Annotated in this window: 214 protein-coding genes, 4 tRNA genes and 1 pseudogene (1 of these 219 running past the window's edge); 102 read left to right on the forward strand and 117 right to left on the reverse strand. The window is 70.8% G+C overall.

Annotated elements, in window-relative coordinates; genetic code table 11:
* Positions 1–64: 64 nt before the first annotated feature.
* A complete protein-coding gene (locus AB0I67_RS07335) occupies positions 65–265 on the forward strand; it encodes a hypothetical protein (protein ID WP_357919085.1) in 201 nt (66 codons plus the stop codon).
* Here the strand turns inward: AB0I67_RS07335 and AB0I67_RS07340 are convergent.
* A complete protein-coding gene (locus AB0I67_RS07340) occupies positions 254–1,708 on the reverse strand; it encodes a S41 family peptidase (protein ID WP_357919088.1) in 1,455 nt (484 codons plus the stop codon). The genes AB0I67_RS07335 and AB0I67_RS07340 overlap by 12 nt on opposite strands.
* Before the next feature lie 88 nt (positions 1,709–1,796).
* On the opposite strand from AB0I67_RS07340, the gene AB0I67_RS07345 reads away from it, so the two are divergent.
* Both AB0I67_RS07345 and AB0I67_RS07350 read left to right on the forward strand, forming a co-directional pair.
* Complete coding sequence (locus AB0I67_RS07345; RefSeq protein ID WP_357919091.1) at positions 1,797–2,450, forward strand: response regulator transcription factor; 654 nt, start codon at positions 1,797–1,799, stop codon at positions 2,448–2,450.
* A gap of 28 nt (positions 2,451–2,478) precedes the next feature.
* Entirely contained in the window at positions 2,479–3,600 is a 1,122-nt protein-coding gene (locus AB0I67_RS07350) for an ATP-binding protein (RefSeq protein ID WP_357919094.1), read from the forward strand.
* On the opposite strand, the gene AB0I67_RS07355 is transcribed toward AB0I67_RS07350, so the two are convergent.
* Both AB0I67_RS07355 and AB0I67_RS07360 read right to left on the reverse strand, forming a co-directional pair.
* Positions 3,585–4,316 carry an SDR family NAD(P)-dependent oxidoreductase gene (locus tag AB0I67_RS07355; protein WP_357919097.1) on the reverse strand — a complete coding sequence of 244 codons (732 nt, stop codon included), beginning with the start codon at positions 4,314–4,316 and terminating at the stop codon, positions 3,585–3,587. The genes AB0I67_RS07350 and AB0I67_RS07355 overlap by 16 nt on opposite strands.
* 2 nt (positions 4,317–4,318) lie before the next feature.
* On the reverse strand, positions 4,319–4,558 hold the full coding sequence (locus AB0I67_RS07360) for a hypothetical protein (RefSeq protein WP_357919100.1): 240 nt from the start codon (positions 4,556–4,558) through the stop codon (positions 4,319–4,321).
* Between the two features lie 31 nt (positions 4,559–4,589).
* Here AB0I67_RS07360 and AB0I67_RS07365 point away from each other — a divergent pair, with 31 nt between their 5' ends.
* From AB0I67_RS07365 to AB0I67_RS07375, 3 genes are all read left to right on the forward strand, one after another.
* Complete coding sequence (locus AB0I67_RS07365; protein ID WP_357919103.1) at positions 4,590–5,117, forward strand: GNAT family protein; 528 nt, start codon at positions 4,590–4,592, stop codon at positions 5,115–5,117.
* A 32-nt stretch (positions 5,118–5,149) separates the two neighbouring features.
* The gene (locus tag AB0I67_RS07370) at positions 5,150–6,094 is read left to right on the forward strand and encodes an RNA polymerase sigma-70 factor (protein ID WP_357919106.1); all 945 of its coding nucleotides are present in this window, start codon (positions 5,150–5,152) and stop codon (positions 6,092–6,094) included.
* A gap of 95 nt (positions 6,095–6,189) precedes the next feature.
* Positions 6,190–7,410: an FAD-dependent oxidoreductase gene (locus tag AB0I67_RS07375; protein ID WP_357919109.1), complete on the forward strand. Its 1,221-nt coding sequence runs from the start codon at positions 6,190–6,192 to the stop codon at positions 7,408–7,410.
* 624 nt (positions 7,411–8,034) lie between these two features.
* On the opposite strand, the gene AB0I67_RS07380 is transcribed toward AB0I67_RS07375, so the two are convergent.
* From AB0I67_RS07380 to AB0I67_RS07395, 4 genes are all read right to left on the reverse strand, one after another.
* On the reverse strand, positions 8,035–8,529 hold the full coding sequence (locus AB0I67_RS07380) for a hypothetical protein (RefSeq protein ID WP_357919112.1): 495 nt from the start codon (positions 8,527–8,529) through the stop codon (positions 8,035–8,037).
* Between the two features lie 138 nt (positions 8,530–8,667).
* A complete protein-coding gene (locus AB0I67_RS07385; protein WP_357919115.1) occupies positions 8,668–9,000 on the reverse strand; it encodes a hypothetical protein in 333 nt (110 codons plus the stop codon).
* Between the two features lie 180 nt (positions 9,001–9,180).
* Positions 9,181–9,253 (reverse strand) — tRNA-Arg (locus tag AB0I67_RS07390).
* A gap of 57 nt (positions 9,254–9,310) precedes the next feature.
* Complete coding sequence (locus tag AB0I67_RS07395) at positions 9,311–9,841, reverse strand: hypothetical protein (RefSeq protein ID WP_357919118.1); 531 nt, start codon at positions 9,839–9,841, stop codon at positions 9,311–9,313.
* A gap of 133 nt (positions 9,842–9,974) precedes the next feature.
* Between AB0I67_RS07395 and AB0I67_RS07400 the strand changes: the two genes are divergently transcribed.
* From AB0I67_RS07400 to AB0I67_RS07415, 4 genes are read left to right on the forward strand one after another with little or no spacing between them, the layout of a single operon-like run.
* A complete protein-coding gene (locus AB0I67_RS07400; RefSeq protein WP_357919120.1) occupies positions 9,975–11,141 on the forward strand; it encodes a histidine kinase in 1,167 nt (388 codons plus the stop codon).
* Positions 11,138–11,764: a response regulator transcription factor gene (locus AB0I67_RS07405; protein ID WP_357919123.1), complete on the forward strand. Its 627-nt coding sequence runs from the start codon at positions 11,138–11,140 to the stop codon at positions 11,762–11,764. The genes AB0I67_RS07400 and AB0I67_RS07405 overlap by 4 nt, the downstream gene beginning before the upstream one ends.
* 41 nt (positions 11,765–11,805) lie before the next feature.
* Positions 11,806–11,937 carry a hypothetical protein gene (locus AB0I67_RS07410; protein ID WP_357919126.1) on the forward strand — a complete coding sequence of 44 codons (132 nt, stop codon included), beginning with the start codon at positions 11,806–11,808 and terminating at the stop codon, positions 11,935–11,937.
* Positions 11,938–12,078: a hypothetical protein gene (locus tag AB0I67_RS07415; RefSeq protein WP_357919129.1), complete on the forward strand. Its 141-nt coding sequence runs from the start codon at positions 11,938–11,940 to the stop codon at positions 12,076–12,078.
* 146 nt (positions 12,079–12,224) lie between these two features.
* On the opposite strand, the gene AB0I67_RS07420 is transcribed toward AB0I67_RS07415, so the two are convergent.
* Positions 12,225–12,692: a MaoC family dehydratase gene (locus tag AB0I67_RS07420; protein WP_357919131.1), complete on the reverse strand. Its 468-nt coding sequence runs from the start codon at positions 12,690–12,692 to the stop codon at positions 12,225–12,227.
* Between the two features lie 239 nt (positions 12,693–12,931).
* Here AB0I67_RS07420 and AB0I67_RS07425 point away from each other — a divergent pair, with 239 nt between their 5' ends.
* The gene (locus AB0I67_RS07425; protein ID WP_357919134.1) at positions 12,932–14,113 is read left to right on the forward strand and encodes an ATP-binding protein; all 1,182 of its coding nucleotides are present in this window, start codon (positions 12,932–12,934) and stop codon (positions 14,111–14,113) included.
* Between the two features lie 86 nt (positions 14,114–14,199).
* Here AB0I67_RS07425 and AB0I67_RS07430 read toward each other — a convergent pair whose 3' ends face one another.
* Together AB0I67_RS07430 and AB0I67_RS07435 are read right to left on the reverse strand one after the other, a co-directional pair.
* On the reverse strand, positions 14,200–14,973 hold the full coding sequence (locus AB0I67_RS07430) for a MauE/DoxX family redox-associated membrane protein (protein ID WP_357919137.1): 774 nt from the start codon (positions 14,971–14,973) through the stop codon (positions 14,200–14,202).
* Between the two features lie 5 nt (positions 14,974–14,978).
* Complete coding sequence (locus tag AB0I67_RS07435; RefSeq protein WP_357919140.1) at positions 14,979–15,905, reverse strand: hypothetical protein; 927 nt, start codon at positions 15,903–15,905, stop codon at positions 14,979–14,981.
* A 179-nt stretch (positions 15,906–16,084) separates the two neighbouring features.
* On the opposite strand from AB0I67_RS07435, the gene AB0I67_RS07440 reads away from it, so the two are divergent.
* Complete coding sequence (locus AB0I67_RS07440) at positions 16,085–16,645, forward strand: SigE family RNA polymerase sigma factor (RefSeq protein WP_357919142.1); 561 nt, start codon at positions 16,085–16,087, stop codon at positions 16,643–16,645.
* 67 nt (positions 16,646–16,712) lie between these two features.
* Here AB0I67_RS07440 and AB0I67_RS07445 read toward each other — a convergent pair.
* A pseudogene (locus AB0I67_RS07445) lies at positions 16,713–17,015 on the reverse strand (MarR family transcriptional regulator); the annotation flags it as partial.
* A 101-nt stretch (positions 17,016–17,116) separates the two neighbouring features.
* Between AB0I67_RS07445 and AB0I67_RS07450 the strand changes: the two are divergent.
* From AB0I67_RS07450 to AB0I67_RS07460, 3 genes are all read left to right on the forward strand, one after another.
* Positions 17,117–17,677, forward strand: coding sequence for a YceI family protein (locus AB0I67_RS07450; RefSeq protein WP_357919145.1), 561 nt, complete (start codon positions 17,117–17,119; stop codon positions 17,675–17,677).
* 129 nt (positions 17,678–17,806) lie between these two features.
* Positions 17,807–17,896: transfer RNA gene (locus AB0I67_RS07455), tRNA-Ser, on the forward strand.
* A 101-nt stretch (positions 17,897–17,997) separates the two neighbouring features.
* Positions 17,998–18,387 (forward strand): hypothetical protein, encoded by a 390-nt coding sequence (locus AB0I67_RS07460; protein ID WP_357919148.1) that lies wholly within the window; start codon positions 17,998–18,000, stop codon positions 18,385–18,387.
* A 207-nt stretch (positions 18,388–18,594) separates the two neighbouring features.
* On the opposite strand, the gene AB0I67_RS07465 is transcribed toward AB0I67_RS07460, so the two are convergent.
* From AB0I67_RS07465 to AB0I67_RS07480, 4 genes are all read right to left on the reverse strand, one after another.
* Complete coding sequence (locus tag AB0I67_RS07465; protein ID WP_357919151.1) at positions 18,595–19,035, reverse strand: pentapeptide repeat-containing protein; 441 nt, start codon at positions 19,033–19,035, stop codon at positions 18,595–18,597.
* A 63-nt stretch (positions 19,036–19,098) separates the two neighbouring features.
* Positions 19,099–19,326: a hypothetical protein gene (locus tag AB0I67_RS07470; protein WP_357919154.1), complete on the reverse strand. Its 228-nt coding sequence runs from the start codon at positions 19,324–19,326 to the stop codon at positions 19,099–19,101.
* A gap of 402 nt (positions 19,327–19,728) precedes the next feature.
* A complete protein-coding gene (locus AB0I67_RS07475; protein ID WP_357919157.1) occupies positions 19,729–19,998 on the reverse strand; it encodes a hypothetical protein in 270 nt (89 codons plus the stop codon).
* A 324-nt stretch (positions 19,999–20,322) separates the two neighbouring features.
* Positions 20,323–20,925, reverse strand: a complete 603-nt coding sequence (locus tag AB0I67_RS07480; RefSeq protein ID WP_357919160.1) for a UTRA domain-containing protein — start codon at positions 20,923–20,925, stop codon at positions 20,323–20,325.
* Here AB0I67_RS07480 and AB0I67_RS07485 point away from each other — a divergent pair.
* The 3 genes from AB0I67_RS07485 to AB0I67_RS07495 all read left to right on the forward strand — a co-directional run bounded on the left by AB0I67_RS07485 (position 20,881) and on the right by AB0I67_RS07495 (position 22,407).
* Positions 20,881–21,651, forward strand: a complete 771-nt coding sequence (locus AB0I67_RS07485; RefSeq protein WP_357919163.1) for a hypothetical protein — start codon at positions 20,881–20,883, stop codon at positions 21,649–21,651. The two genes, AB0I67_RS07480 and AB0I67_RS07485, sit on opposite strands and share 45 nt — an antisense overlap.
* A 61-nt stretch (positions 21,652–21,712) precedes the next feature.
* Positions 21,713–22,129 (forward strand): GntR family transcriptional regulator, encoded by a 417-nt coding sequence (locus AB0I67_RS07490; RefSeq protein WP_357919166.1) that lies wholly within the window; start codon positions 21,713–21,715, stop codon positions 22,127–22,129.
* A 17-nt stretch (positions 22,130–22,146) separates the two neighbouring features.
* Positions 22,147–22,407, forward strand: coding sequence for a hypothetical protein (locus AB0I67_RS07495; protein WP_357919169.1), 261 nt, complete (start codon positions 22,147–22,149; stop codon positions 22,405–22,407).
* A gap of 519 nt (positions 22,408–22,926) precedes the next feature.
* On the opposite strand, the gene AB0I67_RS07500 is transcribed toward AB0I67_RS07495, so the two are convergent.
* Both AB0I67_RS07500 and AB0I67_RS07505 read right to left on the reverse strand, forming a co-directional pair.
* A complete protein-coding gene (locus tag AB0I67_RS07500) occupies positions 22,927–23,379 on the reverse strand; it encodes a hypothetical protein (RefSeq protein ID WP_357919172.1) in 453 nt (150 codons plus the stop codon).
* Positions 23,380–24,124: 745 nt separating this feature from the next.
* Positions 24,125–25,747 carry an RICIN domain-containing protein gene (locus AB0I67_RS07505; RefSeq protein ID WP_357919174.1) on the reverse strand — a complete coding sequence of 541 codons (1,623 nt, stop codon included), beginning with the start codon at positions 25,745–25,747 and terminating at the stop codon, positions 24,125–24,127.
* Between the two features lie 393 nt (positions 25,748–26,140).
* On the opposite strand from AB0I67_RS07505, the gene AB0I67_RS07510 reads away from it, so the two are divergent.
* On the forward strand, positions 26,141–28,021 hold the full coding sequence (locus tag AB0I67_RS07510) for a M4 family metallopeptidase (protein WP_357919177.1): 1,881 nt from the start codon (positions 26,141–26,143) through the stop codon (positions 28,019–28,021).
* Between the two features lie 11 nt (positions 28,022–28,032).
* Here the strand turns inward: AB0I67_RS07510 and AB0I67_RS07515 are convergent, their stop codons facing one another.
* The 3 genes from AB0I67_RS07515 to AB0I67_RS07525 form a co-directional block, all read right to left on the reverse strand.
* Positions 28,033–28,581 carry a YbhB/YbcL family Raf kinase inhibitor-like protein gene (locus AB0I67_RS07515; RefSeq protein ID WP_357919180.1) on the reverse strand — a complete coding sequence of 183 codons (549 nt, stop codon included), beginning with the start codon at positions 28,579–28,581 and terminating at the stop codon, positions 28,033–28,035.
* 275 nt (positions 28,582–28,856) lie between these two features.
* Positions 28,857–29,021, reverse strand: coding sequence for a hypothetical protein (locus tag AB0I67_RS07520; protein ID WP_357919183.1), 165 nt, complete (start codon positions 29,019–29,021; stop codon positions 28,857–28,859).
* Positions 29,022–29,095: 74 nt separating this feature from the next.
* The gene (locus tag AB0I67_RS07525) at positions 29,096–29,461 is read right to left on the reverse strand and encodes an STAS domain-containing protein (RefSeq protein ID WP_357919186.1); all 366 of its coding nucleotides are present in this window, start codon (positions 29,459–29,461) and stop codon (positions 29,096–29,098) included.
* 214 nt (positions 29,462–29,675) lie between these two features.
* Here AB0I67_RS07525 and AB0I67_RS07530 point away from each other — a divergent pair, with 214 nt between their 5' ends.
* Positions 29,676–29,933: a helix-turn-helix domain-containing protein gene (locus tag AB0I67_RS07530; RefSeq protein ID WP_357919189.1), complete on the forward strand. Its 258-nt coding sequence runs from the start codon at positions 29,676–29,678 to the stop codon at positions 29,931–29,933.
* Positions 29,934–29,936: 3 nt separating this feature from the next.
* Here AB0I67_RS07530 and AB0I67_RS07535 read toward each other — a convergent pair whose 3' ends face one another.
* Positions 29,937–30,749: a hypothetical protein gene (locus tag AB0I67_RS07535; protein WP_357919191.1), complete on the reverse strand. Its 813-nt coding sequence runs from the start codon at positions 30,747–30,749 to the stop codon at positions 29,937–29,939.
* Positions 30,750–30,852: 103 nt separating this feature from the next.
* Between AB0I67_RS07535 and AB0I67_RS07540 the strand changes: the two genes are divergently transcribed.
* On the forward strand, positions 30,853–31,698 hold the full coding sequence (locus AB0I67_RS07540) for a hypothetical protein (protein WP_357919194.1): 846 nt from the start codon (positions 30,853–30,855) through the stop codon (positions 31,696–31,698).
* Between the two features lie 67 nt (positions 31,699–31,765).
* On the opposite strand, the gene AB0I67_RS07545 is transcribed toward AB0I67_RS07540, so the two are convergent.
* The gene (locus tag AB0I67_RS07545) at positions 31,766–32,305 is read right to left on the reverse strand and encodes a TetR family transcriptional regulator (protein ID WP_357919196.1); all 540 of its coding nucleotides are present in this window, start codon (positions 32,303–32,305) and stop codon (positions 31,766–31,768) included.
* Between the two features lie 62 nt (positions 32,306–32,367).
* Here AB0I67_RS07545 and AB0I67_RS07550 point away from each other — a divergent pair, with 62 nt between their 5' ends.
* From AB0I67_RS07550 to AB0I67_RS07570, 5 genes are all read left to right on the forward strand, one after another.
* Positions 32,368–33,915, forward strand: coding sequence for an MDR family MFS transporter (locus AB0I67_RS07550; RefSeq protein WP_357919199.1), 1,548 nt, complete (start codon positions 32,368–32,370; stop codon positions 33,913–33,915).
* A gap of 73 nt (positions 33,916–33,988) precedes the next feature.
* Positions 33,989–34,426, forward strand: coding sequence for a hypothetical protein (locus AB0I67_RS07555; protein WP_357919201.1), 438 nt, complete (start codon positions 33,989–33,991; stop codon positions 34,424–34,426).
* Positions 34,427–34,505: 79 nt separating this feature from the next.
* Positions 34,506–35,072: a DUF998 domain-containing protein gene (locus tag AB0I67_RS07560; RefSeq protein WP_357919203.1), complete on the forward strand. Its 567-nt coding sequence runs from the start codon at positions 34,506–34,508 to the stop codon at positions 35,070–35,072.
* A gap of 76 nt (positions 35,073–35,148) precedes the next feature.
* On the forward strand, positions 35,149–37,248 hold the full coding sequence (locus tag AB0I67_RS07565) for a nitrate- and nitrite sensing domain-containing protein (RefSeq protein ID WP_357919206.1): 2,100 nt from the start codon (positions 35,149–35,151) through the stop codon (positions 37,246–37,248).
* A complete protein-coding gene (locus AB0I67_RS07570; protein WP_357919208.1) occupies positions 37,245–37,598 on the forward strand; it encodes a DUF742 domain-containing protein in 354 nt (117 codons plus the stop codon). The genes AB0I67_RS07565 and AB0I67_RS07570 overlap by 4 nt, the downstream gene beginning before the upstream one ends.
* Here AB0I67_RS07570 and AB0I67_RS07575 read toward each other — a convergent pair.
* The 6 genes from AB0I67_RS07575 to AB0I67_RS07600 form a co-directional block, all read right to left on the reverse strand.
* Complete coding sequence (locus tag AB0I67_RS07575) at positions 37,595–38,167, reverse strand: ATP/GTP-binding protein (RefSeq protein WP_357919211.1); 573 nt, start codon at positions 38,165–38,167, stop codon at positions 37,595–37,597. The genes AB0I67_RS07570 and AB0I67_RS07575 overlap by 4 nt on opposite strands.
* The gene (locus tag AB0I67_RS07580; RefSeq protein ID WP_357919214.1) at positions 38,148–38,495 is read right to left on the reverse strand and encodes a DUF742 domain-containing protein; all 348 of its coding nucleotides are present in this window, start codon (positions 38,493–38,495) and stop codon (positions 38,148–38,150) included. Before AB0I67_RS07580 ends, AB0I67_RS07575 begins: the two co-directional genes overlap by 20 nt.
* Positions 38,492–38,896: a roadblock/LC7 domain-containing protein gene (locus AB0I67_RS07585; RefSeq protein WP_357919217.1), complete on the reverse strand. Its 405-nt coding sequence runs from the start codon at positions 38,894–38,896 to the stop codon at positions 38,492–38,494. The genes AB0I67_RS07580 and AB0I67_RS07585 overlap by 4 nt, the downstream gene beginning before the upstream one ends.
* Positions 38,893–40,977 (reverse strand): ATP-binding protein, encoded by a 2,085-nt coding sequence (locus tag AB0I67_RS07590; RefSeq protein WP_357919219.1) that lies wholly within the window; start codon positions 40,975–40,977, stop codon positions 38,893–38,895. The genes AB0I67_RS07585 and AB0I67_RS07590 overlap by 4 nt, the downstream gene beginning before the upstream one ends.
* A 138-nt stretch (positions 40,978–41,115) precedes the next feature.
* Positions 41,116–41,952: a PrsW family glutamic-type intramembrane protease gene (locus tag AB0I67_RS07595; protein WP_357919221.1), complete on the reverse strand. Its 837-nt coding sequence runs from the start codon at positions 41,950–41,952 to the stop codon at positions 41,116–41,118.
* Entirely contained in the window at positions 41,949–43,913 is a 1,965-nt protein-coding gene (locus AB0I67_RS07600; RefSeq protein ID WP_357919223.1) for an NAD(P)-binding protein, read from the reverse strand. The genes AB0I67_RS07595 and AB0I67_RS07600 overlap by 4 nt, the downstream gene beginning before the upstream one ends.
* A gap of 201 nt (positions 43,914–44,114) precedes the next feature.
* Here AB0I67_RS07600 and AB0I67_RS07605 point away from each other — a divergent pair, with 201 nt between their 5' ends.
* A complete protein-coding gene (locus AB0I67_RS07605) occupies positions 44,115–44,813 on the forward strand; it encodes a hypothetical protein (RefSeq protein WP_357919225.1) in 699 nt (232 codons plus the stop codon).
* A gap of 13 nt (positions 44,814–44,826) precedes the next feature.
* On the opposite strand, the gene AB0I67_RS07610 is transcribed toward AB0I67_RS07605, so the two are convergent.
* The 3 genes from AB0I67_RS07610 to wecB form a co-directional block, all read right to left on the reverse strand.
* Positions 44,827–46,863 carry a glycosyltransferase gene (locus AB0I67_RS07610; protein ID WP_357919228.1) on the reverse strand — a complete coding sequence of 679 codons (2,037 nt, stop codon included), beginning with the start codon at positions 46,861–46,863 and terminating at the stop codon, positions 44,827–44,829.
* 80 nt (positions 46,864–46,943) lie between these two features.
* The gene (locus AB0I67_RS07615; RefSeq protein ID WP_357919230.1) at positions 46,944–49,088 is read right to left on the reverse strand and encodes an AbfB domain-containing protein; all 2,145 of its coding nucleotides are present in this window, start codon (positions 49,086–49,088) and stop codon (positions 46,944–46,946) included.
* 91 nt (positions 49,089–49,179) lie between these two features.
* A complete protein-coding gene (gene wecB / locus AB0I67_RS07620; protein ID WP_357919233.1) occupies positions 49,180–50,310 on the reverse strand; it encodes a UDP-N-acetylglucosamine 2-epimerase (non-hydrolyzing) in 1,131 nt (376 codons plus the stop codon).
* A 117-nt stretch (positions 50,311–50,427) separates the two neighbouring features.
* Here wecB and AB0I67_RS07625 point away from each other — a divergent pair, with 117 nt between their 5' ends.
* The 5 genes from AB0I67_RS07625 to AB0I67_RS07645 all read left to right on the forward strand — a co-directional run bounded on the left by AB0I67_RS07625 (position 50,428) and on the right by AB0I67_RS07645 (position 56,967).
* Positions 50,428–52,032, forward strand: coding sequence for a glycosyltransferase family 4 protein (locus AB0I67_RS07625; RefSeq protein ID WP_357919236.1), 1,605 nt, complete (start codon positions 50,428–50,430; stop codon positions 52,030–52,032).
* A 108-nt stretch (positions 52,033–52,140) separates the two neighbouring features.
* Positions 52,141–53,403, forward strand: coding sequence for a nucleotide sugar dehydrogenase (locus AB0I67_RS07630; protein WP_357919239.1), 1,263 nt, complete (start codon positions 52,141–52,143; stop codon positions 53,401–53,403).
* A 20-nt stretch (positions 53,404–53,423) separates the two neighbouring features.
* Positions 53,424–54,509 (forward strand): glycosyltransferase, encoded by a 1,086-nt coding sequence (locus tag AB0I67_RS07635; RefSeq protein WP_357919242.1) that lies wholly within the window; start codon positions 53,424–53,426, stop codon positions 54,507–54,509.
* A gap of 3 nt (positions 54,510–54,512) precedes the next feature.
* Positions 54,513–56,288: a DUF4434 domain-containing protein gene (locus AB0I67_RS07640; RefSeq protein WP_357919244.1), complete on the forward strand. Its 1,776-nt coding sequence runs from the start codon at positions 54,513–54,515 to the stop codon at positions 56,286–56,288.
* Between the two features lie 10 nt (positions 56,289–56,298).
* Positions 56,299–56,967, forward strand: coding sequence for an NUDIX domain-containing protein (locus AB0I67_RS07645; RefSeq protein WP_357919247.1), 669 nt, complete (start codon positions 56,299–56,301; stop codon positions 56,965–56,967).
* Here AB0I67_RS07645 and AB0I67_RS07650 read toward each other — a convergent pair.
* Positions 56,954–57,898, reverse strand: a complete 945-nt coding sequence (locus tag AB0I67_RS07650) for a YafY family protein (protein WP_357919250.1) — start codon at positions 57,896–57,898, stop codon at positions 56,954–56,956. The genes AB0I67_RS07645 and AB0I67_RS07650 overlap by 14 nt on opposite strands.
* A gap of 56 nt (positions 57,899–57,954) precedes the next feature.
* Here AB0I67_RS07650 and AB0I67_RS07655 point away from each other — a divergent pair, with 56 nt between their 5' ends.
* Positions 57,955–60,171, forward strand: coding sequence for an excinuclease ABC subunit UvrA (locus AB0I67_RS07655; protein ID WP_357919253.1), 2,217 nt, complete (start codon positions 57,955–57,957; stop codon positions 60,169–60,171).
* On the opposite strand, the gene AB0I67_RS07660 is transcribed toward AB0I67_RS07655, so the two are convergent.
* Together AB0I67_RS07660 and AB0I67_RS07665 are read right to left on the reverse strand one after the other, a co-directional pair.
* On the reverse strand, positions 60,161–60,802 hold the full coding sequence (locus AB0I67_RS07660; RefSeq protein ID WP_357919256.1) for an SAM-dependent methyltransferase: 642 nt from the start codon (positions 60,800–60,802) through the stop codon (positions 60,161–60,163). The two genes, AB0I67_RS07655 and AB0I67_RS07660, sit on opposite strands and share 11 nt — an antisense overlap.
* A 10-nt stretch (positions 60,803–60,812) precedes the next feature.
* A complete protein-coding gene (locus AB0I67_RS07665; protein ID WP_357919259.1) occupies positions 60,813–61,397 on the reverse strand; it encodes a helix-turn-helix domain-containing protein in 585 nt (194 codons plus the stop codon).
* A 56-nt stretch (positions 61,398–61,453) separates the two neighbouring features.
* Between AB0I67_RS07665 and AB0I67_RS07670 the strand changes: the two genes are divergently transcribed.
* On the forward strand, positions 61,454–62,248 hold the full coding sequence (locus tag AB0I67_RS07670; protein WP_357919262.1) for a prolyl oligopeptidase family serine peptidase: 795 nt from the start codon (positions 61,454–61,456) through the stop codon (positions 62,246–62,248).
* 118 nt (positions 62,249–62,366) lie between these two features.
* Positions 62,367–63,428 carry a histidinol-phosphate transaminase gene (gene hisC, locus AB0I67_RS07675; RefSeq protein ID WP_357919265.1) on the forward strand — a complete coding sequence of 354 codons (1,062 nt, stop codon included), beginning with the start codon at positions 62,367–62,369 and terminating at the stop codon, positions 63,426–63,428.
* Positions 63,429–63,445: 17 nt separating this feature from the next.
* Here the strand turns inward: hisC and AB0I67_RS07680 are convergent, their stop codons facing one another.
* From AB0I67_RS07680 to purD, 5 genes are all read right to left on the reverse strand, one after another.
* The gene (locus AB0I67_RS07680; protein ID WP_357919268.1) at positions 63,446–64,378 is read right to left on the reverse strand and encodes an EamA family transporter; all 933 of its coding nucleotides are present in this window, start codon (positions 64,376–64,378) and stop codon (positions 63,446–63,448) included.
* A 101-nt stretch (positions 64,379–64,479) separates the two neighbouring features.
* Positions 64,480–65,769 carry a GTP cyclohydrolase IIa gene (locus tag AB0I67_RS07685; protein WP_357919271.1) on the reverse strand — a complete coding sequence of 430 codons (1,290 nt, stop codon included), beginning with the start codon at positions 65,767–65,769 and terminating at the stop codon, positions 64,480–64,482.
* Positions 65,770–66,003: 234 nt separating this feature from the next.
* Positions 66,004–67,269, reverse strand: a complete 1,266-nt coding sequence (gene murA, locus AB0I67_RS07690; RefSeq protein ID WP_357919274.1) for a UDP-N-acetylglucosamine 1-carboxyvinyltransferase — start codon at positions 67,267–67,269, stop codon at positions 66,004–66,006.
* 73 nt (positions 67,270–67,342) lie between these two features.
* A complete protein-coding gene (locus AB0I67_RS07695) occupies positions 67,343–68,179 on the reverse strand; it encodes a phosphoribosylaminoimidazolesuccinocarboxamide synthase (RefSeq protein WP_357919277.1) in 837 nt (278 codons plus the stop codon).
* On the reverse strand, positions 68,176–69,390 hold the full coding sequence (gene purD / locus AB0I67_RS07700; protein WP_357919280.1) for a phosphoribosylamine--glycine ligase: 1,215 nt from the start codon (positions 69,388–69,390) through the stop codon (positions 68,176–68,178). The genes AB0I67_RS07695 and purD overlap by 4 nt, the downstream gene beginning before the upstream one ends.
* A gap of 400 nt (positions 69,391–69,790) precedes the next feature.
* Here purD and corA point away from each other — a divergent pair, with 400 nt between their 5' ends.
* Entirely contained in the window at positions 69,791–70,828 is a 1,038-nt protein-coding gene (corA, locus tag AB0I67_RS07705; RefSeq protein ID WP_357919283.1) for a magnesium/cobalt transporter CorA, read from the forward strand.
* On the opposite strand, the gene AB0I67_RS07710 is transcribed toward corA, so the two are convergent.
* From AB0I67_RS07710 to fbaA, 4 genes are all read right to left on the reverse strand, one after another.
* The gene (locus tag AB0I67_RS07710) at positions 70,825–71,724 is read right to left on the reverse strand and encodes a glycerophosphodiester phosphodiesterase family protein (RefSeq protein WP_357919286.1); all 900 of its coding nucleotides are present in this window, start codon (positions 71,722–71,724) and stop codon (positions 70,825–70,827) included. The two genes, corA and AB0I67_RS07710, sit on opposite strands and share 4 nt — an antisense overlap.
* 50 nt (positions 71,725–71,774) lie before the next feature.
* Entirely contained in the window at positions 71,775–73,061 is a 1,287-nt protein-coding gene (locus AB0I67_RS07715) for an adenylosuccinate synthase (protein WP_357919289.1), read from the reverse strand.
* Between the two features lie 77 nt (positions 73,062–73,138).
* A complete protein-coding gene (locus tag AB0I67_RS07720; RefSeq protein ID WP_357919291.1) occupies positions 73,139–73,549 on the reverse strand; it encodes a DUF3151 domain-containing protein in 411 nt (136 codons plus the stop codon).
* A 34-nt stretch (positions 73,550–73,583) separates the two neighbouring features.
* The gene (fbaA, locus tag AB0I67_RS07725; RefSeq protein WP_357919294.1) at positions 73,584–74,603 is read right to left on the reverse strand and encodes a class II fructose-bisphosphate aldolase; all 1,020 of its coding nucleotides are present in this window, start codon (positions 74,601–74,603) and stop codon (positions 73,584–73,586) included.
* An 84-nt stretch (positions 74,604–74,687) separates the two neighbouring features.
* Between fbaA and AB0I67_RS07730 the strand changes: the two genes are divergently transcribed.
* Positions 74,688–75,398: a DedA family protein gene (locus AB0I67_RS07730; RefSeq protein ID WP_357919297.1), complete on the forward strand. Its 711-nt coding sequence runs from the start codon at positions 74,688–74,690 to the stop codon at positions 75,396–75,398.
* 463 nt (positions 75,399–75,861) lie between these two features.
* Here AB0I67_RS07730 and AB0I67_RS07735 read toward each other — a convergent pair whose 3' ends face one another.
* Complete coding sequence (locus AB0I67_RS07735) at positions 75,862–76,827, reverse strand: iron-siderophore ABC transporter substrate-binding protein (RefSeq protein ID WP_357919300.1); 966 nt, start codon at positions 76,825–76,827, stop codon at positions 75,862–75,864.
* Positions 76,828–76,878: 51 nt separating this feature from the next.
* Between AB0I67_RS07735 and AB0I67_RS07740 the strand changes: the two genes are divergently transcribed.
* Genes AB0I67_RS07740 through AB0I67_RS07750 form a run of 3 tightly spaced genes read left to right on the forward strand, consistent with a single transcriptional unit; the run spans position 76,879 to position 81,296 of the window.
* Complete coding sequence (locus tag AB0I67_RS07740) at positions 76,879–79,011, forward strand: iron chelate uptake ABC transporter family permease subunit (protein WP_357919303.1); 2,133 nt, start codon at positions 76,879–76,881, stop codon at positions 79,009–79,011.
* Positions 79,012–80,163, forward strand: a complete 1,152-nt coding sequence (locus tag AB0I67_RS07745; RefSeq protein WP_357919306.1) for an alpha/beta hydrolase-fold protein — start codon at positions 79,012–79,014, stop codon at positions 80,161–80,163.
* Complete coding sequence (locus AB0I67_RS07750; RefSeq protein WP_357919309.1) at positions 80,154–81,296, forward strand: amidohydrolase; 1,143 nt, start codon at positions 80,154–80,156, stop codon at positions 81,294–81,296. The genes AB0I67_RS07745 and AB0I67_RS07750 overlap by 10 nt, the downstream gene beginning before the upstream one ends.
* An 18-nt stretch (positions 81,297–81,314) precedes the next feature.
* On the opposite strand, the gene AB0I67_RS07755 is transcribed toward AB0I67_RS07750, so the two are convergent.
* The 8 genes from AB0I67_RS07755 to AB0I67_RS07790 are packed head-to-tail and all read right to left on the reverse strand — an operon-like array spanning position 81,315 to position 93,560.
* On the reverse strand, positions 81,315–82,481 hold the full coding sequence (locus AB0I67_RS07755) for an MFS transporter (RefSeq protein ID WP_357919312.1): 1,167 nt from the start codon (positions 82,479–82,481) through the stop codon (positions 81,315–81,317).
* Entirely contained in the window at positions 82,478–82,672 is a 195-nt protein-coding gene (locus tag AB0I67_RS07760; RefSeq protein WP_357919315.1) for an MbtH family protein, read from the reverse strand. Before AB0I67_RS07760 ends, AB0I67_RS07755 begins: the two co-directional genes overlap by 4 nt.
* Positions 82,669–89,391, reverse strand: a complete 6,723-nt coding sequence (locus AB0I67_RS07765) for an amino acid adenylation domain-containing protein (protein WP_357919318.1) — start codon at positions 89,389–89,391, stop codon at positions 82,669–82,671. Before AB0I67_RS07765 ends, AB0I67_RS07760 begins: the two co-directional genes overlap by 4 nt.
* Positions 89,388–89,606 (reverse strand): phosphopantetheine-binding protein, encoded by a 219-nt coding sequence (locus AB0I67_RS07770; protein ID WP_357919321.1) that lies wholly within the window; start codon positions 89,604–89,606, stop codon positions 89,388–89,390. Before AB0I67_RS07770 ends, AB0I67_RS07765 begins: the two co-directional genes overlap by 4 nt.
* Positions 89,599–90,246: an isochorismatase family protein gene (locus AB0I67_RS07775; RefSeq protein ID WP_357919324.1), complete on the reverse strand. Its 648-nt coding sequence runs from the start codon at positions 90,244–90,246 to the stop codon at positions 89,599–89,601. The genes AB0I67_RS07770 and AB0I67_RS07775 overlap by 8 nt, the downstream gene beginning before the upstream one ends.
* 5 nt (positions 90,247–90,251) lie before the next feature.
* Positions 90,252–91,733: an AMP-binding protein gene (locus tag AB0I67_RS07780; protein WP_357919327.1), complete on the reverse strand. Its 1,482-nt coding sequence runs from the start codon at positions 91,731–91,733 to the stop codon at positions 90,252–90,254.
* Positions 91,720–92,832, reverse strand: coding sequence for an isochorismate synthase (locus AB0I67_RS07785; protein WP_357919330.1), 1,113 nt, complete (start codon positions 92,830–92,832; stop codon positions 91,720–91,722). Before AB0I67_RS07785 ends, AB0I67_RS07780 begins: the two co-directional genes overlap by 14 nt.
* 14 nt (positions 92,833–92,846) lie before the next feature.
* Entirely contained in the window at positions 92,847–93,560 is a 714-nt protein-coding gene (locus AB0I67_RS07790; protein WP_357919333.1) for an SDR family oxidoreductase, read from the reverse strand.
* A gap of 209 nt (positions 93,561–93,769) precedes the next feature.
* Here AB0I67_RS07790 and AB0I67_RS07795 point away from each other — a divergent pair, with 209 nt between their 5' ends.
* Positions 93,770–94,309, forward strand: coding sequence for a DUF4240 domain-containing protein (locus tag AB0I67_RS07795; protein WP_357919336.1), 540 nt, complete (start codon positions 93,770–93,772; stop codon positions 94,307–94,309).
* A gap of 59 nt (positions 94,310–94,368) precedes the next feature.
* On the opposite strand, the gene pyrE is transcribed toward AB0I67_RS07795, so the two are convergent.
* Positions 94,369–94,911, reverse strand: coding sequence for an orotate phosphoribosyltransferase (gene pyrE / locus AB0I67_RS07800; protein ID WP_357919339.1), 543 nt, complete (start codon positions 94,909–94,911; stop codon positions 94,369–94,371).
* Between the two features lie 5 nt (positions 94,912–94,916).
* The gene (locus tag AB0I67_RS07805) at positions 94,917–95,501 is read right to left on the reverse strand and encodes a hypothetical protein (protein ID WP_357919342.1); all 585 of its coding nucleotides are present in this window, start codon (positions 95,499–95,501) and stop codon (positions 94,917–94,919) included.
* A 265-nt stretch (positions 95,502–95,766) separates the two neighbouring features.
* Between AB0I67_RS07805 and AB0I67_RS07810 the strand changes: the two genes are divergently transcribed.
* A complete protein-coding gene (locus AB0I67_RS07810; RefSeq protein ID WP_357919344.1) occupies positions 95,767–98,121 on the forward strand; it encodes a sigma-70 family RNA polymerase sigma factor in 2,355 nt (784 codons plus the stop codon).
* A 180-nt stretch (positions 98,122–98,301) separates the two neighbouring features.
* The gene (locus tag AB0I67_RS07815) at positions 98,302–99,735 is read left to right on the forward strand and encodes an NYN domain-containing protein (protein WP_357919345.1); all 1,434 of its coding nucleotides are present in this window, start codon (positions 98,302–98,304) and stop codon (positions 99,733–99,735) included.
* Positions 99,736–99,744: 9 nt separating this feature from the next.
* Here the strand turns inward: AB0I67_RS07815 and AB0I67_RS07820 are convergent, their stop codons facing one another.
* The 6 genes from AB0I67_RS07820 to fxsA all read right to left on the reverse strand — a co-directional run bounded on the left by AB0I67_RS07820 (position 99,745) and on the right by fxsA (position 106,160).
* Positions 99,745–100,896, reverse strand: coding sequence for a VLRF1 family aeRF1-type release factor (locus tag AB0I67_RS07820; RefSeq protein ID WP_357919349.1), 1,152 nt, complete (start codon positions 100,894–100,896; stop codon positions 99,745–99,747).
* 86 nt (positions 100,897–100,982) lie between these two features.
* Positions 100,983–102,260, reverse strand: a complete 1,278-nt coding sequence (locus AB0I67_RS07825; protein WP_357919352.1) for an HEXXH motif domain-containing protein — start codon at positions 102,258–102,260, stop codon at positions 100,983–100,985.
* Entirely contained in the window at positions 102,257–103,384 is a 1,128-nt protein-coding gene (locus tag AB0I67_RS07830; protein ID WP_357919355.1) for an FxsB family cyclophane-forming radical SAM/SPASM peptide maturase, read from the reverse strand. Before AB0I67_RS07830 ends, AB0I67_RS07825 begins: the two co-directional genes overlap by 4 nt.
* A 93-nt stretch (positions 103,385–103,477) precedes the next feature.
* Positions 103,478–105,097: a hypothetical protein gene (locus AB0I67_RS07835; RefSeq protein WP_357919357.1), complete on the reverse strand. Its 1,620-nt coding sequence runs from the start codon at positions 105,095–105,097 to the stop codon at positions 103,478–103,480.
* A 5-nt stretch (positions 105,098–105,102) separates the two neighbouring features.
* On the reverse strand, positions 105,103–105,975 hold the full coding sequence (locus AB0I67_RS07840; protein ID WP_357919360.1) for an SIR2 family protein: 873 nt from the start codon (positions 105,973–105,975) through the stop codon (positions 105,103–105,105).
* 20 nt (positions 105,976–105,995) lie between these two features.
* Positions 105,996–106,160 carry an FxSxx-COOH cyclophane-containing RiPP peptide gene (fxsA, locus tag AB0I67_RS07845; RefSeq protein ID WP_357919363.1) on the reverse strand — a complete coding sequence of 55 codons (165 nt, stop codon included), beginning with the start codon at positions 106,158–106,160 and terminating at the stop codon, positions 105,996–105,998.
* 152 nt (positions 106,161–106,312) lie between these two features.
* On the opposite strand from fxsA, the gene fxsT reads away from it, so the two are divergent.
* Positions 106,313–108,874 (forward strand): FxSxx-COOH system tetratricopeptide repeat protein, encoded by a 2,562-nt coding sequence (gene fxsT, locus AB0I67_RS07850; protein ID WP_357919367.1) that lies wholly within the window; start codon positions 106,313–106,315, stop codon positions 108,872–108,874.
* 3 nt (positions 108,875–108,877) lie between these two features.
* On the opposite strand, the gene AB0I67_RS07855 is transcribed toward fxsT, so the two are convergent.
* Together AB0I67_RS07855 and AB0I67_RS07860 are read right to left on the reverse strand one after the other, a co-directional pair.
* Positions 108,878–109,510 (reverse strand): response regulator, encoded by a 633-nt coding sequence (locus AB0I67_RS07855; RefSeq protein ID WP_357919369.1) that lies wholly within the window; start codon positions 109,508–109,510, stop codon positions 108,878–108,880.
* A 4-nt stretch (positions 109,511–109,514) separates the two neighbouring features.
* A complete protein-coding gene (locus AB0I67_RS07860) occupies positions 109,515–113,636 on the reverse strand; it encodes a HAMP domain-containing protein (RefSeq protein ID WP_357919372.1) in 4,122 nt (1,373 codons plus the stop codon).
* Between the two features lie 111 nt (positions 113,637–113,747).
* Between AB0I67_RS07860 and AB0I67_RS07865 the strand changes: the two genes are divergently transcribed.
* From AB0I67_RS07865 to AB0I67_RS07885, 5 genes are all read left to right on the forward strand, one after another.
* Positions 113,748–115,286, forward strand: a complete 1,539-nt coding sequence (locus AB0I67_RS07865; RefSeq protein WP_357919374.1) for a SpoIIE family protein phosphatase — start codon at positions 113,748–113,750, stop codon at positions 115,284–115,286.
* A gap of 162 nt (positions 115,287–115,448) precedes the next feature.
* The gene (locus AB0I67_RS07870; RefSeq protein ID WP_357919376.1) at positions 115,449–117,974 is read left to right on the forward strand and encodes a sensor histidine kinase KdpD; all 2,526 of its coding nucleotides are present in this window, start codon (positions 115,449–115,451) and stop codon (positions 117,972–117,974) included.
* On the forward strand, positions 117,971–118,639 hold the full coding sequence (locus tag AB0I67_RS07875) for a response regulator (RefSeq protein ID WP_357919379.1): 669 nt from the start codon (positions 117,971–117,973) through the stop codon (positions 118,637–118,639). Before AB0I67_RS07870 ends, AB0I67_RS07875 begins: the two co-directional genes overlap by 4 nt.
* A 91-nt stretch (positions 118,640–118,730) precedes the next feature.
* Positions 118,731–119,906: a cytochrome P450 gene (locus AB0I67_RS07880; protein WP_357919382.1), complete on the forward strand. Its 1,176-nt coding sequence runs from the start codon at positions 118,731–118,733 to the stop codon at positions 119,904–119,906.
* 3 nt (positions 119,907–119,909) lie between these two features.
* Positions 119,910–120,101 carry a ferredoxin gene (locus AB0I67_RS07885; RefSeq protein WP_357919385.1) on the forward strand — a complete coding sequence of 64 codons (192 nt, stop codon included), beginning with the start codon at positions 119,910–119,912 and terminating at the stop codon, positions 120,099–120,101.
* Positions 120,102–120,104: 3 nt separating this feature from the next.
* On the opposite strand, the gene AB0I67_RS07890 is transcribed toward AB0I67_RS07885, so the two are convergent.
* The 4 genes from AB0I67_RS07890 to rho form a co-directional block, all read right to left on the reverse strand.
* On the reverse strand, positions 120,105–121,610 hold the full coding sequence (locus AB0I67_RS07890; protein ID WP_357919388.1) for an APC family permease: 1,506 nt from the start codon (positions 121,608–121,610) through the stop codon (positions 120,105–120,107).
* Positions 121,611–121,704: 94 nt separating this feature from the next.
* The gene (locus AB0I67_RS07895) at positions 121,705–123,462 is read right to left on the reverse strand and encodes a prolyl oligopeptidase family serine peptidase (RefSeq protein ID WP_357919391.1); all 1,758 of its coding nucleotides are present in this window, start codon (positions 123,460–123,462) and stop codon (positions 121,705–121,707) included.
* 151 nt (positions 123,463–123,613) lie between these two features.
* Complete coding sequence (locus AB0I67_RS07900; RefSeq protein ID WP_357919394.1) at positions 123,614–124,444, reverse strand: putative RNA methyltransferase; 831 nt, start codon at positions 124,442–124,444, stop codon at positions 123,614–123,616.
* A gap of 47 nt (positions 124,445–124,491) precedes the next feature.
* The gene (gene rho, locus AB0I67_RS07905) at positions 124,492–125,643 is read right to left on the reverse strand and encodes a transcription termination factor Rho (protein ID WP_357919397.1); all 1,152 of its coding nucleotides are present in this window, start codon (positions 125,641–125,643) and stop codon (positions 124,492–124,494) included.
* A 257-nt stretch (positions 125,644–125,900) separates the two neighbouring features.
* Here rho and AB0I67_RS07910 point away from each other — a divergent pair, with 257 nt between their 5' ends.
* Positions 125,901–126,044, forward strand: a complete 144-nt coding sequence (locus AB0I67_RS07910; protein ID WP_357919400.1) for a hypothetical protein — start codon at positions 125,901–125,903, stop codon at positions 126,042–126,044.
* 1 nt (position 126,045) lies between these two features.
* On the opposite strand, the gene AB0I67_RS07915 is transcribed toward AB0I67_RS07910, so the two are convergent.
* The gene (locus tag AB0I67_RS07915) at positions 126,046–127,257 is read right to left on the reverse strand and encodes an MFS transporter (RefSeq protein WP_357919403.1); all 1,212 of its coding nucleotides are present in this window, start codon (positions 127,255–127,257) and stop codon (positions 126,046–126,048) included.
* A gap of 61 nt (positions 127,258–127,318) precedes the next feature.
* Here AB0I67_RS07915 and AB0I67_RS07920 point away from each other — a divergent pair, with 61 nt between their 5' ends.
* Positions 127,319–127,786: an NUDIX hydrolase gene (locus tag AB0I67_RS07920; protein ID WP_357919406.1), complete on the forward strand. Its 468-nt coding sequence runs from the start codon at positions 127,319–127,321 to the stop codon at positions 127,784–127,786.
* Here AB0I67_RS07920 and AB0I67_RS07925 read toward each other — a convergent pair.
* On the reverse strand, positions 127,759–129,657 hold the full coding sequence (locus AB0I67_RS07925) for a nitrate- and nitrite sensing domain-containing protein (RefSeq protein ID WP_357919410.1): 1,899 nt from the start codon (positions 129,655–129,657) through the stop codon (positions 127,759–127,761). The two genes, AB0I67_RS07920 and AB0I67_RS07925, sit on opposite strands and share 28 nt — an antisense overlap.
* Before the next feature lie 62 nt (positions 129,658–129,719).
* Here AB0I67_RS07925 and AB0I67_RS07930 point away from each other — a divergent pair, with 62 nt between their 5' ends.
* On the forward strand, positions 129,720–130,145 hold the full coding sequence (locus AB0I67_RS07930) for a hypothetical protein (protein WP_357919413.1): 426 nt from the start codon (positions 129,720–129,722) through the stop codon (positions 130,143–130,145).
* 10 nt (positions 130,146–130,155) lie between these two features.
* On the opposite strand, the gene AB0I67_RS07935 is transcribed toward AB0I67_RS07930, so the two are convergent.
* From AB0I67_RS07935 to AB0I67_RS07955, 5 genes are all read right to left on the reverse strand, one after another.
* Positions 130,156–130,656, reverse strand: coding sequence for a hypothetical protein (locus tag AB0I67_RS07935; RefSeq protein WP_357919416.1), 501 nt, complete (start codon positions 130,654–130,656; stop codon positions 130,156–130,158).
* A gap of 36 nt (positions 130,657–130,692) precedes the next feature.
* Positions 130,693–131,664, reverse strand: a complete 972-nt coding sequence (locus tag AB0I67_RS07940) for a 2-dehydropantoate 2-reductase N-terminal domain-containing protein (RefSeq protein ID WP_357919419.1) — start codon at positions 131,662–131,664, stop codon at positions 130,693–130,695.
* 9 nt (positions 131,665–131,673) lie between these two features.
* Complete coding sequence (locus AB0I67_RS07945; RefSeq protein WP_357919422.1) at positions 131,674–132,396, reverse strand: glycosyltransferase family 2 protein; 723 nt, start codon at positions 132,394–132,396, stop codon at positions 131,674–131,676.
* 119 nt (positions 132,397–132,515) lie between these two features.
* Positions 132,516–134,093 carry a lysine--tRNA ligase gene (lysS, locus tag AB0I67_RS07950; protein WP_357919424.1) on the reverse strand — a complete coding sequence of 526 codons (1,578 nt, stop codon included), beginning with the start codon at positions 134,091–134,093 and terminating at the stop codon, positions 132,516–132,518.
* Positions 134,094–134,097: 4 nt separating this feature from the next.
* Positions 134,098–134,994 (reverse strand): diacylglycerol kinase family protein, encoded by an 897-nt coding sequence (locus AB0I67_RS07955; RefSeq protein ID WP_357919427.1) that lies wholly within the window; start codon positions 134,992–134,994, stop codon positions 134,098–134,100.
* A gap of 68 nt (positions 134,995–135,062) precedes the next feature.
* On the opposite strand from AB0I67_RS07955, the gene AB0I67_RS07960 reads away from it, so the two are divergent.
* The 3 genes from AB0I67_RS07960 to AB0I67_RS07970 are packed head-to-tail and all read left to right on the forward strand — an operon-like array spanning position 135,063 to position 137,537.
* Positions 135,063–136,001, forward strand: a complete 939-nt coding sequence (locus tag AB0I67_RS07960; RefSeq protein ID WP_357919430.1) for an ATP-binding cassette domain-containing protein — start codon at positions 135,063–135,065, stop codon at positions 135,999–136,001.
* On the forward strand, positions 135,998–136,747 hold the full coding sequence (locus AB0I67_RS07965; protein WP_357919433.1) for an ABC-2 family transporter protein: 750 nt from the start codon (positions 135,998–136,000) through the stop codon (positions 136,745–136,747). The genes AB0I67_RS07960 and AB0I67_RS07965 overlap by 4 nt, the downstream gene beginning before the upstream one ends.
* Positions 136,740–137,537, forward strand: coding sequence for an ABC-2 family transporter protein (locus tag AB0I67_RS07970; RefSeq protein WP_357919436.1), 798 nt, complete (start codon positions 136,740–136,742; stop codon positions 137,535–137,537). The genes AB0I67_RS07965 and AB0I67_RS07970 overlap by 8 nt, the downstream gene beginning before the upstream one ends.
* Here the strand turns inward: AB0I67_RS07970 and AB0I67_RS07975 are convergent.
* Positions 137,509–138,660, reverse strand: coding sequence for a glycosyltransferase family 4 protein (locus AB0I67_RS07975; protein ID WP_357919439.1), 1,152 nt, complete (start codon positions 138,658–138,660; stop codon positions 137,509–137,511). The two genes, AB0I67_RS07970 and AB0I67_RS07975, sit on opposite strands and share 29 nt — an antisense overlap.
* A complete protein-coding gene (locus AB0I67_RS07980) occupies positions 138,657–139,511 on the reverse strand; it encodes a sulfotransferase (RefSeq protein ID WP_357919442.1) in 855 nt (284 codons plus the stop codon). Before AB0I67_RS07980 ends, AB0I67_RS07975 begins: the two co-directional genes overlap by 4 nt.
* 185 nt (positions 139,512–139,696) lie before the next feature.
* On the opposite strand from AB0I67_RS07980, the gene AB0I67_RS07985 reads away from it, so the two are divergent.
* The 3 genes from AB0I67_RS07985 to AB0I67_RS07995 are packed head-to-tail and all read left to right on the forward strand — an operon-like array spanning position 139,697 to position 142,373.
* Positions 139,697–140,755 carry a 3-oxoacyl-[acyl-carrier-protein] synthase III C-terminal domain-containing protein gene (locus AB0I67_RS07985; protein ID WP_357919445.1) on the forward strand — a complete coding sequence of 353 codons (1,059 nt, stop codon included), beginning with the start codon at positions 139,697–139,699 and terminating at the stop codon, positions 140,753–140,755.
* Complete coding sequence (locus tag AB0I67_RS07990; RefSeq protein ID WP_357919447.1) at positions 140,749–141,255, forward strand: isoprenylcysteine carboxyl methyltransferase family protein; 507 nt, start codon at positions 140,749–140,751, stop codon at positions 141,253–141,255. Before AB0I67_RS07985 ends, AB0I67_RS07990 begins: the two co-directional genes overlap by 7 nt.
* Before the next feature lie 59 nt (positions 141,256–141,314).
* Positions 141,315–142,373 carry a hypothetical protein gene (locus AB0I67_RS07995; RefSeq protein WP_357919449.1) on the forward strand — a complete coding sequence of 353 codons (1,059 nt, stop codon included), beginning with the start codon at positions 141,315–141,317 and terminating at the stop codon, positions 142,371–142,373.
* Positions 142,374–142,471: 98 nt separating this feature from the next.
* Here the strand turns inward: AB0I67_RS07995 and AB0I67_RS08000 are convergent, their stop codons facing one another.
* The 5 genes from AB0I67_RS08000 to AB0I67_RS08020 all read right to left on the reverse strand — a co-directional run bounded on the left by AB0I67_RS08000 (position 142,472) and on the right by AB0I67_RS08020 (position 146,647).
* A complete protein-coding gene (locus AB0I67_RS08000) occupies positions 142,472–143,146 on the reverse strand; it encodes a DUF2071 domain-containing protein (protein WP_357919452.1) in 675 nt (224 codons plus the stop codon).
* A gap of 80 nt (positions 143,147–143,226) precedes the next feature.
* Complete coding sequence (locus tag AB0I67_RS08005) at positions 143,227–143,700, reverse strand: hypothetical protein (protein ID WP_357919454.1); 474 nt, start codon at positions 143,698–143,700, stop codon at positions 143,227–143,229.
* Between the two features lie 236 nt (positions 143,701–143,936).
* Positions 143,937–145,064, reverse strand: coding sequence for an LLM class flavin-dependent oxidoreductase (locus AB0I67_RS08010; protein WP_357919457.1), 1,128 nt, complete (start codon positions 145,062–145,064; stop codon positions 143,937–143,939).
* 86 nt (positions 145,065–145,150) lie between these two features.
* Positions 145,151–146,179 (reverse strand): alpha/beta fold hydrolase, encoded by a 1,029-nt coding sequence (locus tag AB0I67_RS08015; RefSeq protein ID WP_357919460.1) that lies wholly within the window; start codon positions 146,177–146,179, stop codon positions 145,151–145,153.
* Between the two features lie 39 nt (positions 146,180–146,218).
* Positions 146,219–146,647 (reverse strand): hypothetical protein, encoded by a 429-nt coding sequence (locus AB0I67_RS08020; RefSeq protein WP_357919463.1) that lies wholly within the window; start codon positions 146,645–146,647, stop codon positions 146,219–146,221.
* A gap of 73 nt (positions 146,648–146,720) precedes the next feature.
* On the opposite strand from AB0I67_RS08020, the gene AB0I67_RS08025 reads away from it, so the two are divergent.
* Positions 146,721–147,020 (forward strand): nucleoside triphosphate pyrophosphohydrolase, encoded by a 300-nt coding sequence (locus AB0I67_RS08025; protein WP_357919466.1) that lies wholly within the window; start codon positions 146,721–146,723, stop codon positions 147,018–147,020.
* 131 nt (positions 147,021–147,151) lie between these two features.
* Here AB0I67_RS08025 and AB0I67_RS08030 read toward each other — a convergent pair whose 3' ends face one another.
* Complete coding sequence (locus tag AB0I67_RS08030; RefSeq protein WP_357919468.1) at positions 147,152–147,775, reverse strand: DUF6193 family natural product biosynthesis protein; 624 nt, start codon at positions 147,773–147,775, stop codon at positions 147,152–147,154.
* Between the two features lie 18 nt (positions 147,776–147,793).
* Positions 147,794–148,357 carry an N-acetyltransferase gene (locus AB0I67_RS08035; RefSeq protein ID WP_357919470.1) on the reverse strand — a complete coding sequence of 188 codons (564 nt, stop codon included), beginning with the start codon at positions 148,355–148,357 and terminating at the stop codon, positions 147,794–147,796.
* 144 nt (positions 148,358–148,501) lie between these two features.
* Between AB0I67_RS08035 and AB0I67_RS08040 the strand changes: the two genes are divergently transcribed.
* A complete protein-coding gene (locus AB0I67_RS08040) occupies positions 148,502–148,876 on the forward strand; it encodes a PH domain-containing protein (protein ID WP_357919473.1) in 375 nt (124 codons plus the stop codon).
* A gap of 54 nt (positions 148,877–148,930) precedes the next feature.
* Positions 148,931–149,395 carry a lamin tail domain-containing protein gene (locus AB0I67_RS08045; protein ID WP_357919476.1) on the forward strand — a complete coding sequence of 155 codons (465 nt, stop codon included), beginning with the start codon at positions 148,931–148,933 and terminating at the stop codon, positions 149,393–149,395.
* A 5-nt stretch (positions 149,396–149,400) separates the two neighbouring features.
* Here the strand turns inward: AB0I67_RS08045 and AB0I67_RS08050 are convergent, their stop codons facing one another.
* A complete protein-coding gene (locus AB0I67_RS08050; RefSeq protein WP_357919479.1) occupies positions 149,401–149,763 on the reverse strand; it encodes a MerR family transcriptional regulator in 363 nt (120 codons plus the stop codon).
* Between the two features lie 82 nt (positions 149,764–149,845).
* Between AB0I67_RS08050 and AB0I67_RS08055 the strand changes: the two genes are divergently transcribed.
* Positions 149,846–150,511: an SDR family NAD(P)-dependent oxidoreductase gene (locus AB0I67_RS08055; RefSeq protein ID WP_357919481.1), complete on the forward strand. Its 666-nt coding sequence runs from the start codon at positions 149,846–149,848 to the stop codon at positions 150,509–150,511.
* 8 nt (positions 150,512–150,519) lie between these two features.
* Here the strand turns inward: AB0I67_RS08055 and AB0I67_RS08060 are convergent, their stop codons facing one another.
* Complete coding sequence (locus tag AB0I67_RS08060; RefSeq protein WP_357919484.1) at positions 150,520–151,602, reverse strand: hypothetical protein; 1,083 nt, start codon at positions 151,600–151,602, stop codon at positions 150,520–150,522.
* 28 nt (positions 151,603–151,630) lie between these two features.
* Positions 151,631–151,703, reverse strand: a tRNA-Met gene (locus AB0I67_RS08065).
* A gap of 105 nt (positions 151,704–151,808) precedes the next feature.
* On the opposite strand from AB0I67_RS08065, the gene AB0I67_RS08070 reads away from it, so the two are divergent.
* The gene (locus AB0I67_RS08070) at positions 151,809–152,630 is read left to right on the forward strand and encodes a hypothetical protein (protein WP_357919486.1); all 822 of its coding nucleotides are present in this window, start codon (positions 151,809–151,811) and stop codon (positions 152,628–152,630) included.
* Between the two features lie 405 nt (positions 152,631–153,035).
* Here the strand turns inward: AB0I67_RS08070 and AB0I67_RS08075 are convergent, their stop codons facing one another.
* The 3 genes from AB0I67_RS08075 to AB0I67_RS08085 all read right to left on the reverse strand — a co-directional run bounded on the left by AB0I67_RS08075 (position 153,036) and on the right by AB0I67_RS08085 (position 156,314).
* Positions 153,036–155,027, reverse strand: coding sequence for a WD40 repeat domain-containing protein (locus AB0I67_RS08075; protein ID WP_357919488.1), 1,992 nt, complete (start codon positions 155,025–155,027; stop codon positions 153,036–153,038).
* Positions 155,028–155,303: 276 nt separating this feature from the next.
* Positions 155,304–155,377: transfer RNA gene (locus AB0I67_RS08080), tRNA-Pro, on the reverse strand.
* 61 nt (positions 155,378–155,438) lie between these two features.
* Positions 155,439–156,314 carry a metallophosphoesterase gene (locus tag AB0I67_RS08085; RefSeq protein WP_357920377.1) on the reverse strand — a complete coding sequence of 292 codons (876 nt, stop codon included), beginning with the start codon at positions 156,312–156,314 and terminating at the stop codon, positions 155,439–155,441.
* A gap of 59 nt (positions 156,315–156,373) precedes the next feature.
* Between AB0I67_RS08085 and AB0I67_RS08090 the strand changes: the two genes are divergently transcribed.
* Positions 156,374–156,829 (forward strand): GatB/YqeY domain-containing protein, encoded by a 456-nt coding sequence (locus AB0I67_RS08090; protein ID WP_357919490.1) that lies wholly within the window; start codon positions 156,374–156,376, stop codon positions 156,827–156,829.
* 234 nt (positions 156,830–157,063) lie between these two features.
* Here the strand turns inward: AB0I67_RS08090 and AB0I67_RS08095 are convergent, their stop codons facing one another.
* Positions 157,064–159,337, reverse strand: coding sequence for a transglycosylase domain-containing protein (locus AB0I67_RS08095; RefSeq protein ID WP_357919493.1), 2,274 nt, complete (start codon positions 159,335–159,337; stop codon positions 157,064–157,066).
* Between the two features lie 242 nt (positions 159,338–159,579).
* Between AB0I67_RS08095 and AB0I67_RS08100 the strand changes: the two genes are divergently transcribed.
* Positions 159,580–159,876, forward strand: a complete 297-nt coding sequence (locus AB0I67_RS08100; RefSeq protein ID WP_181610211.1) for a WhiB family transcriptional regulator — start codon at positions 159,580–159,582, stop codon at positions 159,874–159,876.
* 75 nt (positions 159,877–159,951) lie between these two features.
* On the opposite strand, the gene AB0I67_RS08105 is transcribed toward AB0I67_RS08100, so the two are convergent.
* Both AB0I67_RS08105 and AB0I67_RS08110 read right to left on the reverse strand, forming a co-directional pair.
* A complete protein-coding gene (locus AB0I67_RS08105) occupies positions 159,952–161,079 on the reverse strand; it encodes an ArsA family ATPase (RefSeq protein WP_357919496.1) in 1,128 nt (375 codons plus the stop codon).
* 37 nt (positions 161,080–161,116) lie between these two features.
* Positions 161,117–162,118 carry an ArsA-related P-loop ATPase gene (locus AB0I67_RS08110; RefSeq protein ID WP_357919499.1) on the reverse strand — a complete coding sequence of 334 codons (1,002 nt, stop codon included), beginning with the start codon at positions 162,116–162,118 and terminating at the stop codon, positions 161,117–161,119.
* Between the two features lie 77 nt (positions 162,119–162,195).
* Here AB0I67_RS08110 and AB0I67_RS08115 point away from each other — a divergent pair, with 77 nt between their 5' ends.
* Positions 162,196–162,351, forward strand: coding sequence for a hypothetical protein (locus tag AB0I67_RS08115; protein WP_357919502.1), 156 nt, complete (start codon positions 162,196–162,198; stop codon positions 162,349–162,351).
* A complete protein-coding gene (locus AB0I67_RS08120) occupies positions 162,348–162,809 on the forward strand; it encodes a RidA family protein (protein WP_357919505.1) in 462 nt (153 codons plus the stop codon). Before AB0I67_RS08115 ends, AB0I67_RS08120 begins: the two co-directional genes overlap by 4 nt.
* Here the strand turns inward: AB0I67_RS08120 and AB0I67_RS08125 are convergent.
* Complete coding sequence (locus tag AB0I67_RS08125; RefSeq protein WP_357919508.1) at positions 162,790–164,463, reverse strand: hypothetical protein; 1,674 nt, start codon at positions 164,461–164,463, stop codon at positions 162,790–162,792. The genes AB0I67_RS08120 and AB0I67_RS08125 overlap by 20 nt on opposite strands.
* 68 nt (positions 164,464–164,531) lie before the next feature.
* On the opposite strand from AB0I67_RS08125, the gene AB0I67_RS08130 reads away from it, so the two are divergent.
* Positions 164,532–165,332, forward strand: a complete 801-nt coding sequence (locus tag AB0I67_RS08130; protein WP_357919511.1) for an NUDIX hydrolase — start codon at positions 164,532–164,534, stop codon at positions 165,330–165,332.
* On the forward strand, positions 165,329–166,120 hold the full coding sequence (locus tag AB0I67_RS08135; RefSeq protein WP_357919514.1) for an MBL fold metallo-hydrolase: 792 nt from the start codon (positions 165,329–165,331) through the stop codon (positions 166,118–166,120). The genes AB0I67_RS08130 and AB0I67_RS08135 overlap by 4 nt, the downstream gene beginning before the upstream one ends.
* Here the strand turns inward: AB0I67_RS08135 and AB0I67_RS08140 are convergent.
* Complete coding sequence (locus tag AB0I67_RS08140) at positions 166,102–166,782, reverse strand: Crp/Fnr family transcriptional regulator (protein WP_357919516.1); 681 nt, start codon at positions 166,780–166,782, stop codon at positions 166,102–166,104. The two genes, AB0I67_RS08135 and AB0I67_RS08140, sit on opposite strands and share 19 nt — an antisense overlap.
* A 51-nt stretch (positions 166,783–166,833) precedes the next feature.
* Between AB0I67_RS08140 and nth the strand changes: the two genes are divergently transcribed.
* Positions 166,834–167,550 carry an endonuclease III gene (gene nth, locus AB0I67_RS08145; protein WP_357919518.1) on the forward strand — a complete coding sequence of 239 codons (717 nt, stop codon included), beginning with the start codon at positions 166,834–166,836 and terminating at the stop codon, positions 167,548–167,550.
* Between the two features lie 32 nt (positions 167,551–167,582).
* The gene (locus tag AB0I67_RS08150; RefSeq protein ID WP_357919521.1) at positions 167,583–168,218 is read left to right on the forward strand and encodes a CoA pyrophosphatase; all 636 of its coding nucleotides are present in this window, start codon (positions 167,583–167,585) and stop codon (positions 168,216–168,218) included.
* Here the strand turns inward: AB0I67_RS08150 and AB0I67_RS08155 are convergent.
* On the reverse strand, positions 168,180–168,392 hold the full coding sequence (locus tag AB0I67_RS08155; protein WP_357919524.1) for a hypothetical protein: 213 nt from the start codon (positions 168,390–168,392) through the stop codon (positions 168,180–168,182). The genes AB0I67_RS08150 and AB0I67_RS08155 overlap by 39 nt on opposite strands.
* 81 nt (positions 168,393–168,473) lie before the next feature.
* Here AB0I67_RS08155 and AB0I67_RS08160 point away from each other — a divergent pair, with 81 nt between their 5' ends.
* Positions 168,474–169,667 (forward strand): MarP family serine protease, encoded by a 1,194-nt coding sequence (locus tag AB0I67_RS08160; protein WP_357919527.1) that lies wholly within the window; start codon positions 168,474–168,476, stop codon positions 169,665–169,667.
* Between the two features lie 7 nt (positions 169,668–169,674).
* Here the strand turns inward: AB0I67_RS08160 and AB0I67_RS08165 are convergent, their stop codons facing one another.
* The 5 genes from AB0I67_RS08165 to acs all read right to left on the reverse strand — a co-directional run bounded on the left by AB0I67_RS08165 (position 169,675) and on the right by acs (position 174,712).
* A complete protein-coding gene (locus tag AB0I67_RS08165) occupies positions 169,675–170,121 on the reverse strand; it encodes a DUF309 domain-containing protein (protein WP_357919530.1) in 447 nt (148 codons plus the stop codon).
* Positions 170,118–171,032, reverse strand: a complete 915-nt coding sequence (locus tag AB0I67_RS08170; protein ID WP_357919533.1) for an alpha/beta hydrolase — start codon at positions 171,030–171,032, stop codon at positions 170,118–170,120. The genes AB0I67_RS08165 and AB0I67_RS08170 overlap by 4 nt, the downstream gene beginning before the upstream one ends.
* Positions 171,019–171,435 carry a phage holin family protein gene (locus AB0I67_RS08175; RefSeq protein WP_357919536.1) on the reverse strand — a complete coding sequence of 139 codons (417 nt, stop codon included), beginning with the start codon at positions 171,433–171,435 and terminating at the stop codon, positions 171,019–171,021. The genes AB0I67_RS08170 and AB0I67_RS08175 overlap by 14 nt, the downstream gene beginning before the upstream one ends.
* A gap of 8 nt (positions 171,436–171,443) precedes the next feature.
* Positions 171,444–172,613 carry a Na+/H+ antiporter NhaA gene (nhaA, locus tag AB0I67_RS08180; RefSeq protein WP_357919538.1) on the reverse strand — a complete coding sequence of 390 codons (1,170 nt, stop codon included), beginning with the start codon at positions 172,611–172,613 and terminating at the stop codon, positions 171,444–171,446.
* A gap of 128 nt (positions 172,614–172,741) precedes the next feature.
* Positions 172,742–174,712 (reverse strand): acetate--CoA ligase, encoded by a 1,971-nt coding sequence (gene acs, locus AB0I67_RS08185; protein ID WP_357919541.1) that lies wholly within the window; start codon positions 174,710–174,712, stop codon positions 172,742–172,744.
* Between the two features lie 490 nt (positions 174,713–175,202).
* Here acs and AB0I67_RS08190 point away from each other — a divergent pair, with 490 nt between their 5' ends.
* From AB0I67_RS08190 to AB0I67_RS08210, 5 genes are all read left to right on the forward strand, one after another.
* Positions 175,203–175,937 (forward strand): oxidoreductase, encoded by a 735-nt coding sequence (locus AB0I67_RS08190; protein WP_357919544.1) that lies wholly within the window; start codon positions 175,203–175,205, stop codon positions 175,935–175,937.
* A gap of 1,921 nt (positions 175,938–177,858) precedes the next feature.
* A complete protein-coding gene (gene ssd / locus AB0I67_RS08195; RefSeq protein ID WP_357919547.1) occupies positions 177,859–178,896 on the forward strand; it encodes a septum site-determining protein Ssd in 1,038 nt (345 codons plus the stop codon).
* A complete protein-coding gene (locus AB0I67_RS08200) occupies positions 178,893–180,095 on the forward strand; it encodes a TadA family conjugal transfer-associated ATPase (protein WP_357919550.1) in 1,203 nt (400 codons plus the stop codon). The genes ssd and AB0I67_RS08200 overlap by 4 nt, the downstream gene beginning before the upstream one ends.
* A 47-nt stretch (positions 180,096–180,142) precedes the next feature.
* Positions 180,143–180,853: a type II secretion system F family protein gene (locus AB0I67_RS08205; protein ID WP_357919553.1), complete on the forward strand. Its 711-nt coding sequence runs from the start codon at positions 180,143–180,145 to the stop codon at positions 180,851–180,853.
* 287 nt (positions 180,854–181,140) lie between these two features.
* Positions 181,141–181,905 carry a type II secretion system F family protein gene (locus tag AB0I67_RS08210; RefSeq protein WP_357919556.1) on the forward strand — a complete coding sequence of 255 codons (765 nt, stop codon included), beginning with the start codon at positions 181,141–181,143 and terminating at the stop codon, positions 181,903–181,905.
* Here the strand turns inward: AB0I67_RS08210 and AB0I67_RS08215 are convergent.
* Positions 181,902–182,318 carry a VOC family protein gene (locus AB0I67_RS08215; protein ID WP_357919559.1) on the reverse strand — a complete coding sequence of 139 codons (417 nt, stop codon included), beginning with the start codon at positions 182,316–182,318 and terminating at the stop codon, positions 181,902–181,904. The two genes, AB0I67_RS08210 and AB0I67_RS08215, sit on opposite strands and share 4 nt — an antisense overlap.
* A gap of 72 nt (positions 182,319–182,390) precedes the next feature.
* Between AB0I67_RS08215 and AB0I67_RS08220 the strand changes: the two genes are divergently transcribed.
* From AB0I67_RS08220 to AB0I67_RS08235, 4 genes are all read left to right on the forward strand, one after another.
* Positions 182,391–182,981 carry a TetR/AcrR family transcriptional regulator gene (locus AB0I67_RS08220; protein ID WP_357919562.1) on the forward strand — a complete coding sequence of 197 codons (591 nt, stop codon included), beginning with the start codon at positions 182,391–182,393 and terminating at the stop codon, positions 182,979–182,981.
* Positions 182,982–183,432: 451 nt separating this feature from the next.
* Positions 183,433–183,720, forward strand: a complete 288-nt coding sequence (locus AB0I67_RS08225; RefSeq protein WP_357919565.1) for a DUF4244 domain-containing protein — start codon at positions 183,433–183,435, stop codon at positions 183,718–183,720.
* Between the two features lie 301 nt (positions 183,721–184,021).
* Positions 184,022–184,342 carry a TadE family type IV pilus minor pilin gene (locus AB0I67_RS08230; protein ID WP_357919568.1) on the forward strand — a complete coding sequence of 107 codons (321 nt, stop codon included), beginning with the start codon at positions 184,022–184,024 and terminating at the stop codon, positions 184,340–184,342.
* A gap of 11 nt (positions 184,343–184,353) precedes the next feature.
* Positions 184,354–184,836 carry an Rv3654c family TadE-like protein gene (locus AB0I67_RS08235; RefSeq protein WP_357919571.1) on the forward strand — a complete coding sequence of 161 codons (483 nt, stop codon included), beginning with the start codon at positions 184,354–184,356 and terminating at the stop codon, positions 184,834–184,836.
* A 227-nt stretch (positions 184,837–185,063) separates the two neighbouring features.
* Here the strand turns inward: AB0I67_RS08235 and AB0I67_RS08240 are convergent, their stop codons facing one another.
* Positions 185,064–187,985 carry a DEAD/DEAH box helicase gene (locus AB0I67_RS08240; RefSeq protein WP_357919574.1) on the reverse strand — a complete coding sequence of 974 codons (2,922 nt, stop codon included), beginning with the start codon at positions 187,983–187,985 and terminating at the stop codon, positions 185,064–185,066.
* Positions 187,986–188,125: 140 nt separating this feature from the next.
* Here AB0I67_RS08240 and AB0I67_RS08245 point away from each other — a divergent pair, with 140 nt between their 5' ends.
* The 5 genes from AB0I67_RS08245 to AB0I67_RS08265 all read left to right on the forward strand — a co-directional run bounded on the left by AB0I67_RS08245 (position 188,126) and on the right by AB0I67_RS08265 (position 194,553).
* Complete coding sequence (locus tag AB0I67_RS08245) at positions 188,126–188,476, forward strand: STAS domain-containing protein (protein WP_181610166.1); 351 nt, start codon at positions 188,126–188,128, stop codon at positions 188,474–188,476.
* A gap of 2 nt (positions 188,477–188,478) precedes the next feature.
* Complete coding sequence (locus AB0I67_RS08250) at positions 188,479–188,910, forward strand: ATP-binding protein (protein WP_357919577.1); 432 nt, start codon at positions 188,479–188,481, stop codon at positions 188,908–188,910.
* A 715-nt stretch (positions 188,911–189,625) separates the two neighbouring features.
* Positions 189,626–191,911 (forward strand): sodium-translocating pyrophosphatase, encoded by a 2,286-nt coding sequence (locus AB0I67_RS08255; protein ID WP_357919580.1) that lies wholly within the window; start codon positions 189,626–189,628, stop codon positions 191,909–191,911.
* A 284-nt stretch (positions 191,912–192,195) separates the two neighbouring features.
* Positions 192,196–192,663, forward strand: a complete 468-nt coding sequence (locus AB0I67_RS08260) for a histidine phosphatase family protein (RefSeq protein ID WP_357919583.1) — start codon at positions 192,196–192,198, stop codon at positions 192,661–192,663.
* Between the two features lie 15 nt (positions 192,664–192,678).
* Complete coding sequence (locus AB0I67_RS08265) at positions 192,679–194,553, forward strand: FUSC family protein (protein ID WP_357919586.1); 1,875 nt, start codon at positions 192,679–192,681, stop codon at positions 194,551–194,553.
* Between the two features lie 201 nt (positions 194,554–194,754).
* Here AB0I67_RS08265 and serB read toward each other — a convergent pair whose 3' ends face one another.
* Entirely contained in the window at positions 194,755–195,969 is a 1,215-nt protein-coding gene (gene serB / locus AB0I67_RS08270; RefSeq protein WP_357919588.1) for a phosphoserine phosphatase SerB, read from the reverse strand.
* Positions 195,970–196,072: 103 nt separating this feature from the next.
* Here serB and AB0I67_RS08275 point away from each other — a divergent pair, with 103 nt between their 5' ends.
* The gene (locus AB0I67_RS08275; RefSeq protein ID WP_357919591.1) at positions 196,073–196,744 is read left to right on the forward strand and encodes a GNAT family N-acyltransferase; all 672 of its coding nucleotides are present in this window, start codon (positions 196,073–196,075) and stop codon (positions 196,742–196,744) included.
* A complete protein-coding gene (locus AB0I67_RS08280; protein ID WP_357919594.1) occupies positions 196,741–197,670 on the forward strand; it encodes a lysophospholipid acyltransferase family protein in 930 nt (309 codons plus the stop codon). Before AB0I67_RS08275 ends, AB0I67_RS08280 begins: the two co-directional genes overlap by 4 nt.
* Here AB0I67_RS08280 and AB0I67_RS08285 read toward each other — a convergent pair.
* From AB0I67_RS08285 to AB0I67_RS08300, 4 genes are all read right to left on the reverse strand, one after another.
* Positions 197,667–198,251: a hypothetical protein gene (locus AB0I67_RS08285; RefSeq protein ID WP_357919596.1), complete on the reverse strand. Its 585-nt coding sequence runs from the start codon at positions 198,249–198,251 to the stop codon at positions 197,667–197,669. The genes AB0I67_RS08280 and AB0I67_RS08285 overlap by 4 nt on opposite strands.
* A 22-nt stretch (positions 198,252–198,273) precedes the next feature.
* Positions 198,274–198,843: a hypothetical protein gene (locus tag AB0I67_RS08290; protein ID WP_357919599.1), complete on the reverse strand. Its 570-nt coding sequence runs from the start codon at positions 198,841–198,843 to the stop codon at positions 198,274–198,276.
* A 100-nt stretch (positions 198,844–198,943) separates the two neighbouring features.
* Positions 198,944–199,936: an S-adenosylmethionine:tRNA ribosyltransferase-isomerase gene (locus AB0I67_RS08295; RefSeq protein WP_357919602.1), complete on the reverse strand. Its 993-nt coding sequence runs from the start codon at positions 199,934–199,936 to the stop codon at positions 198,944–198,946.
* Complete coding sequence (locus AB0I67_RS08300) at positions 199,933–200,583, reverse strand: SDR family oxidoreductase (protein WP_357919605.1); 651 nt, start codon at positions 200,581–200,583, stop codon at positions 199,933–199,935. The genes AB0I67_RS08295 and AB0I67_RS08300 overlap by 4 nt, the downstream gene beginning before the upstream one ends.
* Before the next feature lie 69 nt (positions 200,584–200,652).
* Here AB0I67_RS08300 and AB0I67_RS08305 point away from each other — a divergent pair, with 69 nt between their 5' ends.
* Complete coding sequence (locus AB0I67_RS08305; RefSeq protein ID WP_357919608.1) at positions 200,653–201,768, forward strand: GAF domain-containing sensor histidine kinase; 1,116 nt, start codon at positions 200,653–200,655, stop codon at positions 201,766–201,768.
* Positions 201,765–202,403 carry a response regulator transcription factor gene (locus AB0I67_RS08310; RefSeq protein ID WP_357919611.1) on the forward strand — a complete coding sequence of 213 codons (639 nt, stop codon included), beginning with the start codon at positions 201,765–201,767 and terminating at the stop codon, positions 202,401–202,403. The genes AB0I67_RS08305 and AB0I67_RS08310 overlap by 4 nt, the downstream gene beginning before the upstream one ends.
* Before the next feature lie 24 nt (positions 202,404–202,427).
* Here AB0I67_RS08310 and AB0I67_RS08315 read toward each other — a convergent pair whose 3' ends face one another.
* The gene (locus AB0I67_RS08315; RefSeq protein WP_357919613.1) at positions 202,428–203,063 is read right to left on the reverse strand and encodes a hypothetical protein; all 636 of its coding nucleotides are present in this window, start codon (positions 203,061–203,063) and stop codon (positions 202,428–202,430) included.
* A gap of 171 nt (positions 203,064–203,234) precedes the next feature.
* On the opposite strand from AB0I67_RS08315, the gene AB0I67_RS08320 reads away from it, so the two are divergent.
* Entirely contained in the window at positions 203,235–205,757 is a 2,523-nt protein-coding gene (locus AB0I67_RS08320; RefSeq protein WP_357919615.1) for a protein kinase, read from the forward strand.
* 3 nt (positions 205,758–205,760) lie between these two features.
* Here AB0I67_RS08320 and AB0I67_RS08325 read toward each other — a convergent pair whose 3' ends face one another.
* On the reverse strand, positions 205,761–206,471 hold the full coding sequence (locus AB0I67_RS08325; protein ID WP_357919618.1) for a hypothetical protein: 711 nt from the start codon (positions 206,469–206,471) through the stop codon (positions 205,761–205,763).
* Positions 206,472–206,533: 62 nt separating this feature from the next.
* Here AB0I67_RS08325 and AB0I67_RS08330 point away from each other — a divergent pair, with 62 nt between their 5' ends.
* From AB0I67_RS08330 to AB0I67_RS08345, 4 genes are all read left to right on the forward strand, one after another.
* Positions 206,534–207,322 (forward strand): ABC transporter ATP-binding protein, encoded by a 789-nt coding sequence (locus AB0I67_RS08330; RefSeq protein ID WP_357919621.1) that lies wholly within the window; start codon positions 206,534–206,536, stop codon positions 207,320–207,322.
* Between the two features lie 86 nt (positions 207,323–207,408).
* Entirely contained in the window at positions 207,409–208,311 is a 903-nt protein-coding gene (locus AB0I67_RS08335) for an SPFH domain-containing protein (protein WP_357919624.1), read from the forward strand.
* A gap of 32 nt (positions 208,312–208,343) precedes the next feature.
* The gene (locus AB0I67_RS08340; RefSeq protein ID WP_357919627.1) at positions 208,344–209,099 is read left to right on the forward strand and encodes a sulfite exporter TauE/SafE family protein; all 756 of its coding nucleotides are present in this window, start codon (positions 208,344–208,346) and stop codon (positions 209,097–209,099) included.
* 10 nt (positions 209,100–209,109) lie between these two features.
* The gene (locus AB0I67_RS08345; RefSeq protein WP_357919630.1) at positions 209,110–209,337 is read left to right on the forward strand and encodes a hypothetical protein; all 228 of its coding nucleotides are present in this window, start codon (positions 209,110–209,112) and stop codon (positions 209,335–209,337) included.
* Positions 209,338–209,468: 131 nt separating this feature from the next.
* On the opposite strand, the gene AB0I67_RS08350 is transcribed toward AB0I67_RS08345, so the two are convergent.
* The 6 genes from AB0I67_RS08350 to AB0I67_RS08375 all read right to left on the reverse strand — a co-directional run bounded on the left by AB0I67_RS08350 (position 209,469) and on the right by AB0I67_RS08375 (position 214,871).
* Entirely contained in the window at positions 209,469–210,284 is an 816-nt protein-coding gene (locus AB0I67_RS08350) for an NAD(P)H-binding protein (RefSeq protein ID WP_357919632.1), read from the reverse strand.
* Between the two features lie 18 nt (positions 210,285–210,302).
* A complete protein-coding gene (locus AB0I67_RS08355; protein ID WP_357919635.1) occupies positions 210,303–211,226 on the reverse strand; it encodes a Rieske 2Fe-2S domain-containing protein in 924 nt (307 codons plus the stop codon).
* A 19-nt stretch (positions 211,227–211,245) separates the two neighbouring features.
* Positions 211,246–211,848 carry an HD domain-containing protein gene (locus AB0I67_RS08360; RefSeq protein ID WP_357919637.1) on the reverse strand — a complete coding sequence of 201 codons (603 nt, stop codon included), beginning with the start codon at positions 211,846–211,848 and terminating at the stop codon, positions 211,246–211,248.
* Between the two features lie 10 nt (positions 211,849–211,858).
* Positions 211,859–213,901, reverse strand: coding sequence for a molybdopterin-dependent oxidoreductase (locus AB0I67_RS08365; RefSeq protein WP_357919640.1), 2,043 nt, complete (start codon positions 213,899–213,901; stop codon positions 211,859–211,861).
* Positions 213,902–214,044: 143 nt separating this feature from the next.
* On the reverse strand, positions 214,045–214,662 hold the full coding sequence (locus AB0I67_RS08370; RefSeq protein WP_357919643.1) for a hypothetical protein: 618 nt from the start codon (positions 214,660–214,662) through the stop codon (positions 214,045–214,047).
* Positions 214,662–214,871 (reverse strand): hypothetical protein, encoded by a 210-nt coding sequence (locus AB0I67_RS08375; protein ID WP_357919646.1) that lies wholly within the window; start codon positions 214,869–214,871, stop codon positions 214,662–214,664. The genes AB0I67_RS08370 and AB0I67_RS08375 overlap by 1 nt, the downstream gene beginning before the upstream one ends.
* A gap of 538 nt (positions 214,872–215,409) precedes the next feature.
* On the opposite strand from AB0I67_RS08375, the gene AB0I67_RS08380 reads away from it, so the two are divergent.
* Both AB0I67_RS08380 and AB0I67_RS08385 read left to right on the forward strand, forming a co-directional pair.
* Positions 215,410–216,273: a helix-turn-helix transcriptional regulator gene (locus tag AB0I67_RS08380; RefSeq protein ID WP_357919649.1), complete on the forward strand. Its 864-nt coding sequence runs from the start codon at positions 215,410–215,412 to the stop codon at positions 216,271–216,273.
* Between the two features lie 56 nt (positions 216,274–216,329).
* Positions 216,330–216,542, forward strand: a complete 213-nt coding sequence (locus tag AB0I67_RS08385; RefSeq protein WP_357919652.1) for a DUF397 domain-containing protein — start codon at positions 216,330–216,332, stop codon at positions 216,540–216,542.
* Between the two features lie 15 nt (positions 216,543–216,557).
* Here AB0I67_RS08385 and AB0I67_RS08390 read toward each other — a convergent pair whose 3' ends face one another.
* Positions 216,558–217,313 (reverse strand): DUF6082 family protein, encoded by a 756-nt coding sequence (locus AB0I67_RS08390; RefSeq protein WP_357919655.1) that lies wholly within the window; start codon positions 217,311–217,313, stop codon positions 216,558–216,560.
* 27 nt (positions 217,314–217,340) lie between these two features.
* Between AB0I67_RS08390 and AB0I67_RS08395 the strand changes: the two genes are divergently transcribed.
* From AB0I67_RS08395 to AB0I67_RS08410, 4 genes are all read left to right on the forward strand, one after another.
* Positions 217,341–217,523, forward strand: a complete 183-nt coding sequence (locus AB0I67_RS08395; protein WP_357919658.1) for a DUF397 domain-containing protein — start codon at positions 217,341–217,343, stop codon at positions 217,521–217,523.
* Positions 217,524–217,613: 90 nt separating this feature from the next.
* Complete coding sequence (locus AB0I67_RS08400) at positions 217,614–218,684, forward strand: CapA family protein (RefSeq protein WP_357919661.1); 1,071 nt, start codon at positions 217,614–217,616, stop codon at positions 218,682–218,684.
* Positions 218,685–218,699: 15 nt separating this feature from the next.
* Positions 218,700–220,385 carry an SDR family oxidoreductase gene (locus AB0I67_RS08405; RefSeq protein WP_357919663.1) on the forward strand — a complete coding sequence of 562 codons (1,686 nt, stop codon included), beginning with the start codon at positions 218,700–218,702 and terminating at the stop codon, positions 220,383–220,385.
* 22 nt (positions 220,386–220,407) lie between these two features.
* Positions 220,408–221,073 (forward strand): TetR family transcriptional regulator, encoded by a 666-nt coding sequence (locus tag AB0I67_RS08410; RefSeq protein ID WP_357919665.1) that lies wholly within the window; start codon positions 220,408–220,410, stop codon positions 221,071–221,073.
* Here AB0I67_RS08410 and AB0I67_RS08415 read toward each other — a convergent pair.
* Positions 221,054–221,350, reverse strand: a complete 297-nt coding sequence (locus AB0I67_RS08415) for a hypothetical protein (RefSeq protein ID WP_357919668.1) — start codon at positions 221,348–221,350, stop codon at positions 221,054–221,056. The genes AB0I67_RS08410 and AB0I67_RS08415 overlap by 20 nt on opposite strands.
* Before the next feature lie 159 nt (positions 221,351–221,509).
* Here AB0I67_RS08415 and AB0I67_RS08420 point away from each other — a divergent pair, with 159 nt between their 5' ends.
* Positions 221,510–222,040, forward strand: coding sequence for a tetratricopeptide repeat protein (locus tag AB0I67_RS08420; protein WP_357919671.1), 531 nt, complete (start codon positions 221,510–221,512; stop codon positions 222,038–222,040).
* A 53-nt stretch (positions 222,041–222,093) separates the two neighbouring features.
* Here the strand turns inward: AB0I67_RS08420 and AB0I67_RS08425 are convergent, their stop codons facing one another.
* Positions 222,094–222,201: the 3' end of a hypothetical protein gene (locus AB0I67_RS08425; protein ID WP_357919674.1), read on the reverse strand. Its footprint extends 507 nt past the window's final position; 108 of the gene's 615 nt are visible here — the last part of the coding sequence; the start codon falls outside the window, past its right edge — the gene reads right to left on this strand; the stop codon is at positions 222,094–222,096.

A 222,201-nucleotide genomic window follows, 5' to 3' on the forward strand; every position in this document is an offset into this window, starting at 1 on the left:
AAAATGTCGGTCGCACGCCGTACCGTACCTGCGACAACAGGATCGACCGACGGGGTGGGGCGACATGGACGAGCACAACCAAGCGCTGTTCAGGGCAGTGCACGCGATCGCGGTGCGGTATGCCGGTCAGCCGGTGCACATCGTGATGCGCGCACTGGCCGACCAGCTTCCCGCGGCGCCCGGGATCACCCTGGAGGAGATCCGGCGCATCGCCGAGGAGATCAGCGTGGGACGCGACCCCTCGGGGCTGAGGTCAGCCTTCTAGCAGGTCGAGGGCCTTGGCGAGCGCGGGGTCGCGGCCCGCGGCCAGGTCCTCGGCGGTCATCGGCAGGTAGTGGTCGGCGGCCACGCCGATGGTGTCGACGATCTCCTTGCCAGGCCCCCGGTGGTGCTTCGACGGCAGCCCCAGCACGCTGCCGTCGTCCAGGAAGTACGGCTCGCCGGGCCCGGAGACCACGCCCGCGGTGCGCGAGCCCACCAGCGGAGCCAGTCCGAGGCTCTTGACCGCGGCGCTGAAGTCGTCGCAGGCCGAGGCGCACCCACGATCGGTGAGGACGACGAAGGGCAGGTTGAGCAGGGGGACGGTGTCGTCGGTGCGGTTGGCCGCACACGAGTCGTGCACGTCGCAGAAGTAGCTGGTCACCTTGCCGTGCGCGAAGGCGCCCAGCAGCCGGGTGACCTCACGCGGCGAGCCGCCGCCGTTGCCGCGCAGGTCGAGCACGACGCCGGTGATCGTGCCGGCCTTGCGCAGGTCCTCGACGGCCGCGCGCACCTTGTCGGCGACGCCGCCGAAGAAGCCGGGCACCTTGACGTAGGCGACGCCGTCGGCCAGGCGCTTGGCCGAGATCTCCGGGCGGAAGACCACGAACTCGGCCGGCTTGACGGTGAGCGTCCAGGTCCGGCCGTTGGTCGGGCGGCGCAGCCGGAAGGTCACCGGGGCGTCCCGGTTCAGGAAAAGCGGGTCGAGGGCGCTCGGCACGAAGACGCCGTTGACGAAGGGGGCATGGCCGTTGATCGAGACGAGGATGTCGCCCGGCCTGATGCCGCGCTTGGCGGCCGGGCTGCCCGCCTCGACCGAGGTGACGTAGAGCGGGGCCTTGGCGGCCTTGTCCTCGGGGTGGACCGAGATGCCGCTGATGCCGACCGCCTTGACCGTCATGCGGTCGCCGCCGGGGTCCGGCTCCGGGTTGTTGGCGTCCGGTTCCGGCCGGTCCCAGCGGGCGTGGTTGTCGCCGAGCGAGGCGACCATGGCGCGCATCGTCGCGGCGGCGAGGGCCTGGAGGGTGGCCGCGTCGGTGTTCAGGGCCGCGGTGACCTTGGTGTAGACGTCGGCGAACGCCGCCCAGTCGGCCTCCCGGTCGCCGGTCAGCGCGGGCATCGTCGCGACCGGATGGTCCTTCGACCGGCGTTGCAGCTCCTGGGTGAATCCGGCGAAGGCGGCGCGGAGCACGAGGCGGTTGTCGAGTTTCGGGCCGCCGTAATAGCGGTCGAACAGGCAGGTGTACGCCTGGTGGAGGGTGTCCACCGTGGTCGGCTTCAAGGGCGGCGGGTTCGTCGGACCGCCGCCGCCGGGCTTGGGCGGCGGGGCACAGGTGGGGGCAGCGACGCGGGTCGCCAGGCTGCTCGCCGGGAGGGCGGCGGCGACCAGGGCGGTGGCGGCGAAGGCGAGCGCCAGGCTTCTGAGCGGATTCCCGATGGGGTTTCTCATGGCGCCCAGGGTGGCCGGGCGGGCATTCCGGGGCGGTGAACGCGAACGTTAACCGTGCCGTTATGGCCCAGGGGCTATCAATCGGGTCATGCGGGTTCTGGTGGCCGAGGACGAGCGGGTCCTGGCCGATCTCGTGGCCGACGGCTTACGCCGGCACGCCATGACGGTGGATGTCGTCTACGACGGGGACGCGGCGACGCGGTTGCTCGCGGACGGGCGCTACGACGTGCTCGTTCTCGACCGCGACCTGCCCGAGGTGCACGGGGACGAGGTCTGCCGGCGGCTGGCCCAGGCCGGGTCGCCGACGCGCATCCTCATGCTCACCGCGGCGGCCTCGGTACCCGAGCGCGTGGCCGGCCTGGGGCTGGGGGCCGACGACTACCTGCCCAAGCCGTTCGCCTACGCCGAGCTCGTGGCCCGGGTGCGGGCGCTCGGGCGGCGGAGCGAGGCGGCGCTGCCGCCGGTGCTCACCGAGCACGGGATCGTGCTGGACGTGCCGCGCCGGCAGGCCTTCCGCGACGGGCGCTACCTTCCGCTGTCGCGCAAGGAGTACGCCGTGCTGGAGGTGCTCATGCGGGCCCGGGGAGCGGTGGTCAGCGCGGAAGACCTGCTGGAGCAGGCCTGGGATGAGCAGACCGACCCGTTCACCACGGTGGTGCGGGTGATCGTGCGCAAGCTCCGGGCCAAGCTGGGGGAACCGGCGGTCATCCAGACCGTGCCAGGGGCGGGGTATCGCCTGTGACGGGCTGTCTTGTCGGAGGGGCTGGTAGGTGGTGAGGCGGCAGCCGGTCCGGGTGCGGCTGACGGTCGTCTACGCCGGGCTCTTCGTGGTCACCGCCACGATCCTGCTCGTCGTGGTGAACCTCCTGCTCGGCGCCGCCCTGAAGAGCGAGGTGGCGATGTTCGAGCCGCCGGAGCCGCCCAAGGCCCCCGCCGACGCGATGAGCGACACCGAGTGGATCCAGGACCCCGAGGCCCGCCGCCGGCTCGGCGACCTGCCCGGCCAGGTGCTGGCCTACCAGTGGGACGTCACCGTGATCGTGATCGCCGTCCTGGGCGTCGTCTCCCTGGGCATCGGCTGGGTCGTCGCCGGCCGCCTGCTCCGCCCGCTGCACCGCATCACCGCCACCGCGCAACGCCTGTCCCTGTCCAACCTGCACGAACGCATCGCCCTGGACGGCCCGCGCGACGAGCTGAAAGACCTCGCCGACACCTTCGACGACATGCTCGCCCGGCTGGAGCGCGCGGTGGACAGCCAGAGCCGGTTCGTCGCGAACGCATCGCACGAGCTGCGCACGCCGCTCGCCATCCAGCGGGCGGCGATCGAGATCGGGCTGACCGACCCGAGCCCCGAACAGCTTGTGCAGGTGCGCGGGCAATTGCTCGACGCCTCCGTGCGCAGCGAGCGGCTGATCGACGGCCTGCTCCTGCTCGCGCAGAGCGAACGCGGGCTGGACGTGCGCGAGCCGGTGGATCTCGACGAGCTGGTACGGCAAGCGGCAGGGGAACTGGACGCCGGCGACCGCACGATGGTGGTCGACGTGGAGCCGGTCCGGGTGCGGGGCGATTCGGTGTTGCTGACCCGGCTCGTCGCCAACGTGCTCCAGAACGCGATCCGGCACAACCACCCCGGCGGCACCGTGCAGGTCTGCCTGTTCGCCGACGGCCTGCTCGTCGTACGGAACACCGGGCCCGAGGTGCCCGAGGAGCGGGTGGGCGAGCTGTTCGAGCCCTTCCGGCGGCTGCACTCGCGGACCCGCTCGGCCGAAGGGGTGGGCCTGGGGTTGTCCATCGTGGCCTCCATCGCGCGAGCGCACGACGCCGAGGTTTCGGCCGTCCCCAACCCCGGCGGTGGCCTGGTGGTGTCCGTGCGGTTTCAGCGGGACAGGTAGCCGCCGTCCACCGCGTGGTAGCTGCCGTTGACGAACGAGGCCCGGTCCGACAGCAGGAACGCCACCAGCTCGGCCACCTCCTCCGACCGGCCGAGCCGCCCCTGTGGGTGCAGCGGCACCAGCAGCTCGGCGTCGACCTGCGAGATCAGCGGCGTCTCGATGAATCCCGGGCCGACGGCGTTGACCCGGATGCCCTGGGCCGCGTATTCCAGCGCGGCATTCTGCGTCAACCCGACCACGCCGTGTTTGGCCGCCACATAGGCCGAGGCCCCGGCGAAACCTACCTGGCCGAGAATCGAGGCCATGTTCACCACCGCCGCGCCCGCGGACATCACCCTGAGTTCGGCGCGCAGGCAATAGAAGACGCCGTCCAGATTGGTGGCGAGCACGCGCCGCCATTCGTCCACCGGATACTCGCCGATCGGCGCGCTTGTCCCGGAGATGCCGGCGTTGTTCACCGCCAGATCGAGCTGGCCATAGGTGTCCAGCGTCTTTCGCACCGCGTTCTCGGCCGCTTCAGGATCGGTCACGTCCAGCATGACCGCGTCGGCGGAGCCACCCGATTCCAGAATGGCCGTGGCCGCCTCCTGGGCGCCTTCCAGGTTGTAGTCGGCCAGCACCACGCGGGCGCCCCGTTTCGCCAGCGTTTCCGCGACGGCCCGCCCGATTCCCGAGGCGGCGCCGGTCACCAGCGCGGCCTTGTTCGTGAACTCCATCCTCACGGCATTCCCGCCGCGTCTTCTCCCGAGGGCGTGGAATCGGTCAAGATGGCGGCCCGGATCGCCGCCCCGACCGCGGCCGGCGGCTCCTCCAGGACTCCGTTCTCGTTCATCAGCGCGTGATACTGCTGCTCCTCGTACGGCAGGGCCGCGATGTGCGCGCCGACGAGACACGCTCTGCTCTGCGCATGCCGTACATGGGAGGCCACATCAAAGGGGACGCGTCGAAGGGAGGTCATGAACGTCCACTGAATCCGGGATCATGGCGGAATGGAAGTCCCTGAGATCGGCGTCGCGCCGGGTTTCGTGCTCCGTCCCTGGCGGCTGGACGATGTCGAGGTCGTTCGCGAAGCGTCGCGAGACCCGTACATCCCGTTGATCTCCAGCGTGCCCGCGGAGTTCACCGAGGCGGAAGCCGAGGCATTCCTGCGGCGGCAATGGCAACGGGCCGAAGAAGGCGTCGGCTATTCCTTCGCCATCGCGGTGGCCGGTCACGCGGTCGGCCAGATGGGCCTCTGGCCCGGCCCCCACGAACGCGCGTCGGTCGGATATTGGATCGCGCCCTCCGCCCGGGGAAAAGGCATCGTGGTCGCCGCGCTGGACGCCCTTTCCCGCTGGGGCCTCACGGAACTCCCGGTGGCCCGGCTGGAATTGCAGGTCGAGCCCTGGAACATCGGCTCGTGGAAAGCCGCGGAACGAGCCGGATACGAGCGCGAAGGCCTGCTACGGAGCTGGATGGAGATCGGCGGCGAGCGCAAGGACATGTACATGTACTCCCGGCTGGCCCAGCACCCATAGAGGTCCACCCCACGGCGACCTAGGATCTGACCATGGCCCTGAGCATGCTGGACGTCGACCGGTTCGAAGCCTCCCGGCCGCGCCTGGAGGCCATCGCCTACCGCCTGCTCGGCTCGGCCACCGAGGCCGAGGACGCGGTGCAGGAGACGTTCCTGCGCTGGCAGGCCGTGGACGTCGAGCGCATCGAGGTGCCCGAGGCGTGGCTGACGAAGGTGCTCACCAACCTGTGCCTCAACCAGCTCACCTCCGCCCGCGCCCGCCGCGAGACCTACGTCGGCGAGTGGCTCCCCGAACCGCTCCTCGCCGGCGACCCCATGCTCGGCCCGGCCGACACCGCCGAACAACGTGAGTCCGTCTCGTACGCGGTGCTCACCCTCCTCGAACGGCTGTCGCCCAACGAACGGGCGGTCTACGTGCTGCGCGAGGCCTTCGACTACTCCCACCGGGAGATCGCCGAGATCCTCGACCTCAGCGAGGCGGCCAGCCAGCAGATCTTCCATCGTGCCAAGAAGCACGTCGCGGAGGGCAGGGCGCGCACCGAGGTGGACGAGGCGACCGCGCGCCGGATCGTCGAGGAGTTCCTGGCCGCCGCCTCCAGCGGCCAGACCGAGCCGCTGGTCCGGCTGCTCACCGGGGACGCCATCGCGATCGGCGACGGCGGCGGCAAGATCCCGGCCCGGGCCAAGGCCTTCCAGGGCGCGGTCGCGGTGGCCAAGTTCCTGTGGGGGCTGTTCAAGCCGGCCGAGGCCAAGCGGGCGCTGGTCGGCGGCAGCCCAGACGTGTACGCCTGGACGGCCAACGGCGGCCCGGCCGCGATAGCCGTCCTGGACGGGCGGGTCGTGGGCGTGATGTGCCTGGAGGTCACCGAGGACGGCATCGCCGCCTTCCGCAACCAGGTCAATCCGGACAAGCTTGAGCGCGCCACCGCGCAGTGGGCGGCCAGCGAGCATGGAGAACCCCTGTTCAAGGCCTTCTGAGCGTGGTGTGACGTGGTTCACATCCGGCTCCTGTCAGGAAACGGCGAGCTGCCCGGTTCAAGGGGCACAGACGCCTTCTCGACAGGAGCCAGGACATGCACCGCATCGTCGTTCTCGGAGCCGGATACGCCGGAGCCAGCGCCGCCGGCCGCCTCGCCAGGCGGCTGTACCGCGAGGACGTCTCCATCACCCTCGTCAACGCCGAGCCCGACTTCGTGGAGCGGGTCCGCATGCACCAGGTGGCCGCCGGCCAGAAGCTCAAGACCCGGCCGTTCCGCGAGATGTTCGCCGGCACCGGGGTCGAGGTGCGGATCGCCCGGGTGGCCGGGCTGGACGTCGACCGCAAGACCGTCACGCTGAGCGACGGCGCCGACGAGCTGGCCTACGACACGTTGGTCTACGCCCTTGGCAGTGGCTGGAACGCCCAGGGCGTGCCGGGGACGCATGAGCACGCCTACGAGCTCGCGAGCCGTCCCGGCGCTCTGCGCCTGCGTGACCGCCTGGCCGGCCTCGCGCCAGGTCAGAGCGTGGTCGTCGTCGGTGGCGGCCTCACCGGGCTGGAGGCCGCGACCGAGATCGCCGAGGCCCGGCCCGACCTCGACGTCGCGATCGTCGCCCGTGACGCCCTGGGCGGCTGGCTCTCCCCGAAGGGCCGCGCCCACCTGGCGCGCGTGGTCGCCAAGCTCGGCATCACCGTCCACGACCACACGGCCGTCACCGCCGTCGAGCCCGACCACCTCGTCACGGCCGCCGAGCCCGTCACGGGAGGTTCCGCCCACGCCGTCACCGGTGCCGGTCGGCGCATCCCCGCCGCCGTCACTGTCTGGGCCACCGGCTTCGCCGTCCACCCCATCGCGCTGGCCACCACCCTGGACACCTCCGGCACCGGCCAGATCGCCGTCGACGCGACCATGCGCTCGACCTCCCACCCCGACGTCTACGCCGTCGGCGACGCCGCCCTGGTGATGGGCCCCGGCGACAAGCCCCTGCGCATGTCCTGCGCCTCGGGCACCCCCACCGCCTGGCAGGCCGCCGACGCCATCGCCGCCCGCCTGACCGGCGCTCCGATCCCCAAGACCACCATCCGCTACTTCAACCAGTGCATCTCCCTGGGCCGTAGGGAGGGCCTGATCCAGTACGTCACCGCCGACGACCGCGCGGTGCAGGCCGTACTGACCGGACGGCTCGCGGCCCTCTACAAGGAGGTCGTCTGCAAGTCCGCCGCCTGGGCCGTCGCCAACCCCACCCTCGGCCTCCCCACCCGCCGCCGCCACGTCCAGCCGCGGGCGACGACACCCGCCCAGGCCCTCGCCTGAGCGCCTCGCGGCCGACCCCGGGAAACGAGGAAGGCCCGCCCCAGATGTGCTCTGGTGACGGGCCTTCTCGCACGTGTGCAGCCGGAGGTACTCGAAACCCCGACCTTCCACGCTGCCAGGGGTCAGCATGCCGAGACCGCGGGTGAAGACTCCTCGCAGCGCGGCTCAAGCAAGTGCCCAGCAACTCGTGTCGCGCGATTGCCGGTGTCAACCGGGATCGTTCAAAAGTGGCGGCCTCCTACGACCTTCCCGGCAAGGTTGCTGGGCTGAGGCCTGCGAACCATCAGCTCGGTTATCGAGTTGCTGCCCGATTCACCCTGCATAGCCACGAGCCGCGCGGGTGTACGGCTACGCCGACAACGTGCAGCCATACCTGCCTGGGCCGACCGGCTGGCCGCCCCAGGAGATCCATCCGACGACGCCCGCGCCCCAGGCAGGGGCGGTCGAGACGCTCGCGGAGTCCCTCGTCAGGCTCCGTGGCCAGACGGCGCGGCGGCCGGTCGGCCTGGACGCAGAGAAGCTCCCGCCCTCCCGGAGGAGAACAGAGGCTCTCACGTCCATCGGGTCAGTCGAGTACGCACAAGCCGACCTCGGTCAGCACCAGCCGCGGTCCCATGCGGTGCATCACTCCTGAATGGTGATCGCTGCCAACTCCTCTATCGGCAGACCTGCGGTGCTCGCGGCCTCTTGCAGATCCCGATCTGTGTACTCGGACGATCCAGGGCCATCCACCGTGACGATGGCCCTGGGCCACTTGGACGATCGCAGGTCGATCTCCTGGCCGGACCACTCCCAGACGCTCCAGCCGCTTCGCCCTAGACGCGAGACAGCTTCCTTCGCGACGTCTTCGCCCGCCTTATCGATGTGGACCACGAGGGTCACGATTTCAACGTAGTCGTTCTCCCACTCGTGGGCTTCCACGCTGTACTCATGGACGACCCGACCGACCGCCCGTAATTCGGGAAGGATGTCCGTGTCTACGTACTCCACGTCATGCCGAAGAAGGAACCACCACCCCGCATACAGCGGCACTGCATAGACGAACAACGTGAGCACAAAGCCGAAGATGAGCAGTTTGCGATTTGGCGTCATCTGCCCCTCCTTCGCCCGAACGATCATGCTGCCGCAGTGCAAGCTCTGGGGCAAGACGGAAGCCCCGCCCGCCTCTCGAGGAGAGAGGCGGGGCCGAAAGGCGGATGACCACAGACCAATACCAGCCCTCCAGGACGCGCATCCTGGAGAGCTTGTCTTCTTAGATCACCACTCGGTTAGATCCTGGGCGCTTGGATGGAGCCGGAGGATCGTCTCCCACACATCAGGGTCGTTCGACTGCACATCCCAGCTGGTGCTGTCGAACGCCCGAATCTTGATGTCCGCCGTAGGTGAGCCCTGGGGATAGCCCACCAACCCGCCCCAGATGAGCTGAGAGCCGTCAGGGAACAAGTTGATCAGGTGCGCTGTCGACACGAGCTGATCCTCGTCCAGGCTGGCGATCGCCTCACCGGTGGAGGAGGCGGACCATTCCTCGGCGATGACCCGCCACAGGTGGCCTTCCACCGCACTGCCCAGCGACGCGAGCAGTTCGGCCAACCCGACGTAGTGTCGATCTTTCCAAGCCCAAAAGCTCAGGAAGCGACTCACCCCGCCTCGCCCCCTCTGCTGGACCCGCTTGTTCGCGCCGAAGCGCTCCGTTCCGCTGCTGTATTCCGCTGCTGTACGGACACCAAAAAAGGCCCACCCCGTCGTACGGGGTGGGCCTTTGACCTGCAGTGCAGCCGGAGGTACTCGAAACCCCAACCTTCTGATCCGTAGTCAGATGCTCTATCCATTGAGCTACGGCTGCTCGCTCTGTAAGTAATCATAGCGGGTCCGAGGCGATGCCTCGAACCAGAATCCCGGACTACTGCTCAACCGGTGCCTTCTTGGGCCAGATCATGTGGCTGACCGGCCAGATGAGCGCGATGATCGGCACCCGGGACAGCCCGAGCGCGAACTCCATGATTCCCGCCGAGGACCCGGCCAACCAGCCCAGAAGCACCAGAACGCCACACGCGATGGCATAGGCCAGCACGATGCGGGCCCAGCCGATCCACTCGGCGCGGATGCGGGCGGCGCCGGTGAGGGGCGGGGGAGGGGGCGGGCCGCCGGCGTAGCGGTGGTTGACCCGGGCGTCCACCCAGCGGATGGTCTGGTGCCCGAAGACGACCGAGTAGGCGATGTACGCCGCGGCCAGGCCGTGCCGGAGGTCGAAAGGGGCGCCGGAGCGCATGTCGACGACGGCGGCGGCGAGCAGGACCAGGTCGAGCACGGGCGTACTGATCAGCAGGACGTTGCTGAGCGTGCGGCGCTTCCACAGGTAGCGGCAGGCGAGGCCCAGGGCGAGAAGCAGCCAGAAGCCGATCTCGCAGGCGACGATGACGGCGATGACCATGCCCCAAGTCTTCCGGACGCCGGGGGCGCGATCCTCCTCGCCGATGACGAAACCCTGTGTACAACCTTCGGTGTATCCACAGGTTGGCCTTGCGCGGGAGCAGACGGCCCGCGTGGGGTGATGTCATAGGGGAATGAGACGTGAAGCCCTGTACGCGCTGGGGTGCTTCGCGGTGGGCTGCGTGCTGATCGCGGGTGGCGCGTCCATCCCGCGCGACGGCGTGTCCGACTGGTGGATGCTCGGCCCGCTGGCGGTGACGTGCGTCGGCGTGCTGATCAGGCGCCTGAGTCCGGTGACCGCGATGACGCTGGGCATCGCGGCGCTGACGTTCGACTCGGTGTTCCTGGGGCCGTCGCTGGCGACCGCGCTGGTCTTCACGGACAACCTATATGCGGGGGTGCTGTACGGCCCGCCCAGGCTGGCCCGCTGGATGCTGGGCGTGACGAGCTCGCTGGCGGTGCTGGCGGGCGCGGTGGCGGTGTTCCTGAGCGGCGACTGGCGGATGCTGGCCCTGGTGGGCGTGCAGACCGCCCTGCTGCTGGTCACGCCGGTGACCACGGCGATGGTGCTGCGCCAGCAGCGCGACCTGGCGCGGGCCGAGCGGGCCCGGGCCGAGGAGATCGTGCACCTGGCCGAGCTCGACCGCCAGGTGGCGATCAGCGCCGAACGAAGACGCATGGCCCGCGAGCTGCACGACATGATCGCCAACCATTTCAGCGCGATCGCCATCCAGTCCTCGGCGGCTTTGTCGCGCAAGGACCTCGATGCCGCGACCGTCCGGAAGATCATGGAGTCGGTCCGCGAGAACAGCCTGCGCGGGATGACCGAGATGCGGGCCATGGTCGGCCTGCTGCGCCAGGACGGTGACGACTCCGAGGAGGTCACCAGGCCCAGGCTCCAGGAGGCGCCCCGGCTGCTGGAGCGGGTACGGCAGGCGGGCCTGGAGGGCTCGGTGCTCGTCGAGGGCGACGCCAGGGAGATCCCGGTCTCGGTGGACATGGCGGGATACCGCATCGTGCAGGAGGCTCTGACGAACGCGCTCAAACACGGCGATGGCCAGGTGAGCGTCCGGATCGGCTACGAGACGGAACGAGTCTCCCTGGTGATCGACAACCCGGTCCGCGACAGCCGTACCACCCTGCCCGGATCGGGCACGGGGTTGATCGGTATGCGCGAACGGGCGCTGCTGGTCGGCGGGGAGTTCGAGGCCGGGCCGTACGACGGTGGATGGCGGGTGCGGGCGGTCCTGCCGGCGGCCGGGAGCGGGCTGCAACGCCTGGTGGAAGAGGGAGCACGATGACGATCAGGGTGCTGGTCGCCGACGATCACGCGGCGGTGCGCACGGGTCTCGTGCTGATCCTGGAGGGGGCCGAGGACGTCGAGGTGGTCGGGGAGGCCGCCGACGGCGAGCAGGCGGTGGCGATGGCCCGCGCGCTACGGCCCGACCTGGTGCTGATGGACGTCCGCATGCCCAGGATGGACGGGATCTCGGCCACGCGGGAGCTGGCCGGGGTGACCGATGTGCTGATCCTCACGACCTTTGATGTGGACGAGTATGTGTTCGGGGCCTTGCGGGCGGGTGCGGCGGGGTTCCTGCTGAAGAACACCGACGCGGACGCGCTCGTGGAGGCGGTGCGGCTGGTCGCGCGGGGGGAGGGGCTGATCTCCCCGGCGGTGACGCGCAAGCTGATCACCGCGTTCGCGCAACAGCCGGTACGGCGGGAGCCCGACCAGCTCGACCAGTTGACGCCCAGGGAACGGGAGGTGCTCGCGTGCGTGGCGAGGGGGATGTCGAACGCGGAGATCGCCAAGGAGCTCGACATGGCGGAGGCGACGACGAAGACGCACGTCAGCCGGGTGCTGGGCAAGCTGGGGCTGCGGAGCCGGGTGCAGGCGGCGATCTACTACTCGGAGGGGGCTTAGCCGCTGAGGGGCGGTGGCGGCGCGCCGGGGTGATGCTCGGGATGGCGTTCGCCGGGTTCGGGCTGTTCGTGCTGCTCGATCTGGTGACCGTGGTGGTCGTGCTGGTGGTCGGGAGTGAGCTCGACAGCGCCGTGCCGGCCATGGTCGGCACGGGGGTGCTGGCTCTGGCCTGATTGGGGGGAGGGGGCGGGCTGCTGTTCAGCCGGCGGGTGCGGCGCAAGGGGCTGGGGATCGGGCTGATCGCCGGCTGGGTGGTCCTGTCCGTGGCCACCCTGGGCTTCGCGACCGGCCTCAACCCGGCCCTCTACTCCTGACCGCCGAGAAGCCCGGCCCCTCTTCTCCTGGCCGCCGAGAAGCCCGGCCCCTCTTCTCCTGGCCGCCGAGAAGCCCGGCCCCTCTACTCCTGACCGCTGAGAAGCCCGGTCCCTCTACTCCTGGCCGCCGACCCTGGAACCCCTGGTCAGGTGGTGGTCGGCTGCGAGACGAACAGCAGCAGCGACTCCACGACACAGACCGGCCGCCGCTCGCCCTCCACCTCGATGGACACCTTCAAGGTGGCCAGGTGCCCCGCAGGGCTGTTCTTGACGTCGACCAGCTCCCCGCTGGCCCGCACCCGCGACCCGACCGGCACCGGCTTGGGGAAGCGCACCTTGTTGAGCCCGAAGTTGACCATCATCGCGATCTCCCCGACGCTCAGCAGCTCGGGCAGGAACGACGGCAGCAGCGAAAGGGTGAGGAACCCGTGCGCGATGGTGCCGCCGAACGGCCCGTCCTTGGCGCGCTCGGGATCGACGTGGATCCACTGGTGGTCGTCGGTCGCGTCGGCGAAGGTGTTCACCCGCTCCTGGGTGATCTCGCGCCACGCCGTGGGGCCGAAGGTCTCGCCGACGGCCGCCTTGAGTTCCTGCACGTTCGCAAAGGTCCGCATGGCTCAAGACGGTAGCGGAGTCCGCGCGCGACGCGGTTTCTAAGATCTTTACTCGAATGTCTCGCGCACGTGTTCGATGGCGCGCTACAGTTCTGGGTAGTGACTCGAACAGAGGTTCGGCCTGGTTGGAGGGGGTGTGTTCGATGGCTCTGCTGGCACCGCCGCGTCCTCGGACACGCCGTAGCGCTTTCTTCCCAAATATAAGACGGCCGCTATATCCCGCAATAAAGTCCGAGAGCGTGGACCCTGTGCGCAATCCCTACGCCCCTGGAGCCGGCCAGCGTCCGCCGGAGCTCGCCGGCCGCGATCGCGAACTGCAGCAGTTCGAGGTTGTGCTGGAGCGGGTGGCCCGTGGCCGCCCCGAGCGCAGCATGGTCGTCACCGGCCTGCGCGGCGTCGGCAAGACCGTTCTGCTCAACACCTTCAAGTCCATGGCCATGCAGCGGCTGTGGGGCACCGGCAAGATCGAGGCTCGCCCCGAGCAGTCGATCCGCCGCCCGGTGGCCGCCGCGCTGCACATGGCCGTGCGTGAGCTCGCCCCCCGGCATCGGGCGCCGGAGCGCATCGAGGAGTTCCTCGGCGTGCTCAAGGCGTTCGCCATGCGCGACCCGTCCGCCGCCAAGGGCACGAGCCACTGGTCGCCCGGGATCGACGTGCCGGCCAGCCGTGGCCGCGCCGACTCCGGCGATCTCGAGATCGACCTGACCGAGCTCTTCGTCGACGCCGCGGGCGTGGCGACCGACCTGGGCGTCGGCATCGCCCTCTTCATCGACGAGATGCAGGACGTCCAGGCGGCCGACATCTCGGCGCTCTGCGCGGCCTGCCACGAGCTCTCCCAGACCGGCGGCCCGCTGATCGTGGTCGGCGCGGGCCTGCCGCATCTGCCGAGCGTCCTGTCGGCCAGCAAGAGCTACTCCGAGCGCCTGTTCCGTTATGCCCGGATCGACAAGCTCGACCGCGAGGCGGCCGATCTGGCGCTGATCCTGCCCGCCCGCGAGGAGGGCGTCGAGTTCACCCAGGAGGCGCTCGACGCGCTCTACGAGGCGGCCGACGGTTACCCCTACTTCGTCCAGGCGTACGGCAAGGTCGCGTGGGATCTCGCGCCGCGCAGCCCGATCACCGTCGACGACGTGAAGGTCTCCGCTCCCGAGGCCGAGGAGGAGCTCGCCGTGGGCTTCTTCGGCAGCCGCTACGAGCGGGCGACCCCGGCCGAGCGTGACTACATGCACGCCATGGCCACCCTCGGCGACGAGCCGGTGCCCACTTCCGACGTGGCCGACGCGCTGGGGCGCAAGCCGTCCAGTCTGTCGCCGGCCCGCGACAACCTGATCAAGAAGGGTCTCATCTACAGCGCAGAGCGGGGACTGATCGCCTTCACCGTGCCGCATTTCGGCAGGTTCCTGCGTGCGCAACCCATCTAGAGCACTCTCTACTGGGATCTAGAGGGGAAGCTAGATCCCAGTAGAGAGTTCAATCGAGCGTTCTCTATGGCTGTCTAGGCTCAGTGCTATACAGCTGTATATTCCGGCATGGACTCCCGGCTGACGACCGCCACGCGTACGGCAGGCCGCAGACCGCTCAGATACACCGCGAAGACCACGTGCCGTCCCGCGTGGTCGGTGAAGGCGAAGAACCGCCAGCACAGCTCCCGCCAGCTGTCCTCCGGCTCGGCCGACAGCAGCGTCGCCGCGTGCTCGCGCCACGGCACGCTCGCCTTCAGCCTGGTCAGCGCCACGCTGGCGGAGGCCGGCCGCTGCTCGCACGGCGCACGGTAGCGGAGCCGGTTGATCGCTTCCTCCAGCTCCGGCGAGAGTACGGCCAGCAGTACCACCCCAGCGAGCAGCGCCCACGTCGGCTCGCGGAAGGTCATCCAGCCGGGCCCCTGGCCCCAGACCGCCATGAGCGCCATGCCGGTCAGCAGGACCGTCCGCCCGATCGAGCGCAGCCCCACGGGGGCCGAGCTGACCTCGCCGAAGCAGCCGCAGCCGGCGTCCGGCCGCTTGCGCCGCAGTTCCAGCAGCACGTAGGCGGAGAGCGCGAAGAACGTCACCGTCATCCAGCGGAAGATCGGCGACGAGGTCAGCAGCAGCCCGGCGGCCAGCACCAGTTCCCCGGCCGCGCAGCCCAGCAGCGCCGCGGCGCGCAGCCGTACCGGCACGAGCATCGCCGGCCCCAGCCGGGCGAGCGCGCCCGGTTCCCCGCCGGCCCGGACGGTGGCGAGCTTGGCCACGGTCCCCAGCACCAGCAACACCACCAGAATCGGCACTTGCGACTCGAGCACCCTGTTCACCCCAATCCGACCCGCGCGTTGAAACAGCCGTTGACCAGTTCCCCGCCCAGCTCGACAAAGCTGGCGGGGGAGAGCTCCACGATGCGCCCGCGCGCCCCGGTGTCGCATTCCACGCACCGATCGCAAAAGCGCCCGGCCACACAGCCGCACGCGGTGATCGTCACGTTCGACACCCGGTCGGAGCAGACGTTGTGCACGTAGAGCAGCGACCCCAGCGCCAGGTACGGCAGGCCGACGCACGACACCTCGGCCTCGGCGCACCGCACGTCGGAACGCTCCACCATCGGGTAGGCCGCGGCCCGCTCGTCCTCGTCGAACCCGTCCGACCAGACCGCCGTGCCCGACACCCGCGACTGCACGCCGCCGTAGGCGGACGGAGGCTTGGGTACGGCACGCGCCGGGTAGCCGGGCTGCGAGGTCGCGGGGAGCAGGATCGTGCTGCCGCCCTCCTCGCGCACGCCGATGGCGTCGAAGAGGAAACCGGGTTCGAGCTGAGGATGGCGCACCCGCAGCCGCCCGGTGGCGCGGTAGGGAATCAGCACGGTGCGGCGGCCGCGGTGCGGGCCGCAGTCGAGCTCGACGGTCAGGTCGCGGCGGCCTTCGACGCTGAGGATCGTGCCGGTCGCCCGGGTGATGCCGGCCCAGATGCGATCGACCACGCGGCCGTCGTGCAGCGTGCGCATGAGCACGCACGTGCCCACCGGCAGGTCGGCCGGGGCGACGTCGGAGCCGTGCCACGCGGTGGCCCAGGGCGCGATCACCAACCGCTCCTCGGTGCCCTCGGGGGTTTCGATCAGGATCAGGTGGGGACTGACGTCAAGGATCTCGCCGGTGACCGCATGCAGAGGATCTCCACTGCCGGGATCGGGGCCCGGCACGCCCGCCTCACGGCCGAGGACGGCGGCCGCCAGCTCTCTACGCATGCGCCTAGCCTCACATGCCCGGCGTTTTCGCAACGGGCGCGAACCCCGAAGAGGAGCAAAATACGCATCCTCGGGTGGAAGTGCTGACAACCACCAGAGAACATTCCTGCCACCGAACTTGACGGACCTTTAGCGGCACCAGGGTCAACCGTGGACGCCGAGCTGGAAGTCTGGCCTCGATGGACGACGACTTCCGGGAGTACGTAAGGACCCGAGGTCCGGCGTTGCTACGTACCGCCCACCAGTTGACCGGGCATGCTTCCGATGCCGAGGATCTGCTGCAGAGCGCGCTCTTCAAGACCTACCAGGCCTGGGGGCGGGTGCAGGATCGCGACGGGTATGTCCGGCGGGCGATGGTGAACATCAACATCTCCCAGTGGCGGCGGCGCAAGCTGGAGGAGTTCCCCTCGGACGAGCTTCCGGAGCCGAGCCGGCCGCACGACTGGTCGACGGAGACCGACGAACGGCTCGATCAGGCCCTGGCGCTCCTGCCGGAACGGATGCGCGCGGCCGTCCTGCTGCGGTACTACGAGGATCTGACCGAACCCGAGGTCGCCAGCCGGCTGGGGATCAGCGTGGGCACGGTCAAGAGCACGGTCTCGCGGGCGATGGCCAAGCTCAGGGAGTCGTTGGGCAGCTCTCCTCGGCCCCCGCCGTCGCCTCGGGCCGGACCACGTCGCGGATCCTGCGCAGCAGCGTCAGGAAGCCGTCCAGCTCCTCCTCGCTCAGCAGGCCGGTGAAGCAGTTGTCGATGTCCACCAGGTGCTTGGGCACGACCAGTTCGAGCCGCTCGGAGCCCTTCTCGGTCAGGGTCGCGTACGACGCCCGCCGGTCGGTGGCGCAGGCGACGCGGCGCACCAGGCCGTCGCGTTCCAGGCGGTCGACGACCCGGGTGACCCCGCTCGTGGACAGTCCGGTCTGCGCGGCCAGATCGCTCATGCGCAACCCGTGGCCCGGCGAGCGGGCCAATCGGATCATCGCCTCGAAATCGATCTCGGACAGGCCGGCCGTACTCAAGACTGGTGCCAGCTTCGCGGACAGCCCCGCATGGACCTCGGTGAGCAGGCCCATGGCGGTCAGCCGCTGGTCGTCAAAGGGGATCACGCTCATACTGTATCCGACGTTAGTTGACACGGGGAATATTCCTCATGTAGACCTTTGTTGTCGCAACCGTCCGCAGAGCAAGCAACTACTTCAGGGAGAACCTCGAGATGAGCACCCGCACCTGGGAAGGCCTCCAGATCCCGGCCGCCGGCAAGTACAACCTCGACGTCGCGCACACCAGCCTCGGCTTCGTCGTCAAGCACATGATGGTCAGCAAGGTGCGCGGCAGCTTCGAGAAGTTCGCCGGCTCCGTCACCATCGCCGAGAACCCCCTCGACTCCAGCGCCGAGCTGACGATCTACACCGACAGCATCACCACCGGCGTCGCCGACCGTGACGGCCACCTGCGCAGCGACGACTTCCTCGCCGCGGACAAGTTCCCCGAGATCACCTTCCGCAGCACCCGCGTCGTGAGCCACTCCGGCGACGAGTTCACCCTCGCCGGCGACCTCACCATCCGCGACGTCACCCGCCCCGTCGAGCTCACCGTCGAGTACGGCGGCAGCGGCACCAACCCCTGGGGCCAGACCGTCTGGGGCTTCAGCATCAGCACCGAGCTCGACCGCGAGGAGTTCGGCCTGACCTGGAACCAGGCCCTGGAGACCGGCGGCGTGCTGGTCGGCAAGAAGGTCAAGATCGAGATCGAGGGCGAGGCCAACCCTGCCTGACGATAGTTGTCCACAGCTGTGGACGGGGTTGTCCACAGGCAGTGGACAACCCCTGGCGACGACGCGACCGACAACCGCTTTGCCGCCCAGCCTGAAGGCCGGTACTCTGTGCTGAGCCACTTGGCACCGGGAGGCTTCGCCTAGTCAGGTCTATGGCGCCGCACTGCTAATGCGGTTTGGGTTTACCGCCCATCCGGGGTTCAAATCCCCGAGCCTCCGCAGTTCAGAGGCCCCTTTCCGAAGATCGGAAGGGGGCCTTTGTGGTTTCCAGGGGAGATCGACTAGGCCCAGGTGAGTCCAGGCCGACGCCGTTCTCGCGGGTGAAGAGCCTTCCGCTGTTGACCCATTGCTCCCCGGCCGCCAGGCGCTCGCGCTTCTTCTGGACGATCCATAAGAAGGGCGCCTCGGCCAAGAAGATCGCCGTCGACGAGGCGCGCGTGGCCAAGGAACGCCGCGACCTGGCGACCGCGACCGAGAAACTGTCCGCCACCACGGTCGCCTACAAGAAGTCGAGCCTGACGCCCGCGGCCCGGCTCGGCGCCTCCCTCGCGCTCGGCGTCAAGAACACCGCGGCGTTCATCAAGAACACCGCGACGTTCATCAAGAACCTGGAGACCATCGCCGCCAAGGGCTTCCCGGAGCTGGCCCAGCAGCTGCTCGCGATGGGCGGCGCCGACGCCGAGAATACGCGGCCAGCGCCGCCAAGCTGACCACGACCAAGCTGAGGGGCCTCAACGCCCAGGTGCAGACCGCCGCCAAGCAGCAGCGCCTCGACCAGATGCCCGCGATCTTGGCCATCAGGGCGGCCAGGAAGAAGGGCGCGAACTCGCTGAAGGCCCTCGTGCAGGCGACCGGCCTGTCGGAGCAGGCGATCGGCGAGGCGTACGCCGTGATGGGCTACTCCCGCGGCGGCGTGGTCACCGGCCCCGGCACCTGCCGCCCGAGAACACCGCTCCGTCGAAGTCGACCGTGCCGTCCGAGAACTTCGCCCCTTTGAAGTTGACCAGGCCCCCAGAAAACGCCGCCCCTCGAAAGCGAATCCTGCCTCGTGAAAGGTCGGCTCCTGAGAAGTCGAGATCGTGGTTGATGACGATGCCTGTCAAGTCGAGATCCATGCCGCACCACGAGGCTGGGCCGCTATCTCTCAGGTGGTCGGCGATCAAGCGCAGGATTGTGGCCCGGACCTCGCTCATCGAGAGCCAGAGGGAATGCGCGGTGGCTTCCTCGTCTAGGTTCGGCTCGGGCGGCATGCGGAGGTAGGCGCAGAGGACGTCGATGCACATCTGCCGCTCGTCTTCCCAGTCGTCGGCGAGGGCCGAGAGAGCGTGGACGCCGGCGGGACTGTCGCTGCCGAGCATGCTGGCGGCCTTGTCGAAGCGGTCGACGAAGAGCTTGGACTGTTCGCGGTTCTCGCTCGCTTCTTAGACGCGTTGACTTCGGTAGGCGACGACGAGGGCGATGACGCCGCCCACTCCGGCGATCACGGCCAGCGCGATCTTGACGATCTCCAGGGCCTCGCTGATCGTGGCCTTGCCGGTCGAGGCCGGAAACCCGATCCACGCGAGGGCACCGTAGACGAGGGCGCCTGCCCCCGCGCCAGCGAGCAGGAGCGTGACGCTGATGGGCGCCAGGCGGATCGGCCGCGGCATGGGCGGCTTCTTGCGGCGCTGGGCGAGGAGACGCGGCGCGGCATGTCGCAAGGATCAAGCACGTGCTGGCGATCGGTGGGGTGAGTGGCCGAAACGTGACTGCGACGGCTGGGTCACGATCGGCACGGCACCCCCGTGGCCGTACCCGTTGCGGTAGACCCGCTGGACCCATCGCCTGGTGCGGCGTACGGTCGATGGGACGCCTGGGAAAAGCGTTGGCTGGAGCGCCCCTCACCTTCGGGTGAGGGGCGCTTCGGCATACACAGGGGTGCCGGCAAGGATCGTGTCTCACGGCCCAAGCGAGCGACCACGGCGTGAGGGCCCGCCACCGGCGTGGTGGCGGGCCCTCACGGCTCCGGGGCTACAGGGTGATCCGGTCGCGGGCGTCGTGGCCGGTCCGGCTTAGCTTTGTCCCCGCATGCACGCCTCAAAGGCCTCGCGCTGGTCCATGTGGTACACGAGAAGGTCCATGCAAGTTTCGACGTTGCCGCGCTCGGCCTGTTCGCACGCGTCCGGATGGATGACCTGGCCCTCGAAGCCCTTCTCTTGCAGGTAGGCGAGGCAGGCGCCGGCGTCGGCGTAGGCGGGGGTGGTGAGGCTGAGGGCGGCGGGGGGCAGGGCGAGCAGGGTCAGGGTCAGGGTGGCGAGACGTCGGCGGGTCGTGGATTTCATAGGGCATGCCTCCAGGGTGGTCGAGTGCGTGAGCGGCCAGTGGTGGTGATCATTCCCAGGCGAACACTGAGCGTAACTATCAATTACACAGCGCTACTGTCGTGGCCTGTCGGCAGACGTTTTTCCTCGCAAACACGCTCAATAGAGCAGCGCTCTGCGTGGCGAGGGCGCTGTGGCAGCTTTCGCCTTAGAGCTTGGCGATTCTGGGGATCACGACCTGTGGCGAGACCACTCGTTTGGGCCGGAGACACGATCTATGCCGGCACCCCTCCCTGCGCCGATGCCGCTCGCTTAGGGCGGGTGACACGATTCTTGCCAGCAGCCCTACGTGGCGCGGTGGATCGGGTAGCGCACCTCGAACCCGCCGGCGTCGCGCCCTTCGGCCGCGCCCGCCGTGGCAATGGTGGTGCGGATGACGCACAGCACCGGCACCCCGGGGGCCAACTGCAGCAGGCTCGTCTCCTCCGGTGTGGCCGCGCGGGCGGTGATGACGCCCTCCCAGTCGAGCCGGCCCCAGCCCAGGTCGGTCTCCATGCGGTCGTAGATGCCGCCGGGCCCGGTGTCGGCCTGGGCCAGCACGGTGCCGGCGGCGAGGTCGCCCGGGAGGTAGGACGTCGCGAGCTGGACGACTCGGCCGGTCTCGGGGTCGCCCATCACGCGGTCACGGATGACGACCGGGTCGCCGGCCGCGAGGCCTTCCTCGCCGGCGTCGCCCGCGTCGGCGACATCGTCGCCGTCCTGCCCAAACCGCGCAGCATCCACGAGGCCACCCTGCGCGAGGTCAGCCGCACGTGGCAGATCGACGCCCTCGGCCGGGCCGCCTTCGCCGATCCCGAGCACGTCCTGGCCTACGTCGAGTCGCGCGCCGCCGGCCGAGACCTCGTGCTCCTCGACGTCGGCGGCTACTTCGCGCCGGCGTTGGAGCACCTGGCCGCCCGCTTCTCCGGCCGCCTGCTCGGTGTGGTGGAGGACACCCAGAACGGCCACCAGCGCTGCCAGCGGCTCGACAAGCCGCCGGTGCCCGTCTACTCCGTCGCCCGCTCCCCGCTGAAGGACCCCGAGGACTACCTGGTCGGCCAGTCCGTGGTCTTCTCCACCGAGGCCCTCGTCCGGTCGCGCGACGACATCCTCAACGGCCGCCCGGCCTGCGTCATCGGCTACGGCAAGCTCGGCCGCTCGATCGCCGCCATGCTGCACTCCCGCCACGTCGGCGTCACCGTCTTCGACATCGACCTCGTCCGCCGCGTCCAGGCGCTGTCCCAGGGCTACCGCACCGCCCCCGCCCTGGCCGACGCGCTCGCCGGCGCCGGCCTCGTGGTGTGCGCGACCGGCAACATGGCCCTGCGCGAGGAGGACTTCGGCCGCGTCGCCAACGGTGCCTACATCGCCAGCGTCACCAGCAGCGATGACGAGCTGGAGCTGTCCGCCCTCCACGATCTCTCTACACCCGCGCCTCTGTCGAGCCGCACGTCACCCGCTACTCGCGCACCGGCCACTACTTCTACGTCCTGGCCGACGGCAAAGCGGTCAACTTCCTGCACGGCGCGAGCGTCGGCTCCTACATCCTGCTCGTCCAGGCCGAGATCCTCGCCGCGACCGCCGGAGCTTATGAGCACAAGCGGTCTACGCTTCGGTCTACCCCGGTCTAGGTAGACAGGTGCACCTGTCGTGATCTACTGCGGGGCCTGACCGGGTACCCCCATAGCGTCAGCGTGTGCGAGAGCGGGAGATAGAGCGCGAGAGCGAGACGCCGGTCTACCGGCAGATCGCCGATGCGATTCGCGCCGACATCGCAGAGGGGCGATATCAGCCGCGGCGACCCTTGCCGAGCGAGAAGGATCTGGTGCAGGAGTTCGGCGTCGCGCGGGACACCATTCGGCGCGCGATCGTTCATCTGACCGAGTTGGGGATAGTGCGTACGGTCGCTGGCCGGGGAACCTGTGTCCAGGCTCGGCGGCCAGTGGTGGTGTCGGTGGAGCCAGGTGTGCGCATCGTCTCCCGGCCGGCCTCCGCCGCCGAGCGCGCCACCATGATGTTGGCCGAGGGGGAGTGGGTCCTCGTGGTCGAGAGAGCCGGCGCCGATCCCGATGTGCTGCCGGCGTCCTCGTCGGAGATCCGGGTCGACGGATGAGCCGGGATCCTGTGGTGATGGCGGCCGACCGGTTGGCCGAGCGCATCGGTTCTGACGCCACCGTAGCGATCGTTCAAGGATTCACCGAGTCGTACGGCCGGGCATGCGAGCGGAAGACGGCCGGGGAGGAACTGGCGAACGCCGACGGCCGGGTGGCGCTGCCCATTCCCATGCCTGAGGGCGTGACCCTGGATAGGGAGTCGCTTGCTCTCCTCCAGGAGCTCGTGCAAGAGATGATCGCCGTCGCTGAGCGGGCCTACCTGTCGGGCAACAACTGAGGTGAGTCCACGGTGAGACCAACACGGGCTAATAGCGCCCGCGCTGGCTTTCACCATTCAACGTGCTGTGGCTGGTCAGCCTGCACCCGCTCATCTGGTCTCACATGGCCAAACACCGACACATGATCATGACAGTGGACTGCTAATGCGGTTTGGGTTTACCGCCCATCCGGGGTTCAAATCCCCGAGCCTCCGCAGGACAGAGGCCCTCTCCTTCATCGAAGGGGAGGGCCTTTTGATGTCTGAGAAGTGGCGTGGTTGCAGACCCAGTTGCCATGGCCCCGGCTGCAGAAGCGGTGGGCGAACCCGCTGCCGAAAACCAGCCAGGTCGTGAAAGTCAGTGCCCCTGGCGTAGTGGTAGAGGGAGTTGGCTTCCCTTCCGGGAGGGGGCTAACGGGCCTGCTATCCGGAGCTGCCGGTTGCCTCGGCAAGCGCTTCGGTCGCCCGCCGAAGGAGCCGCGGCCGCCCGGCCGGTAAGGCCACCCGGCGGCCAGGTTCGGGCACCCTACGCTGGAGGGTCTATTGCTCTTCGATCTCGATCACCTTGGCCTTGAGCGTGCTTCCGGATGATGGCGTGCTCGCGAACTCCTCTTCCTGGCGGGTGACGTCAGTGCCCTGAACTGTGAAGGTATTGATGATCGGGTCGTCAGCTCCGGTCACCTTGTAGGTCACCTGGTAGGCGACGTCCGGGTCCAACTCGGGACCGTCGTAGCCGACCTTGATCGAGTAGGTGACGTTGCAGCCGGCGCTCCCGAAGCACTGCTTCTTGAGGGTTTTCACCCGCAACTCGAACTGGGTGGGCTCCGGGGCCTGGGCCGGAGTGTCTGGCTGGCTCGTACCGGACGCTGCCGCGCGCGAGGGCGCGACCGGCCCCGTGGCGTCAGGTCGGGTGATGGTTGTCGTGGAGGGGGCAGTGCAGCCAGCCATGAAGGCGACGGCGAGCATGAGGGTGGGGATCTGCAGGGGGCGCATGCTGGCTCCTTGATGTGTTCTGAGTACGGAGCGTGAGCCACGACGCCTGCGGGCCGCTTACGTGCACCTTTCCGAGCGGACAAGCCGGGCAATTGGGGTGACCTGCGGGGAAAGGCCGGGCTGGGCGAGACTGACGAGAATCGTGGAAGGCGGATTGCACTGCTACCTGGTTCGGTGCCGCGAGGGACACTGTTCGCAGAGCTTTCTTGTTTCTGAACGCCGTGGCTGAGAGCGTCCGCGCCGGTCGTCTCGCGCTCGCTAATCCTCGGGCCGGAGGCCGCGTCGTACGGTTCGCAGCCTGCTCGGCCGGAATGTGGCACGGTCACGGTTCATGAGGCGTCCGATCTGATGATTTTGGTCAGCGGCAGCACTACGGGGTCCCGCTTCTGCGAACAGTGGGGCGGCCGGTGGAAGCTTTGGCCGCATCACGGGCCGACGGAACCCTCACGCCTCCACGCACCGACCGGTTCTGGGCACTGGGCCTCGCCGGTCCGATGTCGTGTCCAAGGCCCCGGCCTCCGAAGTAAGGCTCACCTCGGAGCCTGGAGCGTTGGACGTCGTGGAGCGGTTCGCTTCGCCGGCGGATGACTGCCGTGTTTACGCCGATCTCGCCCGAGTGTGATTCGCCTAGGCTAGTCGCAGCGGGTCGCTTGTCCGGTGTTGGAAGCCTCGAGCCTCCGCAGAGCAGAGGCCCTCTCCTTCGTCCGAAGGAGAGGGCCTTCTTGCCGTCCGGAACCGGGTGGAGTCAGCCGATCTGGTGGTTGGTCCAGCGCTGGGACGGGGTTGAGGTGTTGCAGGGGGCGAGGACGAGTGGGGTGCCGCCGCTGGTTCCGCCGCCGCTGGACTGGATGCACTGGTTGGTGCCCACGCCGGCCTTGATCTGGTAGGTGACGCCGGTGATCAAGGGGAAGGTCCACTTCTGGGAGGGGGCGCCGGTGCACGGGAGTTGGACGATGGCCGTGCCGGAGGTGCCGGAGCCGCCCAGCGTGGACAGGCACTTGCGGCTGTGGACGGAGGAGATGGTGAACGCGCCGCCGGCGTCGGCGATGCGCCAGCGCTGGTTGCGGACGCTGTTCTGCGGCCACTGCACGATGGGGGCGTTGTCGGCGCCGGAGAAGGAGTAGAGGTCGAGGGCCTGGTTGGGGCCGGTGGAGTCGACGACGTCGTTGGTGAAGACGGAGGCGGTGCCGGCCTCGATGGTGCCGGCGGTGGTGCCGCCGACGGGGTCGGTCAGCACGATGAGGTTCGGGGACCAGGCGGTGGTCCGGGTGACGCCGCCCTGGGTGACGTGCTCGCGGAAGGTGTAGTAGGCACTGCTGTTGGCCGGCAGGCCGGTGACGCGGATGGACTGCTCCCAGGTGGGGACGGTCGCGATGGTGACGCCGTCACGGGCGAGCTCGACCTGGTGGGTGATGCCGCTGCCGTACGTCTTGGTGCTGGGGGTGTAGGTGAAGACGATCTCGGTGCCTTCGACGTCCACGGCCTGGAGCACCTGCGGGGTGAGGGGCGGGATGGTCGTCATCGTGGGTACGGCGGAGCCGTGCTCGATGTACTTGCTGTCCTTGGCGGCGTTCCAGCGGGTGTTGAGGTAGGTGCCCACGGGGACGACGCCGAAGTAGTCGTCCTTGCCGCAGTCCATGAGGCGGACGGCGAGCGGGTCGGGGCAGACGACGGTGGAACCGCCCTGGCAGACGGCCTCGTTGGTGTCGCTGCAGTGGCCGACGGCGACGTAGTTGGGGGCGTTCGGCATGACGCCGCCGAGGGCGTGGGCGAGTTCGTGGGTCATCTCGTGACCGGTGGCGCAGTGCGGGGCGAGGCTGACCCACGAGGGGTACAGGTTGTGGCGGTTGGTGACGCCGGCGGAGTCGTCGTCGGCGATGTTGTCGTGGGTCACTGCTCCGCCGCAGTTGGTGGCGCTCTCGAAGTAACCGATGTAGATGCGGTCGGAGGCGGTGTAGCCGAGCGCCTTCAGGGCTCCGACGCCGTCGTTGGAGGTGCCGTTCGGGATCACGCGCACGTCGATGTCGAGGTCGCAGCCGGTGGAGCCGGTGGTGGCGTAGCGGATCCAGCGCTCGGCGCCGTCGCGGCGGGCGCTGTCGTTGACGTTCTGCTGGGTGACCCAGGCGGCGGCGCGGATCAGGGGTTCGGCCTCGTCGTAGCGGTAGTTGTCCGCCTCGTAGGCGTAGACGAACTTGACGCGGTGGCCGCTGGAGCCGTCGCCCACGCAGGTGACCTGCGGGACGATCGGCACCGTCGAGGTGGCGGTGGCGGGCACAGCAGACGTGAGGCCGAGCAGGACGAGTGCCGGTAAGACGAGGGTGAGCGTGCGGGCCCAGACCCCTCCGCGGCTACGGGTGATGAATGGCATCGGACAATGACCTCCCCGTTGCTTCCGGAATTCCGCGCATGCCGAATACGGCTCGGGAGAATGGGATTCGGCTGGCGGTCGGCCGGAACTGGCTTGTCGGTCCCCACCCTAAGCAGAAAAGTATGTTCCGTGGAATGTATCGAATGTCACAGTAAAGAAAACTTACTGAAGGGAATTGGAGAACATATTCCAGGGTGGATGTCAACTCATTTTCTGGCGCAGAGGGTTTGTTCGGGGTGGCCGATAAGTGGTTCTGCTGCCGGGTTTAATTGGCTGGTCGGACGTCTTCGCAGGTGACCGGGGGATAGCAGGGTGATATAGGGAAATGGGTGCTACTTGAACGGCCGTTTCCGGTGCAGGGTGGGGGCGCTGTATGGCTGAGAGGAACCACGAATGCACAGCGTGTTCAAATCCCTTGCTCTCGCGCTGTTACCCGTCCTGGCGATGGTCCCTCCGCCCATGCCGCCCGCCCTCTCGGGGCCCCAGGAGAGCTTCACCCTCGTCAAGACCGTCGAGGGCGCGCACGGCCTGCAGTACCTCAGCTACGAACGCGAGTACGCCGGGCTCCCGGTGTACGGCGGCGACGTGGTGGTCAACACCGACGGCGCCACCGTCCTCGACGTGGTCACCGGCCAGCGCGGCACCATCACCGTCGGCACCGACCCCACCCTGTCCGCCGCCGACGCGCTCACCAGGGCCAAGACGCAGGTGGCCAGCGTCGAGGAGGTCGCCGAGCCGGTCCTCGCGGTGCACGCCGCCACCCTCACCCCACGCCTGGCCTGGGACGTCACCGTCACCGGTCGCACCAAGGACGGCAAGCCGACCGCCTTACGGGTCTTCGTCGACGCCGAGGACGGGAGCATTCTCGACGTCATCCAGAACGTCAGAAACCTCCAGGTCGAGGCCGAAGGCGAACACAACGGCCGCGTCCTCATCGACGTGACCGGCACCCCCGAGGACTACACCCTCGTCGACCCCACCCGTCCCGGCGTCGCCTGCGGCGGCCAGGACGGCCGGCCGTACCGCTTCCTCCCCGAGCAGCCGCCCGCCCTCGTCCGCGCCTGCGTCGACGTCATGTACGGCCAGCAGCGCCAATGGGACATGTTGCGCACCTGGCTCGGCCGCCACGGCATCGACGGCCAAGGCCGCGGCTTCCCGGGACGGGTCGGCTTCGTCGCGCCCGGCGCCTGGTGGGCCACCGAGTACGCGCTGTTCGGCGCCAACACCGACGGCACCTTCCAGATGACCTCGATGGACGTCGTCGCCCACGAGTACGGCCACGCCATCTTCCAGACCACCCCCGGCGGCCCCGGCAGCGGCGAGGAGACCGCCGCGCTCAACGAGTCCACGGGCGACATCTTCGGCGCCCTCACCGAGCACTACGCCGGCAACCCGGTCGACCCGCCCGACTACGAGGTCGGGGAGAAGGTGGACTTCGAGGGCAAGGGGCCGCTGCGCTACATGTACGACCCGTCCAAGGCCGGCGACCCCAACTGCTACACCGGTGAGCACCCGGAGCCGCACGCCGGGGCCGGGGTGCAGAACCACTGGTTCTACCTGCTGGCCGAGGGCACCAACCCGCCCGGCAAGCCGGCCAGCCCGGTCTGCCAGGGGCGGCCGAGCTTGAACGGCATCGGCATCCAGAACGCCGGCAAGATCTACATGGCCGCGCTCAACATGAAGACGCTGCCGTGGACGCACCAAAAGGCCAGGGCGGCGACGATCCAGGCGGCCCGCGCCCTGTTCCCGGAGAACTGCTCCATGATCTCGGCGGTGCAGGACGCGTGGAACGCGGTGAGCGTCCCGGCGGCGGCGGGCGAGCCGGCCTGCTTCGACCTGTGGCTCGAACCCGCCTCGCGCAGCGTCGAGCAGGGCGCGGTCGCGGTCGCCCGGGTCGACACCTCCACCACCTCGACCCCGGCCCCGGCTGTGCTCCTGTCGGCGGGGGCGTTGCCGCCGGGCGTGAGCGCGGCGCTCTCGCCTTCGACCGTGCAGGGCGGGCAGTCGGCGACGCTGACGTTGGCCACGTCTGCCGCGACTCCGGCGGGGACGCACGTCATCGAGGTACGGGCCGTCTCGGGGGCGATCACCCGGACCAGGACCTTCAGCCTCACCGTGACCGTGCCGCAGGGGCCGTCCGCCTGGGTGCCGTGGAAGCGGTACTCGGTGGGCGACCAGGTCACCTATCGGAGCACCGTGTACACCTGCCGCATCGCGCACACCTCGCAGCCGGACTGGGTGCCGCCTGCCGTACCGGCTCTGTGGAGACGATGACCTTTCAGGGGTTACGACTCGCCGGATACGCGGGCCGTGCCCAGGGTCGCTGCGGTGATCACTCGTGCGGCGGTCGAGGTGGATGAGCTGGAGGTCAGCTCGGAGAGCGTCGCACGGTTGAGGGCGTGGACGGTGAACTCGTAGGTGTTGACCCTGCGGGGTGAGCAGGGGCCCTGGTAGCCGTACAGGCTGGCGCTGCCTCGGTAATACACCTGCCGTGCCCCCGCGGGGACGGATGGGCGGTAGGTGTGGTCGACGTTCTGCGGCAGGGACGTGACGCCGGCGGGAATGTCGTAGATGACCCAGTGGATGAGCTGGGAATTGTCGAGGTCGCGCATGATGACGGCGTAACTGCGGGCGCCGGTGGGGGCGCCTGACCAGGACAATGGAACGGATTCGTTCTTTTGGCGGGGGTCGTTGGTGCCGCTGCTAGTGCATTCGTGCACCTTCGGTATTAACCCGCCGGGGGCGAAGGCGCTGCTGGTCACGGTGAATGCTGCGGACGGGTTTGCGGCTGATCCGGCGAGAAGTGCGGTCAGCACGAAGTGCTTGACGGCCATCAGGCCTCCTGAACGGTTTTCGTCTGCTCGTTTCTGCTGGAGGTCCTCTAATGGCACCGTACGAAGCGGTCCTTTTGTCGGCTACCGTTCACTTCTCCATAACATCGGCTTATCCCTGTTGATGGTGGCGGGGGATTGCCAGAGGTGGGAGTGGAAGTCCATCACCATGCCGTGGAGGTCGGTGCCCGCGCTGGGGCGGGCCTCGGCCATCAGGCGGTGCTTGGTGGTGAGGAACGGGGGCTTCAGTCTGCCGCCGGGGTTCCCCGGCACAGGGGTCAGGAGGGCTTCTTGCCCATGGTCATGGCCAGGGCGACGCCGAAGCAGACGGCCAGCGAGATGCCCAGGGCCAGGTTGCCGAGGGCCAGGCCGACGGCGATGCCGATGGCGAGTCCGGCGGGGAGGCCGACGGTCCAGTTGGGGGTGGTGTCGTTGTTCGTCATGGTTAGATCATCGGCCCCAACACAGGGGCCGAGGTAGACGCCGCTGTCACGGGGTGCGGATGACAGAAGTCATGTCAGGGGGCGGTGCTGTTCACCAGGCCGGCGGCGTGGAGCGCTTCCTCGGGGGTGGCGTACACGGTGAGCCGCGGCAGGACGCCGGTGATCTCCAGGACCCGGGCGGCACGCGGGTGGAGGTCGGCGAGGAGCAGGGGGCAGCCGCTACGCCGCGCGAGCTCGTGCAGGCGGAGCAGGAGCTGCAGACCGGAGCTGTCCATGAAGGTCATGCCGCCGAGATCGAGGACGAGCGGCCGGGTCAAGTCGGGGTGGACCTCGGCGCGGTAGGCCTCGAGGAGCTGAGCGTTGGTGGAGTCGAGCTCACCGGTCACCGTGATCATGGTGCCGCCGGTGAACTGCGAGCAGCTCAGGAGCAACGGGGTCATCGGGCGTCCGCCACCTCGCCCCGAGCTCGTGGGAAAGACACTGGACACGCACCCCCGGACGATCCGCTGACTACCGAAGGACAATACCTGAAATATAGTTCAACCAATGGCTGCTGCATAAGGCTACGCCCCCGCAGACATGAGAGTGTGAGTCGCCGTGCGCCGAGATGACCCGGAAACACCGACGTGGACGTTCCTCACGCACCATGCCCGGGTGCTTCTGGAGATCGCGCGAGATCCGGAGGTCCGGCTGCGTGACATCGCCGCGAGCATCGGGGTGACCGAGCGGACCGTGCAGGGGATCGTCAACGACCTGCACGAGGCCGGTTATCTGACGCGGGAGCGGGTGGGGCGCCGCAATCGGTACGGGCTCAACCCGGACCTGAGTTTCCGCTATCCGACGGAGGCGGGGACGCCGGTGCGGCATCTGATCGAGATCTTCGCCGACCGGCACCTGGCCGGTGAACGCTGACCGTCAGCCGCGGAGCCGGGGGTGGCCGGGGCAGAGGAGCTGGGCGGCGGGCTCCTGCTTGATGTCCGGGGTGAGCTGGGTGCAGACGCTGTAGAGCCAGTCGATGTCTCCCCGAAAGGTGGTCGGGCTGGCTCGCATGGCCTTGACTTCGGTACGGCTCAGCGAGGCCACGCGGTGTACGTCGTCGCACTCTTTGGGCTTCGCCGCCCAGGCGGCGCGGAAGTCCGGGCGGCCGTCGGTGACCCGTACGGTGACCCGCCGGGGCGAGCACTCCACGACGACGGTGTACGAGGCCGGTGGTGAGAGGTCGTCGAGCGTGTAGGCGTCCTTGCGCACGACGGTGCTCCAGAAGCCGCGGAAGGGATGGTCCGGGCACAACCGCAGCGCGGCGGCGAGGGTGTCGGGCGCGGGCGGTCGCCGCTCGCCGGTGACGGTCTCGAACTCCTCCATCGGGTCGGTGTCCGCGCAGCGGGCGTAGAGCTCGCCCAGCGTCTTCAGGTGGTTTCCCTGCCAGGGCCGGCCGCCGGTGTAGGCGTGGAGCTCGAAGGGGGAGATCGGCACGCCGAGGTGGCTGAAGGTGTCGGGGTCGCAGCCCGACACTCCGTCCTTCCACGGTTCGGTGAAGTCGGGGCGGCCGGCGTCGTCGAGGGTGAACTTGAAGCGGCCGTCGCAGTACAGAGAGATCGTCTCAGCGGCGGTGAGGGTTGTGGTCATCGCGGTGGGGGTGGCGATGGCCCGGGGAGGCACGCCGGTGCAGCCGGACAGGATCGCGACCACGGCGATCGCCGCCAGGACCACCCGCAGAACACGTGGCACGAGATCTCGCCTCCGGTGGCTGATCTTATGGTGAGATGCGCGTATGTGGCGGGTCTCGATTGCCTTCTTGATGGTTTTCCTGTTCTGTGCGGGATTCACGGCGGTGGCGGTCGCGACCGAGACGGTCCATCTCTCCGTACGGGAGCAGATGCCGCTGCAGTACGGCGCGGCCGACGCGGTGGTCAGAGACCTCGGCAGGGTGGGCGCGGAGCCGAGGATGCGGCCCTTCCTCACCGCCGCTCAGGTCACCGCGCTGCTGCCTGAGGGCAGCCGGGTGATGTGGCTGGACAGCCGGACATGGGACGGCGAGATGGTGATCGACATGCGAGATCGGCTGACCCGCGGCATGTTCACCCTGGTGAGCGGCCGGTTTCCGGAGAAGGAGGGGGAGGCGGTCGTCCAGGAGGGCGTCGGGCCGGACGTGCTGGACCGGGTCAGGGAGCACTGGACGATCGTGGGCACAATGGCCGCGGTCGAGCGGTCCTGGTATCCGCGTGTGGTGATGCTCGGTTGGTTGCCCGAGCAGCCGGGCGAGGTGCACTGGCTGGTGGAGGCGGGACCCGCCGGGATCGGGCCGGACGTGGTGCGACGGCTCGAACAGGCCGGACTGGACGTGCGGACCCGGGCGGCGCTCCTGGCCGACGACGAGGGGGCCGGGGGGCATGCGCTGCCTGCGCCGGGTTTTCTGGGTGGCGCGATCGTGTTGCTCCTCGTCCTGCTGCTCCTTCGGCCCCGTGGAGCCGTCTGGTGGCCGGTGGTCGCCGTGTCGCTGGGGGTGGGAGCGGGGAGTGCGGTGGCCGCGTGGGGGCCGGTCGGATGGCTGGCGGGGTCGGACGAGACGCCGGGGGCGTTCGACGTGCCGGTGCCGCAGGTCGTGACGGTTGCCGTGGTGGCCTTACTGACCGCGCTCCCAGGCCTGTTGCTCACCCGTCGGCCACCCGCGGAGTGACACCCCGGCCGTACGCGTCCGCCCGGCGTGCAGAAGGTGGCGTCAGGTTCCTTGCCACGACAAGGCGTTACGGGGTGAGGGCCTGTTCGAACACCGCGGTCAGGCGGTCCACCTCGGCGGTGCTGGGGACGTGTGGGCCGACCATGCGGCGGACCGTCCCGATGCCGAGGAAGATCGCGGTGACCAGCCGGGCGCGCTCCATCGCGTGAGCCCCGCCGAGGTGCCGCGCCAGCGGCTCCATGATCGCGTTCCGTAGCCGCTCGCGGATGATCGCCTGCACCTCGGGGTGCCCGGCCGAGCGTTCGAGTGAGCGCAGGATCGGGCTCTCGGGCTCCAGGTGCATCCGGGTGGCCGCGTACTCCGCCACCCGGCGGGACAGCGTGGCGGGGTCGCCGCCGAAGACCCGGCGGATGCCCGGTTCGCCCATGACGACCTCGCCGAACAGTTCGGCCTTGGAGCCGAAGTAGCGGGCCACGAGGGCGACGTTGGCGTCCGCGGCGGTGGCGATCATCCGGACGGTGACCTGCTCGTAGCCGTGCTCGGCGAAGAGCGTGCGGGCGGCGTCGAGCAGGCGCTGCCGCGTCGCCTCGCGGTCACGTGTCTTCACCGGCCCATTCTATCTGGATGTAAACGGGCGTATACTTAGCTGCTCTAACCATTTATCCGAGGATGAGGGGCTTAGTGGAGACCCGGACCGAGCAGCAGTCAGACCAGCAGCCCGAACAGCAGCACTACACCCACCGGCAGATCCTGGAGATCCTCTCCGGGCTCATGATCGCCATGCTGACGTCGATGATCTCGATGTCCGTGGTGGGCACCGCGCTGCCGACCATCGTCGGTGAGCTCGGCGGCCAGGATCAGTACTCGTGGGTGGCGACCGCCAGCATGCTCACGATGACGGTCTCCACCCCGCTCTGGGGCAAGCTGTCCGACCTGTACGGCCGCAAGCTGCTCTTCCAGATCTCCATGGCGATCTTCGTGCTCTCCTCGATCGCCGCCGGGCTGTCGCAGGACATGGGCCAGCTCATCGCGGCGCGTGCCGTACAGGGGCTGGGTGTCGGCGGGCTCGGCGCGCTCGCGCAGGTCATCCTGGCCGACATCGTGCCCCCGCGCGAGCGGGGCCGCTACTCGGGGTACATGGGCGCGGTCTTCGGCATCTCGACCGTCGCCGGGCCGCTGATCGGCGGCTTCATCGTGGACACCGACTGGCTCGGCTGGCGCTGGTGCTTCTACGTCTGCGTGCCGTTCGCGCTGGTCTCCTTCGTGGTGATCCAGAAGGTGCTGCGCATCCCGCGGATCCGCCGGGACGCCAGCATCGACATCTGGGGCGCCTTCACCATCACGGCCAGCGCCAGCGCGCTGATGCTGCTGCTGTCCTTCGGCGGGCACGAGTTCGAGTGGAACTCGCCCTGGACCTACATCCTCGGCGCGGTGACCGTGGTCATGCTGCTGCTCGCCGTCCTGGCCGAGCGGCGGGCCAAGGAGCCGATCCTGCCGCCGCGGCTGTTCGGGAACCGGACCTTCGTGCTCACCAGCCTCGCCTCGCTCTTCGTCGGCGTCGCGCTCTTCGGGGCGATGATCTTCCTGCCGCAGTACCTGCAGATCGTCAAGGGCATGAGCCCCACGGCCTCCGGTCTGATGACGCTGCCCATGGTCATCGCGATGTTCCTGTCCGGCGTCATCTCCGGGAAGGTCGTCACCTCGACCGGGCGGTGGAAGCTCTTCCCGGTCGTCGGCCTGGTGCTGGTCGCCGTGGCGCTCTATCTGCTGTCGCGGCTGCAGGTCGACTCGTCGCCCTGGCTGATCGGGCTCGACGTCGGCATCCTCGGTGTCGGACTCGGCCTGACCATGCAGATGCTCATCCTCGCCGCCCAGAACGGCTCCGAGCTGCGCGACCTGGCGGCCACCACCTCGGGCGTCTCCTTCTTCCGTTCGCTCGGCGGCGCGGTCGGCGTGGCCGCCTTCGGTGCGATCCTCACCAACCGGCTGAAGGACGAGCTGCTGTCACGGCTGCCCGCCGGGGCCGGTGGCGGGGCGGCCAATCTGCAGCTCGGCAGCCCCGAGGCCATCCAGCGGCTGCCGGAGCCGATCCGCGGCGTGATCCTGGAGTCCTTCACCCGGGCGCTGGAGACCGTCTTCCTGGTCGGCGTCCCGATCGCCGTGCTCGGCTTCCTGGCCGTCCTCTTCCTGAAGGAGTTGCCCCTGAGAGGGCGCTGACCCTGACAGGCGGCGGTCGCGGGGTTACCGTGGAGATGTCGACTCGGAGTGCGCCAGTCGATTGGAGAAGGCCATGCCCAACGACCCGGACCACGTCCTCGACGCCATCGACGGCGCCGTAGAGGACTGGGAGACAGTGAGCGCGGACGCCATGCGGTGGGCTCCTCCCGAGGAGAAACCGGCGCCGCCGTCACCCGCCGGCGACCTGCTGAAGGACCTCGGTGAGATCTTCGCCCCGCTCACGGCCGTCTTCAGGACGCTGGGCGCCACGGTCCTGGAGGCGCCGCCGGTGCGGCGGTTCATCGAGCTGGTGGAGGAGCCGCTGTCCGCCGAGCCCGCCCTTGAGGTGGACGAGGAGCAGACCAGTTGCCACTGCCTGTGCTTCCGGCACGCCGACCGCCCGGGCATCTGCACCGGCCAGGTCGACGGCAGGCTGGCCGGCGTGCAGATGTGCGAACCCTGCCTGGACGCGGCCGCCGAGCCGGCCACCCGCCTCGCGCATAAGGAGTAGCGGCCCTCAGGGGGCTCTCAGGGTCGTCTAGGGGACGGCACCGGATGTCCGGGCGGGCCTGACGCGGGACCCTCGGGGTATGCCGGTCTTCGTGTCCTTCGCCAAGAGATGCTTCCCGCTGGCCGCCATCGGCGGCGCCGCGGTGGCGGCGCTCGCGCAGCTCGCCTCCGCCCCCGATCTCGGGTGGATGGACGAGTACTCGGCGGCGAGCTGGGTGCTGGCCGTGCTGGGCGTGGGTTCTTTCGCCCTGGTCGGCGGGCTGAAGCAGGCCGGGGCGCCGATCCAGGGCGCGCCGGAGCGGCTGCTGCTCGGCTGGAGCGGCGCGCTGGTGCTGGCCGCGGTGAGCCCGGTGACCGAGCTGGCGCTGGCGGCCGAGGCGGCGGCCTTCGTGAGCCTGCTGGTGGCCGCGGTGCTGATGGTCCCCAGGCTGGCCGCCGACGAGACCTGGCGCGCGGTGGCGAGGCCGGTGGAGTGGCTGGCGCTGGCGGCCGGATTCGGCCTGCTGGCCCTGACCTACGTGGCCCTTCCGGGTGAGCAGGTGCTGATCGGGCTGGTGGAGCGACTGCTGCTCGGAGCCGAGGTGGCCTTGGTCGCGGTGCTCGCCGGGTGGCTGGTGAGGCTGACGCGACCCCTGTCGGTTTCTTGACATCTGGCGTTCGACAGTCAATTGCTGTGATTTATGGTGCTATTCTCTGCCGCGATCTTCTATCCGGGAGCAGGGTATGGCATCGGGCAGATCCATCAGGTTCAAGATCACAGTTCTGCTCGTCCTCCCCCTCGTCTCCCTCGTCGTGCTCTGGATCTTCGCGGCGAGCGCGACCACGGGCGAGGCGCTCAACCTGCTGCGCGTCGAATCGGTCTGGCGCGGTCTCATCGACCCCTCCGACGGTCTCGTCTCGGCGCTCCAGAAGGAGCGGCTGGCTTCCGCCGAGCGCAAGAACCTGCCCGCGCGGCGCGCCGAGACCGAGAAGGCCCGCGCCACCCTCAGCCGGAGCGTCAAGGAGCTCGACGACCTCAGGCCGGAGACGCGGGAGCGGCTGGCCGACGTCTTCACCGCGCTCGACCGGCTGCCGGAGATCCGCCAGGGCGTCGACGAGCGCACCCTCGACCCGGCCGACATGGTCGCCCAGTACGCGACCGTCTCCGACGCCGTGCACACGCTCTACTCCACCGTCGCGCTCAGCACCGACCTGGAGCTCTACCGCCGAGCCAACGCCGTGATCGCCACCGACCAGGTGCGTGAGCTGCTCAGCCGCGAGCACGCCCTGGTCGTCGCCGCGGGCGCGCGGCTGAGCGACGCCGACCGGCGGGCGCTGGCCAAGCTCGACGGGTCGCGCACCTGGTTGCAGCGCCGGGCGTTCGGCGACCTCGACGAGGCGTTGCGCCTGCCGTACGACAAGGTGGACTTCGGGCCCTTCGACCGCGCGGTGACCACCCTCCTGGAGGAGCAGGCGCTGACCGCCGACACCTGGCGGCGCATCGCCGACCCGCTGGTCGAGGACTACACCAAGGCGGTCTGGGCGTCCAGCGACGTGCTGCTGAGCCGGATGGAGCCCGCCGGCCGGCTGATCATCGTGCGCGCGGGCCTGGCCGGCGTGCTGGGCCTGATCGCCGTGCTGGCCTCGCTCTTCCTGGCCCTGCGGATGGGCCGTCGGCTCACCCGCGAGCTGGCCGGGCTGCGCGCCGCCGCCATCGAACTGGCGTCGGTACGGCTGCCGCAGCTCGTCGCCCGGCTGAAGAAGGGCGAGCAGGCCGAGATCCTGCCCGTCTCCATCCCGACCGGCGGCACCACCGAGATCGCCGACGTCGCCGCCGCCTTCGAGAGCGTCCAGAACACCGCCGTCGACGCCGCGGTCGGCCAGGCCGAGCTGCGCGAGGGCATCGCCGAGGCGCTGCGCAACCTCGCCCGCCGCACCCAGGGGCTGGTGCAGCGCCAGCTCAAGCTCCTGGAGGACATGCAGGGACAGACCGAGGACCCGGACGCGCTGTCCAGGCTCTTCAAGCTCGACCACCTCACCACCCGGATGCGCCGGCACGCCGAGGGCCTGGTGCTGCTCTCCGGCGGCTCCGGCGGCCGGGTCTGGCGGCGTACGGTCGCCGTCGAGGAGGTCCTCACCGGCGCCGCGGCGCAGGTCGAGGAGTACACCCGGGTGCGCATCTACCCGATGCCCGAGATCGGGGTGGTCGGCGCGGCCGTGGCCGACCTGATGCACCTGTTCGCCGAGCTGGTGGAGAACGCCACCACCTTCTCCGCCAACGAGGTCTCGGTCCGGGGCGAGTGCGTGGGCCGCGGCTTCGTCATCGAGGTCGAGGACCGCGGCTTCGGGATGAGCCCGGAGGAGCGCGAGGAGGTCAACGCGCGCTTCGCCGGACCGGCCGACTTCGACCCCGCCAACTCCGAACGGCTGGGCTTCGCCGTCGTCGCCATGCTGGCGGCCCGGCACCGGGTGCAGGTGACGTTGAAGGCCTCGCCGTACGGGGGGACCACGGCGATCGTGTTGCTCCCCTCCGAGCTGGTCGAGCCGATGGCGCCGCCGCCGGAGCCCGACGGGGACCTGCTGCCGCGGCGCACCCGCAAGGCCGGTCTGGAATCCGTCCCGGCCGTCCGGGACACCGCCCCCGAGGCCCCAGCCGTGCCGGCCGTCTCGGCCGTGCCCGTCGGCCTGGCGTCCGTCCCCGACGTGCCGGCCCCGAACCTGACGCCGGCCCCCAACTTGGCCCCGAACCTGACGCCGGTGCCGGACGGGGCGCCGGCGCCCGACCTGCCACGCCGCGTCCGGCCCGGCCGGCTCCAGCAGGGCCGCATCGAGGAGAAGGCATGAGCGAGCCGCACGAGTGGGTGGACGAGCCGGTCGTGCGGCCCTACGCGCTCACGCGCGGCCGCACCCGGCCCACCGCCGAACTGGACCTGCTGGCCACGGTAGCCCGCACCGGCCGGCCGGTGCCCGAGCGCGCCGAACTCGGCGTCTCGCACCGCCGCCTGCTGGCCGCGCTGGCCCTGCCGCGCCCGGTCGCCGAGCTCGCCTCGGAGCTGGGCCTGCCGGTCGGCGTCGCCCGCGTGCTGCTGGCCGACCTCATGGACCAGGACCTCGTGCAGGTACGGCAGGCCGCCCCCGCCTCGGCCATGGAAGGCCTGCTGCGCGAGGTGATCGACGGCCTGCGAGCGCTCTAGGAGGCCGTGGTGAGCGTCCGGAGCGAGTGCTCGACCAGCGCGATCAGCACCTCCTTGGCCGACGCGCGCCGCCGGACGTCGCACATCAGCACCGGCACGTGGTCCTCCAGGTCGAGCGCGATCTTCACGTCCTGGATGCTGTGCGTCGGCTCGCCGTCGAAGCAGTTGACCGCGACCACGAACGGCGTCCCGCGCTGCTCGAAGTAGTCGATCGAGGGGAAGCAGTCGGTCAGCCGCCGGGTGTCGGCGATCACGACCGCGCCGAGCGCCCCGTAGGACAGCTCGTCCCACATGAACCAGAACCGCTCCTGGCCGGGCGTGCCGAACAGGTACACCACCAGGCCCTCGCGGATGGTGATGCGGCCGAAGTCCATGGCGACCGTGGTCGTCGTCTTGCCCTCGACCCCGTCGAGGTCGTCCACCCCGATCCCGCGGTCGGACAGCACCTCCTCGGTCTTCAACGGCTTGATCTCGCTGATCGAGCCCACGAGGGTGGTCTTGCCCACGCCAAAGCCCCCGGCAATGAGGATCTTGAGCGCGACGGGGTCTTCAGAGAGCCCGGAGTCCATTGATCACTTCCTTGAGAATGCGCTCGCTCGGGCGCGGCCCCACCTGGGACGTCACCGTGAGGAGTCCGTGGTCACGCAGGTCGCCGAGCAGCACCCGGACGACGCCCACGGGCAGGTCTAGCTCGACGGCCAGGTCGGCCACCGAGATGGGCGAGCGTGAGGCGCGCAGGATCGCCTCGTGCTCCGGCCCCACGCCGGAGGCGGGCTCGCCCGTGGCCCTGACCATGGCGACCAGGTCCAGGGTCTCGCCCGCGGCCCGCGTCCGGCCCTTGGTCAGTGCGTAAGGCCGGACTATGGGCCCGGCCTCCTCGTCCATCCATTCGGTCACAGGTTCACCGCCCTCCGTGGATTGGTGGTGATGTGCTGGCCGACCCGCTTGACGAGCATCGCCATCTCGTAGGCGATGTGGCCGACGTCGGCGTCGCCGTCGGCCAGCACGGCCAGGCAGGTGCCCTGGCCGGCGGCGGTGACGAACAGGAAGGCGGAGTCCAGTTCGACGATGGTCTGCCGGACGTCGCCGCCGCCGAAGTGGCGTCCGGCGCCTCTGGCCAGGCTCTGGAACCCGGCCGCGAGCGCGGACAGGTGCTCGGCGTCCTCGCGGATCAGGCCCTTGGAGTAGCCGACCGCCAAGCCGTCCGTGGACAGGATCACCGCCTGCCGTACCGAGCCGACCCGGCTGGTCAGATCATCGAGAAGCCAGTTCAGCTCTCCCACGTTCGTCGGGTTCATGAGTCCCCCTCTTCCTGCCTGCCACGTTGGGTACCGCGCTGGAACGCGGAGAAAAGGTCCCGTACCTGCTCGGGAGAGCGTTCCGGTTCCGGCTCTGGGTCCGGCGCCCGGAGCTGGGGCGCCAGGTTCGCCTGCCGTACACGCCGGGGCAAACCGGCGTGGGAGTCGGCGCTGACGACGGCGATCGGCTTGCGCGGCGCCTCGGGCAGGGCCCGGGGCCGGTCGACGCGCTCCACCACCACCGGCTCCGCCGCGGGCTCCTCCGGCTCGGCGATGAGGCGGCTGGGCACGAGCACGATCGCGGTGGTCCCGCCGTACGGCGAGGCGCGCAGCACGACCTGCACCCCGTGCCGCTGGGCCAGGGTGGCGACCACGAACAGGCCGAGCCGGTCGCTGTCGGCCAGGTCGAACTCGGGCGGCTCGGCCAGCAACGCGTTGATCGCCGCGTACCGGTCGGTGGGCAGGCCGAGCCCGCGGTCCTCGACCTCGATCGCGTAGCCGTTGGCCACCGAGTCGCCGCCGATCCGCACGGCGGTGGACGGGGCGGAGTAGAGGGTGGCGTTCTCCACCAGCTCGGCGAGCAGGTGGGTGAGGTCGGCCGCGGCGGAGCCGTCGACGGCGGCGAGCGGCATCGACTCGACGTCCACGCGCGTGTAGTCCTCGACCTCGGCGACCGCGGCGCGGACGATGTCCAGCACCGGCACCGGCCGCCGCCAGATGCGGCCGGGGGTCGCCCCGGACAGCGTGATCAGGCCCTCGGCGTGCCGCCGCATGCGGGTGGTCAGGTGGTCCAGCCGGAAGAGCTCCTCCAGCCGGTCAGGATCGTGCGTACGGCGCTGCAAGCCGTCCAGGAGCCCGAGCTGGCGGTGCAGCAGCCCCTGCTTGCGCCGCGCGAGGTTGAGGAAGACCTGGGCGACGCCGCGCCGGATGGCCGCCTGGCCGACCGCCGCCTCGACCGCGGTGCGCTGCACCGAGGCGAAGGCCCGGCCCACGTCGATGATCTCGGTCGAGCCGCTCACGTTGAGGGTGCGGGTCTCGGCCTTGACGTCGACCTCCTCGCCCAGGCGCAACCGCTCGACCAGCCGCGGCAGCCGTACCTCGGCCAGTTCGAGGGCGTTGGTGCGCAGGTCGGCCAGCTCGCGCGACAGGCGGCGGCCGAAGCGGACGGAGATCACGATGGAGGCGAGCACGGCGAGCAGTCCCGCGCCGCCGGCGACGGCGATGCGGGTGGCGACGCCGGTCGCGGCGTCGGAGGTGCGCTGGGCCAGCAGCCGGGAGGAGGCCGCGCCGAGCTGGTCGAACTGAGCCATGGCCGCGTTGACCGCGGTGCCCCATTCGGGGGCGGGCGTCCCGCTCTCGCGCACCCGGGCCTCGACGATGGCGAAGTCGAGGAAGGTGCGGCTGCCGAAGGCCAGCTCGTACGGCTGGCGCAGCTCCAGGTCGAGCGCGGCCAGCGCGCGGGCCTGGAGGAACTTGCGGGTGGTGACGTACTCGGCCAGCGCCGCGACCTCGAGGGTGGTGAGCCGGCCGTCGAGGTGCGCCGCGCCCACCAGGGCCTGCTCGCGGGCGAGGAAGTCGCGCGCCTTGGCCATGGTCTGCAGCGCGGAGGCCTGCTGGAAGAGCGAGAGGTCGGGCAGCGCGATGAGCTGGTCGTAGACCGGGAAGAGCGCGTCGATCACCCGGTCGTACTCGGTCAGCCCGTCGAGCCGGGACCGGAACCCGCTGTCCACGGTGTCACGGATGAACCCGAGCCGCCCGGTGTGCGTCGCGAGCTGGCCGAGCGCGGCCCGCAGGTCGGCGCCGACCAGGTCGCCGGCCTCGGCGACGGAGGCGTTGAGCTCGTTGATCGCCTGGTCGGTGCGGACGCGCTGGGCGCCGAGCTCGGCGGTGGGCTTGCGGGTGGTGAGCGCCTCGGCCGAGCGGCTGCGCTCGGCCTGGAGCTGCACGCCCAGCTCGGTGGAGGTGACACCGATGGTGTCGTAGAGGTCTTCGGCCCGCCGCAGCGCCTGCCCCTCGGACACGGTGAGGTTGAGCACGAATCCCCACAGCGCGCTGAGGGAAACGAGCGGCAGAAGCAGCAATAAGAAGATCTTTCGCCGAATCGACCGGTTTCTCGAGCTCATGTCCCAACCTCGGAGTCCTGGGCGCTCGTGCGAAGACACCTCCGGAAGATCGCACAGGAGACTAGCACTTTTGTACCTTCCTGTGCATTGGGATGCCTATGGGGATACGGGTTTCTTCAACAGCCTGCTGAGGCAGAAGATCGCGATTATCGAGATCAATGCGAGGCCGCCCCAGTTCAGGATGGTGTAGAGGTGGGTCTGGGCGTCGGTGACGCCGGGGAGCTCGCCGAGTTCGAGTTGGTGGAACTGCCACTGCTTGCCGGTCAGGATGAGCGTGATGGCGACCGCGAGGCCGCTCATCGAGTCCCAGAGGCCGTGCAGGAGCGAGACGCCGAGGTAGGCCAGCAGGAACCGGGCGGTGAGCCGGCCGCCCTGGGAGAAGAGCACCGCGCCCAGGATGGCCGACCACAGGCCGTGCCCGACCGGGGCCAGCACGCCGCGCAGGATCTCGGTCTCGACCATCTGGATCAGCGACAGGCCGTCGTCGGTGAACAACGCGTTGAAGGCGTACCCGGCGCTCTCGAAGGAGGCGAAGCCGAAGCCGACCGTGGCGCCGAGCACCGCGCCGTCGCGCAGCCGGTTCTTGACGATGCCCCGGGCGACCAGCAGCAGCGCGGCGACCTTGACGCCCTCCTCGATCAATCCGACCGCGAAGTACATCCACAGGCTCTGGCCGAGGTAGCTCTCCAGGACCGAGGCGCCGAGCACGCCCAGCACGCCGCCGATGACGAAGCACTTGAACAGCAGCTCGACGGTGACCACGTTGTCGCGGCCGTGCTCGTAGGCCCAGACCACGAAGGTGACCGGGACCAGGAAGCTGCCCAGGAGCACGATGGTCGGGATCAGGTTGGAGTTGGCGGTCACGACCGTGACCACGACCGTGGCCGCCCAGAGCGCGGCGCCGGTGAGGAAGACCTTCCAGTGCGGTCTCACTTGCGCAGCTCTCCCACGGCTCGGTAGGCGGCCGTGATGGCCGCGTCGGCGTAGGCGGCCGGCACGGAGTCGGAGTTGGCGATGGCGATCCGGCCGAACGGCTTCCTGGCGGTCTCGGCCGGGAACGGGCCGTCGGGGTAGAACTTGTTCCACGGCCGGCAGTACTCGGGCGCGTAGCCGTGGCCCCAGCGGTTGACGGTGATCGCCTCGATGTCGCGCCCGGGGTCGAAGCCGCCCGGCCCGAGCAGGCGGGTGAGCTGGTCCCTGATGGAGTACTCCATGTACCCGTAGTCGGTCTTGATCAGCGTGTGCCGGCCGGCGACCGCGCCCTCGGCGGGGCCGGCGTCCGACTGGCAGGGCGTGGCGATCATGTGCACGTTGATCGGCTGGCTCGGGTCGCTGGGGAACTCGTAGCCGGGCATGCTGACCGGGTAGTCCAGCTCGGAGACGCACCAGTAGGCGCCGGTCCAGCGGACGTGGTTGATCCCCACCTTCTTCCAGGCCTGCCAGTCGCGAAGCTGCACCATCGCGTAGAGCAGCGGCATCTTGATCGCCTGGTGCATCGCCTGCTGCTGGGGCCCGGGCAGCGACGGGATCAGGTAGGGGATGACCATGTTCCAGCAGGCCATCACCACCGCGCCGGCCCGGACCGTGCGGATCTTGTTGCCGTCGTAGTAGCCGACCGTGGCGGTGCGGGCGGTGTCGGGGCTGCCGTCGTTGGCGACCGAGACCACCGGGCTCGACAGCCGGAAGCGGACCCGGTTGGTGGGCAGGTCGAGGCGGCTGTAGTCGAACCGCGCGGTGGTGATCCCGTCCATGTCGGTGGCGCTGGCGAAGCCCGGGATCATCCGGCCCACCATCATCCGCACGATCGCCTGGTTGCCCTCGGGGAAGTGGTAGATGTACGGGTCCTCGGCCGTCCACTCCTTCTTCATCGACGGCGAGTTGTACTTCGAGGGCCGGTCGCTGTTGAGCTTCAGGCCCTGGAAGCCGGGGTAGTCCCAGCCGTCGGCGCTGCCCCAGGCGTCGATCGCGCCGAAGGCCCGGGTGTCGTAGGCCCACTCGTCGCTCGACATCGTCCGGCAGAAGCGCTCCACGTCCGGGTGGACCTTGCAGACCTCCAGCAGGAACTGCGAGTAGGTCATGCCCGCCAGGCGCTCCTCCTTCTGCGCCTGGCTGAGCCCCGCGAACCAGTCGGGCGGGCTGGTGTAGAGCCTGAGCAGGTCCTTCTTGGCCTGCTCGGCGATCGGGAGCTGGGCGACGAACTGCGGGGCCTTCAGATTGGGCATCAGGCGGACCAGCCGGTCGGCGGCGAAGGTCTCCTTGTCGCACATCACGCTGTCGGTCAGGCCGAGGCGCTCGTAGAGCTTCTGGTCGAAGTACTTCTCGAACTTCTGCACCTCGACGCCGAGCTGCTTGAGCAGGTCCTTGCCCTCGGCGGTCCAGACGCTCGGCGCCTCCAGCGACTGGGAGCCGCCGTAGCCGATCAGGCCGCCCTGACGGCCCTTGGGATAGAACTCGTTGCGCCGGGCGTGGCCGCCGAGCTCGTCGTGGTTGTCCAGGATCAGGACGCGGGCCGACGGGTCGCGGCGCAGCCACTCGTGGGCCGCGCTCACCCCGCTGATCCCGCCGCCGACCACGACCAGGTCGTAGTTCTCGCCGGTCGCCTCGGGCGAGCCCGCGTACTGCCAGAAGCGGTCGTCCCGCAGCGCGTGCGCCACGCTCAGCGCCTGCGGAGTGTTGCCCTGGAGACCGGTGAGGGCGGGCGGGAACTTCGCGTCCCCGGGCACCTCCAGGTGATCGGTGCCGATCAGGCTCGGACCGCTGCCCAGCCCGCCGCAGCCGGCCAGCGAGCCGAGCGCCGCGGCCCCGGCGGCCATCGCCACCCCGTCGAAGAAGTCCCGGCGCGAGATGCGGCGGTCCATCCCGAGTTCGCGCGCCCGGCGCGGATCGATCTCCATGGCGCGATCATGGGGAGGGGTGGCAATTGTCGCTGTACGGCACGCAGTGTTTCGGCGAACATTTGCGCGAGGTATTACGCATACGGGGAAGGGCCCCTCGCGGTGGCGAAGAATCGTCTAGCGTTTTGGCGAATTGCCGCCGGACGGGGGAGCATTATGCGCCACGCAATTGTCCCGATTTCCCGCATTATCGCGGGACTTATGGTGATCGCCGGAACGGCCGGGTGCGGCGGGGATGCCGTGCCGCCCGCCGCCGCCTCCCGGACGGGCCACGCCACACCCCGGCAGGAGGCTTCCGGGCAGCCGTCGCCCTCGCCGCGCGTCACCTCGGCCGCCGCCGCGCGCCTCAGCCGGGCCCTGCTGGCCACCCCGCGCGGCATGCAGGTGGCCTACGGCCCCGAAGTCGGCCCGTACGGCGGGCTGGAGGCCACCCGGCGCGGCCTGGAGGCCATGCGCCAGGCCAGGCTGAGCAAGCCCCAGTGCGCCGGCGCCGGCCAGCTCGACGCCGCCGCCCCGGCCGTCGCCTCGGCGCCCGCCGCGGTGGTCGCCTTCGCCTCCGACGCCGGCTCGCTCACCGAGGCGCTGGTCACGCTGCCGCCCGGCCAGGCCGCCCTGCCCGCCGAGCCGCCGGCCGCCTGCCGTACCTACACCGCGACGGTGGGCGGCTCGACGATCTCCTACCTCACCCGGCGGCTGCCCGCGCCGATGCTGGGGCAGGAGTCGCGGGCCTCGCTCACCACGACCACCTCCAGCGGGCAGACGGTGCAGATCGCCACCGGGACCGTTCGCCATGGAAATGTCATCATGAGCATTCTCATGGTGGGGTCGAAGATAAAGCCTGCGGATTTGCGGGCAAACGTGAAGCGCGCCTACAAGAGGCTTACTTCGACCCTTTCGTGAACGTCGGCCCCGCTCAGATGAGCACGTGGTCGGCCGGGTGGCCGACGAAGGAGAACTGCGCGTTCCTCGTCAGCTTGATGTGGTCGGCCTGCCAGGTGTGCATCGCGGTGTCGGCGCTGCGCCAGTAGACGAAGTTGAACCGGTCGGCCGAGTAGATCTTGACGCCCTCCTCGCGGAGGCGGCGGACCAGCGTGGTGTCCTCGCCGCGGGTGAGGTCCTCGAAGGGGTAGGTCCGGAAGAGTCCGGCCTTGCCGAGGAACGTCCCGCCCTGGACCAGCCACGAGTAGCGGTGCTCCAGGCCGGGCAGCCGGAGCATCGTGGTGTTGCGGCCCTCGAAGTAGGCGTAGTGCGCGCCCTTGCCGACCAGTTCGGCGTCGGTGTAGTCGAAGGAGCGCACCAGGTCCGACAGGTAGTGCGCGCCGTACAGGTTGTCGTCGTCCATCTTGGCGATCAGCTCGCCGTCGGCGTGCGCGATGCCGTGGTTGAGGCACGCGCCCAGCGACCACTCGGCCGGGGTGGGCAACACCACCACGTCGCTGATCCCCGCGGCCCGCGCCTTGTCGCCCACCACGACGGGGTCGATCTCCACACCGTTCAGCACCATCACGAGCTGGACGGGCTTGTGGATCTGCTTGGCGACCGAGCCGATCGCGTGCTCGATCTGGCCCGCGCGGTTGGTCGGCAGGATGACCGAGATGCTCCGCGAGCGGTTCTCCACCGGCCGGCCCAGCAGCCGCAGCACCTGGTCCACGCGGTGCGAGAACAGGTGCTTGTCGAAGACCTCGCGCATGGCCAGGTGGCCCATCCGGGCGCGCAGCTCCGGCGAGTTGATCAGGTGCAGCACCTGGTTGTAGGACTCGACCGGCTCCTTGGCGATCGGGACCAGGTCCCCGAAGGTCTCCTCGATCGCCCGTGACCAGCCGCTCACCACCGGGGTCGAGCAGGCGCTCAGCTCGAAGACGCGCCGGGCGCACATCGTCGGCGAGTCCAGCACGCTGTTGACGTTCAGGAAGACCTTGTACATCCGGTAGGCGGCCAGCATCTGGTCGTAGGGCAGCTCGCCCACGATGTGCGGGCGGTACTTCTCCGGCCAGGCGTACTTGTCGTCCACCGAGTCGTTGCGGGCGAAGATGTGCAGGCCGAGCTCGCGGACCGGGTCGATGACCGTCTCCATCTGCTCGCGGCGCTCGGGGTGCTTGTCTCGGAAGTACATCCCCGCGAACACCACGTCGTGCAGCCGGCCGGCCTTCTGCTGGATCGGGTTGTGCACCCGCGGCTGGGCCGCGAACTGCAGCACATCCACCCGGTCATGCCCCAGCACTTCCCGATATTTCGGGATCATGTCGCCGTCGCAGGTGAACACGTAGTCGAACAGCTTGGCCGTGTCGATGAAGAAGTCGAAGTTCGGCGGGTCCTCCTTGTTCCAGAAGACCGTCGGGATGCCCTCCTGCTTGCACCAGGCCACCAGCTCCTGCAGCGGCTCCTTCGGCGCGTTGGTCCCGGTCATCTGGTAGCGCCAGCGGCCCTGGTTGCCGTGCCAGGCCGACTCGCAGAACAGCAGGTCAGGCCGCTTGTCGGCGAAGATCTCCGGCCAGTCCTTCAGCCCGAACTCGATCTGGTCCCACTCGTAGCGGAAGGCCATCCTGGAGAAGTCGTCCAGGATCACCGCCACCTTGAGGTCGGGGCGGTTGATCGGCCCGGCCGGCCACTTCACCGGCGGCACCTCCACCAGCGGCCCGCGCCCGTCGACCTCCGCGATCACCTCGCCGACCGTCCGCGGCGCCTTCGGCGCCCGTCCCCGCTCCTTCAGCGCCTTCAGCGTCCGGCCCGGGCTCTTGGCCACTATCGCCTCACCCAGCTTGAACGCGCGCTTGGCCTGCGTCGCCTCCAGCTTCCAGGTGGCGTACTCCGCCTTCGCCTCGGCGATCTCCAGCCGCCTGCGCAACTCGGCCACCTCGGCCTCGTACCGCTCGACCAGCTTGCGCTCCTCGGGCAGCCAGTTGATCGGTCCCAGACGCTGGAAGGTCGGCTCTTCGGGGGTTTCGGCCATGGTGCTCGCCTTATCGATGGGTGGGGTCGATTTGTCATGGTACGGCTATCGCCGGACTGATCGCCGCCCAACGGTCGGAGTCACCTGCTGTTCCATGCCTTGACCAGGTTCCAGCTGACGGCGACCTTCCAACCAGGGGTGTCCTGGTCGAACTTCTTCCCGCTGTTGCTGTTGTTGCCGAGGAAGAGTTCCTTCCAGTAGTGGCGCAGGTAGCGGCCACTCAACACGTATGACTCGTACGTGACCCCGGCCCCCGCGAATCCGGGCTTGGGGCAGAGCGTGGCGTCGCCGGCGAACCGAGCGGTCCCGTCCGGGTATCCCAGCCCGACCTGGAAGCCCTGTCGGGTCAGGTAGCGGCCGGGCTGGCTCACCGACTCGATGGACACGCATCGGGGGTCGGCGAAGCCCGGATGGATTCGCCAGGTGGCCAGCGCCTTGGTGGAGGCGGAGTCGTGTTCCCCCACGCGATCGATCATCAAGCGCTGATCCTTGATCAGGATGTACATGTCCTTCACGTTCGGCGCGTCGGTGATCCGGATGGAGGTGGTGGTGATCTTGGGCTTGGCCGTGGCCGCCCCGACGGTGAGCCGGGAGTAGTCCACCTTGCTGTCGTGCGCGATGAAGCCCACCCGTCCGGTGCCCGGATCCTGACCGAAGTCGCGGACCTGCATGAGCCGGCCATCCAGGTAGATCCGGTAGAGACTGCCGTTCTTGACGACCTTGATCAGGTGTTCGTCCGCCGGGTCGAAACCCGGGGGCAGTGGCACGTGCTGCGACCCGCGGTCCTTGCCCCGGATCTTGCCCACCGTCAGCAGCCTGCCGAGGTCCTGCTGGAGGAAGACATGGACGTAGTTGCCGGGATCGGCGTAGGGCACTCGAAGGCCGTACTTCGGAGACGGGAGATCGGGTCCGGTGGCGGTCAGGCGAATCTGGACCGAGACGCTCTGCTCGCGGCCCATACGGTGGCCCAGATGGAGGATCTGGCTGACCGATTCGCCGTTGAACGAGGTGAGGCGCACGCTCTGCGGACCGTTGCTCCGCCACGTCCCGACCACTTCGGACCCGGACACGCCGCCCCAATACGGGTCGTCGGGCGCGGCCTTCTTCCGGACGGGCTTCTTGACTGGCGGGCTGGTGGCGACAGGGGACACGCTTCCGAGCGGCGACGCCTGAGGGCCAGCCGTTCCCGGGGTGATCGTAGGCGTCACAAGAGTGGTGGTCCTGCCGCCAGAAGCTGCTCCAGGGCCGCTTCCGACCGCAGCACCACCCGGCAGCAGGTTGGTCGTCGTCAGCACGATCGCCGCAGCAACCGCCACTGCTGCCGTGGACACCGCCAGAATGACGGGCTTGCGGCCGGCCCTACCTCTGCCCGAGCGCGTTCCGGCGCGCTGTTCCCGGGGTCCAGCGGCGGGAATCGCCTTCGGCGCACCGAGCAGATTCGAATGGACCTGTTCGGCTGTGGGCCGAAGGGCGGGATCGCGATTCAGGCAGGCAGCCAGAATCGGCTGCAATTCCTTCGGCACCTCGGACAGGTCGGGCGCGGCGTTCAGCACACGGTTGAGGATGGCCATCACATTGCCGCCGCCGAACAACGGCTGCCCGGTGGCCGCGAAGGCCATGGTCGCGGCCCACGAGAACATGTCGGCCGCGGGACCGACCGATTTGCCCTCGATCTGCTCCGGCGCCATGTAACCGGGAGTGCCGACCGGTCCTGAGAAGGTGGTGTCCGCCTCGGTCACGCTCGCGATGCCGAAATCGACGACTCGTGGCCCGTCCGGACCGAGCAGCACATTGCCCGGTTTGAAGTCGCGGTGCACCACGCCGGCTCGATGGATGGCGACCAAGGCCGCGCTGGTGGAGATCGCCAGCCGGGTCAGCGCCCCGGGCTCACGCGGTCCTTCGCTCCTGACCGCGTCCTGCAGGGAGGAGCCCTCGATGTACTCGCTGACGACGTACGGCGGCCGGTGCAGCATGTCCACGGCCAGCACTCGCGCTGTGCAGAACGAAGCGACCTGCCGCGTGTTGTCCACCTCGCGCTGGAAGCGCCGCAACAGGTCGAGTTCGCGCGCCCGTCGAATGTGCAGGGTTTTGACGGCCACCGGTCGGCCGTCGGGCCCCTCGGCCAGGTAGACCGTTCCCTGGCCGCCTTCGCCAAGGAATCCGGTCAGCCGGTATGAGCCCAGGCTTTCGGGATCTCCTGGGCGTAAAGCGCTGACTCCTGACACTTGTCCCCCATAGCTCTCAGGAATCCCAGAGCCCCCGAAACTCTGAGGAATCCCGAAGAGTAGAGGATCAGTGTCGCGCCCGTCAGCCGATTCAGGGCTGGACGGAGGCGTGGGCCGCCGGGGCGAGGTTGTCGCCCTTGAGCCAGGCCGACACGACGCGGGCGATGCGGGGGCCGGCCTGGCCGTCCCAGAGGACGGGCAGTTCCTCGGCCGGGATGGCGGCGCCGTCGGCCAGGGCCTTGGCGGCGGCGGCGGGCAGCGAGGCCGGGGTGACCAGGCGGTTGGTGCCGTGGGTGACGGTGATCGGCCGCTCGGTGTTGGGCCGGACGGTGAGGCAGGGCACGCCGAGGATGGTGCTCTCCTCCTGGACGCCGCCGGAGTCGGTGACGACGAGCGAGGCGCCGCGCACCAGGGAGAGGAAGTCCACGTAGCCGAGCGGGTCGACGACGAGGACCGACTCGGAGGAGACCAGGCCGGCCTCGGCCAGGCGGGTACGGCCACGCGGGTGGATCGGGATGACCAGCGGGATCTGCTCGGCCACGGCCAGGACGGCGTCGACGAGCTCGCGGGCGGCCTCGGGGGAGTCGACGTTGGCCGGCCGGTGCAGGGTGGCGACGGCGTACCGCGCGGGCAGGCCGAGCCGCCCCACGACGGGCGCGGGGTCGAGCTTGGGCAGCGCGGTGTAGAGGCTGTCGATCATCGGGTTGCCGACGAGGTGGACGCGGCGCGGGTCGACGCCCTCGGCGGCCAGGTAGGACAGCGCGTCGGGGGAGGTGGCGAACAGCAGGTCCGACAGGGAGTCGGTGACGATGCGGTTGACCTCCTCGGGCATGCTCCGGTCGAAGGAGCGCAGGCCCGCCTCCACGTGCGCGGTCGGCACGCCCAGCTTGGCGCAGACGAGGATCGCGGCGAGCGTGGAGTTGACGTCGCCGTAGACCATGACCAGGTCGGGGGCGTGCTCCTCGACGACCTCCTCCAGCCCGACGAGCAGGGCGGCGGTCTGCTTGGCGTGGGTGCCGGAGCCGACGCCGAGGTTCGCCACCGGCTCGGGCAGCCCGAGGTCGGCGAAGAAGACGTCGGACATCAGGGCGTCGTAGTGCTGCCCGGTGTGGACGATGCCCTGACGGACGCCGAGGGAGTCCAGGGCACGCACGACCGGGGCGGCCTTCGGGAAGTTGGGCCGGGCACCCAGCACGTGCAGGACCAGGGGGTTCTCCCTCATCTACCTTGCCTTTCAGGTTTGCTGAGCAGGGCTGGTCAAATCGGTGCCTATGGTACGGTCACCGACGTGGTATCCGACCCCAGACGTCCAATTTCCGCCAAGTCGGCCAAGGCCGGAGTGGGCGGACTCGTCAAGGGCTTCCTCCAGCACCCCGTGATCGTCGGCCGGGTCGTCGTCGCCAAGGTGAAGTCCGACCCCGTCCGCGTGGCCCAGGCGGCCGCGGACGCGCTCCCGCCGAGGCTGCGCCCCATCGTGGGCAAGGTCGCCTGGCCGGCCGCGCGCGGCGTGCGCCGGCTGGTCCGCAAGGTCGGCATGCGCATGATCAAGGCGCCTTGGAACGAGGCGAAGCAGCACTGGGACAAGGGCCGGGTGACCCTGGCCGCCGAGACCCTGGAGCCGCACGCCAAGTTCCCGTTCATCAAGCGCCGCGCGGAGTACTACCGGGGCGAGCTGGAGGCGATCAGCCCGAACCCGATCCCGCCCGGTGCGCGGATCGAGGTCGGCGAGCGCGTCCAGGGCCGGGTGCTGCACCTGGTCACGAACGCTCTGCCGTACACGCAGGCGGGCTACACCGTGCGCACGCACCGGATCGTCACCTCGCAGCAGGCCAAGGGGCTCGACCCGCACGTGGTCACGAGCTGGGGCTGGCCCATGATGCAGGGCCACGCCACGGCGGAGCCGTACGAGGAGATCGACGGGATCCCCTACCACCGGCTGCTGCCGGACGGCGGCGACGTGCCCTTCGAGACGCGCGGCCGGATGCTCAGGGGCGCCGACGCGGTCACCAAGCTCGTGGCCTCGCTGCGCCCGCAGGTGCTGCACGCCGCGACCGACCACCGCAACGGCTCGGTGGCGCACGCGGTCCGCGAGCGCACCGGCACGCCCTTCGTCTACGAGGTCCGCGGCTTCCTGGAGGAGACCTGGGCCTCGCGCGACGCCGAGCGCATCGGCAGCGAGCGGCACCTGCTGCAGCGCGACCGTGAGGCCTTCCTCATGCGCGAGGCGGACGCGGTCGTGACGCTGGCCGAGACGATGGCGGTCGAGATCGTCGAGCGCGGCGTCGCCAGGGAGCGGATCTTCCTGGCCCCGAACGCGGTGGACGACACGCTGCTGACCGCCGAGTACGACGGCGAGACCTTCCGCAACCAGATGGGCATCAGTCCCGGCGAGGTCGTCGTGGGCTCGGTGTCCAGCATCGTGGCCTACGAGGGCTTCGCGACGCTGCTGCGCGCGGCGGCGCTCCTGCGTGACCAGGGCAGCGCGGTGCGCGTCCTGATCGTGGGCGACGGCGCCGAGCGCGAGAACCTGCTCCAGCTCGTCGAGGAGCTCAGGCTCACCGACGCGATCCTGCCCGGCCGGGTCGGCCCCGAGGAGGCGCTGCAGGCCCAGGCGGCGATCGACATCTTCGCCTGCCCGCGCGAGGACCTCCGGGTCTGCCGGCTCGTTACGCCATTGAAACCCGTCGAGGCGATGGCGCTCGGCAAGCCGGTCGTGCTCAGCGATCTGCCCGCGCTCTCCGAGCTCGTGGGCTCGGACGGGGCCGGTGCGCTGGTGCCGCCTGGCGATCCGGCGGAGCTCGCCAAGGTGCTGGCCGCCCTGCGCGAGGACCCCGCTCGCCGTGCCGAAATGGGCGCGGCCGGAAAGGCGGAAGTCGCGGCGAAGCGCACGTGGAGCCGCGTTGCCGAAACCTATAGAGGTCTCTATGAGTCGCTTGCCCATTGATCACCCTGTCGGTTCTGACGGTTTCCGTAGCATTAGGCGTGAGCTAGGTGGACTTGAGATAACCTTTGCGACCATGAAGTGTTGTTTCCGGCTTGCTAGGGCAGCGCAGTGACTGAATTCGACTTGGCCGTCATCGGACTGGGCTACGTCGGCATGCCGCTGGCCAAGGAGGCCGTCGCGGCCGGGCTGCGGGTCGTCGGCTTCGAGGTCGACTCCCGCAAGGTCGACGCGCTCAACTCCGGTCAGTCCTACATCGACGACCTCACCGACGCCGACCTCCAGCACATGCTGGCCAACGGCTTCACGGCCACGCTGGACGACTCGGTCCTGGCGCGCAGCGCCACCGTCGTCATCTGCGTGCCGACCCCGCTCGACGAGGACCACCGCCCCGACCTGTCCGCCGTCGAAGGCGCGACGAAGACCGTGGCGAAGAACCTGACCGCGGGCACCCTGGTCGTCCTGGAGTCCACCACCTGGCCCGGCACCACCGACGAGGTGGCCAGGCCGCTCCTGGAGGCCTCCGGCCTGACCGCGGGCGCCGAGTTCCACCTGGCCTTCTCGCCCGAGCGCATCGACCCGGGCAACCCCAAGTACGGCCTGCGCAACACGCCCAAGGTCGTCGGCGGCTACACCGCGGCCTGCCGCGACCGCGCGACGGCGTTCTACGCGCAGTTCATCGAGCAGGTCGTCCCGGTCAGCGGCACCCGCGAGGCCGAGATGGCCAAGCTGCTGGAGAACACCTACCGGCACGTCAACATCGCCCTCGTCAACGAGATGGCGATCTTCTGCGACGAGCTCGGCATCAACCTGTGGGAAGCGATCGAGGCCGCGGCGACCAAGCCGTTCGGCTTCCAGAAGTTCCTGCCCGGCCCCGGCGTCGGCGGGCACTGCATCCCGGTGGACCCGAGCTACCTGTCCTACACCGTGCGCAAGCTGGGCTACCCGTTCCGGTTCGTGGAGCTGGCCCAGGAGATCAACGAGCGCATGCCGTCGTACGTGGTCAACCGCGTGCAGCGACTGCTCAACCGGCACAAGAAGGCCGTCAACGGCTCCAAGGTCGTGCTCCTCGGCGTGACCTACAAGGCCGACATCGCCGACGAGCGCGAGACGCCGGCCCTGCCGGTCGCCCGCGCCCTGCTGGAGCTCGGCGCCGACCTGGCGTTCGTGGACCCGCACGTCCGGCAGTGGTCGGTGGACGGCACCGCGGTGCCGCGTGAGGAGGACCTGGCCCAGGCGGTGGCCGACGCGGACGTTACGCTGCTGCTCGTGCAGCACGCCGCTTTCGATCTGGACCTGGTCGAGGCCAAGGCCCGGCTCGTGCTCGACACCCGCGGTGTGCTCACCGAGGGTGAACGCATCGAGCGGCTCTAGCGACAGGAGGGCTGCGCTCAGTGCACGTGCTCGTCATGACGGTGGTGCATCACCCCGAGGACGCGCGGATCCTGCACCGGCAGATCCGCGCGCTCGTGGATGCCGGTCATGAGGTCACGTACGCGGCGCCGTACACCGCTCGCGGAGTCGTTCCGCGACCCTGGGTGACCGGGATCGACCTGCCACGGGCGGCCGAGCGCAAGCGCTTCGCCGCCGTGCTGGCCGCGCGCAAGGTGTTCAAGCAGCTCCGCGACAAGGTCGACCTCGTCCTCATCCACGATCCCGAGCTGCTCTTCGCCGTCTGGGGGGTGCGCCGCCGTCCCCCGGTGATCTGGGACGTGCACGAGGACAACCCCGCGACGCTCTCGCTCAAGCCGTGGCTGCCGGCGCTGTTCCGGCCGCCCGTCCGCTTCCTGGTCCGGCTGCTGGAGGGCACGGCGGAGCGCAAGCTCCACCTGCTGCTCGCCGAGACCGCCTACGCCGGGCGGTTCAAGGAAGCGCACCTCATCGTGCCGAACGAGACCTGGGTGCCCGACTCGGTCACCCCGCCCGGCGACGACCGCGTGGTCTACCTGGGCTGGATGTCCTGGGCTCGTGGCGTGCAGGAGGCGGTCGAGGTGGCCCGGCTGCTGCAGCCGTACGGTGTGACGGTCGAGCTGATCGGCTACGCCGACCCGCAGTCCCGGCCCGTGCTCACCCAGGCCGTCGCCGACGGCGTGCTGGAGTGGCGCGACTTCATGCCGAACGACGAGGCGCTCAAGCGGCTCGACGGCGCGCTGGCCGGCCTGTCGCTGCTGCACGACGAGCCGAACTACCGGCACTCCATGCCGACGAAGATCGTCGAGTACATGGCGCACGGCATCCCCGTCATCACCACGCCCTCGCCGCGCGCGGTGGAGCTGGTGGAGCGCTACGACAGCGGCGTGGTCGTGCCGTGGCAGGACCCCAAGGCGGTCGCCCAGGCCGTCCTCAACCTCCGTGACGACGAGCGTGAGCGCAAGGCGCAGGGTGCGCGGGGCTACACAGCGGCCCGCACGAACCACCACTGGCCCAACTCGGCCCGCCGGTTCGTCGCCCAGCTCGAAGCGTGGGCGGGAATCAAGTAGACCGTGCGCTGGCTACTCGGGCTGCTCGCAGCGGCCATCATCGCCGCCGTGGTGGCCGTGGTGATGGTCCTGCCGGGCGACCCCCGGCCGGTCGCCGAGCGCACCCCGGTCACGCCGTCGAGCTCGGCGTCCGGTTCGCCGAGCGCCACACCGTCGAAGATCGTCGATGAGTGCGGCACCTTCGACACCCGCCAGCGCGTCTCGTACGCGGTGACCGGTTATTGGATCACGCCCTCCACCAACCCCTGCACCTGGCGCCACCAGATGGAGGAGATCCACCGGGTGGGCGGCGACACCGTGATCCGGATCGGGTACGGCCTGCAGTACCGCGCGGTCAAGAACGGCCGGGTGATGAAGAACGGCGAGCCGGACCCGCAGTTCGCCGAGTGCGTCGACAACGGCCGCCCGTGCGTCGAGGCCGCCGAGGCCGACCTCGCCCAGGCCGCGCCGGGCAGCCGGATCAACCGGGTCTACGCCTACCGCACCGACGAGCACTTCGGGCCGGACCTGTTCCGCTGCCCCAAGGTCGAGAAGATCATCGAGACCGGCGGCAAGCGCGTCTACTACCGGCTGCTCGCCCCCTCCGACGGCTCCGACCCGGACTCCTGCGACTTCACCCGGCCGCAGGACTACGACCTGATCCTGATCGCCGCCTCGGCCAAGGACAGCCTCACCCAGCTTCTGGAGCTGGGCGAGCGGTTCCAGGTCGCGGTCTTCCCCGCGCTGCCGCTGGCCCCCCGCGACCCGGACCGGCCGATCCGCGCCGACCCGGAGCACTTGGGCGCGCTGACCACGCTGACCCGGCGCATCCTGCACGACTACGGCCAGCGCTTCCGCGACAACGAGTGGCTCGGCGGGGTCTACCAGCCCTTCGAGGTCCAGATGACCGAGGCGCTGAAGAGCAACCCCACGCTGGAGATCTTCCGCGAGCAGCACACCATCGTGCAGCAGGAGCTGCCCGACAAGCAGGTGCTGATCTCGCCGTACATCGACGCGCGCAAGCGGGTCGCGCACGGGCAGAAGCCGGGCCAGGTCGCCCAGGGCTTCCAGGCGCTGGCGGAGACCGGCGTCGGCATCATCGTGCCGCAGGACGGCCGCGGCACCGGCAAGGGCGCGCTGTTCTGGCCGGACGAGGCCGGGGAGGAGGTCGACGCCCGGCTGCGGCCCGTGGTGGGCGAGACGACCTACGGCTCGGCCTACCACGGCTCCACCCGCGACTACTTCCGGGCGATGGCCGCGGTGCGCGACAAGCTGATCGAGCAGGGCGACGACGTCGAGCTCTGGGCCAACGTCGAGGCGTTCGAGCCCTCCGGCCGCGAGCCGTGCGCGGCGCAGGGCACCCGCGGCAAGACCGACAAGCGCCGCCTCGACCAGGCCGTCGCGATGACCGGCCGGTACGTGCAGAAGGTCGTCTCCTACATGTGGAGCGACTTCATGACCTGCGGCTCGCCGTCGATGCAGGACGACCTGCTGACCGACGCCGACCGGCCCATCGCGGTGGACGCCATCCGGCAGGGCGGCGACACCGGCGACGGCCTGCGGATCCGCGCCTACCAGTTGGAGACCGGCGGCACGGTGACCGTCACCTGGTCCGGCGGCAACCGCTCGATGAGCATCACCTCGGTCGAGGAGGCGCTGGAGGACCAGGCGGAGGGTCTGCTGGAGGCGTGGGTGCCCTTCGACTGGGGGCAGGTGCCGGCCGGCGAGTGGGTGCGGGTCGGCGTGACCAGGGCGTCCGGAAAGGAAGCAACGGAGCCGTTGCACGTCCGCATCCAGTAACGTGCCTGGCATGGTCCCCAGGATTCCGGTCAGCGTGGACCTCGTCGTGCTCACCGTCCGCTGCAACGCGCTCTCCGCCCTGGTGTGGCGGCGGGACAATCCGCCGTTCCTGCGCCGGTGGTCGCTTTCCGGTGGGTTCATCCAGCTCGACGAGGACCTGCCGGACGCGGCGCGGCGCATCCTGGCCGAGCGGGCCGGCCTGCCGGGCGCTCCGGTGCACCTGGAGCAGCTCCAGACCTACGGCTACCCCGACCGTGACCCGCGCCAGCGGGTGCTGAGCGTGGCCTACCTCGGGCTCGCCCCCGACCTGCCCGCCTCCGAGCAGGCGCACATGGCCTGGGTGCCGGTCGACGACCTGACCGCGATGGCCTTCGACCATCGCCGGATCATGCTGGACGCCATCGAGCGGGCCCGCGCCAAGCTGGAGTACACCCCGCTCGGCGCGGCCTTCTGCCCGCCCGAGTTCACCGTGGCCGAGCTGCGCCGCGTCTACGAGATCGTCTGGGGGCGGCAGCTCGACCCGCGCAACTTCCACCGCAAGGTGACCAAGGCCGAGGGCTTCCTGGTCGAGACCGGCGCCACCACCACCCGCGACGGCGGCCGCCCGGCCAAGCTCTACCGGCGCGGCCCCGCCGAGCTTCTGCACCCGCCGATGCTCCGCTCGCTCAAAGAGCCCTGAGCAGCCGTTCCCCGAAGGCACGGCAGCCCGCCCGGAACGCGGCCGGTGCTTCGTCGAGGGTGAAGTCGGCGTCCAGGAAGGCCAGGCTCAGCAGGAGCCACTGCCACGCGTCGAGCCTGAGCACCACCTCGGTGCGCCCGTCGCCGAGGTCGGTCAGCTCGGCGTCCTGGTGCCGTAGCGCGTCGGCGACCGCCTGGATCGGCGCCGCGACGGTGAGCACGACCCGCTCGCGGTCGCGGTTGAGCCCCTGCCGCAGGTAGTCCACGGCCGAGCCGGCCGGCAGCGGCCTGGGGGTGAACCCCGTGGTCGAGATCCGCAGCCCGGAGATGCGGTCGGCGCGGAAGACCCGCCAGTCGGCCCGCCCGGTGTCCCAGGCCAGCAGGTACCAGCGCTGCAGGTGCAGCACCTGCCGGTGCGGCTCCACCCGGCGGGCGGTGCGGCCGGCGTAGTCGAAGGTGACCTGGAGCCGGCGCTGGATGGCCTCGGCGAGGGTGGCCAGGTCCTCGGCGCTGGTGCTCGGCGCGATCGAGGTGCTGGTCTCCAGGCTGGCGCGCAGGTGGGCGGCGCGGTGCCGTAGCCGCCTGGGCAGGTACTGGTCCACCTTGCCGTAGGCGCGGGTGGCCGCCTCGTCGACGCTGCCCTCGGTGGCGCTGCCGGTCGCGGCCAGGGTGGCCAGGCCGAGCAGGGTGGCGATGGCCTCGTCGTCGTCGAGCACGAGCGGCGGCATCGCGTTGCCCGCGGTCAGCCGGTAGTACCCGCCCGGTCCTGGCTGCGCCTCGACCGGGTAGCCGTAGCCGCGCAGCCGGTCCACGTCGCGGCGCAGCGTCCGCGGGCTCACGCCGAGCCGGGCGGCCAGCTCGTCGCCGCCGAACGAGCGCCCCGACTGCAGCGTGGTCAGCAGGGCGAGGACGCGCTGGGTGACATCGGCCATGCCCTCCAGCCTATTGCGGCCAGGATCCGTCCGCATCTGCGCCTAGCCTTGACGTCATGGACATCCGTATCAGGGGAGCTCGGACCAACAACCTCAAGGCCGTGGACGTGGACATCCCGCGCGGGCGGCTGGTCGTGTTCGCGGGCGTGTCCGGATCGGGGAAATCGTCACTGGTCTTCGACACCATCGCGGCCGAGGCCGGGCACCAGCTCAACGAGACCTTCCCGCCGTTCACCCGCAACCGGCTGCCGAAGTGGAGCCGGCCCGAGGTGGAGGAGATCAAGGGGCTGTCACCGGTGGTGGTGATCGACCAGCGCCGGCTCGGCGGCAACGCCCGCTCGACCGTCGGCACCATCACCGACGCCTGGACCTACCTGCGGCTGCTTTTCTCCCGCATCGGGACGCCGCACGTGGGCGAGTCCAACCACTTCTCCTTCAACGACCCGGCCGGCATGTGCCCGACCTGCTCCGGACTCGGCGAGGTCGTGGTGAGCGCGGTCGAGCGCTTCCTCGACCTCGACCGCTCGCTGGCCGAGGGCGCCATCCTGCTGCCCGGCTTCGGCAACGGCGGCTACTGGTACGCCCAGTACGCCGACATCGGCAGCTTCACCGCCGACACCCCGCTGCGCGAGTGGACGCCGCAGGAACGCGAAGCCCTGCTGTACGGCGGAGCCGCCGCCGCGGCGCTCGGCGTTCGCCCCCCGGCCGACTACGAGGGCATCGTCGCCCGGTTCGAGCGCATCTACCTGCACACCTCCGACAACCTGTCCGACCGCAAGCAGGAGGCCATCGCCCGCTTCACCCGCTCGCAGAGCTGCCCCGACTGCCACGGCGACCGGCTCAACGAGGCCAGCCGGGGCGTGACGGTGCTCGGGCACACCATCGGCGAGCTGTCCCGTATGGAGGTGACCGAGCTCGCCGACCTGGTCGGGCGGGTGACCGAGCCGGCCGTGGCCCCGGTGCGGGCGGCGTTGCTCGACCGCCTGGGCGCGATGGTCACCATGGGTCTCGGCTACCTGCACCTGGGCCGGGCGACCACGACGTTGTCCGGCGGGGAGTCGCAGCGCATCAAGACCGTCAAGCACCTGGGCAGCAGCCTCGTCGAGATGCTCTACGTGTTCGACGAGCCCACCGTCGGCCTGCACCCGCACGACGTGCAGTCGATGATCACCCTGCTGCGGCAACTGCGCGACCAGGGCAACACCGTGCTGGTCGTCGAGCACGACCCGGCCGTGATGGCGGTCGCCGACCAGATCGTCGAGATCGGCCCCGACGCCGGGGCCGGAGGCGGCGAGCTGGTCTTCCAGGGCCGGTTCGAGGACCTCAAGGCGGCTCGCACCGCGACCGCGCTGGCCCTGGCCGCCCAGGCGCCGGCCAAGGCCGCCCCCCGCGCCGCGACCGGCGTGATCACCGTCGCCGGAGCCACCCGCAACAACCTCAAGGACCTCACCGTGGACTTCCCGGCCCAGGTGCTGACCGTGCTGACCGGTGTCGCCGGCTCCGGCAAGTCGAGCCTGGCCGCCGAGCTGGTCGCCCAGCAGGGGGCCGTGGTGATCGACCAGCGGGCGCTGAGCACGAACCGCCGCTCCACACCCATCACCTACACCGGCATCGCCACGCCGATCCGCAAGCTGTTCGCCCAGGCCAGCGGGCTGCCGGCGGGCCACTTCAGCGCCAACTCCGCGGGCGCCTGCCCCGACTGCAACGGGCTGGGCGTGATCTACACCGACCTGGCCTTCATGGACGGCCAGGAGACCGTCTGCCAGACCTGCCAGGGCCGCCGCTTCACCCCCGAGGTGCTGACGCACCGGGTCAACGGGCTGTCCATCGCCGACGTGGACGACCTGACCATCCACGACGCCCTGGACCTGCTGCCCGACGCCGCGATCCGGCGCGGGCTCGGCCACCTCGACCGGGTCGGGCTCGGCTACCTGCGCCTGGGCCAGCCGCTGACCACACTGTCGGGTGGCGAGTGCCAGCGCGTCAAGATCGCCAAGGAGCTGCGCGACAGCGCGGAGCCCACGCTGTACGTCATGGACGAGCCCACCACCGGCCTGCACCTGCGTGACATCGCCACCCTGCTGCGCATCCTGGACCAGCTCGTCGAGCAGGGGCACACGGCCGTCGTCATCGAGCACAACGTCCAGGTGATCCGGCACGCCGACTGGGTGATCGACCTCGGCCCCGGGCCCGGCAAGCACGGCGGCCAGGTGCTCTACGAGGGGCCGGTCGCCGGGCTCAAGGACACCGCCACCGCCGACGCTATCGGGTGAAGCGGTCGTAGCCCACGAAGGTGAACAGCCGCTCGCCCGGCGCGAGCGGCTCGGGCTTGCCCTCGAACCGGTGCACGCCGACCCCGAAACCGAGGCCGGGGTCGGAGGTCCAGACCCGCTCGAAGCCCAGCTCCTCGAACCACCGGCAGATCAGCGGCACCCGGTCGGGCTCGCCCCGGTGCCGCGTCCAGATCACCGTGCCGCCCGGCGCGCAGAGCTGCGGGACGAAGCCGACCGTGCGCCGGATGTCCTCGTCGGAGATGTTGCCGAAGACGCCGCAGATCAGCACCACGTCGGCCGGGGCGGTCACCAGGTAGTGGTCGGTCAGCGCGGCGTCGCCGGTCACCACCTCGACCCCGCGCAGCCGCGCCGATTCGGCCGCCGACCGGGCGCGCGCGGTGTTCTCCGGGTCGAGCTCGACCAGCAGGGCCCGCACGTCGTCGCGGCGCGGATGGTCGGGCAGCACCCCGAGCAGGTCGCGGCCCTGACCCGCGCAGAGGCTGATCACCCGCAGCGGGCCCGGCGGCGCCTCGTCGAGCGCCAGGCGCAGCCGCTCGCGCACCACCTCCAGCCGTGCCGCCAGCACGGAGCCGGGCCGGTCGTACTCGTGATGCCAGCCGTGCCAATCCATGATCAAGAGATTAGGCCGGAGGCGGGGGCAAATCCATGCCTGCGCCGAGGATTCCGGTGAGGAGCCAGTCGAGGCCGAGCGCGAAGTTGCGGGCGATGTGCTCCTGCGGCACCACCGCCCCCTCGCCCGGGTTGAACGCAGCGAAGCCGATCGTGTAGACGATCAGCACCCGGCGGGCCTCCACCGCCTGCTCGCCGTGCACCCCGCCTTTGGCCAGCAGGTCGAGCATGATCTCGCCCAGACGTTGCGCCTGCGGGCCGCGGGCGCCCTGGCGGCTCAAGTAGAGCGGCACCAGCTCGGCGTGCTCCAGCAACACCCGGTAGGTCGCCGTCATCAGCTCGCGCACGCCCTGCTCGGGCCGCGGGTCCTCCGGGGCGGGGATGCCGCCGAGGACGTCGTCGAGCAGCTCGTCCACCAGGGCGGTCTTGCTCGGCACATGCGAGTAGAGCGTGTTGGGCCGCACGCCCAGCCGGTCGGCCAGGGCCCGCATGGTGAGCGCGTCGAGGCCGTCGCGGGCGAGCAGGTCGCGGGCCGCGGCGAGGACGGTCTCCCGGTCGAGACCGGCGCGCTGGCCTCGGGCTCTTGGTGGGGTCATGAGGGTAATGTACAGTGTCCAATTGAATTGGACGCTGTACAACTTGGAGTCTGGACATGACGCTCACCGGAACCGCGGCCGGCGTGCCGTACCTCGCCGTGCCGCCCGCCACGCCGAGCCCTGACGCGCCCGTCGTCCTGGCCTGGCACCTGCTCGACTCGCCGCGCACCCCGGCCGCCCTCGCCGCCGCCCTGCCGCTGGACGGCCTCGACGCCTGGCGCGTCTACCTGGGCCTGCCCATGACGGGCGACCGGCTGCCCGAGGGCGGCTGGCCGGAGGTCATCCGGCTGGCGAGCGAGGACGCCGTGCGCAACATGCACCGGCCCGTCGTGTACGGCGGAGCCGAGGAGTTCGCCGCCGCCTGGCCGGAGCTGAAGCAGGCACTCCAGGTCGAGCCGCGCTCGCTCGGCGTCGTGGGCGGCTCGATGGGCGCGGCGGTCGCCCAGCTCGTGGCCCTGGAGAGCGGCCTCGACATCGAGGCGGCCGTGCTGGTCAGCCCGGTCGTCCAGCTCCGGGCCGCCGTCGCCGCGGTCGGCAGACGGTACGGCATCGCCTACCCCTGGACGGCCGAGACCGACGCGGTGGCCGAACGGCTCGACTTCGTGGCCAGGGCCGCCGAGTTCGGGCCGACCCAGGTGCTGCTCGTCGTGGGCGAGGAGGACGACCGGGAAGGCTTCCTCGACCCGTCGGCGGCGCTGGCCGAGGCGCTGGGCGGGCGGGGCAGGCTGGCCACGATCCCCGGCATGGGGCACTCGCTCGCCGACGAGCCCGGCACCGACCCCGCGCCGCAGACGCCGCACGCCGCCGCGGTGGACCGCCTCGCCACCGGCTGGCTCCGCGAACGCCTGTAGGTTGACCGGCTGCGGGGGTGCGACCACGGGGCACATGCCGTACCTGCCGGCTGGACTGACGGCCTGTCCAGGGGACTCTGAGTGTGCCGAGCCGAAGACGGCCTCATAAGGTAAGGCCATGCCTCGTTTCCGCTCCATCCTGGACACAATGCCCGGCTACGTGCCGGGCAAGGCCGTCGTCGGGCCGGACGGCCGGTCCTTCAAGCTCTCCTCGAACGAGTCCCCCGACGAGCCGCTGCCCTCGGTGGTCGAGGCGATCGCGGCCGGCGCCCGCCAGGTCAACCGCTACCCCGACCCGGCGGCGACCAAGCTGACCGAGGCCATCGCGGCCAAGTACGGCGTGCCGGCCGAGCACGTCGCGCTCGGCCCCGGCTCGGTGACCGTCGCCCAGGAGCTGTTCGAGACGATCAGCGAACCGGGCGCCGAGGTCATCTACGCCTGGCGCTCCTTCGAGGCCTACCCGCTGCTCGCCGACCTGGCCGGGGTGACCTCGGTGAAGGTGCCGCTGAAGGGTGAGGACCACGACCTCGACGCGATGGCCGCGGCGATCACCGACCGCACGCGCATGATCTTCGTCTGCAACCCGAACAACCCGACCGGCACCGCGATCCGCCGCGACGACCTGCTCGCCTTCCTCGACAAGGTGCCGCAGGACGTCCTGGTCGTGCTGGACGAGGCCTACCGGGAGTACGTGCGCGACCCCGAGATCCTCGACGGCCTCACGGTCTACCGGGAGCGGCCCAACGTGGCGGTGCTCCGTACGTTCTCCAAGGCGTACGGCCTGGCCGGCCTCCGCCTGGGCTACCTGATCGCGCCCGAGCCGGTCGCGGCGGCGGTGCGCAAGGTGATCGTGCCGTTCGCGGTCAACCACCTGGCCCAGGTGGCGGGCATCGCCTCGCTCCAGGCCGGCGACGAGCTCCAGGAGCGCGTGGACTACGTGGTCAAGGAGCGCAGCCGGGTGCGCGACAGCCTGATCGCCCAGGGCTGGACGGTGCCGGTGAGCGAGGCGAACTTCGTCTGGCTGCGCCTGGGCGAGGCCAGCGCCGAGTTCGCCGCCGCCTGCGCGGCCGAGGGCGTGGCCGTGCGGCCCTACGGCACCGACGGCGTGCGCATCTCGATCGGCACCCAGGAGGAGAACGACGCCTTCCTGGCCGCCGCCGAGCACTACCTCAAGCGCTGACCTTCACGCGCTGACCTTCACGCGCTGACCTTTTCTGGGTCCGGTGCCGGTTTCGGGCGTCGCTCGGTCGAGATGACCAGGGCGACGCCCACCACGATCACCAGGCCGCCCAGCAACACCTTCGGGGTGACCGGCTCGCTGAGCACCAGCGCGCCGAGGACGACCGCCACGACCGGGTTGACGTAGGCGTAGGTGGACACCAGCGAGATCGGCGCGTTGCCCAGCAGCCACACGTACGAGGTGAAGCCGACCAGCGAGCCGACGACGATCAGGTAGGCCAGCCCGATCCAGGAGCGGCCGGAGACCGCCGCCAGGTCGAGCCGCTCGCCCAGGCCGCTGCCGAGCACCAGCAGGCCCAGCCCGCCGACGAACATCTCGACCGCGCTGGCCGCGAACGGGTTGGCCGGCATCGCGATCCGGCCGGACAGGAACGAGCCGATCGACCACGACAACGAGGCGAGCAGGATGATCACGATGCCGAAGGTCGACCCCTCGCCGCTGCCGGTCATCGAGAGCGCCGCCACGCCGGCGAAGCCGATCAGCACGCCGGCCAGCGTGACCAGGCCGGGCCGGTCCCGCACCAGCAGCCGGAAGACGACCAGCCACAGCGGCACCGAGGCGACCAGCAGGGCCGCCAGCCCGGAGGAGATGTGCTGCTCGGCGACGGCGACCATGCCGTTGCCCGCGGTCAGCAGGAGCAGGCCCACCACGGCGGCCCCGACGAACTCGCGCCTGGTCATCCGGAAGGCCTGCCGGCCCTTGGTGGCGAGCACGACCGCGCCCAGGATGAGCGAGGCGGCCACGAACCGCATGGCCCCGTGCAGCATCGGCGGCAGGGTCTCGATCGCCACCGCGATGCCGAGATACGTCGAGCCCCACACCACGTAGACCAGGCCCAGGGCCACCCAGATCAGGAGGCGCTTGCGGCTGTCACTGGTGTTGGCATTCATAGCTCATGACAATAGCTTTGCCCGCTGACAAAGCCGCAAATGGGGCGGCCCGCCGGCCCTGGGAAAGGGGAAGGGGGACGGCGGGCCTGTTCAGTGGGTCATCACCGGGGACCCAGCTTCTCCACAATGAGCCGGTAAAGCTGCCTCGGCCGACCGGGCTGAGGGGTGCGGTTGGGCGGAAGCGGCCACGCGAGTCCCTCGTCAACCAACGTGCGCAGCAACCGCCGAGCCGTGCGCGGCGTGACGCCTAGCATCCGGCCCGCTCCCTCGGCGTCGACCACCGTGTCCCCGCCCTCCAGCTTCGCGGCCAGCCGGGCGAGCACCTCGATGCCCTTGGGCTTGAGCGCCGTGGAACCGCTCGGTGGCATCCGCGGCGCCGGAACCAGCGCCCTGCCCTCCCGGTCCACGGCGAAGCCCTGCGCCTGTTTGCCCGCCTGGGTGCGCGCCAGCGCGGCCCGTGCGTGCGACTCGGCGTCGTGCGTGGTGCGGCCCATCCCGACCCCGACCTCCACCGCGAGGCCGAGCTCGTCCCGGATGCGCGCGGCGAAGGGCAGGACGCGGAAACCGTCCGTCGCCCCCGCGATGCTGCCGCGCGTGGCCGTCACCAGATAGCTGTGATCGTCGATCGGCCACACCGTCGCGTTGATCCGGTTGGCCTCCTGCACCAGCAGGCGCTGGAGGGACAGCCGGAGCTCGTCACGCCAGTAGCGGGGGGAGGCCCGCCGTACCGGCTCGCGGAGCGTGGGCACCTCGACCAGCACCACGGTGAGCTGCGACTCCTCCAGCCGGTGGTGCGCGCCGAGCAACGCCGCGGTGTGCAGCGCCGTACGCACGGCCGCGGAGGTGGGTTTCACCCTGATCACCGGCACGCCGGAGCTCTGCAGCCGATCGGCCACCATCGGCAGGCAGGTCAGCGCACCGGTGGTGACCCCCTGCCGAGCCAGCCGCTCGTGGTAGGCCGCGATCGTGCCGGTGGCGCCCGGCTCGTCACGGCTGTGGACGTCTGTCGTGGGTATTCCCAGATCTGTATAGGCCTCCTCGACCTCTGACCTGCTGATCACGTCGACGCTGACCCTTGTGGGGTCGAACCGAGTGTCCAGCGCAGCCTTGCCCAGCGCAGCGACGAGCGCTCCGCCGCCCAGTTGCACGTAGGTCGCCGGCATGGTCAACACACCGGACCGCCTGGCCAGCTCGTAGGGAACCGGGCTGGCGAACAGGCACGCGTCCACTCCGGGACCGAGCCTGGTGACCTTGTCTGCTGCCTCCTGCTCGTCGCGATACGCGGCGGCTACCAGTCGGCAGGGGAGGGGCGCGGCTGCGTGGCCCATGAGCATGACTCTCTCGACGAGGTCATGGGGACCCACCACACCGATGGTGAGGTCCGGTGTCATGGCGCCCGGGCGTGACACTCGGGGAGGTTCTTCGGTCCGCTCGACCAATGTTCGTCCCATCCTGCCGTCCGTTGCAGTCCTTGAATGGCGGGGAAGCTCCGGAGTGAAGCTTCCTCCTTTTGGAACGATCGCTTGCGGGGGCCGTAATGTCACGCCCGACTTTTCCGGAAAGCCGTTCTGGTTGACCGCCCGGAAGGGTGTCAGGGCAGCTCAGGGGCTATATCAACGGGTTCTTTATGACCCAGAAATCTCTCGCGTAATGTCCGCGCCCAGTGCCCGCATTCGCTCGGCCAGTTGGGCGTGGCCGCGGTCGATGAGGTAACCCTGCTCGATTACCGTCTCACCGTCGGCCGCCAGTCCCGCCAGCACCAGAGCGATCCCGGAGCGCAGATCGTGCGCGGTGACCCGCGCGCCGGTGAGCGGGGTGGCGCCGTGCACGATGGCCCGGCCGCCGTCCACCTCGATCTGGGCGCCCATCTCGCGCAGCTCCTTGGCCAGCTCGAAGCGGCCGTCGAAGATGCGCTCGTGGATGTAGCTGTCGCCGGCGGCCTGCGTGGCGACGGTCATCATCGGCGACTGCAGGTCGGTGGCGAAGCCGGGGTAGGGGGCGGTGATGATGTTGATCGGCCGCAGCGCGCCGGTGCAGGTCACGTGCTGCACCGCGCCCTGGCGGGTGAACTCGACGCCCATCTGCTCCAGCTTGTAGCGCACGACACCCAGATCGAGGCCGGTGCCGACGAGCGAGACCTCGCCGCGGGTGAGCGCGGCGGCCATGGCGAAGACGCCGGCGTCGAGCCGGTCGGGCATCACGGTGTGCTCGACGGCGTGCAGCTCCTCCACGCCCTCGACGGTGATGAAGCCGGTGCCGCCGCCGCTGATCCGGGCGCCCATCTTGGTGAGCATGTCGATGACGTCGAGGACCTCGGGCTCCTGCGCCGCGTTCTCGATCACCGTGACGCCCTTGGCCAGCGCGGCGGCCATGATCAGGTTCTCCGTGCCGGTGTGGCTCGGGGTGTCCAGGTAGAGGGTGGCGCCGGTCAGGCCGGAGGCCTTGACGTGGATGACCGTCTCGCCCTCGTCGACGATGGCGCCCAGGCGCTTGTAGCCGAGGTAGTGGAAGTCGAGGTTGCGGCTGCCGAGGTTGCAGCCGCCGACGCCCTCGACGATCGCCTCGCCCAGGCGGTGCATCAGCGCCGGGGTGAACAGCACCGAGCCGCGGAAGCGGCGCGCGATCTCGGCGGGGAGCACCGCGCTGGTCAGCCGCGAGGCGTCGATGACCAGCGTGCGCTCGGCCTCGTGCAGCTCGACCTGCGCGCCGATCGTCTCGGCGAGCTCGACCGCGCGGCGGACGTCCTCGATGATCGGGACGTTGCGCAGGACCGTCCGCCCCTTCGGCGCCAGCAGGGCCGCACCGATCATGGGCAGCACGGCGTTCTTCGCGCCCTGGATGAACGCGGTTCCACGCAGTGCGTTGCCTCCGCGCACGCGGTAACGGACCATTTCCTGCCGCTCCCCTGGGTAGTTATCGGTCAGGGGCTAACAGTAACCGTTGATAACCCGTGGGATTGCCGAACTACGCGGTAAAGGAGTGACCTGTGAGGCGTTCGTACGCATCCAGGTAGCGTTGCCGGGTCTGTTCGACGATCGCGTCCGGGAGCCGGGGCGGCGGGTTGCCCGACGACTTGTCCCAGCCGGAGTCCGGCGAGGTCAGCCAGTCGCGGACGAACTGCTTGTCGAAGGAGGGCTGGGGCCGCCCGGGCTGCCATTGGTCGGCCGGCCAGAAACGGGAGGAGTCCGGGGTGAGCACCTCGTCGGCCAGGGTCAGCACGCCGTCGGAGTCGTGGCCCAGCTCGATCTTGGTGTCGGCGACGATGATCCCACGCTCGGCCGCCAGCTCCGCACCCCTTTTGTAAACATTTAGCGTGATTTGGCGGAGCTTTTCAGCGGTTTCCGCGCCCACGATCTCCACCACCTGCGCGAAACTGATCGGCTCGTCGTGCTCGCCGATCGGCGCCTTCGTCGACGGCGTGAAGATCGGCTCCGGCAGCCTGGACCCGTCCTCCAGCCCCGGCGGCAGCTCCACGCCCGAGACCTTGCCGGTGGCGCGGTACTCCGCCAGCCCGCCGCCGGTCAGGTAACCGCGTGCCACGCACTCGACCTGGACCATCTGCAGCGGCTTGCACACCACGCTGCGCGCGTCCGGCCCGTGCGCCACGATGTGGTTCGGCAGCAGGTCCTCGAGCTGCTCGAACCACCACAGCGAGAGCTGGGTGAGGATCGCTCCCTTGTCGGGGATGCCCGGTTCGAGCACGTGGTCGAAGGCCGAGACGCGGTCGGAGGCGACCATGAGGAGGTTGCCCTCGTCGGTTAGGTAGAGGTCGCGTACCTTGCCGGAGTGCAGGTGCTTCATCGGGCGATGTCCGTCCTGTGGTGCGAGCCGCGCAACTCGATGCGCCCGGCCAGGTCGTAGGCGTTGCGGCGGGCGGTCTCCTGGTCCGGGCCGTTGCCCAGTACGGCGAGCACCCGGCCCCCGTCGGCGACCAGCCGGCCGCCGTCGAGCTTCGTCCCGCAGTGCAGGACGTAGGAGTGGTCGGTGGCGTCGATCCCGGTGATCGGGTCGCCCTTGACCGGCGTCCCCGGGTAGTTCTCGGCCGCGATGATCACCACGACCGCCGAGCCGTCGCGGAAGGCCGGGACGGTGCGCAGCTCGCCGGTGGCGCACTCCAGCAGCAGCCCCGCCAGCGGCGTCTCCAGCCGGTCGAGCAGCACCTCGGTCTCGGGGTCGCCGAAGCGGGCGTTGAACTCGATGACCTTCGGCCCCTTCGAGGTGAGCGCCAGCCCGACGAACAGCACCCCCTGGTACGGCAGGCCGCGCCGGGCCAGCTCGGCGATGGTGGGCCGCACGACCTCGCTCATCACCTGCTCGGTCAGCCCCTCCGGCGCCCAGGGCAGCGGCGTGTAGGCGCCCATCCCGCCGGTGTTGGGCCCCTCGTCGCCGTCGTAGGCGCGCTTGAAGTCCTGGGCCGGCTGGAGCGGCACGGCGGTCGTGCCGTCGCACAGCGCGAAGAGCGAGACCTCCGGGCCGTCGAGGAACTCCTCGATGACCACCCGCTCGCACGAGGCGGCGTGCGCCAGCGCCTGCTCCCGGTCATCGGTGACGACGACGCCCTTGCCCGCGGCCAGTCCGTCGTCCTTCACCACGTACGGCGCGCCGAACTCGTCGAGCGCCCGCTCGGCCTCGGCCCGCGTCGTGCAGGTGCGCGAGCGCGCGGTCGGGACGCCCGCGGCGGTCATGACCTGCTTGGCGAAGTCCTTCGAGCCCTCGATCCTGGCCGCCTCCTTCGAGGGGCCGAACACGGGGATGCCCGCCTGCCGTACCGCGTCGGCGACGCCGGCCACCAGCGGCGCCTCGGGGCCGACGACCACGAGGTCGGCGGCCAGGCGGGTGGCCAGCGCGGTCACCTCGGCGGGGTCGAGGGCGTCCACCGGGTGCAGCGTCGCCACCTCGGCGATGCCGGCGTTGCCGGGGGCGCAGTGGAGCTCGGTCACCTGGGGGTCGAGCCGCAGCGAACGGCACAGGGCGTGCTCGCGGCCGCCGGATCCAATCACAAGAACGCGCACGTGCCTCATTGTCGCAGGCCCGGCGGAGGTGGCCGGATGCGGTCACATTCTTTGGCCGGTTTTACCTGATCGCTGGGGGTCGGGGGAGTATCGTCAGGGTGGTCTAGTCCGCCTGTGGTAGATTAGGGCAGCTTTGCGCCGTCTTTGCGATTGGAGGTGGTCCGGGATGAAACCTGGTGATCCCAGCAGTACGCGCTCGCACGCGTACGCCGTGCATAGCCCCGACCACTCCAATCCGGCAGCCTGATCGTTCCTCCACGCATTCGTGTTGTGAGGTGATGACGTCTTTCGTCACGCGTGGAGCGTGTAATAGGTCGGGCGGAAAGGGACTGCCATGCGCTCGTCCACCCTCTTCCGTCGCAGCAACCGCCACCCCGTGCCCCGGGCACGGTCGATCGTCGTGCCTGAGCGCACGCCCTGCATCCCGCCGGTCGACTCGATCGTCGAATACGGCGCCTACATCGACGGCAAGCGCGTCTACGCCGACGGCATCACCGCCTCGCTCGGCCTGGTCCGCGAGCACAACCTGACCGAGGACGGCCCCAAGGCGTTCGTCTGGGTCGGCCTGCACGAGCCGGCCGCGCCCGAGGTGGAGTGGCTGGCCGAGGTCTTCGGACTGCACCCGCTGTCGGTCGAGGACGCCGTCAAAGCGCACCAGCGGCCGAAAGTGGAGCGGTACGGCGACTCACTGTTCATGGTGCTGAAGACCATCGCCTACCTCGACCACGACGAGCTGACCGCGACCAGCGACATCATCGCCACCGGCGAGATCATGGTCTTCCTCGGCGCCGACTTCGTGGTGACCGTGCGGCACGGCTCGCACTGCCCGCTCGCCGAGGTGCGCGAGCGGCTGGAGGACAACCCCGAGCTGATGAACCGCGGCCCGGCGGGCGTGCTCCACGCCATCTCCGACCACGTCGTCGACCGCTACCTCCAGGTCGCCGACCTCATGCAGCTCGAGCTCGAAGAGGTCGAGGCGACCGTCTTCGCGGACGTCTCCTCCCGCGACATCAACCGGATCTACCAGCTCAAGCGCGAGATGCTGGAGATGAAGCGCGCCATAACGCCGCTGCAGCCGCCCATGGCCGCGCTGCCGCAGCGCCGCGTCATCCCCAACGAGATGCGCGAGTACTTCCGCGACGTCTCCGACCACCTCTCGCGGGTGTGCGAGCAGGTCGAGTCGTCCAACGAACTGTCCAACTCGATCCTGCAGGCCGCGCTGGCCCGCTCGAACACGATGGCCAACGAGGACATGCGCAAGATCTCCTCGTGGGTCGCGCTGCTGACGGTGCCCACGATGATCGCCGGCGTCTACGGCATGAACTTCGACTACATGCCCGGCCTGAAGGACGTGTGGGGCTATCCGGCGGTGCTGGCGGTCATGGTCACCGCCTGCACGCTCCTCTACCGGGGCTTCCGCCGCAACGGCTGGCTCTAGACCGCCACCGGGCGCAGGGGGCGCACCGGCGTGGGGAGCGGGAGACCCCGCTCCCGCCACAACTCGCGCATCCGGTCGGGATAGTCGGTGACGATCCCGGCCACGCCCAGGTCGAGCAGCTCCGCCGCCCGCTCGGGCGTGTTGACCGTCCAGGCCGCCACCGGCAGGTCCGCGGCCTGGGCCATGAACTCCGGCGTGACCAGCACGTGCTCCGGCGAGATGGTCGTGGCACCCGCCGCCCGCGCCGCCGCCGGGACGTCGTCGCCCAGGCAGCCGTGCCAGTGCAGCGTGTCCTCCTCGATCAGCGCGAAACGCTGGGTGCCCGGCGCGAGCTCGGCCGCCGCCGCGATCACCCGCCAGTCGAAGCTGAGGATCGCCGCGTTGTCCAGCCGGCCGTGCCGGTCGAGCTCCTCGACGACCAGCTCGGTGAAGTCCGCCGGGTCCGGGCACAGCTCCGGCCGGGTCGGGTCCGACTTCAGCTCCACGTGCAACCGCACCCCGTCCGCGCCGTAGGCGCCGACCAGGCCGAGGACCGCGCCGAGCGTCGGCATGCGGGTGTCGGGCAGCGGCGCCTGGGTGAGCGCGAACGGGTCGTCGGGGTGGCGCGGCAGCCGTACGCCCACGTCGAGCGTGCGGAGCTGCGCCAGGGTGAGGCTGTTGATCGCCTTGCCGACGTACGGGAACTGCTCGTCGCCGGGATGGGCCGGCCGCGTGTCCGCGCTGGTGATCGCGGACACGTGCAGGTCGTGCGTCAGCACGAGGCGCCGGTCGGCGCTCAGTGCGACGTCCAGCTCCAGGGCGTGGACCCCCAGTTCGAGGGTACGGCTCAGCCCCGGAAGGGTGTTCTCGGGCCACAGGCCCCTGGCTCCCCGATGACCGTGGATCTCTACACGCACACCGGGGACCCTACCCCCTCATCCTGGAGGCCCCGCGCAGGCACGCCCGCTCAGCCGACCAGGGAATTGATCTCGATTGTCTGGGTACGGCCCGGCCCCACGCCGACCGCCGAGATCGGGGCCTCGCTGAGCTCCTCCAACTTGCGCACGTACGCCTGGGCGTTCGGCGGCAGGTCGGCGAAGCTCTTGGCGTCGGAGATGTCCTCCTGCCAGCCCGGGAACTCCTCGTAGATCGGCTTGGCGTGGTGGAACTCGGTCTGCGTCATCGGGATCTCCTCGTGCCGCACCCCGTCGACGTCGTAGGCCACGCAGACCGGGATCTTCTCCAGGCCGGACAGGATGTCCAGCTTGGTGAGGAAGAAGTCGGTGACGCCGTTGACGCGGGTGGCGTACCGCGCGATGACCGCGTCGAACCAGCCGGTGCGGCGGTTGCGGCCGGTGGTCACGCCGTACTCGTGGCCGGTCGTGCGCAGCCAGTCGCCCATCTCGTCGGTCAGCTCGGTCGGGAACGGGCCCGAGCCCACGCGCGTGGTGTACGCCTTGAGGATGCCGATCACCTTGGTCAGGCGGTTCGGCGGGATGCCCGCGCCCGAGCACGCCCCGCCGCTGGTCGGCGAGGAGGAGGTGACGAACGGGTAGGTGCCGTGGTCGATGTCGAGCAGCGTGCCCTGACCACCCTCCAGCACCACGAACTTGCCGGCGTCGAGCGCCTGCTTCAGCACCAGCGAGGTGTCGGCGATGTGCGGCTTGAGGCGCTCGGCGTAACCGAGGTACTCCTCCAGCACCTGGCCGGCGTCGATGCCGCGACGGTTGTAGATCTTGGTGAGGACCTGGTTGCGCTCGCCGAGCACGACCTCGATCTTCTGCTGCAGGATGCCCGGGTCGAGCAGGTCCTGGACCCGGATGCCCATCCGGTAGATTTTGTCGCCGTAGGCCGGGCCGATGCCGCGGCCGGTGGTGCCGATCTTGTTCTTGCCGAGGTAGCGCTCGGTCACCTTGTCGATGGCCTTGTGGTGCGGCATGATCAGGTGCGCGTTCGCCGAGATCAGCAGCTTCTCCGCGGACACGCCGCGCTCGGCCAGACCGTCGATCTCCTTGAGCAGCACGCCCGGGTCGATGACCACGCCGTTGCCGATCACCGGGACCACATGCGGCGAGAGCACGCCGGTCGGTACGAGGTGGAGCGCGTACTTCTGATCGCCGATGACGATCGTGTGGCCGGCGTTGTTGCCGCCCTGGTAGCGCACCACGTACTCGACGCTGTCACCGAGCAGGTCGGTGACCTTTCCCTTGCCCTCGTCGCCCCACTGGGCACCGACGATCACAACAGCCGGCATTGCCTTGTCTCCCAACACAAACGAAAACCCCTGGCGCAACAGCGACAGGGGCTCTTGCGAAGAGAGACTACCCGAATTCAACTTCGGGACAAAGCGTCGTACCCCTCCGGACTGCTTTCCTTCAGGAAGGTCAGGCAGCGCTCGGCCTCGTCTTTCTCGCCGATGGACTGGGCGGCGCGACCGAGGGCGTAGAGGCTGCGGAGGAAACCACGGTTGGGCTCGTGGTCCCAGGGGATGGGGCCGTGACCCTTCCAGCCCGCGCGGCGGAGCTGGTCGAGACCACGGTGGTAGCCCGTGCGGGCGAACGCGTAGGAGGTCACCGCGTGCCCCTGCGCGAAGTACTCTTCGGCCAGCGTCGCCCAGGCCGCCGAGTTGGCGGGGAAGCGGGCGGCGACGTCGGCGGCCTTGGCGCCCGATTCGAGCGCCTCCCTGGCCTCGGGCGTGTCCGGCAGGTAGGTCGGCGGCGGCCCGGCGAGAAGGTTGTCCATAAGACAAGTCATACCCGCCGGGCCGTATGTGTGGCTACGAGATCTTCGTCCCAGTCGACTTCAGATCCGTGCACGCCTGCACGACGCGGGCCGCCATCGCGCCCTCGGCGGCCTTGCCGTACGAGCGGGGGTCGTAGGTCTTCTTGTTGCCGACCTCGCCGTCCACCTTCAGCACGCCGTCGTAGTTGCGGAACATGTGGTCGGCGATCGGGCGGGTGTAGGCGTACTGCGTGTCGGTGTCGATGTTCATCTTGACCACGCCGTAGGAGATCGCCTCGTGGATCTCCTCCATCGCCGAGCCCGAACCGCCGTGGAAGACCAGGTCGAACGGGCGCTCGACGCCGTACTTGGCGCCCACGACGTCCTGGATCTCCTTGAGCACCGGCGGGCGCAGCTTCACGTGACCGGGCTTGTAGACGCCGTGCACGTTGCCGAAGGTCGCGGCCAGCATGTACCGGCCCTGCTCGCCGATGCCGACCGCCTCGGCCGTGGCCAGCGCGTCCTCGGCGGTCGTGTAGAGCTTCTCGTTGATCTCGTTGGCGACGCCGTCCTCCTCGCCGCCGACGACGCCGATCTCCATCTCCATGATGATCCGGGCGCGGCGGCACTTCTCCAGGAGCTCCTTGGCGATCTCCAGGTTCTCCTCCAGCGGTACGGCGGAGCCGTCCCACATGTGCGACTGGAAGATCGGGTCGCCGCCCTTGGCCAGCGACGCCTCGATCAGCGGGCGCATGAAGCCGTCGAGCTTGTCCTTCGGGCAGTGGTCGGTGTGCAGCGCCACGGTCACCGGGTACTTCTTCGCCACCACGCGGGCGTACTCGGCCAGGGCCAGCGCACCCGAGACCATGTCCTTCACCGACGCGCCGGACAGGAACTCCGCGCCGCCGGTGGACACCTGGATGATGCCGTCGCTCTCCGCCTCGGCGAAACCGCGCAAAGCGGCGTTCAACGTCTCCGAGGAGGTCACGTTGATGGCCGGGTAGGCGAATCCGCGGGATTTTGCCCGGTCGAGCATCTCGGCGTAGACCTCTGGGGTGGCGATAGCCATGATCATCTCCTGGTCGATACGGGATGGCGGTGCCTAGTATCCCGGCTCTGTTCCCTCCTTGGTAGTGAACAAGCCGGGTAGGCTCAGCGCGTGGATTGGCTCTTGAATCTCCTGGACCCGACCTGGTGGCTCACCATTCTCGGGGCCTTCGCGACAGTCGGCGTTCTGGCGATCATCTTCGCCGAGACCGGCCTGCTGCTCGGCTTCTTCCTGCCGGGCGACTCGCTCCTCGTGGCGGCCGGAATCTTCAGCTCCGCCTCCGTGGCCGCCGGCATGGGCGGCGAGATCGAACCGCTGTCGCTGCCGGTCCTGCTCATCGGGACCCCCTTGTGCGCCATCGCCGGCGCGCAACTCGGACACTTCCTCGGGTTCCGGTTCGGGCGCAAGATGTTCGACAAGCCCGACTCCAAGCTGTTCAAGCGGGAACACGTGCTTCGGGCGGAGGAGTTCTTCGAGAAGTTCGGGCCCGCGCGGGCGGTCGTCCTGGCGCGCTTCGTCCCGATCGTGCGCACCTTCATGAACCCTGTCGCGGGGGTGCTGGAGATGCAGCCCCGGCGGTTCTTCCTGTGGAACGTCATCGGCGGCGTCGTCTGGACCGAGAGCCTTTTGCTGCTCGGGCACTGGCTTGGCAACCGCGTCGACCCCAAGCAGATCGACCGCTACATCCTGCCCGGGGTTTTTCTCATCGTGGCGATCTCGTTGATCCCCATCGTGGTGGAGGCGGTCAAGGCGCGGCGGATCAAGAAGGCCCTCCCGCCGCCGGTCGGCAAACACCACCGCCTTCCCACCGACGCCCCCTGACCTTTCCTTTTTGTCCCGGCGGGCAGGCCCACCCTCCCCGCCGCCGCACGGGGGACTCGGTCGCCGCCTTCCCCTCCCGCCGCCCAGGACCACACCCCGCCGCGCCCCCTTCTCGCCGCATAGATGCGCGGGGGCGTGGGCGGGCACGCGGCCACGCGGCCCTTCCCTCCACCCCCCACCGCCCCCTCAACCAATGCGGCGAGAAGTCCGTACGGCGGGGCGTGATCCTGTGCGGCGGGAAAGCCGCCCCCTACCTCAAACCGGTGCGGTGAGAAGTCCGTACGGCGGGGCGTGATCCTGGGCGGCGGGGAAGCCGCCCCCTACCTCAAACCGGTGCGGTGAGAAGTCCGTACGGCGGGGCGTGCTCCTGTTCGGTGGGAACGCCGCGACCCACCCCAACCAATGCGGTGAGAAGCCCGTACGGCGGGGCGTGATCCTGTCCGGTGAGGGCGAGAGAGGCCCCTCAGGACCCAGACCCGCCCAAAGCCTTGACCAGATCCCCCAACACCACCCGAGCCGCCAACGGCGCCCCCCGGGTGCTCCAGACCGACCCGTCCACCGCCACAACCTGCCCCGCCCGAACCGCCCGAAGCTGCTTGAACGCCGGCGTCCCGCGGATCTCGTCCAACGCCTTCTGCCCGTCCGCGGTAAGGGTCGACACGAACAGCCACTCCCCGTCGATGTCCGAAAGGGCCTCAAGGCTGAGCGGAAGGGAGTGCGCCGTGCCGTCCTTGTTCTGCGCCGCAGGCCGGGTAAGCCCAAGGTCGGTGGCGACGAAGCCGGCGAACTGCCGCTTCTCCATCCAGCTGGGCCCCTGCGGGTTCCACCGCACGATGCTGACCTCGGCCGGCTTGATCCCGGCCTTGGCCGAAGCGACCGCGGCGTCGTACTCGGCCAGCACCTTCTTGGCCCCGTCGAGCCGGTTGAGCGCGTTGCCGATGCCCATGAACGACAGCTTCCAGTCGTCGCTGGGCGCCATGGTGAGCACGGTGGCGGGGGTGATCTTGCGGAGTTGGTCGATGACCTGCTGGTCCTGGAGGTCGCCGGCGAGGATGAGGTCGGGCTTGACCTCGACGACCTTGTCGATCACCGGCTGGAGCAGGTTGCCGACGACCGGGATGCCCTGCACCCGGTCGGCGAGGTAGGCCGGGGGCTTGTCGAGTCCCTGGCCGTTGGTGATGCCGACGGGGGTGACGCCCAGGGCGAGGGCGGCGTCGAGGTCCTCCTGGGTCAGCGTCACGACGCGCTTGGGGTCGGCGGGGACCTTGATGAGGGTGCCCGTGGCGTCCTTGATCTCCCGCGTCGCCGCGGCCGGGGTGGTGGCCGCGGGGGCGCCGGCGGCGGTGGTGCCGGTTGCGCCGCACGCCACCACGGTGAGGAGGGCGAGTGCGGCGGCGATGAGGCCGCTCACTCGGGGGAGAGAGGTCATGCCAGCTCCAAAGTTAGGTAAGGCTTTCCTAATTTAGGGTAGCCTTACTCCATGGCTTTGCAACCCCGCACTGGGACAGCGCTGCCCCTCCTGGTGTTCGGGGTCGTGATCGTGCTGCTCGGGGGCTCGATGCTGGCCGGAGCCGGACGGGTCGCGCCCGGCCAAGTGATCGACTATGTGCTCGGGGCGCGAGGTGATGATCACCTGGAAATGGTGGTCACCACGCTGCGCCTGCCCCGGACGCTCGCCGGACTGCTGGTCGGGGCGGCGCTCGGGGTGGCGGGGCTGCTCATGCAGGCGGTCACCCGCAACCCGCTGGCCGAGCCGGGGCTGCTCGGCGTCAACGCGGGTGCGGCGCTCGGGGTGGTGGCCGGGATCGTGTTCGTCGGGGCGCAGACCGGCGGGGCGTACCTGGCCTGGGCGCTCGGCGGTGCGCTGGCGGCGACCGCGTTGGTGTTGCTGCTCGGGGCGCGGCTGGCGCCGCTCAAGCTGGTGCTGGCCGGGGCGGCGTTGTCGGCCACGTTGACCGGGCTGACTACCGCGCTGCTGGTCGCCGATCCGCTCACCTTCGACCGGTACCGGTTCTGGGTGCTGGGCTCGTTGTCCGGGCTGCCGATGGAGCGGGTGCTGGCCATCGCGCCCGCGGTGGTCGGGGGGCTGGTGATGGCTGGGCTTGCCGCCCGGCCGCTGGCTGCCTTGGCCCTGGGTGACGACGTGGCCGTCTCCCTCGGGTATCGGCCTGGCCGTACCCGCTGGTGGGTGACGGTCGCCGTGACCCTGCTCGGGGCGGCGGCGGTGGCCATGGCGGGGCCGATCGGGTTCCTCGGCCTGCTGGCGGGCTTCGTGGCGCGCGGGGTCTGCCGGGGGCGGGTGGGGGCGCAACTTCTCCTGGCGGCCGGGACGGGGGCGGCGGTGCTGCTCGGGGCGGACATCCTCGCCCGGGTGGTGGCGCAGCCGTACGAGGCGCCGGTGTCTTTGCTGGTGGCGGTCCTTGGGGCTCCGGTGCTCATCGTCGTGGCCCGGTCTCGCGCGGTCGCCGCGGGTGCCCCCGACCTGTCCGCCACCTCCCGGCCCGCGCGGCGACTGTGGAGGGGGAGGAGCGGCGGCCACCCACAGGCCGCCGGCCTCGGCACCGGTCGGGTGGGTGGGCTTCGGCCTGCCGACACCCTTCCCGTACGGCTGGGCGGTCTGTCCGTGCTGGTGCCGGTGCGGGGATCGGTGGTGGCGGTGGGGCTCGCGCTACTGGCGGCGGGGCTGGCGCTCGGAGCGATCGTGGCCGGGCAGTCGGCGATGACGGCCGCACAGGCGCTCGACGCGCTGTACGGGCTGGGGGAGAGCGGCCAGCGCCTGCTGGTCCAGGAGATCAGGCTGCCGCGCATCGTCGCCGGTCTGGTCGCCGGGGCCGCCCTGGGGCTGTCCGGCGCGCTCACCCAGGCGCTGGCCCGCAACCGGCTGGCCACGCCCGACCTGCTCGGCATCAACCAGGGCGCGATCATCGCCATCCTGCTCGCCGGCCTGATCGCCCCCACCGGGACGCTCTTCGGCCACTGGTGGATCGGCCCGCTCGGCGCGGCGGCGGCCGGGGTGGCGGTGTTCGCGGTCGCCGGCGGGACCGGACGGCAGGGCTACCGCTTCCTGGTCACCGGCCTGGCGCTCAGCACGATCGCCGGTTCGCTCACCCAGGCGCTGCTGGCCTGGCAGGGGCTCAGCGCGGCGACGGCGGTGCACGCGTGGAGCGTCGGCAGCCTGGCGGGCCGCGACTACGCGGTGGCGCTGCCGGTGGCCGCCGGGCTGGCCGTGCTGACGCCTGCCGCGGTGCTGCTGTCCAGGCGGCTGGCGGTGCTGCGCTTCGGCGAGGACGTCAGCGCGGCGCTCGGCGCGCGTCCCGCCCGCACCCGGGTGTGGCTCCTCTGCCTGGCCGTCGCGCTGGCCGGGCTCGCGGTCGGGGTGGGCGGGCCGATCGCCTTCGTCGCCCTGGCCGCGCCGGTCATCGCCGCCCAGCTCGCCGGGCCGGCGCGGGTGCCGCTGCTGGGCTCGGCCCTGGCCGGGGCGGCGCTGGTCGTGGCGGCCGACACCGCCGGGCGGGTGGCGGCCGGCGGGATCGAGATCCCGGTCGGCGTCGTCACCAGCATCCTCGGCGGGCCGTTCCTGCTGTGGGCCCTTCTCACCGATCGGAGATCCTGAATGTCCTTGCTGGTGGAGCCGGCGAGCACGCCCGGCCGTTACCGGGTCACCTTCCGCTGGCGGCCCGGGGCGGCCGGTGAGCTGGCTGTGGTGCTCATCAACACGCTGACCGACCGGGACCGGCATGCCGGTGACATCAGTGGGCACGTCATGCGGCCCGCCGCGGGTGGTGAGGTGCTGGAGGCGGTCTACGAGCTGGACGGGGATCTGCGGGCCAGCTACCAGATCCTGCCGTGCGCCGAGGTGCCGGGGACCGACCGCGCGTCGTGGTTGCGGGCGCTGGAGACGGCGGGGCCGGACCCGGACAACCCGGTGCTCGTCCCGGCCTCACCGGGGCGGCGGCCCTCGTCGTTGCTCGAACTGCCCGGCGCGCCGGCCCAGCCGTACCGGGAGGCCCGTCCCGGGGTGGCGCGTGGCCGGATGACGGAACACACAGTGGCCGGCCGCCGCCTCTGGACCTACACCCCGCCCAACGGTCCGATCACCACCCCGGCCCCCGGCCCAGCCTTCACCCCGTCCTCCGCCCCCTCCTCCACCTCAGCCGGGCACGGTGGCGGGCCGTACCCCGTGGTGGTGTTCCTGGACGGGGACGTGTGGGCCGAGCGGATCGGGCCGACGCTGGACAACCTGATCGCCGCAGGCCGGATCCCGCCGGTGGTGGCGGTGCTGCCGGACGCGGTGGACCGGCCGACGCGGCTGCGGGAGCTGGCCTGCCACGAGCCGTTCGTGCGGCACCTGGCCGAGGAGGTGCTCCCGTGGGCCGAGCGGGAACTGAACGCCTCGCCGGACCCGCAGTTGACCGTGATCGCCGGGCAGAGCCTCGGCGGGCTGGCCGCCTCCTACGCCGCCTACCTGGCCCCCGAGCGGTTCGGGGCGGTGGTGTCGCAGTCGGGCTCGTACTGGTGGAGCGACGCCGACCCGGAGTGGCTCACCCGGCAGTACGCCCGCTCGCCCCGCCGTACGGTCCGCTTCTACGTGGAGGTGGGCCGCCTGGAGTGGATGCTGCTCGGCGAGAACCGCCGCTTCGCCGAGACGCTGGCCGCGCAGGGCTACGAGGTGGCCTTCAGCGAGTTCGCCGGCGGCCACGACCCGGCCTGCTGGCTCGGCGGGCTGGCCCGCGGGCTGGAGACGGTGGGCGCGGGATGGCTGTGAACGTCGAGGCGGCCAAGCGGGCCGCCTACCACACCGTACGGCAGGCGGCCCAGGAGCTGACCGGCCTCAGCCACCGCATCCACGCCCACCCCGAGACCGCCTTCGAGGAGCACCGGGCCGCCGCCTGGACCGCCCAGACCTTGGCCGACGGCGGTTTCGCCGTCGAGCCGGGGGTCGCCGGCCTGCCCACCGCGTTCGTCGCCCGCGCCGGGTCGGGCCCGGTCACCGTGGCGTTCTGCGCGGAGTACGACGCCCTGCCGGGGCTGGGGCACGCCTGCGGCCACAACGTGATCGCCGCCGCCTCGGCCGGGGCCGGGCTCGCCCTCGCCCCGCTCGCCGACGAGCTGGGCCTGACCGTGCTGGTCGTCGGCACCCCGGCGGAGGAACGCGGCGGCGGCAAGGCGCTGCTGCTGGAGGCCGGCGTGTTCGAGGGGGTGGACGCGGCGATGATGGTGCATCCCGGCCCCTTCGAGACCGTGCGGTTCCGCTCCTTCGCCCTCGGGACCCTGGACGTCGAGTACACCGGCCGGGCCGCGCACGCCACGCTCGCTCCGTGGGAGGGGCGCAACGCCGCCGACGCGATGACCGTGGCTCAGGTGGCGCTCGGCCTGTTGCGCGCGCAGTTGCCGCCCGGGCGGCACGCGCACGGCGTGGTCGCCGAGGCGGGGCTGGCGCCGAACGTCATCCCCGACCGTGCCCTTGCGAGCTACGAGATCCGGGCCGGGGCTGCGGCCGACCTCGGCGAGCTGCGGTCCCGGGTGCAGGCGTGCTTCGAGGGGGCGGCGGTGGCCACCGGGTGCGAGGTGCGGCTGACCCGGCCCGAGCCCGACTATCTCGACTTCCGCGACGACGAGCGGCTGGCCGGTTGGTACGCGGCCAACGCGGCGGTGGCCAGGCGGCCGGTTCCGGTGGAGCGTGGGCCGTTCGCGATGACCGACATGGGCAACGTGTCGCACGCCGTGCCCGCGATCCACCCGATGCTGGACATCGGCGCGGGCGGCGCCGCGCCGCACGAGGCCGCCTTCGCCGCGGCCGCGGTGACCCCGGCGGCCGACGAGGCCATGCTGGCGGCGGCAGTCATCCTGGCCTCGACCGCCGCCGACCTCGCCGCATCGGCTACCGACTCCCGCTGACCGCCGCCGACCTCGCCGCTACGGGTGCCGGGTCTCGCTGACGGCGTGGGCGCCGGCTCGGGCGGTCAGGGCGGCGGCCACGAGAGCCGCCGACACCAGCAGGGCCGCCCGGTAGCCGAGGCCGATGGCCAGCGCGCACAGGCCGACGCCGAGGCCGCCGCCGAGCATGCGCACCGACTGGAAGAGCGTCATCGCCCGGCCCATCAGCTCCGGCCCCACCCCGGCGAACGAGGTGACCTGCACGGCGGTGACCGCCTGCCCGAGCACCAGGCCGACGGCGAACATCAGCAGCCGCAACGGCCACGGCCCCAGGTCGGCCAGCGCGGGCAACGCGAACAACACCGCCCCACCGGCCAGCCCGACGGCGATCACCCGCCGCTCGCCCCAGCGCGCGCAGCTCCGCTCGACCAGGAAACCGGCGGCCAGCAGGCCGAGCGCCTCGGGGAAGAGCACCAGGCCGGCCTCGGTCGCCGAGGCGCCGAGCAGGTCCTGGTACATCAGCGGGAAGACGAACAACATGCCCATGAGCCCGGCGGCGGCCAGCGCGGCGGCAGCCGTACCGCGCAGGAAGGCCTGGTCGGCCGCGAGCTGCCGCACCGGCAGGAGCTCGCGCAGGACCAGGCGCACCGGCGTGCCACCGCTGAGCGGCAGCACGACCAGCCCGGCCACCACCGCGGCGGCACCGAGGGGCAGGTTGACTAGGAAGGCCCACCGCCAGGAGAACGCGTCGGCCAGCCAGCCGCCCAGCACCGGCCCCAGAGCCGGTGCCAGAGCCGTCGGCACGACCACGTACTTCGACAGCCGCATCCGCTCCTCGGGCGGGACGGCGGCGAAGAGCATGGCCAGGCCCGCCGGGGTCAGCACGCCGCCGCCGGCGCCCTGCACGACGCGGAAGCCGACCAGCGAGCCCAGGTCCCAGGCCAGCGCGCACAGGCCGGAGCCCGCGGTGAACACCGCCAGCGACACCAGGAAGACCCGGGCCGCGCCGTACCGGTCGCACAACCAGCCCGCGACCGGCATGACCGCGGCCACGCTGGCCAGGAAGGCCCACTCGACCGGGTTGGCCGCCGCCGGGGCGACGCCCAGGTCGGCGGCGATGCGGAACAGGGCCGGGTTGACGATGGTGGCGTCCAGCCCGTTCATGCACATCGCCGTCACGTAGACCGCGAGGACGGCGGGCCTCACCGCCGCCGGCTTCGCGGCCGCAGGTCGCTCCAGGCAGCGGCGACGTAGGCCAGGCAGGCGGGCCGCGAGTCCGGTCCGAAGCGCACGCTCCAGCCGTCGGGCGCCTCGGCGAAGGCGGGCCACAGCGAGTGCTGGTCCTCGGCGTTGGCCAGGACCAGGAACTCGCCGTCCGGGTCGTCGAAGGGGTTCATCGGGGCCGTTCCTCCAGTCGGGCCGCGAGGATCGCCGCGATCTCGGCGATCGGCTCGGGCCGGGTCATGTCCTTGTGGCTGCAGGCGATGTCGTGCGCGTCGATGACGCCGGTGACGTGCGGGCGCCAGCAGGCGGCGGTCAGGCCCTCGTCGAGGGTGTCCACGGTGGCGCGGAAGAAGAGCATGTCGCCGTGGAAGACCTTGGTGTCGAGGGCTCGCACCAGCCGGTTGGTGTTGAGGTAGAGGTCCTTCAGCTCGGTCAGGACGCGCTCGCTGAGCCCCGCCAGGGGGCTGCCCGCCCGGCGCAGCACGCGCACCGCGTCCGGCAGCGTGGCGGCGGCGTCCGGGGCGAACCCGCCCATGGTGAGCAGGGCCTCCAGCGCCTCGGCCTCGTCGGAGGGCGGCAGGCCGCGCATGCCCTCGGCCGGGTAGGCGTCGAGTACGGCCAGCATCCGCACGTCGCCGAGCTGGGCGGCCATCTCGTGCGCGATGATGCCGCCGGTCGACCAGCCCAGCAGGTGGTAGGGCCCTTGGGGCTGCACCTCGCGCACCCGGGCGACGTAGTCGGCGGCCAGCTCCTCCAGGGAGCCGGGCAGCGGGTCGCGCCGGGCCTGGAGGGCATGGATCGGCCGGTCGGGCAGGTGCCGGATCAGGCCGCTGTAGCACCAGCCGAGCCCGCCCGCCGGATGCACGCAGAACAGCGGCGGACGCGAGCCGGACTCGCGCAGCGGGAGCAGCGTGGACAGCGGGTCGAGCCGCGCGCCGCCCTCCAGCAGCCGGGCCAGGCCCGCCGGGGTGGGCGCCTCGAACAGCGAGCCGATCGAGACCTGCGCGCCGAGCGTCTGGCCGATCCGCGAGGCCAGCCGTACCGCGAGCAGGGAGTGGCCGCCCAGCTCGAAGAAGCCGTCGTCCACGCCGACCCTGGGCAGGCCCAGCACCTCGGCGAACAGCTCGCACAGGGTCGCCTCGCGCGGCCCGGACGGCGGCCTGCCCTCGCCCGCCGTCACCGTCGGCGCGGGCAGCGCCCGTACGTCGAGCTTGCCGTTGACGGTCAGCGGCAGCGCGGGGAGTTCCACCACGGCCGAGGGCACCATGTGGCCGGGCAGGGTGCGGACGGCGTGCTCGCGCACCCCGGCCGCCTGCCCGACGACAGCCGCTTGCCAGACGACGTAGGCGACCAGGCGGCGGTCACCGGGCCGGTCCTCGCGCACGGTCACCGCGGCCTGGGCGACCGCCGGGTGGCTCAGGACGGCCGCCTCGACCTCGCCGAGCTCGATGCGGAAGCCCCGGATCTTGACCTGCTGGTCGGCGCGGCCGGCGTAGTCGAGCGTGCCGTCCCGCCGCCACCGGGCCAGGTCGCCCGAGCGGTACATGCGGGTGCCGGGCGGGCCGTAGGGGTCGGCGACGAACCGTTCGGCGGTCAGTCCCGGGCGGCCCAGGTAGCCGCGCGCCAGCCCGGCCCCGGCGACGTAGATCTCGCCGGTCACGCCCGGCGGCACCGGCCGCAGCCGCTCGTCGAGCAGGTAGACGCGCAGGTCCGGCAGCGCGCGGCCGATGCCGTCGCTCCCGTCCAGGTAGGTGACGTGCACGGTGGTCTCGGTGATGCCGTACATGTTGACCAGCCGGGGCCCGTCCGGCCGCCAGCCCGCCACCCGGCCCGCCTCCAGCGCCTCCCCGCCGAAGATCACGTACCGCAGCGCCAGGTCGCGGCCGTCGTCGGCGGCGACGAGCTGGTAGCAGGCCGAGGGCGTCTGGTTCAGCACGGTGACGCGCTCGCGGGCGAGCAGTTCCAGGAAGTCGCCGGGGGAGCGGCTGACCTCGAAGGGGACCACGACCAGCCGCCCGCCGTACAGCAGCGCGCCCCACAGCTCCCACACCGAGAAGTCGAAGGCGGCCGAGTGGAAGAGCGTCCACACGTCGTCGGGACCGAAGCCGAACAGCGCGTCGGTCGAGGTCAGCAGCCGGACCACGTTGTGATGGGTGACGACCACGCCCTTGGGCCGGCCGGTCGAGCCGGAGGTGTAGATCACGTAGGCCGCGTCCTCCGGCTCGGCCGTCCGCGCGGGGGCGTGGGCGGGCAGGCCGCCGAGCTCGTCGAACCACGACTCGTCCACCACGCAGACCGGTCCGGCGTCCTCGACCATGAAGGCGAGCCGGTCGGCCGGGTACGACGGGTCCAGCGGCAGGTAGGCCGCGCCGGTCTTGAGCACGGCCAGGATCGCCACGACGAGGTCGGCCGAGCGGGGCAGGGCCAGCCCGACCAGCCGGTCGGGGCCCGCGCCCCGGGCGATGAGGGCGTGCGCCAGCCGGTTGGCCCGCACGTCGAGCTCGCGGTAGGTGAGCCCGTCCACCGCCGGGGCGTCCGGGGCGCGCTCGACCCGCTCGGCGAACCGGTCGGTGATGGTGGCCTCCGGCGGGCTGACCAGGTCGCCGTTCCACCCGTGGACGAGCTGCTCGTGCTCGCCGGGCGCGAGCACGTCGAGGTCGCTGAGCGGCCGGTCGGGCGCGGCCACGGCGGCGGCCAGCAACCGGACGAACCGCTCGGCGATCGAGCGGGCGCCGGCCCGGTCGAACAGGTCGGCGCTGTACTCCAGGAAGCCCGCCCCGGCCGTGTCGAGGTTGAGCGTGAGGTCGAACTTGGCCGTCCCGGTGTGCACCACCCGCACGTCGGAGCCGGTGGCGTCCTGCTGGACCAGCATGACCTGGAACAGCGGGTGCCGGTTGCGCGCCCGCACCGGGTTCAGCGCCTCCACCAGCTTCTCGAACGGCAGGTCGGCGTGGTCGAAGGCGGCCAGGTCGAGGGCACGCACCCGGTCGAGCAACTCGGCGAAGGCCGGGTCGCCCGAGGTGTCGGTGCGGAGCACCAGCGTGTTCACGAAGAAGCCGACCGCCTCGTCCAGCGCGCTGTCGTGCCGGCCCGCGACCGGGGTGCCGATCGGCAGGTCCACGCCCGCGCCGAGCCGGGTGAGCAACGCGGCGAGCGCGGCGTGCACGACCATGAAGGTGCTGGCCCGGCGCTCGCGGGCCAGGTGCTCGACGCCGGTCCACACCTCGGCCGGCACCACCACCGGCACCGTGCCGCCGCGCCCGCTCGGGCTCGCCGGTCGTGGCCGGTCGGCGGGCAGGGCCAGCTCGTCCGGCAGGCCGGCGAGCGTGCGGGTCCAGTGCTCCAGGCCGGGCTCGCCGAGCTCCTGCTGCCACAGCGTGTAGTCGGCGTACTGCACCGGCAGCGGCCGCCAGTCCGGCGCCGCACCGGCGCGCCGGGCCCGGTAGGCGCTCAGCACGTCCCGCACCAGCGGCCGGGCCGACCAGCCGTCGCCCGCGATGTGGTGCAGCACCAGCATCAGCAGGTGCTCGCGCGGCCCCAGCCGCAGCAGGTGGGCGCGGAACGGCGGCTCGGCGGCCAGGTCGAAGGGCCGGCGGGCGATCGTCCGCACCGCCTCCTCGACCACGTCCGGCTGCCACACCGGCAGCGCCGGCCGGCCCACCGGCCGGATCTCCTGGTACGGCACGCCGTCCCGCTCCGGGAAGCGCGTGCGCAGGATCTCGTGCCGCTCGCACACGTCGGCCACCGCGGCCCGCAGGGCCTCCCGGTCGACCGCTTCCTGGAGCCGGACCGCGATCGGGATGTTGTAGGCCGGGTCCCTCGGGTCCATCCGGTGCAGGAACCACAGCCTGGCCTGGGCCGAGGAGAGCGGCATCGGCGCAGGCCGGGTCCGGGGGCGCAACGGCGGGCGTGGGGCGCGCCCGCTGGGCAGCCGGGCGGCCAGCAGGGCCGGGGTGGGCCCGGCGAAGATGTCGGTGATCGGCAGGCGGACGCCGAAGGACTCCCTGATCCGCACCGCCAGCCGGGCGGCCAGCAGGGAGTGGCCGCCGAGGTCGAAGAAACCGTCGTCCGGTCCGGCCTGGTCGAGGCCCAGGACTTCGGCGAACAGCTCGGCCATCGCCTGCTCGGCGGCGGTGGCGGGCGGCCGGGCCGTCGCGCCCGTGGCGCTCGTCGTGGAAGGCGGTGGGAGGGCGGCGCGGTCGAGCTTGCCGTTGGGCGTGCGCGGGAGCGCGGGAAGCACCACGAGCACCGCCGGAACCAGCCCGGCCGGCAACCGCTCGGCCACGAAGGCTCTCACCGTGGTCGGCTCAGCAGCGCAGCCGTCGCCCGGCACGAGGTAACCCACCAGCCGCTCCCCGTGCACGGCCACCGCCGCCGCGGCGACCCCGGGGTGCTCCTCCAGCACGGCCTCGATCTCCCCGGGCTCGATCCGCAGCCCCCGCAGCTTGACCTGCTCGTCGGCCCGCCCGCGCAGCTCCAGCCGGCCGTCCAGCCCCCGGCGGGCCAGGTCCCCGGTCCGGTAGAGCCGTCCACCGCCCGCGTGGGCCACGAAACGCTCGGCGGTCAGCTCCGGCCGGTTCAGGTAGCCCAGCGCCAGCCCCTCACCGGACAGGTAGAGCTCGCCGGTCACCCCGGGCGGGCACGGCTGCAACGCTCCGTCGAGCACGTGCGCCCCGGTCCCGGCGGTGGCCCACTCGCGGCCGTCGCCGGTCCAGGTGTAGGCGTCGACCGCGGCCTCGGTCGGCCCGTAGTGGTTGACCGCGAGGGTGCGCCCGCTCAGCTCCCGCCACAGCCCCTCGGGCACCGCCTCGCCGCCGACCACCGTGATCGGCGGGGGCGCGGCCAGCAGCGCGGGCACCTCCCTGAGGTGCGACGGCGTCAGGTCCAGGTAGTCCACGCCCTGCTCGCGCACGTAGGCGGCGAGCGCGTCCGGGTCGCGGTAGGTCTCCTCCTCCAGCAGGTGCAGGGTGTGCCCGCCGATCATCCACAGCAGCGGGTCGAGGGCGGCGTCGAAGGAGAAGGAGGCGGTGTGCGCGACGCGCAGCCGCCGGCCGGGCGGGAAGAGCCGCTCCCGGTGGCTGACCAGCAGCGCGGCCAGGCCGCGGTGGGTGGCCGCGACGCCCTTGGGGCGGCCGGTGGAGCCGGAGGTGTAGATCACGTAGGCGAGGTCGTCGAGGGCTGCCTCCGGCAGGATGGCGTCGGCGCCGGGTTCCTCGCCCTGCCAGTCCGGGCCGATCGCCAGGCATGGCTGGGCGTCGGCGAGCATGAAGCGCCGCCGCTCCTCCGGGTAGGCCGGGTCCACGGGCAGGAAGGCCGCGCCGCACCGCCACACCGCCAGGACCGTCGCGACCAGTTCTGCCGACCTCGGGGCGGTCAGCGCCACGATGCTGCCGGGGACCGCGCCCGCGGCTCGGAGGCGGTGGGCCGTGCGTTCGGCCTGCTCGGCCAGTTCGGCGAAGGTCAGGCTGCCGGTACGGCTGACCAGGGCGGGCTCGTCCGGCGTGCGCCGTACCTGCTCCTGGAAAGCGGCGATCACGGTCGGCGCGGCAGTGGGGTGCGCTGCGGGGGCGGGCAGGGTGGCTCGGTCGGTGTCGGTGAGCACGGACAGCCGCCCCAGCGGCGTGTCGGGGGAGACGGCGGCCAGCGAGGTCAGGAAGCCGGCCAGGCGACGGCAGTGCGCGGCCACCTCGGCCGGCGAGTAACGCGCGGCGTTGCCGTCGAGCTCCAGGGTCAGCCGGTCGCCGTCGACCAGGAGGGTGACCGCGAGGTCGTCCACCGGCCCGGCGGCCAGGTTGCGGACGGTGCCGGTGGCCCCGCCGAACTTGGCGTCCGTGGCGAACGGCTTGATGTTCAGCACCGGCCCGAACAGCGCCCGCCGGGTGCCGGACAGGCCGAGGTCGCCGCGCAGGTCCTCCAGGCGGTAGCGGGAGTGCCGCCGCGCCTCGGCGATGCGCCGCGCGGTCTCGGCGACCAGCGCGGCGAACGGGCGGCCGGGCCGTACGTCCACGCGGAGCGGGAGCACGTTGACCGTCAGGCAGGGCACCCGCAGAGCGGAGCCGGTGCGGTTCATCAGCGGCAGGCCGAGCAGCACGTCGGTGGTCCCGGTGACGCGCCCGGTGTAACAGGCGACCCCGGCGGCCAGCACGTCGGCCCAGGTGCCCCTGGCCTCGCGGGCGTGCGCGTCCCAGTGCCCGGTGGCGGGCAGCGGCTCCCGGTGGCGGACCACGTCGCGGGCCGACAACGCGATCCCCGGCGGTTCTGGGCGGTCGGCCAGATGCCCGGTCCAGTAGGCGCGGTCGCGGGCGCGCTCCTCCGACCCGGCGTAGGCGGCCTCGGCGGCCAGCACGGGTTCGAGCGGACCGAACGGCCCCGGCCCGGGCGGCAGGCCCTCGGCGAGCGCGGAGTAGATCTCCGCGACCCGGGTGACCAGCATCGACAGGGCGTAGGCGTCGATCAGGATGTGGTGCACGCGCAGGTACCACACGGCGTGCTCGTCACCCAGGCGCAGCAGCGCGTGCCGCGCCAGTGTGCCGGTGACGACGTCGACCGGGGTGCTCAGGTCCTCCCGCATCCACCGCTCCGCGGCGGCCTCCGGGTCGTCGGCCCCGCGCAGGTCCAGGTGGTCGAGCCGGCCGCTGGCGGTGTCCCATTCGGGCAGGTACTGCGCCGGAGTCTCGGTGAAGCGCAGCCGCAGCGGCTCGGCCTCGGCCAGGCACCGCCGCAGCGCCCGCTCGAACAGCCCGGTGTCGAACGGCCCGCGGATGTCCACCCGGTCGGCGGCGTTGTAGACCGGGTTGCCGGGATCCAGCCGCTGGGCGAACCAGATCCCGGCCTGCGCCCCGGTCAGCGGCCTGACCTTGGGCGAGCCGTCCGGTACGGCAGGCGTGCTCATGCCAGCAGCTCCGCCCAGGCCGCCAGGGTCGGCCGCTCGACCAGGTCGGGGAAGGACACCTCGGCGCCCTCGGCCTTCCAGACCTCGGCCAGCGTCATCAGCCGGATCGAGTCCAGCCCGGCCGCGATCAGGTCGTCGTCCGGCGCGAGCTCGCCCGGGTCGAGGTAGAGGATCTCGGCGACCTGCGCGCGCAGTCGCTCGGCCAGCTCAGACACCGGCCACCGCCCGGGTGAGCGCCCGGCTGACGCCCACGGTCGTGGTCACGGCCGAGCAGCGCTGGGCGGCGTAGGTCAGGGCCATGTCGTGGTGCTCGGCGGAGAAGTCGGCCACCGCGTCGGCCACGACGAAGGACTGCACGTCGCGCATGAACGCCTCGCAGGCGGTCATGAGCACGCCGATGTGCGCGTAGATCCCGCAGATGATGAGCTGGTCGCGACCCAGCCGGGCCATCAGCTCGGCGAGGCCGGTGCGCTGGTAGGCGCTGTAGCGCCACTTGGTGAGCAGCACGTCGCCCTCGCGCGGGGCTAGCTCGGCGACGATGGCCGACTCGCGGGCCGGCGCGCCGATGCCGGGCCCCCAGAAGTCCTGGAGCAGCCCGCGTTGCTCGCGGCTCTGCGCGCCGGGCTGGGCCGAGTAGACGACCGGCACGCCCACGTCGCCGCAGCGCTCGCGCAGCGCCAGCACGTTGGACATGAGCTCCACCAGCGGGGAGTGCCCGGGGGTGAAGGCGTCCAGGAAGTAGTTCTGCATGTCGTGCACCAGCAGGACGGCCCGGCTCGCGCTGGGCTGCCAGTCGACCCGGTTGTCCGGCGTACGGCTCGGCATCGGGTAGGGGGTGATGGCGGGGATGGCCATGCTCGTCAGGTCCTCTCACGCAGATGGAGCTTGCTGACCTTGCCGACCGCGGTGTTCGGGAAGGCGTCCACGTACTCGAAGAGATCGGGGATCTTGAAGGCGGCGATGCCGCGCGCGGTCAGGAAGGCGCGCAGCTCGGTCCTGGGCGGCGGCGCGCCCTCGCAGATGACGTACGCGCACACGCGCTCGCCCAGGAAGGGATCGGGCACGCCGACCACGCTGGCGTCGTGCACCGAGGGGTGGGCCAGCAGGTGGTTCTCCACCTCCTCGGGGGCGATCTTCTCGCCGCCGCGGTTGATCTGGTCCTTGGCCCGCCCCTCGACGACCAGGTGTCCGGTCGGGGTGAGCCGGACCAGGTCGCCGGTGCGGTAGAAGCCGTCCGGGGTGAAGGCCTGCCGGTTGTGCTCCTCGGCCCGCCAGTAGGCCTTGATCGTGTACGGCCCGCGGGTCAGCAGGTGCCCGCCCGGCTCGACCACGATCTCGTCGGCGGGCGACAGCGGCCGGCCCTGCGTGCCGACGACGAGCTCGTCGGGGTCGTCGAGCCGGGTGTAGTTGACCAGCCCTTCGGCCATCCCGAACACCTGCTGCAACGTGCACCCCAGCTCGGGCCGCACCCGCCGGGCCGCCTCGGCGCTGAACTTGGCGCCGCCCACCTGGAGCACCTCCAGGCTGGACAGGTCGTGCGGGGTGCTCGCCGCGGCGCGCAACCACAGCAGGGCCAGCGGCGGCACCAGCGCGGCGATGCTCACCCGCTCGCGCTCGATCAGCGGGAAGCAGGTGGCCGGGCTGGGATCGGCCGCCAGCACCGAGGCGGCTCCCGCGCTGAGCGCGCCGAACACGCCGGGCGAGCTCATCGGGAAGTTGTGCGCCGCCGGGAGGGCGCACAGGTAGACGCTGTCCGGCGTCAGCCCGCAGAGCTCGGCGCTGGCGCGGAAGCTGTAGATGTAGTCGTCGTGCGTGCGCGGGATCAGCTTGGGCAGGCCCGTGCTGCCGCCGGACAGCTGCAGGAAGGCCACCTCGCCCGGGTCGCGGTCGGGCAGCTCGACCGGGTCCTCCTCGGGCAGCTCAGCCAGCGGGATGGCCGGGGTGCCGGGGGCGCGTTCCCGGTCGGCCTCCTCGGCGCAGATGTAGGCGGCGGCCTCGGTGAACTCGCAGAAGTAGGAGATCTCGGCCGAGCGGTGCGCGGGCAGGGCGAACACCGGCCAGGCGCCGAGCCGGTACAGGGCGAAGCAGACCTGGTGGAACTGCGGCACGTTGGGGAGCTGCACCACGACGCGGTCGCCGGGGCCGATGCCTCGGCGGTGCAGCCCGGCGGCCAGGCGGTCGGCTCGCGCGTCCAGGTCGTCGAAGCTCCAGCGCTCGGCGGCGATCAGGGCGGGGCGCTTGCCGTACCGGCCGGCGAGCTCGCGCAGCAGCGCGCCGAAGCTGACGCCGCGCCAGTAGCCGAGCGCCCGGTAGCGGGCGGCCTCCTCGTCAGTCCAGTGCATCGGGCCACGCTCCGAGTGCGCCGAGCATGGTGCGGAACTTGCCGGTCGTCTCGGCCAGCTCGTGCTCGGGGACCGAGCCGGGGACGATGCCGGCGCCCGCGTACAGCCGGACGGTGTGCTCGCCGATCTCGGCGCAGCGGATGGCCACCGCCCACTCGCCGTCGCCGGCCGCGTCGCACCAGCCGACCAGCCCGCCGTAGAAGCCGCGGTCGAACGGTTCGAGGGTGGCGATGAGCCGGCGCGCGGCCGGTTGCGGCGTGCCGCAGACCGCCGGGGTCGGGTGGAGCGCGGCGGCCAGGGCCAGCGAGCTGGGCGCCGGGTCGCGCAGCGTGCCGCTGACCGGGGTGGACAGGTGCCACATGGTCCTGGTCGCGGTGAGCCCGGGCCGCCCGGGGACCTCCAGCTCGGTGCAGAACGGCGCCAGGCGCTCGGCGACGGCCTCCACCACCAGGCGGTGCTCGTGCAGGTCCTTGGCCGACTCCAGCAGCGCGGCGGCGCGGGCGGAGTCGACCGCCGGGTCGTCGCTGCGGGCCGCAGAACCGGCCAGCGGGTTGCTCAGCACCTGGCGGCCCCGGCGCGAGACCAGCAGCTCCGGGCTGGCCCCGGCCAGCGTGCGCCCGCCGGGCAGCGGCACCGCGAAGCTGTAGCCGTGGCCGAGCAGGGGCCGGACCACCTCGATGGGCTCGACCGGCTCGTCGGAACGGAGTTCGAGGGTGCGCGCCAGGACCACCTTGGTCAGCTCGCCCGCCTCCAGCTCGGCCAGCGCCAGCCGTACCGCCCGGGTGTAGGCGGACGGGTGCGGCACCGGCCGGGTCCACCAGCGGGCCGACGGCGGGGGCGGCGGGGCCGGGCGCAGCGGCCCGGACCAGGTCGCGGTCGCCGGGACCAGCAGGTGCGCCGCGCCGTCGAACCCGATCGCCCCGGCGGCCAGGCCGGAGCCGAGCTCCTCCGGCGGGCGCTCGGCGAGCTCGGCGAGCTCACCGGTCACGCGCGCGGCAGCGCCGCGGGTGAGCAGCGTGCCCCCGGGCGAGGCGAACAGCACCGATCGGGCGTGTTCGTACCCCGCCAGCGGGTCCGCGGCGGTGGTCAGCACTTCCATGGAGATCCAATCACTCAGGCGCGCAGGGTTGCGCCGCCGTCGACGAGGAGGTCGTGCATGGTGATGTGGCGGGAGCGGGCGGAGGCCAGGAAGAGCACCGCGTCGGCGACGTCCCCGGGGTCGGCGACGCGGCCGAGCGGGATGCCCGTGCGGAAGGTGCCCAGGTCCCCGGCCACCGGGTCGCCCGCCTGCAGGGTGCGCAGCATGGGCGTGTCGGTGGAGCCGGGGGAGACCACGTTGCAGCGGATGCCGTGCGCGGCCAGCTCCAGGCCCAGGCACTGGGTGAAGGCGCGGGCCGCGGCCTTGGAGGCGGCGTAGGCGGCCATGCCCACGCGCGGCACCGACGCGGCGTTCGAGGCGACCGTGACGATGCAGCCGGAGCGCCTGGGGATCATCCGCCGCGCGACCGCCCGGCAGACGTGGAAGACCCCGTCGGTGTTCACCGCGAACGTCTGCCGCCACGCGGCGTCGTCGGTCTCGTGCGCGTGGCCGGGCACCAGCACGCCCGCCACGCTCACCAGCACCCCGATCGGCCCCAGCTCGCGCTCCACCCGGCCGACCAGTTCCTCCACCTCGCCGGGGTCGCGGACGTCCACCCGGTACGGCACGCCGTCCAGGTCGGCGGCGGCCACGACCGCCCCGGCCTCCGCCAGCGCAGCCGCCACCGCCGCCCCGATCCCCCCGCCCGCCCCGGTGACCAGGGCCACGGAGCCCCCGATCCCATCCATGCGCACAGCCCTTCTTAGGTAAGCCTTATTTAGGTAAGGCTTACCTAATTTGACCGCTTCTTGGGCAGGTGTCAAGACTGATCGAGTAAGGGCGTGCTCACCGACCGCGCTCCCGCCAGGCCGGTCGCCTTTCCACCCGTGGCGGAACTGTCGGTGGGAACTGGTTAGCTGATCGTCGTCTCTCCCCGCACGACCCGAAAGGCCCCCCGATGACCGCCGCCGCATTCCAGCCCGCCGACGAGGACCGCTTCTGGGCCATGGTCGAGGAGGCCTGGGCCCCGCTGGGCGAGGCGGCCAACCGGGCTCGCCGGGACCTGGCCGCCCGGTCTCCGGTCGAGGGCGAGGACCACGCCGCCTACGAGCTGCTGGGCCGGGTGGAGGACGTGCACGTGGAGTTCCTGGCCAACCTGCGGGCGGCGAGCGAGCCGCTGACCGCCGCGGAGCTGACCGCCCTCGACGCGGTGGTGGAACGCAAGCTGTACGACCTCGACCGGGCCGACGTGCACGAGGTGACCGACGGCTCCGACGATGGCTTCCTGTACGCCAGGGGCTTCATCGTCTCCCTGGGACGTGACTACTACGAGGCGGTGATGAGGGAGCCGCGGCTGGCCGTGCTCGAGGCGGACTGCCAGGAGATGGGCTACTTCTTCGCCCACCTCCACCACAAGCGGCACGGGTCCTTCCCGGCGACCGGCTCAGGCATCAGCCGCGAGTCGTGCTCCAACCGCGCCGGCTGGCCCGCCTTCTGACCGGCCGAGCGGGTAAGCGCCGGTCGCGCGGGTCGGCGCCTTCTGGCCGGCCGAGCGGGTCAGGCGGACAGGCCGAAGTCGGCCAGCGTGTAGACCGACCGGTAGGTCAGCCCCTCCTCGGCCATCCGGCCCGCGGCCCCGCGCTCGACGATGGTCACCACGGCCACCACCTCGGCCCCGGCCTCGCGCACGGCCTCGACGGCGGTGAGCGGCGACCCGCCGGTGGTCGAGGTGTCCTCCACGACCAGCACCCGCCGGCCGGCGATGTCCGGCCCCTCGATCCGCCGCTGCATGCCGTGCGCCTTGGCCGCCTTGCGCACCACGAAGGCGTCCAGCGTGCGGCCCTGCGCGGCGGCGGCGTGCAACATGGAGGTGGCGACCGGGTCGGCGCCCAGTGTGAGCCCGCCCACCGCGTCGAAGTCGAGATCGGCGGTCAGGTCCAGGAGCACCCGGCCGACCAGCGGGGCGGCGGTGCCGTCGAGGGTGATGCGCCGCAGGTCGAGGTACCAGTCGGATTCGAGCCCCGAGGAGAGCACGACCCGCCCGTGCACGACGGCCTTCTTCTGGATCTCGGCGAGCAGGGTGTCACGATCAGTCGTCATGCCTTTCAGCGTAGTGACCTGAGCAGGTGGAGGGCTTCGTCGTACCCCTCGGGCAGCCGCAGCACCCGCACGCGCAGCCGCCTGCCGTACGCGCTGCGCCCGGAGCGCAGCTCGGCCAGCCGGACCGGCAGGGTGCGGCCGGCGGGGGTGAGCACGGCGACGCGGACCGCGCCCAGCAGGGCGAGCGTCTCGCCGCCACGGAAGATGTCGCGCACGAGTTCGGCGAGGCTGAGGGTGGCCGCGAGCCGTTCGGCGAGCTCTCCGATCGCGTGGTACGGCTCGGCCACCACTAAGCGGTGGCGCGCGGCCACGGACCCCCGATAGAGCTCGGCGACGCGCGTACGGAGGTAGGCGAGGGTGACCAGCCCGGTGAGCGGGTCCTCGCAGCGGAGCTCGGCCATCGGCGCGAAGGTGGCCTCGGTCCATCCGGCGGCGAAGGAACGGAGCGCCTCGAACGGCGGGTCGCCCCGGCCGAGGACGGCGTAGAGCGCGGCGAGGTCGGTCAGCCCCTCGGCGATGCCGACCCCGGCCCGCGCGCGGGCGTCGCCGAGCGAGCCGCACGCGCGGGTGACGTCGTGGCCCCTCAGCACGGCCTCACCCGCCCGTTCCACCGCCGGTGTCCACCAGTCCCCGGGTACGGACCATCCGGCGCGCATGCTCCGTTTGCGCCACCTGGCCCGCAGTGACCCCGGGATGTCCTCTTCCATCGCTCCTCCGAACCTTCCATGAGCAAAGACGCCACTTCGGTTTAGTCATGACGCCGAATGCGGAATGATTCGCCAGGCAACCCCGCGTAATCGTGAGGTCACTATGAGTGCAGAATCGCCGCAAAGTGATGCGGATCTCCTGGAAGCGGTGCGAACCGGCAATGCTTCCGCATATGGCGAGCTCTACCAGCGGCACGTGGCCGCCGCCCGGGCGCTCGCCCGGCATCTGGTCAAGGGCGACGCCGAGGTGGAGGACGTGGTCGCCGAGTCCTTCACCAAGATCCTCGACCTGGTCGGCCGGGGCGGCGGGCCCGAGTCCGGGTTCCGCCCCTACCTGCTGACCGTCGTCCGCCGGACGGTCTACGACCGCAGCCGGGTGGAGAGCCGCCAGATGACCACCGGCGAGATCGAGGAGTTCGACCCCGGCGTGCCCTTCGTCGACCCGGCGCTGACCGGGCTGGAGAAGTCGCTGGTCGCCAAGGCCTTCCTGTCCCTGCCGGAGCGCTGGCGGGCGGTGTTGTGGCACACCGAGGTCGAGGACGCCAAGCCCGCCGAGGTCGCGCCGCTGCTCGGCCTGTCGGCCAACGGCGTGGCCGCGCTGGCCTACCGCGCCCGTGAGGGCCTGCGCCAGGCCTACCTGCAGATGCACCTGGCCGCCACTCCTCAGCAGGCCTGCCGCCCGGTCCTCGGCAAGATGGGCGCGCACGTGCGCGGCGGCCTGGCCCGGCGCGAGTCCCGCCAGGTCGAGGACCATCTCGGCGACTGTCTGGAGTGCCGATCAGTCTTCCTCGAACTGTCCGACGTCAACCGTGGCCTGCGCGTCATCGTCGGCCCGCTCATCGTCGGCCCGGCCTTCGGCGGCTACTGCGCCGGCCTGCTCAAGGGTGGTGGCGCGGCGGGCGGCGCCAACCTCCTCAAGGCCTTCGGCTGGATCCGGCGCGCGCCCAAGCACCAGCAGGCCGCCATGGCCGGCGGGACGGCCGCCGCGGTCGCCGCCGCGGCCATCCTCATGCTGGTGTCGGGGGAGGAGCCGGTCAAACACCGGCCGCCGGCGGTGCAGGCCATGCCGTCGGCCATCCCGCAACCGCCGCCGCCGGTCGCCGAGCCGCCTCCCCGGCCCGAGCCTCCACCCGCCGAACCGACCCCCGCGCCACCGCCACCGGCGTCCCCGGCGCGAAAACCGGGCGCGGCCCGGCTGCGGGCCACCATCGACCCGCTCGGCGCGCTCGTGCGCTCGCACCCGGGCATCGTCGCGGTACGGCTGCGCAACGAGGGGCGAGGGCCCAGCAAGAACGTCGTCGCCCTGGTGGATCTGCCGCCGGGCGTCACCCTGGTTCCGGCCGCCCGGCGCGGCATGGCCGCCGCTCCTGCGGGCGGGATGGTGGGGCCGGTCCCCGCGATGGCCGATCCGGTCGGCACGGTCGACGGGTGGTCGTGCCGGCCGTACGGCGAGGGCGCCCGCTGCGCGCGCGGCCCCCTCGGCGCGGGGCGGGCCACCGCGGTCTTCCTGCGGGTGCTCGTCGCCGCCCACGCCCCCCAGGGGGTACGGCCTGCCGTACGCATCGAGTCGGGCGACCAGCAGCTCAGTGTGCGCGCGGTCAGCGGCGTGCGCGAGGTGGGCGCGCCGGCCCGGTTCGCCACCGACGGCAAGGTGGTCGTCCGCGCGATCGGCAACTCGCTCCTGACCTGCCCGCCGGACCGCGCCGGCTGCACGCGCGCGCTCAAACGCGAGGGCGACCGCCGGGACAACGACCTGTGGTCGATGCGCCACCGGGACGAGGACGACGACGACTCCACCAAGGCGTCGAGTGGCGCCCGGCTGGAGCTGCCTGAGGGCGGCCAGGTGGTCTGGGCGGGTCTGTACTGGTCCGCGGGGGTCGGCAAGGGCGGTCCCATCAAGTTCCGGCCACCTGGGCGCAAGGACTACGTGAACGTCGTCCCGGCGCAGGTCCTGGTGCGAGAGCTTCCCTCTGGGGCCGGCTACCAGGCCTTCGCCGACGTCACCTCGATGGTGAGCGATGCGGCGAGAAAGAGGGGGATGTGGTGGGCCGCGGACATGCCGAGCCGTGAAGGGGTCTCGCAGCACGCCGGCTGGAGCCTGGTGGTGATCGCCACCGATCCGGCGCAGCCGTACAGCCAGGCGGTGATCCTCGACACGGCCACCGTGGTCGGCGGGGCGCAGGACCGGCTGAGCCTGCCGCTGGGCGGGCTGCACGCCACCGCCGCCTCGGCCCGGGCGGAGCTGGTCACCTGGGAAGGCGACGCCGACCTGTCCGGTGACCGGGTCTCGCTGGGGGACGGAGCGCTGACTCCGGGCGCGGGCGACCGTGACCGGGACAACGTCTTCGACGGCTCCTCGAACGGGGCGGACGGGCTGACCTTCGGGGTCGATGTGGACACCTTGGAGGCGCCGCTCGGAAACGACCCGGTCCTGAAGCTCGCCACGAAGAAGGACGTAGTGCTTTTCGGCGTCGCAGCAGTTGCCGTACCAGCACGTTCATAGACATTAACGGACAAACTGGTACGGCACTGGTACGGTGCAGCGGGAAGGCTCGTCCACGGTGAATCGCCCGGATTAACCCTCGCGCGATCACCTGGTTTCATTACCCTGAGAAAGGGCCGCGTCCGGCTCTGACGGTGCAGAGCCAGATAATCGGCCGCAAACAGAAGGGGCGGTGTTCGCGTGGATCGCTGCGCGCTGTTCGTGGACGCTGGCTACTTGCTGGCCGACGGCGCGATGGCCGTGCACGGCACCCGCCATCGTGAGGCCGTGGCCTGGGACTACCCCGGACTGCTCCAGCTCCTGTCGAACCTCTCCCGCGAGCGCACGGGCCTTCCACTGCTGCGTTGCTACTGGTACGAGGCGACGGTCGAGGGGCGGCGCACGCCCGAGCACGACGCGCTGGCCGACATCCCCGGCCTCAAGCTGCGGCTCTCGCGCATCCGCCCCGGCCGCCGCGAGGGCGTGGACGCGCAGGTCCACCGCGACCTGATGACCCTGGCCCGCAACAGCGCCATCTGCGACGCCGTCGTGGTCAGCGGCGACGAGGACCTCACCCAGGTCGTCTGCGACGCCCAGGACCTCGGCATCCGCGTCACCGTCGTGCACATCACCGCCGAGGGAAGTTGGGCCGTCTCCCGTTCGCTGCGGCAGGAGGGCGACGACCTCATCGAGATCGGCGGCGGCCACCTGCGGCCGTACGTCTCGCTGGTCAGCGGCTCGGCCGAGGCGGCCAACGGTCACCACCAGCCGGTCAGCAACGGCCAGGCCACCCACTCGATCGCGCCCCTGCCCCCCTCGCAGCCGAACCCGCTCCCTCAGCCCCTGCCCCAGTCGTTGCCGCAGTCGCTGCCCAACCAGTTGCCCGCCGGCTCCGGCCAGCACGGCTCCTCGGGCCAGCTCGCCGGCTCCGGCCAGCACAGTGCCACCGGCCAGCACGGCGGTCTGGGCCACCACGCTCCCTCGGGCCAGCACGGCGCACCCAGCCCTCTCGGCTCGTCGAACCAGCTCAACTCCTCGGGCCAGATGGGCTCCGGCCAGCACGGCTCCTCGGGTCAGATGGGCTCTTCCGGCCAGATCGCCAACGCGCCGACGCAGAGCCAGCCGGTGCAACCCCTGCCGCCCGCCCAGCAGCAGCCGTCCGCCCCGGCCTCCCCGCGTTCGCACGCCGCGCCGCCGCCCGCGCTCCCGGCCTACCCGAGCTACACGCCCGAGCCGCCGTCCGCGCCCCAGCCCACGCCCGGCGTGTCCACCGGCCAGTTCGCCACCCCGTCCAGCGCGGGCACCTACCAGAGCGGCGGCCAGACCAGCGGGTACACCGGCCCGCAGGCCGCGCCCATCGCCGGCCCCCAGCCCGGCACCGGCAGCGCCACGACGCTGGCCGACGCGGTCAAGGCCGCCCACCGCGAGGGCCACGACTTCGGCGAATCCGTGGCCCGCGACGCCCCCGCCCTGTGGCTGGAGGCCGTCCTCGCCCGCAAGCCGCGCATGCCCTCCGACCTGGAGGCGCGGCTCCTGCAGGGGTCGTCGTTGCCGATCGACTTCCTGCTGCACGACGAGGTACGGCACGCGTTGCGCCGCGGCTTCTGGGACGCCCTCGAACGCGCCCGCCGCTGACCCCCCGGCTCACCAGCGGAGCAACGCCCCCACCCCGCCTTCCGGCGCCAGCGGCGCGGCGGCCTGCTCGCCCAGGATGGTGACCGTGGCCCCGCTGTCCAGCACCGCCTCGATCATCCGCTCGCCCAGGTCAGGCTCCGGTACGGTCGCCATCCCCTGAGGCGTCGCCTCGTACAGGTACCCGTCCAGCCCCCTGGCCCCGGTCCACTTCCCGTTCTCGTCCAGCACCAGGTGCTCGACCCGCCCCTCGTTGAGCAACGCGAGCGTCTGGTTGAGCCCGAGCGCCCCCTTGCCGCCCGACTTCGCCGCGTCCATCACGCGGGCCACTAGCTCGGCGTCCCGGCGGCCCCGGGTGGCCTCCAGCTCGTCCGCCACGTGCCGGGCCACCTCGGGCGCCGACATCGGGTCGACGATGGTGTCCACCTGCACCGTCGTCATCGGGTGCAGCGCCGGCGCGAGCAGCTCGGTCAGCCGCGGGTCGCCGATGAGCAGGACGTCGGTCCAGCCCATCTCCTTGGCCTGCCGCGGGATCTCCGGCGCCACGCCGTGCAGCCAGCGCTTGTAGTTGTCCTCGATCCGCGCCTCGAACCGGTCGACCTGCGTGGAGGAGGGCTGCGACCCGCCGCCCGGCCCGGGCCCGCGCATCGGCCGCCAGTCGGAGGTGTCCAGGTCGAACCGCGCCTCCTCCAGGTCCTCGGCCTTGCCGTACCGGAAGTCGATCAGACGCAGCCCGTCCCGCGACACCACCACGAACCCGGCCGGCGCGGCCATCGCCATCGCCGTGACCAGCGGGCGGATGTACGCCGTCGACTCCAGCGACGCGCTGTTCTCCATCGGGACCTGCAGCGCGATCTTCCGTACGTCGTCCTCGACCACCGCCGCGAACAGCGCCCGCCCGATCCCGCTCTCCGCCGCGTCCGTCAGCTCCAGGAGGTCCGGCTCCAGCGCGTCGAGCCGGTCGAGCACCGCCCCGCGCCTCTCCTTGTCCGGCCACGCCCCGACCTGCTCGCGTAGCGCGGACAGCTCGTTCCGCAGCCGGATGTCCCACGCGGGCCGCGTCGAGCTCTCCTCCCGCGGATCGACGGTGATGTACAGCGACAGCACGCCGACCTCGTCCTTCATTGTCACGAGGTCACGAAGGAAGGTCTGGTCGATTTGCACAGCGGTTCTCCTTGCGTCGTCTACTGCCGACTCTAAGGAGACAAATGAGGCGAAAAGTGTCCGATTGTGCGAAGTTTGACGGCCTTTTACTGCCCCGCGTTCCGCTCTCTCCACAACGAACGGTGCCGATCCGCCGCATTCTTGGCCAGCTCCAGCGAATCCGCCTCGACCGGCTCGGCCCCCCACTCGTCCAGCCGCTCGGCCATCAGCCCGACGAACTGCTCGCCGGGCGGGGTCAGCCGGCCGCTGTCGAGAATGGTCTGGCTGACCTGCCGGGCGCCGGCCCGCCAGCGGGCGAACTCCGCCCCGGCGCGCATGGCCTGCTCACCCTGCTCGTGATGGCGTTGCCGCCGCCAGAAGTCGGTGACGCCCAGGTAGGCGTAGGCGCCCTGGAGCAGGCCGCCGATCGGCCGCGGATCGGGCCGCCAGGGGGCGTAGTGCAGCGAGCCGTCCTCCGGCTTGGTCAGCGGGACGATGTCGAGCAACGCGGACAGCTTGTTGTGCGCGGTCTCGTGAGCCAGCGTGACGGCCAGCGCGTGCCCGTCCGGCGGGGTGGACAGCGCCACGCAGCCGAAGGTCTCCCGCGAGGTCGCGCTCGACAGTCCCTGCGGCGGCGCGCTCAGCGGGGTGAGCACCCGGATCGCCGCCGCCACCTCGACCGCCACCGGCGTGTGGTGGGTGGCCAGCAGGTCCCAGCCCTCGTCGAGGAGCTCCTGCCAGCGCCGCGACTCCGCCTCGCTCAGCCGGCCCCGCGAGTTGGCCAGGCCCGGCGCGCGGTACGGGTCCACGTCGTCGACCAGCACGTCGAGCCGGACCCCGGCCGCCTCCGCCGCCAGGGGGCGCAGGCCGTACCAGCCGGGCACGTTCTCGTCGAGCCGGACGATCTGCCCCTCGGCGCTCACCTCGGCGCCCTCCGGCGAGCAGTGCACGGTCGCCAGCTCGCCGGTCACGGTGACCTGGCCCAGCGAGGGCAGCGTGAGGAAGCCGTCGAGGACCGGGACGTCCACCTCGCAGCTCACCCCGGCGTGGATCGCCGCCGCGGCGGCCAGCCCGGCGAGCTGGCCGGGCGCCTGGAGGGTGCGCACGGTGTGCCGGGCCCACGCCCCGACCGACGGGTGGCGCAGGACCCGGTCGACCGCCTCGGGATGCTCGTGCTGGATCGCCGCCAGCAGGTCGTAGGCGCGGCGTACCGCGGCCTCGGCCGGGTGCCGGCCCTGCTTGGTCGCGTCGAGCACGCCCCGCACCAGCAGGAGGTGCTTGCTGTACTGGCCGCGCGCCAGCCAGTCGATCGTCACCGCGCCCCCGCCGCCGGTGGCGAGGTCGGTGAACATCTCCACCGGGACGCGGTGCTCCATCAGGTTCATCGAGGTTCCTTGAGGTCGGCTCGGACGGTGTCGCCGATGTGGGTGATCAGGCGGAGCAGGTCGGGACAGTAGACCGACGGGTTGCGGAAGCCGCTGCCCGGCCGGTAGCGGTGCGCGTAGTGGCCGCCGCCGCAGACCCGGCCCACCGGGCAGTTCGTGCACTGCTCGGCCAGCGCGAGCCGGCCGAGCTGCCTCGCCACGACGCCGGGCCGGCGCAGCGCCTCGTCGAAGGAGTCGTCCCGCACGTGCAGGCCGGTGCCCGGCGCGCCGGCGTAGGCCACCTTGAGGATGTCGCTCTGCTCGATCTCGCCGTCGGTCTCGACCACCACCATCGCGGCGGGCGACAGGCCGACCTGCTCGGTCGCCGACGCGCCGCCGAGCAGCAGCAGGAGGATCTCGTCGAACAGCCGCACCCCGGCGGGCCGCGTGCCGTACCAGCGGGTGAAGATCTCGATCAGCCAGTCCGCGTACGGCGTGGCAGCCGCTCTGACCGGCGGGTCGGCCCAGGTCGCGTGCGGCAGCAGGAAGTCGATCGTGGGCGGGTCGAAGGCGAGCAACGCCTCGTAGGTCTCGATCGGGTCGTTGGCGGTGTCCACCGCGCACAGCAGCCCGCGGAACAGGTGCCGGTAGGCGGGGGAGCCGAGCCGCTCCAGCGCGGCGGCGACCTTGTGGTGGCTGCCGCGACCGTCGGCCGTGCGCCGCCAGCGGTCGTGCGCCTCGGCGGTGCCGTCGAGGCTGACGCCCACGCCGAGGTCCAGCTCGGCGAACAGGTCGAGGAAACGTTCGGTCAGCAGGGTGCCGTTGGTCTGCGTGACGACGTCGACCCGCGCGGGGATCTCGGCGCGCAGCAGCCGGACCAGCTCGCCGATCGAGTCGGGGCCGGCCAGCAGCGGCTCGCCGCCGTGCAGGATGATCTCGACCGAGTCGAGGTCGTGGGTGAGCACGTGCTCGGCGATCCGGGCGGAGGTGAGCTTGGCGACGTCGTGCGACATGCGCTTGGGCCGGCCGCGCCAGCTCTGGTCGGCCTGCTCGTAGACGTAGCAGTAGGCGCACGCGAGATCACAACGGCTGTGGATCTTGAGGATGAACTGGCGGAACGGCGTGGGCCGCCATCCGTCCGTCACCAACGCGGCGACATCGAGCGTCGCCGGCCACTCAGGCACTGGGATCAAGCCCTTCCGCGCCGTGACTTAGCTGTCGGGCTCAGCATAGCCAGATCAGGCGGAATCGCTCAGCAGTTCCTCGGCTTGCGGGATCAGATGCGGCGGAAGCTTGGTGATGATGCTTCTGAGCACGGCGGAGGCGGCCCGCACGCCCGACTGCATCAGCGTCTGAGCCAGGGCGAGTTGGGCCGCGGGGTCGGCCGGCGCGTAGGAGAGCGCCGCGTTGATCCGCTCCAGCGCCACCGTCCGGTCGCCCTCGGCGAGGGCCAGCTTGCCCTGCGCGGTGAGCACGCGGGAGACGCCGTCGAAGCGCTGCTCGGTGGCGTAGCTGGCCGCGGCCTCGTCGAAGTACCGGTTGGCCTCGTCGGGGTCGGCGTTGGCCATGGCGATCAGGCCGAAGATCTCGGCGGCGTCGCCGCGCACCCACGGATCGCCGACCGCCGAGGCGCGCACCGCCTCCCGCGCGTAGCGGCGGGCGTTGTCCCAGTCGGCGTGCTCCAGCGCCCGCCGGGCGCGGCGCAGGTAGATGTCGGGGGTCTCCAGCCGGGCGATCGTCTCGATCAGCCGGTCGTGCCGCAGCTCGTACCAGCGCAGGTTGAGCCGGAGCTCGGTGCGCAGGATGTTCTGCTCGACCAGCGCGTGGGCGACCTCGTTCGGCATGCCCTGGGTCTGGTCGATGCCCTCGTAGACGGTGTTGCGGGTGGTGTGCTCGGTGATGAAGGTCCGGCGGAGCCACATCCGGATGTCGCTCTCGCCGACGCCGTGCTCGCGGGCGACCGTGCTGAGGGCGCGGTTGCAGTAGCCGGTCAGGAAGCGGTCGACGTTGCCGTAGATGCGGGTGTGCTCCGGCTGGATCTCGGTGACCGTGTCGGGCAGCGACTCCCAGAGCGCGGCGCAGTTGATCTGCAGCTCGAACGGGTCGACCAGGCCGAAGTGGAGCTGCGAGTGCAGGCCGTGGTCGTCCTGGAGCCCGGCCTCCCGCACGCCGTCGATGAGCAGCTCGGCCGCCCCGGGCGCGTAGTGCCGTCCGGTGCCGGCGACCGGCCCGGTGACCGCCTCCAGCGCCGCCTCCGGCGTGAAGGGCAGCAGGTGGAAGCGGGTGCGCGAGCCGCGGCCGAAGGCCCGCTCGTAGGGGATGACCATGTAGAGGAACTCTTCGCGCAGCGAGAGCAGCAGGTGCAGCCGGTCGTGCTGGGCGAGCGCCTCGGCGAGCTGGCCGAGCAGCTCGCGCTGCTGCGGGCCGAGGGAGGAGCGGCCGTGGAAGAGCTCCTCGGCCTGGTCGATCGCGGCCAGCACGGGCATCGGGTCGCCGTACTCGTCCAGGCGGGTGGGCCGGATCTCGCGCAAAAACTGCGAGACGGTCAGCTCGGCGAGCCGGGCGGGCTCGGTGTCGGGCGCCCAGCAGGACAGCAAAGCCATGACGTACGGGTTGCCCGGGCCGTGGTCGCGCGGCGCGATCCGGGCGATCGGCAGCCGGTCCACCCGGGAGTCGTCGAGCCGGGGGACGACGCCGGCGTGCAGGAGCGAGGTCTTGCCGACGCCGGAGGCGCCGTAGAGGACCGTCAGCCCGGTGGCCTGCCAGAGGGTCGCGACCTCGCGTGACTCCCGCGAACGGCCGTGGAACACCTCGTGCTCGGTGGGCCGGTAGGGGCGCAGACCCACGTAGGGCGTCATGGTCGTTACCTTCCCATCTTCCGCCGCAACGACTCGAAGAACTGATCGGTGGTTCCGATGAAGGTGGAGATGTTCCAGTCGTGCAGGTACTGCTCCAGGTACTTGATGGCGCGGACCTGCGCCTCCGGGTGCGTGCCCAGCGCGGCGACGAGCTGCACGCTGATGCTGCGCCGGCCGCGCCGTACCCCGTTGAGGAGGCTGCGGTAGAGCACGCGGAAGGCCCAGTCCTGGAGGCTGTAGCCGATCAGCAGCAGCGGGGTGCCGGTGATGGCCTTGACCACCTGGTCGGGCAGCGGCTTGCGATCGCCGGAGGCGGCGGCGCTGACCATGCTGAGCTGGTAGTCCATGAAGTCGTTGTCGGTCAGCACGATGCTGTCGGGATGGTCCCAGCTCCCGTGCAAATGGTAGACGAGCGGGTTGCCCCGGGACGGCTCGCCGGGCACCTCACCGGGCTCGGAGGTGCCGTCGATGAGCTGCGAGGCGGCGACCTGCGGATCTCTGGACGCCTTGCGGAGGGCCTGCGCTACCAGGTCGTCATAGTTCGTGGTGAGAAAGGTAGTGATGGGAAATTCGGCCAGCACCGCATAGGGATCGACCGCGTCCGCGGCGGGCGGGGTATTGGCGATGTGATCCTTCAGATGGCGGCACACATCGCGTTTGACGTCGACCGGGTCACCTAATTGGGTGGTCGCGGCGAATTGGGTGACTTTCGGGAGATTGTCGGCGTCCTGGAACGGATATCCGTAAAGCTCGGCGAAATGCTGGCTCAACGCCCCACCGGTCGGCAGCCGGTGAGCGCTCGCGCCGGCGCCGAGCAACGGAGTGCATTCCCCGTCTTCGAGTTGCCTGATGAGCCGGATCCAGTCGCCGTTGTTCACCCATCACCCCATGAGCGGCGTCAGAGCGCGGACTGAAAGCCCGCCACCGGACCGGAATCGCTCTCCAGCAGGCGACCGAGCGCCACCTTGAGCGCCGGGCTCTCGAGGCTCGCCACCTCGGCCAGGCTGAGGCCGCTCAGGTCGATCAGACCGTCGCCGTAACCCTCTGTGGCGTCGCTGCCCATCTGCATGTTCTCCCTCACCCGAATTTTCCCCGTCATTCTCGCACGTATGGAGCACGGCTTGGCCAGAGGCAGGCTCGCGCTTTTCCGCCATTTTCTCCGGCCGGTGTCCGGGCTACGATTGGCGGGACAATCGGCTGGACTGGGGCGGTGGCGTGACGGCAACGGATTTCAGTCGTGAGCCCGAGATCTGGGGCAAGGTCCCGCAGCGCAACATGAATTTCACCGGTCGCGGCGACCTGCTCGAACGGCTCCGGGAAGGATTGCGCTCCGACGTGACCGCGGTCCTGCCCGACCAGGATCAGGGCCACGTGCCGCGCACCCTGCACGGCCTCGGCGGCGTGGGCAAGACGCAGCTCGTGATCGAGTACGCGCACCGCTTCAAGCACGAGTACGACCTCGTGTGGTGGATCCCGGCCGACCAGACCATGCTGATGAAGTCGGCGCTGGCCGGACTGGCCTCGCGGCTGCGGCTGCCGGTGGCGCCCTCGCTGGGCGTGGAGGCGGTCACCACGGCGGTGCTCGACGCCCTGCGGCGCGGCGAGCCGTACTCCCGGTGGTTGCTGATCTTCGACAACGCGGACGCGCCCGAGGACATCGAGGACGTCATCCCGCACGGCCCCGGCCACGTGCTCATCACCTCGCGCAACCACCGCTGGCAGGGCGTCGTCGACACCATCTCGGTCGACGTCTTCGAGCGCGACGAGAGCATCGAGTTCCTGCTGAAGCGGGTCCGCCGCGGCATCAGCCGCGATCAGGCCGGCCAGCTCGCCGACGCGCTGGGCAACCTGCCGCTGGCGCTGGAGCAGGCCGGCGCGCTCCAGGTGGAGACCGGCATGCCCGCGGAGGAGTATCTCCGCCTGCTGGAGGAGCGCGTCACCGAGCTGCTGGCGGTCAGCAAGCCCTCCGACTACCCGCATTCGATGACCGCCGCCTGGTCGATCTCGGTGGCGCAGCTCCGCGAGCGCATGCCGGAAGCGGTCGACCTGCTGCGCGCCTGTGCCTTCTTCGGGCCCGAGCCGATCCCGCGCAACGTCTTCCGCCAACTGCCCGCCGAGTACGCCGCCTCCTCGCGCTTCACCCGGATGCTGACCAACACCATCCAGGTCAGCCGCGCCATCGGCGAGCTGGGCCGGTACGCGCTGGCCCGCATCGACTCGCCCGACGACCGCAACCAGGGCCCCGACCGGCCCCGGCACACCATCCAGGTGCACCGGCTGGTCCAGGCGCTGCTGCGCGACGAGATCGCCCGCGAGGAGTGGCCGGGCTGGCGGCACGAGGTGCACCTGCTGCTCGCCGCGGCGGCGCACCGCCAGGAGCCGGACGACAACGCCACCTGGCCGCAGTACAGCTGGCTGGTCGGCCACGTCATGCCCTCGCAGATCGCCTCCAGCACCGACAACCGGGTGCGCGAGTTCGCGGTGAACGTGGTCCGCTACCTCTACTCCTCCGGCGACTTCAAGTCCGCCCGCGAGCTGGCCGCGCTGCTCATCGAGCAGTGGAGCCAGGCCGGCGGCGACGAGCGCCACCTGCTGGCCGTCCAGCGCCACCTCGGCATCGTCATCCGCGAGCAGGGCGAGATCCAGGAGTCCTACGCGCTCAACCGGCGGCTGCTCGACCGGCTGCGCGCCACCCTGGGCGAGGACGACGACGAGACCTTGCTGCTGCTCAACAGTCACGGCGCCGACCTGCGCTTCCTGGGCCGCTTCGACGAGGCGCTGGCGCACGACAGCGACTCGCTGGCCCGGCACGAGGACAAGTTCGGCCCCGACCACCCGCGCACCCTGCGCGCCAAGAACAACCTCGCGCTCGACCTGCTCCTGCTCGGCGACTACACGCGGGCCGAGGCGCTGCAGAACGAGACCTACATGGCCCAGGAACAGGCCGGGTCGAGCAAGCAGAACATCCTCGCCTCGCTCAACGGCCTGGCCCGGGTGGTACGGCTCAGCGGCCGCTACCGCGAGGCGTGCGACATCGGCCAGGACGCCTACGCCTACGGCCTGCAGGAGCTGCCCGGCCACCCCTGGACGTTGCGCGCGGCCAAGGACCTGTCGATCGCGCTGCGCCGCAACGGCCAGGTCGACGAGGCGCTCGACCTGGCCAGGCGCACTTTCGACCTGCAGAAGAACGCCTCGGGCATGGCGCACCCCGACTCGCTGGCCGCCGCGCTCTGCCTGGGCAACGCGCTGCGCGCGGCCGGCGCGATCGAGGAGGCGCTGGAACTGCTGGAGGAGACGGTCAAGCTCTACCCGCGGATGTACGGCAACGACCACCCGTTCCGCTACGGCTGCGACATGAACCTCGCGCTGCTGCTGCGGGTGAACGACCAGGTCGGCCGGGCCAGGGAGCTCGACCGGGTGGCACTCGACGGCTTCGACGCCCGGCTCACCCGCGACCACCACTTCACCCTGACCTGCGCCATCAACCTGGCCTCCGACCTGGCGATGCTGGGCGAGACCGAATCGGCCAGGGCGCTGGGCGAGGGCACGTTGCGACGGCTGCGCACGCTGCTGGGCATCGACCACCCGCTCACCCTCGCCTGCGCCACCAACCTGGTCCTCGACCTGCAGACCGTGGGCGAGACCGAGCAGGCCGCCGAGCTGCGCGAGGAGACCATGGCGGCCTACGAGCGGGTGCTCGGCCCCGAGCACCCCGACACGCTGGTCGCCGCGCAGGGCGGGCGGATCGACTTCGACTTCGACCCGCCCGTGCTCTGAGCCTCAGGACAGGGCGTCGAAGCCGGCGCGGAGGTGTTCGAGGCGGGTGTTGAGGTCGGCGACGGCGGAGGTCAGGGCGGTGTCGTCCGACTTGCGGGCCTGCTCGCGGACGCGGGCGGCCTCGTCCTCCACCGCGGCGAGGCGGCGGGAGAGCTCGGGGAGCACCGCGGCGGCGTCGGCGGCCTCGTCGGGAGGCAGCTCGCCGGCGAGGTGCTCACGCAGCAGCGCGGCCTGCTCGGCCAGGCGCTTGTGCATCTTGTAGAGCTCGACGAAGACCTGCACCTTGGCCCGCAGCACCCACGGGTCGAACGGCTTGGTGAGGTAGTCCACCGCGCCGGCGGCGTAGCCGCGGAAGGCGTAGTCGGGCGCGCTGTCGACGACGGTCAGGAAGATGATCGGGATGTTGCGCGTCCGTTCGCGCCGCTTGATGTGCGCGGCGGTCTCGAAGCCGTCCATCCCGGGCATCCGCACGTCGAGCAGGATGAGCGCGAACTCGGTCCCGAGCAGCGCCTTGAGCGCCTCCTCGCCCGACCGGGCCCGGACGGGCACGAGGTCGAGCGAGCTCAGGATCGCCTCGAGCGCGATCAGGTTCTCCTCCCGGTCGTCGACCAGGAGGATCTTGGCGCGGTCCGGCATAAGTTCAGGGCCTCTCTGTCGTCCGGCCGCGGTTCAGCCAGCCACGGAGTCTCTCCAGCAGGCGGTCGACGTCCACCGGCTTGGGCACGTAGTCGGAGGCGCCGGAGGCGATGCTCTTCTCCCGGTCGCCCCGCATGACCTTGGCGGTCAGCGCGATGATCGGCAGGTCGGCGAACTGCGGCATCCGCCGGATCGCCGAGGTCGTGGCCCAGCCGTCCATCTCCGGCATCATGATGTCCATCAGCACGAGCGCCACGTCCTCGTTGCGTTCGAGCTGCTCGATGCCCTCGCGCCCGTTCTCCGCGTAGACGACCGTGGCGCCCTGCTGCTCCAGCACGCTGGTCAGCGCGAAGACGTTGCGGATGTCGTCGTCCACGATGAGGATCTTGGCCTGGGCCAGCGGGTCGGGTCCCTGCCAGGGCCGGGGCTGCGACAGCTCGGGCAGCGGCAGGTCGAAGGCCATGGCCGGTTCGGGCAACGCCACCTGCGGCTCCTCCGGCGGCGCGGCGGGCGGCAGGGCGAGCGTCTCGCGGGTGGGCAGCGGCCCGGAGTAGGTGCTGGGCAGGAAGAGCGTGAAGGTGCTGCCCTTGCCGACCTCGCTGGTCACCCGGATCTCGCCGCCGAGCAGGCGGGCGATGTCGCGGCTGATGGACAGGCCCAGGCCGGTGCCGCCGTACTTGCGGCTGGTGGTGCCGTCGGCCTGCCGGAACGCCTCGAAGATGATCTCCCGCTTGTCGGGCGCGATGCCGATGCCGGTGTCGATCACCTCGAAGGCCAGGACCTCGGAGGCCTCGCGCAGCTTGGTGTCCTCGTAGACGACGTGCTCGGGGGCCTTGGTGACGCGCAGCCGTACCTCGCCCTTGGGGGTGAACTTGACCGCGTTGGACAGCAGGTTGCGCAGCACCTGCTGCAACCGCTGCTCGTCGGTGTTGATCTCGGTCGGCACGCCGCCGTCCACCTCGACGCCGAAGCTCAGCCCCTTGTCCTGGGCAAGCGGCGCGAAGGCGGCCTCGACGTAGTCGAGCAGCTTCGGCAGCGAGATCTGCGCCGGGTGGATGTCCATGCGCCCGGCCTCGACCTTGGAGACGTCGAGGATGTCGTTGATGAGCTGCAGGAGCTGGGAGCCCGAGCCGTGGATGTGCTTGGCGTACTCCACCTGCTGGTCGGTCAGGTTGCCGTCGGAGTTTTCCGTCAGCAGCTTGGCCAGCACGAGCAGGCTGTTGAGCGGCGTGCGCAGCTCGTGGGACATGTTCGCCAGGAACTCCGACTTGTACCGGCCGGAGACCGCGAGCTGCTCCGCGCGTTCCTCCAACGTACGGCGGGCCTGCTCGATCTGGAAGTTCTGGATCTCGATGGCGCGGTTCTGCTTGGCCAGCAGCGCCGCCTTGTCCTCCAGCTCGGCGTTGGACCGGCGCAGCTCCTCCTGCTGCCGCTCCAGCTCGTCGGAGCGCTCCTGGAGCTCTTCCGCGAGCCGCTGCGACTCCTTGAGCAGGTCTTCCGTGCGGGAGTTGGCGATGATGGTGTTCATCGTCACGCCGATGGTCTCGACGAGCTGGGTGAGGAAGTCGAGGTGCACCTCGCCGAACTTGCTGAACGAGGCCAGCTCCAGCACGCCGAGCACGCGGCTCTCGAACAGGATCGGCACGACCACGATCTGGGCCGGGGTCGAGCTGCTCAGGCCGCTGTCGATGGTGATGAAGCCGGGCGGCACGTCGTCCAGGGTGATCGGCTTGCCCTCCAGGGCGGCCTGGCCGACGATGCCCTCGCCCAGCGCGAAGGTGGTGCGCGGGCTGCGCTCGGGCCGCACACCGTACCCGCCGATCAGGATGAGCGCCTGCTCGGACTCGGGGTCGATGGCGTAGAAGGCGCCGTAGCGGGCGGTGACCAGCGGGGTCAGCTCGCTCATGATCAGCTTGGCGACCTCGACGAGGTCGCGGTGGCCCTGCATGAGCCGGGAGATGCGGGCCAGGTTGGACTTGAGCCAGTCCTGTTCCTGGTTGGCCTGCGTGGTCTCGCGCAGGTTGGCCACCATCGAGTTGATGTTGTCCTTGAGCTCGGCGAGCTCGCCCTTGGCCTCGTCCTCGATCGAGCGGGTCAGGTCGCCCTGGGCGACCGCGCTGGTGACCGTGGCGATGGCGCGCACCTGCGTGGTGAGGTTGCCGGCCAGCTCGTTCACCGACTCGGTGAGCCGCTTCCAGGTGCCTTCGACGCCCTCGACGCGGGCCTGGCCGCCGAGCTGGCCTTCCGAGCCCACCTCCCGGGCGACTCGGGTGACCTCGGAGGCGAAGCTGGAGAGCTGGTCCACCATCCGGTTCATGGTGGTCTTGAGCTCCAGGATCTCGCCCTGGGCGTCCACGTCGATCTTGCGGGTGAGGTCGCCCTTGGCGACCGCGGTGGTCACCTCGGCGATGTTGCGCACCTGGTAGGTCAGGTTGTTGGCCATGAAGTTGACGTTGTCGGTGAGGTCCTTCCACACACCGGACACGCCCTGCACCCTGGCCTGGCCGCCGAGCTGGCCCTCGGTGCCCACCTCGCGGGCGACTCGGGTCACCTCGTCGGCGAAGGAGGAGAGCTGGTCCACCATCGTGTTGAGGGTGTCCTTGAGCTGGAGGATCTCGCCCTGCGCGTCGACGGTGATCTTCTTGGTCAGGTTGCCCTGGGCCACGGCCGTCGCGACGGTGGCGATGTTGCGCACCTGGACGGTGAGGTTGTTGGCCATGAAGTTGACGTTGTCGGTGAGGTCCTTCCAGGTGCCGGAGACGCCGCTCACCTGGGCCTGGCCGCCGAGCTGGCCCTCGGTGCCCACCTCGCGGGCGACTCGGGTGACCTCGGAGGCGAAGGAGGACAACTGGTCCACCATCGTGTTCATGGTTGACTTGAGCTCCAGGATCTCGCCCTGGGCGTCCACGTCGATCTTGCGGGTGAGGTCGCCGTTGGCGACGGCGGTGGTCACCTGGGCGATGTTGCGCACCTGGTAGGTCAGGTTGTTGGCCATCGAGTTGACGTTGTCGGTCAGCTCTTTCCAGACCCCGGAGACACCCTTGACCTCGGCGCGCCCGCCGAGCTTGCCTTCGGTGCCGACTTCGCGGGCCACCCGGCTCACCTCGTCGGCGAAGGAGGAGAGCTGGTCCACCATCGTGTTGAGGGTGTCCTTCAGCTCCAGGATCTCGCCCTGCGCGTCGACGGTGATCTTCTTGGTCAGGTTGCCCTGGGCCACCGCGGTCGCGACGGTGGCGATGTTGCGCACCTGGATGGTCAGGTTGTTGGCCATGAAGTTGACGTTGTCGGTGAGGTCCTTCCAGGCACCGGTCAGGCCGCTGACCTGGGCCTGGCCGCCGAGCTTGCCCTCGGTGCCGACCTCGCGCGCGACTCGGGTGACCTCTTCGGCGAAGGCGGAGAGCTGGTCGACCATGGTGTTGACGGTGTTCTTGAGCTCGAACATCTCGCCGACCGCGTCCACGGTGACTTTCCTCGACAAATCGCCCTTGGCCACGGCGGTCGTCACGACCGCGATGTCGCGCACCTGGGCCGAGACCCGCGAGGACATGGTGTTGACCGCCTCGGTGAGGTCGCGCCAGGTGCCGGACATGCCGCGCAGGTTGGCGCTGCCGCCCAGCCGGCCCTCGGTGCCGACCTCGCGGGCCACCCTGGTGACCTCGGAGGTGAACAGCGAGAGCTGGTCGACCATGCCGTTGATCGCCTTGCCCAGCCGCCGGACCTCGCCGCGCGCGGTGCGGTCGAGGTCGATCCGCCGCGACAGGTCGCCCTTCGCCACCGCGTCGATCACGTCCGCCGCGCCGCTCACCGGGCTCACCAGCGCGTCGATCAGGCTGTTGACCGACTCGACGCTCTCCGCCCAGGCGCCCACTCCGGGGCCGGGGGTCAGCCGCTCCTGGAAGCGGCCCTCCTTCACGACCTCCCTGCGTACCCGCAGCAGCTCGTTGGCGAGGTGCTCGCGACGGTCGGCGACCTCGTTGAGCAGGAGCCTGACCTCGCTCAGAATCCCCGGAGGAGCATGCGGAACGCGGCGACGGAAGTCACCGTCGCGCCATGAGAAGAGCGTCTCCAGGATCGGGATCAGATCCGACTCGGTATACGTTCTCTCCTCAGGAGTGGACACAGACATGGGGCCTCCTTCACTCCCGGGGTGCCGGTACCAGTCTGTCATGACGGCTCGCCAAGAGTCCCGTCGTTGGATTTACCCCATGTCAACGCGAAGTGTGGTAGGCACGGAGCGATGACTGGTTCTTCGCGGGCCCTCCTGGCGGCCACCTTCGCTCCCGGCGACACTGCCGTGCCCTCGGCACAGCAGTTCACCCGTGAGGTGATGACCGCGTGGGCCGCGGTTCCGCTGCTCGCCGCCGCCGAGGAACTCGCAGGTGAGCTCGCCAGGCAGACCGCCGGAGAACCCTTCGAGATCATCTGGAAGCACCTCGGCGACGCGGTGCAGGTCGAGGTCCGCCAGCGCGCCGCCGACGACCACGAGCCCAAGGGTCCCACGGTCGAGGTCGAGGAGTGGGGGATCACCTTCTCGGGCGAATCCCGTATCCATTGGGCAAGGCTGGCCCTGCCCGGAGCCATGGACATGGCGCAGGCCGAGTGGTCGGAGGAGTCGGGCGGCCAGGGCCCGCAGTGGCTGGGCTTCCTGGCCGACGCCAGCGACCTGCTGGCCGGGACCCTCGACCCCGACATGGTGCCGGCGATCATCGCCCAGATCGTGGTGCCGCGCCTGGCCACCTGGTGCGCGGTCTACACGCTGGAGACCCCGTCCGCGCCGCAGCACCTGGCCTATCTCTGGCACTCCGACGAGGGCCGCATCGACGCGGTCCGCGCCGAGCTGGCCGAGTTCAGCGTGCCGCGCTCGCTGGCCGCCACGCAGCTCGGCGAGTCGCAGGTGCTGGCGGTGCCGCTCACCGCCCGTGGCCGCACGCTCGGCATCATGTGCCTGGGCCGGTTCGAGCGCTTCTCCGAGGAGGTCGTGCAGTTCGCCGGCGACATCGCCCGGCGTGCCGCGCTGGCCATGGACAACGCCCGCCTCTACGCCGAGCAGGCCGCCGCCCGCCGGGCGCTGCAGCGCAGCCTCCTGCCGCCGAGCGAGCCGGTCGTGCCCGGTCTCGACTACGGCGTGGTCTACGACCCGGCCGGTGAGGGCAACGAGGTCGGCGGCGACTTCTACGACCTGTTCAAGGCCGGCGACGGTTCCTGGCGCTTCGCCATCGGCGACGTCTGCGGCACCGGCCCGGAGGCCGCCGCGGTCACCGGCCTCGCGCGCCACACCCTCCGGCTGCTGGCCAGGGAGGGGTACGGCGTGGCCGCCGTCCTCGGCCGGCTGAACCAGGCGATCCTGGAGGAGGGCGAGCGCTCGCGCTTCCTCACCCTGCTGCACGGCGAGATCACCCCCACCGAGCACGGCCTGGAGCTGCGCATGGTCTCGGCCGGCCACCCCGAGGCGCTGGTGCTGCGCCCCAACGGCGTGGTCGAGTCGGTCACGACGCCGCAGTCGTTGCTGGGCGTCTTCCCCGAGGTGGTCTTCGAGGCCGACACCGTCCATCTGGCCCACGACGACGTCCTGCTCGCGGTGACCGACGGGGTCACCGAGCGGCGGCGGGACGGGCGGTTGCTCGACGACGACGGCGGGCTGGCCAAGATGTTCGCCGAGTGCGTGGGCCTGTCGGCGCGGGCGGTGGCCGAGCGGATCCGCCGGGGCACGGCCGACTTCGCGCCGGAGCCCAGCGCCGACGACCTGGCCATCCTGGTCCTGCGCGCGGACCGCTGACGTAGTCACGCCATCAAGAATCCTGGAAAGTCCGTATAAATCGCGTCAAGAAGTGACAAACCGCCTCAAAGTCCCGCTTTGCTGAGGAGAGGCGTACGCTGAATCCGGATCATCCATGGCGGGCAGAGTGAGACTGATCGACGACAACCGCGCGGCCCGGCGATGACCAGAGGCCGGCTCCGCGTCTACCTGGGGGCGGCCCCCGGGGTGGGCAAGACCTACGCGATGCTCGGTGAGGGCCGCCGCGCGCTGGCGCGTGGCCGCGACGTCGTCGTCGGCCTGGTCGAGACGCACGGCCGCGCCAACACCGCCGAGCTGCTCGACGGCATGGAGGTCGTGCCGCGCAAGCGCATGCTGCACCGCGGCGCCGGCTTCACCGAGCTCGACGTCGAGGCGGTCATCGCTCGCGCGCCCAAGGTCGCCCTGATCGACGAGCTGGCCCACACCAACGTGCCCGGCTCGCGCAACGCCAAGCGCTGGCAGGACGTCGAGGAGATCCTCGCCGCCGGGATCGACGTGGTCTCGACGGTGAACATCCAGCACCTGGAGTCGGTCAACGACGTCGTCGAGCAGATCACCGGCATCCCGCAGCGCGAGACCGTGCCGGACGAGGTCGTCCGGCGGGCCGATCAGGTCGAGCTGGTCGACATGTCGCCCGAGGCGCTGCGCCGCCGCCTGGCCCACGGCAACGTCTACGCCCCGGAGAAGGTCGACGCGGCGCTGTCGAACTACTTCCGCGAGGGCAACCTCACCGCACTGCGCGAGCTGGCCCTGCTGTGGGTGGCGGGCAAGGTCGACGAGCAGCTCGACCGCTACCGCGCCGAGCACGGCATCGAGGGCACCTGGGAGGCGCGCGAGCGGGTCGTGGTGGCGCTGACCGGCGGCCCGGAGGGCGACACGTTGATCCGCCGGGCCGCGCGCATCGCCGCCCGGACCAAGGGCGCCGATCTGCTGGCCGTACACGTGACCCGCGCCGACGGCCTGACCGGCGCCGACCCGGCCAGCCTCGCCCGCCAGCGCACCCTGGTGGAGTCGCTCGGCGGCAGCTATCACCAGGTCGTCGGCGACGACGTCTCCCGGGCGCTGCTCGACTTCGCCCGCGGCGTCAACGCCACCCAGCTCGTGCTGGGCGCCTCGCGGCGGGGCCGGTTCGCCCAGATCCTGTCGCGCGGGGTCGGCGTGGAGACCACCGCCCGCTCTGGCGCCATCGACGTGCACATGATCACGCACGCCGAGGCCAAGCGAGGCCGCTCCCGGCGCTCCAGATCGCGGGCCGCGCTGACCCGGAGCCGTCGCCTGGCCGGGTGGATCACCGCCGTCGCCGGGCTGCCGCTGCTGACGCTCGCCCTCAGCCCGCTGCGTGGCGGGCTCTCCCTGACCAGCGAGATCCTGCTCTTCCTGAGCCTGGTCGTCGGCGTGGCGCTGATCGGCGGCATGTGGCCGGCGATCACCGCGGCGGTGGGCGGGTCGCTGCTGCTCAACTGGTTCTTCACCCCGCCCACCGGCGAGTTCACCATCTCCAACCCGGAGAACCTGCTCGCGCTGCTGGTCTTCGTCGTGGTCGCCGCCGCGGTGAGCACCATCGTGGACCTGGCGGCCCGCCGAACCAGGGAGGCGGTGCGGGCCAGCGCGGACGCCGAGCTGCTGGCGACCCTGGCCGGGCACGTGCTGCGCGGCGAGGCGGCGTTGCCCTCGCTGCTGGCCCGGCTGCGCGAGACCTTCGGGCTGAGCTCGGTCACGTTGCTTGAGCGGGCCGGCTCGCCCAGCCCGGACGACCAGGACGTGCCGCAGGCGTGGCGGATCCTGGCCACCGCGGGGGGCGAGCCGGCCACCTGCCCGGGACTCGGCGACACCGACGTGCCGATCGACGACTCGCTCGTGCTGGCCGCGCGCGGCCGGTTGCTGGACGCGGCCGACCGGCGGGTGCTGGAGGCCTTCGCCGCCGAGATCGCGGTCGCGTTGCGCCAGGAACGACTGCGCGAGCAGGCGGCGCAGGCCCGGCCGCTGGCCGAGGCCGACCGCATGCGCACCGCCCTGCTGGCCGCGGTCAGCCACGACCTGCGCACCCCGCTCGCCTCGGCCAAGGCCGCCGTCGACTCCCTGCGCAACACCGCGATCGCCTGGTCGGCCGAGGACCGCGAGGAGCTCCTGGCCACCGCCGACGAGTCGCTGCTGCGGCTCAACCGGCTGGTCGAGAACCTGCTGGACATGAGCCGCCTGCAGGCCGGGGTGCTCGGCCTCGCGCTGCAGCCCACCGCGCTGGAGGAGGTCGTGCCGCGGGCCATCGACGACCTCGGGCCGCTGGGCGAGCGCGTCGAGGGCGACATCCCGTTCGAGCTGCCCGAGGTGATCGCCGACCCGGCCCTGCTGGAGCGCATCCTGGTCAACCTGATGTCCAACGCGGTCCGCTACAGCCCGCCCGGCCACGGCGTGCTGGTCTCGGCGAGCTGGCACGGCGACCAGGCCGAGATCCGGGTCATCGACCGCGGCCCCGGCATCCCGGCCGAGGCGCACGACCGGGTCTTCCTGCCCTTCCAGCGGCTCGGCGACCGCGACAACCACACCGGCGTCGGGCTCGGCCTGGCCCTCTCCCGAGGGCTGGCCGAGGCGATGGGCGGTACTCTCGTTCCCGATGAGACTCCAGGGGGAGGCCTCACCATGACCCTTTCGCTGCCGATCGCGCCATGACCAGAATCCTCGTCGTCGACGACGAACCCCAGCTCCTGCGCGCCCTGCGCATCAACCTCGTCGCCCGCCACTACGAAGTGGCCGTCGCGCCCGACGGCAGTTCCGCGTTGCGCCAGGCCGCCGAGTTCCACCCCGACCTGGTGCTGCTCGACCTCGGCCTGCCCGACCTCGACGGCGTCGACGTGATCCACGGCATGCGCGGCTGGACCTCGGTCCCGATCGTGGTGCTCTCCGGCCGGGCCGGCAACCAGGACAAGATCGAGGCGCTCGACGCCGGGGCCGACGACTACGTGACCAAGCCCTTCGACATCGAGGAGCTGTTCGCCCGCATCCGCGCGGTTACCCGCCGCGTCGGCCTGCACGAGGCGGAGCTGGCCTCGGTCCAGATCGGCGACCACCTGGTCGACCTGAGCAACAAGACCGTCTCCGGTGACGTACGGCTGACGCCGACCGAGTGGGGCATCCTCGAACTGCTCCTGCGCAACCCCGGCAAGCTGGTCAGCCAGCGGCAGCTCCTCACCGAGGTCTGGGGCCGCAACCACGTCAAGGAGACGCACTACCTGCGCCAGTACATGGCCCAGCTCCGCAAGAAGCTGGAGCGCGACCCGGCGCATCCGGTGCATCTGATCACCGAGTCGGGCATGGGGTACCGCTTCCGCCCGTGACGAGCACATCGTCTCTTCTTGCGTACGGCGTGCCTTATGCGTACAGTGTTCGCATAACGAGAGTGGCGTACGCGAACGAGGAGACCGTTCCATGAACCCCTTGACCGACCTGCCGTCCACCCGCGCCGCCGGCTGCCCCTTCGACCCCCCGCCCGAGCTCGCCGCGATCCGGGAGGAGGCGCCCATCCGCCGCTTCCGCTTCCCTGACGGCCACCTCGGCTGGCTGGTCACCGGCCACGAGCTCGCCCGCGCCGTCGCCGCCGACCACACGCGCTTCAGCTCCCGCTACGAGCTCATGCACTACCCGCTGGCCGACCTCGGGCCGATGCCGCCCGCGCCGGTCGGCGACCTCACCGGCATCGACGCCCCCGAGCACACCCGCTACCGCAAGCTGCTGGCCGGCAAGTTCACCGTCCGGCGGATGAACCAGCTCGCCGAGCGGGTCGAGGAGATCACCGCCGAGCACCTCGACGCGATGGGGCGGCTCGGCCCACCGGCCGACCTGGTGAGCGCCTTCGCCCAGCCGGTGCCGGCCCTGGTGATCTGCGAGCTGCTCGGCGTGCCGTACGCCGACCGGGAGACCTTCCAGCGCCACGCCGTCGCGCTCAGCGGCATCGGCGCCACGGTGGAGGAGCAGTCGGCCGCCTTCGGCGCGCTCCAGGACTACCTGCGCCGGCTTGTGGAGGCCAAGCGGGCGACGCCGGGCGACGACGTGCTCGGCGACCTGGCCGGCAGCGACCTGAGCGACGAGGAACTGGCCGGCATCGGCGCCTTCCTGCTCGGCGCCGGGCTCGACACCACCGCCAACATGATCGCGCTCGGCGCCTTCGCGTTGTTCACCTGGCCCGAGCAGGTCGAGGCGCTGCTGGCCGATCCGGCACGCGGGGTGGAAGAGCTGCTGCGCTACCTGACCATCGCGCACACCGGGGCGCGCAGCGCCGTCGAGGACGTCGAGCTCGGCGGGGTGCGCATCGCGGCGGGGGAGTCGGTGGCGCTGTCCATGCAGGCGGCCAACCGCGACCCGGCCAGGTTCGCCGACCCGGACCGGCTCGACCTGCGCCGCGAGGCCACCGGGCACCTGGCCTTCGGGCACGGCGTCCACCAGTGCCTCGGGCAGCAGCTCGCCCGGATCGAGCTGCGGATCGCCCTTCCGGCGCTCTTCCGGCGGCTGCCGGACCTGCGCCTCGCCGTACCGGCTGCGGAGGTGCCGATGCGCGACGGGATGGACGTCTACGGCGTGCACCGGCTGCCGGTGCGGTGGGGGTAGGCCATGCGGATCGTCGCGGATCGTGAGCGGTGCGTCGGCGCGGGCATGTGCGCGCTGCTCGCCGCGGAGGTGTTCGACCAGGCCGAGGAGGACGGCCTGGTGACCGTCCTCCTCCCAGAACCCGGCCCGGCGGCCGAGGCCGCCGTGCGCCGCGCGGTGCGGACCTGCCCCTCGGGCGCGCTCGGCCTGGCGTGAGCGTCAGTCGCGCTCGACCGTGTCCTCCAGGACGATGCGGCCGATCAGCTCGTACCGCTCCGGCTTGACGAAGCGCAGGTAGAGCGCGAGGCCGACACCGAGCACGATGAGACCCACCACGATCCAGGGGATCGCGGTGAAGAAGGCGCTCTTGGCGCCCTCGCCGGCCGCGGTCTCCTGGTTCTGCAGCAACAGCACCACGACGTAGGCCATCATGAGGCCGCCGGCCACCGGCGCGAGCAGGGTGCGCCACACGCTGGCCGTCTCCGGGTGCTTCTTGCGGCCGTGGAAGTAGCCCACGACGGCGAAGGAGCACATGGTCTGGACGATCAGGATGGCCATCGTGCCCAGCACCGCGAGCAGGGTGTAGACGTGCAGGTACGGGTCCATGTCGGCCAGGAAGAAGGCCAGGATCAGCACCACCGAGATGCCGGTCTGGACGAAGCCCGCGATGTGCGGCGAGCCGTGCACCGGGTGCGTACGGCCCAGCGTCCTGGCGGTGCCGGGGATGAGGTTCTCCCGTCCCATGGCGTACAGGTAGCGGGCCGCGCAGTTGTGGAAGGCCATCGCGCAGGCGAAGGAGCCGGTCAGGATGAGGATCTTGAACAGGCCTACCGCCCAGGTGCCGAAGAGCCCCTCGGTCGGCGCGAAGAAGATCTCGGCGAAGCCGGTGGCGGCGGTCTTGGTGACCCCGGCGCCGTTGGCCGCCACGATCATCCAGGAGACGAAGGTGTAGAACAGCCCGATGCCGACCACCGAGACGATGGTCGCGATCGGGATGATCTTCTTCGGCTCGCGCGACTCCTCGCCGTACATCGCCGTCGACTCGAAGCCCACCCACGACCAGAAGCACATGAACAGGCCCAGGCCCACCGAGCCGCCCTCGACCAGGCCGGTGACGGTGAAGGCGTTGACCGGGTTGAGCGAGGAGGCCATCAGCCCGTCGGGACCGCCGCCGGTGGCCAGCGTGCCCAGCGCGACCGCGCCGAGCATGACGATCTCGGTCACCAGGAAGATGCCGAGCACCTTCGCGGTCAGGTTGATGTCGAAGTAGCTGAGGATCGCGTTGAGCGCCAGCCCCACGAAGGCGAAGACGAGCCAGTGCACGTCCATGCCGAAGGTGAGGAACAGCTCGTGGCCGGAGTAGGCGAAGAAGCCGATGATCGAGGCCTCGAAGACCACGTAGGCCATTGTGGCGAGCAACCCGGCGACCATGCCCGCGACCTGGCCGAGGCCGTGGGAGATGTAGCCGTAGAAGGCGCCGGCGGCGGTGATGTGCTTGGCCATCGCGGTGTACCCGACCGAGAAGACGGTCAGCACGACGGTGGCGAACAGGTAGGCGGCCGGCACGCCGAGCCCGTTGCCGAAGCCGACGACCATCGGCACGTTGCCGGTCATGGCCGTGATCGGCGCGGCGGTCGCCACCGCCATGAAGATCACGCCGACGAGGCCGACCGCGTTCTTCTTGAGCCGGTTGACGGCCACGGGTTCTTGGGTGGGGGTCTTCACGTTCGCGCCTCCGGGCAGAGCTGGGGTGGCGCGATGCTGACAGCCGAGAGGGCTGACATTCAAGCAGGTCGGAGCGCTAACAGTTGACGGTCTGTCAGACGTGCTTGCGCGCGAACTCCAGTTGCGCGGCCATCTGGGCGATGCGCTCGCCCACGACGAGGGTGCCGCGCCCGGAGCCGAAGGTGTGGAGCTGGTACTCCCGGCCGAGCTCGGAGAGCCTTGACACGTAGGCCTCGATCTGCCGCATGGACAGGCTGCGCTCGCTCTCGCTGGCCAGGATGAGCACCGGCTGCTCGACCCGCTCGACGTAGGTGATCGGCGAGCTGGCCGCGTAACGATCGGGATACTCGGTGGGCGGGCCGCCGAAGACGGTGCGGTGCAGGGCCCGCAGCCCCTCCGAGCTGTCCTCGTAGGCGGTCGGGAAGCAGGCGATCGGCATCGTGGCGATGCCCGCCGCCCACAGCTCCGGCTGGGTGCCGAGCCCGAGCAGCGTCAGGTAGCCGCCCCACAGCAGCCCGGCCAGGGCGGTGCGGCGCGGGTCGATGAGGCCCTTGGCCACCAGGTGGGCACGCACCGCGGCCACGTCGGCCAGCTCGATGTGCCCGACGTTGTCGCGCAACGCGTCGCGCCAGGCCGTGCCGTAGCCGGTGGAGCCGCGGTAGTTGACCCGCACGACGGCGAAGCCGCTGTCCACCCAGGCGGCCACCTCGGGGGAGAAGGAGTCGTTGTCGTTGCGCCACGGGCCGCGGTGCATCAGGAAGACCGCCGGGTAGGGCGCGGAGCCGTGCTCGGGCCGCGAGACCAGCGCGTGGATGCGCCCGCCCTCGCCCTCGACGTCGATGTCCTCGACCGGCACGCTGGCCGGCGCCGCCGGGCCGTTCTGCATGACGGTCTGGCCGGTGGTGGAGCGGATGACGTGCGGGCGGGAGGCGCTGGACCAGGAGTACTCGACCTGCCCGCCGGGGCGCGGCCGGGCGTCCTCGATCACGCCGTGCGGGGTGTCGATCGCGGTCATGCCGCCGCCGGCCAGGTCGTACTTGTGCAGGAAGCTACGAGCACGGTCGTCTCGCCGGATGAGCAGTGCCCGCCCATCGGCGTACCACTCGGCGGTCAGCTCGCCGGCGTCCCTGAGGTAGATCTCCCGCTCCTCGCCGGTGACCGGGTCCCACACCAGGGGTTCGGTACGGCTGCGCCGCTCGTGCAGCGCCAGCAGGCGCCGGTCACCCAGCACGGGGGAGAAGGTCAGGCCGACGACGCCCCGGCCGGGCCCGTCGTAGAGCTCGGCGACCTGCTGGCCGTTCTGCCGCAGGACGCGCAGCGCCGGGTGGCCGAAGTCGCCGTGCTCGCTGTGGTTGAGCGCGATGAGGTCGCCGTCGAGCGTGATGTCGGTGACCCAGGCGGCCTCGGCGTGCGTGTAGAGCACGCGCGGTTCCTCGCCGGGGCGGATGAGATGCGTGGTGAAGCCGCCCTCGTGGGCCAGGCTCATGACCACCACGCCGGTGGCCGACAGGGCCAGGCCGCCGGGCTGGCCGGTGGGGACGCCGGGGGCGACCTCCTCGTCCGGGCCGCCGCGGAAGGGCTGGCGCATCCACATGCCGAGCTCGTCGCCGTTGGTGCCGCGGAACCAGTAGATCCACTGGCCGGTGGGGTCGATGGCCGCGTAGTCGGTGGTCCCGGCGGGCTGGTCGGTGACCTGCCGCGTGGTGCCGGTCGCGCGGTCCCACGCGTAGACCTCCCACGTGCCGGAGACGTCACAGCGGTAGATCGCGCGGTTCGGGGCCTGGCGTGCCCAGGTGGGCAACGTCATGCGCGGCGCCCGGAACCTGGCGTGCCAGCGTTCCTCGGCCTTCATTCCCCTCCCCCATCGCGGTTCCGGATTGCGGTCCAGTATTGCGCCTGGGACCCGAAAAGATGTGGGCATTGTGCTGGAATGTGAGGAAATTACTCCTCAAATCCCCCATAGGTAACATTTTTCACAGACAGCGGTCAAGTATCAGGCTTGATCATGATAGCGCGCTGAAGGTAGAAAGGTGAAACACCGCCTGTGTAGCCGTCAGGTCCGGAAATTTCGCCAGACGCTCCATAAGGTGGGACATGTCGGTATGCCAGGCGCTCGGCCCCATGCCGACCACCTGCGCGATCTCCTCGGGCGACAGCTCCATCCCGAACCGCACCTCCTGCCGTCCCGTCTCGGCGAAGCCGGCCAGGCTGCGCGCGACCCGCTCCTCCTTCGCCTCGTCCACCGAGAGCAACCCCAGCTCCGCCACCAGCGGGCTCAGGTGCCCGGGCGCCGGGGTGACCACCACGAGCGTGCCGCCCGGCCGCAGGATGCGCGCGAACTCCGGCCCGTTGCGCGGCGCGAACACGTCGAGCACCACGTCGGCCACCCCGTCGGCGATGGGCAGGGGCTGCCACACGTCGGCGACGAAGGCCCCGGCCCGCTCGTGCGCCCGCGCCGCGCGCTTCACGGCGTGCTTGGAGATGTCGAAGGCCATGCCGGTCGCGCCGGGCACCGCGTCGAGCGTTTCGGCCAGGTAATAACCCGTGCCCGCCCCGGCGTCGACCACGAACTCGGGGGAGAGGGCGGCCACGGTGGCGGCCACGGCCCGGGCCAGAGGCGCGTAGTGGCCGGCGGCCAGGAAGGCGGCACGGGCGGCGACCATGGCGGGGGTGTCGGCGGTGCCGGGCGGCTGGGAACCGGCCAGCAGGCTCACGTACCCCTGTCGCGCCACGTCGAAGGAGTGGCCCTGCTCGCAGCCGACCGTGGTGACGGCCTGCCGTACCGGACGGCGGCAGATCGGGCAGCGGAGACGGTCGACGATGTCAGCGAGCATGCGCCCATTGTGGGCGACGAGGGCCGCGGCCCGCAGGGAAGGGCTGGTCAGGCGGTGCGGGCCTCGGCCAGAAAGGCGGCGTTGGAGGCGGTGTCACGCAGCTTGCCGGCCAGCAGTTCCATGCCCTGCTGCGGGTCCAGCGCGGTGAGCATGCGGCGCAGGCGCCAGACGACCTGCTTCTCGGCGGGGTCGAGCAGGAGCTCCTCCCGCCGGGTGCTGGAGGCCTCGATGTCGACGGCGGGGAACATGCGGCGCTCGGCCAGGGCGCGGCTGAGCCGCAGCTCCATGTTGCCGGTGCCCTTGAACTCCTCGAACAGGCCGTCGTCCATGCGCGAGCCGGTCTCGACGAGCGCGGTGGCGAGGATGGTCAGCGAGCCGCCCTCGCGCAGCTTGCGCGCCGCGCCGAAGAACTTCTTGGGCGGGTAGATGGCGCCGGCGTCGATGCCGCCGCTCAGGATGCGCCCGCCGTTGGGCGCGATCATGTTGTAGGCCCGGCCGAGCCGGGTCAGCGAGTCGAGCAGGATGACCACGTCACGGCCGGCCTCGGCCATCCGCTTGGCCCGCTCGACGGCGAGCTCGGCGACGGCGACGTGGTCGCGGGCGGGCTGGTCGAAGGTGGAGGCGGCGACCTCGCCCCGGATGGTCGAGCGCATCTCGGTGACCTCCTCCGGCCGCTCGCCGACGAGCACGACCATGAGCTCGACCTCGGGGTGGTTGCGGGTGATCCCGGCGGCCAGCGCCTGGAGCACCATGGTCTTGCCGGCCTTGGGCGGGGCCACGACGAGCCCGCGCTGACCCTTGCCGATCGGCGCGAACAGGTCGACGACGCGGGTGGTCAGCGAGTCGGTCTCGACGCGGAGCCGCTCGTCGGGGTGTTCGGGGGTCAGGTCGGCGAAGTGCGGGCGGAAGCGCCAGTCGGCCGAGCCGTTGACGGACACGACCTCGACCAGCTTGCCGCCGTTGACCAGCGCGACGACGTGGTCGCCGGAGCGCAGGCCGAGCTCGCGGGCCCGGTCGGGCGGGAGCCGTACGTCCTCGGGTGAGGGCGTGTAGGAGGCGCGCAGGTGCGCGGTGCGCTCACGCAGGTCGAGCAGGCCGCTGACCTGCGTGGGTTCCGTGGCCTGCCGGGGCTGCTTGGACTGCCTGGCCTGCTTGGGCACGGACGCTACGCGGGGTTTGGGAATGGTTTGTACAGACATGGAGACCCTCCTTGAGGGCACGCCGGAAAGGCGGGGTAAGAGAGAAGATGTGCCGGTCCTCAAGAGGGAACCGGTGGAAGGCGGAGCTGAGCTCGAACGCCTGAGCGCAAGGTATCACATGCGCTGCCCATCACAACACACCACCCGATCGGGCTATTCCCGGATGGTTGTCGGTGGTTCGCCGGTCAAGTGCCCTGCAGGGGCGCTGCAATGGTCTCAAGTTCTCATGGGGACATGAACTCGAGGGGGAAACCGTGATGAACACCAAGATTCTCTGCCCGCGCTGCCGCACCGAGCTGGACGAGGGCCCGATCATGTACCGCTGCTCGGGCTGCCGCCGCGCGGTCTTCGCCGCCGACGTCGACGTCGAGTACGTCCCCAGGCAGCCGGTCGCCGCCTGAGTCAGTCGAGCGCCGCTCGCACCTCCCCGGCGCCCTCGTCCAACTGGGCGAGCAGCCGCCGGGCCTTGGCGCGGTAGCGCAGCACCTGCACCGCGCCGAGCAGCCAGAAGGGGTACTGCACGACGAAGGCCCAGCGGTAGTCGCCGACCAGGTCGAGCGCCAGCCCGATGAGCGCGATCACCGCCATCGAGGCCAGGAAGCCGCCGCCGTTGACGATGCCGGTGGCGGCGCCGATGCGCGCGGCCGGGTTGAAGGTGCGGGCGTAGTCGAAGCCGATCATGGAGCCCGGCCCGTTGGTCGCCAGCACCACGACGAGCAGCACCAGCACCCACAGCGGCGCCCGTCCTGGCCAGGCCAGCACGAGGGTCCAGGCGGCCGTCGTGGAGCCGATCACGCCCAGCACGAGCCAGGAGCGGCGCAGCGGGTAGCGCCCGGCGAGCCAGCCGAGCAGCGGCCCGCAGACCAGCCCGACCGCGGTCAGCGTGGACAGCAGCACGCCCGCGGTGGCCGGGCTGAGCCCCTGGCCCTCGACGAGGAACGGGTAGCCCCACAGCAGCAGGAAGGCCGCGGCCGAGCACTGCGTGGCGGCGTGGGTCCACATGCCCAGGCGGGTGCCGGGCTGCGCCCAGGCCGCGCGCAGCCCGGGTTCGGAGACGCGCTCCGAACGCTTCTCCCGCAGCACGGTGACGACCAGGAGGGCCACGGCCACGCCGAGCCCGGCGGCGCCGAAGAAGGTCGCCTCCCAGCCGTAGGTGTGCAGCGCGGCGATCATCGGCACCGTGGCGGCGATCGCGCCGAGCTGGCCGAGCAGGCCGGTGAGCTGCACCATCACCGGGTTGCGCCGGGGCGGGAAGGCCAGGTTCACCAGGCGGATGACGCTGATGAAGGTCATCGCGTCGCCGAGGCCGATCAGCATGCGGGCGGCGACGCCGTACAGCAGGGTGTCGGCGACGGCCAGGAGCGCCTGGCCGCAGGCCATGGTGAGCGCGCCGGTGGCCAGCAGGCGCTTGGAGCCGAAGCGGTCGAGCAACACGCCGACGGGGACCTGCATGAGCGCGTAGACGAGGATCTGCAGCATCGCCAGCGTGGCGAGGCCGGAGGAGCCCACGTCCAGGCGGGCGGCGGCTTCGAGGGAGGCGACGCCGAGGGACTGTCGGTGGAAGACCGCGACGAGATAGGCGAGCACGCCGACGGCCCAGAAGAGCAGCGCCATGCCCTCAAGGCTAGCTTTTCCCGAAATTTGGTAATAAACCGGGCGTGCTTCTATAGATCGTGTGACGAACGACTTCTGGTCCACGATCCACCGGGTCCTCGCCGGCGCGGCGGCCTACATCACCGATCCGCAGGGCCGCGTGCTGCTGGTGGATCCCAACTACCGTGACCATTGGATCTTCCCGGGCGGCAGCCTCGACGCGGGCGAGGAGCCCGCCCAGGCCTGCGCCCGCGAGATCACCGAGGAGCTCGGCCTGGAGCTGCCGGTCGGCGACCTGCTCGCGGTCCAGTGGGTGCCGGCCTACGACACCCGGCCCTACCCGCTGGTCTCCTTCGTCTTCGACTGCGGCGTCATCCCCGCCGACACCCCGATCAAGGTGCAGGAGGCCGAGCTGGACGGCTACGGCTTCTTCGACCCCGAGGAGGCGGCCGGCCTGCTCGCCCCGAGCCTGCACCAGCGCCTGCTGGCCGCCAGGGAGGCCCGGGCCGACGGCCGGATCCGCTACTTGCCGCCGACCACCGTGAGCTGATCGGCGATCACCGAGGAGGGCAGCAGCACGGTCGCGGTCAGCCCGCCGTAGGGGGAGGGGCCGAGCGTCACGCGCACGTCGTGCCGCGCGGCCAGCTTCCCGACCACGAACAGGCCCAGCCGGTCGCTCTCGGCCAGGTCGAACTCCGGCGGCTCGGCCAGCCGGGCGTTGAGCTCGTCCAGCTCGCTCTGGCCGAGGCCGAGCCCGCGGTCCTCGATCTCGATGAGCAGCCCGCCGGGCACGCTGGTCGCGCGCATGTCCACCCGGGTGGTCGGCGGGGAGAACAGCGTGGCGTTCTCGATCAGCTCCGCCAGCAGGTGGATCACGTCGGCCACCGCGCCGCCGGTGAGCGAGACCCGCGGCGGCATGGCCAGCTCGACCCGCGCGTACTCCTCCACCTCGGCCGAGGCCGCGCGCAGCACGTCGATCACCGGCACCGCGCGCCGCCAGCCACGCCCCGGCGTCCGTTCGGACAGGATGATGAGGCTCTCGGCGTGCCGCCGCATGCGGGTGGTCAGGTGGTCGAGCCGGAACAGGTCCTCCAGCGTCTCGGGGTCGTCGGCGCCCTTCTCCATCTCGTCGAGCTGGATGAGCTGGCGGTGCAGCAGCGACTGGTTGCGCCGGGCCAGGTTGACGAAGACCTCGTTGACGCCGTGCCGCAGCCGCGCCTGACCCATCGCGGTCTCGGCGGCCGTGGTCTGCACCGTGTTGAAGGCGTGCACGATGTCGGTCACCTCGGTGGTCTCGGTCCTGACGTCCAGCGGGGTCACCTCCGGCCGCGCCCTCGGGTTCTCCTTCAGCGTGCGCAGCAGCGCGGGCAGGCCCGCGTGCGCCAGCGCCATCGCCATGTCGCGCAGCCCGGCCAGCTCGCGCACGAGCTTGCGCCGGAATCGCAGCGACAACAACACCGAGGCCAGTACGGCCAGCAGCCCCAGCCCCCCGGCGATGCCGATCTTCACCAGGATGCCGGCCGCCGCCGGGTTCACCCGCTCGACCAGCCCCTCGACCGCGAGCAGCTGGTTGCGCTCGACCATCCGCCACACGTCGGCGGTGGCGCTGGACCAGCCCGCCGCGGTGGCCGGCAGGCCGTTCTTGGCGGCCTGCCCGTGGATGGCGTCCTCGGCCTCGGCGAAGCGCCGGTACTCCGGCGAGGCGGCCAGCCGCTCGTACGGCGCGCCGAGCGCGTCGTCCAGATGCGAGAGCGCCTGGTCGAACAGCAGCCGCCGGGTCGAGATCGCCTCCAGGAACATCGCCCGCTCGGCGTCGCCGACCTTCCCGGCCGCCATCGTGACGACGATCAGGGCGCGCTCGCGCGAGAGCAGCTCCTTGGCCTCGCCGAGCATGGTGACCGCCCGGGCCTGGCGGTAGAGCGTCATGTCCGGCACCAGGATGAGCCGGTCGTACATGCGGAAGCCCGCGTCGACCATGCGGTTGTAGCCGCCGATCGCCTTCAGCGGGGTGGCTTCGCGCTCGTTGACCTCGCCGCGCAGCAGCGCCAGCCCGTCCAGCTCGCGCCTGAGCGTGTCCAGGGCGGCGGTGAGTTCGGGCGAGAGGTTCTTCTGCGCTCCGGAGCGGAGGAAGAAGGCGGTCACCGCCCGGTCGGTGCGGGCGCGCTGGGCGGCCAGCTCCTGCTCCTTGGGCTGCCCGGTCAGGAACTCCATGGTGAGCAGCCGCTCCTGCTGGAGCTCGGCGTTCACCTGTTCCGACGGGGTGGCCAGGTTGGTGACCAGGTTGTTGATCTCCAGCAGCCGCAGGCCGTCACCGCCGGTGAGCCCGGCGGCGAACCCCCACAGACCGGCCAGCGAGATCAGCGGCACGGCGAGCAGGATGAGGATCTTGAGGGCGATCGGGCGGCCACGCTTGGGGGGCATGCGACCTCCGGGTGCATGATGAGAGCGCCTCGCAGATTACACCCCCCTTTGAGAGGATTTCCGTGCGTCTTCCACGTTCGTTGTCCGGCTGGAGCATCGCCGTCTTCGGCTTCCTGGCGCTGGTGCTCGGCCTCTACGGCCTGATCTGGCCGGACGGGCTGCTCGGCCTGCTGGGCTTCGAGGTGGTGGACGACCGGGCGACGGGCGACTACACCAAGGTCTACATGGCCGCCTCGTCGATGGCGGCGGTCAACATGGGCGTCTACTACGTCCTCGCGGCGGCGGCCGACTTCACGCCGTTCTTCCGCTGGACCGTGCCCTTCCGGATGGTGACCTGCGCGGTCTTCACCGGCCTGGTCGTCTCGGGCGCGGCGCCCGCCGAGTTCCTCGGCGTCGGGCTCTGGGAGGGGGCCGGGGCGGTGCTCACCGGCCTGGCGCTCTGGCGCGAAGGCCGCCTGCTCCCGGAACGGCGAGCAGGCGGCGAATGAGGATTCCTCGTCAGGTGCGCGCGGTGGTGCCGTCCCGGCGCTCCTGGAGCCGGTCCTCCCGGTGACGACCGTCGGGGTGCCCGGCGAGGTGCCCGTCGGGGCGCCCGTCCGGGTGACCGTCACGGTTGTGGTCGCGGGCCACGAGCCGGTCGCTCGCCGCCGGCTGGATGGGCTGCACGTCCGGCTGGGCGGTGTGCTCGTCCTCCAGCTTGCGCTGCAGGGCTCGCTTCTCCTCCTCCAGCCGCGCGACGCGGGTGTCGGCCTCGTGACGGGCCTTGCGGATCTCCCGGCGCCTGGCGGTCGCCCGGCGGCCCCCGGAACTGATCATCGAGATGCCCAGGAGCAGTACGGCGGCGACCACCGCCCCGCCGATGAACATCTCCAGGTGGTTGGCGGCGACGGTGTAACCGAAGGCGCTCAACGTGACGTCGGACATGGCGGTCGAGTTGACCGCGACAAAGGCGATGGTTCCGGCGGCAGCCAGAACCAGCAGCACTCCCAGAACTAACATGATGCACTCTCTCCCTGTCGTCAGAGCGAGCGCCAGCTACCCGGCGGTGGCCTCACGAAACCCGCCGATCAGCTCCTCGATCGCGGCCACGGACATCGAGCCCGGCCGCAGCCGTTCGCGGGCGGCACGGTTGGCCTCGCGCTGCAGCACCTCGTTCACCGGGGCCGCGATGCCGAGCCGGCGGGCCAGCAGCACGATCTCCCCGTTGAGGTAGTCGGCCTCGATCGAGCCGGTGCCGCGGGCCAGGCTCTGCCACGACGAGCCGCCGCCGCGCGCCAGGCCCTCGATCGGCCGCAGGTCGACGCGGTCGCCGCGGATCTCGGCCTCCTCCTCGCGGCTGGGGAAGGCGATCCCGGCCGCGCGCAACACCTCTTCGCCCTCCGCGCGGGCCTGCGCGGCCAGGCCGGCGATGCTCTCGTCGTGCCCGCAGAGCGCTTCGACCGCGTTGCCCAGGTTGCTGAGGAGCTTGCCGTACTTGAAGCGCATCACGTCGGGGCCGGCCGGGGCCACGAAGCCGCTCTTGGTCAGGTCGGCCGAGACCTGCTCGGCGAGTTCGTCCACACCCTGTGGATAACGGCCGAGCTGGAGGAGGCCGGAGTGCGGCCAGCCGTAGGAGGCGACCAGGCCCGGTTCGAGATGGGCGGCGGGCAGCCACACGCACACGCCGTAGACGCGGGGGAAGCGCCGCAGCACCATCTCCTCGTTGGCCACGCCGTTCTGCGCGCAGAAGACCGGCAGGTCGCGCGGCCAGGCGTCGAGGGCGGCGAGGGTGTCCTGGGACTTGGTGGCCACCACCAGCACGTCGCCCTCGCGAGGGTCGACCGGCCGGTCGGTGGCGGGAATGGGCAGCAGCTCGTCCGACTCGGGGGTCATCAGGCGCAGTCCGGTCTCCCGCAGCGCGCTCAGATGCGCGCCGCGGGCGACGAGCAGAACGTTCTTGCCGGCCTGGAAGAGCCGTCCGCCGATGGTGCCGCCGACGGCTCCGGCCCCGATGATGATGTAGCGCACCAGCCGAATCTACTTCGCGAGCGCGACCGCCGCGGGCAGCGGGTGGGCGGTGCGCCCACGCTCACGGAAGATGGTCTTGAGCACCCGCCAGCCGTCGCGGACGGCGTGCAGGTTGCTCTCGCCGTGCAGGCGCGAGCGCTCCATGCTGGGCACCTCGGTGATGAGCAGGCCGGCCTGGGCGGCCCGCACGTTCATCAGCGTCTCGATCTCGAATCCGTCGCAATCGAGGGCCATCGCGTCGAGGTGGTGCCGCCAGAAGGCGTTGTAGCCGTAGCACAGGTCGGTGTAGCGCGTGCCGTACAGGGCGTTGGTCAGCCCGGTGAGCACGCGGTTGCCGAGCGAGCGGATCGGGCTGATGTCTTCGGACCCGCCACCGGCCAGGTAGCGCGAGCCCTTGGCGAAGTCGGCGCCCTCGACGAGGGCGGCGACGAACGCGCCGATCTCCCGGCCGTCGGTCGAGCCGTCGGCGTCGATCATCACGATGATGTCGCCGCTCGCGGCGGCGAAACCCTCGATCAGCGCGTTGCCCTTGCCGCGCCGCGTCTGGGTGACGACCCGCAGGTCGGGCCGGAGCCGGCGCGCGACGGCGACGGTGTCGTCGGCGGAGTTGCCGTCGACGAGGATCACTTCGTCCACCCAGGAAGGCAGGGTGGCGAACACGTGGGGGAGGTTGGCGGCCTCGTTCATCGCGGGGACCACGATGCTGACGGTGGGCGAGGACGTTCTGCTCATGGCCCAACGATGCGGGAGAGCCCCTGCAAGCGGCTTGACGCTCCCTTGCATGAGGCCCGGCCCTATCAATGATCAACTGTCCTGAGCTGGACACCATTGATCGATGCCCGCTCTTGACATCACTGTGCAGAAATGCCTGGCCTGATAAGATCGCGAACCCGGTCCGCCCCCGCGGCCAGCAGCAACGTGGGCAGCCGCGGCCCGGTGTCGCGCCCGATCAGCCGCTGGTAGACCAGCACGAAGAAGGCCCGCTGGGCCGCCTTCAGCTCGGGCGTGGCCGGGGCGTCGGGCGCCAGGCCGGCCATGACCTTCGGCACGCCGTACACCAGCGCGGTCAGCCCCTCCGGCGACCAGTGCTCGTCGAGCCCGTCGGCCAGCAGGCGCAGCGCCTCCCGCTCCTGCTCGGTGAGGGGCTCGGTGGCCGGTTCGGCGCGCAGCCGGGTGCGCTCCTCCTCGGGCAACTGCGTCTCGGCCCAGCGGCGCGCCTTGTCGAGCCGCGGCCGCACCTCTTCCAGCGTGGGCACGCCCAGGTCGCGCAGGATCCGCCCGAGCTGCCGCTCCTCGCCGGTGGTGATGTCGGAGATCGAGGCCAGCGTGCGGTACGGCACCGCCGTCGGGGTCAGGTCGAGCGAGTGCACCGCCCGCTGGTGCGCGGCCAGGTCGGCGGGCAGAGCCCGGCCCTCGGCCACCTTGCGCCCGAGCGCGTCCCACTCGTCGTAGAGCCGGTGGATCTCCTGGTCGAAGGCGACGTTGAAGGACTGGTTCGGCTTGCGCCGCGCGTACAGCCAGCGCAGCAGCGGCGCCTCCATGATCTCCAGCGCGTCGGACGGGGTCGGCACGCCGCCCTTGGAGCTGCTCATCTTGGCCATGCCGGTGATGCCGACGAAGGCGTACATCGGGCCGATCGGCCGCTCGGCGGCGAAGACCTTCTCCACCACCTCCTTGCCGACCACCCAGGCCGAGCCGGGCGAGTGGTGGTCGACGCCGGAGGGCTCGAAGATCACGCCCTCGTAGGCCCAGCGCATGGGCCAGTCGACCTTCCAGACCAGCTTGCCCTGGTCGTGCTCGGCCAGCCGTACGCTCTCGCCGAAGCCGCACGCGCAGGTGTAGGCCAGCTCGGTGCTCTCGTCGTCGTAGGCGGTGACGGTGGTCAGGTCGCGGCCGCAGTCGGCGCAGTACGGGCGGTAGGGGAAGTACCGGGTGACCTCGGCGGTGCGGTACTGGGCGAGGATCGCGTTGATCGTCTCGCGGTGCCGCATGGCCAGCAGGATCTGCTCGCGGTAGGCCCCGCTGGTGTACTGCTCGCTCTGGCTGATCGCGCGCACCTCGACGCCGAGCTCGGCCATCGCGGCGGTCATCGGCGCCTTGAAGTGCTCGGCCCAGCTCTCGTACGGGCTGCCCGGCGGGGCGGGCACGGCGGTGTACGGCTTGCCGACGTGCTGCTCCCAGGACGGGTCGATGCCCGCCGGCACCTTGCGGAAGCGGTCGTAGTCGTCCCAGGACAGCAGGTGCACGCAGTCGTGCCCCCGCCGCCTGATCTCCTCGGCCACCAGGTGCGGCGTCATGACCTCGCGCAGGTTGCCGAGGTGGATCGGCCCCGAGGGGCTCAGCCCCGAGGCGCAGACGATGGGTTTGCCGGGCGCACGGCGCTCCGCCTCGGCGACGACCTCATCGGCAAGCTTCGAGACCCAGTCCATCGGGCTATTGTTGCGCAGCCCCTTCCTCCGCAGGCACGCAGACGGTGATACCCGCGGGCAGGATCTCCGCCTCCAGCCGGTCGGCGGTGCCCCGGGCGCCGCCGTCGAGCTCGTAGGTGCGCGGCTCGGCGAGCTTGATCGTGGCCTTGCGGGCGCGGGTGATGCGCACGAACGGGGACTCGTCGGAGCGGCCGGTGGCCATCTGGGCCAGCAGCCGGCCCCACTCCAGCTTGCTGCGCGCGGTGGTCACGCCGATCTCCAGCCAGCCGTCGTCGGGCCTGGCGTCGTCGAAGGCCTCGATGCCGCCGGTGATGGTGCCGACGTTGCCGAGCAGCACGCAGCTCGCGTCGCCCTCGAACCACTTGGTGCCGTCCACCTTGATCTTGGTCGGGGTGGTCGAGCCGCCCGCGTGCCGCAGTCCGGTCCACATGTAGGCCAGCCGGCCCATCCGCTCCTTCAGCCCCCGGTCGGCGTCGGCGATCATCTCGGCGTCGAAGCCGACCCCGGCCATGACCGCGAAGTGCTCGCCGTTGAGCCGGCCCAGGTCGAGCCGGCGCCGCTCGCCCTCGAAGCCGATGCGCACGGCCTCCTCCATGTCCTCGGGGACGCCGAGGTTGCGGGCCAGCAGGTTGGCGGTCCCGGCGGGGACGATGGCGATCACGGCCTTGCTGCCGGCCAGCGCGTCCACGCACCGCTGCACCATGCCGTCACCGCCCCAGACGAAGATCAGCTCGGCGCCGGCCTTGAGCGCCTTCTTGGCCTGCTTGGGGGCCTTGCGGCTCTTGGGCACCTCGTACCACAGCAACTCGCCGACCTCACGATCGGTGATCCGCACCCGGAGCTCGTCCAGTCCTCCGCCGAGCGTCTTCTTCTGGTGGGCGATGACGGCAACCTTTTTCATGGGCCCCGCACTACCCGGAGAGCTGAAAACTATTTGCAGCCCCAGCAGGAGTGAAGCAGGATTCCGGCATGATCAGGGTCGAGGGGTTAACCAAGGTCTTCCGCCGGCCACGCACCTTCTCCGGACCCTTTGGCACGGTACGCACCCTGTTCACCCGCGAGTACGAGGAGAAGACCGCCGTCGACGGCGTCGGCTTCGAGCTCGACCGCGGCGAGGTGGTCGGCTACCTGGGCCCCAACGGCGCCGGCAAATCGACGACGATCAAGGTCCTGACCGGGATCCTCACCCCGACGAGCGGCACCGTCGAGGTCGACGGCCTGATCCCGTGGCGCGACCGCGCGGCCAACGCCCGCAACGTGGGCGTCGTGTTCGGCCAGCGCAGCCAGCTCTGGTGGGACCTGCCGCTGATCGAGTCGTTACGCCTGGTCGGCTCGCTCTACGACGTGCCGGCCCCCCGCTTCGAGTCCTCGTTGCGCAAGCTGCGCGACCTGCTCGGCCTCGACCCCTTCCTCGACACCCCGGTCCGCCAGCTCAGCCTCGGCCAGCGCATGCGCGGCGACCTGGCCGCCGCCGTGCTCTACGAACCGCCCCTGCTCTACCTCGACGAACCGACCGTCGGCCTCGACGTCCTGGCCAAGGAGGCGGTCCGCGAGTTCGTCACCGAGACCAACCGCACCGGCGACACCACGGTCATCCTCACCACGCACGACCTGGCCGACGTCGAGGCGCTGTGCCGGCGCATCATCCTGATCGACCACGGCAAGGTCATCTTCGACGGCGCCATCGAGGCCCTCGTGGACGAGCCGCGCCGGCTCGTGGTCCAGCTCGACGCCGGTCCGGAGGAACTGCGCGGCGTACGGCGGGCCGGGGACGGCAGCTACACCTTCCCCATCCGCAACGACCTGCCCGCCCTGATCGCGGAGATCACCGGCGCGCACACCATCCGCGACATGGCGGTCATCGAACCCGACCTGGAAAGCGTGATCAAGAGGATCTACACCCGATGATCCGCGTCGGCTTCCGCATGGCACTGGCCTACCGCAGCAGCCTGGTCATGACGGTGATCGCGCTCATCGCCCAGGTCTTCCTGCTCCGCATGATCTGGGCCAACGTCTACGGCGGCTCGCACCTCGGCTTCACGCTGGAGGAGCTGCTGGCCTACCTGACCCTCGCCAACCTCCAGGGCTTCGCCACCCAGATGGTCGTCGGCCGGATCGTCGCCTGGCGGGTCGGCTCCGGCACCGTCTTCTTCGACCTGGCCCGGCCGGTCGGCTACCTGCGGCAGATGACCGCCTTCCAGGTGGGCAACACCGCCGCCTCGCTGCTCATGCTCCTGCCGGTGATCCCGGTCGTGCTGCTGGTCGGCTCGGTCACCGCGCCGGCCGACCTGCCCGGCTACCTCGCCAGCCTGCTGCTCGGCTACCTCATCGCGGTCGAGCTCGCCCTGCTGGTCAGCATGATCAGCTTCTGGACCCTGGAGATCGGCGCGGTGCAGTTGCTGTTCCAGTTGGTCAGCCGGTTCTTCGCGGGGGCCATGGTGCCGCTCAGCTTCTTCCCCGGCTTCCTCGGCGTGCTGGCCGACGCGTTGCCGTTCAAGTACCTCGGCTTCGTGCCGGCCGGCCTCTACGTCGGCCACCTGACCGACCTGCCGCGCGTGCTCGCGGTCGAGGCGGCCTGGGTGCTCGGGTTGTGGGGTCTGCTCGCGCTCACCTGGTCGCGGGCCCGGCGGCGGGTGGTGATCCAGGGTGGCTGAGCTCCGCCGTACCCTCCGGTTGTACTGGGTCCTGCAGCGCGCCAGCGTGCGCGGGGCGATGCAGTACCGCGCGAACGCCTACATCGGCATGCTCTGCGGCGCGGTCTGGCAGGGCGCCGGCTTCGCCTTCATCTGGGTCGTCATGCACACCTTCCCGGCGCTGGGCGGCTGGACCCTCGGCGAGGTGGCCTTCCTGTACGGCTTGCGCCTGACCGCGCACGGCGTGGCGATGATCCCGCTGTTCAACGTCGGCTCGCTGGAACAGCTCGTCCGCGAGGGGACCTTCGACCGCTACCTGCTGCGCCCGCTCGACCCGCTGGTGCAGATCATGGGCAGCCGCCTCGGGCTCAGCCAGGCCGGCGACCTCGCGGTGGGCGTGGCCCTGCTGGCGGTCGCCGGCGGCACGGCCGGCGTCGAGTGGACGCCCGGGCTGGTGCTGTTCGCGCTCACCGCGATCGTGGGCGGGGCGTTGATCGAGGGGGCCTTCTACCTCGGGCTCTCCTCCTTGTCGTTGCGGCTGCTCGACACCTTCGCCCTGCGGGTCTTCGTGGACGAGATGTTCAGCAAGTTCGGCTCCTACCCGATGAAGGTCTTCGGCGGGGTCACCGAGTGGCTGCTGACCTTCGTGCTGCCGGTGGCCTTCGTCGCCTACCTGCCGGCCGCGGTGATCCTCGACAAGTTCGCGCATCCGCTGGCCTACGCCTCACCGCTGGTGGGGCTGGCGCTGTTCTGGCTGGCGCACCGCTTGTGGCGGGGACAGCTCAAGCACTACCAGAGCGTCGGGAGCTGAGCTCGGTGAACAGCTCCTCCCACAGCGGCGTCACCTGCTCGGTCGAGTAGGCCCGCGCGGTGGCCGCCGCCGCGGCGCCCATCCGCAGCCGCAGTTCCCGGTCGCCCATCAGCAGGTCGAGCGCGGCGGTCAGGCCGGCCACGTCCTCCGGCGGCACCAGCAGGCCGTCCACGCCGTGGGTGAGCACGTCGCGCGGCCCGGTCGGGCAGTCGAACGAGACGACCGGCAGGGCGTGCGTCATCGCCTCGATCATCGCCATCGGCAGGCCCTCGAAGCGGGAGCTGAGGACGTAGATCGCCGACTTGGCCAGATGCTCATCCAGCCGGCCGGTCGAGCCCATGAGGCGGATCCGCTCGGGGTCGCTGATCAACGCCTGGAGCTGGTCGCGGCGCGCGCCGCTGCCGTAGATGCGCAACTGCCAGCCGGGATGCCGCTCGGCGGCCTGGGTGAAGGCCGGGATGAGCAGGTCGAAGCCCTTCTGGGTGACCAGCCGGCCGACCGCGACGACGGTGCGGTGCTCCTGCGCGGAGTGCTTGTTGTCCACCGAGTGCACCGCGTTGGGGATGCGCACCACCCGGATGCCGGGGAGCAGGCCGTGGTACTCCTCCTGGTTGGCCTTGGTCAGCACCTGGACGGCGTCGAGCCGGCCGTAGTACTTGGCGATCTCCTGGCGCACCGGCTCGCGGTAGGCGGTCAGGCTCATGTGCTCCTGCGCCACCCGCACCACGCGCGCCGAGCCGCGCCGGGCGGAGATCAGGTTCAGGGCCGGGCGGGTGGTGACCAGGATGCCGTCGCGCAGGCCGGAGACGTAGTCGATCACGGCGCGCTCGACCCGCTCGGTGAACCAGTCGGCGGCGAACTCGCCCCTCGGCACCACCCGGCCGCGCAGCTTGCGCCAGGCCCGGCGGCTCAGCGAGTCGGGCTCCACGCCGCCGCGCTGGTCGACCAAGGCGCTGCGGCGCACCCGCGGGTCGAGCTTGAAGCGGGCCTCGTCGCGGCGGCGCACCACGCTGACCACCTCGACCTCATGGCCCCGCGCGGCCATGGCGTTGGCCTGGTTGGTCACCGTCCTGATCGTGCCGCCGAGACCGTAGGCGTGCAGCAGCAGGTAGCGGATCTTCATGGCAGGTATCCCCAGCGCTTGCAGATCGGGTGGAGCGGCTCAGGGACCTCGGCCGGGTCCGGCAGGTCGCGGCCCGGCTGCACCCGGCCCGAGCGGATCTTGTCCTTCCAGTCGCCCAGGCCCTTGGTGATCACGGCTTGCTCGCCGTACTCCAGCATCTGGGGTTCGAAGGCCAGACCGAGGTGGTCGCAGATGACGCGGAGCTGGGCTTCCGGGTCGGCGACGAGATCCTCGTAGCGGATCGTGGGGCCGGTCAGCGCCTTGCGGGCGCGCTCGACGGCCTTCATGTACCGCAGCGCGTCGGTGACCGCCTCCTCGGGGCTGCGCCGGTCGGGGCTGGCCTCCTGCCAGGAGGCGGCGATCGAGGCCGGATGGCGGATCAGGAAGACGAAGCGGGCGTCCGGCCAGCAGGTGGCCAGCCGCTCGAAGGCGAAGGCGTTGGCCGGGGTCTTGTCCACGATGTACTGCTTGCCGCTGCGGAGCAGTTCGCGGTGCAGGACCCGGTCCCAGAGCAGGTGTTCCAAGTCGGCGCGGTTGTGGCCGAGTTCGCGCATCGCGCGTTCGCTCAGCGAGGTGCCGAAGCCGACGGTAAGCCGGCGGACGTGCAGTTCGTGGGGGGCGTGAAGCTGCGAATGGGCGTTGAGCATCGCGCGCAGCAACGTCGAGCCAGACCGGACCGGACAGAGCAGGAAGATCGGCGCGTCGAGCAGGCGGTCGGTCTTGGGATCGGCCGGGCGGCGGTACTCGGCCTCCGGGGGCGCCTGCTGCGACTCCTCCGTATTTCCTACTCGATTTACGTGAAATCCGGTATATCTGGCAAGCGCCTTATTGAGCTTTCGCTGCCAATTCATGCCGAGGCACGGTACCCGTTCTTCCTGGTAGTTCCCTGGGAGCTATACCGATACTGTGCACTGACGGGAGAATTCCTGGGAGTTCTCTGGGAGTTTTCCTGATCGAGTGGCAATTAAGCGCAGTTATAGGGGCCGATGCACCCGTTGTGACGTTAGTGCTACTCGCGGGGTGGCAGAAGACAGGTATGCGTATCGCCGCCGTGGACACGGTCGTTCCCGATCACCGCTACTCGCAGGCCGAGCTGACCGAGGCGTTCGCCCGGCTGAGCTCGGCCGACCACGGGCTGTTGCGGCGCTTCCACGAGGCCACCCAGATCACCGGGCGCTCCCTGGCGCTGCCGCTGGAGGACTACGAACGGCTCGACGGCTTCACCGCGGCCAACGACCAGTACGTCACCCACGCCCTCGACCTGGCCGAACGGGCGGTCAAGGAGGCGCTGGCCCGCAGCGGGACCGCCCCCGAGCAGATCGACCACCTGGTGTGGTGCTCCTCGACCGGCGTGGCCACCCCGTCCCTGGACGCCCGGCTCGCCCAGCGGGTCGGGCTGCGGCCGGACGTCAAGCGGGTCCCGGTCTTCGGGCTCGGCTGCGCGGGCGGGGCGGCCGGCCTCGCCCGGATGAACGACCTGCTGCTCGGCCATCCGCTGCAGGCCGGGCTGGTCGTCTGCGTCGAGCTGTGCTCGCTGACCGTGCAGCGGGAAGACACCTCCGTGGCCAACCTGGTGGCCAGCGGGCTGTTCGGCGACGGAGCCGGCGCGGTGGTCGCCTGGGGCGACGAACGCTCACCCACCACACCCGACCAGGCCGTGGGCCCGTCGGTGATCGCGACCCGCAGCCGGCTCTACCCGGACACCGAGCGGATCATGGGCTGGGAGGTCGGCGAACACGGCTTCCGCATCGTCCTGGCGGCCGACCTGGTCGAGCTCGTCGAAGCCGAACTCGCCGGCGACGTCACCGGCTTCCTGGCCGACCACGGCCTGTCCCCGGCCGAGGTCACCTCCTGGGTCTGCCATCCCGGCGGCCCCAAGGTCATCGAGGCCATCGACCACGTCCTGTCCCTGCGGCCGGGCGCGCTCGACCTCACCTGGCACTCGCTGCAGGCCATCGGCAACCTGTCCTCGGTGTCGGTGCTCAACGTTTTGCAGGAGACCATCGCCCGCCGGCCCGGCGAACCGGGCGAGCACGGCCTGCTCATGGCCCTCGGCCCCGGCTTCTCCGCCGAGCTGGTGCTGCTGCGGTGGTGAGCTACCTGGTGCTGATCGGGCTGGTCGGCGTCGAACGGCTGGCCGAGCTGGTCGTCGCCCGGCGCAACCTCGCCTGGGCCCGTGCGCGGGGCGGCATCGAGTACGGCCGCTCCCACTATCCCGGGATCGTCCTGGCGCACGTCGCGCTGCTGGTCGGCGCGCCCCTGGAGGTCTGGCTGCTGGACCGGCCGTTCCTGCCGTGGCTCGGCTGGCCGATGCTCGCTCTCGTCGTCCTGGCGCAGGCCCTGCGCTGGTGGTGCATCACCACCCTCGGGCACCGGTGGAACACCCGCGTGATCATCGTGCCCGGGCTGCCGCTCGTCTCGGCCGGGCCCTACCGGCTGCTGCGTCACCCCAACTACGTCGCCGTCGTCGTCGAGGGGTTGGCGCTGCCGCTCGTCCACACCGCCTGGCTCACCGCGCTGCTCTTCACGCTCGCCAACGCGGCGCTGCTGGCCGTACGCATCCGGGTGGAGAACCAGGCCCTCTCGACCGCCTAGCCGAATCTGTCGGCCGGCTCCGGCATACTGATCGCCCCCCCGGATCAGAGAGCCTCCCGATGCCCCACCTCCTGCGGCACCTCGACGACCTGCTCGACATCGAGTACGGCAAGCTGGGCCTGCTGGGCGCCGCCCTCGACCCCTGGCGTTGCCCGAGCGGCTACCACTACGAGGCGCCCGTCCGCCTCGAAGCCTGGGACGCCGACCCGGGCCCGCCCACCTCCTGGCTCCCGGCCCGGCACGGCACCTTCGTGGCCGACACCGGCGTCATCCAGCCCGCCTCCACGCTGGAGAGCCCGGGTCGGCCCTTCCTGATCGGGCCGCCGCTGTTCGAGTACGGCTTCGCCGCCTACTACCGGCCGGTTCCCGACGACGAGGCCGAGAGCTGGCTGCTGCGCTTCTGGCCGATCCGCGACGTCTTCGACCCGGCCGTGCACGCGCGTCCGCTCCCGTACTTCTACCGTGGCGTCCACGGCCAGAGCGTCGACCTCTCCGAGGCCGACCTCGCCCCGCGCCCCTCGGGCGTCGCGCCTCCGGTCCCGGTCTCCGTGGCCGCCGACTGGGTCACCTCCCGCGACACCCCCGGCGGCCGTCCCCGCCTGAGACCCGGCGCCCTGCTGCCGGAAGCGGTCTACGACCTGTCCCCGGCCGCCCGCGAGGACTGGCTGCGCCGCGAGGCCGACGCCGACCGTATCGCCATGGCCCTCTGCCGGCCCGGCGACCACGTCTACACCGTCGCGGCCGACACCCACTCCCTGCCCCCTGGCGTGGCGCGCCGGCTGTGGCGCTGGGAGACCGACTACCTCGACGGGGCGCCCCCGCCGGCCGTCGACCCCACCTTCACCGCCGGCCGTCAGGTTCACGTCACCGACCCCTTCACCCGGCGGATCCTCGTCTCCGCCGTCGTCACCGTCCTGCGCACCGACCCCGACCGCGCCCGCTACGACGGCGCCTTCTACCTCGTCCGTGACGCCGAACCCCACGAGGCCGCCCGGGTCCTGTGCGCCGAGGCCTACTGGGCCGAGGACCCCGCCCACCGCGCCGCCCTGAACGCCCTGGCCCGCGACAAGATCGCCCAAGCCTGGGCCGCGCGGGAGGGGAGTGGCGGCGGGTCATGAACTACGCGTTGGCTCGTGTGGATCTCGCGTCTCCCCGCTGAGACGGCTCCCCGCCTTGAGATGGCTCCCCGCCTTGAGCCGGGCGCCCGCTGGCGGCGCTAGGCCGCCCGCCGGATCGGCCGCCACATGCCCACCCGGACCGCCACCCCCGGCGAGAAGTGCACTACCGGAGGATCGTCGGACAGCCCCTCCGCCAGATCCTGCCGCAGGCTGACCACCTTCGCCTGGTGCAGCGGCCACGGCCGATGCTCCACGTCGGCGCACGCCAGCACCCCGGCCACCTCGGTGTACAGCCGATACCGCTCGGTCAGGAAGGTAGCCAGCGCGTCCTTGTCCCCCAGGGCCGACCCGATCTCCACGTCCGCGTCGCACCTGGCCCCCGGCCGCCCCGGCCACCGGCGCAGCGACCGGTAGCTCATCCGGTCCCCGTCCAGCCGAGCCGACATCTCCGCCCACCGATACGGCAGCCAGTACCCCGCCCGCCCCCCGAGCACGGCCGACAACATCCCCGCCTCCAGCGACAGGAACCACACCCCCCGCCGCCCCTGCGCATCCCGCACATAGGTCCGTACGTTCGTCTCCGGGAACCGCGCCAGCCCCGGCCGGATCGTCGTCACGAACGGCGTCACCCCCAGCCACGCCGTCCCGTCGAACGTCTCCACCTCCAGCCCGTGCGGCACCCGGAAGCGCTCGGCGGGCACGGGCCAGTGCAGGAAGCTGATGGTGGTCCACCGGTGGAACATCACCGGGAGCAGGACCTTCGGGATGTCCACCCTGGTGGCCTCCCCGAATTCGCGCAGACCATGCCGTTGGCCGGCTTTCGGCTCGGCTGTGGGTCGTCGGCGGTTGGGCGTCATCGAGGCCGGTAGCAGCACCGTTGCCCGGTCTCCACCGTGGCGCGCAGCTCCTCGCCGATCAGGTGGTCCGCTTCGGTGATGCGGGTCAGCGCCCGGCGGATTGCTTTCCCGACGGCGATCCTGGCCCGCTCGCCGTCATCGGTGAATCGGCGGGCGCGTCCGGCCAGCCCGGTGGCCGCGGCGAGCTCCGCGACCAGCCAGTCATGTTCCAGCCGCAGTACCGCTGCCCGTTCGGCGTCGTTCAACGGATCGTGGTTGTCCAGCTCGGCCACCAGATCCCGGAGACGGTCCTTGTACGCGCGTTCGGCCTGCTGATCCAGCACAGGCTGGACCGACATGGGTGCCGCTGCCTCGCCGTACGGCTTGCGCAAGGTCTGGAGGGCGGTGAGGTCGAGGGCGTGGATCTCCTGCCCGGGGTTGGCGATGAGGACTGCCAGATGCTGAAGGCCGACACTGTTGTCGACCGCCACGGTGCGTCCACCCAGCTCGATCAGCCACTGACGACCGTGCCGCCGACAACTCGCCGCGGTGACCTCACGCGGGCTCGCGGGTGGCGCGGTGACCGTACCGGGGCGCCTGGGTGGAGCGGTGACCGTACGAGGGATGACGGTGACCGTGCCGGGGCGCGTGGTTAGCATGGGCCCGCTGGGCCCGTCCCACCTCGCCAGCCGCCAGCGGGTGGCGCGCCGGCTCTCCTTCGTCCAGCTCATGGGGCGGCCGCGCGCAACGTCGCCTCGATCTGCGGCCAGGGGAGTCCCGGTGGCAGGGCGACCATGGTGACATCCACGGCGGCGTCCCACGGCTTGAGCTGTTCCCGCACGTCGGCCGCCGTGCCGTAGGCAGTGAACTCGTCCAGCAGGACCTGCGCCGCATCGGGCACCACCCCCAGCCCCCGGTTGGCGGCCGAGTTGGCGGCTCGGACGAGGTCGACCTCCGCCTCCAAGCCCTGTGAGGAGACGAGGCGTGGATAGACCTCACCCATGGCCGCCAGATAGAACGCCGTACAGGCCGCCGCGACGACACGGGCGGAATCGACGTCCGTGTCAACGACGGTGAACGGCCCGGCCGCCACCGTGAGCGGCCTCGGCTGTCGAGGGGCGGCCTGGGCGTCCGCGTCGGTCCCGGTGTCCTCGGTGGTCCGGAGGGCTGCGACGGTTCGGCGGTGCCTGATCTCGGCGGCCAGCTCGCGGCACCGGTCCCGGCGCAGGTAGATCGAGGACCAGCCGTCAGCCTGCTCGGCGGCCACCCGAATGGTCTGCTCCCCGGTGGCGGCGATCCAGATCGGCAGGTCCGCAACCGCCGGCTGCCCCAGCCGTAACCCCCGCGCCGCCACCCGAGCCCCCGACCCGGCCGCCTCTCGAACAGCCTCGTGAAGGGCGGCCTCTCGTACGGCAGGCCGGGCCCGACCACCCGCCAGCAGCCCCCGCACCTCGGAAGCAACCCGCCCCAACCGCTCCGCCGGCCGAGCGAAGGGCATGGCATGCCACCCCTCCACCAACCGCCGGCTACTGGCCCCCAGCCCAAGCACGAACCGACCGCCGGAGATCTGGTGCAGTGTCGCAGCCGCCATGGCGATGGTCCCGGGCGTACGCCCCCACACCGACAACACCCCACTGGTGAGCTTGATCCGCCGCGTCCTGGTGGCGATCTCAGCCAGCAGAACGGTCGAATCCAACCCCCACCCCTCAGCCACGGAGAACACTTCATAACCAAGCTCGTCCGCCAGCACAGCCATGCGAACGATCACCTCACGCCGAACCTCCATCGGCGTCGTCGCCACGCCCCGCCGTACACCCGCCACCCCGTCCCCCCCGTGCGCACGCCCGCCATCCATGCCACGAAGCTACGAGCATCCCCACCCCGGCCGAATCGGCCGTTCTACCTACGCCACGGCCCCGCCGTACCACCTCCGCCGGGAAACTACCTACGCGACAGCCGCTGCTCGCTCGCCCAAACGGCCATCTGGGCCCGGGACCGGACGCCCAGCTTGGCCCGCACATGCTCCACATGCGCGTCGACCGTCCGCACGGACACCCCCAGCACCCGAGCGATCGAGGCATTGGTCAGCCCCTCAGCGATGAGATCCACCACTTGGACCTCCCGCTCAGTGAGCCCGCCCCCACCAGAAGCCGGCCGCACCCCACCCTGATCGCCGAGAAACGCCAGGATCGTCGAGGCCGCCCCCTCGAAACCTTCGGCGTAGATCGGCTGCATCCGCCCCTCCAACGCCACGAACTGCGCCCCCGGAATCAGCGAAGCCAGCTCCCGCCCCAGCTCGAAGGGCACCGCCCGGCTACCCCGCCGATGCATGACCAGCGTCGGCGCCTGCACCTCCGACAGCAGATGCCGCACATCGATGCGGTAGAACATGTCCAGCAACGCCGCGGCCGTCTCGGCCGTCGCCGCAGCCCGCTGCAGCCGCGCGAAAGCATCGGTCAGTTCAGCCGAAGCGCCAGGCAACCAGACGTCGGCCAGCACCCGCGACCCCATGCCCCAGTGCGCGCCGATCAGCGACAGGATCGACTGCCTGACCGGCTCCGGCGCAAGGTCCTCGCCCCGCGCGCAACTGCCGTACAAGAGCAACGACGCGACAGCGTCGGGATGACGTACGGCATGCGCCGCCGCCACCTGTCCACCCTCACACGACCCGAACAGGCTGTAGCGCTTGAGCCCAAGCTGCCCGATCAGCGCACCAAGCACCTCAAGCTCGGACTCAAGGGTGAACTCCGCCCGCCCCCGGTCCGACAGCCCACTCCCCAGCTTGTCGTACCGGATCACCGTGTACCGCCGGGCCAGCGCCTCGACGAACCCGCGGTGAGCCGGCACATCCCAGACCAGCCCCAGATGCGACACCCAGCCCAGGAGATACACGAGCGGCGGGCCGCTGCCGACGACCGAGTAGGCGACGCGGCCACGTGGCGTGTAGGCGAACCTGACTGCCTGCTTCACCCTGACCAGCATGCCACCGGGCCCGCCCGCTGTCACAGGTCAGATGTCGCCCCGTCGCGCGGTGCGCCGGAGCGCGCTCTCGTACTGCTCGCGGTCGAACGTGAACGGCCCGAGCGCCCCAAGATCCCAACTGGCCCGATGCCCGTTGCGGAACCCCGACCAGGTGACCGTCTCCTCACCCACCTGCACCTGGGCGGTCAGCGGCCAGCACTCCCACTCCCCGCACGTGCACCCCAGCAGCACGGTGTCACCGTCGTCCAACCACTGGAGCAGGGGCCGGCCGAGGAAGTGCGTGCTGGGCCAGCAGACCTTGTCCCGCTCCGACAGACCTTTGTAGGACCCGGCGAGATCCGGCTTCCCTTCGGCGGTGGCGAAGGGCAACTCCACGATCCGGACATGCTCCCGGAGGTCCCTCCCGTCGATCAGGATCCTGAGCGGCGGCACCATCTCGAACTGGATGACGTTCACCACCAAACCCTAGGTCAACATAGGGGATCCAGCCGTAGTGGGGCTCTGATGGGACGACGAAGGGGCGCAGGCCATGGGCAAGCTGGTTCGCGACAGGATCCCGGAGATCATCCGCCGCAACGGCGGCGACCCGGCCGTCACCGTGCTGGGCGAGACCGAGTACCGCGCGGCATTGCGGGACAAGCTGTTCGAGGAGGCCGGCGAACTGGCCGAGGCGACGCCTGAGGAGGTCGCCGGGGAGATCGCGGACGTCCTCGAGGTCCTGCGCGCCCTGGCGGCGGTCCACGGCCATGGCTGGGCCGACATCGAGCGGGTGTCGCTGGCCAAGCGCGAAGAGCGAGGCGGCTTCACCGACCGGCTCTACCTGCGCTGACCGGGCCATCCTCCGGGCTGGTCGAGGTCGTCGGCGGTGCCTGCCCTCGCGGGGCATATGCCGGTCGGGAGGGCATCGGCGATCAAGGCGATGGCTTCCTGCGCGGTGGCGACCACGGCAAGGTCGGCGACCTAGAAGCGCCCGTCGCCCGTGGCGATCACCTGCGGGAGGGGACACACGAAGGGGTAGCCGGTGCAAGTGGAGAAGTGCAGGGACCACATGCTGAGGAAAGGGAAGAGCTGCCGCAGCCGAGGCTCGGTGTGGGCGGCCTCGACCAGGGCGCGGACGCCGTCGGCAGGGGCGTCCCGCGCCTGCTCCCGGACCAGGCGCCACTTGACGGTCACCGCGTGCTCCGGACCGCGCTCGTGCGCGAAGGCGAGGTCGCTGACCTCGATGAACGGCGCAGCCGCCCGAATCTCGGCGAGCGGGCGACCGCGCCGCCAGGCGTTGGCGGCCCGAGCCGTCTCCGCCAGGCTCGGGGTCGAGCCGGAGATCAACTGCGCTCCCCGGCTCCAGCCTTGGCCGATGAACCAGCGTTCTTCGGCGCCGAGGTTGATCGTGTACGGCTCGCGCCCGTCCGCCAGGCTGGGCACCCCTGTCCACGTCCATGGGTCGCTGGGATCCTTCTGGATTTCGCCCAGGTCAAGGCCGGTGGCCGCCTGCGTCAGCGCTTCGGCAAGACCGCCTGCGGCCACCACGTCCGGGTAGAGGCGGCGGGTGAGATCGTCAGCAGCGAGGGAGTCGGGGCGAGCCATCCTCCGAGTGTGCCGGGCTCACACCGTCAGGCTGAAGCGGCGGCAGACGTGCACGCGGGCGAACTGCTCCCGCAGGGCGGGCTCCTCGGTGAGGGGCGCGTGGAGGAAGGCCGTGATGGGGCGCAGGGGCGGCCGGGGTGTGGCTATCGCTCGGATAGGTTCGGCCGGGTCGGTGTAGTAGTTGGCGTAGACGTGCAGGTAGTGGCTGTCCTCGGTGAAGCCGCGGCTGCGGTACCAGGTGAGGGCCGGCGGGTCGTCCCTGGTCCAGGCGTCCAGGGTGGTGATCCCGTGGGCCGCCAGGCGGGTCCGGGCCTCGGTGAGCAGGCGGGTGGCCAGGCCGCGGCGCTGGTGGTCGGGGTGGACGGCGATGGTGTCGATGGTCGCCTGGTCGTGGTCGAGCTCGACGTCCAGGAGGGCTGCGACGTGGCCTGTGGGGTCGACGGCGACCAGCTCAAATCCGGAAATTTCTGGCTTTGCCGTACGGACGTCGTCGTAGTAAGCGGTGGACAGAAAGGAGAGGACCCGGCAGCGAAGCCAGCCGGTCTCATCAGCGGACGTATAGCCACGAACGGTGTAGGTCATCGTGATCCTCAGCAGAGCGGACGGTCAGGGCGAGGGCGCGACGATGACGGATCATGCCGACACTCTGCCCGCCGCCCCGCCCCGCCGACAACGCGATTACCGAAGCCCCCGCAAGGCCCTCGACCCCTGGGTAGCCTGGTCCGGGTGATTGATTTCGCCAACGGCTCCGTGTTCAAGCTCAACCCCTGCAGCCCGGACGAAGTCGGCCCCGCCGTGGCCCCGCTCATGCTGTACGGCGAGCAGATCGTCGCCGCCTTCAAGGCGGTCCGGGACTTTGTCGTCTTCACCGACAAGCGCATCATCGCGGTCAACGTCCAAGGTCTCACCGGTAAGAAACGCGACTTCAGCTCGCTCCCGTACTCCAAGATCCAAGCCTGGTCGATCGAGACCGCGGGATCGTTCGACCTAGATGCCGAGCTGGAGCTCTGGTACAGCGGCCTGGGCCGGGTCCGCTTCGAGTTCAAGGGCAGCTCCGACATCCTCCGGCTCGGCCACATGATCGCGAGCTTCGTGCTGTAGCTCGGGCCTGCCCCGAATGTCTAAGATCGCTCCACCCCCGAATTGGAGCGTTCTATGGCTATTCGCGCCCTGCTGACCACGGCCGCCCTGCTGACCCTCGCCGCCCATCCCGCCCAGGCCGCGGTCGCCGAGCCCCTCCGCATCACCAAGATCTACTACAACTCCCCAGGCTCCCCGGACTCCGGCAGCCAGGCCAGCCTGAACGGCGAGTACGTGCAGCTCAAGAACGTCAGCAAGGCGAAGATCGACCTCACCGGCTGGACGCTCCACGACAAGACCAAGGACGACGAGCACGTCTACACCTTCGACACCTTCACCCTCAAGCCCGGCCGGACCGTGACCCTCCGCACCGGCAAGGGCAAGGACACCGCAACCACCCTGTACTGGGGCCGGGGCGGCGAAGGCACCTTCTCCTACATCTGGAACCAAAGGAGCGACACCGCCTACCTGCGCGACACCACCGGCAAACTGCGCGACTCCTGCTCGTACAACTCTCGCGCCGCCTTCAAGATCTGCTGACCGGGCTAATTTCCCCTTACGGCCGCATCGAGGATCGAGTCCAGCGCCCGCTGCGAGGTCTGCAGCTCGCTGATCCGCTCGGCGATCTGGGCGCGTTCGCGGCGTAGATCCTCGATGAAGGCCGGGCATCTGGCCGGAGCCGGCAGGACGTCCTCCTTGCGCAGGCAGTGCAGCACCCTGGCGATGACCGCCGTGGAAAGCCCCGCGGCGAGCAGGGCGCGGATGTGCCGCACGGTCGCGATGTCCGCTTCGCCGTACTCGCGGTAGCCGTTACTGAGCCGGACCGGCCCGAGCAGCCCCTGCTCCTCGTAGTAGCGCAGCAGCCGCCGGTTCACTCCGGTCGCGTGGGCCAGGTCGCCGATCCGCATGCCGGTCCTCCCCTTGACCTTCACATCGATGTGACCCCTTACCGTCACGAGTATCACCGATCCAGAAATAAGGGGTATGACCATGTCAGGCGCTGTGATCATCGGTGCAGGTCCGGGCATCGGGCAGGCTGTCGCCCGCCGATTCGCCCGGGAAGGTCTGCCGATCACCCTGATCGCCCGAACCCTGCGCACACCCGACCCGGCCCTCGCCTCCATCGGCGTACCGATCACCACCCTGCAGGCCGACAGCACCGACCAAACCGCCCTGAACACCGCCCTCGACGAGGCCACCCGCCAGTACGGCACGCCGGACGTCGTCGTCTACAACGCCGCGATCATCCAGGCCGACGCCCCGGGCGAGCTCTCCGTCGCCGCCCACATGGACGCCTGGGCCGTGAACGTCATCGGCGCCCTCAACGCCGCCGCCCACATCGCGCCGGCCATGGCCGCCCGTGGGCGTGGAACGTTCCTCATCACCGGCGGCATGCCCGAGCCCAAACCCCAGTACGTCAGCCTCTCCCTGGGCAAAGCCGCCGTCCGCACGCTGGTCACCCTGCTCGACCAGGAGTACGGCGCCGCCGGGGTGCACGTGGCGAGCGTCACCGTCGCCGGCCCGGTCGCCCCCGGCACCGACTTCGACCCGGACGACATCGCCGAACACTACTGGCACCTGCACACCCAACCCCGAGCCCACTGGACCCACGAGTCCCTGCACGCCGGCCCCTCATCGAAGCCCGGACGAGCCTGAGGGCGGCCTTACCAGGCAATCTCCTCCATACCCAGCTCCCCATCTCCCTGCCAGACCCGCTGTTGCGGCACCTCAAGCCCCCGCCGCTCACCCCGCTCAGGAACCGGCAGTCGCAGAACCGGTCGAAGATCAAGCCGTACAAGCTGCTGATCGACCTGCACGTCGGACATCCCGTCCCCGGTCGCCTTCGTCACCTCATGCCCCACCAACAGCCGCTCCCCGCGCGCATCCAGCCGCATCACGACGACCTTCCCCACCGTGGCGCGGTAGATCGTCCCGATCGCCGTAGGCCCGTCGTAGAGCACCAGCGACACCACCCTCTCGGCGCCCTGCTCCTCCTCCGTCGCCCAGACCGCCCGCCCACCGGCCAGCCGTACCATCCCGTAAGACGTCAGATCAGGAGGAACCGCCACCTTCCCCCGCACCCCCGTGGCGACATCCAACGTCGGCAGGAACCCCCCACCTGCGATGAACTTCTCCCCGTCGTCCTTCGTCCCCAACGTCCACGGCGGTCCCGCCCGCGAGGGAAACACCAGCGTCGTCTCGTCCGCCCAGAACAGCCGATACGGATCCTCCACCGGCCACTCCTCGCCCCTCCCGACAACCCCGGCGAACGAGAAGAACCGGTCATCCTCATCCACCATCGTCCGCGCATAAGCGATCTCACCCGCCGGCGACACCGCGATGCTGCGAATCACCCCCTCGACCTGCTCCGACACCGCACCCGCAACCTCCAGGCGCCCCTTGTCATCCATCTCCAGCCGATAGATCCTCGCCCGTGCCCCGCGCGGCCCGGCCCGCCCAACCTGTGCCCTTTGTCGCACCTCCGTGGCCGCCAGATACGTGCCGGCCTCCGCCCCCCGCGCCACGGTCGTGTACGCCACGAACGCCCCATCCGGCGTAGGAACCCCACCCACCGTCTTGCCCGTGACCAGATCCACGACCACCGGAAACGCGGACCCCATCACGACGTATCGGCCGTCCTCCACCGGAGCAGGCCGCCCGTGGAGCACAACCCACGCCCCCAGCCCAACCAGAACGGCCCCAAGAAGGGCCAACAGCCACTTGGCAGATAAAACCCGCGACAACATGAGGGAGTATTTTGGCCTAAAGCGCTTGTAGCGGGTGCGGGAATCGAACCCGCCTCAAGCGGCTTATGAAACCGCCGGACACACCAGCGTCCTCACCCGCCCGGTGCTGCACCGAGCATGCGCGAACGACTGGATCACCCGCAACACCTTTCCTGGCCGCCATAAACGCTTTGATGTGGGAGCGTTTCGCCCGCTTTCATAGGGCGATGCCACTCAGGCCATCCAACGCGCGCACCGTCGGTGACCGCCTCAAGCTGCACCGCCGTGAGGTCAGGGCGGACGGGCGCACCTACCAGGTGATCACCCTGCGCTCCGGCACCCGAGCCCGCTTCTCCACGAACCTCTGCCACGACACCTGGCACATCCTGTCCGACCCACACGGCGCCCGCCTGCTCAGCCGCCTGCTCTGGGGGCTGTCCTTCCAGCGCCACCACGGCAGCCTGGTCCTTCTCGACCGCCGCTTCATCGACCCCAACCCTTTCGACGCCGAACCCGGCCGCCCCATCGCACTCATCCCCGCCGACCTCACCCGTCTCACAGCTGCGGCGGCCAGACGGCTTGCCGTACCTCGACCGAGGTCCGAAGGGACCGTGCGGTGGCACACCTGGGGCCTCGACCAGGCCGTGCACGAGTGGCGGACCGGACGCGCGGACGGCTCGCGGTGGCGGACCTGGCGCCCTGCCCCTGACGTACGGCACGCAGCGGTGGAGCCCGTCGGCGGCCTCCTCACCTTCCGGGCATCCGCCTCCCTGCTCCGCTGCTGGGCCGTGTACGTGGCCACGATGGGCGACTACGTGCATGACGGCATGTCCTACACCGAACTGGACGGACCTCGCTGGGGGCCGTGTCGCTCCGACGGCGAGGTGCAGACGTTCACCGACTACCGGCAGCGGGTGTCCGTGGCCAAGGTGTCGCGCCGCGAGGTACTGGCCGCCGGTCATCTGCCAGGCGGACCGGCGGAGATCCGCCCGCTGGTGTGGAGACAGAACTCCGTCGTCCGGCGCAGGCGAATCCGAGCGTCGGCGTGAACCAGCAGAAGGCCGGAAAATGAACAAGGGCCAGACTCTCAATCCTGAGAATCTGGCCCTTCACCAGGTGGAACCTGGTCGGGTGAGAGGATTTGAACCTCCGGCCTCTTCGTCCCGAAGGAAACGAATACCCATTCCAATCTTGTGGCGCTGGCCCTGACCTGCATCTGGAGTCCGCTGCCGTCCTGAAACACTCCGGGGTCGTCCGACCTGCGCAGACCTCACGCTGGGGGGGGGCCTTCCGATGCGGGAAGGTGTCCAGCAGCGCCGCCGCGGCCGAAGCGGTCTACCGCAAGCAGATCCGTCCTGTGCTCCAAGGCGGGGCCGTGGTGGTGGACCGAATCTTCGGAGAGAGGGGGAGAGATCAATCGTTGAACCCACTTCTGGGATGTCTTCCAGAATGGGTCAGTGGGACAGGTCCGTGAGATCCCAGACCCGGACGCTGCCGTCGCTGCCGCCGGAGACAGCGATTGGCTTACCTTTGAGCATGGTTATGGCGAGCCCGGTGACGGCACCGTGATGACCGGAAAAAGGTGGCAGGAGCGGTTCCATCGTCCGCGGATCCCACACGATCACCGTCCCATCGTCGTGCCCGGTCGCCAGCACTGTACGGGACCCCACCCTTGTGACGATCATGGCCGTGGAGCGGATTCGCAGGGCCTTGCCGTACAGCGCGCCTGTCGTGGCGTCCCATAGCCGGATGCTGCCCCAGTCAGGGGCGTACCTACGCCGGGAGAAGATGATGGTCCTGCCGTCGACATGACCGATCGCCAGGGATTCGGCCTCGCCGTCGATGGTGATCGGATTGCCGATCGGTTGGCCGCTGGCCGCGTTCCACAGTCGTACCTGCTTGCCGGTGGCGGTCGCGATGACCTGGCCGCCGGGCGGGCTCCCGATTGCGACGGTCTTCGCTCCGCTCGCGCCGTTGATCGGGCGGGGAAAACCATCCCCCGAGAGGTCCCAGAGCATGGTCTGGTCGCCCTCGATCGGGGCGGCGACGAGGGATCGCTCCGTGGCGAGTTGAGCACCTCCGCCAGGAGGCAGGGCGATGGTCTCGGATATGGCCACTCGCTTGCCTGTCGCCGTGTCGCGGACTGTAAGGCCGTCGATGTCGGCGTAGACGATGACCGACTTCCCATTGCGCGTGGCCGTAGCCACGGGCGCGTCCTCGACGCACGCGCAGGAGATCGGCGTCCGGAATGGCTTGTGGGTGGCTAAGTCCCACATGTTGATCGTGTCGTCGTGGCCAGCGGTTACAACGATGGTCTTGCCCTGAACCCTGGCTACCGCCAGGGAAGCTACACTCCCGCCGCCGCCAAAGATCGGCTTCCCGAGTTGCTTGCCTGTGTGTAGGTTCCAGACCGTCACTGTCGCGTCGTCATCGCTGATCACCAGGATCGGTGTCGTGCCGTTCATGCCTACGGCCATGACGTGGTCCAGAAGGTCGTCGCTGTCCCAGCCGTGGCCGATGATTTCGCCGGTGGCCAGGTCGGTGACTCGTAGAGTGCTGTTTCCGCCCAAGATCGTGACAGTTCGCCCGCCAAGTTCGCGCAATTCGATGGGCGCGAACTTGCCCTCGTGCTTCACCTCGGTGACGACGCCGGTGGTTAGGTCCCAGCGTTCCATCCGGCCGTTGAAGTCGCCGTCCGAACCGGTGATCACGGCGACGCCGTCCTGGATGCCGATGCTGGAGATGTATTCGATCGATGCGACCTTGCCGGAGGCCAGAGCTTTGCCAGTTCCGAGGTCCCAGGAGTGGAGACCCCCGTCCTCGTCCCCGGTGATGGCTACGGTGCGTCCGCCTACGTTGCCGATTGCCCCGGCCCAAGGTTCGGCCCCTTGCCCCTCCAATGGGGCGCCTACGGCCTGGCCGGACGCCAGGTTCCAGAGTTGGATATCGGAGTATTCACCTTCGGTGAGTGCGACGCGCGCGCCGTCCAGCATGCCAACGGCCAGCAGGTTGGTGTCGAGCGTCTTGGTCGTCATGGGCGGGGTCAACGGGCGGCGCGCGCCGAGATCCCACGCGCGCAACGTGCCACCGCTCACGACCGCGATGTCCTTGCCGTCCCAGTGGTGCAACTCGACGTGGTTCACTCGACCCTGGCCTGTGCGGATTGGTTCCCCGATCAGCTTGTGCGTGGCGAAGTCCCAGATGCGCAGCAGGCTGTCGCTTCCGCCAGTGACGATCACCGGCTTGCCGTTCACAGTGCCAATCGCCGGGAATACGAACCGGTCGCTGTGGCCGTACATTGCAGGCCCAAGCTGACGACCAGGCGCTGGTGCCGGATACTCGGTGATCTCCGCGATCGTGGGCGAGGGCGACGGCCTGGATGCACCTTGAAGATCAGCGCTGCAGGCGGTCGCAACCAATATGAGCGCAGCCGTGAGCGCCCTCATCGATGCCACCTGAACCCTCCCCAAGACAGCATGCCGGTCACATCGCTATCTAGCGGGTCATTCTTCCGGTGGCACGGCTGGTGGATCAACGGTGGGGAGAGCCCTCGCCTGTGGTGCCGTGACTGCTTTGAACCTGCCGCCTCTTCGTCCAAGAGGCGCGTCCCCTACCATCTCAGCTCTGGCCTGACAGCCTTGGGGGTCATGCAGTTTGTCACTCAGGCAACCAAAAAGGGCACCTTCGATTTCTCGAAAGTGCCCTTGACTGGGAAAACCCAGTCGGGGTGAGAGGATTTGAACCTCCGGCCTCTTCGTCCCGAACGAAGCGCGCTGCCAAGCTGCGCTACACCCCGGTGCACTCCGCTTGCGGCGTGCTTGGAAAAGTCTAGCGGACTTCCCAGGTGCTTGTGACCGTCAGCGGCGGGGGACGAGGGTGAGGAGGGAGGCCTCGGGGAAGCAGGCGAAGCGGGCCGGGGCGTAGGGGGAGGTGCCAAGGCCGGCGGAGACGTGGAGGAAGGCGGAGTCGTGCCTGCTCAGGCCCTTGACGCGAGCACGGTCGATGCCACAGTTGGTGACAAGGGCGCCGTAGAAGGGGATGCAGAGCTGGCCGCCGTGGGTGTGGCCGGCGAGGAGCAATTGGTAGCCGTCGTCGGCGAAACGGGTCATGTTGCGAGGCTCGGGGGAGTGCATGACGCCCAGGCGGAGGTCGGCGTCGGCGGGGGCCGGGCCGGCGACGAGGTCGTAGCGGTCACGGTCGATGTGCGAGTCGTGGATGCCGGCGACGGCGACGTCGAGGTCACCGACCTTGAGACGGGCGGTGGTGTTGTTCATGTCGAGCCAGCCCTCGGCGGACATGCCGGCGCCGAGCTCGCGCCAGGGAAGGCTGGGGACGTGCTGGCGCTTGTCGGTGCGCGAAGTACGCCAGAGGTAGCGCAACGGGTTCTTGGGCTTGGGAGCGTACAGATCGTTGGATCCGTACACGAAGAGCCCAGGACGCGTCAGGAGGGGCTCCAGGGCGTACAGGAGCGACGGGACGGCGTCGGGGTGGGCGAGGGAGTCGCCGGTGTTGACGACGAGGTCGGGCTCCAGGGCGCCGAGGGACCGGACCCAGTTGATCAACATGGTACGGCGAGGCGTCAGGTGGAGGTCCGAGATGTGCAGGATGCGCACCGGGCGCTGGCGCGGCTCGAGCACCGGGACGTCGAACCGGCGCAGGCGGAAGGCGTTGCGCTCGATGACGGACGCGTAGCCCAGTCCGGCCACGCCGAGACCGAGCAGGGACAGGGGCACAGCCACAGCTTTCCTCACCTGTTCATCATGCCCGAAGTGGAGACGGCAAGATGGAGCGCATGAGCGCATTGAAGGACAAGCTGAAGGCCGACCTGTCGGCTTCGATGAAGAACCGGGACGAAGTCCGTCTCCGGACGATCCGGATGGCCCTGGCGGCGGTGAACGTGGAGGAGGTCGCCGGGAAGACGGCCAGGGAGCTGTCGGACGACGAGATCCTCAAGGTGCTGACCAAGGAGGCGAAGAAGCGGCGGGAGGCCGCTGAGGCGTTCTCCAACGCCGGGCGGACCGAGCAGGCGCAGGCGGAGCTCGACGAGCAGGCGGTGCTGGAGGAGTACCTGCCGGCGCAGCTCTCGGACGAGGAGCTGTACCGGCTCGTGGACGAGGCGATCGCGGAGTCGGGGGCCGCAGGGCCGCAGGCCATGGGGCAGGTCATGAAGGTGGTCAACCCGAAGGTGGCCGGACGGGCCGAGGGGGGCCGGGTGGCCCAGGCCGTCCGCACCCGCCTGGCCGGCTGACCACAGGCGCACAGCCAAGCGCGCCGGTCACCGGAGGACGCGGCCTCCGCCCCGGCGACAGGGCGGGGGCCTGGAGCGGCCAACCTGGAGGCCGGGTGGCCCCCAAGAGGCCAAGGGCCCCGAGAGGCCAAGGCCCCCAAGAGGCCAAGGGCCACGAGAGGCTCGGGGCCCCAACGGGCCGGGGCCCCGAGAGGTCAGGGGCTCCCGGCAGCCGAGGGCTACCGGGAGAACCGGCTAGCGGCCCGGGGTGATGGGGCCGGCGTCGCCGCCGCCGTCACCGTCCGGGTCCTCGAAGATGTCCCCCCAAGGCCCGTCCCCGTCGTCGCCCCCGGGACCGCCGTCGCCGCCGTCCCCGTCGCCACGGTCGTTCCTGTCCTTCTTGGGCTTCTTCGGCGCACAGAAGTCGCTGCACCCGCCGAACCGCTCGGTGTTGACCGGGAAGAACGACGTCTTGTCGGTGTTCTTGAGCGCCGCCGCCATGGAGTCCCGCCAGATCGGCCCGGCGATCGAGGAACCGTACACGTACGGGTAGTGCTGCCCGCCGATGGTCACCCCGATGAGGTCGTGCTGGAAGGCGCCCCGGGGGTCGCCGACGCTGATCGCGGAGGCGAGGTCGGGGGTGTACCCGGCGAACCAGGCGGCGGTGTAGGCGTCGGTGGTGCCGGTCTTGCCGGCGGCGTCGCGGCCGATGCCGCCGACCTGGGACATGGTGCCCTTGGTGAACACCCCGGACAGCACCGCGTTCACCGCGTCGGCGACCTCCTCGTCGAGGACGTCCTTGCACTTGTTGCCGAACTTCTTGACCTTGCCGTCGCGGTCGGTGATCGAGGCGATGGCCTTGGGCCGGCAGTAGCGGCCGCGGGCGGCGAAGACGGCGTAGGAGTTGGCCACGGTGACCGGGTCCATCTCGTTGACGCCGAGGGTGAAGGTCGGCACCTCGTCGAGCTTGGCGCCGTCGGCGCGCTTGACGCCGAGCTTCTTGGCCATCTCGACGGTCTCGCAGAGCCCGACCTGCTCCTCGAGCTTCATGAAGAAGGTGTTGACCGAGCCCCAGGTGCCCGTTTCGAGGGTCTTGAAGCCGCCGCCACCCTCGCTGGAGTTGAAGACCTGGTGCGGCTCGCCCGCGCCGGTGGGCTTGCCGGCGCAGGTCTTGAGCTTGTTGTTCGGGTACGGGTCGACCGTGTAGGTGCGTCCGGTGTTGTTGCCGTCGCCCATCTTCATGCCGGCTTCCAGGGCCGCGGCCAGGGTGTAGGCCTTGGCGGTGGAGCCCTGCTGGAAGCCGCGGCCGCCGCCGTGCTTCTTGTCGGCGACGACGTTGTAGCTGATCTCGTTCTTCTTCGCGCTGCGGCCGAAGCGGCGGGAGGCGGCCATGGCGCGGATCTCGCCGGTTCCCGGGACGATCATCGCCTGGGAGGCGACCGGCTTGTCCTTGGTCGAGACGTACCGGCGGATGGCCTTCTCCGACGCCTTCTGCATCGCCGGGTCGAGCGTGCTGTGGATGGTGATGCCGCCGGCGTTCAGGAAGTCGAGGCGCTCCTTCTCCGTCTTGCCGAAGTCCTCGTTGTCGACGATCTCGTTCTTGACGTAGAAGCAGAAGTACGGGTACTTGCTCTCCTCGCAGCCGCCCGGAATGCGGGTGTTCTTGTAGCCCAGCGGGAGCTTCTTGGCCTCGTCCGCCTGGGGCTGGGTGACCGCCGCCTTCAGGGACTTCGCGCGCAGGACCATCGTGTCGAGCACGAGGTTGCGCCGCTCCAGCAGGCGGGCCTTGGCGTCGTTGCCGAGGGTCGGGTCGGTGGAGACCGGCTTCTGCACGGCGGCGGCGAGCGTGGCCGCCTGCACGAGGGTGAGCTTGGCCGCGGTGGTGCCGAAGAAGCGCTTGGCGGCGGCCTCGATGCCGTGTGCGCCCGCGCCGAAGTAGGCGATGTTGAGGTACTTCTCCAGGATCTGGTCCTTGGTGTACTTCTCCTCGATCGCCATGGCGTAGCGCAGCTCGTTGAGCTTGCGGGAGAGCGTCGGCGCGATGGCGGCCTGGTGCTCGGCGTCGGTGGTGGCCTTGTTGACCAGCACCTGCTTGACGTACTGCTGGGTGATCGACGAACCACCCTGCACGACGCCGCCGCCGCCGATGTTCTTGAGCAGGGCTCGGGCGGTGCCCTCGATGTCGATCGGGCCGTGCTCGTAGAAGCGGTAGTCCTCGATCGCGATGATCGCGTCCTGCATGACCGGGGCGATCTGGTCGAGCCGTACCGGAATGCGGTACTCGTCGTAGAACTGACCGATCTGCTTGCCGTTCACATCGTTCAGTACGGCCAGCATCTTGAGCGGCGGCTCGTCGAGGTTCTCCGGCTTGAGGTTGAGCGCCTCGGTGCCGGTTTTGACCGTGAGCCCGGCGCCGCCGACGGCGGGCAGGGCGACCGCGGCGGCGAGCACGCCGGCGATGCCGCCGGCGAGAAGCAGCCGCGCGACGCTGACGACGGGGTTCGCACGATCTTTGCCCTGAGCTTGCACGGAACCTAGGTTACGTCGAAAGGGTGTCCTTATCGGTAACTGAACCCCATTTCGCCTTGACTGGTGGGGGTGACTAGTCATTCCCGGTCAACACTCCGTCGAAAAATTGGTCCGCTGGGGTCTGTCGGCCCGAACGGCTCGTTGCGTACGTTCTCCTCTGCGGCAACTGAATACGGAGGCTCGGCGCCCGCGCCCGTCGGCCCCAACTGACGACTGACCACCTAAGGGGAGTGGGGTCGAACATGTGGATCACGGATTGGACCTCCCGAGCCGCCTGTCGGGGTGCGGACCCGGACGCTCTGTTCGTCCAGGGAGCTGCCCAGAACAGGGCGAAACTAATCTGCCGAGGATGCCCGGTCCGTACCGAATGCCTCGCCGATGCGCTTGACAACCGCATCGAGTTCGGGGTGTGGGGCGGTATGACGGAACGGGAACGTCGAGCGCTGCTGCGGCGGCGTCCAGACGTCGACTCCTGGCGCGAGCTGCTCGAGGCCGCCAAGGAGGAGTACGAGCGGACGAACGAGCTGATCGCCGGCTGACCCAGCCAGCCTGACATGCCGGTACGGCAGGCAAGCCGCCTGCCGTACCGGCATGTCAGCGCGTTCTGAGGCGCCTCACGAGGCCAGCAGCCGGCCGATCTCGCGCAGTCCGTCGAGGTCGTGCACGTCCTGCGACATGGCCGGCACCTGCACCACGGGGACGGTCGGGTGCGCCGAGGTGAAGTGCTCCTGCTCCCGTCCCTCGCGGGCGGCGAGCTGCATCCGGCCGGCGTGCAGCCGCAGCACGGCGGCGGTCAGCTCGTGCTCGCCGCGCGTCTCCAGCTCTTCCGCGGCAGCCGTACTGCGAGCCGCGGTGAGCCCGGAGGCGGGGGACAGGTGCACGCGGTTGACCACCAGCCCGGCCAGCGGCATGCGCTCCTCGGCCAGGCGCTCGACGAAGTAGGCCGCCTCGCGCATGGCGTCGCGCTCGGGCACGGCGACGACCACGAAGGCGGTCCCGCTGGCCTGGAGCAGCTTGTAGGTCATCTCGGCGCGCTGCCGGAAGCCGCCGAAGACGGCGTCGAGCGCGGAGACGAAGGTCTGCAGGTCCTTGATCACCTGGGCGCCGAGCAGCTTGGTCATCGCGCCGGCGACGAGTCCGAACCCGGCGTTGAGCAGCTTGAAGGCGCTGCGCCCGCCGGCCTTGGCGGGAGCGGTGAGCAGCTTGATGAAGCGGCCGTCGAGGAAGCGGCCCAGCCGCTCGGGGGCGTCGAGGAAGTCGAGTGCCGAGCGGGAGGGCGGGGTGTCGACGATGATCAGGTCCCACTCGTCGGAGCGGCGGAGCTGGCCCAGCTTCTCCATCGCCATGTACTCCTGCGTGCCCGCGAAGGATGACGACAAAGACTGATAAAACGGGTTGGTCAGGATCTGTCGGGCTCGTTCCGGGTCCGCGTGCGCTTCGATGATCTCGTCGAAGGTCCGCTTCATGTCGAGCATCATCGCGAACAACTGGCCGCCGGCCTCGGTCTCGGTGACCTTGCGCGGGGTGTTGTCCAGCTCGGTGAGGCCCATCGACTGCGCCAGGCGGCGGGCCGGGTCGACGGTCAGCACCACCGCGCACCGGCCGCGCTCGGCGGCCCGCAGGCCCAGTGCGGCGGCCGTGGTGGTCTTGCCCACGCCGCCGGAGCCGCAGCAGACGATGATCCGGGTGTTGCGGTCGTCGAGGATCGCGTCGACGTCCAGCACCGGGGCTTTCCTGCTCACGCCGACTCCCATCCCCACCGACCGTCGAAAACCGTGCTCACGCCGCTCCCTGGTTTCGCATGCTCTCGGCCAGCTCGTACAGCCCGGTCAGGTCCACCCCGTCGGCCAGCAGCGGCAGCTCGTAGCGGGGCAGCCCGGCCTCGGCCAGCGTGGCCCGCTCGGCCGCCTCCAGCTCGGTGCGCTTGGCGTGCTCGACGATCTCCTCCAGCAGCGCCTCGGCCGCCTTGGAGGCGTCCGCCGGCCCGTCGGTCAGTCCGGCCGCCTTCAACCCCAGCGCGAGCTCGCCGACATCGAAGCGACCCTTGACAGCCGAGTCAAGAGCGGCCTGCGGGAGCTGTGATTCGCGCACCATGTTGACGAAAACGCCACCCGGGCGGAGCCCGGCCGAACGCAATTCCGCGATGCCGTCGAGGGTCTCCTGGACCGGCATCTCCTCAAGCAAAGTCACAAAGTGCACGGCCGTTTCCGGACTTTTCACGACCCCGGACACCAGGTCGGAGTGGTTCTTGATCGGCCCGACCTTCGCCAGCCCCGCGACTTCCTTGGTCACGTTGAGGAAGCGGGTGATCCGCCCGGTGGGCGGCGCGTCCAGCACGACCGCGTCGTAGACCCGCTTGCCGCGCTTGTCGCGCCGGCGGACCGCCTCGGTCGTCTTGCCCGTCACCAGCACGTCGCGGAAGCCCGGCGCCACGGTGGTCGCGAAGTCGACGATGCCCATCCGGGTCAGCGCCTTGCCCGCGCGCCGCATGCCGTAGAACATCTCCATGTACTCGAGCATGGCCTCTTCTGGATCGATGGCCAGCGCGTGCACGTCGCCCCCGCCGGGCGCGACGGCGATCCGCCGCTCCTCGTACGGCAGCGGCGGCAGGTCGAAGATCTGCGCGATGCCCTGGCGGCCCTCGACCTCCACGAGCAGCACCTTCCGCCCGCCTGAGGCCAGGGCAAGGGCCAGCGCGGCGGCGGCGGTCGTCTTGCCCGTGCCACCTTTGCCCGTCACCACGTGCAGCCGCACGCCGTCCCAATCCGTGTCCCGGTCCACGCTTGAGAGGCTACCGAACGGTCACTTGCTGAAACCTCGCACGGGCCTTTGACCTCCGTCACACTACGCTGAGCCCCATGAAGAAATGGGAGTACCTCACCGCGCCGCTGCTGGTGCACAACACCAAGATGATCCTCGACAACTTCGGCGCCGACGGCTGGGAACTCGTCCAGGTCGTGCCCGGCCTCAACCCGGAGAACCTGGTCGCCTACTTCAAGCGGGAGAAGGCGTGAGCGGGCACGAGGAGCGCCTGGCCAAGCTGGGCATCACGCTGCCCGAGGTCGTCCCGCCGCTGGCCGCCTACACGCCTGCCGTACGCTCCGGCAGCTACGTCTACACCTCCGGCCAGGTGCCCATCGTCGACGGCCAGGTCGTGGCCACCGGCAAGCTCGGCGCGGAGATCACCCTGGAGCAGGGCGTCGAGCTGGCCCGCATCTGTGCCCTCAACGCCGTCGCCGCCCTCCGCACCCAGCTCTCGTCGCTGGACGACGTGGTGCGCATCGTCAAGGTCGTCGTCTTCGTGGCCAGCTGGTCGGAGTTCTACGACCAGCCCGCCGTCGGCAACGGCGCCAGCGACCTGCTGCGCGAGATCTTCGGCGACGCCGGCGTCCACGCGCGCAGCGCCGTCGGGGTGTCCGTGCTCCCGCGCAACGTCCCGGTCGAGGTCGAACTCATCGCCGAGGTGCGCTGAGCTCTCGGGTCCGGCTGCGGTCACGCGGCTCCGGGTACACCACGATCAGGTCCTCGCCCACGCCTTCGTCGAGCGTCCTGGTGTGCAGCCGGACCCGGTACCTTCCCGCCTTGGGCAGGGGCAGGGCGACCTTCAGGCCCCGGCCCCTGAGATGCAGGCGGCCGGTGGTGAGCCGGAGGTCCGCCTCGGCCACGGCGTCCCAGCCCCGGCGGCGCAGGGGCGGGGGCGTGTTCACCAGCTTCACCGTCACGCAGATGCCGCCGTACTCGATCGTGGTGGTCACCACGGCCGCGCCACCGGCGGCCACAAGCGGCCGGTCGTAGTCGAGCTGCTCGGCTTGCAGCGCGTCCAGGCTCGCCGCCCGCCCGTCGTAGACGCGGTAGCCGTCCCAGTCGGTGGGCAGATGGGCCGCGGTGACCTCGTGTACGGCCCGCAGCGTAGGCCAGGGGTCGCGGCAGCTCCCGGCATACTCGGCGGCTTCAGCGGCCAGCGCCGTGCGCCGCTCGGCCTGTTCCGCGGTCTGCCGCTCCCGGAGCTGCGCCGAGGAGAGCAGCAGGTCGGGGTGCTCCCGCGCGACGGCGTCCGGGCACAGGTAGACCAGGATCTCCGCCCGCCCCTTCTTGATCCCTCCGGCCGCGCACCGCTTCCAGCCCTCGGACAGCAGGTGCCGATCGGTGACCGCTTCGTCGCGGAGGAAGCCGTACCCCTCGTTCGCCGCCAGGCAGAGATAGGCCCGCCGCCGTTCCTGCGGGGAGGCGTCGGCGTAGCGGGGGATCGAGGAGCAGTCCGCGTCCCGCCAGGTGGCGGTGTCGTGCGGCAGGGCCTCGGGCGCGATCAGCAGGAGCGCCGGCATCAGGAGCCAGGCGGGTGGCCGGAGTGGGGCGGGTTCCGACCCGGTGGTGGGGGAGCTGAGCTCGTGGGCCGTCCGGGCCAGCCAGACGACCTCGAAGAGCGCCACCACCTCCAGGAGGCCGCGCACCGGCTCGCCGAACAGGCCGCCGACGACGGAAGGGAGGAAGGAAAGGAACTGCAGCGCCCCCAGCACCAGGGTCGCCCGGCTCCAGCGTCCGTCGCGGCGTTGCGCGATCAGCATCATGATCAGCCCGGTCAGCGCCGCCGCCCCCAGGGCCAGCGCCACGGCGAGGACCAGCATCGGGGTGGCCTGGGCGACACGGACCAGGACGCCGGTCTCGATGAGCAGGCCGCCCCCGGCGGCCAGCAGGCTGAAGGCGATCATGGCGAGCCGGAACCCCCGCCCGGAGCCGGTCACCACCCCCGCGAACAGGACCACGATCGACACCCACAGAGCGGCGTCCACCGCGGTTGCCGGCCCTTCGGCGAGCGGAACCGGCAGCAGCCGCCAGACGACGTAGACGTACAGCAGCCACCGCAGCCCGCGCGCCCGAGGGGACAGCGGCAAGCGCTCGGCCGGGCCCTTGAGCACCTGCCAGAACATCCACGAGTTGGCCAGCCCGACCAGGAGCAGCCCGATCAGGACGAGCGGGATGGAGACTTCCGAGAACGGCGCCGGGTACCACTGGACGACGGTCCAGGCCGGGTCGAGCGAGCCCCGCACCAAGCTGATGGCGACGGCGATCAAAACGACCGCCAGGTTGAGTGACGCCGCTAACCAGCCCAGGGGGAGCTTGCGCACAGGTAGGCACCCTTTCCACGCGAAAGGCCTGATCGTAATATGACCGAGTGATGTTCTAGGGAGGCTGGGTGGAACTGCCGCAGGAGCTGCTGGAGCGGGCGAGGGCCATCGCCGCCGGCCGCATCGACCCGGTTCCCGCACGGGACTCGGCCACGGTGGCACTGTTGCGTGACCGCCCGGGCGGCCTGGAGGTCTACCTGCTGCGGCGGAAGGCGACGATGGCGTTCGCGGCCGGCGCGTACGTGTTCCCCGGCGGTTCGGTGGATCCGCGCGACACCGACCACGCCCTCGCCTGGGCCGGGCCGAGCCCCGCCGAGTGGGCCAAGATCCTGCAGTCGGACGAGAGCACCGCGCGCGGCCTGGTGTGCGCGGCGGTGCGGGAGACGTTCGAGGAGTCCGGGGTGCTGCTGGCCGGTCCCGGCCCCGACGAGGTGGTCGCGGACACCACGGGGGAGGACTGGGAGGCCGACCGGCTGGCCCTGATCGACCGCGGCCTCGCCTTCGCCGACTTCCTCGACCGCCGCGAGCTCGTCCTCCGCACCGACCTGCTCACCGCCTGGGCGCACTGGGTGACGCCCGACGTGGAGACGAAGCGGTTCGACACCCGCTTCTTCGCCGCGGCTCTGCCGTACGGACAGCGGACCAGGGACGTCGGCGGCGAGGCCGACCAGGTGTGCTGGGCCCGCCCACGGGAGGCCCTGAACCGGGCCGAGCGCGGGGACATCTTCCTCATGCCGCCGACCTACGTGACCCTCGGGGAACTGGCCGAGTACGGCGAGAGCGCCGCGGTGCTCGCCGCCGAGCGGGAGATCGTCCGGGTGCAGCCGCGCGTGGTCGAGATCGACGGACAGGTCAGACTGGACGTATGAGCGGCCTCTACATCCCCGTGGGCAGCCCCGACGGCTCCAGCACCGCCCACGCCCGCAACCTGCTCGCCCCCAACCCCGGCCCGATGACCCTCGACGGCACCAACACCTGGGTGATCGGGACCGGGCGGCGCGTGGTGGTCGTGGACCCAGGTCCCGACGACGAGGCCCACCTCCAGCGCGTGGTGAAGCACCTGGACGGCGGGCAGGTCACGCAGATCCTGCTCACGCACGGCCACCACGACCACAGCGGCGGCGCGCGGCGCTTCGCGGAGCTGACCGGCGCCCCGGTGCGGGCCCTGGACCCGCAGCACCGGCTGGGCGAGGAGGGCCTGGCCGACGGCGACGTGATCGACGTGGACGGGCTGGAGATCCGGGTGTACGGCACGCCGGGCCATTCGTTCGACTCGCTGTGCTTCTGGATCGAGGCCGACCGGGCGATGCTCACCGGCGACACCATCCTGGGCCGCGGCACGACGGTGATCGCGCACGACGGCGACCTGGGCGACTACCTGCGCAGCCTCGACCGCCTGGTGCGCGGCGCCGAGGCGCTGGGCGCGCGAGCGCTGCTGCCCGGACACGGCCCGGTGCTCCCGGACCCGCTGGCGGTGCTGGAGGCCTACCGCGCGCACCGGCAGGAGCGGCTCGACCAGATCAGAGCCGCCCTGCGGCAGGGCGCGCGCACGCCGCGCGAGATCGTGGAGATCGTCTACGCCGAGGTGGACCCGAGCCTGTGGCCCGCGGCCGAATGGTCGGTGCGGGCCCAGCTCGACTATCTGGACCGGTTGTAGAGCCGGTCGAGGTCGAGGATCGTGACCGCCTTGGCCTCGATCCGGAGCCACCCGCGCTGCGCGAAGTCGGCCAGCGCCTTGTTGACCGTCTCGCGGGAGGCGCCGACCAACTGGGCCAGCTCCTCCTGGGTGAGGTCGTGGTGGACGCGCACGCCCTCCTCGGTCTTGGTGCCGAAGCGCTCGGCCAGGTCTAGCAACTGCTTGGCGACCCGCCCCGGCACGTCGGTGAAGACCAGGTCGGCCAGCACGTCGTTGGTGCGCCTGAGCCGCTGGGCCAGGGCGCGCAGCAGGTGGAGCGCCACCTCGGGCCGTCCGGTCAGCCAGGGGCGCAGGTCGTCGTGGCCCAGCCCGGCCAGCCGTACGTCGGTCAGCGCCGTCGCGGTGGCCGTGCGCGGCCGCGGGTCGAACAGGGAGAGCTCGCCGAACATCTCGCTCGGCCCCAGCACGCTGAGCAGGTTCTCCCGCCCGTCGGTCGAGGTGCGCGAGAGTTTGATCTTGCCTTCGAGCACGACATAGAGCCGGTCACCCGTCTCGCCCTCGCTGAAGAGCGTCTGCCCCTTGGACAACTGGACCTCGGTGATGCTCGTCCGCAGCGCCGCGGCGCTCTCACGGTCGAGCGCGGCGAACAGGGGGGCCTTGCCCAGCACGTCTTCGGTGTTCACTCTTGCCTCCTCTGTTCTCATTGTGACGCACCCCACCCATAGGCTGGCATCATGGCCTTGAACACGCGGAAGCCGGAGACCCGGCTGGGGCTGGTACGGCGGGCACGGCGCATGGACCGCATCCTGGCCGAGACCTACCCCGATGCCCACTGCGAGCTCGACTTCGGCAGTCCGCTGGAGTTGCTGGTCGCCACCATTCTGTCGGCGCAGTGCACCGACAAGCGCGTCAACATGGTCACCCCGGTTCTTTTTGCGAAATACCCCACGGTGGAGGACTACGCGGCCGCCGACCGCGCCGAGATGGAAGAGATCATCAGGTCCACCGGCTTCTTCCGCGCCAAGACCAACAGCATCATCGGCATGGCCCAGGCGGTCTGCGAGCGTTATCGGGGCGTGGTGCCCAACAAGCTGAAGGACCTGGTCACGCTGCCCGGCGTCGGCCGGAAGACCGCCAACGTGGTGCTGGGCAACGCCTTCGACGTGCCGGGCCTGACCGTCGACACGCACTTCCAGCGGCTGGTGCGGCGCTTCGGCTGGACTGAGGAGACGGACCCGGTCAAGATCGAGCACGCGGTCGCCGAGCTCATCCCCAGGCGGGAGTGGACGTGGTTCTCCCATCGGGTGATCTGGCACGGGCGCCGGATCTGTCATGCCCGGCGCCCGGCCTGCGGGGTCTGCCCGCTGGCGGCCCTGTGCCCCGCGTACGGCGCCGGCCCCACGGACGCGGCCACGGCGACCAAGCTCGTCAGGTCCGGCCCGTTCTCGTGAATATTTCCGCCCGGACCGATGTTGGAGCGTCCATGGCCCCCGAATGGCTCCACACCCTCGTGTCACAGGCCGCGCAGGCCCCCGTGCCGCTGAGCGTGCGCCCGCCGGCCGACGGGAGCGGGCGGCCGGCGGCGGTGCTCCTGCTGTTCGGCGAGGGCCCGGACGTGTTGCTGATCCAGCGCAGCTCGCGCGGGCGGCGGCACGCGGGCCAGCCGGCCTTCCCCGGCGGCGGCGTCGACCCGGAGGACGGCGGCCCGGTCGGGGCGGCGTTGCGCGAGGCGCAGGAGGAGACTGGGCTCGACCCGGCCGGCGTCGAGGTGATCGGGACGATGCCCGAGCTCTACGTCTGGCGCAGCGACAACCGGGTGACCCCGGTGGTCGGCTGGTGGCACACGCCCTGCGCGGTGCATCCGGCGGCGCCCGACGAGGTCGAGTCGGTCGAGCGGGTGCCGGTCGCCGAGCTGGCCGACCCGGCCAACCGCCTCAAGCTGCGCCACCCGAGCGGCTACGCGGGCCCGGCCTTCCGGGTGCGCGGCCTGCTGGTGTGGGGCTTCACCGCGGGCATCCTCGACAACGTGCTGCGCTGGAGCGGCTTCGAGCGGCCCTGGGACCGCGAACGGGTGGAGGACCTACCGCCCGACGTCCTCAACCTCGCCGCACGCGGCTAGGGCGCCGTCGATGGCCCACAGCAGGGTCTCGTCGGTCTCGCTGGCCCTGAGGTAGCGCAGGACCAGCCTGGCGCGGTCCTTCTCGGCCACCGAGCGCATCAGGTCCACCCCGCGCAGCCGCTCGGCGAGCGTGTCACTGGCGCACAGACGGCGGGCCACGATGAAGGCTTCCATACCGCGAAGGTATTTCCGGTGGTCAACCGTTCCTCGCCGAACACCTGCACAATTGACTGTTCCGCTGGATACCTTTGAAGCGTGCGCGGCGATCTGCTTGACCTCATTTTGATCGGCCTCGTGATCGCCTTCGGCATCTCGGGCTACCGGCAGGGTTTCATCATCGGTGCGATGAGCTTCGTCGGGTTCGCCGGAGGGGTGGTGCTCGGCGTCTTCATCGCGCCGCCGCTCGCCAAGGGGGTCGTCGACGGCGACATCGAGCAGGCGCTGCTGGCCATCGTGATCGTCTTCCTGACCGCCACCATCGGGCAGTTCGCCTCCTCCACGATCGGCGCGGTGATCCGCAGCCACGTGACGTGGGAGCCGGCCAAGATGGTCGACGCGCTGGGCGGCACGCTGGCCAGCGGGCTGTCGGTGCTGGTGTTCGCCTGGCTGGTCGGAAGCCTCCTGGTGGCCAGCTCCTTCGCCCCGATCGTCGACCAGATCCGCAACTCGCTGCTGCTCAACACGGTCGACAACGCCGTGCCCGAGGCGGCCAAGGACTGGCAGAAGCCGTTCAAGGAGTTCATCGACCGTTCGGAGTTCCCGCCGGTCTTCGACGCGATCGGCGGCACCCAGCTCACCGACGTGCCCCCGCCCGACACCGGCGTGCTGCGCGGCAACCCGCGCCTGGAGCGGGCCCGCGAGGCGATCGTGAAGGTCAAGGGCACCGCCGAGAGCTGCGGCAAGGTCATCGAGGGCACCGGGTTCGTCTTCTCCAACGACCACGTCATGACCAACGCGCACGTGGTCGCCGGGGTCACCGCCGAGCTGCGGGTGGTCGACCACAACTCCAAGGTCCACCTGGCCACCGTGGTGCGGTACAACCCGCGGCGTGACATCGCGGTGCTGCACGTGCCGGGGCTGAACCAGCGGCCGCTGGAGTTCGACGGCACCGCCGAGCGGGGCGCCAACGCGATCATCGCGGGCTACCCGAAGGGCAAGGGCTTCACGCCCGAGGCGGCCCGCATCGCGCGCACCCAGATGGCCAAGGGGCCCGACATCTACCGCAGCTCGAACGTGACGCGCGAGGTCTACCAGATCCGCGGGCGGGTGCTGCCCGGCAACTCCGGCGGGCCGCTGCTGACCACCGATGGGCGGGTCTACGGCGTGATCTTCGCCGCGGCGACGAACCAGGCCGAGACCGGGTACGCGCTGACCGCCAACGAGGTCCGCAGCGACATCGAGCAGGGGCGCGACGACACCACGCCGCAGGGCACCCAGTCGTGCGACTAGCCGCGGGTCAGGGGAGCGCCTGCCGTACCGCCTGGATGGCCTCCTCGGCGGAGTCGGCGCCGGCGTCGAGGCTGGCCGCCGCCCGGCCGGCCGGTTCGTACGGCGGGCCGTAGGCCTGCACCTTGGCCGCGCCACGGGCCAGGAGCTGGCCTGCGCCGGTGCGGTTGCCGCGCTGCAGGTGCGTGAGGCCCACACAGATCTGCGCCAGGCCCTGCCACAGCTCGCGTTCGGGCTCCGGGGCACACTTCCAGCGGCCCTCGAAGACCTCGTGCGCGTGGAAGGGCCGGCCCTCGGCCAGCAACTGCCGCGCGTCGTCCAGCGCCTGCTCGGCGGTGGGCGCGTAGTCGTCGGGCACGCGGTCGACGCCGGGCGTGCCGTAGGGGAGCGGCCTGCCGTACTCGTCACGCGGCCGGGCGTTGCGCGGGCGCCCCTGCGTGTCGCGGTCGCGGCTCACCGGTCGGGCTCCTCGTCGGCGAGCCAGCCGAGCAGCTCGGTGTCGAACGCCTCGGGCCGCTCCTCGTGCGGGAAGTGCCCGGCGCCCTCCAGCAGCCGCCAGCGGTACGGCGCGGCCACGTAGCGGCCGGAGCCCTGCGCGGTGCGGGGCAGCATGCAGCGGTCGAGCGCGCCGTGCAGGTGCAGCGTGGGCGCCTCGACCTCGGCCTGCATCGCGCGGGCGTAGCGCAGGCCGTCGGGGCGGAGCTGGGAGCGGCCGAACCAGCGGTGGTACTCCAGCGCGCAGTGCGCCACGGCGGGGATCCGGAAGGCTCGCTGGTAGGTCTGAGCGCTCTCCTCGTCCGGCCAGCCGGGCCCCGACCAGGTGTCGAGCAGGCGGCCGACCAGGTGCTTGGCCAGTCGGCGCTCCGGCAGGAAGGGTAGCTGGAAGCCGAAGAAGTGGGCGCTGGCGCGGAGCTGGCCGAACGGGTCGGTCCGCAGGGCGCTGCGCAGCCGCAGCGGGTGCGGGGCGCTGACGGCGACCAGGCGGTGCACCGACTTGGGGGAGAGCGCGGCCATGGTCCAGCCGAGCAGGCCGCCCCAGTCGTGGCCGACCACGATCGCGCCGGTCTCGCCGAGCGCGCGGATCAGGCCGGTGGCGTCGCTGGCCAGGGTCGGCAGGTCGTAGCCGCGCGGCGGCTTGTCGCTGCCGCCGTACCCGCGCAGGTCCACCGCGACGGCGCGGTAGCCGTTCTGGGCGAGGCTGACGAGCTGGCGCCGCCAGGTCCACCAGAACTGCGGGAAGCCGTGCAGGAGCAGCACCAGCGGGCCCTCGCCGGCCTCGACCACGTGGAAGCGCGTGCCGCCGGCGTGGACCGCGCGGTGGGTCCAGGGGCCCTCGATCTCGACGAAGGACTCGTCAGGGTGTGCCATCGGCCGGCTCCGCGATCTCTTTCAGGCCTTTGAGCGAGCGGGTGGTGCGCTTCATGCCGTCCATGCCCTTGAGCTTGCGCACGCCGAACCAGATCGCGCCCGCGGCCACCAGCAGGTAGACGGCGGTCACGATGAGGAAGGAGGCCCAGACGGGCAGCCAGAGCGCGAGCAGGAAGGCCAGGGCGAAGGAGATCAGGATCAGGCAGAGGTGCAGCATGAACGCCGCGCCGGCGAAGGCTCCGGCGGCCGTGCCGACCTTCTTGAGGTTGAAGCTGAGCTCCGACTTGGCCAGCTCGATCTCGGAGCGGACCAGCGTGGAGATCTGGTCGGTGGCCTGGGCGACCAGCGAGCCGAGGCTCTCCTCGACTTCCGGAGCTTGCGGCATGTCGGAGGTTTGGGACATGAGGTCTCCTATCTTGCCTCGCGGCGCTTGCGAACCCGGACGTGCAGCAGCACGGCGGCGAGTACCGAGGCGATCAGGCTAGCGGTGAGCACTCCGGTCGTGACGGCCGCCGACCGCGCGGGATCGTCGCCGTAGGCGAGGTTCCCGATGAGCAGCGAGACGGTGAACCCGATACCGCCCAGCAACGAGACCGCAGCCATGTCGCGCCAGTGCAACTCCTCCGACAGTCTGGCCAGGCCGAGCCGTACCGACAGCCAGGCCCCGCCGAACACGCCGACGAACTTCCCGATCACGAGCCCAGCAATCACTCCCATGACTACCCGATCGTCGAAGATCGTGCTGAATCCGGCAAGCGACACACCGGCCGACAGGAACGCGAACACCGGAACGGCGAATCCGGCGGAGATCGGGCGGGTGTAGTGATCGGCCTTCTCGATGTTGGCGATGTTGGTCAGCAGGCCCAGTGCGACGCCCGCGACGGTCGCGTGCACGCCGCTGGCCTCCAGGCAGCCCCAGGCGATCAGGCCGAGCGGGAGGTAGATCCACAGGCTGCCGGCCCGCTTGGCCTGGAGCACGCCGTACAGCGCGATGGCGAGCACGCCGCCGCCGAGCATGAGCAGGTCGACGTGCTCGGTGTAGAAGATGGCGATGATGCTGATCGCGCCCAGGTCGTCGACGACCGCGCAGGTCAGCAGGAAGGCGCGCAACGCCGCGGGCATCGCGCTGGCGGTGACGGCGAGCACGGCGAGGGCGAAGGCGATGTCGGTGGCGGTCGGGATGGCCCAGCCGCGGGCGGCGTCCGGGGCGCCCCAGCTCACCGCGAGGTAGACGACCGCGGGGACTATCATGCCCGCGATGGCGGCGATGATCGGCAGGGCGGCCTTGCGCAGGTTGGCGAGCTCGCCGTGGACGAACTCCTCCTTGACCTCCAGGCCGGCGACGAAGAAGAAGATCGCCAGGAGGCCGTTCTGGGCCCAGTGGTAGAGCTCCAGCGGTCCGAGCCGGATGTGCTGGAGTGCGGTGTATGTGTCGTTGGAGACGTTCGCCCAGACCAGCGCGGTGACCGTGGCGACGAGCATGATGATGCCGCCGATGGTTTCCAGGCGCAGCGCCTCGGCCAGGGTCTTCGCGTAGTGGACGGTCGGGCGTAGTGGCCATTTCTCCGCGGCGCGGCGCACGTGATCTCCCTCGATGGCTCGGATCGCTGAATCGGTTCCCCCGAAACGCCGACCAGACTTCCCGGCACACCTGGTGATCAGCCTATATGTGGGGGTACGGCCCGCATGCCGTACCCCCCCTGGTGTCGCTAGTCCTCGGACTTGGCGCTGGGCAGCTTCTCCGAGATGAGGTTCATCACGGTGCTGTCGGCCAGCGTGGTGACGTCGCCGATGCTGCGGTTCTCGGCCACGTCACGCAGGAGGCGGCGCATGATCTTGCCCGAGCGGGTCTTCGGCAGCTCGGGGACGACCAGGATCTGCCGCGGCTTGGCGATCGGGCCGAGCGTCTTGGAGACGTGGTCGCGCAGGTCCTTGGCGATGTCCGCGCCCTCCTCGGCGCCGCCGCGCAGGATCACGAAGGCGACGATGGCCTGCGTGGTCAGCGGGTCGGTGGCGCCCACGACGGCCGCCTCGGCGACCTTCGGGTGCGAGACGAGCGCGCTCTCCACCTCGGTGGTGGAGATGTTGTGGCCGGAGACGAGCATGACGTCGTCCACGCGGCCGAGCAGCCACAGGTCGCCGTCCTCGTCCTTCTTGGCGCCGTCGCCGGGGAAGTACATGCCCTCGAAGCGGCTCCAGTAGGTGTCGACGTAGCGCTGGTCGTCGCCCCAGATGGTGCGGAGCATTGACGGCCACGGCTCCTTGACCACGAGGAAGCCGCCGCCGCCGTTGGGCACGCTGTTGCCCTGGTCGTCGACGACGTCGGCGACGATGCCGGGCAGCGGGCGCATCGCGGCGCCGGGCTTGCCGTGGGACAGGCCGGGCAGCGGGCTGATCATGATCGCGCCGGTCTCGGTCTGCCACCAGGTGTCCACGACCGGGGTACGGCCGCCGCCGATGTGCTCGCGGTACCAGACGTAGGCCTCGGGGTTGATCGGCTCGCCCACGCTGCCCAGGACCCGCAGGCTGGACATGTCGTACTTCGCGGGGATGTCGTCGCCCCACTTCATGAAGGTCCGGATCGCGGTGGGGGCGGTGTAGAGGATCGTGACCTTGTACTTCTGCACGATCTCCCAGAACCGGCCGCGGTGCGGGGTGTCCGGGGTGCCCTCGTACAGCACGCTGGTCGCGCCGTTGGCGAGCGGGCCGTAGACGATGTAGGAGTGGCCGGTCACCCAGCCGATGTCGGCGGTGCACCAGTAGACGTCGGTCTCCGGCTTGAGGTCGAAGACGGCGTGGTGGGTGTAGGCCGACTGGGTCAGGTAGCCGCCGGTGGTGTGCAGGATGCCCTTGGGCTTGCCGGTGGTGCCGCTGGTGTACAGGATGTACAGCGGGTGCTCGGCGTCGTGGGGCTGGGCCTCGTGGTCCTCGGACTGCTTGGCGACGACGTCGTCCCAGAAGACGTCCCGGTCGTTCACCGCGATTTCCTGATTTGTCCGGCGGACGACGAGGACCTTCTGGACGTTCGGCGTGTTCGCCACGGCCTCGTCCACGGTCGGCTTCAGCGCGCTCGGCGCGCCGCGGCGGTAACCGCCGTCGGCGGTGATCACCAGCTTGGCGTCCGCGTCCTCGATCCGGCTCTGCAGCGCGCTCGCGCTGAACCCGCCGAACACCACGCTGTGGATCGCCCCGATGCGGGCGCATGCCAGCAGCGAGATCGGCAGCTCGGGGATCATCGGCATGTAGATCGCCACGCGGTCGCCCTTGCCGACGCCCAGCTCGATCAGCGCGTTCGCCGCCTTGTTGACCTCCCGCTGCAGGTCGCGGTAGGTGATGGTACGGCTGTCGCCCTCCGGCTCGCCCTCCCAGTGGAAGGCGACCTTCTCGCCGCGCCCGGCCTCCACGTGGCGGTCGACGCAGTTGTAGGCCACGTTCAACTCGCCGCCCACGAACCACTTGGCGAACGGGGGGTTCCACTCCAGCGTGGTGTCCCACTTCTTCGCCCAGGTCAGCCGGTCGGCGGCCTGCTCCCAGAAGCCCAGACGGTCGGCGGCGGCCTCCTCGTAGGCGGCGGCGGTGACGTTGGCCGCCGCAGCGAGCTCGGCCGGCGGCGCGAACCGACGGGTCTCCTGCAGGAGATTGGACAGCGTCTCCTGGGTCTCTGGGGCGTTATCGGCCACTTCGTACTCCTTCGAAGGCATAGGTCGGGTCCCACTTCACCAGGTGGGGGGTGGTGAAGACAAGAGGTCTAGACAGGTCTGTACCTATTCGGGGTTGTCAAGGGTGGCGACAACTGCAATTAAACCGTTGTCATCTTGAAATCAAGAATGGTGGGGTGGGGTAAATGCGGGGGTGGGTTTTGAGGGGTGGGTTTTCTTGATCATTTGCGGGGTGGTTGGGTCCTGATTCGGGGGTGGCTTTCGGGGTGGCTTTCGGGGGTGAGGGCTCTTTGCGGGGCGGGGTGCCGGGTGTGGCCCGCCATTCCTCCACCCGTCGCCGAGTTCACCTTCGCCGCCCCCCTCTCGCGCCCGGCCCCTTCTCGCGCCCGGCCCCTTCTCACGCCGACCCTTCCGGGGCTGACCTCTTTCTCGCTGGCCCTTCCCAGTCAGTGCGCCACCGGGCCAGCACCACTCCCGCGCTCCACCCCTACCCGCCGGTAAGGTCGTCCCTGTGACCGACCCGTTGGCAGTGATCGCGCAGCTCCCAGGCGTCCCCGAGGCCGTCGAGGAGGCCCGCAAGGCCGTGGACCGCCTGTACCGCCACCGTGTACTGCGCCGCCGCAGCCCAGAGGTCTCCGCCGAGACCGCCCTCCGAGGCGCCAGAGCCTCAGCCGCCCTGTCCGGCGTGGACGTCGACCTCACCCCCCTCCGCGCAGGCGAGATCGACGACCCCACAGTCCAGGGCGCCCTCAGAGCTTCCGCAGAGATCGGACGCCTCGGCTCCACCTGGCGCACAGCCCCCCGCCAGGTGTTGGCCCGCCTCCACACCGTCGCCGCCCACGGCCTGGCCCCGGAGTCCTCCCTGGGCCGCCCCCGTCAGGACGAAGCCCTGGCCACCCGCCTGGACGGCCTGGTCTCCCTCATCATCACCGGCACCAAGACCCCGGCGTTGGTCCTGGCCGCAGTCGTCCACGCCGAGCTGGCCGTACTCGACCTCTTCGGCACCGCCGACGGCGTCGTCGCCCGTGCCGCCGAGCGCCTCACCCTCGTCGAGTTCGGCCTGGACCCCAAGTCCCTGGTCCCCTCCGAGATCGGCCACCTGTCCTTGGACTACTCGGCCGCCCTCAAGAGCTACACCACCGGCACCCCCACCGGCGTAGCCACCTGGCTCCGCCACTGCGCCGAAGCCGTCATCCTCGGCGTCCGCGAAACCACCGCCATCTGCGAAGCCATGCAACGCGGCTAACCCCCCGGCCAGCACCCCAGAGCCCAACCACCCTGGCCAGACATCCCTGACCAGCCACCCTGAGCAACCACTCCTAGTCAGGCACCCCTGGGACGGCCACCCCTGGCCAGCCCTGCGACCCTCGCGAGCTGACCCAGCCGCACCTTCGCCCGGACCTCGCGGCGCATTACCCCCGGGCCTCTCACAGCCTGCGCGTCCAGGCCGAAACCCAAGCCGTGGAGCCGTCAGCCCAGCACCGCAGCCTCGTCCAGTACCCCTGCCTGGATCCCTCAGACGCGCGGGCTGAGGCGGGGCTGGGTGAAGCTCTGGGTGATTTGGGTGGGCGTCGTTGCTCACTGCGTTGTGTGCGTCGCTGAGCGGGTCTGTAGCGGGCGGGTGGCCGTGGGGCGGGCTCGAGATGCCCGCCCGCTCTCAGGAGTCCCTGTGAGGCCTGTGGGGCTGGCTGGACGGACTCTTGGGGTGCCGTGCTCCCTCGCAGTGACCAAGAGGCTTCCAGAGCTCTCCAAGCCGTGCGTGCGGGACGGCTGCGAGAGGGCGTTCCGGATCCTCGGCAGGCAGGAGGCCGCGAACGTGCGAAGGCGGGCAGAGCTCGACGGCCGCAGGTGGCCGGCTCGGACGCCGCACGTGCCGGGCGGAGAGTTCAGGCACAGGACAGCCCGGGCGCTGAAAGCTGTAGCTCAAGGGTCCAGGCCGCGGCCCCGGTCCAATGGTCCAGGCTGCAGGCCCAGTGGTTGAAGATCGTCTGAGGGGCCCGCCGGAGTGCTTGCCGCCACCCGCCCCAAATAGCTGACGGCGTCTCAGTGATGAGACGCCGTCTGCCGTGCGCCATACCTGGTTACCAAGCGTGCACCTAAATTCGTCGGAGCGGGTCAAGCCCGTCTCGACGCGCCTCCCGCGGCTGGTCGCGCGTGGGTGCCTGGTAGACGCACCCGGACAAGTGGTCCGTGTCACCTTTCTACGACGGATCCGGTCACTTGGGAACCCCCGAAACCAAGACCTTTACCCACCCATGCCCCCACCCCTTGATCACCCACCGTGATCGCCTCCTGTCACCCCCGAAAAAACTTAGCGAAAATGCGAGATTGCTCCTCGACGAAACTCGTTCGGATCGGGCAGCATACGGTGGTATCTCCCGAAACTGGAGCGACCGCGCACGGGTTTGCTTTGCAAGTCCCTTGCCATGCTCCGGTCAAGTGATGAAAGCTTTCTTCTGAAACGGGACCGGCTCTACCCCCCCGGAGCCGGACCGGTCAGGCGACCCCCGCTCTCCCCCCCGGCGGGGGTCGCCGCTTTTCTCCCCTTTACAACTCGCCTCCGGGCCACCCGCCTCATCGGCCGGCCATCCCCCCGCGACCCCCAAGGCCGCCCGCGCGCCAAGCCAACACCCGGCTCAACCATCCACCGTCCTCGGCCCGTCCTCGGGCCACGCCCCGGCCCCGCCCCGCGCCCCGTACGGGGCGCGCGCCGTCCCCCGGTCCACGTCCGCCCTAGGCCAGGCCAGTGCTGCGCCCGCCCCCGCCACGACGTCTCCTCGGCTCCACGCGCGCCCCCGCTAGGCCTCCCTCCAGGCCCGGCCTCCATCCGGCTTGCCCGCGCCCTCACCTGGCGTTGCTCACGCCCTCGCTCGGCGCCCGCTCCGGCCTGACCCACTCAGCCCAACCCGCTTCCCCGGCAAGCCCGGCCCACAGCAGACCTGCAACGAGGCCCCAACCGAGCCGACCCCGCGCTGTCCACCGTGCCACCTCGCCGTCTCGGCCCAACCTCCGCCCCGCTGCCAACCGCCCCACCCCCACCCGACCCACACGGGCCTTCCGCAGCCCCCAGGCCACCGGTTATCCACAACCCCACCCCACCCCCACTTATCCCCAGAACCCCATTCACCCCCAACCCAACCCCCACCCGCACCGACACCCTCATCCCCATGAACCGCCCGCTGGTCATAACCGAAGACCGCGACCTCCTAGACGACCTCGTCCGCATAGCCGCCGCCGCAGGCGCCCAACTGGACGTCGCCCATGCCCCAGCCCACGCCCGCCCCCACTGGAACCTCGCCCCAGTGGTCCTGATCGGCCCAGACCTGGCCGACGCGGTCGCAGCCACCGCCCCACCCCCACGCGACCGAGTCCTCCTGGTAACCCGCACCCCCGAGGACCCCGACACCTGGCGCCGCTGCGTAGCCGTAGGCGCCCGAGCCGTCCTAGACCTCCCCACCGCCGAACGCCACCTGGTCGAAGAACTGGCCGACCTCATCGAACCAACCCACCGAAACGGCGCAGTCCTCTGCGTAGTAGGCGGCAGCGGCGGCGCAGGCGCCACAGTCCTGGCCGGCTGCCTAGCCCTCCACGCCTCAAGCCAAAAGCTGTCCACCCTGCTCATCGACGCCGACCCCATGGGCGGCGGCATCGACTCCCTCCTGGGCAAGGAAGACGCCAAGGGCTCCAGATGGGGCGACCTCGTAGCCCGAGAGGGCCGCGTCTCCGCCACCGCCCTCCGCGAAGCCCTGCCCAGCTTCGGCGACCTGTCCATCCTGTCGTTCTGCCGAGGCGGCCCCCAGCTCATCCCACCGGAGGCCATGCGCTCAGTCCTGGAAGCCGGACGCCGAGGCTTCGACCTGGTCGTCGTCGACCTCCCTCGCCACCTCGACGCAGCGGCCATCGAGGCCCTCACCCGCGCAACGATCACCTACGCCGTGGTCTCCGCGAACGTCCGAGGCATCCTGGCCGCCTCCCAGGTCATCGGCGAGGTCCAGCAACACACCGCCGACCTGGCCCTCGTAGCCCGGCCAGGCGCCATCAACGACGAAATCGTCTCCGCCTCCCTCGACGTCCCGCTGGCCGCCACCTTCCCCGACCAGCCCAAGCTCACCGCGATCCTCAACCGCGGCGAACTCCCACCCCTGACCCCACGCAGCCCCCTCGGCCGAGCCTGCGGCGACCTGATCCGCGACCTCCTCCCATGACCACGCCCGCCCCCACCCACCCGCCGGTCCCGGCCGAGTTGGTCGAAGCCGTCCGCCTCCGCCTGGCCCGAACGGGGGTCGAGCCCACCGCCGCCCAGGTCGCCGTAGCCCTGCGCGCCGAAAAGTCCATGTACGGCGACGCCGAGATCCTCCAGGTGGCCCGAGCCCTGTGCGCAGACCTCATCGGCGCCGGTCCCCTCGAACCGCTCCTGGCCATCCCGGAAGTCACCGACGTCCTCGTCAACGGCCCGCGGGAGGTGTGGATCGACGACGGCCGCGGCCTCCGTCGTACCACCGTGACCTTCCCCGACGACGCGGCCGTCCGCCGCCTGGCTCAGCGCCTGGCCGCCGCAGCCAGCCGCCGCCTCGACGACGCCTCGCCGTACGTCGACGCCCGCCTGGCCGGCGGAGTCCGCCTGCATGCGGTCCTTCCGCCCGTGGCCTCGGACGGCACCTGCATCTCCCTCCGCCTGCCGCCCCGCCGTACCTTCACCCTCCCCGACCTGGTCGCCGCCGGCACGGTCCCCGCGAACGCCCTGCCCGTCCTCACCGCCGTCGTCTCAGCGCGCCTTGCCTTCCTCGTGACGGGCGGCACGGGCACAGGCAAGACCACCCTGCTCAGCGCCCTGCTCTCCCAAGCCGACCCCGGCGAACGCCTCCTCCTGGCCGAGGACTCCGCCGAACTCCGCCCCCTCCACCCTCACGTCGTCCGCCTCGAAACCCGCCCCGCCAACCTCGAAGGCGCCGGCGGCGTAACCCTCCGAGATCTTGTACGGCAAGCGCTGCGCATGCGCCCCGACCGCCTCGTGGTCGGCGAAGTACGCGGCAACGAAGTCATCGACCTCCTGGCCGCCTTGAACACCGGTCACGAGGGCGGTTGCGGCACCCTCCACGCCAACGCCGCAGCCGATGTCCCCGCCCGTCTCGAAGCCCTGGCCTGCGCCGCCGGCCTGTCCCGCGAGGCCGTTCACAGCCAACTCGCCGCCGCCCTGGACGTCGTCGTCCACCTCACTCGCGACCGCTCGACCGGTCGCCGCCGCGTCTCCGAGATCTGCCTCCTCACCCGCACCCCGTCAGGCCTGGTCGTCTCCGAACCGGCGCTCACCTTCACCGCCGCCGGCACCACCAACATCGGCCCAGCCTTCACCCCCCTCACCCAAAGAGCCCCCGCCCTCCACCCCCAACCCCGACACGGCTAACCCCGCCACGCCCACCGCCCGTGCCGGACGCACCACTGAAGGCCCCCATGACCACCACCGTCCTCATCGCCGCCATCGCCACCGCCTTGGCCGTTTGGCTCTGGACTGGCCCCACCCAAGCCAGCACCCGCCTAACCCACCTCCTCCTTCCCACCACCCCTCTCAACTGGCAGGCCGTACAAGCCCGTCTGACCCGCCCAAGCCCGACCCGCCGAGCCGACGCCTGGCGCACCGCATCCCTGGAGCTATGCCACGGCCTGTGCGCAGAGTTGTCCGCCGGCCTTCCACCCGGCGACGCCCTCACCCGCGCAGTCGCCGCAACCACGTTCCCCACACCCGAAGCCCCCCGCCTCCTGACCGCAGCCGCCCGGGACGGCGGCGAGGTAGCCCGCACCCTCCGCGAGATCGCCCCCCGCACCGGCGGCGAGGGCTTCCACCGCCTGGCCGCCTGCTGGGAGGTGAGCGTCACCGTCGGCTCAGGCCTGTCCGCCCTGGTGGAACGCGTAGCCCGTTCCCTCCGCACCGCCCAGTCCCACCGCCAGGACGTCGCCGCCCAACTGGCCGGCCCGCGCGCCACCGCCCGCATGCTCGCCGCCCTGCCCGCCCTCGGCCTGCTCATGGCCTTAGCCCTCGGCATGGACCCGTTCGGCTTCCTCCTCGGCAGCCTCCCCGGCCTGGCCTGCCTCCTCCTGGGCCTGGCGCTAGACGCCTGCGGCCTCTGGTGGACCCACCGCATGGCCGTACAAGCAGAGACCTAACCCACCTCGGACCGACCCTCACAACGAACAGGTCCTGCCACCAACCCTCAAAGCCCAGCCCCGACAAGGCCGACTCCCGCGCACCGAAGCCCCGTTCACCTGAGCTCCGCGCACCAGAATCCCGATGGCCTTGGCCAGCGACGGCGAGACCGCGAGCTGCACCAGCCTGCGGGCCCTGTCGTGCGGGGCGCTAGCCCGGAGCCCTAAGCCGGTGCCCTGAGCGCTGCAACCCTGGGGCCAAGTCCGGCGCACTGGAGCCCCGTCCGCCCAAGCCTGCGGAGCAACCCATGATCGAAGCCCTGGCCGTCCTGGCCGCCTGCACCGCCACCTGGCTCTGGCTACCACCAAGAACCCCAGCCGACCGCCTGGCGAAACTCCACCAACGCCCTCAAACCACTCAGACCCCGGACCCAACAACCCCCGGCTGGACCCCCAAGCCAGCCAGCCGCCGCCGAACCCTCACCCTGGCCGCAACCGCCGGCCTGCTAGCCGCCCTAGCCATCGGCGGCATCCCCGGCCTCCTGACCGGCCCACTCATCGCCGTGACAGCCGCCATCATCCTGGCCAAACGCGAGCCCCCAGAACGAGCCAAAGACCGCCTTCGCATCACAACAGACCTGCCCTTCGCCGCAGACCTGATGGTCGCCTGCCTCCAGGGCGGCCAGCCGGTGAGCGAGGCCACCGCCATAGCCGGCACCACCGTGGGCGGCCCCCTGGGCGAACGCCTCACCTGGGTCAGCGGCCAGCTACGCCTCGGCGCCGACCCCGACCCCACCTGGGCCAGCCTCGGCGACGACCGCGCCACGAAGCAGCTCGCCCGAGCCATGGTCCGAGCCGCTCAGAGCGGTGCCCCGGTGGCCGACGTCCTCTCCCGCCTGGCCGACGACGCCCGCGCCGCCTCGCACACCGCCGCCATGGCCCGAGCCAGACGCGTCGGCGTCATGGCAGTCGCCCCTCTGGGCCTGTGCTTCCTGCCGGCGTTCGTCCTGCTCGGCATCATCCCGGTCATCGCGGGCTTGGCCAGCAGCATCGTCCTCCCGACGCCCCCTTAGGCCTCGACGAAGTTGCCGGCGAACTCCTCCCCGGGCGGGATCTCCGTGATCACATCGATGAGCACCCCATCCGGGTCCGCCACGATGAAGTGCCGCTGCCCGAACGCCTCACTCCGCAGCTCCAGCTCGGCCGTCAGCCCGCCCTCGACCACGAGCCGCTGGTACTCCGCGTCCACGTCCTCGACCTCGAAGTTCAACAGCAGCCCCCGCACCGGCTGGCGGTACGCCTCGGGCAACGTCGGGTGGCTGTGGTCGAGCAGAGCCAGCTCGTACGGCTGAGCGCCGCCCCGCCGCAGGCTGACGTACCAGTCCGCCTCGAAGGTCACCTCGAACCCGAAGTGCTTCACGTAGAACTCCCGAGCCTCCTGGACCCGTGAGCTGCAGATAACCGGATAGAAGCTGGTCAGCTTCATGATTCCTCCTTCGCATACCGTTGGTATGTGAAATCTATTGGCGTACCATCGGTATGTCAACGAGGAGAGTGAATGATCAGCCGAGCCGACCAGCGCGACCAGACCCGCCAATCCCTGCTGCGTGAGGGCCGACGCCTGTTCACCGCGGAGGGCTACGCGGCAGTCAGCCTGGCCCAGATCGTCACCGCCGCCGGCGTCACCAAGGGCGCGCTCTACCACCACTTCGCCAGCAAGGCCGATCTCTTCCGCGCCGTCTTGGCGGAGGTCCAGGCCGAAGTCGCCCGCGAGGTCGCCCAGACCGCCGACGCCCAGCCCGACCCCTGGTCCCAGTTCGTCGCCGGCTGCCATGCCTTCCTCGCCGCCAGCACCGCCCCAGCCGTCCAGCGCATCATGCTCATCGACGGCCCCGCCGTACTGGGCTGGAACGAGTGGCGCACTCTCGACGAAGCCACCTCCGCCCGCCACCTCGCCGAGGCCCTCACCGCCCTGATCGACGCCCACCTCATCCCCCCGCAACCCGTCGCCCCCCTCACCCACCTCCTCTCCGGCGCCATGAACGAGGCCGCCCTCTGGCTAGCCAGCACCACCACCCCAGACGCCCTCGGCACCACCCAAACCGCCCTCACCCGCCTCCTGAACTCCCTCCGCACCCCCACTTCCTGACATTTGCGGGGGTCCCTCCTCCCCGCGCCCCTTCAGGGCCACGACACCTCCGGCTCCGCCGCACTCCCGGCTCCGCGGCACTCCCGGCTCCACAGCCCGTTGAACTCCATGACACCTCTGACCTTGCGGCGCCCCTGAACTCTGCGGTGCCCCTGACCTACACAGCGCCTCTGATCTCGGTAGGGCCCTGACCTCGACGGGCCCCTCCCACATCGGTGTCCGTCCGCCGTGCGCCATCCCGGGCCCTACGTGCCGCCCCCGGCCGAGCAAAATGCCGCGCCGACCCTTCCTGTGCCCAGCAGCTCCCTCAGGGCTATCCGTTATCCACACCCACTCCAGCTCGCCACTTCATCCACAGAACCGCGCTCGGCGCCCCCGCCCCGACACCGCCATCGAGCACCCTGAAGCCACCGCGCCGGAGGCAAGCTCTGGCCCACGAGGAGGAGGCGCCATGAGCGACACCCCCACCCCGGACCCCACAACCCCGCACCCCACCACCACGGACCCTGCCATCCACAGCGCACCCAAGGCGCACCACCGCTTGACCCACCTGAAGACCAAGCTCGCCGCCCACGTATCCGTCCCACGCCGAGACCGCGGGATGTCCACCGCCGAGTACGCCGTAGGAACGATCGCAGCCTGCGCATTCGCAGCACTGCTCTTCAAGGTCGTCAGCAGCCCCGAGGTCCAGCAGATGCTGTCGAGCCTCATCGACCGCGCCCTCAACACCACCGGCTGAGTCTCCCCGGGCGCCCCACACCGAGCCCGGCCCCACCCCATCAGGCGAGCCCAGCCTTTACCTCATCACGCGAGCCCAGCCTCCGTCCCGCCACCTGTGCACGTCTGCACTGACTTCCTGCCACCCAGTACGGCACGCCGCACCCTTCCGGCCACTGACCACCAACCCCCGCCTCAGCCTCGCGAAGGAACCAGTTGTGCGCTCACACCCAGCGAGACCGCCCCGACCGAGGCTGAGGCGCCGACCACTCCAAGCCCCAGCAACGAGATCCAAGAGCCGCACCACAAGCAGCCGAGGTGCGGTGACTGCGGAGACGGCAGCGATGCTCCCCGCCCTGATGATCGTCCTGGCCGCAGGCGTGTGGGCGGTCCAGGTGGTCGGCGCCCAACTCGAATGCGTAGACGCCGCACGAGCCGCAGCAAGAGCAGCGGCACGCGGCGAGCCCCCCGACCGCGTCCGCCAAATCGCCCGCTCCGCCGTACGCCCAGGCGCTTCGGTCGAACTCCACGTCACCTCGGAAACCACCCGTGCCGAGGTCTCCCTCCGAATGCGCCCGACCTGGGGCCTGCCCCTACCGCCGGTCACCGTCTCTGCCAGCTCCACCACCATCACCGAGCCCTGAAGGACCCCAACGTGCCGTCTATCGCAGCCCCCTCCCGCCCCGTCCGCTCAAATTCGGCAAGGCGAGATCGCGGGTCAGGCACCCTGTGGGGCGTGGCCGCCATGGCCATGCTGCTGATCGTGTCCACAGCCGTCGCCACCATCGGCGCAGCCCGGGTAGCCCGGCACCGTGCACAAGCCGGAGCTGACCTCAGCGCACTCGCCGCTGCACAGCTCGTCCTGACCGACCCGGAAGGCGCCTGCCGCGCCGCAGCCCGCGTCGCCACCCTGAACTCGAGCGCCCTTCAACGGTGCGCGGTCACCGACCTCGTGGTGGACGTTGACGTCTCGGTACGCGCCCAACTGCCGATAGTCGGCGTCCGGACCGTGGTCGTCCACGCCCGCGCCGGCCCGACCCGCCTCGGCCCGGTCCGTACCACTCCGCTCCCCGCTGTCTCGAGGCTCCCCTCTGTTTTGAGCTCAGCCTTCGCCCCGGTCCCCGGCCAGCACCCCTGACCCATCTCTGATCGGCCGGGTCTTCGACCACTTCGCGGATCTTGACGGTGACGTGGGCGAGGGACCGCAGCCTCCGCGGCACAGTCTGGGCAAGTGGGTGGCGAGCACCAGGCGGGTCGGCAGGTCCTCAAGCCCGGACTCCGTGTCCTCAAGCCCGGGCTCCGTGTCCTCAAGCCGGACTCCGTGCAGGAGCCTGCAGCCAAATGCCCTACGTGAACCAGTCGCGATCAGTTCTCATTCAGCAGAGTGTCGAGGAGTCGGAGGGCGCCGGCCTTGTCGAGCGGTTCGTTCCCGTTTCCGCACTTCGGCGACTGAATGCACGACGGGCACCCGCGGTCGCACTCGCACGAGGCAATCGCCTCCCGAGTGGCCGTCAACCAGTCGGCAGCACGAGAGTAGCCACGTTCGGCGAAGCCGGCCCCGCCCTCATGCCCGTCGTACACGAAGACGGTGAGCTGGCCGGTGTCAGGGTGCACCTCGGTCGAGACGCCGCCGATGTCCCAGCGATCACAAGTGGCGAAGAGCGGGAGGAGGCCGATGGAGGCATGCTCGGCCGCGTGAGCGGATCCGCCCAGGTCGAGGCCGGCCTCGGCAAGCGGGGCGACGACCTCGGGCGGGAGGGTCCACCAGACGGCACGGGTGCGGAGGGTCCGGGGCGGCAGGTCAAGGGGCTCGTCGCCGAGCAGTTCGCCGGTCTGCATGCGGCGCTTGAGGTAGGAGACCACCTGGCGGGTGACCTCGACCTCGCCGAAGTGCAGGTTGGCTGCGCCCAGCGCATGGGAGCGCAGGGGGGACAGGACCGTGATGTCGGTGACGTCGCGGGCGAAGGTGGAGTAGTCGGGCTGAGCACTGGAGACGAGGGCGACTCCGGCGTCCAGGTCGAGCTCGTCGACGAGGAAGGTTTCGCCTTGGTGGATGTAGACGGCGCCGGTGTGGACCGTGGTGTGGGCGGAGGGCTCGTCGACCGTGCCGAGCAGGCGGCCGGTGGCGGCTTCGACGACCTGGACGGGGGCGCCGCCCGAGCCGCGGATGTCGGCCAGGTCGGTGGCACGCTCGCGCTGGGTCCAGAACCAGCCGGCCGGGCGCTTGCGGAGCAGGCCCTGCCGTACCAGATCTTCCAGGACCTCTGGAGCGGTCGGACCGAAGGTAGACAGGTCGGCCTCGGTCAGCGGAATCTCGGCCGCCGCTGCGCAGAGGTGAGGTCCGAGGACGTACGGGTTGTCGGGGTCGAGCACGATCGCCTCAACCGGCTGGCCGAAGAGGGCGTCGGGGTGGTGGACGAGGTAGGTGTCCAGGGGGTCGTCGCGAGCGATCAGTACGGCAAGCGCGTCCTGGCCGTCGCGGCCTGCCCGGCCGGCTTGCTGCCAGAGGGAGGCGCGCGTGCCGGGCCAGCCGGTGATCAGCACGGCGTCCAGCCCGGAGACGTCCACGCCGAGTTCCAGGGCGTTGGTGGAGGCCAGCCCCAGGAGAGTGCCGGAGCGGAGCGCGCGTTCGAGGACCCGGCGGTCTTCGGCCAGGTAGCCGGCCCGGTAGGCGGCCACCTTGTCCGGGAGGCTTGCCAGCTCGTCGGCTTCGCTTGCTCCGGTGGTGGCGGCGTCGGAGCCGGAGGTTGCTGGAGCTCCGGCACCTGAGCTACTTGGAGCCTTGGAGGCGCCTGAGGTGGCGGGTTCTGCCAGGCCGTCCGAGGTCGACCGCGGGAACGGAACCGAGGGCCCGTCCTTGGCGGCAGTTAGGGCTACGTCTGCGGGCTCTTCGACGGTGCCTTCGTCAGCATCTACAGGCTTGACGCGCTTGTCGTCACACAGGGGTTCTGCGTCGGAGAGGGCGCTGTCCCCAGGTCGGGACCGGGCGGGAGTTGTGGCGGGTGTCTCGTCCCCAGGTTGTGGAGGGGCGGAGGGTGCGGAAGGTGCCTCGTCCCCAGGTTGTGGAGAGCCGGCCTGCGCGGAGGGTGACTCGGAAGAGTCGGTCGGCACGGCGGGGCGAGAGGGGAGGAGGTCATCCCAGGAGAGCAGAGGGTCAGTGGCGAGGTGGGCAGGGTCAGTGGCGGGGTGGGCAGGGGCGGTGGCGGGGTGGGCAGGGTCAGTGGCGGGGTGGAGAGAGCTGGTGGCGGGGTGGGGAGAGGGGGTGGCGTGGTGGTGGGGGGTGGCGGCTAGGGAGTGGGCGACGTCGGTGAGCTTGGCGCGGGCGGACAGAGCTACGGTCTCGGCGCCGCGGCGGGAACGCACGAAGGCGAGGGTACGGACGTCGGCCAGGACGAGGTCGGCGAGGAGGTCGGCGGCCTCGGCGGTCGCGGTACGGCGGACAGGGGCACCGCCCTCGCCACGCAGGTCGGTCAGCGGGGGCTCCCAGAGGGCGAAGGTCGTGGAGCCCCGGGGGGAGGCGTCAACGGTGACCTCGGCCATCTCCAGACCGGTCAGGCGGGTGCCGGACTGGGCGGGGTCGCTGGCGGTGGCGGAAGCGAGGAAGAAGACGGGGGAGGAGCCGTAACGGGACGCGACTCGACGCAGACGACGGAGGATCTGCGCGACATGGGAGCCGAAGACGCCGCGGTAACCGTGGCACTCGTCGACGATGACGAGGCGGAGGCGGCGGAAGAAGGTGGACCACTGCGAGTGCCGGGGGAGGAGGCTGCGGTGCAGCATGTCGGGGTTCGTGAGGACGTAGTTGGCGTGCTGACGGATCCAGGTGCGCTCGTCGAAGGGGGTGTCGCCGTCGAAGGTGGCGGCACGGAGTTGGGTGAGGCGCAGGTCACGCAGGGAGCGGAGCTGGTCGGCGGCCAGGGCCTTGGTGGGTGTGAGATACAGCACGGTCCCGCCCTCGATCACGGAGGAGAGGGCGGGCGTGAGGTAGGCGAGAGACTTGCCCGAGGCGGTGCCTGTGGCGATGATCACGTTTACGCCCCGGTGGGCGAGGTCGGCGGCCTCGTACTGGTGGGACCAAAGCCCGGTGATGCCGTGGTTCGCCAAGCGCGTAACCAGCACTTCCGGGGTCCAGTTCGGCCATCCGACTTGACCCGCCTGACGTGCTGGAACATGCTCCACATGGGTGACACGCTCATGACGTGCGGGAACACCGAGCAGGTGCTGGAGGAGTGGACCGGCTCGGCGTGGGGAGGAAGTCGAGGAAGTCACTGGTTTCCAGTCTGGCATCCATGGGCAAAGTCGCCGGGAATCGTGATTTCGTATAGACGTAAGCAAGACCCGTGGTTGAATGCCGCGCGTCGGGGTCGGGCAGCTTCAAGCTTGCCAGGCCCAAGAGAGTACTTCGCAGGCGAGGCGCTGGAGGATCTGTGGATCTGAAGTTGGATCACCACAACGAAGATCGACTCACCATCGTGGAGGTGGAGGGTGAGATCGATGTCTACACGGCGCCCAGGTTGCGTGAGCTTCTGATCGACCTCGTCAACAAGGGCAACTTCCACCTTCTCGTCAACATGGAGAAGGTCGACTTCCTCGACTCCACCGGCCTGGGTGTCCTGGTCGGCGGGCTCAAGCGGGTGCGCGCGCACGACGGCTCCCTGGAGCTGGTGTGCACCCAGGAGCGCATCCTGAAGATCTTCCGGATCACCGGGCTCACCAAGGTTTTCGGGATCTACGCTTCGGTCGACGAGGCCAAGGAAGCTCACGGCCGAGACAAGTAGTCATGGCAACCGTCGAGCTGACGTTCAGCGCCCTCCCCGCGCACGTGAGGACGGCGCGGCTGGTGGCCACGGCGATCGCCCGCCGCACAGGCGTGGAGGAGTCGCTGCTGGACGAGGTCAGGCTCGCCGTCGGAGAAGCCTGCTCCCGGGCGGTCGAGGCGCATCGCGCCCACTGCCCGGGAGAGCCGATCCGCATCGAGCTCCGTGACGACTCTGGCCGCTTCGAGGTCACTGTGAGCGATCTCGCTCCCAGTGACGAGCATGAGCAGGAGCGGCCGCTGGATTTGAGCATGCTCTCCGACTCGTACACGAGTGGGTTCGGGATTGCCGTGATCGCCGGGCTGGCTGATGATGTCGAGGTTTTTCCGAGCCCTAAGGGGATGCGGATTCGGATGAGTTGGCCGGCCGGGCTGAATGGGCATGCGGCTGGGTAGCCCGGTTTTCGGGTTTTGGTGGGGCGTCCGCTAGGGCTTTGCCGTGGGTTGTGCGGTGGGGGTTCTGACGGGCGCTTTTCCTTTGGTGCGGTGGAGGCGTCCTTCGGGGCGCTTTTTCCGTTTTGGAGGGGGATGTACGTGGGCCGCCTCGGACTGCCTGGGGAGCGTGTGGGGGCTCTCAGCGGTAGGCGAGGTCGGCGTGTCGGCTGTCGGCGGTGGCGAGGGTTTGAAGTGGCGGGGGTTTGAAGTGGCGGGGGTTTGAAGCGGCGGGGGTTCGAAGTGGCGGGGGTTCGAAGTGGCGGCCGCGGCGGGAAGTCCGTTGGTCGGGTGCCGGGGTGAGGCGGTAACGCTCGGTTGCGGCGGGCTGTGAGGAGGGGTGGGGGTCCCAGCGGGCGGGGTGACCGGGGAAGGAGAAAAAGATCACATAGTTTCGGGTAGGACTTTTTTAGTTCGAGTAACGCCCGAAATCGGAGCGCAATAACCGCAAACCCGCCCACTCCCAGGGCATTAGCAGACGCCCGAGCAATTCGCCGACGAAAGAGCCTTCATATCTGTTGAACCGCTGCGTAGACTCCCGGCACCGGCCAAGGTGATCCGACGCGTAACTGCGGACTCAACCGGAAGCGGCTGCCCATAACCCGGATGGCCGCCGCACCGCCCGCCGAATGATGGCTCGCCATCCGGGCAGGACGTACCCGTCTTGCCGAGGAGAACGATGTCCAGGCTCTATCTGGCCGCCGAGCCAGAATCAACGCTCACACTATCCGGAAGCAACATCACGATCGTCGTCGTGGTCGCCGCGGTGGCGCTCATCGCGCTGGCCGTCGCCGGCGGCCTCGTGCGCGAGGTGCTCAAGGCCGATCAGGGCACCGAGCGGATGCAGAACATCGCACGTGCCGTCCAGGAGGGCGCGGCGGCGTACCTCAACCGGCAGTTCAAGACTCTCGCCGTCTTCGTTGTGCTGATCCCGTTCCTCCTGCTGCTGCTCCCGGGCGGGTGGGACGTCAAGATCGGTCGATCGATCTTCTTCGTGGTCGGCGCGGGCTTCTCCGCGCTGACCGGTTTCATGGGCATGTGGCTTGCCGTACGCGGGAATGTGCGCGTCGCGGCGGCGGCCAGGACCAGCGGGGAGAAGAAGGCGATGCGCATCGCCTTCCGCACCGGTGGCGTGGCGGGCATGTTCACGGTGGGCCTCGGCCTGCTGGGCGCGGCCGTGGTCGTGCTGATCTACAAGGGCAACGCGCCCGGCGTGCTGGAGGGCTTCGGCTTCGGCGCGGCGCTGCTGGCGATGTTCATGCGGGTCGGCGGCGGCATCTTCACCAAGGCGGCCGACGTCGGCGCCGACCTGGTGGGCAAGGTCGAGCAGGGCATCCCCGAGGACGACCCGCGCAACCCGGCGACGATCGCCGACAACGTGGGCGACAACGTGGGTGACTGCGCCGGCATGGCGGCCGACCTGTTCGAGTCGTACGCGGTCATGCTGGTGGCCAGCCTCATCCTGGGCCGGGTGGCCTTCGGCGAGGAGGGCCTGATCTTCCCGCTGATCGTCCCGATGATCGGTGTGCTCACCGCGATCATCGGCATCTTCATCACCGGGATGCGCGACCGCGACCGCAACGGCATGGCGGCGATCAACCGCAGCTTCTTCATCTCGGCCGCGATCTCGGCCGTGCTCGTGGCGGCGGCGGCGTTCTGGTACCTGCCCAGCAGCTTCGACCAGCTCACCGGCACGCAGGTGCAGCTCGACGCCGACCCGCGGATCATCGCGATCGGCGCGGTGCTCATCGGCCTGGTCCTGGCCAGCGCCATCCAGCTCCTCACCGGCTACTTCACCGAGACCAACCGCCGCCCGGTGAAGGAGATCGGCGAGGCCTCGCTGACCGGCGCGGCCACCGTCATCCTGGCCGGCATCAGCGTCGGCCTGGAGTCGGCGGTCTACTCGGCGCTGGTCATCGGCGGCGCGGTGTACGGGGCGTTCCTGCTGGGCTTCGGCGACCCGACCGTCGCGCTGTTCGCGGTGGCGCTGGCCGGCACCGGCCTGCTGACCACCGTGGGCGTCATCGTGTCGATGGACACCTTCGGCCCGGTCTCCGACAACGCGCAGGGCATCGCGGAGATGTCCGGCGACGTCGACGGCGAGGGCGCGCAGGTGCTCACCAGCCTCGACGCGGTCGGCAACACCACCAAGGCGATCACCAAGGGCATCGCGATCGCGACCGCCGTGCTCGCGGCGACGGCGTTGTTCGGCGCGTTCAAGACGGCGGTGGTCGGCGAGTTGCCGTCCGGCGCGGTCTTCGGGCTCGACATCGACCAGCCGAACGTGCTGGTCGGTCTGATCATCGGCGCCTCGGTCGTCTTCCTGTTCTCGGGTCTGGCGATCATGGCGGTCGGGCGCGCGGCGATGCGCGTGGTCTTCGAGGTGCGTGACCAGTTCCGCAAGCACCCCGGGATCATGGACGGCACCGAGCAGCCCGAGTACAGCAGGGTCGTGGACATCTGCACCCGCGACTCGCTGCGCGAGCTGGCCACGCCTGGTCTGCTGGCGGTCATGACGCCGATCGCGGTCGGTTTCGCCCTCGGGTACGCGCCGCTCGGTGCGTTCCTGGCCGGTGCGATCGCATGCGGCACGCTGATGGCGGTCTTCCTGTCGAACTCGGGCGGCGCCTGGGACAACGCCAAGAAGCTGGTCGAGGACGGTCACCACGGCGGCAAGGGCTCCGAGGCCCACGCGGCCACGGTCATCGGCGACACCGTCGGCGACCCGTTCAAGGACACCGCGGGACCGGCGATCAACCCGCTGATCAAGGTGATGAACCTGGTCGCGCTGCTGGTCGCTCCGGCGGTCGTGCTGTGGGCCGACAACGTCGCGCTGCGGGTGGGTGTGACGGTGGTCGCGCTCGCGGTCGTGGTCGGCGCGATCATCGCGTCGAAGCGGCGGTCGGTGAAGATCGAGCCGAGCACCAGCAACAGCGACCGGGAGAAGGAGCCGGTGGGTTCCTGACCTTCCGAGTCGCGAGAGTTCGACGGTACGGCCCGCTTCCCTTGAACGGCTGGGGGACGCGGGCCGTACCCATGCCTGGGCAGAACAAGAGGGACCGCCTGGCCGGAACAAGGACTCGTGCCTGGTCGGAAAAGCCGTCCTGGGCCAGGGAGGCGTGGGGGTGGCGTGGGAAACTGGGGGGATGAACGAGCAACGGCCCTCCGGTGGGAAGACGCTGGGCCTCATCCTGCTGGCCATGCTGGTGATCCTCGGCGCGATCGCCGGATTGTCGATCTGGGCCTCCAATGGCGGCTGACAAGCGCACGCTCATCCTCCTGCGGCATGCGAAGGCCGCGCAGGTCCTGGGCCTGGCCGACCGCGAACGCCCGCTGACCGACCGGGGCGAGGCCGACGCGCAACGGGCGGGTGAGGCGATCAGGTCCCGTGGCCTGGGGCCCGACCTGGTCGTGTGCTCCCCGGCGGTCCGCACCCGCCGCACCGCCGAGCTGGCCTTCCCCGACGCGGAGATCAGTTTCGAGCGCGAGATCTACGAGGCCTACCCCGACGACCTGGTCGCGGTGATCCGCCGCACCGGCGACGAGGTGCGCACGCTGGTGCTGTGCGGGCACAACCCGGCGATCGAGGAACTGGCCGGCGCCGAGCATCACATGCGACCGGGGGCGTTCGCCGTGATCGAGGTGGATTCGTCCTGGGTAGACCTCTGGCCAGGGGAGGGACGCCTGGTCGAGCGCTGGGATCCCAAGGAGCACTGACCGGGGACACACCGTATGCGGGGGGCGGCCACCAAGGCGTTGCGTGAGGGCTTCGCGGTGTCCGCGCGCCCGCCGTGGGGCTACGGCGTGCTCTGCGCGGTCGCGTTGTCCCTCCCGTTGATCATCGGCACCCTCGCCGGCCACCCGCGCGAGGGCAGCCTGGCCGCCCTCGGCGCCTACTTCACCGCGTTCGGCGACCGGTACGGCAAGCCGTACGGCGAGCGGGCCAAACGCCTGGCCGGCCAGTTGCTGCTGGTCCCGGCGAGCTTCGCGCTCGGCTCGCTGCTGTCGCCCCACCCGTGGACGGCCGTGGCCACCGTCGGCCTGCTGGCGGCGGCGGGCGGCCAGTGGCCCGCGTTCGGGATCGTGCCCGCGCTGACCATGGTCATGGGCTACTACGACGCCCTCCCGCTGACCTGGAGCCCGTCGCTGCTGATGGGCGCGGGCGGCGTGCTCTACTGCGTGCTGGCGCTCGGCTCGTGGCCGTGGCGGCGGTTCGACTCGCTGCAGGAAGCCCTGGGCAGCGCCTGTACGGCTGTCGCGGACCTGCTGGAGGCGGTCGAGGCCGACGGTGAGGAGTGGGTACGGCTGCGCGGCTACGCCTTCGACGCGGTGGACGAGGCGGCGACCGCCTCGGCGGCCTACCGCAGCTCGGAGGAGCACGACGAGACCCCCGACGCCTTCGTCCGGACCCTGCAGCGCACCTTGCACGAGGTGGTGGCCCTGCGGGCACTCTGCCCGCCCCCGGAAGCGCGCGAGGCGGTCACCGCGCTGGTCGGGGCGCTGCGCGGGGCGGCGGACGGCAGCGACGCCCGGGTGAAGCACGCCATCGAGGCCGACCGGGCCTTCGGCCGCTGGGCCGAGAAACACGACCGCGACCCGCAGGTCAAGCGGTGCCTCGACCGCATCACCGCGGGAGCCAGGACCGTCGCGACGTTGTCCAAGCGCGGGGTGCAGGCGCCCGAGACCCTGCCGAGTTTCTCCTGGCCCGACCTCAAGGAGCCGCGGCACGCGCTACGGCTCGGGGTCACGACCGCGGCGGCGATGGCGTTGATGGTCGGGCTGCACGCCGACATCGGGCGGTGGTTCGTGGTCACCGTGCTGATCGCGTTGCGCTCGACCTACGGGGACACCGTGGAGCGGGTGGTCCTGCGTGTGGTCGGCACGATGGCAGGAGCCACGGTCGCGGCGCTGCTGCTGGCGGCGGTGCCGGGGCGGTGGACGATCGTGGTGATCATCCTGGTGTTCGGGGCGCTGGGGTTCGCGCTGCGGGAGGTGAGCTACGGGTTCTGGTCGGCGCTGGCGACGCCGCTGATGCTGATGATGAGCGACTTCTCGGTCACCATCGACTGGGTCACGGCGGCGGTGCGGCTCGGCCTCACCGCGGCGGGTGGGGTGCTGGTGTTGCTGGCGGCCCGGGTGCTGTGGCCTCGGGGGGAGGCGGGGAAGATCCGGGGGTTCGTGGTCGAGGTGCTGAAGGAGCATGCGCGGCTGCTGCGGTGTCTGGCGGATCAGGACCTCGACTCGGTGCCGGAGCGGTTGTTCGAGGCGGGGAGTGCGGGGGATCGGCTGGCGGAGTCGCTGGATCGGGTCGAGCTGGAGCCTGGGCGGGGGTATCGGGCCTCGGCTCATCTTCGGGAGGTGGTGACCACGGCTCGGCGGATTCGGGATGACGCGATGGTGGTGGGGGCCTTGATGCGGGGGACCGGGCGGGGGGTGGGGGTGGGGGTGTTGGACGCTTGTGCGGATCAGCTTGAGGAGCTGGCGGAGGCGGTGCGGGATCGGCGGGATCCGCCGGAGTTTCCCGGGGAGGTGGATGAGCGGGCCGGGCGGGCGCAGAAGGCGCTCTGGCGGCACGTGGGGGAGCTTTCTGGGCAGCTTGTCGGGTAGTCAGGGGTGGGGCGGCGTGCAGGAGCATTTCCGTGGGGTGGGGGTGCTCGCCGCATTGGTGAACTAGGGCGCGCGTGGGTGGCGTTAAGGTGGCGCACGCAGGCTGCCCGACCCCGGCCACCCAACTCTGGCCGCCAACCCGGCCGCTCAACCTCGGCCGCCCAACCCCGGCTGCCCCGAATGGGTCGCCGTAAGAAGAAGCTAGTTCGGGGTGGGGTCTTCGGCGTCGGCGGCTTCGATTTCGTCGCGGGAGATGCCCAGCAGGTAGAGGATCGAGTCCAGGTAAGGCGTGTTCACCGTGGTGTCGGCGGCCTGCCGTACCACCGGCTTGGCGTTGAAGGCGATGCCCAGCCCGGCGGTGGCGATCATGTCGAGGTCGTTGGCGCCGTCGCCGATGGCGACGGTCTGGCTGATGGGGATGCCGGCGGCACGGGCGAAACGTTCGAGCGCACGGGCCTTGCCGGGGCGGTCGACGATCTCGCCGACGACGCGGCCGGTGAGCTTGCCGTCCACGACCTCCAGCACGTTGGCCGCGGAGTAGTCGATGCCGAGGTCGCTGACCAGCCCGTCGGTGATCTGGGTGAACCCGCCGCTGACGATCGCGAAGCGGTAGTCGAGCCGCTTGAGCGTACGGACCAGGGTGCGCGCGCCGGGCGTGAGGACCACCTCGCGGCGGACCTTGTCGAAGACCTCGGCGGGCAGCCCTTCGAGCAGGGCCACCCGGCGGCGCAGCGACTCGGCGAAGTCGAGTTCGCCGCGCATGGCCTCCTCGGTGACCCGGGCGACCTCGTCGAGACAGCCCGCGTGGGCGGCGAGCAGTTCGATGACCTCGCCCTGGATGAGCGTCGAGTCGACGTCCATGACGATCAGGCGCTTGGCCCGGCGCGAGAGGCTGATCCGCTGCACCGCGACGTCCACCTGCTGCACCGCGGCCTCTGCGGCCAGCTCGATGCGCAGGGTGTCGGGGTCGGCGCCGGAGACCTGGAGTTCGACGCAGGTGACCGGCCACTGGGCGAGCCGGTCGATGCGGTCGATGTTGGCGCCGGCGGCGGCGATGCGCCCGGCGATCCCGGCGACCGCGGCGGGCTGGAGCGGCTGGCCGAGGACGCTGACCGACAGCCGGCCGCGGCGGCGCTTCTCCTTGGGCTGGGTGCCGGTGGACAGTTCGACCTCCATGCCGAGGTCCTCAGCGACCTGCTCGACCGCTGTCCACAGGGCGCCGATGGTGCTGCCGGTGCCGGTGGAGGGCCCGCCGGCGTAGGCCACGAGCACGCCGAGGGTGAGCCGGCCGCGGATGACGACCTGCTCGATGTCGGCGACGGTCACCGGGAAGCCGGACAGGACCGAGAACAGGCGCGAGGTCACGCCCGGTCGGTCGGGGCCGGTCAGAGTGATCAGGAGGGTGCGCTGGTCCACAGCCCTCACGCTACAAGCAGGGCGCCGGGTGGTGGACGGGAGGTTCACCATACGGACGCGTGACCTTGGGCGTCCGGCCATCCAAGGGTGCGTTCATTGGACCATGTACACCGTCGGGCTCGCGCGCACCGCGGCGGACCTCATGGCCGCGCAGCGCCTTCGCCACCACGTCTTCGCCGAGGAGTTCGGCGCGAGGCTCGACTCCCCTGTGAGCGGGCTCGACGTCGACTCCTTCGACGCCTACTGCGACCACCTTCTCGTCCGGGCCGGTGATCAGGTCGTGGGCACCTACCGGCTGCTGCCGCCGGGCCGGCGCGACCGGCTCTACGCCGAGGGCGAGTTCGATCTCGCTCCGCTCAGGCACCTGGCCCTGGTCGAGACCGGCCGGTCCTGCGTGCATCCCGATCATCGCAACGGCACGGTCATCGGCCTGATGTGGGCGGGCATCGCCCGGTACATGGTCGACGGCGGCCACTCCTGGCTGGTCGGCTGCTGTTCGGTGCCGGTCGCCGAGGCCGCCGACGTGGTGGACCGGGTGCCGCTGGGGCCGGATGAGTACCGGGTCAAGCCGCTCAACGCCTGGTCGGACGCCGGGGTGCCGCGCCGGCCCGGGGCCAGGCTGCCGGCGCTGCTGCGCGGCTACCTGCGGCTGGGCGCCTGGGTCTGCGGGCCGCCCGCCTACGATCCCGACTTCGGCACCGCCGACTTCCTGGTGCTGCTGTCGATGTCCCGGATCGACCACCGTTACCTTCGGCACTTCCTGGGGGAGCGGTGAGTCCCTGGTTCCCGTCCTCGCCCTGCACGCCCGAGTTGTGCGTGCACTCGACGGCCCGGCGCGCGGCGTGGTGGCTGCGCCTGGCGCGCGTGCTGGCCGCCGTCGCCGTGGTGCTGGGCGGCGTCGTCGCCGCCCGCCTGGTCCGCGGTACGGCTCGCCGCCGCCGGGTGACCGCGGCCTGGTCGCGGTTGCTGCTGCGGTCGCTGGGCCTCCGCGTGCACGTACGGCGAGGCTTCGCCGCGTACGGCGGAGCCGGCTCCCCCAGGCCGGTCCGGGTGGCCCCCACCACGCTGATCGTCGCCAACCACGTCTCCTGGCTCGACCCCCTGGTGATCGCCGCCGCCCTGGACAGCGTGCCGCTGGCCAAGCGCGAGGTGGCGGCCTGGCCGGTGGTCGGCGGCCTGGTGGCGGGGTCCGGCGCGCTGCTCATCGATCGCGACTCCCTGCACGCCCTGCCCGGCACCGTGGACGGCATCGCCGAGACGTTGCGCGGCGGCCGGAGCGTGGCGGCCTTCCCCGAGGGCACGACGTGGTGCGGCCGGGGCGTGGGCCGGTTCCGGCCGGCGCTCTTCCAGGCGGCGCTGGACGCCGGGGTGCCGGTGCGGCCGGTGGCGCTGAGCTACCAGGAGTCGGGGCGGCCGGGTTCGACCGCGGCGGCCTACGTGGGGGAGGACAGCCTGCTGGCGTCGCTGTGGCGGATCGTGGGGACGCGCCGGCTGTCCGTCGAGGTCACGGTGCTGCCGCCGGTGACCGCGGCCGACCGGCGGCGGCTGGCCCGCGTGGCCGAGGCCGCCGTGCTGTCGGTGACCGGCCTGCCCGCTCTGGAGCACACGGGCTCCACCAGGACGCTGAGCCCGGCAGCGGCCCGGGAACGTGTGAGCGGGCCGCCGGAGAACCGGCGGCCCGCCCTGGCGGGAACGTCCTAGCGGACGACCTTGGTCTTGATCTCCTTGCCGAACAGGTAGCCGGGCACGCCCAGCCGCTCCAGTTCCGCCTGGCTGAGGTCTTCCATGCCGGTGTCGACGTTGTAGCTGATGACGTACATCCCGGACTTCAGGGTGCCCTTGGCCGTCTTCTTGACGCGCACGTCGACGGAGAGGCTGAAGCCCTGACCCTTCTTCAGGTCACGGGGCAGGATGCACAGCACGCCCTTGTTGCCGTCGATGTCCTCGTTCGGCACGCAGGCGGAGCCCTTGACGCTGCTCCGGAAGTAGACGCGCTTGCCGAGGTCGGCCGCCGGCGGCAGGGCCGCGTAGACGAACCAGACGTCGGCGTTGTGCGGCCCGGCGTTGACACCCTTGATGGACAGGCGGAGGGTGCCGCCGCGGCGGACCGTCTTGGAACCGCTCACGGTGGTGTCGAAGGCGGCGTACGGCTCGTCCGCCGCCGTCTGCGCGGCCACCGGGGCGGCGGTGGTGGCGGCCGAGGCCGCCGGGGTCAGGAAGAGCGCGCCCGCGAGGGGAGCGGCGATGGCGAAGGCCGCGGCCTTGGCCAGGAGAGAACGCATCGAGGGGTCTCCGGTGGCTTGCTTAGCGGACGATCTTGGTCTTGACGGACTTGCCGTAGAACCAGGAGTTGACGCCGCCGAGCCGGTCGATCTCCTCCTTGTTGAGCTTCTCCATGCCGGTGGGAATGTCGTAGACCAGCGCGCCGAGCTTGGCCGTCGCCACGCCCTTGACCCGCTTGCTGAGCTTGATCTCGATGATCAGCCAGTCCTCGTAGCCCTTGTCCAGGGCGTACGGGCCCCAGCACCAGAAGCCGGTGGAGTCGGAAGTGCAGGCGGTGCCGTCCGGGCCCCAGGCCTTGATCTTGCCGGTGAGGCCCTTGGGGAGCTGGCCGCCGATGTAGTAGTAGTCCGCGTGGTGCGGGCCGGTGTTGACCGCGGAGATCCGGTACTTGATGGTGCCGCCGGCCTTGACCGCCTTGGGCGCGCGCACCTTGACGTCGAAGACGGAGTACGGGTCGTCGGCGGTCTTGGCGACGACTGCGGTGGTGGTGACGGGCGCCGCGGCGGCGGCCGGAGCCGCCGTGAAGAGCAGGCCGCCCGCGAGCGGAGCGAGCAGCGCGAAGGCCCCGGCCTTCGACAGCGAGTTGCGCATTACAACGTCTCCGTGAGGAAGAGGAAACGAGGTCGTCGCGAAGTGTGACCCCCCGTAAATACCGGCTTTTCCTATCATGGAGGTCAAATGTTTGCAAAGCCTATTTGTGCAGGATGAGGTGGGTGTCGCCGAATTCGTGCCACAGATATCCGGCGTCCAAAGCCGCCTCATACGCGCGTTCGAGCTGATCAGACCCGGCGAGCGCGGTCAGCAGGCGCAGATGGCTCGACCGCGGCTCGTGCAATCCCGTGATCAATCCGTTGACTACCCGGACCCCGTTCTCGGGGGTCACCACGTGCGTCGTCCACCCGGAGGTGGTGCCGGTCCAGGCGGTCGTTTCCAGCGCGCGCACCACCGTGGTGCCGACCGCGACCACCCGGCCGCCGGCCTTCCGCGTGAGCTCGACCAGGCGGGCGGTCGCCTCGGGCACCTCGAACCGCTCGGCGTAGGGCGGCTCGTCGCGCTCCGGCGAGGCGACGCCGGTGTGCAGGGTGATCGGTGCCACCGCGATGCCGCGCGAGACCAGCGCGGTGACCACCTCGGCGGTGAACGGGCGGCCGGCGCTGGGCATCTCGGCGCTGCCGGGCACGGTCGCGAAGACCGTCTGGTAGGCGTCGAGCGGCCAGTCCTCGGCCACGTAGGAGTAGCGGATGGGCTTGCCGTACCGGGCGAGGTAGGCGGGGACGTCGCGGTCGAGCAGGGCCCGCCACAGGCGCGGGGTCTCGCGCTCCAGCAGGCGCAGGGTCGCGCGGCCGGGCAGCGGCAGCCACTCGCCCGGTTCGGCGCCGCCGTACGGCTCGGTGGCCCCGCCGGGGGCGGGGCGGCGCAGCTCGACCAGCCACGTGCCGTCCTCGCGCGGGGTGGAGAAGTGCACCGACAGCCGGTCGAGGCGGACCGCGGCGGGCAGGGTGGCGGAGTTGTTGACCACCAGCAGGTCGCCGGGGTCGAGCAGGGCGGGCAGGTCGTGGAAGCGGTGGTGGGCGAGGTCGGGTCCGCGCGAGACCAGCAGGCGCACGCCGTCGCGGGCCAGGCCGCGGGCCTCGGGCGGCTCGTGCGCCTCCAGCGCGGACGGCACGGCGAAGCCGATGCTCATTGCAGGCTCACCCGGCCGCTGGCCGGCCGGCTCCTGATCAGGTCGTGCAGGGTCGCGGCGACCTTCTCCGGGTCGGTCGCGCCCGCCGCCTCCTCGGCGCCGACCGCTTCGGCCAGCATGCGGGTGTTCATCTCGCCGGGATCGACCCACCAGACCGCGAGGGCGGGCTCCTCGGCGGCCAGGACGTTCGAGAGCTGCTCCAGCGCCGCCTTGGTCGCGCCGTAACCGCCCCAGCCGGGATAGCCGCCGGTCGCGGCGTCGGAGGTCACGTTGACCACGGCTCCGCGCCGGGCCCGGAGTGCGGGCAGTACCTCTTGGGTGAGCGCCAGCGGCGCGGTGAGGTTCGTCTCCAGCAGCTCGCGGAAGCCGTCCAGCGGGTAGCCGGCCAGCGGCCGGATGCCGCCGAGCCCGCTGGCGTTGTTCACCAGCAGGTCCAGTTCGGGGACGGCGAGTGCCAGCTCGGCGCGGTGCGCCGGGTCGGCGACGTCGCCGGGCAGCGCGAGCGCGCCGAGCTCGCCCGCGACCGCCCGCAGGTCCTCCTCGCCCCGGGCGGTGAGGACGAGTGTCCAGCCGGCGGCGGCCAGCGACCGGGCCAAGGCGAGGCCGAGGCCCCGGGAGGCGCCGGTGATGAGTGCGGTGTTCGTCATGGCTCGACGGTAGGTTTCCCCCGGTCGCGGCACATCGGGCCTTGGTCCTAGGACCATAGGGTGAAGGGCGTGAGCACTCCCGACCGCGACGCGATCCTGCAGGCCGTCAGCTCAGCCGTGCTGGCCGTGACCCGCCACCTCTCGGTGCGCGAGGTGCTGCAGGTCATCGTCCGCTCCGCGCAGCGGCTGCTCGACGCCCGCTACGCCGCGCTCGGCGTGCCCGACGAGGAGGGCTCGTTCGCCGAGTTCGTGGCGGAGGGCCTGACCGACCGGCAGTGGGAGGCGATCGGCCCGCTGCCGCGCCAGCACGGCATGCTGGGCGCGATGTTGCGCGAGGGCGCCCCGGTGCGGCTGCCCGACCTGCGCCAGGACCCGCGCTTCGAGTGGTGGCCGAAGGCGCACCCGGTGATGCGCGACTTCATCGGCGTGCCGATCAAGAACGCCGAGCAGGTGCTCGGCATCATCTTCCTGGCCAACAAGCAGGCGCCCGGCGGCTTCACCCGTGAGGACGAGGACCTGCTCACGCTCTTCGCCGCGCACGCCGCCATCGCGCTGACCAACGCGCGCCTGTACGAGCGGGGCCGCGAGCTGGCCATGCTGGAGGAACGCAACCGGATGGCCCGCGAGCTGCACGACGCGGTGACCCAGAAGTTGTTCTCGCTCCGGCTGACCGCGCAGGCCGCCGCGCACCTGCTGCCCACCGACCCCGGCAAGGCCGCGGCCGAGCTCGACCGGGTGCAACGCCTGGCCGGCGAGGCGCTGGCCGAGCTGCGCGCAGTGATCGTCGAGCTGCGGCCCGCCGAGCTCGACCGGCACGGCCTGGCCACCACGCTCCGCAAGCACGCCCAGCTCCTCGACCGGCTGCACCCGGCCCGCGTCACCTTCACCTGCGACGAGCTGCCCAAGCTGCCGCCCGAGACCGAGGTCGCCGTGCTGCGCGTCGCCCAGGAGGCGCTGCACAACTCCCTGCGTCACTCCGGGGCCGAGCACGTCGAGGTACGGCTGGCCTACGACAACGGCCGCCTCGCCCTTTCGGTGCGCGACGACGGCGCCGGGTTCGAGGAGCCGGCCGCCTCGCGCGGCCTGGGCCTGGCCTCCATGCGCGACCGGGCCGAGGCGATGGGTGGCAAGCTGGTCGTGTCCTCCGGTGGGGGGACGACCGTGCTGCTGGAGGTGCCCGCTTGATCCGCGTGCTGATCGCCGACGACCACCCGGTCGTCCGACAAGGGCTGCGCACCCTGCTCGACCTGCAGGACGACATGACCGTGGTGGGCGAGGCGAAGGACGGGCGCGAGGCGGTCGAGCTGGTGGCCGAGCTCGAGCCGGACGTGTTGCTGCTCGACCTCAAGATGCCGAGGCTCGACGGGCTGGGCGCGCTGGCCGAGCTGACCGGCGCCGCCGTCCGGATCGTGGTGCTGACCTCGATGAGCGACCGGTCGGACGTCGGGCCCGCGATGCGCGCGGGGGCGGCGGGTTTCCTCTACAAGGACATCGACCCGGCCGCGCTGGTGCAGGGCGTGCGGGCGGTCCACGGCGGGCAGGTCCTGCTGGCGCCGGAGGCGGCCGAGGCGGTGATGGCCGGTCAGCGCCCGGCGGCGGCGCCGGTCCCGGCTCCGCTGGTCAAGCCGGTCCCGCTCACCGACCGGGAGCGGGAGGTGCTCAGGCTGATCGCCGAGGGGCGGTCGAACAGGGAAATCGCCCGCGCCCTCGACGTGGCCGAGAAGACCGTCAAGACGCACGTCTCGAACGTGCTGATGAAGCTGGGGGTACAGGACCGCACGCAGGCTGCGCTGTATGCGGTCCGGCACGGTCTGGCCTAGCGGACCCGGTGGGGCCGGCCGGGGTCAGGTGCCCTTCTTCTTGTTCTCCTCGGTCTTGGTGGTCGGCGGGTTCCAGCTCTTGGTGACCGGAGGAGTCCAGTTCTGCTGCGGCCGGTTGGGCCGCGGCCAGATGATCTTGGTGTGCGTGGTCTTCAGGTCGTAGTGCCGGTCGAAGCTCTCGCCGATGCGGTCGAGCTCCTCCTTGTCCACGTTCTCCGCGCCGTTGGGCACGTCGAACGAGAGCACGCCCACCCGGGCGGTCGCCACGCCCTTGGTGGTCTTCTTCAGCTTGAGCTGGAACTGCAGCCAGTCGGTGTCGCCGACGTCAAGGGCGTACGGTCCCCAGCACCAGAACCATTCACCTTCCCAGGTGCACTTGCTGCTCTTCGGGCCGGTCCACGTCAGGCGCGGCTCGACGCCCTTCGGAACCTTGGCCCCGACCCAGTACCAGTTCGCGTAGTAAGGCCCGAGGTTCTTGGCCTTCAGCAGATAAGTGATCTTTCCGCCACGCTTGGTCTGTGTGTCGTACTTCACGGAGATCTTGAACTTGGAGTACGGCGGGCGGCCAGAAGCGGCCTCCGCCTGCGCGGCCGGTGTGAAGACGGCCAGCGGCGCCGCGATCAGGCTGACGCCCAATAGCGTGCCGAGAGTTCTGCGCATGGTGATGGCTCCCCGTACGGTGTAGAAAACGCCGATTCTCTAGGGGATTATTACCTAGGGCAAATATTTCGCAAAAAGTGATGATCTATCGTGATGGGCTGTAGCTTGCACAGCATTGTTCACGGCGGTCACTCTTGCGACGGGGGACACGCAGGACGGGGAGGGTTCAAGGTGCCTGACACGCACCCCTTGCAACCGGGCGATCCAGCCACCTTGGGGCCGTATCGGCTGCTCGGACGGCTGGGCAAGGGGGCCCAGGGGATCGTCTTCAAGGGGGAGAGCCAGAACGGGGAACTGGTAGCGATCAAGCTGCTCAACACCCGGCTGGACAAGCCCGGTGTCGACGCCGAACGCTTCATGCGCGAGGTCGAGGCGGCCCGCCGGGTCGCCCAGTTCTGCACCGCCCAGGTGCTGGACGCCAGCATGGAGGGCGAGAACCCGTACATCGTCAGCGAGCTGGTCGAGGGCGTCTCCCTGCAGCTCGTCGTGCAGAACGAGGGACCGCGCCGCGGCGGCGTGCTCTACCGGCTGGCCGTCGGCACCGTCACCGCGCTGGCCGCCATCCACCGCGCCGGCATCGTGCACCGCGACCTCAAGCCCAGCAACGTGCTCATGGGCCCCGACGGGCCGCGCGTCATCGACTTCGGCATCGCCCGGGCGCTCGACTCGGCGATGACCATCTCCAGCGGCGTGGTCGGCACGCCCGCGTACATGTCGCCCGAGCAGATCGCCGGGGAGCGGGTGGGGCCGCCCAGCGACATGTTCAGCTGGGCGCTGACCATGACCTTCGCCGCGACCGGGCGGCCCGCCTTCGGGCAGGACAGCCTGCCGGCGGTCATCTACCGGGTGATGAACGAGCAGGCCGACCTGTCGGCGTTGCCGGACAACCTGCGGCCGCTGGTGCAGGCCTGCCTCAGCAAGCGGGCCGAGGAGCGGCCCACCGCGGCCGAGGCGCTCTTCGCGTTGCTGGAGAACCAGGGCTCGACGCCGATGGGGGACTCCGACCTCGCGCTCACGACCGGCACCCAGGTCGCGGCGGCCGACGCCCCGGCCGAGCCGTACGTGCCGCCGCAGCCGGGCCCGCCCCTCTACCCCGGCCAGCCGCACCCCGCTCAACCCCACTCCGCTCAACCCCACCCCGCTCAGCCGCAGCCTGGTCAGCCGCACGGGCCCTACGGCGTCCCGCAGCAGGGCGGCCCCTACGGCCCGCCTCCCGGGCACCCGGTCAGCCCCTACAACCAGCCGTCCGGACCGCAGGGCGCCCCCGGCTTCGCACGCCCCGACGGCTACGGCCACCCGGCCTACCCGCAGGCCCACCCCAACCCCTCGGGCTGGACCAGCCCGTCCGGGCCGCAACCGCCCACCCACCCGGCCGGCTCACCACCCCGGCAGGCGGCTCCGCCGTACCCGATGGGTCCCGGGCAGCCCAACGACAACGACGCCTTCTTCCGCGAGGCCGGCCAGGAGGACCGCCAGGCCGGCGGCCGCCGCAAGCGGGCCGCGCTGGTCGGCGGCACCCTCGCGGTGGCGCTGGTGCTCGCCGCCGGCGTGCTGTTCGTCGCGCCCGGCCTGTTCGCCAAGGACCCGCAGACCACCAACGCGGGCGCCACGAGCAACGTGGTCAGCTCGGCGCCGCCCACCCCGACGCCCACGCCCACCCCGACACCCACCCCGACCGTGACGCCGACCCCGACGCCCACGGTCACGCCGGAGCAGCAGACGCTCGTCGCCGCCCTGGAACTCGGCAAGCAGGACGGCAAGGCGCTCAAGGGCCACACCAAGGCGATCCAGTCCTTCTCCGCCGTCACCGTCGACGGCCGCCCGATGCTGCTGTCCGGCGGCCAGGACGGCACGCTGCGGCTGTGGAACGCCGAGAAGCGCTCGCTGAGCAAGCGCCTGCGCGGGCACCGCGGCGAGGTGTACGCGGTCGCGTGCTTCACCATGAACGGCAAGCCGGGCGCGATCTCCGGCGGCTACGACGGCACGATCCGGCTCTGGAACCTGGACAAGGGCACCGGCCGGGCCCTCGGCACGCACGGCGACTCGATCTTCGCCGCCGCGGTCGGCAAGGTGCGCGGGCGCATGATCGCCGTCACCGGCGACGCCAAGGGCTACCTGCGCTTCTGGGACCTCGCCAAGCGCAAGCAGATCGGCAACAGCCTGCGCGCCCACCGCCAGGGCGTGAACTGGCTCAGCGTCGGCCAGATCGACGGCCGCACGGTCGTCATCTCGGCCAGCGAGGACCGGACGCTGCGCGCCTGGGACCTCGACAAGCGCAAGGCCTACAGCAAGAACTACTACCGCGGCCACAAGAAGGGCGTCTACTCCGTCGCCATCGGGGCCGTCGGCGACAGGACCATGGTCGCCTCCGGCAGCGAGGACGGCACGATCCGCTTCTGGGACCCCAAGTCCGGCAAGCAGCTCGGCAAGCCGCTCACCGGGCACAAGAAGATCGTCTACTCGCTCGCCTTCGCCCGCGGCGGCCAGGACGCGCTGCTGGTCTCCGGCGGGACCGACGGCACGATCCGGCTGTGGGACGCGACGGCGCGCAAGGCCACCGGCCCGATCATCAAGGGCAACCGCTCGCCGGTCTACGCCGTGGCTGTGGTGCCCGTCAACGACCAGCCGACGGTGATCTCCGCGGGGAAGGACAAGCAGATCCGGTTCTGGAAGCTGTCCACCCCCGCGTCCTGACCGCTACAGGCCCTGGGGTTCGAGGATCGCGTGGTGGGCGGCGACCTGGGCTCGCCGTACCGCCCGGTCGAGCTCGCGCAGGGCCAGGTCGCGGGTGGCGAGCTGGCCCGCGGTGAGACCGCGCTGCTCGGCCAGGCGCAGCACGACGGCCAGCCGGCCGGCCAGCGCCTGCACCCGGTGCGCGCGGGCGGGGTAGCCGGGGGCGAGCTCGGCGGCGGGCAGCCGCTCCGGCCGCGCGGCCACCGGCCCGTCGACGCCGTCGAAGGCCTGGGTCGCGGTCCGCATCACGCCCGCCAGCTCCCGCTCGGCCTCGGCGACCCCGGCCAGGTCGACCCGCACCGGACCGGCCGGGTGGACCGTGAAGGCCACCCCCCGGTAGGACGAGCCCCGCAGATCGGGCTGGGGGACCAGGCCCTGGTTGCCCTCGGGCAGCACGGCGATCACCGCCTGACCGGCGTCGATGGCCGCGGCGTTGAAGGGCGGCGGACCGGACAGGCCGAGCGGGTCGCCGGGCGCGGGCAACGCCAGCCTAAACTCGCTGAGCCCGGAGAGCCGCAGGTCCGCCAGGTGCGCGCGGAGCGACCGCGCCGCCACCATGACCGGCCCGTGGGCCTGCTCCACCTGGTCGGCCGCCTCGTCCAGGCCGACGTGCCCGGCCAGCCACGCGTTGCCCCAGGCGACAAGTGCCGTAGACACCGGCGATTCAGCATGCACGGATCCACGATATGCGGCGATAGGTTTGTCCCAGACCTCTTGGTCGAAGGGAAGGGTGCGGGATGGGTGGTCAGGTGCTGCGGCTCCAGGACGTCGCCGTGCGGCGGGACGGAGCGGCCCTGCTGCGTGGCATCGACTGGGCCGTCAACGAGGACGAACGCTGGGTCGTGATCGGGCCGAACGGGGCGGGGAAGACCACGCTGCTGCAGGTCGCGGCGACGTTGCTCTACCCGAGCGAGGGCGTGGTCGAGGTGCTCGGCGAGCAGCTCGGCCAGACGGACGTGTTCGACCTGCGGCCGCGGATCGGGCTGGCCAGCGCGGCGCTGGCCGAGCGCATCCCGCCGGACGAGAAGGTCATCGACCTCGTGCTGACCGCCTCGTACGCGATCATCGGGCGCTACTCGGAGGAGTACGACTCCAACGACGTCACCCGCGCGGTCGAGCTGATCGACATGATGGGCGCGGCCCACCTGATCCGGCGGCGCTTCGGCACGCTGTCGGAGGGCGAGCGCAAGCGGGTCCAGATCGCCCGGGCGCTCATGCCCGACCCCGAACTGCTGCTGCTCGACGAGCCCGCCGCCGGGCTCGACCTGGGCGGTCGCGAGGATTTGATGCGCCGGCTGTCGCTGCTGGCCCACGACCACCGCGCGCCGACCATGGTGCTGGTCACCCACCACGTGGAGGAGGTGCCCAGCGGGTTCACCCACGGCCTGCTGCTGCGGCACGGCTCCGTCGTGGCGCAGGGGCCGCTCGACCAGGTCATGACCGCCGACAACCTGTCCAAGACCTTCGGCGTGCCGCTCGTGCTCGAACGCAGTCCCGAGGGGCGTTGGTACGCCAGGGCGTACTAGATCGTAATTGTGGGGTTAGCGGTCCTCGCGGGGGATCAGCGAATATCATTTCGGTGGTCAGCCTCCATCTCCCCCGGAGCGTCGCCATGAACGTCGAACTTCTGGCAGTGGCAGTCGTCGCGATCGGCGTCGTGGGGTTCGTGGTGATCCGGTCGATCCGGGTCATCCCGCAGGGCACGGCGGCCATCGTCGAGCGGCTCGGCGGCTACCACCGCACGCTCAACCCCGGCACCAACCTGGTCGTGCCGTTCATCGACCGGGTGCGCGACACGATCGACATGCGCGAGCGCGCCCAGCCCTTCCCGCCGCAGTCGGTCACCACCGCCGACAACCTGATCGTCTCGGTCGACGTGGTCCTCTTCTACCAGGTGACCAACCCCAAGTCAGCGACGTACGAGATCGCCAACTACCTCGGCGCCATGGAGCAGCTCACCGCGACCACCCTGCGCAACGTGATCGGCGGCATGGACGTCGACACCGCGCTCGCCTCCCGCGAGGAGATCGCCGCCAAGCTGCGCGGCGCGCTCACCGAGACCACCGAGGCGTGGGGCGTGCGCGTCAAGCGCGTCGAGCTCAAGGCGATCGACCCGCCCGCCTCCATCCAGGAGTCGATGGAACGCCACAAGCGCGCCGAACGCGACAAGGAGGCGGCCATCGCCGCCGCCGAGGGCGAGAAGCGCGCGGCCATCCTGTCGGCCGAGGGGGAGAAGCGCGCGGCGCTGCTGCGGGCCGAGGGCGAGGCCGAGGCGATCGTGTTGCGGGCCCAGGCCGAGGCGCGGGCCGAGGGCATGCGGGCCAAGGGCCAGGCGGACGCGATCGGCCTGCTCGCCCGCGCGCTGGAGGAGAACCACGCCGACCAGCGGCTGCTGGCCTACCAGTACCTGATGACCCTGCCCGAGATCGCCAAGGGGCAGGGCAACGCGGTGTGGGTCGTGCCGCCCGACCAGGCGACTCTCGGCCTGCTCAGGCGGGAGGGCGACCCCACCTGAGTCCACGATGCGGACGGCTCTAGGCTCACCCCATGACACCCCTGGAAGTCGTCGCCGTGGTCGCCGCGGGCATCGGAGCGGGCGCGATCAACGCCGTCGTCGGCTCCGGCTCGTTGATCACCTTCCCCACGCTGGTCGCGATCGGGGTGCCCCCGGTGGTCGCGAACGTGTCCAACAACATCGGCCTGGTGCCCGGGTCCTTCACCGGGGCGTACGGCTACCGCGCCGAGCTCAAGGGGCAGCGTGACCGGCTCGTCCGGCTGGGGGTCGGGTCGTTGCTCGGCTCGGCGCTGGGCGGGTTGCTGCTGATCAACCTGGATCCGGGTGTGTTCCAGGTGGTCGTGCCGGTGCTGATCGGGGTGGCCTGCGTGCTGGTGGTCATCCAGCCGCAGCTCAACCGGTGGACGGCCGGGTGGCGGGAGAAGGCGCACCCCAACGGCGGACCGTGGTTGTGGCTCGGCGTCTTCGGGGCCGGGGTGTACGGCGGGTATTTCGGGGCGGCCCAGGGCGTGCTGCTGATCGGGATCCTCGGGGCGATGCTCAGCGAGGGGTTGCAGCGGGTCAACGCGGCCAAGAACGTGCTGTCGCTGATCGTCAACTTCACGGCTGCGGCGTTGTTCATCGTCATCGCGGAGATCGACTGGTGGGCGGTGCTGGCGATCGCGGTGGGGTCGACGATCGGGGGGTTCTTGGGGGCCAAGATCGGGCGTAAGATCCCTGCTCCGGTGCTGCGCGGGATCATCGTTTGTGTCGGGATTTTGGCGATTATCAAACTAGTATTCGGGTAGATATCCGGACATGAAGGGTGACCGGGTCGAAATCGTCATTGACGCCGGGGAAGGCGCACCGCGTACCTACGAAGTCGTCGCCACCAGAGCCGGCCGCCGGGTCGAGGTCAGCAACCGCCGCGGGCTCATCGAGGTCAGCGAAGTCACCAGGACCGGCAGCCCGGTCCGCACCGCCCGCTTCATGTCCAGCCGCATCCTCGCCCTCGTCGAACACCCGGCGGACGGGGAAGCGGACTGAGTTTTCGCCGGCCCAGTCGGCTCCTCCCCGTGACCCCACCCGCCCGTCCCCGTCCACCCCACCTCTCGGGCTGGGGTGGACTTTGGAGATCCTCGGGGGAGTACGGCCGGCCGCCGGTGGACCGGCTGGGGCTACATGGCCAGCCGGTCGCGAACCCACTGTCGATAGGTCAAAGGCGCCCGCCCCAGCAGCCGGGAAACCGTGTCGGTAACCACCTCAGGCGAGGCGACAAACGACCCCCACCCCTCCATGGCCTCCCGAGCCCCCTCATCGGTCCCGAAGATCCCCTTGGCCACCGCAAACCCGGCCGCAGGGTCGAGCTCCTCCCACCGAGCCTCCACCCCCAGCTCCTCCCCGATGATCCGAACCTGCTCAGCCTGGGTGATCGCCTCAGGCCCGGTCAGGACATACGCCTGCCGAGCGTGCCCAGCAGAAACCAGCACATGCGTGGCCACGGCCGCGATGTCCGCCTCGTGGATCAACGACCGGGCCGCCTCGCCGTACACCCAGGACACCACCCCCGACCCCCGAACCTCGTCGATCCACCCCAGGGTGTTGGTGGCGAAGCCGCCGGGCCGCAGGAAGGTCCAGGCGAGCCCGGAGTCCCGGATGAGCTGCTCGACGGTCACGTGGAACATGGTCGAGCCCGGCACCACGTTGGCCGACAGGTAGACCACCCGCCGAGCCCGCCGCTTGATCACGTCGACGACCGCCGCCGCGGTCTCGGCCGCGAAGCCCGGCCAGACGAGGAACACGTCCTCCACCCCGTCGAGCGCCGGTTCGAGTGAGGCGGGATCGGTGAGGTCGCCGCGCACCACCTCGACCCCGGCCGGGAAGGCCGCCCGGGCGGGGTCACGCACGAGGGCACGGACGGGCACCCCGGCTTCGGCGAGCTGGGTGACGACATGACGACCGACATTTCCGGTGGCACCGGTGACAAGAATCATGTCACCGACGCTACGACCTCAACCTTTGTTGAGGTCAACCCCGGGACGGACCTGGATCACCCCGTCCCCGCGCACCCGCGTCTGGAAGCAGGGTTGCGGAGCCGTCGCGGGCCCGTGTTTGACGCTGCCGTCGGCCAGCCGGAAGGTGCTGCCGTGCCAGGGGCAGACCACGCACGCTTCGCCGTCCTCGAGGGTGAGCCGGCCCTGGTGCAGCGGTCCGGCCAGGTGCGAGCAGCGGTCGGCGAGCACGGACACGCTGTCGCCGTGCCGCAGGACGAAGAGCTGGATGTAGCCGAGCCGGCGCGCCACCGGCCGCCCGTCGGGCAGGTCCTTGATCGGGCACAGGTCGTGCCAGCCGAGCGGGACGAGGTGGGCCACCTGCTCGGCGTGGTTGGCCCCGGCGGCCTGCCGGTAGGCCATGTGGCCGCCGAGGTAGCCGCCGAGTCCGGCCAGGCTCAGCCCGGCCAGGCCGAGCAGCCGCCCGCCGCCTTCACGGCCGCGGAGCCGTACCAGCAGGGAGGCCGAGTAGAGGCCGAGCGCGGCGAGGTTGGCCATCAGGTGCACGAAACCGACGCGTTGCTGCTCGCGGTGGAGCGAGGACCAGTCGGTCAGGCCGGCCGCGGCGGTGGGCAGCGCGGAGACCAGGCCGGTGCCGATCAACACGCGCGAGGCGCGCGGATCGACGCTGGTGAAGTCGAGCGCGGTGGCCGAGGTGAAGCAGCCCAGCGCCACCGAGGCGAGGGGCGGGTGCAGCGGTTTTCCGGTGGGCACGCCGTGCAGCAGGTCGCGCAGCCGCCCTGGGCCCAGCCGGTCTCGTACGGCTTTGGCCAGGAGCTGGATGGGTTTGTCGAGCGCCCTGGTCCGCTCCAGCCGATCCGCGAGGTCGACCGGCCCGACAAAGCGCCGCGAATGCCGCCTTCGTGCCTTAACTGTCTCCTCCACGCCCTCCCCCTACCCACGGTTATGGCGCAAGATGCCCTCTCTTCACCGAGAGCTCCACCAACTCACGCGCATAGGCGCCCAGCGAGGGGCAACCCGCCTCGATGATCTCGACCTTCTCCAGCACCTGGCCGGAGGTGACCGAGTGCAGGCGCCACGTGCCGCCCTCGTTCTGATGGTTGGCGAGGATCGGCGCGAAGCGGTCGAGCGCCTTGGCGAACCGGGCCTCGGGGGTCACCCGGTCCTCGAACTCCTCCCAGAGCGCACGGAGCTGCGGCCCCTGCGGCTCCGGGAGCAGGGCGAAGATGCGGTCGGCGGCGGCGCGCTCGGCGTCGGCCTGCGCGGCCACCGCGTCCGCGTCGTAGATGAAGGTGTCCCCGGCGTCGATCTCCACCAGGTCGTGCACGAGCAGCATCGCGACCACGCGCTGAAGATCGGTGCCGGGCGGGGCGTGCTCGCCCAGCACCATGGCCAGCAGGCTCACGTACCACGAATGCTCAGCGTCGTTCTCGCGCCGGGAGTCGTCCATCAGGTTGTTGCGGCGGATCACGCGCTTCAACTTGTCGATCTCGATGGCGAAGGCGATCTGAGCGTTCAGGCGGTCCTGTTCCGGGGCGATAGTCACGCGCGACACCCTAACGGGCGTTGATCGTGACCGGCACCCCGTTGAAGACCGCGTTTCCGGAAGGCACGTCGATCGCGCTCTCGTTGGTGAGCACGTTCGCGTTGGCCTCCGCCCAGCCGTGCGGCAGGCTGACCACGCCGGGCATGATCGTGTCGGTCGGTTCGAGCGCGACGGTCAGCCGCCCGGCGGCCGAGCTGACCGTGGCCTCGCCGTCCAGGCCCAGCCGGGCCACGTCGGCCGGGTTGATCTGCAGCGTCGCGGTGTTGCTGCCGCCGGTCAGGTGCATCCAGCTGTTGTTCGAGCGCAGGTGGCGCCGCCCGATCAGCACCAGCTCGGGCGGTTCCGTGTCGAGCCCGGCCCGCAGCCGGTCCACGTCCGCCAGGAGCTGCGGCGGGGCCAGCTCGACCCGGCCGGAGGCGGTCTTGAGCAGGCCGGGCAGCCGCGGCTCCAGCGGGCCCAGGTCGAGGCCGTGCGGGTGGTCGAGCAGCTTGCCCAGCGACAACCCGTCGTAGGGGCCCAGCTTGAGCATCATGTCCAGCCGCCGTTCGGCGCCGTTCTCGCCTTCCAGCGTCAGCTCGGCCGCGCCGGGCGTCTGGCTGATGATGAACTCGTCGAAATCGCCCTCCAGGCCGGTGGCCAGCATCGCCAGCCGGGCCAGGATCTGCCCCTCGGTCGGCCGCTCGCCGAGCGGCAGCGCCGGACGCGAGTAGCGGGCGTAGTTGCGTACGGCCAGCCCCAGCAGCGCGAAGTCGAAGTGCCCGGTCTGCAGCACCCGAGGCGGCGGCAGGATCACGTTCGCGTGCCGCGTGGTCTCGTTGAGGTAGGGGTCGACGCTCACCATGAAGTCCAGCGAGCCGAACGCCGCGTCCAGCCGGGCCCCGTTCGGCGCCGACATGACCGGGTTGCCCGCCACCGTGATCAGGAAGCGGATCTGCCCTTCGCCCGGCGTCTCGATCTCGTCGGCCAGCGTCGCCACCGGCAGCTCGCCGTTCACCTCGGGCAGCCCGCGCACGCGACTGGCCCATCTTCCCGTCCGGTACGGCTTGCGCCGCGGCCGCGACTCGGTGGCCGCCATCGGGAACATCGCCCCGCCGGGCCGGTCGAGGTTGCCGGTGAGCACGTTGAGCACCTCGACCAGCCACTGGGCGAGGGTGCCGAACTCCTGGGTGCAGGTGCCGATCCTGGCGTATACCGCCGCGTGTTCGGCGGCGGCCAGCTCGCGGGCCAGCCGGACGATCACCTCGGCCGGGATGCCGGTACGGCGGGCCACCAGCTCGGGCGGGAAGTGCTTGGCCTGCTCCCGGACCTCCTCCAGCCCCTCGACCTCCAGCGCGACCCGGGTCAGCCCCTCGGCGAACAGCGTGTGCACCAGGCCGAACAGCAGGTAGGCGTCGGTGCCCGGGCGGATGAAGACGTGCTCGTCGGCCTTCTTGGCGGTGCGCGTGACCCGCGGGTCCACCACGACCAGCCGGCCGCCGCGCCGGCGCAACGCCTTGAGCCGGCCGGGGAAGTCGGGGGCGGTGCAGAGGGAGCCGTTGGAGTCGAGCGGGTTGGCGCCGAGCATCAGCAGGTAGCCGGTGCGGTCGAGGTCGGGCACCGGGATGCTGAGCGGGTCGCCGAACATCAGGCCGCAGGCGACGTGCTTGGGCATCTGGTCGGCGGTGCTGGCCGAGTAGATGTGCTTGGTGCCGAGCGACTTGGCCAGCGGGCCTGCGTACAGCGCGCCGGCCATGGTGTGGGCGCTCGGGTTGCCGAGGTAGAGGGCGATCGACTGGCGGTCGGCGTGCCGGGCGAACGCCTGCCGTACCAGGTCGAAGGCCTCGTCCCAGGTGGCCTCGCGCCAGGTCTCGCCCTCGCGCACGACCGGCCTCGACAGCCGGTCCGGGTCCTCGTCGAGCTTGCCGAGGCTGGCGCCCTTGGGGCAGATGAAGCCCTTGCTGAACGGGTCGTCCTTGTCGCCGCGGACACTCGTGACGTGGCCGCCGTCGTCGAGGGTGAGGGTCAGGCCGCAAACGGCCTCGCAGAGGGGGCAGGTCCGGTGGACGGTCGTCATCGCCACTCACTCCTGAGTTCGTCAGATGAACTCATCTTGGCGCGCGGCCGGGCCGTGGGGAAGCCCTCGCCGCGGATCGGCTGATCTTCCGCGGGGCAAGCCCCGGGCCCCCGTGGTCCCGGGGCTCGCCTTTCAGCGGGATCTCACCGGCTCAGCAGGGCCAGATCCCGATCGGGGGGCTCCTCGGCGGCCGTCGGAACCCATGCTGTGCCGTACAGGCGCTCCAGCCCGGGCGAGAACGCCCCGGGCCGCTCGTCGCAGCGGACGATCTCCAGGACGACCCAGCAGGCCCGGTCGCGGTGCCGGTAGACCCGCGCCTCGCGGGCGAAGCAGGCCGCGGCCAGCTCGGGCGCGTACGCCACGAACTCCTCGGCCGAGATCCCCGCCCTGGTCCACAGCAGCGCCTTCTCGCCGGTGCGGGTGGGGGTGATCCACAACACCAGCGGGATGCGCCCGGCGCGGGTGTGCATGGTCGTCTCCAGGCAGGTCCGCTGGACGCGGTGCCGGGAGATCACGCACCAGGCGTGCGCGACCAGCCAGTTGCGTCCGAACCTGGTCGCGGCCGGGACGGAGACCGCCCCGGTCAGCGCCAGGAACGCGCCCCACTCGCCGGCGAGCTGCGCGACGGTCAGGACCAGCGCGGCCAGGAGCCCCAGCTCCGTGCGGAACCGCCACAGAACCGTCACCAGACCGCTCCGCCGGGCCGGCGGCAGGTCCTCGACGCCCGGGTACATCTGGTTGCGCGGGTTGCGGGAGGACATCACGCCACCTCCTCGGGGATCCGCACCCGGCGCTGGTCGAAGCGCGGGTCACGGTAGGTGCGGACGCCGAAGCCCGCCCTGGCGACGGTCCAGCCGCGCCGGTAGGCGAACTCGTCCTCTTCCGCGCACAGCTCTCGATCCGCCCAGGCGATGAGTTCCCGGATCCGGGACTTGATTCGGCTGAGCCCCTTGGTACCTTGTGAGTACATAGAAGACCCCTTCGCGGCATTACTTAAGGTGGACTTCTGCCGGGCCGTGGATTGATGGCCTGATCGCCGAGGGTGGCAGCCCTTGCATCGGCGCCAGGCGCTCAATCTGCGGCTCGGCCTTTTTCTGGGTGCGTCGGGCTGGTTGCCTCCCAGGTGGTCTCGCGGATGTCCGGGACGGCGCCGTTGCCGGTGTGGCGGCCGTCACGGCCGCGGCTTCTGGGGAGGCCGGGGGTCAACGGCCGCTTCGTCATGACGGCCTCCTCGTCCCCTGTATGCCCTCCTGCGTTGATGGTGCGCCGGAGCTTTCTTTGCGGCAATAGGCAGATCGGGGAAATTTTCTTGAATGTTTCCGTGCGAGCTGCGCTGCGGGTTGCTGTGCAACTTGCACGACCCAGGTAGGGCCTTCTCCAAATCCGGAACATGCGCCAAGCTGATGGCACTCGTCGTGCAAGTTGCGCGTTAAGATGTTGTGCACTGTCCGCGAATTTGAGGCGTCAAACGGACCCTTTCGGCCACATCTTCATGCCTTTGGAGTGCGGTGCCACGAGAGCAGATCAGTCCCACGGTGCGCCGGCTGCGGTTGGGGCAGGAGCTGAAGCTGCTCCGCGAACGCCAGATGATCAACGCGAAAACGCTGGCAGCGGCATTGAAGTGGTCGGCGTCGAAGGTCAGCCGGATCGAGGCGGCCAAGACCCTGCCGAGCCCTGAGGACATCAAGGCGCTCGGGGCCTACTTAGGCGTCGACCAAGACAAGATCGACGAGCTCCTGGTCCTGCTCAAGGAAGCTGACCGGCGAGGCTGGTGGGAGTACTACGAGAACGCCCTGTCCCCAGAGGTGATCACTTTCCTGGGGCTGGAAGCTGAGGCCATCGCACATCGTGCCTGGGGACCCCAGATCGTGCACGGCCTCTTGCAGACTGAGGACTATGCGCGGGAGTTGATCCTCGCGGGCAGCGGTGTCGCCCGCATCACTCACAGTGTGATGCAGATGAGGCTGGACGTCCGCCTCAAGCGTCAAGAAGAGATCCTCAGCCGTAGCCGACCTCCGCAACTCAGCCTGGTACTCGACGAGTCGGTACTCGTACGTCAGTTCGGTGAGCCTCGAGTGATGCGCGACCAACTCGGACATGTGCTGGACATGTCGGCGCTGGACCACGTGAGCGTGCAGGTTCTCCCGTTCGCCGGGGGGCAACATCCGGTCCAGACGGGGGAATTTATCCATTTGAAGTTCGTGGACCTTGACGATGCCGTCTACCTGGAGTCACTCTATGGCGGTCGCATCGTCGACGATCTTCAGTTGGTGCCAAACTACGAAGCGGCCTTCGAGCGGCTTCGCGCGGTGGCCCTCCCTGAGGACGAATCCCGGATTCTCATCCAGCGGAAACTCTCGCATTGGCGTTGACCAGCACCGATGGGGCTGCTGGCGACGCTTTTTCACGGATTAGGGACAAGCAAACGATGAACCACCTGGCGTGGAGGAAGAGCGCGCGCTGCAGCGGCGCTTCCGCGTGTGTCGAATTCGCCGAGCTCGCCGACGGCAACGTGGCGATCAGGGACAGCAAGCGGGAAGACAGTCCCGTACTGGTCTTCACCCCTGAGGAGTGGTCGGCCTTCACAGCCGGCGTCCGCGACGGAGAGTTCGACCTGGCGCTCACCGCGAGCGTGGCCTGAGCTCGTTCTGCCAGGCTAGAGGGCCCGCGCCGGAAGCTCCGCGCGGGCCTTTCTCTTGTTCAGGAGAGCACGCATCAGATATCCGGCCGTGCAGCAGGCGGCTGCTGCGCCTAGCACGAGATATCGGTTGCTGCGGTCCAGCGGTGTCGCGCGAGGTGGCTGGTTCATGTCCCACCAGACGCCGTCGATGAGTTCGAACACGTCGATGTACGGCTGGCGCTTGCTGCGAGGCAGGGCGAGCGCGATGTCCCGACGGTGCCGGCGGCTGCGTGCCCAGAAGCGCATCCCGATCTCCGTGCAGAACAGGTCCACGCGCGCGTATTCGCGAACGTTGCCCGGCGTGAGCTGCCCCACGCTGTAGAGCGTCTCCCAGTAGGAGACCAGGAGGTTGAGGTAGAGATCATGCCGGGGATCCTGCCTCCTGCTTCGCTTCAGGCCCGTTGCCTCGATCAAGGCGGGGTTCTCGATCAGGAGCTGTACGAGCTGAAGGTGCTGGGCGCGCGCGGAGTCCTGCCTGACCCGTCGGGATTCTCTCTCCTGGAGAAAGATCGAGATTCCGATCGACAGCAGCGCGAGGGCCGACAGGAGCGCGGATGCGGCGCCATAGGTCTGGCCTATCCAGCTCAGCTCTTCCCATTTAGTGTCGAACGTGGACGCCAGGGAGGCCAGGAAGAGCGGTGAAAGCATCGTGAGGACAACCGTGCCGAGGACGGCGACGCCGATCAGGAGCGGCAGGGCGATACGCCGAGCGTGCGAGAGCTTCGCGGCCATTGCCGGACCTTCGGGAGAGGTAAGGGGATGAGACTCCGCTGGGGTAGAAGCCGATTCTGCAACGGGGCGTCAGCCTGTGTCGAGATCGCGGAGCTTGACGATGGCGGGGTCGCAGTCCGGGACGGGAAAGACCCGGATGGGCCGGTGTTGAGGTTCACCGCCGAGGAGTGGCAGGTCTTTGTCCGTGGAGTGCGCGCAGGTGACTTCTAGCTAACCCCACCGCTTGTGGATCTTCTCTGGTAGATACGGACATGTCCCGTTCATTGCCTGCTCATGGCATGCTCTGGGACTGTGCCCAAGATGAGACGCTCGCGTGCTTTTGCGTTGGTTGCCCTAGCCGTTGCCGTGTCTGCCTGCAGCACTGCCACGGCCAAGCCGGAGACGACGACCGGGTCGAAGTCGACGATCGGGCCGATCGAGCAGCAGAGGGAGCCGGAACGCGAGCCGTACACGATCGCCTTCGGGGGTGACGTGCACTTCGAGGGGGCGCTACGGGCACGGCTGGACAGTCCGAAGACGGCGCTGGGGCCGATCGCACGGGTGCTGGGCCGGGCGGACCTGGCGGTGATCAACCTGGAGACGGCGATCACCACGGGCGGGGCGCCGGTGAACAAGCAGTTCACCTTCCGGGCCCCGGCCAGCGCGTTCACCGCGCTGAAGGCGGGCGGCGTGGACGTGGTGAGCATGGCGAACAACCACGGCATGGACTACGGGAGCACGGGACTCGAGGACTCGCTGGCGGCGATCAAGAAGAGCCGCTTCCCGGTGATCGGCATCGGCGAGGACGACGCGGAGGCGTACAAGCCGTTCCGCACCACGCTGAACGGCAACAAGGTGTCGATCATCGGCGCCACGCAGGTGCTGGACGCGGAGTTCATCCAGTCGTGGTCGGCGACGCCCGGCCAGGGCGGGCTGGCCTCGGCGAAGAACGAGCCGCGGCTGATCCAGGCGGTACGGCAGGCCCGCAAGAACTCCGACACGGTCATCGTGTTCCTGCACTGGGGCACCGAGCTGCAGCCCTGCCCGAACGAGGCGCAACGCTCGCTGACGCCCAAGCTGATCAAGGCGGGCGCGGACGTGATCGTGGGCGGGCACGCCCACCAGTTGCTGGGCAGCGGCTACCTGGGCAACGCCTACGTCAACTACGGCCTGGGCAATTTCATCTTCTACAACTGGGGCCCGGTCACCGGCAAGACCGGCGTGCTGACGCTGACGATCAACGGCCGCAAGGTGCTCAAGGACCGCTGGACCCCGGCGACCATCCAGTCGCCCGGCCTGCCCGTGCCGCTGACCGGCCCGGCGGCGACACAGGCGGTCGCGAGCTGGAAGCAGTTGCGCTCGTGCGCGGGTCTATCGGCGAAGCCGGGCTAGTCATAACGTTGGATCATGCGTCCAATAACGTCCGGTGACGGGAAGAGTGGCGTACGGCTGGCGCTCTTCGAGGAGGGTGACGCCGCCAACCCGACGATCGTCCTGGTGCACGGCTATCCCGACACGCACGCGGTGTGGGACGAGGTGGCCGCGTTGCTCCGCGACCGGTTCCACGTGGTGCGCTACGACGTGCGCGGCGCCGGGGCGTCGACCGCGCCGCGCGACCGGCGCGCGTACGGCTTCGACGAGCTGACCGCCGACCTCGCCGCGGTGCTGGACGCGGTGGGCAAGCCCGAGGTGCACCTGGTCGGGCACGACTGGGGTGCGATCCAGTGCTGGGAGGCGCTGGCCCGGCCCGGCCTGCGCGAGCGCATCGCCACCTTCACCACGCTCGGCGTGCCCGGCTACCGGCAGATCGCCCGGTTCATGAGCGACGGCAAGCGCCGCCACGTGCTGGGGCAGAGGGCCCGGTCGTGGTACATCGGGCTGTTCAGGCTCCCGGTGCTGCCGGAACTGGGCTGGCGGGTGCTGGCCGAGCGGTTGCGCACCGGACGGTCGGAGCTCGGCCCCGGCGTGCCGCCCAGGCTGGGGCACCCGGCCGAGACGCTGGCGCGGGACGCGCGGAACGGGTTGCAGCTCTACCGCGTCAACGACGCCGGGCAGTGGCGCGACGCCGAGGCGCGGGTGGACGTGCCGGTGCAGCTCATCGAGGGCACCCGCGACCCGTACGTCTCGCCGCACCTGCTGGCCTCGCTCGGGCGGTGGGTGCCGGAGCTCGCCCACCGCAAGATCGTCGCCGGGCACTGGATGCAACGCACCCATCCCGGGCAGGTGGCCCGGATGATCGCCGAGTTCGCCGGCCGCGACCGGCCCACACGGGAGTTGCGCCGCGCCGCCGACCGGCGGCCGTTCCGGCACACGCTGGTCGTGGTCACCGGCGCGGGCAGCGGCATCGGGCGGGCCACCGCCCGGGCCTTCGCCGCGCACGGGGCGGAGGTGATCTGCGCCGACCTCGACCTCAAGGCCGCGGAGGAGACCGCCGGCTCGTTCGGCGGCGTGCCGTACGAGGTGGATGTCGCGGACGCGGGGCAGATGGCGGCGTTCGCGGAGTGGGTGGCCGACCAGCACGGGGTGCCGGACGTGGTGGTCAACAACGCCGGGGTCGCCGTCTCCGGCCCGTTCCTGGAGCACTCGCTGGGCGACTGGCAGCGGGTGCTGGACGTGAACCTGTGGGGCGTGATCCACGGCTGCCGGCTGTTCGCCCGGCAGATGGTGGAGCGCGGCGAGGGCGGGCACATCGTGAACGTCGCCTCGGTGGCGGCGTTCCTGCCGTCGCGGTCGCTGCCGGCCTACTCGGTGTCCAAAGCGGCGGTGAAGTCGCTGAGCGACTGCCTGCGGGCCGAACTCGCCGGGCACGGCATCGGCGTGAGCACGATCTGCCCCGGTTTCGTGTCCACGGCCATCGCGCGGAACGCCACCTTCGTCGGCCCCGACGTGCGCGAAGCCGCCATCACCGCGCTGGAGCGCCGCGCGTATCCGCCCGAGCGGGTCGCCGCGCACATCCTGCGGGCCGTCCACCGCAACCAGGCGCTCGTGCCGGTCAACGCCGAGGGCCGGCTCGGCTACGTGCTCTCCCGGCTGTCCCCGGCCGCCACCCGTGCCGTCGCCCGAGTCCTCAGAAATCCCGCGATTGACGGGTAGTTGGCGACCAGATGGGGGGAAGATGTCACTCGTGCCTACCCCGCAGACCGACACCGGCGACTGCAGCGAGCCGACTCCGCTCCGTCGTCAACCCACTCAGCGCCGTAGTGCCCGCAGGGTCGAGCGCATGCTCGACGCCTGCGCCGACCTGCTGGACGAGATCGGCTACGAGGCTCTGTCCACCACCCGCATCGCCGACCGCGCCGGCGTCGCGATCGGCTCGGTCTACCAGTTCTTCCCCGACAAGCGGGCCATCACCCAGGAGGTGACCAGGCGCAACGTGGAGCAGTTCGTCTCCCGGGTCGGCGCCCGCTTCCTGGAGGAGGACTACCGCGGCTGGTGGGAGGCGGTCGACGCGATCATCGACGAGTACGTCGACATGCACCGCACCGTCCCCGGCTTCAAGAGCCTGCACTTCGGCGACGTGGTCGACCTCAACCTGCTGGACAGCGACAGCGACAACAACACCGTCATCGCTGGCCGGCTGCGCGGCCTGCTGCTCAAGGAGTACGGCCTGGCCGACAGCCATGAGCTCGACGTGGCCGTCCTGGTCGCGGTCGAGGCCGGCGACGCCGTGCTCAAACTGGCCTTCCGCCGCGACCCCGACGGCGACACCGAGATCATCTCGGCCGCCAAGCAGCTCATCCGCGGGTTCCTGCCCCGCCAGCTCAGTCCCTTCCGGGGCTGAGACGTTTCTTCACCTTGAACTCCGGCGCGGGCACGAAGGCCGCCGCGGCCGGGGGCTCGGTGGGCAACGGCGAGGCCATCTCGCAGGGTCTCGGGAAGGAGACCGGTCTGACCTGCTGGGTACTGCCGCGCTGCAGCCGGATCTCCATCGTCTGCAGCCTCAGTTCTGCCGCCTCGATCGCCTCCATGCGGGCCGAGAGATATCCGGCCGCTCCGGGGAGGAGCGCGGACATCACAGCGGCACAGGCGAGGGAGAAGGTCAACTGCTTGCCCATCACAGCTCCCTTCGGTCGCGGTCATGCGACGGAGATATGCCCGACAAGCAGGGATAACACGCGGAGAGTACGCAGGGTTGCACGAAACGTTGCCAAACCTGTAGCCAGGCCGACATCGTCATTGGCCCGGCATGAGCGCAGGTCGCTCGGTAGTCTCGCGGTGTGGCGCATGTGACCCGTGAGCACCTTGATCGCCTGCTGGAGCAGGCACTTCTGGCCGACGACCACGGCTCGCTGGCCAGGAAACTCGACGATCTCGCCGGGGGATACACCTCCGGCGACGTTTCCAGGGCGGCCATCCTGGTCCTGGCGGCAGAGGAGTGGCGCGCGGCCGGACAGCCCGCCCGCGCGCTCGACTGCTACCAGCGGGCGGCCGACGACGGCGGCGATCCGGGCATCGACCCGCGCGCCGGCATCGCCGACACGCTCTTCGAGCTCGACCGGCCGGACGAGGCCAGGCAGCTCATCGCGGCGCTCAGCGCCGAGGGCGAGGTGGACGCGACGACCGCGCACAGCATCGCCGAGACCCTCGTGGCCTACGGCGACCTGGCCACCGGCCACGAGTGGGCCACCCAGGCCGTCCTGGCGTGCGCCAGCGACGACCCCGAGCACGTGGCGATGCTGCGCACCCGCTACCGCATCCGGCTCGACCTCGGCCTGCCCGAGGACGACCTCGACGCGCTGATCTCCTGAACGCGCGAAGGGGGGCCACCGCACCGGTGGCCCCCCTCACGCCGTTCGGGCGGTCAGTCGAGCTCGAGGTTCTCCAGCAGCTCGGCCAGGTCCTCGACCGCCGCCTGCTCGGTCAGCGGCAGGCTCTGCACCAGGCCGGGAGCCTGCTCCGGCAGCAGCGG

Source organism: Nonomuraea sp. NPDC050310 (genome assembly GCF_040655795.1).
Classification (GTDB): domain Bacteria; phylum Actinomycetota; class Actinomycetes; order Streptosporangiales; family Streptosporangiaceae; genus Nonomuraea.

Coding starts and splice junctions, on each gene's coding strand:
- AB0I67_RS08410 (WP_357919665.1), top strand. CDS start 220,408: ATGTCACTCGTGCCTACCCCGCAGACCGACACCGGCGACTGCAGCGAG.
- AB0I67_RS07860 (WP_357919372.1), bottom strand. CDS start 113,636: ATGTCTGTGTCCACTCCTGAGGAGAGAACGTATACCGAGTCGGATCTG.
- fbaA (WP_357919294.1), bottom strand. CDS start 74,603: ATGATCATGGCTATCGCCACCCCAGAGGTCTACGCCGAGATGCTCGAC.
- lysS (WP_357919424.1), bottom strand. CDS start 134,093: ATGGACTGGGTCTCGAAGCTTGCCGATGAGGTCGTCGCCGAGGCGGAG.
- AB0I67_RS07655 (WP_357919253.1), top strand. CDS start 57,955: ATGGACATCCGTATCAGGGGAGCTCGGACCAACAACCTCAAGGCCGTG.
- AB0I67_RS08115 (WP_357919502.1), top strand. CDS start 162,196: ATGAAGAAATGGGAGTACCTCACCGCGCCGCTGCTGGTGCACAACACC.
- AB0I67_RS08315 (WP_357919613.1), bottom strand. CDS start 203,063: ATGCGCAGAACTCTCGGCACGCTATTGGGCGTCAGCCTGATCGCGGCG.
- AB0I67_RS08050 (WP_357919479.1), bottom strand. CDS start 149,763: ATGCGGATCGGCGACCTGGCCCACGCGACCGGAGTGAACCGGCGGCTG.
- AB0I67_RS07735 (WP_357919300.1), bottom strand. CDS start 76,827: ATGACCTCTCTCCCCCGAGTGAGCGGCCTCATCGCCGCCGCACTCGCC.
- wecB (WP_357919233.1), bottom strand. CDS start 50,310: ATGAGGGAGAACCCCCTGGTCCTGCACGTGCTGGGTGCCCGGCCCAAC.
- AB0I67_RS07555 (WP_357919201.1), top strand. CDS start 33,989: ATGCCCAACGACCCGGACCACGTCCTCGACGCCATCGACGGCGCCGTA.
- AB0I67_RS07475 (WP_357919157.1), bottom strand. CDS start 19,998: ATGAAATCCACGACCCGCCGACGTCTCGCCACCCTGACCCTGACCCTG.
- AB0I67_RS07660 (WP_357919256.1), bottom strand. CDS start 60,802: ATGGATTGGCACGGCTGGCATCACGAGTACGACCGGCCCGGCTCCGTG.
- AB0I67_RS08370 (WP_357919643.1), bottom strand. CDS start 214,662: ATGTCCTCCCGCAACCCGCGCAACCAGATGTACCCGGGCGTCGAGGAC.
- AB0I67_RS07955 (WP_357919427.1), bottom strand. CDS start 134,994: ATGAAAAAGGTTGCCGTCATCGCCCACCAGAAGAAGACGCTCGGCGGA.
- nth (WP_357919518.1), top strand. CDS start 166,834: ATGGCCTTGAACACGCGGAAGCCGGAGACCCGGCTGGGGCTGGTACGG.
- AB0I67_RS07610 (WP_357919228.1), bottom strand. CDS start 46,863: ATGGCCGAAACCCCCGAAGAGCCGACCTTCCAGCGTCTGGGACCGATC.
- AB0I67_RS07765 (WP_357919318.1), bottom strand. CDS start 89,391: ATGAGCACGCCTGCCGTACCGGACGGCTCGCCCAAGGTCAGGCCGCTG.
- AB0I67_RS08330 (WP_357919621.1), top strand. CDS start 206,534: ATGGGTGGTCAGGTGCTGCGGCTCCAGGACGTCGCCGTGCGGCGGGAC.
- AB0I67_RS08035 (WP_357919470.1), bottom strand. CDS start 148,357: ATGACCTACACCGTTCGTGGCTATACGTCCGCTGATGAGACCGGCTGG.
- AB0I67_RS07975 (WP_357919439.1), bottom strand. CDS start 138,660: ATGAAGATCCGCTACCTGCTGCTGCACGCCTACGGTCTCGGCGGCACG.
- AB0I67_RS08210 (WP_357919556.1), top strand. CDS start 181,141: ATGATCGAAGCCCTGGCCGTCCTGGCCGCCTGCACCGCCACCTGGCTC.
- AB0I67_RS07565 (WP_357919206.1), top strand. CDS start 35,149: ATGGCATCGGGCAGATCCATCAGGTTCAAGATCACAGTTCTGCTCGTC.
- AB0I67_RS07520 (WP_357919183.1), bottom strand. CDS start 29,021: ATGACGAACAACGACACCACCCCCAACTGGACCGTCGGCCTCCCCGCC.
- AB0I67_RS07665 (WP_357919259.1), bottom strand. CDS start 61,397: ATGACCCCACCAAGAGCCCGAGGCCAGCGCGCCGGTCTCGACCGGGAG.
- AB0I67_RS08340 (WP_357919627.1), top strand. CDS start 208,344: ATGACACCCCTGGAAGTCGTCGCCGTGGTCGCCGCGGGCATCGGAGCG.
- AB0I67_RS07450 (WP_357919145.1), top strand. CDS start 17,117: ATGAGCACCCGCACCTGGGAAGGCCTCCAGATCCCGGCCGCCGGCAAG.
- AB0I67_RS08025 (WP_357919466.1), top strand. CDS start 146,721: ATGGGCAAGCTGGTTCGCGACAGGATCCCGGAGATCATCCGCCGCAAC.
- AB0I67_RS07560 (WP_357919203.1), top strand. CDS start 34,506: ATGCCGGTCTTCGTGTCCTTCGCCAAGAGATGCTTCCCGCTGGCCGCC.
- AB0I67_RS07720 (WP_357919291.1), bottom strand. CDS start 73,549: ATGGACAACCTTCTCGCCGGGCCGCCGCCGACCTACCTGCCGGACACG.
- AB0I67_RS08200 (WP_357919550.1), top strand. CDS start 178,893: ATGACCACGCCCGCCCCCACCCACCCGCCGGTCCCGGCCGAGTTGGTC.
- AB0I67_RS08070 (WP_357919486.1), top strand. CDS start 151,809: ATGCCACTCAGGCCATCCAACGCGCGCACCGTCGGTGACCGCCTCAAG.
- AB0I67_RS08395 (WP_357919658.1), top strand. CDS start 217,341: ATGAGACTCCGCTGGGGTAGAAGCCGATTCTGCAACGGGGCGTCAGCC.
- AB0I67_RS07785 (WP_357919330.1), bottom strand. CDS start 92,832: ATGGAAGTGCTGACCACCGCCGCGGACCCGCTGGCGGGGTACGAACAC.
- AB0I67_RS08220 (WP_357919562.1), top strand. CDS start 182,391: ATGATCAGCCGAGCCGACCAGCGCGACCAGACCCGCCAATCCCTGCTG.
- AB0I67_RS07855 (WP_357919369.1), bottom strand. CDS start 109,510: ATGCCGGACCGCGCCAAGATCCTCCTGGTCGACGACCGGGAGGAGAAC.
- AB0I67_RS08060 (WP_357919484.1), bottom strand. CDS start 151,602: ATGTTGTCGCGGGTTTTATCTGCCAAGTGGCTGTTGGCCCTTCTTGGG.
- AB0I67_RS07470 (WP_357919154.1), bottom strand. CDS start 19,326: ATGCCGCGGCCGATCCGCCTGGCGCCCATCAGCGTCACGCTCCTGCTC.
- AB0I67_RS07525 (WP_357919186.1), bottom strand. CDS start 29,461: ATGACCCCGTTGCTCCTGAGCTGCTCGCAGTTCACCGGCGGCACCATG.
- AB0I67_RS08345 (WP_357919630.1), top strand. CDS start 209,110: ATGAAGGGTGACCGGGTCGAAATCGTCATTGACGCCGGGGAAGGCGCA.
- AB0I67_RS07980 (WP_357919442.1), bottom strand. CDS start 139,511: ATGAATTGGCAGCGAAAGCTCAATAAGGCGCTTGCCAGATATACCGGA.
- AB0I67_RS08295 (WP_357919602.1), bottom strand. CDS start 199,936: ATGAGCATCGGCTTCGCCGTGCCGTCCGCGCTGGAGGCGCACGAGCCG.
- AB0I67_RS08265 (WP_357919586.1), top strand. CDS start 192,679: ATGCGGGGGGCGGCCACCAAGGCGTTGCGTGAGGGCTTCGCGGTGTCC.
- AB0I67_RS07405 (WP_357919123.1), top strand. CDS start 11,138: ATGACGATCAGGGTGCTGGTCGCCGACGATCACGCGGCGGTGCGCACG.
- AB0I67_RS08175 (WP_357919536.1), bottom strand. CDS start 171,435: ATGTCCCAAACCTCCGACATGCCGCAAGCTCCGGAAGTCGAGGAGAGC.
- hisC (WP_357919265.1), top strand. CDS start 62,367: ATGCCTCGTTTCCGCTCCATCCTGGACACAATGCCCGGCTACGTGCCG.
- AB0I67_RS07995 (WP_357919449.1), top strand. CDS start 141,315: ATGCCCCACCTCCTGCGGCACCTCGACGACCTGCTCGACATCGAGTAC.
- AB0I67_RS07880 (WP_357919382.1), top strand. CDS start 118,731: ATGAACCCCTTGACCGACCTGCCGTCCACCCGCGCCGCCGGCTGCCCC.
- AB0I67_RS07585 (WP_357919217.1), bottom strand. CDS start 38,896: ATGAACCCGACGAACGTGGGAGAGCTGAACTGGCTTCTCGATGATCTG.
- AB0I67_RS08045 (WP_357919476.1), top strand. CDS start 148,931: ATGGCTATTCGCGCCCTGCTGACCACGGCCGCCCTGCTGACCCTCGCC.
- AB0I67_RS07795 (WP_357919336.1), top strand. CDS start 93,770: ATGACCGCCGCCGCATTCCAGCCCGCCGACGAGGACCGCTTCTGGGCC.
- AB0I67_RS07825 (WP_357919352.1), bottom strand. CDS start 102,260: ATGAACCTGATGGAGCACCGCGTCCCGGTGGAGATGTTCACCGACCTC.
- AB0I67_RS07900 (WP_357919394.1), bottom strand. CDS start 124,444: ATGCTCGCTGACATCGTCGACCGTCTCCGCTGCCCGATCTGCCGCCGT.
- AB0I67_RS07335 (WP_357919085.1), top strand. CDS start 65: ATGGACGAGCACAACCAAGCGCTGTTCAGGGCAGTGCACGCGATCGCG.
- pyrE (WP_357919339.1), bottom strand. CDS start 94,911: ATGACGACTGATCGTGACACCCTGCTCGCCGAGATCCAGAAGAAGGCC.
- AB0I67_RS07985 (WP_357919445.1), top strand. CDS start 139,697: ATGCGTATCGCCGCCGTGGACACGGTCGTTCCCGATCACCGCTACTCG.
- AB0I67_RS07670 (WP_357919262.1), top strand. CDS start 61,454: ATGACGCTCACCGGAACCGCGGCCGGCGTGCCGTACCTCGCCGTGCCG.
- fxsA (WP_357919363.1), bottom strand. CDS start 106,160: ATGGGCAGCGACGCCACAGAGGGTTACGGCGACGGTCTGATCGACCTG.
- rho (WP_357919397.1), bottom strand. CDS start 125,643: ATGTCTGTACAAACCATTCCCAAACCCCGCGTAGCGTCCGTGCCCAAG.
- AB0I67_RS08155 (WP_357919524.1), bottom strand. CDS start 168,392: ATGGAAGCCTTCATCGTGGCCCGCCGTCTGTGCGCCAGTGACACGCTC.
- AB0I67_RS07550 (WP_357919199.1), top strand. CDS start 32,368: ATGAGGGGCTTAGTGGAGACCCGGACCGAGCAGCAGTCAGACCAGCAG.
- AB0I67_RS07935 (WP_357919416.1), bottom strand. CDS start 130,656: ATGTTAGTTCTGGGAGTGCTGCTGGTTCTGGCTGCCGCCGGAACCATC.
- AB0I67_RS08300 (WP_357919605.1), bottom strand. CDS start 200,583: ATGACGAACACCGCACTCATCACCGGCGCCTCCCGGGGCCTCGGCCTC.
- AB0I67_RS07510 (WP_357919177.1), top strand. CDS start 26,141: ATGCACAGCGTGTTCAAATCCCTTGCTCTCGCGCTGTTACCCGTCCTG.
- AB0I67_RS08225 (WP_357919565.1), top strand. CDS start 183,433: ATGAGCGACACCCCCACCCCGGACCCCACAACCCCGCACCCCACCACC.
- AB0I67_RS07750 (WP_357919309.1), top strand. CDS start 80,154: ATGGCTGTGAACGTCGAGGCGGCCAAGCGGGCCGCCTACCACACCGTA.
- AB0I67_RS07500 (WP_357919172.1), bottom strand. CDS start 23,379: ATGCGCCCCCTGCAGATCCCCACCCTCATGCTCGCCGTCGCCTTCATG.
- AB0I67_RS07715 (WP_357919289.1), bottom strand. CDS start 73,061: ATGCCGGCTGTTGTGATCGTCGGTGCCCAGTGGGGCGACGAGGGCAAG.
- murA (WP_357919274.1), bottom strand. CDS start 67,269: ATGGTCCGTTACCGCGTGCGCGGAGGCAACGCACTGCGTGGAACCGCG.
- AB0I67_RS08335 (WP_357919624.1), top strand. CDS start 207,409: ATGAACGTCGAACTTCTGGCAGTGGCAGTCGTCGCGATCGGCGTCGTG.
- AB0I67_RS07360 (WP_357919100.1), bottom strand. CDS start 4,558: ATGACCTCCCTTCGACGCGTCCCCTTTGATGTGGCCTCCCATGTACGG.
- AB0I67_RS08075 (WP_357919488.1), bottom strand. CDS start 155,027: ATGAGGGCGCTCACGGCTGCGCTCATATTGGTTGCGACCGCCTGCAGC.
- AB0I67_RS07895 (WP_357919391.1), bottom strand. CDS start 123,462: ATGAAGGCCGAGGAACGCTGGCACGCCAGGTTCCGGGCGCCGCGCATG.
- AB0I67_RS08365 (WP_357919640.1), bottom strand. CDS start 213,901: ATGACGACCGTCCACCGGACCTGCCCCCTCTGCGAGGCCGTTTGCGGC.
- AB0I67_RS07410 (WP_357919126.1), top strand. CDS start 11,806: ATGGCGTTCGCCGGGTTCGGGCTGTTCGTGCTGCTCGATCTGGTGACC.
- AB0I67_RS07575 (WP_357919211.1), bottom strand. CDS start 38,167: ATGGACTCCGGGCTCTCTGAAGACCCCGTCGCGCTCAAGATCCTCATT.
- AB0I67_RS08030 (WP_357919468.1), bottom strand. CDS start 147,775: ATGGCTCGCCCCGACTCCCTCGCTGCTGACGATCTCACCCGCCGCCTC.
- AB0I67_RS08285 (WP_357919596.1), bottom strand. CDS start 198,251: ATGCGTTCTCTCCTGGCCAAGGCCGCGGCCTTCGCCATCGCCGCTCCC.
- AB0I67_RS07915 (WP_357919403.1), bottom strand. CDS start 127,257: ATGGCGCTGCTCTTCTGGGCCGTCGGCGTGCTCGCCTATCTCGTCGCG.
- AB0I67_RS07870 (WP_357919376.1), top strand. CDS start 115,449: ATGACCAGAGGCCGGCTCCGCGTCTACCTGGGGGCGGCCCCCGGGGTG.
- AB0I67_RS08260 (WP_357919583.1), top strand. CDS start 192,196: ATGGCGGCTGACAAGCGCACGCTCATCCTCCTGCGGCATGCGAAGGCC.
- AB0I67_RS07695 (WP_357919277.1), bottom strand. CDS start 68,179: ATGAAGCACCTGCACTCCGGCAAGGTACGCGACCTCTACCTAACCGAC.
- AB0I67_RS08240 (WP_357919574.1), bottom strand. CDS start 187,985: ATGCCAGACTGGAAACCAGTGACTTCCTCGACTTCCTCCCCACGCCGA.
- AB0I67_RS07400 (WP_357919120.1), top strand. CDS start 9,975: ATGAGACGTGAAGCCCTGTACGCGCTGGGGTGCTTCGCGGTGGGCTGC.
- AB0I67_RS07680 (WP_357919268.1), bottom strand. CDS start 64,378: ATGAATGCCAACACCAGTGACAGCCGCAAGCGCCTCCTGATCTGGGTG.
- AB0I67_RS07780 (WP_357919327.1), bottom strand. CDS start 91,733: ATGCACTGGACTGACGAGGAGGCCGCCCGCTACCGGGCGCTCGGCTAC.
- AB0I67_RS08055 (WP_357919481.1), top strand. CDS start 149,846: ATGTCAGGCGCTGTGATCATCGGTGCAGGTCCGGGCATCGGGCAGGCT.
- AB0I67_RS08205 (WP_357919553.1), top strand. CDS start 180,143: ATGACCACCACCGTCCTCATCGCCGCCATCGCCACCGCCTTGGCCGTT.
- AB0I67_RS07910 (WP_357919400.1), top strand. CDS start 125,901: ATGAACACCAAGATTCTCTGCCCGCGCTGCCGCACCGAGCTGGACGAG.
- AB0I67_RS07740 (WP_357919303.1), top strand. CDS start 76,879: ATGGCTTTGCAACCCCGCACTGGGACAGCGCTGCCCCTCCTGGTGTTC.
- AB0I67_RS07515 (WP_357919180.1), bottom strand. CDS start 28,581: ATGGCCGTCAAGCACTTCGTGCTGACCGCACTTCTCGCCGGATCAGCC.
- AB0I67_RS07365 (WP_357919103.1), top strand. CDS start 4,590: ATGGAAGTCCCTGAGATCGGCGTCGCGCCGGGTTTCGTGCTCCGTCCC.
- AB0I67_RS08150 (WP_357919521.1), top strand. CDS start 167,583: ATGGCCCCCGAATGGCTCCACACCCTCGTGTCACAGGCCGCGCAGGCC.
- AB0I67_RS08170 (WP_357919533.1), bottom strand. CDS start 171,032: ATGGCACACCCTGACGAGTCCTTCGTCGAGATCGAGGGCCCCTGGACC.
- ssd (WP_357919547.1), top strand. CDS start 177,859: ATGAACCGCCCGCTGGTCATAACCGAAGACCGCGACCTCCTAGACGAC.
- AB0I67_RS08135 (WP_357919514.1), top strand. CDS start 165,329: ATGAGCGGCCTCTACATCCCCGTGGGCAGCCCCGACGGCTCCAGCACC.
- AB0I67_RS07645 (WP_357919247.1), top strand. CDS start 56,299: ATGGTCCCCAGGATTCCGGTCAGCGTGGACCTCGTCGTGCTCACCGTC.
- AB0I67_RS07340 (WP_357919088.1), bottom strand. CDS start 1,708: ATGAGAAACCCCATCGGGAATCCGCTCAGAAGCCTGGCGCTCGCCTTC.
- AB0I67_RS08250 (WP_357919577.1), top strand. CDS start 188,479: ATGGCAACCGTCGAGCTGACGTTCAGCGCCCTCCCCGCGCACGTGAGG.
- AB0I67_RS07505 (WP_357919174.1), bottom strand. CDS start 25,747: ATGCCATTCATCACCCGTAGCCGCGGAGGGGTCTGGGCCCGCACGCTC.
- AB0I67_RS07605 (WP_357919225.1), top strand. CDS start 44,115: ATGGTGATCGCCGGAACGGCCGGGTGCGGCGGGGATGCCGTGCCGCCC.
- AB0I67_RS07420 (WP_357919131.1), bottom strand. CDS start 12,692: ATGCGGACCTTTGCGAACGTGCAGGAACTCAAGGCGGCCGTCGGCGAG.
- AB0I67_RS07440 (WP_357919142.1), top strand. CDS start 16,085: ATGGACGACGACTTCCGGGAGTACGTAAGGACCCGAGGTCCGGCGTTG.
- AB0I67_RS08385 (WP_357919652.1), top strand. CDS start 216,330: ATGAACCACCTGGCGTGGAGGAAGAGCGCGCGCTGCAGCGGCGCTTCC.
- AB0I67_RS07760 (WP_357919315.1), bottom strand. CDS start 82,672: ATGAACCCCTTCGACGACCCGGACGGCGAGTTCCTGGTCCTGGCCAAC.
- AB0I67_RS08290 (WP_357919599.1), bottom strand. CDS start 198,843: ATGCGCAACTCGCTGTCGAAGGCCGGGGCCTTCGCGCTGCTCGCTCCG.
- AB0I67_RS07355 (WP_357919097.1), bottom strand. CDS start 4,316: ATGGAGTTCACGAACAAGGCCGCGCTGGTGACCGGCGCCGCCTCGGGA.
- AB0I67_RS07835 (WP_357919357.1), bottom strand. CDS start 105,097: ATGACGCCCTACGTGGGTCTGCGCCCCTACCGGCCCACCGAGCACGAG.
- AB0I67_RS07960 (WP_357919430.1), top strand. CDS start 135,063: ATGATCAGGGTCGAGGGGTTAACCAAGGTCTTCCGCCGGCCACGCACC.
- AB0I67_RS08405 (WP_357919663.1), top strand. CDS start 218,700: ATGCGTCCAATAACGTCCGGTGACGGGAAGAGTGGCGTACGGCTGGCG.
- AB0I67_RS07370 (WP_357919106.1), top strand. CDS start 5,150: ATGGCCCTGAGCATGCTGGACGTCGACCGGTTCGAAGCCTCCCGGCCG.
- AB0I67_RS08400 (WP_357919661.1), top strand. CDS start 217,614: ATGAGACGCTCGCGTGCTTTTGCGTTGGTTGCCCTAGCCGTTGCCGTG.
- AB0I67_RS08100 (WP_181610211.1), top strand. CDS start 159,580: ATGTGGATCACGGATTGGACCTCCCGAGCCGCCTGTCGGGGTGCGGAC.
- AB0I67_RS07395 (WP_357919118.1), bottom strand. CDS start 9,841: ATGGTCATCGCCGTCATCGTCGCCTGCGAGATCGGCTTCTGGCTGCTT.
- AB0I67_RS07925 (WP_357919410.1), bottom strand. CDS start 129,657: ATGCCCCCCAAGCGTGGCCGCCCGATCGCCCTCAAGATCCTCATCCTG.
- AB0I67_RS07885 (WP_357919385.1), top strand. CDS start 119,910: ATGCGGATCGTCGCGGATCGTGAGCGGTGCGTCGGCGCGGGCATGTGC.
- AB0I67_RS08215 (WP_357919559.1), bottom strand. CDS start 182,318: ATGAAGCTGACCAGCTTCTATCCGGTTATCTGCAGCTCACGGGTCCAG.
- AB0I67_RS07965 (WP_357919433.1), top strand. CDS start 135,998: ATGATCCGCGTCGGCTTCCGCATGGCACTGGCCTACCGCAGCAGCCTG.
- AB0I67_RS07745 (WP_357919306.1), top strand. CDS start 79,012: ATGTCCTTGCTGGTGGAGCCGGCGAGCACGCCCGGCCGTTACCGGGTC.
- AB0I67_RS08350 (WP_357919632.1), bottom strand. CDS start 210,284: ATGATTCTTGTCACCGGTGCCACCGGAAATGTCGGTCGTCATGTCGTC.
- AB0I67_RS08255 (WP_357919580.1), top strand. CDS start 189,626: ATGTCCAGGCTCTATCTGGCCGCCGAGCCAGAATCAACGCTCACACTA.
- AB0I67_RS07650 (WP_357919250.1), bottom strand. CDS start 57,898: ATGGCCGATGTCACCCAGCGCGTCCTCGCCCTGCTGACCACGCTGCAG.
- AB0I67_RS07865 (WP_357919374.1), top strand. CDS start 113,748: ATGACTGGTTCTTCGCGGGCCCTCCTGGCGGCCACCTTCGCTCCCGGC.
- AB0I67_RS07570 (WP_357919208.1), top strand. CDS start 37,245: ATGAGCGAGCCGCACGAGTGGGTGGACGAGCCGGTCGTGCGGCCCTAC.
- AB0I67_RS07775 (WP_357919324.1), bottom strand. CDS start 90,246: ATGGCCATCCCCGCCATCACCCCCTACCCGATGCCGAGCCGTACGCCG.
- AB0I67_RS08390 (WP_357919655.1), bottom strand. CDS start 217,313: ATGGCCGCGAAGCTCTCGCACGCTCGGCGTATCGCCCTGCCGCTCCTG.
- AB0I67_RS07600 (WP_357919223.1), bottom strand. CDS start 43,913: ATGGAGATCGATCCGCGCCGGGCGCGCGAACTCGGGATGGACCGCCGC.
- AB0I67_RS07685 (WP_357919271.1), bottom strand. CDS start 65,769: ATGACACCGGACCTCACCATCGGTGTGGTGGGTCCCCATGACCTCGTC.
- AB0I67_RS08010 (WP_357919457.1), bottom strand. CDS start 145,064: ATGGATGGCGGGCGTGCGCACGGGGGGGACGGGGTGGCGGGTGTACGG.
- AB0I67_RS07465 (WP_357919151.1), bottom strand. CDS start 19,035: ATGCTCGGCAGCGACAGTCCCGCCGGCGTCCACGCTCTCTCGGCCCTC.
- AB0I67_RS07945 (WP_357919422.1), bottom strand. CDS start 132,396: ATGAGCAGAACGTCCTCGCCCACCGTCAGCATCGTGGTCCCCGCGATG.
- AB0I67_RS07345 (WP_357919091.1), top strand. CDS start 1,797: ATGCGGGTTCTGGTGGCCGAGGACGAGCGGGTCCTGGCCGATCTCGTG.
- AB0I67_RS07495 (WP_357919169.1), top strand. CDS start 22,147: ATGGCGGCCGACCGGTTGGCCGAGCGCATCGGTTCTGACGCCACCGTA.
- AB0I67_RS08090 (WP_357919490.1), top strand. CDS start 156,374: ATGAGCGCATTGAAGGACAAGCTGAAGGCCGACCTGTCGGCTTCGATG.
- AB0I67_RS07790 (WP_357919333.1), bottom strand. CDS start 93,560: ATGGATGGGATCGGGGGCTCCGTGGCCCTGGTCACCGGGGCGGGCGGG.
- AB0I67_RS07375 (WP_357919109.1), top strand. CDS start 6,190: ATGCACCGCATCGTCGTTCTCGGAGCCGGATACGCCGGAGCCAGCGCC.
- AB0I67_RS07875 (WP_357919379.1), top strand. CDS start 117,971: ATGACCAGAATCCTCGTCGTCGACGACGAACCCCAGCTCCTGCGCGCC.
- AB0I67_RS07435 (WP_357919140.1), bottom strand. CDS start 15,905: ATGCGTAGAGAGCTGGCGGCCGCCGTCCTCGGCCGTGAGGCGGGCGTG.
- AB0I67_RS08275 (WP_357919591.1), top strand. CDS start 196,073: ATGTACACCGTCGGGCTCGCGCGCACCGCGGCGGACCTCATGGCCGCG.
- AB0I67_RS08375 (WP_357919646.1), bottom strand. CDS start 214,871: ATGTACTCACAAGGTACCAAGGGGCTCAGCCGAATCAAGTCCCGGATC.
- AB0I67_RS07380 (WP_357919112.1), bottom strand. CDS start 8,529: ATGATCGTTCGGGCGAAGGAGGGGCAGATGACGCCAAATCGCAAACTG.